Raw genomic sequence first — 226678 nt, forward strand, 5'->3', positions numbered from 1 at the left:
ATCGAGGAATTCAACAGCCGCATCTTCCATGTCGCGGCGATCCAGAAGCGCGTTCAGTCGCTGCATCGCATCGCCGCGCGCGACTACCTGACCGACATCTACAATCGCCGCTATTTCTTCGAGGCGGGTCCGCGCCTCGTCGAGCAGGCACTGCGGCGTGGTGAGCTGATGTCGATCGCCATTCTCGACATCGACCATTTCAAGCGCTTGAACGATACCTATGGCCATGAGGTCGGCGACGTCGTGCTGAAGGCCATCGCGCGGCGTCTGAAACATCGCGTGAGCGACCGGCATCTTCTGGCCCGCCTCGGCGGGGAGGAATTCGGCCTCATCTTCAATGGCCTTGGCCTCGATGAGGCACTGGACTATTGCGAAAGGCTGCGCCAGGAAATCGCAGCCCAGCCGATCGATGCCGATGGCGAGCCGTTGACGATCACCGTCTCTGTCGGCCTTGCGGTCATTTCCGACCGTGAAGCCTTCGACAACTATCTGAATGCTGCCGACCAGTTTCTCTACATGGCCAAGCATGCCGGCCGTAACCGGGTGTTCTCCGAACTGTCCCTGATGAAGGCGCTGGCAAGCTGATCCCCCCACAGGGGCGGGGACCTCATGTATTCCAAGAATACTGGATCAGCGTGCGATGGCCGACAGCGTCAACTTGCGTTCGGCGCGCTCCTGCTGGGGCGAGCGGTTGTAAAGTTCGCGGTAGCACTTGGAAAAGTGCGAGGCCGAAACGAAGCCGCAGGCGACTGCAACTTCCACGACCGGCATGGAAGACTGCACCAGCAAGTGGCGGGCACGGTCAAGCCGGATTTCCAGATAGTACCGGGCGGGCGAGCGGCCCATTTCCTGGCGGAAAAGACGCTCGATCTGGCGGCGCGACAGGTCCGCACCATCGGCGATCTCCAGCAGTGAAAGCGGCTCGGAGAGGTTCTTTTCCATCAGTTCGATGATCGACAGCACCTTGGCGTTCTGCACGCCGAGGCGGGCGCGCAACGGGAGGCGCTGACGGTCGTGTGGGCCGCGCACGCGGTCGGTGAGGGCCTGTTCGCAGACGCGGTTGACGAGGTTTTCGCCAAAATCCTGATCGATCAGGTTGAGCATCATGTCGAGCGAAGCCGTGCCGCCGGCGCAGGTATAGATGTTGCCGTCGATTTCATAGAGATCGGCATAGACGTCGGCCTGCGGAAATGCTTCGGCGAAGCCCGGCAGGTTTTCCCAATGAATAGCGCAACGCTTGCCGGAGAGCAGACCGGCCTGCGCCAGCACATGGGCGCCGGTACAGAGCGAGCCCACGGCGATGCCGCGGTTGTAGACTTCGCGCAGCCAGGCATTGACCGATTTGTTGGAGAAGTCCTCCACATAGATGCCCGAACAGACCAGCACCATGGAGGGGCGGTTCTCGCCACCGAGATGCTTGCGCTCGTCGGCGAGGGAAGAATTCACCTCGATGCCGATGCCGCTGGAGGACAGCACCTGCTGGCCATCCGTGGAGGCGAGGCGCCAGGTGTAGGCCTCGTATCCGAGCATGCGGTTGGCGATGCGCAACGTCTCGATTGCCGCCGAGAAAGGCAGCATGGAAAAGTTGGGCACGAGAAAGAAAACGAGAGAGCGCTTCTTGACGTCTTGCTTGTTCATCGGCGTGTCCATGCTGGTGAGGCGGAATGTCGCAATCGTCGCAGGCAAGCCGGCCGTCGCGCTAGTATTTTTGCGACAGGAATAGGGATGGTTGCGACCGGGATGTATGCCGTATCGCTGAGATGTCAGCGCCTTCCGGCGAAATTATGACGAAAGTCCATCGGTTGCGTATTTGCGACGCCGTTTGCGCCATGGCCGGATTGCGACGGTGGTATTTCGGCAAAACCCGCTGTTTGACAACACCGTCCGACATGGCGAGAAAAGCAGCCATCGAAAGAGAGGCGACAGATGCTGCCAGATGGATATTCGGATGTGCCCGCGGGAAAGCTCGCGACGGTGGTGACGCACCTTGAAATGCGAACGCCGCCGCAACGTGGCCATGACCCTGAACAGCCCGGCGTGACGCTTGCGCGTTTCGAAAGGCCTGATACCGCATGGTATCGCGATCTATACGCCCGTGTCGGCACCGATTGGCTTTGGGATTCGCGGCTGAGAATGGCGGAAGCGGATCTCACCGCCATCCTCACCCATCCCGACGTCGAAATCTACGCGGTGATGAAGGACGGGCGCGCCGAAGGCTTGCTGGAGCTGGATTTCCGCGAAGAGGGGGCCTGCGAACTTGCGTTTTTCGGCCTTACCCCCGCCATGGTCGGGAACGGCACGGGGCGCTGGTTGATGAACCGGGCGATCGCGCGCGCCTGGTCGCAGGAGGGACATGCGCCGATCGGGCGCTTCTGGGTCCACACCTGCACGCTCGATTCGCCACAGGCGCTGAATTTCTACATTCGCTCGGGTTTTGTGCCGGTGAAGCGGCAGGTCGAGGTCTTCGACGATCCGCGACTGACCGGCGTTTTGCCGGACACCGCGGCGCCCCAGGTGCCGATCCTGCGGGCCTGATGCAAAACCGCCGGCTTGACGTTCAAAGTCAGAGCCGGCGGCTTAGGCTTGGTCGATATGCGGCATGGCGCCGTTACAGTCTGCCCTCATCGTGTCGACTGTGCCGCTGTCTTGGGCGCTGAGCGGAAGCCGATATCCTTGCGCAGGTCATAGGGCATGCTTTCCAGTTCACGCTCCAGCCGGCTGCGTTCCCATGCGGAGACGATCCGCCCGGGGAGGTCGCGGACGAGATGAGCGAAGGTGTGACCGAGCCGGGCGCCAGTCGCGCGCCGTGCCTGCCGATGTTCCAGTATGAGTGTCATGTTAGGTTCCTTTCGTGCTTGGGAGTTCCGAAAGGTCGCGACCATATTGAGACTGTGCCGCAACCTGATGCATCAATCAAACGAATATATTTGATCTGATTGATCAGCGTTCTTCATGGTCTGCGGTGGGTGGCCATTGGATATCCTGCTTGAGATAGTCGGGCAGCTGCGCCATTTCCCAAGCCGTATGATGCGCGGAGATGCGTTGGCGACGGGCCTGGATCCTCTCATTCACAAAACGCTGGATGGCGTAATAAAATCCAATTCCGCGGATGTGAACGGCGATCTCACCGCCGAATGCATGGCGTTTTTCGCTTTTCATGGCGTTTTTTCCTCATGTTCGTTTGTTTACCCGTTGACTATCCGCCTCGCTGGGTCTTCAATCAAACGAAATGAAATGAGCTTTCACTTCATTTTTTCTGATCCATGGAGATTGGCCATGAACCTGTTGATGCGTCAGACGCTACCGCTGCTCGAACTGGATATCCTGCGAACGTTCGTGGCGATCGCCGAGACCGGGAACTTCACGACCGCCGCCGAGACCGTGCATCGCACGCCGTCTGCCGTCTCCATGCAGATCAAGAAGCTGGAGGAGATGCTGGGCTGCTCGCTGTTTCGCCGCGATGCCCGTTCGGTCGTGCTCACCCACCAGGGCGAGGTGCTTCTGTCCTACGCGCGCCGGCTGATCGCGCTTAGCAATGAAGCGGTCTCACGTTTCATGATGCCCGAAATGAACGGTGTCGTTCGTCTCGGCGCGCCTGATGATGTCGGTGAACTGATCCTGCCGGAAGTGCTGCGGCGCTTTGCCGAGACCTATCCGTCCATCGCCGTCAACGTGTCGATCGAGACCAGCAGCAACCTGCGCCGCGCGGTCGCCGAGCGGCGTCTGGATCTGGCCATCTTCAATGCGACCGACGGCACGCTTCCGGTTCCCGGCGAGATCCTTTTGAAGGAGCAACTGGTCTGGGCGGGCAAGAATTGCGGCAATGCGCATCTGAAGAATCCCCTCCCGGTGTCCGTGTGGGAGGAGGGCTGCATCTGGCGCGCACGCGCGCTGGAAGAGTTGAGCCGGTCGGGGCGTGATTTCCGCGTCGCCTATTTCTGCGCGCACCATATGGGCCAGCGCGCAGCCATTCGCGCCGACCTCGCCGTTGCGCCCCTCGCACGCTTTCTGGTTGGTGATGACATGGTGGCGCTCGGAGAGAAGGATGGCCTGCCGGACCTCGGCCACTATCTCATCGGCCTCGTTGTCAACGAAAACTTGGACGCGCCCGCGCAAGCAGTCGCAGACTACATCCGCGCTGCCTTCGCCCGTATCGAGCGGCGGCCCATGGAGATGCTCCAGGTCGCCTGCTGATCTCGGGTCGGACGGTCGGGGCTCGTGCCCCGGCCTCGTTTTACTCGTAGGTGTAGGACGCGCACATATCCGCGTCGCTCGACGGGACGTCCTGTGTCGAGAAGACCGCGACCGTTGTCGTGCTTGCGTCTCCCCAGGAGGCGACATAGGTCACGGGCTCGCCGCACAACCGGTTGCCGTTGAGCAGAACCGGGTCCTCCGGATCGGCGACGCTATAGACAGAGGCATTTACCGTTTCCCCGCCGACAACGAACGTATCGCCGACAAGCTGGTCGAAGGTGATCTTCTTGCCGTTTTCGAAGGTGATGCCGAAATCGTCGAACTCGATGTCGCCCGTAATCGACATCGCGGTGTTGCTGATGGCCGAATAGCTGTCCGCAAGGGCCGGTGAGGCGAGCACAAGGGAAAGGGTCAGGATGAGAAGCTGTCTGCTGGTCATGGACTATCTTTCGGGAATGGCTGCGCGTCAGTATCGGCGGCAGCTCATGGTACGGTTGCTTTCGGACGAGGAGAAGGACAACGTGTCGTCTGTGATCTCCGAGAGCGTGATGTAGACCTCGTCCGTAAGGAACAGCGTGTAGGAGCCGTCGGAGCCCTCCTGAACCTCCTGGATGGTAAAGTCATCGTCGCCGGTGCTGTACACCGTGGAGGTGAAGACGAAGGGGGCTCCGTCGCAGTTCCATTCCCCGGTAAACGGATAGTCCTCCTGGGCGCTCGCGGAAAGGCTGCTTACGGAAAGCAGGACGAGGCAAAGCGCGGCAAGGCGGGCGAGCGACATGAAGATGCTTTCGTGAATGGCAGCGCAGCCGGGATGACCGCACGATAGATGCCCGACCGACGCATGACGGCCTCCATCCATTCGCCCACCATGCCGATAAACCGCCGAAAACAAAACAGAATTCTTAGGCACGGTTCAAGGGCGCGGTAACCGCAGGCGTCTGCGGCCCGGCCTATTCGCGGCTGCGACGCCGGCGGCGTCCGCCACCTTCGCCGCCGCCGTCGTCGGACAGCACCTTGCGTTCGGGCAGCGTTACGACCTTGGCCAGTTCGGGGAAGGGGTCCACCTTGTTCGGCATCGCCATGGCATTCACGAAGAGCTGCTGGAAATGCGGCTCAAGCGCCGTCTCGATCTTCTCGATACGGCTGACCTCGCGCTCGATCTCGCGGCGGTGGTCGCGGTTGAGCAGCGCCATCAGCGCGCCCGTGCCCGCGGCATTGCCCACGGCCTTCACCTCGTTGAGGTCGCAATCGGGGATGAGGCCCAGCACCATCGCGTATTTCGGATCGATGAAGGAGCCGAACGCGCCGGCGAAGCGGATCGTATCGACATGGTCCACACCCTGCTTTTCCATCAGCAGCTTGATACCGGCATAGAGCGCCGACTTGGCAAGCTGGATGGCGCGGATGTCGTTCTGCGTCACTGTGATGCGCTGCTCGCCGTCATGCAGCAGGTAGGAGAAGGTGCGGCCGTTCTGCAGGACGCGCGGGCTTCTCTCCGCCATCGTGCCGTCGACGACGCCATCCTCGGAAATGAGGCCGGTGAGATACATTTCCGCGACGACTTCGATGATCGCCGAACCGCAGATGCCGGTGATGCCGACCTTCTCGGCATCCTGAGCGAACCCTTCCTCATCGGACCACTTGTCCACGCCGATCACGCGGAATTTCGGCTCCAGCGTCGAGGGATCGATGCGCACGCGCTCGATTGCGCCGGGTGCGGCACGCTGGCCGGAGGAAATTTCCGCGCCTTCGAAGGCAGGCCCCGTCGGCGAGGAGGCGGCTACGACACGGTGCTTGTTGCCGAGCACGATTTCCGCATTGGTGCCGACATCGACCAGCAGCATCATGCGATCCTGCCGGTAGGGGCCTTCCGCGAGCGTCGCGCCCGCTGCATCCGCGCCAACATGGCCGGCGATGCAGGGCAGCGTGTAGAGCCGCGCGCCGCGGTTCACGTCGATATCGAGCTCATGCGCCCAGTATTGCAGCGCGCCGGAAACCGCGAGCGCGAACGGCGCCTGGCCGAGTTCGGTCGGGTCGATGCCGAGAAACAGGTGGTGCATGATGGGGTTGGCGACGAAGACCATGTCGAGAATGTCGTGCCGGTCGACCTCGCCTTCGGTGCAGACCTTGCCGATCAGGCTGTTGACGGCTTCGCGCACGGCCTTGGTCATGGCCTCGCGGCCATCCGGGTTCATCATGACATAGGAGACGCGGCTCATCAGGTCTTCGCCGAAGCGGATCTGTGGGTTCGACGTGCCCGAGGAGGCAACGATGCGGCCGGACAGCAGCGAGACGAGATGCATCGCGATCGTCGTGGAGCCGATGTCGCAGGCCACGCCGTAGGCTTCGTTCTTGAGGCCCGGCCAGAGGCCGACGATGAAGGGGCGCGAACTATCCATGTCGCGATGGATGGCGGCGGTGACGCCCCAGTTTCCCTTGCGCAGGATCGACTGTACCTCCGGGATAAGGTGCGGCGCAATCAGCAGGTCCTTCCAGCCCCAGTCCTTTTCCAGCATCACCTTGAGGCGGTCGAGATCGCCGAGCGGCTTGTGCATGTCGGGCTCGTCCACCTCGACATAGCAGAGCTGGACGGCTGCGTTGCGCTCGATCACCCGGTCGGTCGCGGCCTTGCGCACGACCTGCGCATTGATGACGGTATCCTGCGGAACGTCCACGACGAGGTCGCCGAGAATGAGGGCGGAGCAGGAGAGGCGGCGTCCCTCGGGAAGGCCGCGGACCTTTTCGTAGCGCTCTTCCTTCGGGCCCTTTTCCGAGATGTGGTCGAGCGAGGAAACGATCTTGTGCTTGGCGAAATTGCCTTCCTGCACCTCGATCTGACAGCGCCCGCAGGTCGCGCGCCCGCCGCACACGCTCTCGACATAGACACCGAGTTTCCGGGCGGCCTCGAGAACCGGAGTGCCGACCGGGAAGCGGCCGCGCTTGCCCGAGGGCATGAAGAGGACCAGCGGTTCTTTTGCCGAGGCTTCGGTCATGTTGATCTCGCTCTCACCTTCAATGCGCATCGGATCGGTCTTTCTACGGCCGGACGGGCCGCCTCATGTCTTCTTGCGGGAAAGGCGGCGCATATTGCTGCGCACGCGCTTGCCATAGGGTTTCAGCGCGGCCTCCGAAACGGCGCGGGCCGTGCTTTCCGGCGAGGCCGCCGTCATGACCGCCTTTGCCAAAGCAAAATTGGCCGCCACGGCGCTTTCCGCCGCGGCAGCCATCTTTTCCGTGACCATCCGGGTCATCTCGGCGGTGTTCTGCGACGAGCCGGTCAGTGCCGCCATGCCCATCTGCTGGCAGCGCATGGCGATCACCAGAGGTGCCTCCAGCCAAAGGCTGAAGGCATCGTGGCGGAACTGACGCCCGCCGGCCATTATTCGCGCACCGCGCCGGCACCGGCGCGGGCTGCACGGCCACCACGGCGGCCGCCGGCGGGAGCAGGTGCTGCGGCGCTGGCCGCTGCACCGCCTTCGGCGGGCTTGTGGTCGCGATAGGTCATGATCCAGTTGGTGCAGTTCGGATCGGTCCCGTTCAGCACGTTGGCGGCGCGCACGGCCTCCATTTCCTGGGGGCGGCAAGGGTTCATGATGGCTGAGGTCATGCCGGCACCGATGACCATCGGGATGAAACCGGCGTTGATGCCGTGGCGGTGCGGCAGGCCGAAGGAGATGTTCGACAGGCCGCAGGTCGTGTTGACCTTCAGCTCGTTGCGCAGGCGATAGAGCAGCTGAAAGACCTGGCGGCCGGCATCGCCCAGCGCACCGATCGGCATGACGAGCGGATCGACGACGATATCATGCGGCTTGATGCCGTGATCCATGGCGCGCTCGACGATCTTCTTGGCGACGGCGAAGCGCACGTCCGGGTCCATGGAAATGCCGCTCTCGTCGTTGGAGATGGCGACTACCGGGACGTCGTATTTCTTGACGAGCGGCAGGATGGCCTCGAGCTTTTCTTCCTCGCCGGTGACCGAGTTCACCAGCGGGCGGCCCTTGGCGACCCGGAGGCCTGCCTCGATTGCCGCGGTGACGGAGCTGTCGATGGCAAGCGGGATATCGACGAGGCCCTGGACGATTTCCAGCGTCTGGACGAGAAGGCCCGGCTCGGTCTCGTTCGGGTTGACGGAGGTCACGCCGGCATTGATGTCGAGCATCGTGGCGCCGGCGGCGACCTGTTCCAGCGCGTCCTTGATGACGGTCTCGAAGTTGCCGGCCTGCATTTCCGCCGCCAGCTTCTTGCGGCCTGTCGGGTTGATGCGTTCGCCGATGACGCAGAAGGGCTGGTCGAAACCGATGACGATTTCGCGGGTGGCCGAGGCGACGATGGTGCGTGTCATGTAAGGTCCTCTGAGGCGGGGCGCCGACTGTGATCTAGCGCGCGATATCGGGTGTTACAATGCTGGTCGGCGACGCGCCGGCAGGCATCAATGCGGATGCTGGGCGGCCTGCCCGGCAAGTTTCTGCTGGTCCTGCTCGTGGCCGTCGCGCGCCATCTCGATGCGTTCGGCAACGAGCTGGTCGACAGGGTTCGGCTCGCGCTTCCAGGGCTGGCGCCCCTTCAGTACACCGGAATCATGCACCATTTCCGCGACATATTCTTCCTGGCGGTAAGCCATGACGTGAACGCCGGAAACGCCCTCGATCTCCTTCACCTCGTTGATGATGTCGATGCAGAGCTGCTTGCCTTCCTTCTTCTGGTCCTGCGCGCCTTCGAGGCGGGCAATGATGGAGTCGGGAATGTGGATGCCCGGCACGTTCGAGCGGATCCACTTGGCGGTCTTGGCCGACGCCATGGGGCCGACGCCGACGAGGATGTAGCACTTCTCGTGCAGGCCGAGGTCACGCACCTTCTTCATGTATTCGCGAAACATGGGAACGTCGAAGCAGTACTGGCTCTGCACGAATTGCGCGCCGGCCTCGATCTTCTTGGCGAGGCGGTAGGGGCGGAAGTCGTAGGGCGGCGCAAAGGGGTTGATCGCGGCGCCCAGGAAAACCTTTGGCGGCGTCGTCAGCTTGCGGCCGGACAGGAACTTCGAATTGTCGCGCATGACGCGCACCGTTTCGAGCAGCGACATGCAGTCGAGGTCGAACACCGGCTTTGCGCCCGGCTGGTCGCCGGCCTGCACGCCGTCGCCGGTCAGGCACATGATGTTGCACACACCCATGGCTGCGGCACCCAGAACGTCGCCCTGGATGGCGATGCGGTTCTTGTCGCGGCAGGCGATCTGCATGATCGGCGCATAGCCCATGCGGGTGAGCAGTGCGCAGATGCCGACGGATGACATGTGGCAGTTGGCGCCCGACGCATCGACCGCATTGATGCCGTCCACCCAGCCGTCGAAGATCGCGGCGCGTTCGTAGACATCTTCCGGATTGGCGCTGTCGGGCGGGTTCAGTTCCGTCGTCACCGCGAACTCGCCGCGCCGCAGCACCCGTTCCAGTCGGCCCAGCGAGGAGTGGCCGGGCAGGGGATCGAGCGGCAGGTGGGGGCCGAGCGGATTTTCGTCGATATGCGCCATGCTCAGGCGTCCTTTCCGGCGGCGGCTGCCGCTTCACGGGCAGCGGCGGCTTCCGCAGTCACGCGCAGCCAGGAAGAGGTCTCGCGCAGCGACTGGTTCACCGGCTTCTGCACGTTCATGATGGCGTCTCCCTTCACCATGTTCTGCGAGCCCTTCCAGGCCTGTACCCAAACGCAGGGCATATCCGGTTCCACTTCGCAATTGCCGTTGGCGCGAACGCCGCCGCAGGGGCCGTTGCGCAGTTGCTTGGGACAGTTCATCGGGCAGGACATGCCCGTGGACGACAGCGCGCACTGGCCGCACATGCGACAGTCGAAGAGAAAGCCCTTCACATGCTTTTCGACGAAGGTGATGGGACGCTCGACACGCTGGTAGCCGAAGAGCTTCCAGACGGGGTGGAGGAGCAGGAAGGCTTCGGCGAAGCGGTGGTAGAACCACTCGAAGAAGCGGGAATTGCGCACAGCCCACAGGCGGATCGTGTATTTGCGGCGCGACCGGCGGTTCGGCGAGACGCCGGCCGGCGTGAAGGCGCCCGTGGCGGCCTTCTTGGCGGGCGCGGCGTTGCCGGGCTTCTGCACGCCTTCGAGTTTCGGCTCTCCGAGTTTCGGATCAGCCATTGTCGCGCCCTCCGGCCTTGACGAGGGCGACCAGGCGCTCGCGGTCATAGCCGGCCTCGATCTCGGCGACGGCACGGTCCGCTTCCGCTTCCAGGTCGTCGGAAACGGGCTCCGGGTCGGCCTTGCGCCATTCGGCAAGATAGTCGTCGGTTTCCGCCGCGCCGGTGCGCATGGCGCACATGTCGATGGCCTCGGTAAAGCGCAGCGAGAGTTCCCGCTTGGCGCTGGCGCGGCCCTTCTTGATGATGACCTGGGCGGGGATATCGCGCCAGTAGACGATGATGCGGTCTGCCATGTCGAAACTTCTCCCGGAGCATGGCCGCGCTTTTCAAGCCGGAAATGCTCTACCCCCTCTGCCGCAATTGCGGGCGGAAAACCGCTCAGCGTCTTCCCTCCCGTTGCTGACGCTGACAATGCGTTCTGGCGCCGTCGCGGGCTCTACTCGCCACGACTGCCTCATGCTCAAAAACGACGTCGGATTCGACCTTGCCGGGAGGATTTACCAGATGCCGCGGGTCACGCCGTTCCAGAGCCATGTCCAGATCGGCGGATGATACCATTGCCGCGACGGTTCCGCTATTTTCAAGGGCTTGAGGTTGCCGGTGACGGCCTCGTCGAGCGCCTGCACGACAAGGCCCGTGGCCGCCGCCGTCTGGAGCAGCGGATAGGTGTGCATCGTGTCGCGTTTGGAAGGTTTGATGCGCAGCTGATGGAGCACGCCGCCGGTATCGACGCCGGCATCGACGAGGTGGATCGTCGTGCCGAAATTCGCCTCGTCGGAGCGGACGCGCGACCAGTATCCACCTTGCAGGCCGCGATATTGCGGGTTGATGCCTGCATGAAGGTTCAGCACGGGGCAGGGGATGGCAGCGAGCGTATCGGCCTTCAGCATGCGCGTGCTGACCAGCAGCAACGCGGCGGGCCGGATCTCGGCGATGGCAGCCAGGAACGCCGGACTGTTGGCCGAGGGAACGGCCACGCGGCGGACTGCAGGATCTGGAGAGGGATCGGCGCCGAAGGTATCGATGATTTCAGCGGCACGTTTCGTGGTGAAGCGCTTGCCGTATTTGGAGATGACCATGGTCGCAAGCTGACCGAGTGCCTGTATCCAGCCGAGCTTTTTCGCGCGGCGGCGGATGAACAGCGCCTTCGATTCCGGCTCCTCCTCGATCACGACCAGGTTCGGGAACGCAGCTTTCACGGCATTGATCACGATTTCCGGGTTGGGGCCGGGCTGAACCAGTATCGCCACCGTTTGCGTCCGTACTGCCTGCTGCGTCATGTCGATGCCTCGCCGATTTTGACGGGCATGATCGGGTGTCGCTCTTAGAAAGGCGTAACCGGCACTCTTGGATTTGCGGGCAAGGCTAAGAATTGGTTAGCGCGCGCCGAGCACTGCTCCCGTCAGGTCGCCATAGCCGGTGAAGCGATACTCGTAGGCGAGCCCGAGATAATCGGCCGCCTCCTTCGCCTTCTGCTGAAGGGCCTCTTCCTCGACCTGCGAGAGATAGACGAGTTTCGTGTAATTGCCGAAGTACATGTCCTTCAGCTGTGGGTGCCGGTCGAGGCCGAGCGGCTCGATGACGAAGGCGCGGAACTGGCGGGCGAGGAAATCGGTCAGGAAGAACGACGTGACGTCATCGTCCTTCGCCGCGAAGGCGTCGTTGCCGGCAAAGAAGGAATAACAGTGCGGTCCGGCGATCCGCTCGACGCCGAGCCGTTCGCAGACGCGGTCGAGCAACCCGCCGGTGCCGCAATCCGCATAACCGACGAAAACGCGGGAAAAGCCTTCGGCGCGGGCCTCTTCTACGGCCTTTTCGACGCCGGGAGCGATCTTTTCGGGGTGGGCGTGCCAAATGGCGGGCAGGCAGACGAGGTCGATGTGATCGAGGCCATTTGCATCGCGGATCGCGATGATCTCCCGGGCGATCGCGCCGCACGCAATCACTCGAACTTTTTCGCGCCTCGTGCGTTTAGACGCCGGACTTCCAAGCTGAAGTTCTGCGTCAACCACATCCATTTAGAGGGACTCCCACCATGACTGCGACAAATCTGAGCAAGATCAGCATCGTTCTCGCCGCGCTTCTGGCGCTCAGCGCTTGCGGCAACACCATCCGCGGCGTGGGCAGGGATACGGCCAACGCAGTAGATGCGACGCAGGATGCCGGCCGCAGTGTCGAGCGTGCCGCCCGATAATTTCGGTATCAGGCGGCGCGCTTTCAAGGCGCCGCCTGATATAGCCTGTCAGCCGGCAAGCATGTTGTGCTTGCGCTTCATGAATTCCTTGGCGGTTTCCACTGCGACGGCCGCATCGCGGCAGTAGGCGTCTGCACCGACAGCCTTGCCGAATTCCTCGTTGAGCGGCGCGCCGCCGACCAGCACGACATAGTCGTCGCGCAGACCCTTTTCCTTCATCGTATCGATAACGACCTTCATATAGGGCATCGTCGTCGTCAGAAGTGCAGACATGCCGAGAATGTCGGGCTGTTCGCGCTCGATGGCTTCAAGATAGTTTTCGACCGGGTTGTTGATGCCGAGGTCGATCACGTCGAAGCCGGCGCCTTCCATCATCATGCCGACGAGGTTCTTGCCGATGTCGTGGATGTCGCCCTTGACGGTGCCGATGACCATCTTGCCCTGCTTCGGCGCGCCGGTGGCGGCAAGCAGCGGACGAAGGATCGACATGCCGGCCTTCATGGCGTTTGCCGACAGGAGAACTTCCGGGACGAAGAGAATGCCGTCGCGGAAATCGACGCCGACGATGCGCATGCCTTCGACAAGGGCCTGCGTGAGCACGTCGTAGGGTGCCCAGCCGCGCTCCAGCAGGATATTGGTGCCCTCTTCGATTTCCTCCTTCAGGCCGTCGTAGAGGTCGTCGTGCATCTGCTGCACAAGCTCTTCGTCGGAGAGATCGGCGAGAATGATTTCGTCGTCAGACATTGCGTTTCCTCGTCTCCATTGGCGCTGCGGTCGGCAGGCTCCTCACCCTAGAAATATCCGTCCTCGTGTCGCAATCCGATTTCGAAAACGACGTCGCATACAGTGAAAAGCGACCCGGCGAAAACATGCTGCGATCTTACGCTGCAAAACGGTGAATTGACAGTCCAAACAAGAGAATGCCGCTACGATCGCGGCGGGGTTCACATTATGATCGCCGCAAAGCCGGTATCCAGCGTGCGCCATTGCTTGGCGCTTTGAGACCCGCCCCGATCCGGCGGCTTGCTAGCATAGTAAAAGAGGCGCTTTCGGGCGCGGGAAGAAAGGGAAGACGGATCATGAGCGAGGGCATTGAGCAGGTTGCAGGCGAGGGCACCCCGGAAGGTGGCGGGCGTCGCTCGCGGGAGGGGCGCGGCGCGGCCGCACGGCGCGCATCGCGCACCGGTGGCGGCCCGGGTCCGTCGCTGCCCTACATCACGCGCAAGATCAGGGAATACGAGGTTCTCGACGAGGAAGGCCTGCAGCTCATCGAAGCTAATGCCGACCTCATCCTGGAAGAGATTGGTATCGAGTTTCGCGAGGACCCGGAAGCGCTCCAGCTGTGGCGGGACGCCGGCGCGGACGTGCGCGGCGAGCGCGTGCATTTCCCCAAGGGGCTGTGCCGCGAGCTCTTGAAGACCGCGCCCTCTCAGTTCACCTGGCATGCCCGCAACCCTGAGCGCAGCGTTCAGATCGGCGGCAAGGCCACCGTCTTCGTGCCGGTCTACGGCCCGCCCTTCGTGCGCGACCTGGAAGGCAACCGCCGCTATGCGACCATCGAGGACTTCCGCAATTTCGTGAAGCTCGCCTATATGGCACCGTCGATGCATTCGTCGGGCGGCACGGTCTGCGAGCCGGTTGACGTCCCTGTGAACAAGCGTCACCTGGACATGGTCTACAGCCACCTGAAGTATTCCGACAAGCCGTTCATGGGCTCGGTCACCGCGCCGGAACGTGCGGAAGATTCGATCGCCATGGCGAAGATCGTGTTCGGCGACGAATTCGTCGAGAACAACACGGTCATGATGAACCTCATCAACGCCAATTCGCCTATGGTCTTCGACGAGACCATGGTGGGCGCGTTGAAGGTCTATGCCCGCCATAACCAGGCCTGCGTCGTCTCGCCGTTCATCCTGTCGGGCGCCATGAGCCCGGTGACCGTTGCCGGCACGCTGACGCAGATCCTCGCCGAGGTTCTTGCCGGTGCTTCCTTCACCCAGCTCATTCGCAAGGGCGCGCCGGTGCTGTTCGGCACCTTCGCAGCGTCGATCTCCATGCAGTCGGGCGCGCCGACCTTTGGTTCACCGGAGCCGTCGCTGGTTTCTTATGGTGCGGCACAGCTTGCCCGCCGCCTCGGCCTGCCGTTCCGTACGGGCGGCTCGCTCTGCGGTTCCAAGGTTCCGGATGCGCAGGCGGCGCACGAATCCGCCAACACGCTCAACATGACGCTGCTGGCCGGCACGAATTTCGTGTTGCACGCCGCCGGCTGGCTCGAAGGCGGCCTCGTTTCGTCATACGAGAAGTTCATGATCGACCAGGACCAGCTTGGCATGATGCAGAAATTCGCCGAGGGCATCGACCTGTCGGAGAATGCGCAGGCGCTCGACGCCATCCGCGAAGTCGGTCCAGGCAGCCATTATCTCGGCTGCGCGCATACCCAGGCCAACTTCCAGACCGCCTTCTATCGCTCGCCGCTCGCCGACAACAACTCGTTCGAGCAGTGGGAGATCGAAGGACAGAAGCGCATCGAAGAACGCGCCAATGCGCTCTGCCGCAGCTGGCTCGAAAGCTACGAGGCGCCCCATCTCGACCCCGCCATCGACGATGCGCTGCTCGCCTTCATCAAGGAGCGCAAGGACTCGATGCCGGACGCGTTCACCTGAAAGGGTCCCGACCGCGCCAGGGAGCAAGGCGGAGCGACGCGGGTGGCGGACATGATCCAGAAGGAGGTCTGGCGCCCGCATTATGAGCTCAAGGGAGACGTGACCCGGTGAGTACGTCCGGCCACGACCTCGAAACGATCCGTGCGGCTCTTCAGCCGCACGGTCTTTTTTTGCGCGGTGTCGTGAATTTTGCGGCGGGGGAAGCCGCTCCAACGCTGAGCGATGGCCGCACCGCAGCCAGTGTCGTGCTGATCGGCAACATCGGCAGCTCCCTGTGGCCGGCTTTTTCCCGCTGGCGGAACAACCAGCCGGATGGCGGCGGGTCGGATCCGCTCGATACGTGGTCGAAAGAAGTCATCGGTCCCATTGCCGTTATAGCCAAAGCGGCGGCGTGGTTTCCATCCGATCCGCCATGGCAGCCGTTCCAGCAATGGGCGATGCGCGCAGAAGGCCTGAAAGCTTCGCCGCTTGGCATTCTCATCCACCCCGCCTACGGCCTCTGGCACGGTTATCGCGGCGCGCTCGGCTTTGCCGTCCCGGTCGAGGACGAGCCGGCACCGCATGGTGCGCATCCCTGCGAGGCCTGTCCTGACCAGCCCTGTCTCACCACCTGTCCCGTTGCAGCCGTGCACGAACATGCCTTCGATGTGCCGGCCTGTCGAAGCCATCTGCGCACGCCGCAAGGGCAGGGCGGCTGTATGGCCAGGGGGTGCCTTGCCCGCGCCGCCTGTCCTATCGGGGCGGAATATCGTTACGAGGACGCCCAGTTGCGTTTCCATATGGCGGCGCTCTCGCTTTGACCATTTCGGCGAGGCGCTGCTAAATTCGCCGCATTGCCAGCCGAGCCATTGTTTATGCGCGTTCTTTTCATCCTTTCGCTTATTCTTGCCACCCTAGCCCTGCGGAGCGTCGCCATGGCCGAAGCGCCGAAATGCGCGGAGATCGAACATCTCGGCGGGCGCTACACCGTCTGCACCTTCGATCCCGCAAAGGATACGATAAGGCTCTACGGTGCCCGGACGCTGGGCAGCTACGGCGCGAGTTATGACCAGCTGAACACCCACCTCCTGCGCAATGGCGAGCATATGAGCTTTGCCATGAACGGCGGAATGTACCATCCCGATTACGGCCCGGTCGGGCTTCTCGTGGAGAATGGGCGGGAGACCGGCGCCCTCAACCGTGACGATGCGTTCGGCAACTTCGTCATGAAGCCGAATGGCGTGTTCTGGCTGGCAGACGGCAAGGCCGGCGTCATGGAGACGGAGGCCTTTGCCAGGGCGGGGCTTTCACCGCGCGAGGCCACGCAGTCGGGTCCGATGCTGGTGGTCGACGGCAGGATCCATCCACGCTTCCTGCCGGATGCGACGAGCCTGCAGATCCGCAACGGCGTCGGCATCCTGCCGGACGGGCGCGTGGGCTTTGCCATTTCCCGGGATCATGTCCGCTTTCACGATTTTGCGACGCTGTTCCGCGACCGGCTGCACTGCCGCAACGCGCTTTTTCTCGACGGCAGTATTTCCAGCCTCTATGCGCCGGAAATCCGCCGACACGACCGTCGGGCCGTGATGGGAACGATCATCGCGGTCGTGAAAAAGTTGCCCTGGTAATATTTTTTCGAATTCGATCCAAAGGATTGCCCATACAAGCACGTCTGAAAGGTCAGTGCACGCAATCGGGATGGGCCCGTGGAAACAGAACTCGTCGAAAAGGCGGCTCAGGGGGACCGGCAGGCATTCGCCGCGCTGGTCGAGAGCCGTTATGATTTCATCCATGCCGTCGCTTGGCGATGGTGCGGCGACCGGCAGGATGCCGAGGATGTGGCGCAGGAGGTGTGCATACGCCTCGCCAGCGCGATCAGGGGGTTCAAGGGCGCCAGCCGCTTCAGCACCTGGCTCTATTCGGTCACGCTCAATGCCGCCCGTGACCAGATGCGAAAGCGGCGCCGTACCGAATGGCGCGACGCGGCCTACATGCGTGAAAAGGCGGTGCTGGAAACCGGGCGCGCCGAGGATGACGGCGAGGAGCTGTGGCAGGCCGTTCGCCAGTTGCCCGACAGGCAGCGCGATGCAGTCCTGCTCATCTACGGCGAGGGGCTTAGCCATGCGGCGGCAGCCGATGTGCTCGGCTGCGCCGAAACGACCATTTCCTGGCATGTGCACGAGGCCCGCAAGCGCCTGAAGGTGCTTTTGCGCGATGCCGCTGCGTGACGGAAGGATAGACCGATGACCGATCTCGATCTCGAAAAGCTCGCCCGCCGCCAGCCGCCGGCCGCCGGAGCCTCTTCGCGTGCCGCAGCCCTTGCCGCCGCCATGCAGGCTTTCGACGAAGCGGAGAAAAATGCGACCGCCGCCCAAGGTTCCGCCGCGGGCGGGCGTCGAAGCTCCATCTTCAACCGGATATGGAGCCCTATCATGAACCGCAGACTTCTGGCCGGATCGGCCCTTGCCACGCTTCTCGTCGTCCCGGTTGCCGGCCTTGTGACCTATGAACTGGTGCGCAACGGTACGGTGGCCTTGCAGACCGGGCAGTCTGACGATGCGAAAATTGGGACAGACGCACAGAAACCGGGCGGTGAGGCCGCAGAACGACAGACCGAAAACAAGAAGCAGGAGGCGCTGACCGTCGAACAGGCGGACGACGCTGCCGCCTTGCTGAACAGGGAGCCGGTCGCACAGCCGACGATGGCCTGGGAAACCAGCCAGTCCATGGCCGACAACCGCGCCGCAGAGCCTGCGCCGCTTGCCGAAAGCCTGGATAGCGAGATGGCGGCAGTGCCGCAATCGCTTGCAGTCGGCGGCGCAGCCAACCCGACGCTGACGCGCCGGATGGCACAGCCCGCGGCGACGGCGGATTCCGTCATCATGCCGATGCCGCAGGAGAACCGCGAACGCTTCGCCTCCGCCGATCCAAACCCGGTGAAGAGCGTCGCCACCGACCCGGTCTCGACATTCTCGGCCGATGTTGACACGGCGTCCTACTCCTATATGCGCAGCGCGCTTCTCGGCGGCAGCCTGCCGGACCCCGAATCGGTGCGCGTGGAGGAACTGGTCAACTATTTCCCCTATGACTGGAAGGGCCCGGAAACGGCGGAAAAGCCGTTCAACGCCGCCGTCACCGTCATGCCGACGCCCTGGAACAAGGGAACCGAACTACTGCATATCGGCATCAAGGGCTTCGAGACCGTGGCGAACGAGCAGCCTTCGGCCAATCTCGTCTTCCTCATCGATGTCTCGGGGTCGATGGACGAGGCCGACAAGCTGCCATTGCTCAAGAGCGCCTTCCGCCTGCTTGTCGGCAAGCTGAAGGATACCGATACCGTTTCCATCGTCACCTATGCAGGTAATGCCGGCGTGGTGCTGGAGCCGACGGCGGCGAAGGAGCGACAGAAGATCCTCGACGCGATCGATACGCTCCAGCCCGGCGGATCGACGGCCGGCGCCGAGGGCATCGAGATGGCGTACAAGCTGGCGCAGAAGGGTTTCAAGAAGGACGGCGTCAACCGCGTCATGCTGGCGACGGACGGCGATTTTAACGTCGGCCCGGCAAGCGACGAGGATCTGAAGCGTATCATCGAGGATCGTCGCAAGAGCGGCATCTTCCTCTCCGTGCTGGGCTTCGGCCGCGGCAACTACAATGACGGCATGATGCAGGCGCTGGCGCAGAACGGCAACGGCACGGCCGCCTATATCGATACGCTCGCCGAGGCACAGAAGACGCTGGTGGAGGAGGCGGGCTCCTCGCTCTTTCCCATCGCCAAGGATGTGAAGTTCCAGATCGAGTTCAACCCGGATCGCATCGCCGAATACCGGCTGATCGGCTACGAAACCCGTATCCTCAACCGCGAGGATTTCAACAATGACAAGGTGGATGCCGGAGATATCGGTTCCGGCCATCGCGTGACCGCGATCTACGAAGTGACGCCGAAGGGCAGCCCCGCCGTGTTGAACGATCCCCTTCGCTACGGCAAGGGCGAGGCGGCGGACACGTCCGCGTCCGGCGATGGCGAGATCGCGTTCCTGAAGATGCGTTGGAAGAAGCCCGATAGCAACACGAGCGAGCTTGTGACGATGCCGGTCACGGACAGCAACATGGTCCCTGATCTCGATGCGGCTTCAACCGATGTCCGCTTCTCGGTTGCCGTTGCGGCCTTCGGCCAGAAGTTGAAGGATGTGCCGGCGCTGCAGGACTATGCCTATGGCTCGATCCTGGGCCTTGCCGAAGCGGCCAAGGGCAAGGACCCCTTCGGCTATCGCGCCGAGTTCGTGAAGCTCGTCCGGCTTGCCGAGGGTTTGTCCGGCGACAAGTGACAGCCGCTGCCCTGGCTTTCGTCTTTTCGAAAGCCGGGGCAGGAAGCCTCAGGCGGCGGACTACGCCTTTCCACTGCACGGTTCATGAGCAGTTACGGGCCGCAGGTTCGTTTCCCTTGATGTGCCCGGCGAGAACGGCGAAAGCCGTATGAGGGGCGCTCGCCAGCGCCTTTCCTTTTCGTTTGGCAGAGGCGTACAGGTCGGCGGCGTGCCGTCCACAAGGTCAAGACCGGCATCCCGCAGCAGGCGCCGGTCCGCGCGCCTGACAAGGTGCTGCAACGCCTCTTTTTCGGCTTGTCTCAGCCGGAGGTTTTTCAAAAAATTCCGCAATGTCGCCAGGATGTCCATGCCGTGCGCCTTTCGTTCCGCATCGCAGCCAAGCAAAGCCATAGACATTTGACAAACGAATAGCGATGATGGCAGGCATTAGAAAAGGCGATGTCTCATGTACCCACCTCTTGAAAGCGATCTGCTCCGGATTTTCGTCACCGTCGCGCAGGCGGGCAATGTCACCCATGCCGGAGAGCGGCTCGGGCGAACGCAGTCGGCGGTGAGCATGCAGGTGCGAAAGCTGGAGGAGTCCGTCGGGGCGAAGCTCTTCGCCCGCGGCCCGCGCGGCGTCGGGCTGACGATTGAGGGGCAGAGATTGCTTCCCTATGCCAAGCGCATCGTCGGCCTTGTCGATGAGACGACTGCGGCGATGCGCACGCTTCCGCTCGACGGTCCGGTGCGGGTCGGCATTCCCGAGGAGTACAACCAGACCATCCTGCCCAACGCGCTCGCAGCTTTCGCCCAGGTGCATCCCGGTGCCGAAGTGACGGTGTTCTGCGGCTACACCGCGCAGCAGATGGAGGCTTTGGCGGCCGACGACCTCGATCTTGCCGTCATCTTCGAATGGGACGGCGGCATTTCCGGCGAGCTATTGGCAATCGATCCGACGGTCTGGGCGGTCTCGGTCGGGCATGACCTGCATCTGGAGCGCCCTGTGCCGGTGGCCTTGTACCGGCGTTCGGTCTGGTGCCGGGAGTTTGCGGAGCGCTCGCTGGAACGCTACGCGATCCCCTATCGGGTCGCCTATACCAGCGATACGAGCAGCGGCCTGCGTTCGGCGGTGTCGAGCGGTCTTGCCATTGCACCGCTTGCCCGCAGCAACATTCCCGCCGGCGCGCGCGAATTGACGCAGGCCGAGGGCTTTCCGCAGGTCGATTCCTCGCGCGTCGTGCTCAAGCGCAATCCACGGCGTGGCGGGCCGACCATCGACGGCATGGCGGATCTTGTTCGAAAGTCCTTCGCGCCGCTGGCCGCGGCGACCGATCAGGCTTTCGGATAGGCTCTCTCCAGCCCGCCGGACCGGGTCAGGCCGGCCCGAAAGGCGGCATGGGCGGCGTGTTGGCTGGAGCGCGCGCATTCCATGAGGCGGATTTGCAGGCGCGCGGGCGCCGTTTCACCCAGCCATTCGCCAAGTTTTTCCAGCTTGAGGGAATTCAGGAAACGCGCGGTGGACGCCCGGTCGAGAGAGAGGGTCAGGCCTTCGAGCAGGTTCTCATCCTGCTGCGCGTTTTCCATCAGCAGGCGCAGATAGGCCTTATCGCCATCGCCGAGCGCCGAAAGCTTTTCGGCAACGGTGTCCCTGTCCGGAAATGCGGCCAGATCTGCACTCATGTCGTCCCCCATAGAATCATTTCCACCTTGGATAGGATGTGCAATGGCCTGCCGCAAGCCGTGCGGTGTATCTGGACGGAAATCGACGGCCGCAGCCATCTCCACTCTCTTCTATCCCCATGCCGAGGTCGTGCTGCACGATCTCGAAACGGGCTTGATTGCCGGCATCTGGAATGCGTTTTCCGGTCGCAAGCCCGGCATGGAATCCTTCGTCGGCGGCGAACTGGAGGAGGCCGGCGAAGCGGGCGTCTATAGCCCCTATGAAAAGACCGGTGAGGACGGACGACGCCTGAAATCGGTGACGGCCGTTCTGAAGGATGAGTTCGACCAGGCCCTCGGCCTGCTTTGCATCAATATGGATGTCTCGCATTTCGATGCGGCGGCAAAGCTGCTTTCAGCCTTTACCGGAACGGTGGCGCCGCGTCCACCGTCGCTGTTTTCCGGCGACTGGCGAGAGGAGATCAACACCGCGCTGCACGACTGGCTGCGCACCCACGGCCTTGCGCTGACGGCCCTGAAGAAGGCCGAGCGCGTGGCGCTGGTCGCGGCGCTTGATGAGCGCGGGCTGTTCCAGACGCGAAACGCGGTCGATCATCTCGCCAGCCTCATCGGCGCCTCGCGCGCCTCGATCTATAACTATCTCGCCGATGCCCGGCGCCAGAATTCCAAGGACATGACCTCGTGACCACGTTGCCGGATTTCCGCCTTGAAACCCATTTTTCTCGCTGGGAATTCAAGGCGCGCCACCACATGACGGCAAGCGATGCCGAGACCATGACCATGTCCGAACTGTTGGCGCTTGCCGGGCCTGAAGATCTGGAGGCATGGGAGCGCGTCTCGCTCTGCTATACGCAGACCTGGGGTGCGCCCGAACTGCGAGACACCATCGCCTCGACCTACGAAACGCTTGAGGGCGCTGACATTCTGACCTTTGCAGGCGCGGAGGAGGGGCTTTACTGCGCCATGCTTGCGCTGCTCGGGCCTGATGATCACGCCATCGTCACCGTGCCGAACTACCAGTCCATGGAGACCCTCCCGGTCACCATCGCCGGCAGCGTGACGGGTGTGGCGCTGCGATCGGAGAACCGCTGGCAGCTCGACCTCGACGATGTGCGGGCCGCGCTTCGCCCGGAAACCAGGCTCATTGCCGTCAATTTCCCCAACAACCCCACCGGTGCCATTGCCGATCAGGCGATCTACCGCGAGCTGGTGGCGCTGTGCGCTGAGCGCGGTATCCATCTCTTCTCTGACGAGGTCTATCGCGGGCTGGAGGTCGATGACGCCAAGCGCCTGCCGCAGGCCGCCGACCTATTCGACAAGGGCATATCCCTCAATGTCATGTCCAAGGCCTACGGCCTGCCGGGCCTACGCATCGGCTGGATCGCCTGCCGCGACCACGCGCTGCTCGAACGCATGGAGAAGATGAAGCACTACCTCTCCATCTGTAACGCGCGCCCATCTGAGGTGCTGGCCGGCATCGCGCTCAAGGCGCGCGAGACGATCCTGGCCCGAAATCGTGCCCTGTGCGCCGAGAACACCGAAAAACTCGGCCGATTCTTCGCGGATTTTCCGCATCTCTACCAATTCACTCCGCCCGATGGCGGCTGCGTCGCCTTCGCACGCTATGTCGGCACCGATGGCGTGGAGGAGCATTGCCGCCGGCTGGTGGAGGAGAAGGGCGTGCTTTTCCTGCCGTCCAGCCTCTATGTCTCCGATCTGCTGCCGGTGCCGGCGGATCGTTTCCGCGTCGGCATCGGCCGCAGGAACATCGACGTGGGTCTTGCGGCGTGGCGGGAATTCCTGGCCGACGCCTGATCGTCAGGTGTTTTCGCGCGCCATCCGTGCCTCAAGGTCTCCGATGGTCGCAAGAAACCAGATGGAGCGGCCCTTGTTCGTCTCGCGCACGAAATCGCGAAGCGCCTTGCTGCCTTCCAGCAGCGCCGTGACATCGCCGATGATGGCGCAGCGCAGATGGTAGTTGACGAATTTCTGGAAGACCGTTCCGGCAAGACGCGTTTCCAGCCGGAGGAAATCCGGGCCGAGCCGTTCGACCGGAATGGCGACAAGCGTGGCACCGGCCGAAAAGGCCTCGCTAATGACGTCATTGCCGTCCGCTTCCGTTGCGACCGGCACGCCCTGCGCGGAAAGAACGAGCACTTTCGTGCCCGACATCTCGATCGTCTGCATGGTGCGTGCTCCTTGAACTTTCGCTTCCCCTAAGCCGTGACAAAAAAGCCGCCCGCGGTGCTGACCGGGGCGGCTTGCAATTGTCGATCGGACAATCGGTCAACCGCGCCGGCGGCCGCCACGTTCGCGCGCGGGCGCCGCGGCGGTTTCATTGGCGGTCTTGTTGCGCAGCGGGCCGATCTTTTCGACGATCGCCTCAAGTGTCGGGCGTTCGCGCGGCTCATGCGCGTCGAGAGCAACGCGCATGGCGGCAAGGTGTTCGCAGGACGTGCCGCAGCAGCCGCCGATGATGCGTGCGCCGGCATCACGGGCCAGGCGCGCATATTCCGCCATCAGCGGCGGCGTGCCGGAATAGTAGATTTCCGAGCCGCGGAATTCCGGGATGCCGCAGTTGCCCTTCACGACGACCGTGGCCGAGGGGTCGGCGCCGGTCATGTCGAGCAGCGAGGACAGGATGTCCGACGCGCCGACACCGCAATTGGCGCCCACTGCCAGCGGGCCCACGCCGATGTCGCCGGCCACGCCATGGATATCCTTGGGATGCAGACCCATCATCGTCTTGCCGGCGGTGTCGAAGGAGCCGGTATAGACGAAGGGCATGCCGACCTTGGTGGCGGCTTCCGCGGCCGCGCGGATTTCATCCGCTGATGACATCGTCTCGATCCAGGCGACATCCGCGCCGCCGGCCTTCAGGCCCTCGATCTGCTCGACGAAGGCTGCGACCGCGTCGTCATAGGTCATGGCGCCGAGCGGCACGAGAAGTTCGCCGGTCGGCCCGACCGAACCGGCGACGATGACGGTGCGCGAAGCCTTGTCGGCGACCGCGCGCGCGATTTCCGCGGCCTTCCTGTTGAGCTCATGCACACGATCCTGCGCATGGTGCAGTTTCAGGCGATGCCGCGTGCCGCCGAAGGTGTTGGTGAGGATGATGTCGGCGCCCGCATCGACGAAGTCCTGGTGCAGCTTCGTGATATTTTCGGGCTTCGCCTCGTTCCACAGTTCCGGCGCTTCGCCGGCTTCCAGACCCATGGCGAACAGCGACGTGCCGGTTGCGCCATCGGCAAGCAGGAAGGGTTTTTCGGCAAGGAGGCTGGCGAGCGGATTCGTGGCGGTCATGGCATGTCCTCTGTTTGCACCATCATATAAAGATTTCTTTATGTGCTTGCAATGGTGCAATGGCAGCGCCTTCCATGGCCGCAGTGCACGTCTGCCTGGTCATGGTGATTTGGCGCCATGAGATACGACTGAAAGAAAAAGGCACCGCATCAAACGGGAAGAGGGCGCCTAGGGCGCCCTCTTGAAATGTTTGCAGTTCAGGCTCAGGCCGCCTTCGCCTCATGGCTCGTCGGCGTCACCATCGAAGAGATGATCGCGCCGAGGTTGATCGCGCCGATCGGCTGGCCTGCCTCGTCCACAACATGCGCCTGTGTCTGGTTGGCGCCCGTCATGGCGCGGGCGGCGGTTTCCAGCACGGTGCCTTTGACGATAGGCATGCCCTCGGGATTGCCAGCGAGCGGCGCCATGATCGTCTCGACATTGACGACGCGGCCGCGGTTCACTTCCTTCACGAAGGCGGTGATGTATTCGTCCGCCGGGTTGAGCACGATTTCCTGACCGGTGCCCTGCTGCACGACCATACCGTCACGCAGAATGGCGATCTTGTCGCCGAGGCGCAGCGCCTCGTCGAGGTCGTGGGTGATGAAGACGACGGTCTTCTTCAGTTCCTTCTGCAAGTCGAGAAGCACGGTCTGCATGTCGACACGGATCAGCGGATCGAGGGCGGAATAGGCTTCGTCCATCAGCAGGATGTCGGCATCGTTGGTCAGGGCGCGTGCGAGGCCCACGCGCTGCTGCATGCCGCCCGAAAGCTGGTTCGGATAGTGGTTCTCGAAGCCCGCGAGACCGACGCGCTCGATCCACTGCTTGGCGCGCTTTTCGCGTTCGGCCTGGCCGATACCCTGGATCTCAAGGCCGTAGACCGTGTTATCCAGCACCGTGCGGTGCGGCAGCAGTGCGAATTTTTGAAACACCATCGCCGTCTTGTGGCGGCGGAATTCGCGCAGATCGTTTTCGCTCATCCGACAGACGTCGACACCGTCATAGAGCACTTCGCCGGCAGTCGGATCGATCAGGCGGTTGATGTGGCGGATCAGCGTCGACTTGCCCGAGCCGGAGAGGCCCATCACGACCATGATGCCGCCGGCGGGCATGGAGATGTTGATGTCGCGAAGACCGAGCACATGGCCGTACTGCTGGTTCAGTTCGGCCTTGCCGAGCCCATTCTTCACCGCATCGACGTAGTCGCCGCCGCGGGGTCCGAAAATCTTGTAGAGGTTGCGGACCTCGATTGCATGACTAACCATGAATTACCTCCGAATGCTTCTGTAGTCGCCTGCCGTAGGCCTGGCTTGTACGGTCGAAAATGATGGCGATGGCCACGAGCGCGAACCCGTTGAGGAATCCCACCGTGAAAAACTGATTGTTGATGGCCTGAAGGACGTTCTTGCCGAGACCGCCCACGCCGACCATGGACGCGACGACGACCATGGCGAGCGACATCATGATGGTCTGGTTGATGCCGGCCATGATGGTCGGCAGGGCAAGCGGCATCTGCACGTTCTTCAGCTTCTGCCAGGCGGATGAGCCGAAAGCGTCGGCCGCTTCCAGCACTTCCTTGTCGACAAGGCGGATGCCGAGATTGGTCAGGCGGATCATCGGCGGCACGGCATAGATGACGACCGCGATCAGGCCCGGTACCTTGCCGATGCCGAAGATCATGACGACGGGGATCAGATAGACGAAGCTCGGCATCGTCTGCATCACGTCGAGGACCGGGTTGATGAAACCCTGCACCCGGTCGGAGCGCGCCATGGCAATGCCGATGGGGATGCCGATCACGATGGCGATCAGCGTACAGACCGTGACCATGGCGAGCGTCACCATCGTATCGTTCCACAGACCCAGCATGCCGATGACAAGCATCGATGCGGCCGTTCCTATGACGATCTTGGTGTTGCGGCTGGCGAAGTACACGATGGCCAGCAGGATCAGCAGTATGACCGGCCACGGCGACGTGACGAACAGGCGCTCGAGATAGTTCAAAAACCACTGCAACGGCTGGACCATTGCATCGATTGCATTGACGTAACTTCTGACGAGCCCCTTGAACCCGTCATCGACTGTCTTTCGCACCGCGCGAATGCTCGCGTCGCTGAATGCCGGAAACTTGCAAAGAAAGACCGGCAACGAGTCGCATAGTCCTGCCATCCTTTTCCCCTCTTCCTACCGGTCGATGGCGCCCCGCAATACGACGGATGTTTCCGGCATCGCGAATGGGGCGGCTTGTACAGCGATATTCTTCTTATTGTTCCGGTTTGTCCGTATTGGCACGGGCGGCGGCCCGATATTGTACTGTTTGCGACTTTCTGGGTGAAGATCAGTCAAATGCCTGACCGCACCAAAGGCAATTGGCACCGGCAGCCGCAGGGCCGCCGGTGCCTGATGTCAGAGAGCGGCCTTGACCTTCTCGGCGATCTCGGGGCTCACCCACTTGGTCCACATATCAGGATAGGTTTCGAGGAAGTACTTTGCCGCGTCCTCGTTCGTGCCCTGGTTTTCCGTCATCCAGGCGAGAACCTTGCCGACCGTGCCGTTATCCCACTGGCGCGTCTTCATGTAGTCCATGGCAACGCCGGCCTTCTCGGAGAAGGCTTTCGTCACGACGGTAAAGACGTCTGAGGTCGGGTAGGAGTTGACCTTGGGATCGGGGCAGTCTGGAACGGCCGTGCACGCATCCCAGTCAGCCTTGTTGTGCTCGACCCCGAAGGACAGGCGCGTCATCTCGTACTGGCCGAGAATGGCCGTCGGTGCCCAGTAATAGCCCAGCCAGCCGGTCTTCTTCTCGAAGGCGTTGGCGATCGAGCCGTCGAGGCCGGCCGCCGAGCCGGTGTCGACCAGCTCGAAGCCGTCGGCATCCGCGTTCAGCGCCCGGTAAAGGTTGGACGTCGATACCTGGCAGTTCCAGCCGGACGGGCAATTGTGCACCGCGCCCTTCGACGGATCCTCCGGCGCGGGGAACATGTCCGGATGCTTGAGCGCATCCTGCACGGTCTTGATATCCGGATGGGCGTCGGCGAGGAATTTCGGTATCCACCAGCCTTCCACGCCGCCTTCCGACAGCAGCGGCGCGAGCTGGATCAGGCGTCCCTCGGCGATGGCCTCGTCGAGTGGCGTGCGCACGGCGTTGACCCACAATTCCGGCGCGACATCAGGTTCACCCTTCTCGTTCATGGACGTGAAGGTCGGCATGGTATCGCCCGTCACAAGAGTGACGTTACAGCCATAGCCGTTTTCGAGAATGATCTTGTCGACCTGCGCGGCGACGCCGGCCGATGCCCAGTTCATTTCGGCGATCGAAACATCGCCGCATTCCGCTGCCTGTGCGGACCCGGTAAAGCCGTAGAGGCCGGCAGCAAGGATAGTGGAGGCAAAAAGCTTCTTCATAGGATTAAGACCTCCCAGTCTTGAGATGCAGCGTTCATCCCGTAAGGCAGAGCAGGTTACTGCGTTGTCCCGACTGCCCGGTCTCATCGTTAAGCAGACAAGGGAATGCGATGCCAGGTGAGGCGAGCCGATCCCCCTGCTGCAAGGACGCCGAGCTTTTTTCTCTTCCCCGGCGTAACCCTGTCACCGGTGATCTGTCTGCGTACGTCACGAGGCAAGCCTAAGGGATCTCATTGAGAAATCAACCGCCTGCGGGGTGGTCGGGCGGCCCAGCGGGGGGCAGGCGGGACGCGAATGCTGAAAAACAGGTGTTCCGGGCGTCAAAAAAATGAGCGTTTGCCCTTGTGTGGGCAAATACCCGGAGGCCATCCGGCCCATTGATGCCCGTTCCTGTCGAGAAGCAGACAGATCGTGTCCGGATTGCGCCGTTTTTTCGCACGGGGTCACTTTTTTCGGGTTTTTATAAAAAAAACGCGATTCACCTTTGCTTAAGCTCTCGATAACCGTCCGGTAACGATGTGCAGCTATTGATCTTCTCACGGCGGGGGACACTGCCGAACGCTCCGGAAAAGGTATTGCGTACCGGAGTGACTGGGCTCCGATGCGTTTTTGTCGGAAGCCGCCATGCGTATTTTGGCAAGCCGTGCACCACCGTTAAGGGGTGCGCGGCTTTTGCCGTTTTGGGGATGCCAGTGGGCAGCGCGGCCGACGGGAAGAAGGCAATAAAAAACGTCGCCTCCCGGAGAGAGGCGACGCTGGATGGGAGCGGGACCTGACGTCGCGCTCGAAGGATCAGCCGATGTTGCGCGTGCGGATCACGCCGAGCGGACCGAGCGGCGCGTCCATGACCTCGTTGCGCACGCGCGACTGGTTCTGGGGAGCGACGCCGTTCCAGGCGATCTGTACGAAGTTCGGCTTGCTGAAGATGAACAGCATGGTCTTTTTCCTAAAAATCCGAAGCCACGCGCCTCGGCTGTCTGATGTCCCTGATATAGGTCTGCCGCGCATAAAAATCAGCGTCGTTCACGGCGCAAAATGTCGCAAAACGGATAGCATCCCAGCCATGCTCATCTTGCATGGCATGATGTTGCGGAAATACATCGTAACGCCGCCTCCAATTGCGGCTAAATTGCGGTAAATCAGGGCTTTCCGGTGGCGAAGCACGGTGATAGGAAAATTGCCATGACAAGAACGATCATGCTCCAGGGCACCGGCTCGGATGTCGGAAAAACGGTATTGGTGGCCGGGCTCTGCCGGATGGCCGCCAATCGCGGCCTGACGGTGCGTCCCTTCAAGCCGCAGAACATGTCGAACAACGCCGCCGTTTCGGCCGATGGCGGCGAGATCGGCCGGGCGCAATGGCTCCAGTCGCTGGCGGCCCGTGTCCCATCAAGCGTGCATATGAACCCGGTTCTGCTCAAGCCGCAGTCGGATGTCGGCAGCCAGATCGTCGTTCAGGGCAAGGTCTTCGGGCAGGCGAAGGGACGCGACTATCAGGCACTGAAGCCGAAGCTCATGGGCGCGGTGATGGAAAGCTTCGAGACGGTATCGGCCGGTGCCGACCTGGTGGTCGTCGAGGGCGCGGGATCGCCGGCGGAAATCAACCTGCGCGCCGGGGACATCGCCAATATGGGGTTTGCGACCCGGGCCGGCGTTCCCGTCGTGCTGGTGGGCGATATCGATCGTGGCGGCGTTATTGCCTCGCTTGTCGGCACTCACGCCATTCTGCCGGACGAAGACCGGCGCATGGTCACGGGCTATCTGATCAACAAGTTTCGGGGCGATGTCACGCTGTTCGACAGCGGCATCGCCGAGATTGGCCGCTTCACCGGCTGGCCCTGTTTCGGCGTTGTGCCGTGGTTGAAAGACGCCGCGCGGCTGCCGGCAGAGGATTCCGTCGTGCTGGAGCGGCTGATGAAGGGAGGCGGCGGGGCGTTGAAGGTAGCCGTGCCGGTGCTGCCGCGCATCGCCAATTTCGACGATCTCGATCCGCTGAGGGCTGAGCCGCAGGTCGATCTTGTCTTCGTGCGCCCGGGGGAGGCGCTGCCGGCCGATGCTGGACTTGTCATTCTCCCTGGCTCGAAATCGACCATTTCGGACTTGCGCGATTTCCGCGCCGCAGGCTGGGACCGGGATCTCGCGCTTCATATGCGCCGCGGCGGCCGCGTCATCGGTATTTGCGGCGGGTATCAGATGCTTGGCCGCCGCGTTACCGATCCGCTTGGCATCGAGGGCGGCGAGCGTGAGGTCGAAGGTCTCGGCCTGCTGGCCGTCGAAACGGAAATGGCTCCGGAAAAGATGGTGCGCAACAGCGACGCCCGTTCCCTGCAATACGATGTGCCGCTCGAGGGCTACGAGATCCATCTCGGCCGAACGACGGGGCCGGACGCCCTTCGTCCCCCCGTCAGCATAGACGGCCGGCCGGACGGCGCCGTCTCGCCGGACGGCCGCGTGATGGGGACCTACCTGCACGGCCTTCTCTCCAGCGATGCCTACCGCGCGCGGCTGCTTGCCGATTTCGGCATCGAGGGCGGCGGCTTCGATTACCGGGCGGGCGTCGATGCAGCACTCGACGGCGTGGCGGCCGAGCTTGCGGCCGTGCTAGACCCGCGCTGGCTCGACAGCATTCTGGGGATCCGCTGATTAAACCGCCCGCCTGAAACGTTCTGCCATCGGGTTTCTCCACCACCGGTTACCGCAGCACCAAAGTTGCGCCTGATTTCGGTGCAAGGAGGAACGTGATCATGCCCGCCTTGCGGGTGCCGATGCCGTAGTGCGATCCGAAAGGGTGATTTTGATGGGTTCTGGACCTCTTGCTCGATCTGTTCTGGTGGGCCTCGTCGGGCTGTCGCTCGCCGGCTTTCCGGTGGCCGCCTTCGCCCAGACGGCAAAGGAAACCACCAATGCCGGCAAGCGCTGGGAGGAGGAGTTCGGCTTCTGGCAGAAAGCATCTTCCGGCAGCGATATAACGCAGTTCGAAAACTACCTGAAACAGTATCCCAACGGCACGTTCGCCTCGATGGCGCGGCTGCGCATCGCAGAATTGAAGGCTGCCGGCAACGCGAATCCGGCTGCAACCGCCTCCGACGATGCCGCCGTAAAGGCCAAGGCCGATGAGGCGAAGGCCGCAGAAGAGTCGAAGCGTGACGCCGACGCCGAGAAGGCCAAGGCGGACGACGCACGCAAGGCTGCTGATGCCGAGAAGGCGAAGGCCGAGGCGAAGAAGGCCGAGGAAGCCGCCGCCGCGGCTCGCAAGCTTGCTTCCGAAAAGGCAGCCGCCGAGGAAAAGGCGAAGACCGAAGCCGCAGCCGCTGAAAAGGCGCGGGCAGACGAATCCGCCCGCCTCAAGGCGGAGGCAGACAGGAAGGCGGCTGATGAACGCAAGCTGGCAGCGGAAAAGGCTGCCGAAGCCGAGCGCGTGAAGAAGGAAGCCGCCGCTGCCGAAAAGGCGAAGGCGGACGAGGCAGCGCGTGTGCAGGCCGAGGCAGAGCGCCGCAAGGCCGACGAGGCCGCCGCCGCACAGAAGGCGCGCGCCGAGGCCGAGGCAAACGCCCGCGCGGCCGAAGCGGCGGCCGCGCGTGCCGAAGACGCCAAGCGGCTGGAAGCGGAAAAAGCTGCGGCTGCCGAAAAGGCCCGGCTGGAGCAGGAGGCTGCGGCCGCCCGCAAGCTGGCCGATGAAAAGACCCGGGAGCTTGAGCGCCTGAAGGCCGAGGCCGCCAAGGCTGCGGCGGAAGCCGAGGCGAAGGCCGCCGAAGCCGCCCGCCTTGCCGCCGAGGCAAAGAAGCGGGCCGCGGAGGCCGAGGCCGCCCAGAAGCGCGCGACCACCAGCGGCCCGGCGACGGCAACGCGCGACAGCGCGGAGGCCGAGAGGCTTGCTGCGGCAAAGCGCGAGGAAGACACGTTCCAGAAGGCGGTGGTCGCGGGGTCGCGGCAGGCTTTCCAGGCCTATCTCGATGTCTATCCGCGCGGCCGTTATGCATCCGATGCGCGCGAGCGTATGGCCGCGATTGCGACCAAACCGGTGCCGAAGGCCGAAGCCGAGCGCATGGTGGAGGAACGCCCCGTCGTCGATCCACGCGAAGCCTATATGGAACGCTCGACGCGGGTGCAGGCGCAGCGCTGGCTGAGCGCGCTCGGCTACAGCACCTACGGCGCCGACGGCGTTTTCGGTCCGCGCACCCGCGCGGCGATCGCCGCATGGCAGGGCGCGTCGGGCTACCGCGCCGACGGCTATCTTTCGCGCCGGCAGTTCGCCGCGCTTCGGCAGGCCGCGCAGTTCGCCCAGGCACGCCAGACCAGCCGCGAGCGCCGCTACCAGCGGGACTACGACGTGCTCGAGGGTCCGGTCGACGGCTATTATGACGGTCCCTACTACAGCGATGACGGCTACTACCGCCGGCGCGGCGGCGTGGTGATCATCCCCGGCTATTGAGTTTGGGACGGCCGGCCGGCGTTTTCGGCACAGGCCATGCCGCTGGCTGTCGATTGACTTGTCGGGGCCGGCGGCATAATCATCCGACTATTGGATGGTTCTCTGGTCCGGAAACGGACCGGGGAGTAAATGGGAATGTGATACGGTGGACCCATTCAGGGCGCTGCAATCACGGCCGACCCCGCGACTGTAGAGTGGCGAGGAACGCCCATCCGGCCGATGTTCGGCGTGCTTGGACGAGGCAATGGTGCCTTGTTCGGCAGACCGGACACAGGACGGAAAAGCCACTGGGTGGCATCGCGATCAACCGGGCCCGGACGCCTCTTTTTCTACGAATCGTCCACCTTTCGCGATGCACTGCCCGGGAAGGCGAGGGCATTCCGTGGGCGTAAAAACGCCCGACGCCGCGAGCCAGGAAACCTGCCAGCCAATGAGGGCATATTGCCCGACCTGGGGAGGGGCTTCCCCGATGCCTGCACGGAGGTTGTCATGGCTGTTTCCAATACGTCTTCTATCACTCTTTCGGCGAGCGATCGCCTCATCGCGGGCGTTCTCGCGCTGCTCTTGGGCGGGTTCCTCGTCTTCGGCGCCGGCCTTGCGAATTCGGCCGTGCTGCACGATACCGCGCACGATACGCGTCACTCCTACGGCTTTCCTTGCCACTAAGGAGTTTCCGACATGATCGTTCGTTATCTCCTGGCCGCCCTGGTGGCCGGGCTCTTCTCTGGCGTCCTGATGACAGCCGCCCAGGAAGCCCGCGTCGTGCCGCTCATCCTGCACGCCGAAGAATTCGAAGGCGGCGATGAGGCCGCGCCTGCAGCCGAAGGCACCACGCCGACCACCGAAGGCGCTGCTGCGACACATGAGCATTCGTCTCTGGGGGCCGTCCTCCTGGACATGGCGTCGTCGCTTTCGCCTGTCTCGGTCGCTTATGCGCATGACGGCGAGGACCACGAAGAGGGTGGCATCATGTTCGGCATGAGCCGGTTCTCCGGCACGCTGCTCGCCAATCTCGTTACCGGCGCCGGCTTTGCCTTGCTCCTTGCCGGTTTCAGCCTCGTGTCCGGCCATCCCATCACGGTCGCCAATGGCGCGCTGTGGGGGGCGGCCGGCTGGCTTGCCGTGCATATGCTCCCGGCCATCGGCCTGCCGCCGGAACTGCCGGGCTTCCCGGCTGCGGACCTGACCCAGCGTCAGATCTGGTGGATTGCGGCGGTTGTGCTGTCGGCAGCGGGTCTCTACCTGCTGTTTCTCAAGCCGGGCATCGTCGCCAAGATTGCCGGTCTCGTTCTGATTGCCGCGCCGCAGGTCTATGGTGCGCCGCAGCCGTCGGATATTTCGAGCGCCGTTCCGGCCGTTCTCGGTGCGGAGTTCGCCGTCGCGGCCCTTGCCACGACGCTGTTCTTCTGGATCGTGCTCGGCCTTTCCCTCGGCTTTGCCAACGAAAAGATCGCAAAGGCTGCCTGATATGACGCTGAAATCGCCCGGAGCCGTCCTGGTTCTGGGCGGTGCGCGTTCCGGAAAATCCGCTTTTGCCGAAAGGCTGGTCGTCGAGACCGGCCTTTCGCGTCATTATATTGCCACCGGCCGCGCCTGGGATGACGAGATGCGCGAGCGCATCGCCAGACACCGGGAAGACCGTGGAGACGGCTGGGAAACGCATGAGGAACCGCTTGCGCTCGCGGCCCGGATCGCCGATGTGGCGCGTGCGGATCGTGCGGTCCTCGTGGATTGTCTGACCCTCTGGCTCACCAATCTGATGCTGGAGGAGCGGGACATCGCGGAAGAATTTGCCGTCCTTTTATCGGCCATCAAGGGCGCGCCGGGCCGCCTGATCTTCGTCTCGAACGAGGTCGGCCTGGGCATCGTGCCTGAAAACCGCATGGCGCGCGACTTTCGCGACCATGCCGGGCGGCTCCACCAGCAGGTGGCGGCGCTTGTACCGGAAGTGTATTTCGTTGCGGCCGGACTGCCGCTGAAAATGAAGGGTTGAGCCATGCTGCAACAGAAGATCCCCGCCACCGTCATCACCGGCTTTCTCGGGGCCGGCAAGACGACGATGATCCGCAACCTCCTGCAGAATGCCGGCGGCAAGCGTATTGCGCTCATCATCAACGAATTCGGCGATCTCGGCGTCGATGGCGACGTGCTGAAGGGCTGCGGCGCGGAAGCCTGCACCGAGGACGACATCATCGAGCTCACCAACGGCTGCATCTGCTGCACCGTCGCCGATGACTTCATCCCCACCATGTCGAAGCTGCTGGAGCGTGAAAACCGCCCCGACCATATCGTCATCGAGACCTCGGGTCTCGCGCTGCCGCAGCCGCTTGTCGCCGCCTTCAACTGGCCGGAAATCAAGACGCAGGTCACGGTCGACGGCGTCATCACCGTGGTCGACAGTGCCGCCGTCGCGGCCGGCCGTTTTGCCGACGATCACGACAGGGTCGACGCGCTGCGCGTCGAAGACGACAACCTCGACCACGAAAGCCCGCTGGAAGAGCTCTTCGAGGACCAGCTGACCGCCGCCGACCTTATCGTGCTCAACAAGACCGACCTGCTCGATGCCGCCGGCATCCAGACCGTGCGCGACGAAGTGGCATCGCGCACCGCCCGCAAGCCCTCGATGATCGAGGCGAAGAACGGCGAAGTGGCCGCCGCCGTATTGCTCGGCCTCGGCGTCGGTACGGAAGACGATATCGCCAACCGCAAGTCACACCACGAGCTGGAACATGAGAACGGCGAGGAGCACGACCACGACGAATTCGACAGCTTCGTTGTCGAACTGCCGGCGCTTTCCGATCCGTCCGCCTTCATCGAGCGCCTCAAGGGCGTAATCGCTGAGCACGACGTGCTTCGCATCAAGGGATTTGCCGATGTGCCCGGCAAGCCGCTGCGCCTGCTTATCCAGGCCGTCGGCAGCCGTATCGACAATTACTTCGAACGCGCCTGGGCGCCGGGCGAAGTCCGCGGCACCCGCCTCGTCGTCATCGGCCTGCACGACATGGACGAGCAGGCCGTGCGCGCCGCCATCGCCGCGGCGGTTTGATAGTGGAATGAGTGTGCGGTGGCACCCCCCTCTGGCCTGCCGGCCATCTCCCCCACAAGGGGGGAGATCGGGTGAGGCGACGACTTGCGCCACTGTCTTGCGTGCACGCTGCCGCTCAATCTCCCCCGTTGTGGGGGAGATGTCACGACGTGACAGAGGGGGGTATGCCCCGCTAGTGGTCCTCTCGCAGCACGGAGGCGCCGCATGCATCTTCTGCTAGCCCAGAAGGGCACCATCGCCGACGGCAAGGAGGCGATCGACCTTGGCCAGACGCCGGGCGATATCCTTTTCCTGTCCGCTGCCGATACCGAGCTTGCCTCCATCGCCGCCGCCCATCGCGCCCGCAAGACCGAAACGCGCCTGCGTCTCGCCAGTCTGGCGACGCTGTCCCATCCGATGTCGGTCGATACCTATATCGAGCGCACGGCGCGGCACGCAAAACTCATCGTCATCCGCGCCCTCGGCGGCGTCAGCTATTTCCGCTACGTGCTGGAAGCCCTGCTGGCGACATCCTTCGCCAACGATATCAAGCTCGTGGCGCTGCCGGGCGACGACCGTCCCGATGAGGGGCTGATTGCTTTCAACCGCATCGACACCGCCGACCGCGAGCGCCTCTGGGCCTATCTCAACGAGGGCGGCGCGGAGAATGCCGACCGTTTTCTGGGCTATGCCGATGCCGTAGCTCTGGGCGGCGAAAAACCTGAACCGGCAGTGCCACTCGAAAAGGCCGGCATCTGGTGGCCGGGTCGGGGTGTGGTGGATGTCGGGGGATGGCGTGAACTTGCGGGTGAGGACGCCCCCACCGCCGCCATCTGCTTTTACCGCGCCTATGTTCAGAGCGGCGAGACGCGTCCTGTCGAAATGTTGATCGAGGCGCTGGCGGCCGAAGGCGTGCGCGCCCTGCCGCTCTTCGTTTCCAGCCTCAAGGAACCCGTTTCAATCGAAACGGTCCGCGCCGCCTTTGCGGAGATACGGCCGGAGGTCGTGCTGAATACGACGAGCTTTGCCGTCTCCGCTCCCGGCGCCGGTCGCAAGCCGACCGTGCTGGACGAAACCGGCGCGCCGGTGCTGCAGGCGATCTTTTCCGGCTCCTCTCGGGAAGCCTGGGAGGCCTCGGGACAGGGGCTGACGGCGCGTGATCTCGGCATGAACGTCTCGCTGCCCGAAGTGGACGGCCGCGTTCTGTCGCGCGCCGTTTCCTTCAAGGCAGCTGCGCGCTACGACGAGCGCGTCGAGACCAACATCGTCAGCCTCGATCCGGTCGAGGACCGTATTCGTTTCGTCGCGAAGCTCGCCGCAGGGTGGGCGCGGCTTCGGCGCGCCAAGCCGGCCGAACGGCGCATCGCGCTCATAATGGCAAACTACCCGAACCGCGATGGCCGCCTCGGCAATGGCGTGGGCCTCGATACGCCCGCCGGCACGATGGTAGTGCTGCGCGCCATGGCGGCGGAAGGCTATGCGGTTGCGGACCTGCCCGAGGACGGCGATGCGCTGATCGCCCATCTCATGGCGGGCCCCACCAATGCGGCGAACGACGGCCGCGAAATCCGCGAAACGCTTTCGCTGAATCATTACAAGGCGTTCTTCGCATCGCTTCCGACATCGATTCAGGACGAGATAACGGCCCGCTGGGGCATGCCGGAAGACGATCCCTTCGTGACCGGCGAAGTCTTTGCCCTGCCGCTCGCCCGTTTCGGCGAGACGCTCGTCGGTATCCAGCCGGCGCGCGGCTACAATATCGATCCGAAGGACAGCTACCATTCGCCGGATCTCGTGCCGCCGCACGGTTATCTCGCCTTCTACGCCTTCCTGCGCCTGCATTACGGCGCACATGCCATCGTGCACATGGGCAAGCACGGCAATCTCGAATGGCTCCCGGGCAAGGCGCTCGCGCTGTCGGAAGCCTGTTATCCCGAGGCCGTGCTCGGCCCGGTGCCACATCTCTATCCCTTCATCGTCAACGATCCGGGCGAAGGCACGCAGGCCAAGCGCCGTTCCGCCGCCGTCATCATCGACCACCTGACGCCGCCTTTGACCCGCGCCGAAACCTACGGCCCGCTGAAGGACCTCGAAGCCCTCGTGGATGAATATTACGAGGCTTCCGGTGGCGATCCGCGGCGCATCAGGCTGTTGACGAAGCAGATCCTCGATCTGGTGCGCGACATCGGCCTCGACAGCGACGCCGGCATCGCCAAGTCGGACGGCGAGGAGGCTGCGCTGCAAAAGCTCGACGCCTATCTCTGCGACCTCAAGGAAATGCAGATCCGCGACGGCCTGCACGTCTTCGGCGTCTCGCCTGAGGGGCGCCTGCTCACCGATCTGACCGTTGCATTGGCCCGGGTGCCGCGCGGTCTGGGCGAGGGCGGCGAGGCGAGCCTGCAGCGCGCCATCGCAGCCGATACCCTTGGCGAAACCGATTTCGACCCGCTCGATTGCATTGCATCCGATCCATGGACCGGCCCGCGGCCGCAAATCCTTGCCGGACAGTCCGAAGCGCCTTGGCGCAGCAGGGGCGATACGGTGGAGCGTATCGAGCTTCTCGCGGCAAAGCTGGTGGATGGAACATTGGATTGCCCGGGCGACTGGCCTGCCACCCGCGCCGTTCTCGCGGTGATCGAGACGAGCATCCGTCCTGCTGTCGCTGCCTGCGGGCCGGCTGAGATCAAGGCCCTGATGCGCGGCCTCGACGGGCGCTTCATCGAGCCCGGCCCCTCAGGCGCGCCGACGCGCGGACGGCCGGATGTGCTGCCGACCGGGCGCAACTTCTATTCCGTCGACAGCCGTGCGGTACCGACGCCCGCGGCTTGGGAACTTGGGCGCAAATCCGCCGAGCTGCTCGTCACCCGTTATGCGCAGGATCACGGCGAATGGCCGACGTCCTTCGGCATAACCGCCTGGGGCACCTCCAACATGCGCACGGGCGGCGATGATATCGCGCAGGCCATGGCGCTGATCGGCGTGAAGCCGACCTGGGACATGGCCTCGCGCCGCGTCACGGGCTTCGAGATCATTCCGCCCGCGGCGCTGCGCCATCCGCGCGTTGATGTTACCTTGCGCATTTCCGGTTTCTTCCGGGATGCCTTCCCCGAACAGATCGCGCTGTTCGACCGTGCCGTGCGCGCCGTCGGCGCGCTCGAGGAAGACGATGCGGACAACCCGATTGCTGCGCGCATGCATGTGGAGGCCGCAGCGCTTGCGGCCAAGGGCGCCTCCGAAGAGGATGCCGCCAGACAGGCGGGCTTCCGCATCTTTGGCGCGAAATCCGGCGGTTATGGCGCAGGCTTGCAGACCATGATGGACGAGAGCCTATGGGCGAACCGCGGCGACCTCGCCGACGCTTGGCTCGACTGGGGCGCACACGCCTATGACGGTGAGAGCGACGGCCTGCCGATGCGCGAACGGCTGGAAGCACGCATGAAGAGCCTTGAGGCCGTGATCCAGAACCAGGACAGCCGCGAGCACGACCTTCTCGACAGCGATGAATACTATCAGTTCGAGGGCGGCATGGCGGCAGCGGCCGAGCATCTCTCCGGCCGGCAGCCGGTCGTCTACCACAACGATCTGTCGCGGCCGGAAAAGCCGGTCGTGCGCACGCTGGAAGACGAGATCGGCCGCGTCGTGCGCGCCCGCGTGGTCAACCCGAAATGGATCGACGGTGTCATGCGCCATGGTTACAAGGGCGCGTTCGAGATCGCCGCGACGGTCGATTTCATGTTTGCCTTTGCCGCCACGACAGGTGCCGTGAAGGACCATCACTTCGAAGCCGCCTATCAGGCCTACCTACTGGATGAGCGCGTGCGCGATTTCCTGATGGAGAAGAACCCGGCCGCCCTCGCCGAAATGGCAGCGCGCTTTGCCGAGGCCATCGATCGGCAGCTGTGGACACCGCGCTCGAATTCCGCGCGTTTCGAACTGGATATGTTGGGCGCCCGCAAGGCGTCCTGAGAGGGAAGAAAACGATGACTGAGAACCACGACGATACCGCCGGCATGACCGAGGCCGAACTCGCCCGCCATTCGGAGAAAATGGCCAAGAAGAAGCAGGCGCGCGAGAAGATCATGGCGACGAAGACCGATGAAAAGGGTCTCGTCATCGTCCATACCGGCAAGGGCAAGGGCAAGTCGACCGCCGGCTTCGGCATGATCTTCCGTCACATCGCGCACAAGAAGCCGTGCGCCGTCGTGCAGTTCATCAAGGGCGCCTGGCAGACCGGCGAGCGCGACCTGATCGAGGAACATTTCTCCGATCTCTGCCAGTTCTATACGCTCGGCGAGGGCTTTACCTGGGAAACGCAGGACCGTGCGCGCGATGTCGCCGTGGCGCAGACGGCGTGGGAGAAGGCCAAGGAACTGATCCGCGACGAGCGCAACTCCATGGTGCTGCTCGACGAGATCAACATCGCCCTGCGCTACGACTATATCGACGTCAACGAAGTCATCGACTTCCTGAAAACGGAAAAGCCCTACATGACGCATGTCGTGCTGACCGGCCGCAATGCGAAGGAAGAGCTGATCGAGATCGCCGATCTCGCCACCGAAATGGAACTGCTCAAACACCCGTTCCGCTCCGGCATCAAGGCGCAGCAGGGCGTGGAGTACTAAGGACGATTGTTCGCAATACCTGCCGGAACCGGCTTTCGGCCGGCAGGTAAGGCGAAAGGTTACCAGCCCAGCCAGATGCGGATCGGATGCGCCGGGTCGGCCATCAGGCGGATGGCGAGCGCAATCGACGTGATAACGAGGAGCGGCTTGATGATCTTGGCGCCGTTTCGCATCGCAACGCGCGAGCCCGCCTGTGCACCGAGAAACTGGCCGGCGCCCATGGTCAGTCCCACCTTCCACAGCACCACGCCGTAGAGGATGAACACAAAGAAGGCGCCGACATTGGAGCCGAAGTTCAAGAGCTTGGTGTGTGCCGTCGCCTTCAGCACGCCGAAACCGGCCAGTGTGACGAAGGCCAGCATGAAGAACGATCCGGTTCCGGGGCCGAACACGCCGTCATAGAAGCCGACCAGCGGCACGATTGTGGCGGTGAACAGGAAGACGCTCATGCGGCGATGCTTGTCGACATCGCCGATATTCGGCTTGAGACCGAAATAGATCGCGATGGCCACGAGCAGGAATGGCATGAAGATTTTCAGGACATCGCCGGGCACGACCGTCGCCAGCAGCGCGCCGAACACAGAGCCGATGGCCGCTGACGCCGCCATCGGCAGTTGTTCGCTGAGCCGCACATGGCCGGCGCGCGCATAGGCCAGCGTCGCCGATCCCGAACCGAACAGCGATTGCAGCTTGTTGGTGCCCAGCGTTTCCAGAGGGGGAATGCCCGCCAGCAGCATGGCCGGGATGGTGATCATCCCGCCGCCACCGGCGATGGAATCGATGAAGCCGGCAAGGAAAGCGGCGAGGAACAGCAAAAGCAGGATGTGAAGGGCGATATCGGCCAAAGCGGGACTCGGGCAAAGGGTGATTTTGTCTGATCTTCTGTCAGACTGCGGGCCGAAAAGCAAAAGTGCGCGCAGCGATGGCGCCTTTGCAACCAACCTTTGCCGCAACCCGCGCGTTGCATGCCGCAATCCGGTTTGACCGGCCTTGCCCCCTCCGGTACTAAGGAAACTGCGACGGTGCCCGCTAGGCGGGCCGAGCGGTGTCCGGTGCGGCCGACCCAAAAGGGGCCATAGCCGGAACTGTCGGAAGACGGCGAAGCCGGGCCCTTTCGCGCAGAATTTTGCGAGAGACAGCCATGCGCCCTGCGGCCCAATCCCCAGACATCGGACGACGTAGGCTTGTCCTCGGCCTCGGCTGCGAACGTGGCACGCCGCCGGAAGAACTTGTCGCGCTTGCCATGTCCGTTGTTGCTGACCCCGGCGATATCGCCTTCGTGGCCACGCTGGATGTGCGGGCCGAGGAGCCGGCCATGCAGGCCGTCGCCCGCCATTACGGCGTCCCGCTCGTGACGTTCACCGCCGCGCGCCTCGAAGCCGAGACGCCGCGCCTCGCCAATCCGTCCGATATCGTTTTTGCCCATACCGGCTGCCATGGCGTGGCGGAGGCGGCTGCCCTCGCGCAGGCCGGCGACACCGCGCGGCTCGTGCTCGGCAAGACGAAATCCGACCGCGCCACTGTGGCAATCGCCGAGTCATCTCAATCGTTTGCGGCTGGTTGCTCGCAAACCGATTCGGCCACCTCACAGATCGATTCAAAGGAGCGCGTGTGATGAACGCCCTGTTCTCCGCTCTCCCGGCAATCGAAAAAGGAAGTGTCTGGCTGGTAGGCGCGGGGCCGGGCGATCCCGGGCTTCTCACACTGCATGCCGCCAATGCGCTCCGGCAGGCCGATGTGATCGTGCATGACGCACTCGTCAATGCCGAATGCCTGTCGCTTGCCCGGCCGGGCGCGATGCTGGAATTCGCGGGCAAGCGCGGCGGCAAACCCTCGCATAAGCAGCGCGATATCTCGCTCAGGCTGGTCGAACTGGCGCGGGCTGGCAACCGCGTGTTGCGGCTGAAGGGGGGCGATCCCTTTGTCTTCGGCCGTGGCGGCGAGGAAGCGCTCACGCTCATCGAGCACGGCATTCCCTTCCGCATCGTGCCGGGTATCACTGCCGGTATCGGCGGGCTTGCCTATGCCGGCATTCCGGTCACGCATCGCGAGGTCAACCACGCCGTCACCTTCCTGACCGGGCACGATTCCTCCGGCCTCGTTCCCGATCGCATCAACTGGGAAGGTATCGCCAAGGGCTCGCCGGTTATCGTCATGTATATGGCCATGAAGCATATCGGCCAGATCACCGCCAATCTCATGGCCGCCGGCCGCGTGCCGGACGAGCCTGTCGCCTTCGTCTGCAATGCCGCGACCCCCGAACAGACCGTGCTGGAAACCACGCTTGCCCGCGCCGAAGCGGATATGGCGGCCGCCGGCATCGAGCCGCCCGCCATCGTCGTCGTCGGCGAGGTCGTGCGCCTGCGCGCTTCGCTCGACTGGCTCGGCGCCTTGACGACGGGCCGCCGGCTCGCACCCGACCCGTTCAGTCCCAGCGCGCTCAAGGACCCCGCATGAGCGGGTTGCTCATTGCAGCGCCTGCCTCCGGCTCCGGCAAGACGACGGTGACGCTGGGGCTGGCGCGAGCCTTCGCCGATGCCGGCCTCGAACTGGTCTCGGGCAAGGCTGGACCGGATTATATCGATCCGGCCTTTCATGCTTCCGCCAGCGGGAAACCCTGCTTCAACTATGATCCCTGGGCGATGCGACCGGATCTCATCCGCGCCAATGCCGCGCTCCAGGCCGGCGAGGGCGGCTTCCTGCTCGTCGAGGCGATGATGGGCCTGTTCGATGGCGCCATGGATGGCACCGGCACGCCGGCCGATCTGGCCGCCATGCTGGATCTGCCCGTGGTGCTTGTTGTCGATTGCAGCCGCATGTCGCAATCCGTGGCTGCCTTGGTGCAGGGCTACCGATGCTACCGCAATGATATCCGTGTCGCAGGTGTCATCCTCAACAAGGTGGGCAGCCCCAAGCACGAGGCGATGCTGCGCGGCGCGCTGGAGGCGGGCGGGGTCGAAATCTTCGGCGTTCTCGGCCGTGATCCCGCACTTGCCCTGCCGGAACGCCATCTCGGCCTCGTGCAGGCCGGTGAGCATGCGGCACTGGAGGACTTCATCGCCCATGCGGCGGCGGTCGTTCGTCGCAGCTGCGATCTCCAGCGTCTTGCCGCCGTGGCGGAGACACGAAGCGCGCCGTCAGCCGCTCCCGCTGTCTCACGGCTGCCACCTCTCGGCGCGTATATCGCCGTGGCACGCGACCGGGCCTTTGCCTTTTCCTACGAGCATCTGCTGGCGGGATGGCGCGCAGCGGGCGCGACATTGTCCTTCTTTTCTCCGCTTGCCGATGAAGCTCCCGCGGCAGACGCCGACGCCGTATATCTTCCCGGCGGCTATCCTGAACTCCACGCCGATGCCCTTGCCAATGCCGCCCAATTCCGCCTAGGCATGCAGGCGGCAGCGCGCCGTGGAGCGCGTATCTATGGCGAATGCGGAGGCTATATGGTTCTGGGAGAGGGGATCGTCGCTGCGGATGGCATCAGGCACGCCATGCTCGGGCTTCTGCCGCTCGTCACCAGCTTTGCCGAACGTCGCCGCCATCTCGGCTATCGCCGTGTCACGCCGCTGACAGGTTCCGGTTTTCCCGGCCCCATGACGGCGCATGAGTTCCATTATTCGACCGTGCTGTACGAGGGCGATGCGGATCGGCTCTTTGCCGTCACCGATGCCGTCGGCGAGGATCTCGGCCAGGCCGGTCTTCGTCGCGACACGATCAGCGGCTCCTACATGCATCTCATCGACGTCGCGCCGGTGGCGCCATGACCGCGCCGCCTATTGTCCATGGCGGTGGTATTGCCGCGGCGGCCGCGCGCTTCGGCGGCAAGCCGGAGGACTGGCTCGATCTTTCCACCGGCATCAACCCCAATCCCGTCGCCGTTCCCGAGATCGACGCCGCCGCCTGGCATCGCCTGCCGGATCGGCATCGGCAGGACGCCGCCCGTGCCGCCGCCGCCCGCTATTATGGCACGCCGCACGTCCTGCCGCTGCCCGTGCCCGGCACGCAATCCGTCATCCAGCTTCTGCCGCGTCTCGTGCCGGCGGGCCGGCGAGCCGCCGTCCTGTCGCCGACCTATGGCGAATATGCCCGCGTGCTGGGCAATGCCGGCATTGCTGTCGACCGGGTGGACGGCCTTGATACAGTGACGGAAGCACACGGCCTCGTGGTCGTCGTCAACCCGAACAACCCGGATGGCCGCTCCTTCCAGCGTGAAATCCTTCTGGACCTGCATCGCCGGGTTGAGGTGTCGGGCGGCCTTCTGCTCGTCGACGAGGCTTTCGGCGATATGCGTCCTGACGACTGCATCGCGCCGCTTGCCGGCGATGACAGGCCCGGTCTTCTCGTCTTCCGCTCCTTCGGAAAATTCTTCGGGCTTGCCGGCCTTCGGCTGGGCTTCGTCGCCGGCCCGTCCGCCGTTCTGGAAGCGTTGGCTGATGGGCTCGGACCCTGGGCCGTGTCAGGCCCGGCGCTGAGCATTGCGACAACGCTGATGGCGTCCGATACGACGCCCATCCGGCATGCCATCCAGCAGCGCAAGGCGGCGCTCGATCGGGTCCTTGCCGGAGCCGGGTTGGTGTGGGCCGGCGGCACCGACCTGTTTTCGCTGGTCGAACACGCGTCGGCCAAGGACCTGCACCTGCATCTCTGCTGCCACCATATTCTCGTGCGTCCTTTCGACTATCATCCGCGCTGGCTGCGCATCGGTCTCACGCCGGATGGGACGTCCGACACCCGTCTGGCGGCGGCCCTTCGTGATTTTGCGGGCTGACCGATGACGCAGACGCTCTTCATCCTCTTTTTCGCGCTCGTGCTGGATCGGCTGATCGGCGATCCCGATGCGGTCTGGCGGCGCGTGCCGCATCCGGTCGTGCTGTTCGGCCAGGCGATCGGCCTGATGGACCGGCTGTTCAACGGCAAGCGTCTTTCCGCCGAAACGCGGCGCTTCAACGGTGCGGCCTGCATCGCCGTCCTGCTGGCCGCGAGCGTGCTGCTCGGCTTCGTCATGCACCGTCTTCTTGCCGCGATCGGGCCGCTCGGTTTGCTCGCGGAGGTCGTCGTGGTCGCGATCTTCCTTGCCCAGAAAAGCCTGCTGGATCACGTCCGCGCCGTGTCAGAGGGCTTGAAACAGGGCGGGCTCGAAGGCGGGCGGCGCGCGGTGTCGATGATCGTCGGTCGCGATCCGGCAACGCTCGACGAGCCTGCCGTCTGCCGCGCCAGCATCGAAAGCCTTGCGGAGAACTTCTCCGATGGCGTCGTCGCGCCGGCATTCTGGTATGTGCTGTTCGGCCTGCCGGGACTGTTTGCCTACAAGATGCTGAACACGGCCGATTCCATGATCGGCCACAAGAACGCGAAATATCTCGAATTCGGTTGGGCCGCCGCCCGGCTGGACGATCTCGCCAACTGGCCAGCGGCGCGGCTTTCGGCCTTCTTCATCGCTGCCGGAGCCTGGCTGGCGAAGGGCAGGGCCTCTGCGCGCCTTGCCGTCGGAACGGCCCTGCGGGATGCAGGCCTGCATCGTTCGCCCAATTCCGGCTGGCCGGAAGCGGCCATGGCCGGTGCGCTCGGCATCGGCCTTGCCGGCCCCCGCATCTATGGCGGCCAGCGTGTCGACGAACCCATGATGAACGCCAGCGGCCGCACCACCGCCACCCCCGCCGACATGGATCTGGCCCTACACATCTTCTCGGCGGCCTGCGCTGTGCTGTCTGTAACGGCACTTGTTCTGGCGCTCTGCTCGACTGTGTTCTGAGCACCAGGAACGTAACGCACGAAGTCTGTAGCTCACTGGTGCTCTGCTCGTTCCTTCGCCTGGTCGCTGGTATTCGTTAAAATTTTACACCTTAACTTCGTTTTATTTTCGCTGTCCCCATCAATATTGCGGAAGGACAAAACGTCTATATTCTGTGCCATCGAGGGACATGGCGTTCAGCATTTCGAAAAATTGATAGAGAGGGAAATCATGCGTAGTGTGCTTGCGACTGCCGTCGCATTTCTTCTTGTGCTTTTCCAGACCGAGACGGTGCTTGCTGCCAATCTGGTGGCGCAGGTCAATCTTTCTTCGCAGACCATGACCGTTACTCAGAACGGTGTCGTGAAGCATCGCTGGCGTGTTTCGACGGGGCGCAAGGGCTATACGACACCGACGGGCAGCTGGTCGGCCAAATGGGCGTCACGCAACCACCGTTCGCGCAAATATAACAACGCGCCGATGCCCTATGCGATCTTCTTCAAGGGCGGCTATGCCGTGCATGCGACCTATGAGACGCGGCGGCTCGGCCGTCCGGCATCACATGGCTGCGTGCGGCTTTCCCCGAACGATGCAGCGACGTTTTACCAGCTGGCAAACCGCCACGGATTGCCGAACACCCGAATCGTCATCACGCGTTAGGCCCCGTCAGTCATTGCCGGCATAGCGCATGAGTCGCTCCATGTCGGGCACGCTGACATGGCGGTTGTTCTCGATGCGGATGACGTTTTCCTTGCGCAGCTTGGTGAACTGGCGGCTGACGGTCTCGATGGTCAGGCCGAGGAAATCGGCGATGTCGGCGCGCGAGAGCGGCAGGTCGAACACGGTGATCTCGATGTTCTCCGGATCGACATGGGTGGCGATAAGATAGAGGAAGCTTGCGACCTTTTCCTGCGCCGTCTTGCGGCCGAGCGTCAGCATCCAGTCGCGGGCCTCGTCCAGCTCCTTGAGCGCCTGGCGGTGCAGCTTGTGCTCCAGCTCCGGCGTTCTCTTGACGAGGCGGTCGAGTACCTTGCGCGGGAAATTGCAGACCTCGCTTTCGGTCGCGGCCTCGGCGGTGATGGCGCTTTCTTCGATAAAGGGGCGGCCCAGGAAATCCGGCGCGAATTGCAGGCCGACGATCTGCTGGCGGCCATCCGCCATCACCTTGGTCAGCTTCACCACACCCCGGATGATGTTGGAATAGTTCACCACCGTCTCACCCTGGCCGATCACTTCGGCGCCGCTGTCGAGGCGGTGGCGGGAGGAGTGCTTGTTGAGTTCGCAGAGTTGCTCCGGCGTCAGCACGCCGCAAACGCCGCCATGGCGTGCCTCGCAGGCGCGGCAGACGACGGGGATATCGGAATTGTGGATATCTTGGCGACGAACTTCCATGTCAATTTCCTTTGGCCCGATGCCCGGCGGCACAACGCTGCCGTGCTATCGCAAGGTGCCGCCAACATAAAGAGTGTCGCGCAGCGGCAAAATAGCGCTTTCTGACTATTGTCAAATCCTAGATCATCCAATCCGCTTTTCACTTGATCAAAATCAAATGGCGGGGGCCGTTTCGGGTTTATTTGCGTGATCATCAAGGAGATGATCATGCAGGATGCACTCGTAGAACGCCTTTCCGCGCCGGTTCCCCGCTACACGAGCTATCCGACGGCACCGCATTTCGATGAAAGCGTTGGGCCGGATACCTATGCAGAATGGCTCGCTGCGCTGGGGCCGACCAATCGGCTGTCGCTCTATGCCCACATCCCCTATTGCGACCGGCTCTGCTGGTTCTGCGCCTGCCACACCAAGCATACCCTGCGCTACGAGCCGGTGGAGGCTTATCTGAAAGGGCTGCATGCCGAGATCGCGACCGTCGGCGCGCGGGTTTCGCGCGCGGTGCCCGTGACGGCGCTGCATTTTGGTGGCGGTTCGCCCACCATGCTGCGGCCTGATGACCTTATGGCGCTGAAAGACTGCCTCACACGCCATTTCGCCTTCTCGCCGGAAGCCGAGATATCGGTGGAGATGGACCCGAACGATCTCGACGATGCGAGGCACGACGCGCTCGCCGCCATCGGCATGACGCGCGCAAGCCTCGGCATCCAGGATTTCGACCCCAAGGTTCAGAAGGCGATCAACCGCATCCAGACTTTCGAGCAGACGCGCGGCGTCGTGGAGGCTGCGCGGGCTCGCGGCGTGCGCTCCGTCAACTGCGACGTCCTGTACGGCCTGCCTTACCAGACGCTGGAGACCATGGCCGAGACGGTGCGGGCCGTGATTTCGCTTGCGCCCGATCGCATCGCGCTGTTCGGCTATGCGCATGTGCCCTGGATGAAGAAGCACCAGACGATGATCGACGAGGCCGCACTGCCCGGAATCGTTGCCCGCTTCGACCAGATGTCGATGGCGGCGCAGATGCTGGTTTCCGCCGGATACGAGGCGATCGGTATTGACCATTTCGCGCTTCCAGCCGAGCGGCTCGCGGTGTCCGCGCGGGAGGGCACGCTGCGTCGCAATTTCCAGGGTTATACGGACGACCGGGCGGATGCACTGATCGGGCTCGGTGCGTCGTCCATCGGCCAGCTGCCGCAGGGGTATATCCAGAACATGCCGGCGACGGGCGAATATCTGCGTCGCGTGGAGGAGGGCGGGCTTGCCGTGGTACGCGGCTATGTACTGACCGCGGAGGACCGCGCGCGCGCCTGGGTCATCGAGCGCGTCATGTGCGATTTCGGTTTCTCGCTGGCTGATCTTGCGGAGCGCTACCCGGCATTTGCCGCTGTCATTCGCGGGGAGGCAGGTCGTTTCGTCGCGACGGATCGCGACGGGCTGGCGGCGCTTGAAGGCGAGCGCTTCGTGCTGACGCCGTCCGGTCGGCCCTTTGCCCGCACGGTCGCAGCTGTTTTCGATGCGCATCTTGCAAGTGGCCGGGGACGGCACTCCATTGCCGTGTGAGGGGCTGTTGCCGCCGCAACACAGCCTTGCGGGGAATGCAGGTCCCTCATCAACCCCATTGGCAATCGCGTCGGTTTTCCATATAGGATCGCGCGACTATAGATTCATGAGGTATGGGCGTGACTGCTACATTCGACAAGGTTGCCGACATCATTGCTGAAACCAGCGAGATCGATCGCGAGACGATCACGCCGGAAAGCCACACGATCGACGATCTCGGCATCGACAGCCTCGATTTCCTCGACATCGTCTTTGCGATCGACAAGGAATTCGGCATCAAGATCCCGCTGGAACAGTGGACGCAGGAAGTCAATGAAGGCAAGGTTGCGACGGAAGAGTACTTCGTCCTGAAGAACCTTTGCGCGAAGATCGACGAACTGCGGGCCGCCAAGGCCTGATATGCGCCGCCCGGCCGCCTTTGCGGCGGTGATGTTCCGGACGAACCCGGCGCAGAGGGCTATCGGCCTGCCGTCTTCGGCAGGCCTTTCGATTTTCGGCAAAGGCTAATCCGATGCTGCTAGAATATTTCCAGATGATCGACCGGGTGGAAGCCGTCGATGCCGAGCGCCGTACCCTGAAGGCGCGCTCCGTCGTTCCATCCAATAGCCCGGTTTTTGAAGGCCACTTCCCCGGCATGCCGCTTGTTCCCGGCGTGCTCCTCATCGAGACCATGGCGCAGGCATCCGGCTTTCTTGTGCTGGGCGCATCCAACTTTGCTGCCATGCCCTTCCTAATGAGCGTGGACGGCGCGAAGATGCGAACCTTCGTCGAACCCGATGCGGTGCTCGACATCGAGGTCGTGCTGGAGCATGAGGGATCCGGTTACGCCGTGACGAAGGCGAAGATTTCGTCGGCAGGCAAGAAGGTGTGCGACACGCAGCTGAAGCTGCGCACCATGCCGTTTGCCGAGGTGCCGCTTGCCGATATCGTGCGCAGGCGCGCCGAAGAGGTGGGTTTGTTGGAGGCGCTCGCAGCGTCTGCTGAAGGGAAGTGAGTATGGCCAAGGCGAACAACGATGTTGTCATCACCGGCGTGGGTATCGTCACCTGTCACGGTGTCGGTGCCGAGGCGCATGTGCAGATCCTCGGCGCGGCCGCGGCGCCCGGGCTGAAGATCGAGACGGAGCGTTTTTCGCCCTATCCCGTCCATCCCATGCCGGAGATCGACTGGAACCAGCAGATCCCCAAGCGCGGCGATCAGCGCCAGATGGAAAACTGGCAGCGCCTCGGTGTCTTTGCCGCTGGCCTTGCGCTTGACGATGCCGGCTTCAAGGATGATGCGGACGCCTGCGGCACGATGGACATGATCGTGGCGGCCGGCGGTGGCGAACGCGACATCACGGTCGATTCGCTCATCGTCGACGAAGGCCTGAAACGCAACGACCGCGAACACCTGCTCAACGAGAAGCTGACGACCGAGCTGCGGCCGACGCTTTTCCTCGCGCAGCTTTCCAACCTGCTCGCGGGCAACATCTCCATCGTGCACAAGGTCACGGGCTCCTCGCGCACCTTCATGGGTGAGGAGGCGGCCGGCATCAGCGCCGTCGAGACGGCCTTCCACCGTATCCGCTCGGGCCAATCCACGCATACCCTGGTCGGCAGTGCGCTCGTGGCCGAGCGGCAGGATGTCATCCTGCTTTACGAAGCCATCGGCGCGCATGCGACGGGCGGCTGGACGCCACTGTGGTCGCGCGACGAGAAGGCCGGTGGCGGTATCATCACCGGTTCGGCGGCAGCCTTCCTCATTCTGGAATCGCGCGCCCATGCGCAAGCGCGTGGCGCGCGCATCTATGCGACGATCGACGCGATCGGCGGCGACCGCGGTTCGCGCGACGCGGGCCGCCTGGAAGCACGCCTTGAGCAACTGGCCGACGGCGCGAAGGCCGGGAGCGAGACCGTAGTCTTCTCCGGCGCTTCAGGTGCCCATGACGTTACGGCCCGCGAAAAGGCCTGGCTCGGCGCCCGCTTCGAAGGCAGTGCCGTGCGCGGTTACAGCGGCGTTATCGGGCAATCGCTCGAGGCGCAGTTCCCCCTGGGGCTGGCGCTCGCCGCTCTGACCCTCGGGGCCGGCATCACGGTCGCGCCCTTCGACACGACCGCCGAGACCGCCATGAGCGCACCCGCCGCAACTGCCGTCGTCACGACGGTCGGGCATTCGCGCGGCGAGGGCGTCGCAATCCTTTCCGCAGAGAAGTGAGGGTAGGGCCATGACGAAAGCCGCTTACAGGGATCATCTCGGTCGCCCCATTGTCGCCGTTACAGGCATGGGTGTCGTCACCTCGCTGGGGCAGGGCCTCACGGATAACTGGGCTGCGCTGACCGGCGGCGTTTCCGGTATCCACGCCATCACCCGCTTCCCGGTTGATGGGCTCAATACCCGCATTTCCGGCACGGTCGACTTCATCGACGTGCCTGTCGAAAACCCGGTCGAGCGCTCCTATGCCTATGCTCGCGAAACGACGGACGAGGCGCTGGCGCAAGCTGGCCTTTCCGGCGATTTCGGAGGCCCGCTCTTTCTGGCCGCCCCACCCATCGAGCCCGACTGGCGCGACCGCTTTGCGCTCGCCGACCGTGCGCCGGCCTCGCAGCGCCCGGGCGACGCCTATGACCGCTTCCTGTCCGTCTTGCGTGACAATCCCAGCCCCGCGCTGCACGAGGCGTGGGCCTTCGGCTCGATCTCAGAGCGCCTTTCCGACCGGTACGGCACGCGCGGGCTGCCGGTAACGCTTTCGACCGCCTGCGCTTCCGGCGCGACCGCGATTCAGCTCGGCGTCGAGGCGATCCGTCAGGGCCGCACGGAGCGCGCGCTGACCGTCGGCACCGATGGCTCGGTAACCGCCGAGGCGCTCATCCGCTTTGCGCTTCTGTCCGCGCTGTCGACGCAGAATGACCCGCCGACCAAGGCTTCCAAGCCGTTCAGCAAGGACCGCGACGGTTTCGTCATCGCAGAAGGGGCCGCAACGCTCGTGCTGGAATCGCTGGAATCAGCCATTGCCCGCGGCGCCAAGGTGCTCGGCATCCTCAAGGGCTGCGGCGAGAAGGCCGATCACTTCCACCGCACGCGCTCATCGCCGGACGGTGGTCCCGCCATCGCGACGATCCGTGCGGCGCTGGAAGATGCAGGCATCGACGAGAGCGGTATCGGCTATATCAATGCCCATGGCACCTCGACGCCGGAAAACGACAAGATGGAGTATCTCTCCATGTCGACAGTCTTCGGCGAGCGGCTGGCGGGCATTGCGGTGTCGTCAAACAAGTCGATGATCGGCCACACGCTGACGGCGGCCGGCGCGGTCGAGGCGGTGTTCTCGATCCAGACCATGCTGACCGGCACGCTGCCACCCACCATCAACTACACGAACCCCGATCCGACGATCCTTCTGGATGTCGTGCCGAACGTGAAGCGCGATGCGCAAGTTACGGCGGTTCTCTCCAACTCCTTCGGCTTCGGCGGCCAGAACGCCAGCCTCGTGATGACGGCCGAACCGGCCTGACAGGAAAATTGACCATGCGTGCCCTGCAGCTTCTCGACGACCGCAAGCTCGAAATCACCGACATCCCGGAACCGGATGCGCCCGGCCCGGGCGAGGTGACGTTGCGCGTCAAGGCCGTCGCCCTCAACCATATCGATGTCTGGGGCTGGCGCGGCATGGCGTTTGCCAAGCGCAAGATGCCGCTGGTCATCGGCGCGGAAGCCGCCGGTGTCGTCGAAACGCTCGGTCCGGGTGTTTCGAACGTGCTGCCTGGCCAGCTTGTCTCCATTTACGGCGCGCGCACCTGCGGCCTCTGCAAACCCTGCCGCGAGAAGCGTGACAATCTCTGCGAACATGTCGGCGGCGTGCATGGCTTCCATCTCGACGGCTTCGCGCAGGAAAAGGTGAACCTTCCCGCTCGCCTGCTCGTGCCGGCACCGCCCGGTATCGATGCGGTCGCGGCCGCACTTGCGCCCGTCACCTTCGGTACGGTCGAACACATGCTGTTCGACAATGCCAAGCTCCAGCCCGGTGAGACGATCCTCGTGCATGCCGGCGGCTCGGGCATCGGTACGGCGGCGATCCAGCTTGCCAAGAAGACCGGCTGCACCGTCATCACCACGGTCGGCTCGAACGACAAGATCGAGAAGGCGAAGGCACTGGGTGCCGATCACGTCATCAATTACCGCGAAGACCGCTTCGAGGGTGTCGTGCGCAAGCTGACGAAGAAGAAGGGTGTCGACGTCGTCTTCGAACATGTCGGCAAGGACACCTGGGCGGGCTCCATGCTCTGCATGAAGCGCGGCGGCCGCCTCGTCACCTGCGGCTCCACCTCGGGCGTTTCCACCGACATGAACCTGATGATGCTCTTCCAGCAGCAACTGAAGCTGCTCGGCTCCTTCGGCTGCCGAATGGAGAACATGGCGGATGCCATGCAGAAGATGGCCCGCGGCATCGTGCATCCGGTCATCGACACGGAAGTCACCTTCGACGGCATCGCAACGGCGCTGGAGCGCATGGAATCGCGCCAGATCTTCGGCAAGATCGTCCTCAAGCTGGACTGATTGCCGTGAAGATGATCATCACCCGCCTTGTTCTGGCGCTCAGGAACACGAAGCAATGGCTGGAGGCGCAGTTCGCCTTCGGCCTGCTCAACCTCCTGAAGCTGCTGCCGGCGGATGGTGCGATCAACTTCGCCGACCGGGTCGCGCGCTGGATTGGTCCCAAGACGAAGCGCCACAGGCTGACGCTGACCAATCTGCGCAACGCCTTTCCGGAAAAGACGGATGAGGACATCCAGGCGATCGCGCTCGACGCCTGGGGCAATATGGGCCGTCTTGCAGCGGAATATGTCTTCCTCGACAAGCTGTTCGATTTCGATCCGGCACGCAGCACGCCCGGACGTGTCGAGGTATCCGGCATCCCGATCTTTCTTGATCTGCGCGACAATCCGCGCCCCTTCATCGTCTTTACCGCTCATACCGGCAATTTTGAGCTGCTGCCGGTCGCCGGTGCTGCCTTCGGGCTTGACGTTACGGTGCTGTTCCGTCCGCCGAACAACCCGTACATCGCCGACAAGGTTTTCGAATTCCGCCGTGCCCGCATGGGCGGTCTGGTGCCGTCCCATGCGGGTTCTTCCTTCACGCTGGCGCGCAAGCTGGAAGCCGGCCAGCCGGTGGGCGTGCTCGTCGACCAGAAATTCACACGGGGCCTGCCGACGCAATTCTTCGGTCGCCCGGTGCAGACCAACCCGTTGCTCGCCAAGCTCGTCCGCCAGTTCAATTGCGAGGTTTACCCGGCGCGCTCCATCCGGCTTCCCGGCAATCGCTACCGTCTGGAGATCGAGCCGGCGATGAGCATTCCGCGCAAGCCGAACGGTGCGGTCGATGTCGATGCGACGGCGCAGATGTTGAACGACAAGGTGGAGCAGTGGGTGCGCGAGTATCCGGGCCAATGGCTCTGGTATCATGACCGCTGGAATATCAAGCACAGTCTTATTACTTGAAGGCTTATTATCTTTTATTGGCGCTCTGCTTTTACGTACGTACTTCATCCCGTTTTATCCGACGTTCGTCAAATTTGGGGTTTGACATCTTTCCCGACGCTGTTACCATTTTGCTAATGTAAGCGCTTTGAACAGCGATTTCAGGGAGGTGTCAGGCAAAAGAGGGATCCTGTTCTCAATAGTATGAATAATGTGGATGGGTAATTGCTGTAGTTCTCAGCAATTTTGGGGAGCATGCATTGAAAGCTCTTGTAGAGTTGTTTTGGTTTAAGTATTCGCAACTACAGTATGCTGTAAGGACCGGAGACGAGAAGCTCGTTTCCATGCTGGACAGGGAAATAGAGCCGGCGCTTGCTGCCGTGCTTCAGAAGGACGCGCAGAATGTCGGCGACCTTCGCTGCCAGTTCCAGTTCGTGCTGGATCTCCTGCGCGAGGATGCAGACGACAGGGCCTGCGTGCTCCGGCAGGCACAAACTCTCAAGATTTTGCTCGACAGGTATTTCGGTGCGCAAGAGGCGGAAGGTCCGCTTTCCATTCCGGCGATAGACGTCGTGCGCCCGAGCGCGGTGTCGCGCGTCACGGAAGACGGCCTGCTGAACGAGGCGATTCTCGACAGCTTGCCGGACCGCGTCGCCGTCATCACCACAGATTACCGCTACATCTATTCCAACTCGCTCAATGCCAGCCGCTTCAGCGAGAAGCCGATCGATCTCGTGGGGCGTCACATCGTGGAATTCATCGGCCTTCAGCGTTTCGAATCGCGTGTGAAGCGGCATCTCGACCGCTGTTTTGGCGGTGAATTGGTGGAATATGACTATATCTCCAGCGGGCGTGGCAGCGCCGTCACCCGTTGCCGCATGACGCCGTGCCTATCGGCGGCGGGCGATGTGATCGGCGCCATCCTCGTTCTGCAGGACTTCCAGGAATCCTCCCGCGACCCGATGGCGGCTTGATCCCTATGAAGCGAGCGGCCCGCGCAGCATGAACTGCTGCTCGAAGGCGATATGGCGCCGGATCGATTCGAAGAAGCCGCGCAGCATATAGCCTGCCGCTTCCGCGTTGACCCCGGCGTCACCGCTGCCGAGCCGCGTCAGCGTGTCGGTCAGTTCCTCGGCAAAACACTCGTCTTCGACATGCTCGAATTTCAGCCTGGCGATGGCTTCGGTCAGTTCGCCGTCGTGCGCGCGCAGTTTCTCCAGCAGGGGAAACAGCGTCTCCTCCTCATAGCGATGCACGCCATTGACCAGCGGAATCAATGATTTGGCGGCGTACATGCATTTCTGCCGGTTGATGTTGGCCGGCAGGCTGTCGGCAATGTCTTCCAGCGCTTCGCAAAGCGCGAGCTGCGCGTCGTGGGCTTTTTTCAACCAGTCGAGCGAAACGGCTTCCATCGGGCGGTCCGAAAGCAGCCGGGCAATACCAGTGTAGTCCGTCATCTCATGCGTCCTCGTTGGGGGGATGCCACGCGTCGCAGGGCGGGGCTGCGTCAACCTGTCCTTTGATGACCCCGGCTTCCGTTCTGCGCCTTGATCCATGTCAAGGATGCTGGCGTGCGCATCTGCAAAGGCTCATCCGAGCGCAAAGGCCGATTCCGCGTGGGAACGGCTCATGCGGGACATTCGAGAGTTGGGGGATGCCAACGATGAAATACACAACGGAAACAATCGTCCTTGCCGTGGGCGCGTTCCTCGCGCTGCTTGGCGCGGCGTTTGCCCAGGACAAGCTCTTCGGGGCCCATATGTGGGTCCTCTTCTTCGTGCTCCTGGCGGGCACGGTTTTCATGATCCGGCGCATTTCCTTCGCGCCGGCCAAGGTCGCAGCGTCGTCCGACGACGGCGGTTATTTCGATGAGGTCGTGAAATACGGCGTCATCGCCACCGTGTTCTGGGGCGTCGTCGGCTTCCTGGTCGGCGTCGTGGTGGCGCTGCAGCTGGCCTTTCCCGATCTCAACATCGAGCCGTGGCTGAACTTCGGCCGCACGCGGCCGCTGCATACCTCGGCGGTGATCTTCGCCTTCGGCGGCAACGCGCTGATCGCGACGTCGTTCTATGTGGTTCAGCGCACCTCGCGCGCGCGCCTCTTCGGCGGCAATCTCGGCTGGTTCGTGTTCTGGGGCTATCAGCTCTTCATCATCATGGCGGCCACCGGCTATCTGCTCGGCATCACGCAGGGCAGGGAATATGCCGAGCCGGAATGGTATGTCGATCTGTGGCTTACCGTGGTCTGGGTGGCCTACCTCGTCGCCTTCCTCGGCACGATCATGACCCGCAAGGAACCCCACATCTACGTGGCCAACTGGTTCTTCCTGTCGTTCATCGTGACGGTGGCCATGCTGCATATCGTCAACAACCTGGCGATCCCGGTCTCGTTCCTGGGCGTGAAGAGCTACTCGGCCTTCTCGGGCGTGCAGGATGCGCTGACGCAGTGGTGGTACGGCCATAACGCGGTGGGCTTCTTCCTGACGGCCGGCTTCCTGGGCATGATGTACTACTTCATCCCGAAGCAGGTGAACCGTCCGGTCTATTCCTACCGTCTGTCGATCATTCACTTCTGGGCCCTGATCTTCATGTACATCTGGGCCGGCCCGCACCACCTGCACTATACGGCTCTGCCGGACTGGGCGCAGACGCTGGGCATGGTCTTCTCAATCATGCTGTGGATGCCCTCGTGGGGTGGCATGATCAACGGCCTGATGACGCTCTCGGGCGCCTGGGACAAGATCCGAACCGACCCGATCGTGCGCATGATGGTCATGGCCGTCGCCTTCTACGGCATGGCGACCTTCGAAGGCCCGATGATGTCGATCAAGTCGGTCAACTCGCTCAGCCACTATACGGACTGGACCATTGGTCACGTGCATTCGGGCGCGCTCGGCTGGAATGGCCTCATCACCTTCGGCGCGGTCTACTTCCTCGTTCCGAAGCTGTGGAAGCGCGAACGGCTGTACTCGATCCGCATGGTCAACTGGCACTTCTGGCTCGCCACCCTCGGCATCGTCGTCTACGCGGCGGTCATGTGGGTCGCCGGCATCCAGCAGGGCCTGATGTGGCGCGAATACGATGAGCAGGGCTTCCTGGTCTACTCGTTCGCCGAAACCGTAGCCGCGATGTTCCCCTATTACGTACTGCGCGCCGTCGGCGGCGGGCTGTTCCTCTTAGGCGCGCTCATCATGGCCTACAACGTGACCATGACAATCCTCGGCTACCAGCGTGACGAAGCCCCGATTCCGGGTGCTGCACCCGCGCTCCAGCCGGCCGAATAGGAGGGGACACCATGTCCATTCTTGACAAACACGCGATCCTCGAACGCAACGCGACCCTTCTTCTCGTCGGCTCGTTTCTGGTCGTCACCATCGGCGGCATCGTCGAGATCGCCCCGCTGTTCTACCTCGAGAATACCATCGAGAAAGTAGAAGGCATGCGGCCTTATTCGCCGCTCGAACTGGCGGGCCGTGACATCTATGTCCGCGAAGGCTGCTACGTCTGTCACAGCCAGATGATCCGCCCGTTCCGTGACGAGGTGGAGCGCTACGGGCACTATTCGCTGGCGGCGGAGTCGATGTACGACCACCCGTTCCAGTGGGGCTCGAAGCGCACGGGGCCGGACCTTGCCCGCGTCGGCGATCGCTATTCGAACGAGTGGCACGTCCAGCATCTGATCGAGCCGCGCTCCGTCGTGCCGGAATCGGTGATGCCGAGCTACGCCTTCCTGAAGGAGACTCCTCTGGAGGTGAAGAACATCACCCTGCATCTGGAGGCCAACCGAAAGGTAGGCGTGCCCTATACGGACGAGATGATCGCCAACGCAGCGGCCGATATCAAGGCACAGGCGGACCCGAATGCGGATACGTCGGGCCTCGAGGCGCGCTATCCGAAGGCAAAGATCGGCGACTTCGACGGCGATCCCGCCAAGCTCACCGAAATGGATGCGCTCGTCGCCTATCTGCAAATGCTCGGCACGCTGGTGGACTTCTCCACCTATGACGATGCCAGCGGTTACCGCTGAGGAGGCCGACCATGGAAACCTATACCGCCATGCGCCACTTCGCCGACAGCTGGGGCCTTCTGGCCATGACGCTGTTCTTTCTGGCCGTCGTCGCCTTCACATTCCGCCCCGGCGCCCGCAAAGCCGCCGAACGGGCCGCTGAAATCCCTCTCAAGGAGGACTGATCATGGCCGAGAAACATATTGACGAAATCTCGGGCGTCGAAACCACCGGCCACGAATGGGACGGTATCCGTGAACTGAACAATCCGATGCCGCGCTGGTGGGTCTGGACGTTCTACATCACGATCGTCTGGGCGATCGGTTACACGATCGCCTTTCCGGCATGGCCGCTGGTCAGCGACGCGACCAAGGGCGTTCTCGGCTGGTCGAGCCGCGCCAACATCGCGACCGACCTCGCTGAGGCCAAGCAGGCTCAGTCCGCCTTCGTCGACCGCATCGCCAGCTCGTCGCTGCAAGAGATCATGGCCGACCCGCAGCTGTCGCAGTTCGCTATCGCGGGCGGTGCGTCTGCCTTCAAGGTCAACTGTGCGCAATGCCATGGCTCCGGCGCTGCCGGCGCTGCCGGCTTCCCTAACCTCAACGACGACGACTGGATCTGGGGTGGTTCGGTGGACGACATCTACCAGACCATCGCCCATGGTATCCGTAACCCCGGCGACGACGACACGCGCACGTCGGAAATGCCGGCCTATGGAGAAATCCTTGAACCTGTGCAGATCAAGCAGGTCGCGGCCTATGTCGTCAGCCTGACGGGCACGCCGTCGGATGCAAGCCTCGTCGAGCCGGGCAAGCAGATCTTCGCGGATAACTGCGCAGCCTGCCACGGCGATGACGCCAAGGGAAACCGGGAGTTCGGTGCGCCAAACCTCGCGGATGCCATCTGGCTGAAGGGTGAGGGCGAGGCTGCCATCGCCGCACAGGTCCGCTCGCCCAAGCATGGCGTGATGCCGAGCTGGCTGCCGCGCCTTGGCGATGCCTCGGTCAAGCAGCTTGCCATCTTCGTCCACTCGCTGGGTGGCGGCGAGTAAGCCGAGACCAACGACAAACGAGAGAAGCAAAAGGCCGCGTCGAACGCGGCCTTTTTCATGCGACGATAGTGTTCCGCCCCGCCGATTTCGCCCGGTAGAGATTGCGATCGGCGGCGGCGAGCGCCTCGACCGGGTCGAACCGGGGCGCGCAATGGAAGGCGCCGATGCTCACGCCGAGGGGTATGCGGATGCTGGACGGCGAGCGAAAATCGATCGCGGCGACGGCTTCGCGCACAGCCTGCGCGTGATCAAGCATGCGTTCGGCTGATGCGCCGTGCAGGAAGATCGCGAATTCCTCGCCACCAAGGCGACCGACAATATCGTCCTCCCGCGCCAGGCCATGGAGCGCGGCACCGATGAGATGCAGGGCCTCATCGCCTGCGGCATGACCGAAGCGGTCGTTGACCGACTTGAAATAATCGACATCGAGGAAGAGAAGGCCGCCATGCATGCCCTCGTTGCTGCATGCGGCAATCTCGTCCATGAAGGCTGCCCGGTTGAGCAGGCCGGTCAGGGAGTCGCGCCGGGCCTGATATTGCAGGCGGGCATAGGCTTTTTCCAGCGCATCGCGCGCCTCGGCCAGCGCCGCGTTGGCGCGGCGCAGACGGTCGGCCTGGTAGAAATGGACGAGTGAGGCGGGAATGGAGATGGCGATGGGGCAGACGATGGTCATGACGAGCCCGGCGCCGGCCACCTGGCCGCCCATCATCGGTACGAAGGCAAAACTGATCACAAGCGATGCTATCGTCGACAGCACTGCGACCAGCAAGGTCCTGCCTAGAATTCTGTACATCGACGAGCCCACGCTGATTTACCGCTGGGCTCGTCACTAGGAGGCGATTGTTGAAAATCCCTGAATTCTAACGGTAAAAATGCGTCATGCCGCTAGATTGACGTTAGGTGATGCGGTCAGCGGTCGGACCAGACCGCCAGCTCGTATCCGTCGGGATCGGCGAAGTGGAAGCGCCGTCCACCCGGAAAGTCGAAGATCGGATGTACCACCGTGCCGCCTGCCGCCTCGACACCGGCCAACGTCTCTTCCAAAGCGTCGGCGAAGAGAATGATGAGCGGGCCGCCCTGCGCGCGCACGGGCGCCGTTGTGGTGAAGCCTCCGGTCAGGCGGCCGTCCTGGAATTCGCAATATTGCGGCCCGTAGTCCGTGAAGGTCCAGCCGAAGGCGCTGCCATAGAAGGCCTTGCTGCGGGCAATATCCGCGACGTTGAACTCGATATAGTCGATCTTGCGATCTGCGCCTCTGCTGCTCATCGCGGCAACTCCATGTCTTCGATCAGTTTCGCCAACGTATCCAGATCGAGGGCCACATGCGCCGCGTCCGATTCGAAGGCCGCGTCATCCATATCCGGTTGCCGGAAAAGCGTGAACATCACCTCCGCGCCATCGCCGTTCGGCACCACGCGCAAGGCGTTTTCGACGATCCGGCCATCCGGCAGCGTGACCGTATGATCGATGACGCCGAAATCGTTGGCCGGCGCGAACCGGACACGCACGTTGCCGATAGGTCCGCCATCGGCGATCCAGTCTTCGCCGTCGCGCGTCAGCCCCAACGCCAGTCCCGACGCCCAGAGCGGCATGTTGTCCGGCTTTGCAGCAAAGGCATAAACAGTGCGCCAGTCGCGCTTGATACTTCTGTGAACGATCCGGGCGGGCAGGGTGGTCATGGTGCTCTCCGTGTCGGCGCAGGATAGAGCGAAAGATGGCGAGAAGTCGAACGAAAAGTGAACGTTGTTGTCTTTCAGGCAGCGTTCGATCACGCGCACCGTGCATTCGTGCGGCAACGCGCCACGCCCACAGCCGGCGCAACGGCCACCAAACTTGACGTAGATCAACGATGTGGCGCTCCGTTGGCGTCATGGTCTCCGGCATACGCAGAAGATTCCGGGACATCGGTACATTATGACGACCGTCTACTCCGCAGACACGACCATCGAGCGCCACGACGCCGAGCCTGTCAACTCGGCCAAGGTTCGCAAGCCCCTCTACGAGAAGCGCAAGAAGATCTTTCCCAAGCGCGCCGAGGGACGGTTTCGCCAGTTCAAGTGGCTGATCATGCTCGTGACGCTCGGCATCTACTATCTGACGCCGTGGATTCGCTGGGATCGCGGTCCCTACGCGCCCGACCAGGCCGTGCTGATCGATCTCGCCGGCCGGCGCTTCTACTTCTTCTTCATCGAGATCTGGCCGCAGGAATTCTTCTTCGTGGCCGGTCTGCTCGTCATGGCGGGCTTCGGCCTGTTTCTCGTCACTTCCGCGGTCGGGCGGGCGTGGTGCGGCTATGCCTGTCCGCAGACGGTCTGGGTCGACCTGTTCCTCGTCGTCGAGCGCGCCATCGAAGGCGACCGCAATGCGCGCATGAAGCTGGATGCCGGGCCGTGGACGCTCGCCAAGGTCTGGAAGCGCGTCAGCAAGCATGCCATCTGGCTTTTCATTGCCGTCGCCACGGGCGGCGCCTGGATTTTCTACTTCGCCGACGCACCTACGCTGCTTGTCAACTTCGTCACGCTGCAGGCGCCGCCGGTCGCCTATATCACCGTGGCGGTCCTGACGGCGACGACATACGTTCTGGGCGGGCTGATGCGCGAACAGGTCTGCACCTATATGTGCCCGTGGCCGCGCATCCAGGCAGCGATGCTCGATGAAAGCTCGCTGGTTGTGACCTATAACGACTGGCGCGGCGAGCCGCGCACCCGCCACGCCAAGAAGGCCATCGCAGCGGGGGAGAGTGTTGGCGATTGTGTGGATTGCAACGCCTGTGTCGTGGTCTGTCCCATGGGCATCGATATCCGCGACGGCCAGCAGCTCGAATGCATCACCTGCGCGCTGTGCATCGATGCCTGCGACAATGTCATGGACAAGCTCGGCAAGGAGCGCGGCCTGATCGCCTATGCAACCCTGTCGGACTACGCGGCCAACATGGCGCTCGCCACCGCCGGCGGCACACAGCCGATCGCGCCGGCGCGCATCCGCAATGCCGACGGCGCGTTCAGTGATCGCATCAGGCATTTCAACTGGCGGGTCATCTTCCGTCCGCGCACGCTGTTCTATTTCGGCGTTTGGTCGCTGGCGGGCCTGGCACTGGTTTACGCACTGCTGTCGCGCGAGCGGCTGGACCTCAACGTCATCCATGACCGCAATCCGCAATTCGTCGTGGAATCGGACGGCTCGATTCGCAACGGCTACGCCGTGAAGGTGCTCAACATGATCCCGGAGCCGCGCGTCATCACCGTATCGATCGAGGGTATGCCGGGTGCCGTCATGAAGATAGCAGGCTACGACACCACGGATGGCCGCAGCGTTGACATACCGGCTGACCCGGACAAGGTGACGGCGCTTCGAGTCTTCGTTACTCTGCCCAAGGACAAGCTTTCGGAAGCGGCCGAGGGGTTCAAGATCGTGGCGGAAGATCGCCAGGGTCATGAAAGCAGGGCTTATTCCGCCAAATTCAACATGCCGGGAGCACGATAATGGTCGCCGAAAGCAAGCAACGCGGTTTCGTTTTCACCGGCTGGCACATGCTCCTCGTCATGGTGCTGTTCTTCGGCACGATCATCTCGGTCAACGTCTTCATGGCGTGGAACGCGGTGCGGACCTGGAGCGGCCTGGTGGTTCCGAACACCTATGTCGCCAGCCAGCAGTTCAACGGCAAGGTGGAAGAGGCCAAGCGGCTGGCTGCGAGCGGCATCGAGGGTGACATCGTCATCAAGGACGGACGTATCGTCTACCATGTCGTCGATGCCGGCGGTCAGCCGGTTGTCGCTGACGAAGTCTCGGCCACCTTCAAGCGTCCTGTGGACGAGCGCGAGGATTTCACGCTCTCCCTGGTATCTTCAGGCGCGGGGCAGTTCGTTGTCGAGCACGACGTGCCCACCGGCCAGTGGGTGATCGATATTGTCACGCGTCATGAGGGTGCGAAGGTGTTCCACCAGACGCTGCGGACGATCGTCGCAGGAGACGCGAAATGAGCTGCTGCGCGCCGGGAACGGAGGGGGCTCTCGATGCGGCGCGCGCACGCAGTGCGCTGCCATCCTCGGAAGAGTTGCTGTTGGCCAGCCGTCCGGTCGGGGAGGGATTGCGCCAGAGCGACCTCAGTGTTCCCGGCGTCCATTGCGGCGCGTGCATCACCACCATCGAGACCGCCCTTCAGGCGCTTCCGGCGGTGGAGCGGGCGCGCGTCAACCTGTCCACCCGCCGCGTGTCGGTGGTGTGGAAGGAGCAGGTCGGTGGCGCGCCGACCGATCCGCAGACCATTGCGGCGGCGATCGCCGCCACCGGCTACGACACGCATCTCTTCTCGCTTGCCGGCGATGGAGAAGACGCCCTGCGCAACCAGCTGATCCGCGCCGTCGCCGTTTCCGGCTTTGCGGCCACCAATATCATGCTGCTCTCGGTTTCCGTCTGGTCGGGGGCAGAGGCCGCGACGCGCGACCTGTTCCACTGGATTTCCGCTTTCATCGCAGGCCCGACGCTGATCTATGCCGGCCGGTTCTTCTACCGCTCGGCCTGGAACGCGCTTCGCCACGGCCGCACCAACATGGACGTGCCGATCGCCATCGCGATCACGCTCTCCTATGTCTTCTCGCTGTGGGAGACGCTGCACAGCGCCCAGCATGCCTGGTTCGACGCGACCGTCAGCCTGCTGTTCTTCCTGCTCATCGGTCGCACGCTCGACCATGTGATGCGCGACCGTGCCCGCTCGGCGATCACGGGCCTCGCGCGCATTTCGCCGCGCGGCGCCATGGTAATGCTGGCCGACGGCACGCGCGACTATCGCCCGGTCGAGGAAATCGCGGTCGGCGATCATCTCGCCATCGCGGCCGGCGAGCGCATTCCCGTCGATTGCCGTGTGTTGACAGGCGCGAGCGATGTTGACCGTTCCATCGTCAATGGCGAGAGCGATCCGCTTGCCGCCGGGCCAGGCACCCGCCTTGAGGCCGGCGCGATGAACCTCACCGGTTCGCTTCTGGTCGAAGCCGTTTCGACCGCGCGCGATTCCTTCCTGTCGGAAGTCATCGGTCTGATGGAAGCCGCTGAAGGCGGGAGGGCACGGTATCGCCGCATCGCTGACCGCGCATCGCAAGTCTATGCGCCCGTCGTGCATGTCATGGCACTGGGCTCGTTCCTCGGCTGGGGACTTTATGACGGCGACTGGAAACATGCCCTCATGGTCTCTATAGCGGTGCTGATCATCACATGCCCCTGTGCGCTTGCGCTTGCTGTGCCGGTCGTCCAGGTGGTTGCGGCCGGCCGCCTGTTTGCCGGCGGCGTCATGGTGAAGGACGGCTCGGCCATGGAGCGCCTGGCTGAGATCGACACCGCCGTCTTCGACAAGACCGGCACGCTGACGCTGGGCAAGCCGCGCCTTGTCGATCGCGATGGCGTCAATCGCGCCCATCTTGCGCTTGCAGCGGCACTGGCCGCCCATTCGCGTCATCCGCTTTCCATAGCGCTTGCCGGCGCGGTGCCCGGTCCCACGCCCGTCTTTGGCGAGGTTCGTGAAATCGCGGGCGGCGGACTTGAGGCGGAAACGCCGCAGGGCCTGCTTCGTCTCGGCAGCCGCGCCTTTGCCTCCGGCAACGGGGCTGATGGCGGGGAAGCGCACGGGCTCTCCGAGGTCGTGCTGTCGCGGGACGGCGCCGTGCTGGAAAGCTTCCGCTTCGAGGATGCCTTGCGCGCGGGTGCCGGCGAGGCCATCGGTATGCTGCGCGAGAACGGCATCGACATGACGATCCTGTCGGGCGACCGGCCTCCGGCGGTCTCGCGCGTCGCCGGGCTGCTCGGCATCGAGCGCTGGCAGGCCGGTCTTTCGCCGCGTGAGAAGACCGAAACCGTCGCCGAACGGGCCGCATGCGGTCGCCGCGTCCTCATGGTGGGCGATGGAATCAATGACGCGCCGGCACTGGCTGCTGCACACGTTTCCATGGCGCCTGCGACCGCAGCCGATGTCGGCCGTCAGGCGGCGGATCTGGTTTTCCTGCATGAAAGTCTGGAGGCCGTGCCTTTCGCACTCGAAACCGCACGAAAAGCCGGGCGCCTGATCCGTCAGAACTTCGCACTCGCCATCGGTTACAATGTCGTTGCCATACCTATCGCCATCCTTGGTCATGCGACGCCGTTGATCGCCGCCATAGCAATGTCTGCTTCGTCGATTACCGTCGTGCTCAATTCGTTGCGCCTGCGCGAACGCCTGCCGGCCTTTGCGACACGCGCGGCGGATGCGGCACGTCCGGTCAACCCCATGGTGAAGGCGGCATGAACACGCTCATCTTTCTCATACCCATCGCGCTCTTCCTGGGCGCGCTCGGGCTTGCGGCCTTTCTCTGGTCACTCAAGAGCGGGCAGTATGATGATGTCGAAGGCGCGGCATGGCGTGTCCTCGACGATGGCGACGACCGTCCGGGCAATTAGTTTCGAGGGGTTCTAAAATGGCTCGGAACTCAAACAAACCCTTGTCGTAAATCGATTTGAATGCCAAAACACGCGCGCTGGAGCGATGCTCCACTCTCTCTTTTCGCGCGGCGTTTTCGGCACTGTTCCGAAATTCATCCCCGCCGCGCCATACCTACGGAGGTACTATCGTGGCACAGGCGGAAATCGGTCTTATCGGTCTCGGCGTGATGGGTTCCAACCTTGCGCTCAACATCGCCGAGAAGGGCAACAAGATCGCGGTGTTCAACCGCACCGTTGCGCGCACGAAGGAGTTTTACGAGGAGGCCGGCGACCTCAAGGGCCAGATCGTGCCTTGCGAGACCATCGAGGAATTCGTCGCCGCCATCCGCCCGCCGCGGCCGATCATCATCATGATCCAGGCCGGTGCGGCGGTCGACCAGCAGATGGATCTGCTGCGTCCCTACCTCGAAAAGAACGACATCATGATCGATGCCGGCAACGCGAATTTCCGCGACACGATGCGCCGCTTCGATGCACTCAAGGATTCCGGCCTGACCTTCATCGGCATGGGCGTGTCCGGTGGTGAGGAAGGCGCGCGCCACGGCCCGTCCATCATGGTCGGCGGCACGGAAGATTCGTGGAAGCGCGTCGAGAAGGTGCTGACCTCGATTGCCGCCAAATACAATGACGATCCGTGCGTTGCCTGGCTCGGCGAGAACGGTGCCGGCCATTTCGTCAAGACCATCCACAACGGCATCGAATATGCCGACATGCAGATGATCGCCGAAATCTACGGCATCCTGCGCGACGGCCTGAAGATGAGCGCCGCCGAGATCGGCGAGGTCTTCGGCCAGTGGAACAAGGGTCGTCTGGAATCCTACCTTATCGAGATCACCGAGAAGGTTCTGGCCGCCAAGGACCCGATTGCCGGTGGTCCGATGGTCGACATGATCCTCGACAAGGCCGGCCAGAAGGGCACGGGCAAGTGGTCTGCCATCGAAGCCCAGAACATGGGCGTGCCGGCGACCGGCATCGAAGCCGCCGTTGCCGCACGCTCCATCTCGTCGTTCAAGGCCGAGCGGGAAGCCGCTGAAAAGATTCTTGGCCTGCCGGATGTGCCCGCACTTTCGGTCGCTGACAAGGCCGCCTTCATCAAGGATCTCGAAAGCGCGCTGCTGGCGGGCAAGATCGGCGCCTATGCGCAGGGCTTCGCCGTCATGGCCGCCGCTTCCAAGGAATACAATTGGAACCTGCCGATGCCGACGATTGCCAAAATCTGGCGCGCCGGCTGCATCATCCGTTCGCAGTTCCTCGATGAGATCACCAGCGCCTTCACCAAGGCACCGGATGCAGCAAACCTCATTGTCACCCCGGCCTTCGCCACCATGGTGAAGGACACCGACGCAGCGCTGCGCCGTGTCGTGTCGGCGGCTGCGCTGCATGGCCTGCCGGTCCCCGCACTCGCTTCCGCACTAGGCTATTTCGACAGCTACCGCCGCGGCCGTGGTACCGCCAATGTCATCCAGGCCCAGCGCGACTTCTTCGGCGCCCACGGCTTCGACCGCCTCGACGGCGCCGACAGCCACCACGGCCCGTGGGGCTCCGGCCTGAACGGCTGACGTCTTTCGCGGCATTATACGAGACGGCCCGGCTGCAAAACCGGGCCGTTTTCGTTTTGGCGGTGTCAGCCCTGATCCGTCGGGATGGGGTAGCTCAGCGTCTGCAGTTCTTCCGGCGGACGGCCTTCGATGCGGGCGATTACGGCCTTGGCGAGTTCGTGGCCGGCGAGGCGGATGTCCTCGCGCATGGTCATGACCTCGGGGCGAAGCCATTGCAGCAGCATGTGCGATTCCTTGGACACGAGGTCGATATGCGTGCCGAGCTTCAGTCCTTCCGCCTCCAGCGCCGCGACGAGCGCCACCGCGCCTGATCCGCTGCCCGAGACGATACCGTCAGGCGCGTTCGGCGCGCGCATGAGGTTTTCGGCCGCCTTTCGTATATCGACGAGGCTGCTGTCGAGGTTCACCTCGTTGAAGGGTACGGCTGTCGCGCCGAAGTCGCGGATGCCGCGCTCGAAGCCCGCGCGCATGTGCAGATAGAACGTCAGGTAGGGCGGCGGCTGGAGCAACACGAGGCGCTTGCGGCCCTTTTCGACGAGCTTGCGCACGGCCTCGTAGGCGAAGCGCTCGTTGTCGAAGTCGTGATAGGGATGGGCAAGACCCATCTCCGTGCGGCCATGGGTGGCGAAGGGGAAATTGCGCTCCATCATCAGCGCCACCCGGGGGTCCTTCGGTTCAGTGCGCGAGATGATCACGCCATCGGCCGCGCCAGTTTCAAGGACGTATCGCACCGGATCGAGCGCATTGCCCTGGGCGCGGTAGGGGGTGACGACGAGATGGTACTGGGTCGCGGCAAGCACCTCCGAGATGCCGATCACCATGGGGCTCGTCAGACCCATGATCTCTTCCTCGAGACTGAGAATGAGGCTGATGACGTTGGTCTTGCCGGTGCGCAGGCGAACGCCCGCCCGGTTGGGCTGGTAGCCGATCTGGGCGGCGACGAGGCGCACGCGCTCCTTCGTCTCCGTGCCGATATCGGGCGCGTCCTTGAGTGCCCGCGAAACCGTCGTGATGCCGAGGCCCGTCATGAAGGCGATCGTCTTCAGTGTCGGCCGCTCATTCGTGCCCGCGGACGCGGCGCGTGCTCCCTCGCTCAGCCTGTTCTTCATTCCAGCCCCAACCTCTCCGCATTAGCGAGCGGTTATACATATTATGCCCGACACTGCCACATGGGCTCGAGGAATGCCTCTGAAACTGTAACGATATAGTTTGTTTGTCGAGCTTAAATTTCCATAGACGGTTTTTCTCGATGCTTCCGTGGCTGTCTCCGGGGTGCGAGGTCGCAGGACACCGGGACGCGAGAGAGGGAAACTGCTTCCATCCGAAGTCTCTATAATATCGTTTAAAATTAATACTTTAATATCCGGATGATACTGATTTTCGTCGAATCTCGGCGCTCTCTTCATGTCTCCCGAAGTCTGTCTCTTGAGGAAAACACGCATTTGCTGCGCTTGCTGGTTGCGTATTCCAATCTGTTCGTCTACTTTTTTACTGCAACGTTTCAGTGAGGGAGGAAACTCATGAAAATTCGTTCGATGGCCGCTGCATTGGCGGTGACCGTGGTCCTGCCGTTCGCCGCAGCCAATGCGACCGATCTGGAAGTGACCCATTGGTGGACGTCCGGCGGGGAGGCCGCGGCGGTCGCCGAATTTGCAAAGGCATTCGATGCGACGGGCAACAAGTGGGTGGACGGCGCAATTGCCGGCGCCGGCGGAACGGCGCGACCGATCATGATCAGCCGCATCACCGGCGGCGACCCCATGGGTGCCACGCAGTTCAACCACGGCCGCCAGGCCGAGGAACTGGTCGAGGCCGGCCTGATGCGCGACCTCACCGATGTCGCGACCAGGGAAAACTGGAAGGAGATCATCAAGCCCGCAAGCCTGCTCGACAGCTGCACGTTCGACGGCAAGATCTATTGCGCGCCTGTCAACATCCATTCCTGGCAGTGGCTGTGGTTGTCCAACGCGGCCTTCGAAAAGGCGGGTGTGGCGGTTCCCAAGAACTGGGACGAGTTTGTCGCGGCCGCTCCGGCGCTCGAAAAGGCCGGTATCGTGCCGCTCGCCGTTGGCGGTCAGCCCTGGCAGGCCGCTGGCGCTTTCGATGTGCTGATGGTCGCCATTGCCGGCAAGGACACGTTCTACAAGGTCTTCAAGGACCGCGATGCCGAAGTCGCCGGCGGTCCTGACATTGCCAGGGTCTTCAAGGCCGCGGACGATGCTCGCCGCATGTCCAAGGGCACGAATGTACAGGACTGGAACCAGGCCACGAACATGGTCATCACCGGCAAGGCCGGCGGCCAGATCATGGGCGACTGGGCGCAGGGCGAGTTCGCGCTTGCGGGACAGGTGGCCGGCAAGGACTATACCTGCCTTCCGGGCCTCGGCGTGAACGATATCATCTCGACCAGCGGTGACGCCTTCTATTTCCCGCTGCTGAAGGATGAGGAAAAGTCGAAGGCGCAGGAAGTGCTGGCATCGACGTTGCTGGCGCCCGCGACGCAGGTCGCCTTCAACCTGAAGAAAGGCTCGCTGCCGGTGCGAGGCGATGTCGATCTCGCCGCCGCCAACGACTGCATGAAGAAGGGTCTCGACATCCTCGCCAAGGGCAACGTGATCGAGGCGCCGGACCAGATGCTCTCGGCCGACAGCCAGAAGCAGAAGGAAGACCTCTTCTCCGAATTCTTCGCCAACCCCTCGATGACACCGGAAGACGCCCAGAAACGTTTTGCCGACATCATCGCCTCGGCGGAATGATCAGCGGACGGCCGGTGCTTGTCGCCGGCCGTCAGCAAAGCCCGCAACCTCTTTGCCGCCATGCTCGGGGCTGTCCTGAGGATAACGAAAGAGTGGGTGACGGGGCTTTGCGGTGCGCAAAGGCGGGCGCTTGCGCCCGCCCGTATGATCGAGACCAAGGAGGAGTGACCCATGACGGGCCAGGCACACACCGGTCGCCCCAGTAAACTGCTGCGCAATCTCAGTTCGAAGATTGCATCCATTCCCATGATGCTGACCGCCGTCGTCATTTTTCTCGGCGGCACGATCTGGACGGTCGTCTATTCGTTCACCAATTCCAAGCTCCTGCCACGCGCCAAATTCGTCGGGCTGGACCAGTACGAGCGCCTGTGGGATGCGCCGCGCTGGATCGTCTCGATCCAGAACCTGGCGATCTACGGCTTTTTCACGCTGGTCTTCAGCTTGGTGATGGGCTTCCTTCTGGCGGCGCTGATGGACCAGAAGATCCGCTTCGAAAACACCTTTCGTACGATCTTTCTCTACCCTTTCGCGCTGTCCTTCATCGTGACGGGCCTCGTCTGGCAGTGGATCCTGAACCCGGAATTCGGCGTGCAGTCGGTAGTGCGTTCGCTTGGCTGGACAAGCTTCACGTTCGATCCGCTCTACAATGCCGATATCGTCATCTACGGCGTGCTGATTGCCGGGCTGTGGCAGGGCACGGGGCTCGTCATGTGCCTGCTGCTGGCCGGCCTGCGCGGCATCGACGAGGATATCTGGAAGGCCGCGCGCGTCGACGGCATCCCCATGTGGAAGACCTATCTATTCATCGTCATTCCCATGATGCGCCCGGTCTTCATCACGACGCTGGTCATCATCGCGAGCGGCATCGTCAAGGTCTATGACCTCGTTGTCGCGCAGACGAGCGGCGGCCCGGGCATCGCCTCGGAAGTGCCGGCGAAATACGTTTACGACTACATGTTCCAGGCCCAGAATCTTGGCCAGGGCTTCGCCGCCTCCACCATGATGCTCATCACGGTCGCGATCATCATCATCCCGTGGGCCTATCTCGAATTCGGAGGACGCAAGCGTGGCTGAGACCGTCTCCCTCAAGCCCGGCGCGGCGCGCATCGCCACCGCCGGAACGCCGGGCGAGCCGTGGGGCAGGAAGCCCCGCCGCACGCTTTCCGGTCGCAACATCATGCTCTACGGCACGCTTCTCGTGGCGGCGCTCTACTACCTGCTGCCGCTCTATGTGATGGTCGTGACTTCCATGAAGGGCATGCCGGAAATCCGCCTCGGCAACATCTTCTCGCCGCCGGTGGAAGTGACCTTCGAGCCTTGGGCCAAGGCTTGGGCCACCGCCTGCACAGGTCTCAACTGCGATGGCCTGTCGCGCGGCTTCTGGAATTCGGTGCGCATCACCGTGCCCTCGACGCTGATCTCGATCCTCGTCGCCTCGGTCAACGGCTATGCGCTGGCCAACTGGAAGTTCAAGGGTGCGGACCTGTTCTTCACCATCCTCATCATCGGCGCCTTCATTCCCTATCAGGTGATGATCTATCCGATCGTCATCGTGCTCCGGGAAATGGGCATCTACGGGACGCTGACCGGCCTCATCATCGTGCACACGATCTTCGGCATGCCGATCCTCACGCTGCTCTTCCGCAACTATTTCTCGTCCCTGCCGGAGGAGCTGTTCAAGGCGGCGCGCATCGACGGAGCGGGGTTCTGGCAGATCTATTTCCGCATCATGCTGCCGATGTCGCTGCCAATCTTCGTCGTGGCGATGATCCTGCAGATCACCGGCATCTGGAACGACTTCCTGTTTGGCGTCGTGTTCACGCGGCCGGAATATTACCCGATGACCGTGCAGCTCAACAACATCGTCAACTCCGTCCAGGGGGTGAAGGAATACAACGTCAACATGGCGGCGACACTGCTCACCGGCGCGGTTCCGCTCATCGTCTACTTCGTGTCGGGACGGCTCTTCGTCCGCGGCATCGCCGCCGGCGCAGTCAAGGGTTAAGCCATGCAGAAATCCGTCTCCATCAAGGACCTTTCTTTGAGCTTCGGCGCGGTCAACGTGCTGGAAAACCTCAATCTGGATATCGGGGAGGGCGAGTTTCTCGTGCTGCTCGGTTCGTCGGGTTGCGGCAAGTCGACCCTGCTCAACTGCATCGCCGGCCTGCTCGAGCCCACTGGCGGGCAGATCTTCATCAAGGACAAGAACGTCACCTGGGAGGAGCCGAAGGACCGCGGCATCGGCATGGTCTTCCAGTCCTATGCGCTCTATCCGCAGATGACGGTGGAGAAGAACCTTTCCTTCGGCCTGCAGGTCGCCCGGATGTCGAGGGCCGAGATCGACAAGCGCGTCGCCCGCGCTTCCGAAATCCTGCAGATCGGGCCGCTGCTCAAGCGCAAGCCCTCGGAACTGTCCGGCGGCCAGCGGCAGCGCGTCGCCATCGGCCGGGCTTTGGTGCGCGATGTCGATGTCTTCCTGTTCGACGAGCCGCTCTCCAACCTCGATGCCAAGCTCCGGTCCGAACTGCGTGTGGAAATCAAGCGGCTGCACCAGTCGCTGAAGAACACGATGATCTACGTCACCCACGACCAGATCGAAGCGCTGACGCTCGCCGACCGGATTGCCATCATGAAGAGCGGCGTCATCCAGCAGCTTGCCGATCCCAACACGATCTACAATGCGCCGCGCAACATGTTCGTCGCCGGCTTCATCGGCTCGCCCTCGATGAACTTTCTGCGCGGCGAGATCGTGGTGAAGGGCGGCAAGCCTGTCTTCATCGCGAACGGCGTCGAGTTCTCGCTTGACGGCTATGCCGCCGGCGAACCGCTTGAGGCCGGGCGCAAGGTCGTTCTGGGCGTGCGACCGGAACATGTGAAGGTCGACGAGGATGCCACCGGCGCGGAGGTGCATCAGGCGAGCGTCGATATCGAGGAGCCGATGGGCGCCGACAACCTGCTGTGGCTCAAACATGCCGGCCACACACTCGCCGTCCGCGTCGCCGGGAACAGGCGCTTCCGGCCCGGTACGGCCGTGTCGCTCTCGTTCGACATGGGGCTGGCCTCGCTGTTCGATGCGGCGACGGAGGAGCGGATTTAACATGCCCAAGAGTGCGGCTAACCCCCTCTGCTCTGCCGGGCATCTCCCCCTAGGGGAGAGATCGGCAGGAAGCGAAAACCTTGCTCCAGCGTTGGCGTTGGAGATGAGCGAAACCGCGCCGCGTCCAATCTCCCTCCGTGTTGGGGAGATGCCCGGCAGGGCAGAGGGGGGTAGCTCCCGTACGAGTTCAGAGACGCACCAATGACCCAAGCACCCGACATCATGTCCATCGACCTTTCCGGCACCTGGACCGCCACCAGCACCGACGCCGTGCACACCGCACCCATGCGCGTGCCGGGCGACGTGCACAGCGCGCTCATCGCCGCCGGCCTCATTCCCGATCCCTATGCCGGCCGCAACGAGCGTGACGTTCGATGGGTGGCCGAGAAGGACTGGGCGATCGAGCGGACGTTCGATCTTTCGCCGGAAATGCTGGAGGGCGACTGGTATCTCGACATCGGCAGCATCGACACGGTGGCGTCGGTCTATCTCAACGGCGTTCTGGTGCTCGATACCGACAATTGCTTCCGTCGATATCGGCCGGTCGTGACTGAGGCGCTGAAGGCAGGTGAAAACACGCTGAAGGTGCTGATCCATTCCAGCATCGCGGCCGGCGCGCGGCGGCAGGCGGAACAGCCGTTCTTCATCCCGTGGTCGACCGACAATTCGCCCATTGCGAACGGCAACATGCTGCGCAAGCCGCAGTGCCATTTCGGCTGGGACTGGAACATCGCCATTGACCCGCTCGGCATCTATGGCGACTTCGTGCTGCGCCGGCTTGAGGTGGCGCGCATAGAGCATGTCACGACGCGCCAGTTCCATCATGCCGATGGTGCTGTCGATCTCTATGTCACCGCAACCTTCCACGCTGAAGAGCCGGGCATCCTGCCGGTGCATTTCGCGCTCGGCGAGGAGCGCGTTCGGCTCGATATCGGCATCGTCGCCGGCGAAACCCAGCTCACCCACATGTTCAGCATCGACAAGCCAGCGCTCTGGTGGCCGGCCGGTCATGGCGAGCAGGCGATCTATGCGGTGCGCGTGGAGACGCCCACCGAGACGGTCGTGCGCCGCATCGGCCTGCGGCGGGTGGAGCTGATCACGGACAAGGACGAGGCGGGCAGCCGTTTTGCACTGAAGGTCAATGGCCGCGAAATCTTCTGCCGCGGGGCGAACTGGATCCCTGCCGACGCGCTGCCGTCGCGCATCAACCCGGTCGCCGTGCGCGACCTTCTGCAATCGGCGGTCGATGCCAATATGAACATGCTGCGCGTCTGGGGCGGCGGCTTCTACGAGCCGGACTGGTTCTACGATCTCTGCGACGAGCTTGGCCTGATGGTCTGGCAGGACTTCATGTTCGCTTGCAACCTCTATCCCTCGACCGTCGATTTCCTCGACAATGTCACGGCGGAGGTGGACTACCAGGTCAAGAGGCTCGCCTCGCATCCGTCCATCGTGCTGTGGTGTGGCGACAACGAACTGGTGGGCGCGCTCACCTGGTTCGAGGAAAGCCGTCGGGATCGCGACCGTTATCTGGTCTCCTACGATCGCCTGAACCGCACCATCGAGGTGGCGATGAAGAGGGCGGCACCCGGCGCGATCTGGTGGCCGTCGAGCCCGACGTCGGGCTATCTCGATTTCGCCGACGCCTGGCATGCCGATGGCGCCGGCGACATGCACTACTGGTCCGTCTGGCACGAGAACAAGTCCTTCGACAATTACCGCACCGTGCATCCGCGCTTCTGCTCGGAATTCGGTTTCCAGTCCTACACCTCCATGCCGGTCATGCGGACCTTCGCGGACCCCAAGGACATGAACATCGCGTCGCCCGTGATGGAGAGCCACCAGAAGAACGCCGGCGGCAACGAGCGCATCGCGGGCACGATGTTCCGCTACTTCCGCTTCCCGAAGGATTTCGCGAGCTTCGTCTATCTCAGTCAGATCCAGCAGGGCCTCGCCATCCGCACCGCCGTTGAATATTGGCGTTCGCTGAAACCCCATTGCATGGGCACGCTCTACTGGCAGCTCAATGATACCTGGCCGGTCGCCTCCTGGTCGAGCCTTGACTACGGCGGGAGCTGGAAGGCCATGCACTACATGGTGCGCCGCTTCTTTCAGCCCGTGGCCATTGCCGCCATTCCGTCGAAGGATGGCCAGACGATCGGTTTCTCGGTGGTCAACGATACGGCCGAACCCGTTACCGTGACGCTCGACACCTGGCTTGTCTCGCTGTCCGGCGAGCGCAGACCTTATCGCAGCATCGAGGGCGCCTGCGGGCCGGACAGGGCGGAAATGCTGTTTTCCGTCTTTTCCGCCGATCTCCCCGAGGACGCGCTGCTTTTCTGGTCCTTCAAGGCCTCGAACGGCATGGCAGGCGAAGGGCACCATGTCTCCGGCACTTACAAGGCGCTCGACCTCCAGGCCTCCGGCCTGACTCTCGACGTCACGCCGCGCGACGACGGCCGTTTCGCCGTGACCGCTACGGCGCGCGGCCTTGCCCTGCACGTCATGCTCGATGCCGACGTTCCCGGTCGCTGGTCGGACAATGCGTTCGACCTCACCGCAGGCGCCTCAAAGACACTCATCTTCACGCCGTCCGAGCGCGGCGTTGATCCGACATTCCACTGGCTCGACCTTCACTCGTGCCAGACCCATCAAGACTGAACCAAGGAAACCGTCATGCAGACCGTCAGCTTCCAGCTATACAGCGCCCGCAACTTCCAACCCTTCGCCGAAGTGTTCCGCATCCTGGCCGATGCCGGGTATCGCGAAGTCGAAGGCTACAGCGCCCTTTATGAGACGCTCGACGACGCCGCGATCCAGCAGCTGAAGGCCGATCTCGACAGAAATGGCCTCACCATGCCGACTGCCCATTTCAGCCTCGACATGCTGGAGGCAGATCCGGATCGCGTGCTCGATATCTGCCGTACGCTCGGCATTACGGCGGTCTACTGCCCCTATCTTCTGCCGGAGCATCGTCCGTCCGACGCTGCGGGCTGGCATGCGCTCGGCGAGCGGCTGCAGAAGGCCGGAGCACCGATCCGCGAGGTGGGCCTCGTGTTCGGCTGGCATAATCACGACTTCGAGTTCTTCACTCTGCCAGACGGGACCGTGCCGCTGGACCATCTCTTCACGGGCGGCCCTGACCTGACCTGGGAGGCGGATATCGCCTGGATCATTCGGGGCGGGGCCGACCCTTTCGCCTGGATCCAGAAATACGGCAGCCGCATCACCACCGTCCATGTCAAGGACATCGCGCCTAAGGGCGAGAACGCCGACGAGGACGGCTGGGCGGATGTCGGGCATGGCACGGTGCCGTGGGCCGATCTCGCCAAGGCGCTCGCCGGCACGCCGGCCAAACATTTCATCATCGAGCATGACAATCCGAGCGATATCACCCGGCTTGCCACCCGCTCGATTGCGACCGTCAAGACATTCTGAGGACTGATATCATGAGCAAGGAATACGGAGTCGGCATCATCGGCTGCGGCAATATCTCGGGCGCCTATTTCAAGCTGATCCCGACCTTCAGGAACCTGAAGCTCGTCGCCTGCGCCGATATCAATCCCTTGGCCTCGAAAGCACGGTCGGAGGAATTCGGTGTGCCGGCGCAGGAGATCGCCGCACTGCTGGCAAACCCTGACGTCGATGTGGTCGTGAACCTTACCATCCCCGAGGCGCATTACCCGGTGTCGAAACAGGCGCTTGAGGCGGGCAAGCATGTCTATTCGGAAAAGCCCTTCGTGCTGTCGCTCGAACAGGGCGAGGACCTGCGCCGCATCGCCGATGCCAGGGGCCTCAAGGTCGGCTCGGCGCCGGATACCTATCTCGGCGGATCGCACCAGTTCGTGCGCCACCTCATCGACAGCGGCAGGGTGGGCAAGATCATGTCCGGCACGGCGCATGTGCTGGGGCCGGGCATGGAGAGCTGGCATCCGAACCCTGATTTCTTCTTCGCGCCGGGCGGTGGACCGATCCTCGACATGGGTCCGTATTACGTCAACAACCTCGTCAACCTGGTCGGGCCCGTGAAGCGCGTCGTAGCCCTCGGCAACCGGGCGCGCGAGGAACGCATCATCGCCAATGGCCCGCGGCTCGGCGAAGCTTTGCCGGTCGCGGTGCTGACGAACATCCATGCTATCTTGGAATTCGTCAGCGGCGCGCAGGTCGCGCTGATGGCGAGCTGGGACGTGTGGGCGCATCGCCACCAAAACATGGAGCTCTACGGCACGGACGGCGCGGTCTTCGTGCCGGACCCGAATTTCTTCGGCGGCACCGTCGAAGTCGCCGGCAACGACAAGGAGCCGAAGGTGGTCGACGTCTGGGATCATCCCCTGACGGCCGAAAACTATCAGTTCGAGTGGGGCCGGCAGGCCAATTACCGCGGCATCGGCCTTGCCGACATGATGGACGCCGTGACGACGGGCCGCGACTATCGCTGCTCGCTCGACCGCTCGCTGCACACGATCGACGTGCTGACGGCGATCCTGCGCTCTGCGGAGGAGGGCCGGGCGGTCGATATCGTCACGACCTGCACCCAACCGCAAGCCTTCGGCATCGAGGAGGCGCGCGCGCTGCTTCGCTAGCACCGCGCGACCTCATTCGCTCACCCCGCCTGGCGCATCCAGAGCGGGAAGGGGTCGGGCAGGTTTGCCCAGCGCGCCGGTTCGAACGTCTCTTCGGCGACGAGGCAGGCGTCGAGCCGGCGGCGGATGTCATGCTCGTCCATCGGGTCCGCACCGATGAAGACGAGCTCCTGCCGCCGGTCGCCCCAGACGGGATCCGAATAGCGGGCGATGGCCTCGCGCGCCGCTTCGTCCTGCGGCCAGTGCTGCGGGGGAACCGAGGCCCACCACAGGCCAAGCCGGCCGCTCCGCACCAGAGCGCCCGCCTGGCTCATCTCGCCGACATGATGCGGCCGCGTGGCGAGCCAGAAGAAGCCCTTGGCGCGGATGACGCCCGGCCAGCTCTCGTCGAGGAAAGCCTTGAAGCGGGCGGGATGAAAAGGCCTCTTTGCCCGATAGACGAAGGAGCGGATGCCGTATTCCTCCGTTTCGGGAACGTGGTCCTTGAAGCCGTGCAGTTCCTTGAACCACAGCGGATGCTCGCTGGCCTTCTGGAAGTCGAACAGCTCGGTGCCGAGGATGTCTCCCAGCTCGACCCTGCCGAAATCGGTCTCGATCACGCGGGCCGCGCTGTTCAGGCCGCCGATAATCTGGCGGGCGGCGAGCAGGTCGCCGGGGCTCGCCGCACCCGTCTTGTTGAGCACGACCACGTCGGCGAATTCGATCTGCTCGACCAGCAGTTCCACCAGCGTCCGGTTGTCCTCTTCGCCAGCCGTTTCGCCGCGTTCGGCCAGGAAATCCTGCGAGCCGTAATCCTTGAGGAGGTTTGCCGCATCGACCACCGTGACCATCGTGTCGAGGCGGGCGACATCCGACAGGCTCCAGCCGTCCTCGTCGCGAAAGTCGAAGGTGGTGGCGACCGGGAGCGGTTCGGAAATGCCGCTTGATTCGATCAGCAGATAGTCGAAGCGCCTCATGTCGGCGAGACGGCGCACTTCCTTGAGGAGGTCGTCGCGCAGCGTGCAACAGATGCAGCCGTTCGTCATTTCCACGAGTTGCTCGCCGGTGCGTGACAGGTCCGCCCCGCCATCGCGGATGAGTACAGCGTCGATGTTCACCTCGCTCATGTCGTTGACGATGACGGCGACGCGCAGGCCGCTGCGGTTGTTGAGCACGTGGTTCATAAGCGTCGTCTTGCCGGCGCCGAGGAAACCGGAGAGGACGGTAACGGGGAGGCGGTTGTCCATGCGATTTGCCTTTATGTTATAGTATTACATTCGCAGTGCTAAAAAATGGCGGGATGATCCCGCCACGGCGTTGTCGACGAAGGAGACTGCCGGACCCGATAGGCCCCACCTTAGTCTCCACGCCATGCTCTTGATGACGTGGAGGATGAAGCGAGCGTTGCGCTCGCGCCGGAGCCGGAGACCTATCCTTTTACGGGCGGCAAGCGCGCCTCAGCTGGCCTGTCCGAGGCAATCGCGCAGCGACGTGGCGATGCTCTTCATCAGGGTGAAATAGAGGTCCGGACCGGGCTCCAGCGTGGCGGCCTCCGGGTCGAGAACCCCGGATTTCGCAGGCGTGCCCTCGATCACCACATTGACCAGCTTCGGCTCGAACTGCGGCTCGGCGAAGACGCAGGTCGCGCCCAGCGTCTTCACCTTGTCGCGGATCTGCGTCAGGCGTTCCGCACCGGGCAGGGTTTCCGGGCTGACGGTGATGGAGCCGGCGGCGTGCATGCCGTAGTGATGTTCGAAATACTGGTAGGCGTCGTGGAAAACGATGAAGGGCTTATCCTTTACGGGCGCCACGGTCTCGGCGACCTCCTTGTCGAGCGCATCGAGCTTTGCTTCCAGGCCGGCGAGGTTCTTCTTGTAGGTCTCGGCATTGGCCGGGTCCTTCTCGGCGAGAACCTTGGCGGCCTCGGCCGCGATGGCGCGGGCGTTCTGCGGGCTCAGCCACAGATGCATGTCGAATTCGCCGTGTTCATGGCCCTCATGCGCAGCTTCCTCGCCATGGGCATGATCGTGGCCTTCGGGCTCCTTGCCATGGTCGTGGTTGTGCGCCTCTTCGCCATGGGCATGCGCTTCCTTGCCGTGATCGTGGCCTTCCTTTTCATGGTCATGGGCGTGACCTTCCTCGCCCTCATGCGCGTGGCCCTCATGCGCATGGTCATGGCCTTCGCCTTCATGTGTATGCGCCTCGAAAGGGCCGCCTTCGCGGAAAGGCAGTTTTTCAAGGCCGGGCGCGTCGTCCAGTTCCACCACGGTGGCCTTGCCGCCCAGTGATTTCAGCGGCTTTTCGAGGAAGGCTTCCAGGCCGTGGCCGACCCAGAAGACCACATCGGCGTTCTGGAGGGCGGCCGCATTGGACGGCTTCAGGGAATAGGTGTGCGGCGAGGCAGCGCCCTCCACGATAAGGCCCGGTTCGCCAACACCCTGCATGATGGCGGCGACCAGCGAATGGATCGGCTTGATCGACACGACGACATCGGGTGTCTCGGCCCGCGCGGCACCGGCGCCGGCAACGAGAAGAGCGGTGGAGAGGAGGAGGGCGCGAACGGCCTTTTGCATGGGATACTCCGCTTGAATGTGAATGTAATGTTATTACATCAATTGCGTTATGCTATAACGTGTGCCATATGCTGACGCAACAGGCTTTTGGAAAAAATGATGCTGCAGACCCCAACCAGGAACGCTTCGCCGCTCGTGTCGCTTGCCGGCGTCGGCGTGCGCCGTCAGGGCCGCTGGCTCGTGCGTGGCGTGGAATTCTCGATTGCGCCTGGCGAGATCGTCACGCTGATCGGCCCGAACGGCTCGGGCAAGTCCACCACCGCCAAGGCAGCCATCGGCGTTCTGAAGGCCGACGAGGGCAGGGTGGAGCGCAAGGCTGGCCTCAAGGTCGGCTATGTGCCGCAGAAGCTTTCCATCGACTGGACCATGCCGCTGACGGTGGAACGGCTGATGACGCTGACCTCGACGTTGAAGGGCGCGGAGATCGAGGCGGCGCTTGAGGCGACCGGCATCCGTCATCTCGCCCGCGCGGAGGTGCAGCATCTCTCCGGTGGGGAGTTCCAGCGCGCGTTGCTGGCCCGCGCCATTGCCCGCAAGCCCGATCTTCTTGTGCTCGACGAGCCGGTTCAGGGGGTGGATTTTTCCGGCGAGATCGCGCTTTACGATCTCATCAAGACGATCCGCAACACCACCGGCTGCGGGATCCTGCTCATCTCCCACGACCTGCATGTGGTGATGGCCGAGACCGACACCGTCATCTGCCTCAACGGCCATGTCTGTTGTCGCGGTACGCCGGAAGTGGTGAGCCAGAGCGCGGAATACCAGCGCCTTTTTGGCGCGCGCGCCGGGCAGACGCTGGCCTTCTACAATCACGATCACGACCACACGCACCTGCCCGATGGCCGCGTGCTGCACGCCGACGGCTCGATTACCGACGATTGCCGCCCGAATGACGGCCATCATACGCCGGTCGTGCCCACCGGCCGCGCCGGGCCGATGCGCATCGTGCATACGCACGGGCCCGATTGCGGCTGCGGCCATGATCACGGCGCGGCGCCTGACAGTAACGGACAGCAGGAGAAGCGCGATGCTTGACGATTTCTTCATGCGCGCGCTCGTCGCCGGCGTCGGCCTTGCGCTCACCGCCGGGTCGCTCGGCTGTTTCGTGGTCTGGCGGCGCATGGCGTATTTCGGCGACACGATGGCCCATTCGGCATTGCTCGGCGTCGCCCTGTCGCTGCTGATGAACTTCAACCTACTCATCAGCGTCTTCATCGTCGCGGCGACCGTCTCGCTCCTCCTTCTGCTGCTCCAGAAGCGCGGCACGCTCTCGACGGATGCGCTGCTCGGCATCCTCTCCCACGCGACGCTGGCCATCGGCCTGGTCATGGTGTCCTTCATGACCTGGGTGCGCATCGATCTCGTCGGCTTCCTGTTCGGCGACATCCTTGCCGTATCGCGCGCCGATGTGGACCTCGTGTGGGGTGGCGGCATTCTCGTCGTTTTCGCCATCGTTTGGATGTGGCGGCCGCTGATCGCATCGACGGTCAACCCTGAACTGGCCGAGGCCGAAGGCATGCAGCCGGAGAAGACGCGCCTTGCCTTTATGCTACTGATGGCGCTCGTCATCGCCATCGCCATGAAGATCGTCGGCATCCTGCTGATCACCTCGCTTCTCATCATCCCCGCGGCAACGGCGCGGCGCTTTTCCACCAGCCCGGAGATCATGGCGGTGCTCGCCTCGCTGATCGGGGCGTTGGCCGTTGTCGGCGGATTGTTCGGATCGCTGAAGTTCGACACGCCCTCCGGCCCCTCCATCGTGGTTGCAGCGCTTGGCCTGTTCATTCTAAGCCTCATCACGAAACCGAGGACGAGCGTCGTGGAACATTCGGCGGCAAACCAGGGAGGTCAGGCATGACCACGCAGCAATTGACGAAGAACCAGGGCCTCGTCTTCGACGTGCTGTCGCATTCCGACAGCCCGCTCAGCGCCTACACGATCCTCGACAAGCTGCGCGACAACGGGTTTCGCGCGCCGCTTCAGGTCTATCGCGCGCTGGACAAGCTTCTGGAGTTCGGCCTCGTGCACCGGCTGGAGAGCATCAACGCCTTCGTGGCCTGCGCCCATCCGAACGAGGGCTGTCACAACCACGGCATCACCGCCTTCACCATCTGCGAGACTTGCGGCAAGGTGACGGAGTTCCACGACCATGTGATCGAGGACCGGCTGAAAGCCTTTGCCAAGGACCGCAACTTCAAGACCGGCAAGACGACCATCGAAATTCGCGGCACCTGTGCGGGGTGTGCTTAGGGTTAGGAGGTGGATCTGTGCAGGCCGGGAGGGATCAGTCGATCCGCTTTAGCCCCTTCTTGAAGCGCTTCCAGTTCTGGACATAGCTTTCCGCTGAAAGCTTGAGGCCGGCAACGGCAGCGTCGTCCAGCGTGCGCACGGCCTTGGCGGGCGCGCCGACGATGAGGGAATTGTCCGGAAAGACCTTGCCTTCCGTCACCAGTGCATTCGCGCCGATGAGGCAATTGTTGCCGATGACGGCGCCGTTCAGCACCGTGGCGCCCATGCCGACCAGCGAATTGTTCCCGATAGTGCAGCCGTGGATGATGGCGCCGTGGCCGATGGTGCAGCCCTCGCCGATGATGACGGGCTTGCCCGGATCGGTATGCACCACCACACCTTCCTGAATGTTCGAGCGGGCGCCGACGATGATCGGCTCGTTATCGCCGCGCAACGTGGCTCCGAACCAGATGCCGACATCCTCGCCAAGGATGACCTTGCCGATGACATTGGCATCCGGTGCCACCCAGTAGCGGTCGTCGGCGGGGAGTGTGGGCGCGCGGTCGTCGAGGGCGTAAAGCGGCATGGTTTCCTCCGGCGGTCTGATTCCTGATGCAGTCTAGCACCGGCCCGGCGGTTGGGCGAAAGGGCGAGGGTGGTTTTTGCTGATCATATGGAGTATGAGCCCGGCCATGACGAACAGAGCGACATTCTACAGCCGGGCCGTGGAGACGGGGACGAAGATTTTCGCCACCGCGCCGATGATCGACTGGAGTGACCGGCATTTTCGCGTGTTCGCGCGCCAGCTCACCCGCAACGCGTTGCTGTTCACGGAAATGATCGTTGCTGACGCCATCCTGCGCGGCAATCGCGAGCGGCTGCTCGGCTTCGACGCGATCGAACATCCTGTGGCATTGCAGCTCGGCGGCAACAGCCCGGACAAGCTTGCGGAGGCTGCACGGATCGGTGAGGGCTTCGGCTATGCCGAGATCAACCTCAATGTCGGCTGTCCCTCGGATCGGGTGCAATCCGGCACCTTCGGCGCCTGCCTGATGCGCGAGCCGGATCTGGTGGCCGATTGCGTGGCGGCAATGCGGGCGGCGGTGTCGATCCCGGTCACGGTGAAGTGCCGCATCGGCGTCGACGACCAGGACCCCGAGGTGGCGCTGCGCGACCTCGTGTCACGCGTGAAGGCCGCCGGCACGGACGCCGTCTGGGTCCATGCGCGCAAGGCCTGGTTGCAGGGCCTGTCGCCGAAGGAGAACCGCGACATTCCGCCGCTCGACTACGGCCTCGTGCATCGGCTGAAAGCCGAAAACCCGAACCTTTTCATCGGTCTCAACGGTGGGCTTCAGACTTTGAGTCAGGCCGTGGGCGAGATGGATGGGCTGGATGGTGTCATGCTCGGGAGGGCTGCATACCAGGATAGCGGCGTTCTGACGGGCGTGGACAAATTCTTCCCGCATCCCCTGTCCGAAGCCCTGCCATCCGGTGCGTTCTCCGGTCCGCAGGACCTGTCCGGCGACGACTGGGAGGCGGTGCGCGATGCGATGGTGGCCTATGCCGGCGACGTGATCGCGCGCGGCGGGCGGGTGGCGCATGTCACGCGGCATATGGTCGGCCTGTTCCAGGGCTTTCCGGGTGTGCGCCGCTACCGGCAGATCCTGTCCACGGACGCCACGAAGCCGGGGGCGGGGCCGCAGGTGATCGCCGATGCCTTCGCGGCGGTGCTGTCGGCACGCGGCGCCGCGCAGGATGCGGCGGAGTAGCGCTTTCTGTGCATCGGCCCAGGCATGACCACAATTTCGTCCCCTCGGGGTCGGAAAACGGCGTAAAAGAACCGACGACGCAATGAGAGACGAACAGGTGCCCGCGTGATCGATCCCTACGCCATGCTCGGACTGGAGCGCGATGCAGACGACAACGCGGTCAAGGCCGCCTACCGCAAGGCCGCCAAGGGCATGCATCCCGATTCGGGCGGCGATGCCGACCAGTTCGCCCGCCTGCAGGCCTGCTACGACCTGCTGCGCGACCCGGTGCGCCGCAAGGTCTTCGACGACACCGGCTTCGACCCGCAGCTCGCCGACCCGCGCGACCTCAAGGGCCTGATGCTGCTGGAACCGTTGGTCAACGACGTCATCCTCGACGAGCGCGAGCCGGGCAGCTTCGATCCACTGGCGGCGATGCGCCGAAAACTCTCCGACGACATCGTCAAGAGCCGCTTCCACATCCTGGAGCTCGAACGCCACCGCAACCGGGTGCGCCAGCATATCGACCGCCTCGGTCGCAAGGGCGGCACGGATTTCCTCGGCTCCATGCTGCGCGCCCGCTCGCAGTCGATCACCGAGGCCATCCGCAATGCCGAGGGGCAGATCCAGGCGATCGAGCAGGCCTATACGATGCTGGAAGGCTATTCCTACGAACTGGCCGCCGCCCTCGACACCGCCGCGCTCGACGTGAAGGGCGAGGCGGCCGAATAGGCCACGCCGCCGCCTTCATCCGCAACCCCTACCAGCCCTCCGGCAGCGGCGGTTCCTCGCCGTCATATTCGGCCGGCGGCCGCGCCGCGCGCATGGCTTCAAAGGCCCGGAACTCCCGCAGCGCCGCGCCGGATTTCACCGTGCGCGCCACCGCCATGCCGGCATCCTGAAGCGCGCGCGTGTCGCGATAGGACGAGGCGAAGGTGAGCCGGCTGAAAAACCAGCTGTAATCGACGATGTCGCGCACCTCCTCCGCCACAGCGTCGAACTGCGCGCGCTGTCCGGCATCGAGGTTGCGCAGACAAAAGGGCTGCTTCGTGTCGCGCGCGACCCAGCAGCACCGCCCGCGGCGACGGCAGTTGCGCTGGCGGCAGGCGCGCCAGGGCAGCGCCAGCATTTCGGCAATGCGGGCGAGCAGGAAGGGCGATAGCGGGGGAAGGTTGCTGCGGTCGGACATGGAGGCTCCTGTCGATAGTGGGAGGGCGCGGGCTGCGCGGCGTCGGGCCGCGACCGGCCGGGCGGAACAGGGCCGCAACCGGCGGGCGAGACGGCCGGCGGTGCATCCCGAAGGGCAGGCAGCCGCCCGCATCGCCGCGCGTGAGATCACGCCGGGTTGTGGGGCATCGGTATCGGACGGGGCGCTGAAAGCTGCCGCATCAGATAGTAAAAATGGCACCTTTCAGCGCCCCGTTCGGCGGTTTTTGCCCGCGACTCCGGTCTCTCTGCAAGGAACGGGTCCGGCGGCGCTTGCCGTCGGTTTCCGGGGCGGGCCCCACCGGGGTTTTTCGCGCCTGACAGGGCTCACCTTCGAGCACCGTCCGGGCGGAAAGGCGTTACCGCCTTTCCCGGCAAGACATCACTCCGGCGGACGATGCCGACGCACCCTCCGGCCCCGCTCCCCTTGTGTGCCGCACAGGCACGCCCGACGCGCCGTCCGGGGCTGAAACGGGGGAGCCGGTCCGACGCTCCGCCGCTTCCCCCGTGTCGCCGGAGGGAGACCATTTTCCGCGGACCCTCAAGATGCAGGCTTACGTCCGTCCCACACCCCAAGCGCCGACCCCGCCTCGCCGCAACGCCTTGCGGTGTATCCGCGGCGGGATGATGGGATTGTCGCATGGGTGGAGAGGGTGGGGAAAAATATGTGTGTTAACCCTCTGCTTAGGGCATTCTTTGAAGAACGCTATCTATAATTTTTGCAATTGTCGCGAATATTGCCGGTAGGCTTGTCATTGCGTATCCGCACAGAACTCCGACTATTGTTGAAGTTATAACTGCCCTATTGGTGGACGTTAAATTATGTCTATCTTTTATCGTCGATAGGATATTCTTAAAAGATATCAATGGTGTTTTTGTTATCTTGTCTACTTCTTGATTTATTTTGTGCAGTAGATGCGATTTTCCCGTCCTTAATTCTATTATTTCTATATCTTCTGAGAAGTTCATCCTAAATTCATCGATGCTTAACTGATTTTTCTCAAGCTCTATAAGGCAATCGTATGTATTTAATCTTTCAAATTTAATGAAATTCTTTATTTTGCTGATAGCTCCTTCGTTTTCTTTTGAAAGTTTTTCAATTTTTGAGTACAGTTCAGTCGTTTTTTGGTTTGTTTCGTTTCTTTTCTTCACTACTTCATAGAATAGACCAGCCTCTTCACGGAGGGTGTACTCAATAAAATCTCTCGACCTTTCAATCTCTTTTTTCTCGTCAACAAGAATATTTACTCTATCGTAGCCGCTCTCTTTTTTATATTCCAGATGAAATTCCGCATCGGGAGCTGAGTTGACGTAGAATTCAGCATGGAATGGCGAGGGGCCAAGCATGGTAAACTTAATGTCATTACTTTTTTTGAGGACGTTTTTAAAGTGTTTCCAAACAATCATAACAGCGGTAGAAGGCCTATCTTCCAGGTCTTCAGTGTATACAAAAGTGCACGGCAAATGATTATTGTAATTTATTACTAATGTAACGTTCTCTGACTTCAGTTTCTCTCGGAACATTCCACAATATTTATCTTGAAGCCTGAATGGTATTGATAGTTCGATCCTTATTTTTCCTTGCGAAAAATAAGGAAACACAGTCATCATAGATGTTTCTTCGATTTTTTCCGCGGGCTTAGTTCCTGGGAACAGATTAATGAATCTATTGTAATCAAATCCACTAAATGAAACATTCTTCACAGAGCTGTCTTGAGTCAGAAAACTCCTTAGATTTGCGAAATACTCAGAGTTTGGTCCGTCGTGTTTAACATCTTTTGTGCTTTGGAAGTGAAAGCAGCCAATGCCAAATGTGTATATTTTTTTGACCACGAGCGAACCTATTTCTGTCATATACAATTATAATGATAAAGCGGTCTAATTTTTGCAATATATTTTATCATCGCCCAGGCCGCCCCGTTTTCCCCTTCGTCCGCCCCTTACGCTTCGCCTCCGCCGGATCCTCATAGCTTCCGACGCCGATCTTCCCTCGTCGCACCGGCTTCGCGTCGTCGGCGCCGGTGGCGCGTTCGGGTTGGCCTTCCAGCAGGGGGGAGTGGCGTTTCTTGGTGGAGAGCGTTTCCGGCGGGCGTTGGGGCAGGTCGCCGGTGACGGGTTTTTCGGTGCGGCCGACGGTCATTTCGTCGAGGCTGTTCTTGCGGAACAGGGATTTGCCTGATGGCGTGGCGACGTCGCGGCCCATCTCTTCCAGGTTCGGCTTGCGGAAGAGGGGGCGTTCGATGTCGGTGCCCGGGCCCATGTCGTCGAGCGAGGGTTTCTGGAAGAGGGATTGCGAGGTGTCTGCGTCCGCCGCTGTGGATCCTCGGGTCGAGCCCGGGGATGACGGAGGAGAGGTGGTGCCGGAGGTCCCCCCCTCTGTCCTGCCGGCGTTCGTCGCTGCAATCGATTCACTGGATCGATTGCTCCGCTGCGCGGACCGCTCCTCACCCCCCACAAGGGGGGAGATCGACCCACGGCCGGCGCCGGTTTTCTTCCCGTCGCCGCCTTGTGTCTTTGCCGGGCCCTTTGGCTTACCGCTGCTACCTTCCTGACTTTTTGCTTCTTCGCGCGCCATCGGGTCGTCCATGACGGCGAGTTCGGCGGCCTTGAGGCGCTTGATCTCGTCGCGCAGGCGGGCGGCCTTTTCGAAGTCGAGATCGGCGGCGGCGTCGCGCATGGCTTTTTCCAGCGCGTTGAGGTGGGCCTGGAGGTTGTTGCCGACGAGGTTGCCGCCGTCCGCGAAGCCCTTGCCGGCCACGCCGGAGATATCGGCGCGGACGTGATCGCGCTCGTAGACCGAGTCGAGGATGTCGGAAATCCTGGCCTTCACGGATTCCGGGGTGATGCCGTGCGCCTCGTTATAGGCGACCTGCTTTTCGCGGCGGCGGGTCGTCTCGTCCATGGCGCGCTGCATGGAGCCGGTGATCTGGTCGGCATAGAGGATGACCTTGCCGTCGACGTTTCGCGCGGCACGCCCGATGGTCTGCACCAGGGACGTTTCCGAGCGCAAAAAGCCTTCCTTGTCGGCATCGAGGATGGCGACGAAGCCGCATTCGGGAATGTCCAGGCCCTCGCGCAGCAGGTTGATGCCGACGAGCACGTCGAAGGCGCCAAGCCGCAGGTCGCGGATGATCTCGATGCGCTCCAGCGTGTCGATGTCCGAGTGCATGTAGCGCACGCGAACACCCTGTTCGTGCAGGTATTCGGTGAGGTCTTCGGCCATGCGCTTGGTGAGCACGGTGACGAGCGTGCGGTAGCCGGCCTGGCTGGTCTCGCGGATTTCGCCCAGCACGTCGTCCACCTGGCTTTTGGCCGGGCGCACCTCGACGGGCGGGTCGATCAGGCCGGTCGGGCGGATGACCTGCTCGGCGAAGACACCGCCGGACTGCTCCATCTCCCAGTTGCCGGGCGTGGCCGACACGGCGATCGTGTCGGGGCGCATGGCGTCCCACTCCTCGAAGCGCAGCGGGCGGTTGTCCATGCAGGAGGGCAGGCGGAAGCCGTATTCGGCCAGCGTCGCCTTGCGTCGGAAGTCGCCGCGATACATGCCGCCGATCTGCGGAATGGTGACATGGCTTTCGTCGATGAAGATCAGCGCGTTGTCGGGGATGTATTCGAAGAGTGTCGGCGGCGGTTCGCCGGGCCGGCGGCCGGTGAGATAGCGCGAATAGTTCTCGATGCCGGCGCAGGAGCCGGTGGCCTCCAGCATCTCGATATCGTAGCGCGTGCGCTGCTCCAGGCGCTGCGCCTCCAGGAGGCGGCCGGCCTTTTCCAGCTCGGCGAGGCGCAGCTTCAACTCCTCGCGGATCGCCTTGATGGCGCCGTTCAGCGTGGGGCGCGGCGTGACATAGTGGCTGTTGGCGTAGATCTTGACCGATTTCAGGTCGCCGGTCTTCTGGCCGGTCAGCGGGTCGAATTCGGTGATGGCGTCGATCTCGTCGCCGAACATCGAGATGCGCCAGGCGGCATCCTCAAGGTGGGCGGGGAAGATTTCGATCGTGTCGCCGCGCACGCGGAAGGAGCCGCGCTGAAAGTCCATCTCGCGGCGCTTGTATTGCTGGGCGACGAGGTCGGCGAGCAGCTGGCGCTGGTCGAGCCGTTCGCCGACCTCCATCTGGAAGGTCATGGCGGTGTAGGTCTCGACCGAGCCGATACCGTAGATGCAGGAGACCGAGGCGACGATGATGCAATCGTCGCGCTCCAGCAGCGAGCGGGTGGCGGAGTGGCGCATGCGGTCGATCTGCTCGTTGATCGACGATTCCTTCTCGATGAAGGTATCGGAGCGCGGCACATAGGCTTCCGGCTGGTAGTAGTCGTAGTAGGAGACGAAGTACTCGACCGCGTTTTCCGGGAAGAAGTTCTTGAACTCGCTGTAGAGCTGGGCGGCCAGCGTCTTGTTCGGCGCGAGGATGACGGCGGGGCGCTGCGTTTCCTCGATGACCTTGGCCATGGTGAAGGTCTTGCCCGAGCCGGTAACGCCGAGCAGCACCTGGCTGCGCTCGCCCGAGGACAGGCCCTCCACGAGATCGCGGATCGCCGTCGGCTGGTCGCCGGCCGGCTGGTATTCGCTGATCATGCGGATCGGGATGCCGCCTTCGGACTTCGCCGGCCGGGCCGGGCGGTGCGGCGTCCACAGCTTGCCGTCCTTGAACAGCGGGTTGCCGCTCTCGATGAGTGCGGACAGTGCCTCCACCGTCGCGGTGACCGCCGTGCCGGCATTGAGCGACGCGGCGTCCTCCAGCGAGACATCCATGCCGGACACCGGGTTGAGGCCGGCGGCGGCGCGGGTCTTCGGATCGGACGAGCCGCCGATGGAAACGCCGCGGGAGGTTTTGCTGGCGGTGACGTTTTCCGTGTGGCGGCGTGCGGCGTTCTCCACGGTCTTGCGGTGTTTTCCGGCCTTCGAGGCGACCTCGCGGCGGCTCTCGACGCCCGACGCCTCAGCTTCCGCCTCGAGCTGCTTCACCCAGTCGGAGACGCTGCCGGACAAGGGTTCGCCCTCGAAAGGCGACTGCGGGGCTTCCTCGAAACCGGGGTTCGAGGGCGGGGATTTTTTCGGGGTTCTGGCCATGCGGGGAATATGGAGAGAGTCACCACGAAAAGAAAGGGGCGGCGAGTACAAAAGGGAAACGAATTTGCGCCGTTTTCCGTGTCGGCGGGTCAGCGCAGGTGGCTGGCGAAGATGTCGCGCACGATATCCGCGACGTGCCGCACGGCGCGGTCCTTGTCGCGGCGGCGGTGCCAGGCGAGGTGGAGCGGAAAGCCCTCCACCGGCAGCGGCGGCGCGACGATATGCAGGCGGCCGGCGGCGCCGGCGGGCACCGTATGGGCCGGCATCATCGCCAGGAGGTCGCTGTCCTCCAGCAACGGCGGAACCATCAGGAAGCTCGGCACGACGATGCCGATGCGGCGCGACCGGCCCAGCGCGGCGAGCTGGTCGTCGAGGCCGCTGCGCGTGTCGCCGCGCCCGGAAACCAGGACATGCGGGTAAGCGAGCCAGCGCTCCAGCGTGAAGTCGGTGGCGGCCGGATGGTCGCGCCGCATGGCCACGACATAGTGCTCGTGCAGCAGCGTCTCGCAGTGGAAGGCGGTTTCGTCTATGGCGGGGAAGACCGAGATCGCGATGTCACCGGCGCCCCGGGCGAGGGATTCGAGCGCCGCCGGCGCGCTCTGCCACGGCTGGATGACGAGGTCGATGCCGGGCGCGGAGCGGGCGAGCGCGCGGTGCAGCGGGCTGGCAATGAGGATGCCGGGATGATCGGCGGTGATGATACGCACGGTCTGGCGGATCTCGGCCAACGGTTCCTCCGGCGCATCGACCACGGCGGCAATGCCGATGAGCAGGCTTTTCAGGGGATCGCGCAGCGCCTCGGCGCGCGCCGTCAGTCGCATACCGCCTTTGCCGCGTTCCAGCAGGGGGTCGCCGAAGAGGTGGCGGCAGCGGTCGAGCGCGCTTGATGTGGCCGACTGCGAGAGGTTCAGCCTGGCCGCCGCGCGCGACACATGGGCCTCGTCCAGCAGGGCGTCGAGGATGACGAGGAGGTTGAGGTCTACGGATCTTAAATTCATCAGATCAATAATAGCATATATAAATCATCCATTGGAATGATTTACGGCCTTGCCGCATGGTCTGCCTGTCAACACAGGAGACGACGCCATGAGCAAGACCTTGATCCTCCTCTTCCACCCCGATCTCAACCGGTCGCGTGCCAATGCGGCCCTTTCGACCGCGGCGGCGCGTTTGCCGCATGTCGAGGTGGTCGATATGCAGGCGGTCTGCAAGGACGGCGGGATCGACGCCGATCGGGAGGTTGCCCGGCTGCTTGCCGCCGACCGGATCGTGCTGCAATTCCCAATCCAGTGGTATTCCACGCCGCCGTTGCTCAAGGCGTGGCAGGACGCGGTGCTGACGCGGATGTTCTACATGGCGTATGAGAGCGAGGGCCGCCTGCTGGAGGGCAAGCCGCTGCTGGTCGCGGCGACGGCCGGGAACGTGCCGGAAGCCTATGCGCCTGCTGGCGCCAACCGGTTCACCATGGATGAATTGCTGCGTCCGCTCGAGGCGACTGCCCATCGCTGCGGCCTGCATTGGCAGCCACCGTTCCTGCTGTTCCGGGCAGACAAGCTCGACGATCTGGCGCTGCACGGTGCAGCCAGCGATTATGCAGCGTTGCTCGAAACATGGCGCAGGGACGACGAGCGCCGCTATCTCGCGGAAGCCTGGGGCTGAGCCATGGCGTAAGGGTCTGGCACGGCCGTCCGTCCGGCATCGAGGCGGGTGGCAATGGCTGTCAGGTTGCGTCCGTCCTCGGCTGGTGGGCGAACCGTTCGGCGTGCTCTGCGAGCCAGCCGGGAATGTCAGCCGCATCCATCGGCCGGGCATAGTGATAGCCCTGGGCCTGGCGGCAGCCGAGGGTTTGCAGCATGCGCGCCTCTGCGGCGTTTTCCACGCCCTCCACGACGATGTCGATGGAGAGCGCCTTGCCGATGCCGATGAGGGCGGAGATGAGGGTCTGGTTCTGCCGGCTCGTTTCGATGCCGCGCACGAAGCTGCGGTCGATCTTCAGCCGGTCGATGTGCAGGCTGACGATGTAGGCGAGGGAGGAATGGCCCATGCCGAAATCATCGACGGCGAGGCGAAAACCGGCGGCTTCCAGCCGGGCAAGCTCAGCGCCGGCGGCCTGCGTGTCGAGCGTCGCTTCCTCGGTAATCTCGATCTCCATGCGCGACGGCGGCACGTCGTGCTGCTGCGCAATGTCGATGAGGAGACGCGAAAGCGTGTCGCCGGAAAATTCGCGGGGCGAAACGTTGATCGCCACGGCGGCGTCCGGCAGGCCATAACCGGGCAGGGCCTGGAGCAGGCGGGCGGCACGTGTCGCGACATAGGCGGTGAGAGCGGTCGACATGTGTAGGGCCTGCGCGGCACGCACGATATCCGGCGGACTGACCGCGCCGAGTTCGGCATGGGTCCAGCGCAACAGGGCCTCGAAGCCCGTCACACGGCCGCCGTCCAGTTCCACCTGCGGCTGGAAGAACACCTTCAGCATCTGTTTTTCGAGGGCTTCGGCCAGCGTCGCCTCGATGAGACGCTGGCGTTCGATACGGGCTTTCAGCAGCGGGTTGAAAAGGCTGAGCTTGCGGCGACCGCCGGCCTTGGCGGCGTAAAGCGCGATGTCGGCGCTGGCAAAGAGCGCCTCGGCGGTCTCGCCGTGTGTCGGATAGAGTGCCAGGCCGGCGCTGGCGCCGACGGTGACTGAACGCTCCCCGATGACGATGGGCTCACCGGCAAGCCGGATGATCTCCTTGCCGATCAAGCGTGCGCGCGCTTCGGCACCCGGACCTTCGATGATGACGGTGAACTCGTCACCGCCCAGACGTGCCACCATGTCTTGCGCGCCGGTCAGGCCGGTCAGACGACTGGCGATTTCGGTCAGGACTGCATCGCCCACGCCATGGCCCATCGTATCGTTGATCGCCTTGAAGCGGTCGAGGTCGATGGTCAGCAGGGCGAGCGTATCGGTTGGACGGAGATCGGTGAATGCCTTGCGCAGCCGGTTGTTGAAGAGTGTGCGGTTGGCGAGGCCCGTCAGCGGGTCCATGTTCACAAGAGAGGAAAGCTGCTGATTGGACTGCTTGATTTCAGCATTGGCATCCGACAGCGATGCGGCGAGCGCAATGGCATTCAGGCGGTCCATCTGGCTGCGGATGAACACCCGTTCGCTGACCTGGCTTGTGCGGAACATCACCAGGCCGAACAAAGCCGTGTCGGCGGCGATGACCAGCGACGAGGGCGTGCCGATCGCAAGAAGTGTGGCAAAGGTCGCAAGGACAGGCGGAACGGCGAACACCATTGTGGTTCGGCTATAGGCCGCGCTCTGCATCATGGCACCGGCGCAGATGCCGCAGATGATGAAGACCACATAGGGATTGAGCCCGCCTTTACCGATCACCGTTCCCAGGAAAGGCGTCAGGGCCCATGTCAGCCCGCCTGCGAGCGCTCCGAGCGACAGGATGTCGAGCGCCCGCTTCGGCCTTTCGATCGCGATGTTGTTGCGCCGGATGATCCGCACCGCGATATAGCGGGCGAGGTTTACGGCGAAGATCGCGGCAAGCCAGTAGAGGACGCTGGTGTTCGGCGCATCGAGCCACAGGACGGCAACGATCGTGACGGCGATGAAGCAACTGGCCGGCAGAGTCACGACGATGCCGTCCAGCACGGACATAGCCTGTGCGGACAGAATCTGGTGTTTTGTGGCTTCGTCGATCGGCGTCGGCCGGCTCGCATGCGTCATTCTCGGTCCCGGCCCACAGGCACTTCGTCGCGCCGCGATGGTGCGGCTGGCCACATAAGATTGTCTTAACGCCAGACGGTCAGAATCAGCGAGGATAGCTTAGGCTTTTCACTCGATGAGGTCGAAGGCGCGGAAGATCCAGCTCAGCTGGTAGGCGATGGCGGCGATGACGAAGGTGGCATGGAAGCGGCGGCTTGCCGTCCATGCCGCGATCAGGCAGAGCACGATAAAGGTAACGTTGCGAATGGGATATTCGTAGCCGAAGGACTCGAAGTAATCGATCCCCTTCAGCGCCGTGTCGAGCAGATCGACCGCGAAGACCATCGTGAACACGCCGAAGAACCATTTGCGCCGCGAGAAGAAATAGTCCTCGTAGTCCTTGTAGTCGTCGAGCGTCGTCGGAAACAGCAGCACCGCCAGCATGAAGAACAGGCAGCAATAGCTAACGACGAAAAGGTAGACGCCGAAATCGATGGGCGTCAGCACCTGAAGGCGGAACTCCCACCACCAGAAATGCAGGAGGTAGAGGATCAGGAAACCCGCCCAGGCGAGATGGACGGGATAGGCCTTGGTCTTGCCGGGATGCTGGATGAAGAGGGCGATGCCGCTCAGGACACGCGCGAGGCTGAGACTGACGACCATGCCGATGACCACGCGGATATGCGTGAACACGGCGGGGTCCGGTGGCATGTTATGGTCCATGCTGCCCCTCCCGAGGCTGTCTAGTCGCCCGGCACCGGCGTCGGCTGGCCCTGGCTGTCGAGCGCGACCATGACGAAGGTCGCGGCTGTCACCTTCTCCAGTCGCGTGGTGAGATAGCGCTGTGCCCATGCTTCGACCGACAGCGTGATGGAGGTGCGTCCGACGCGGGCGATATCCGTGTAGATGCTGAGCGTATCGCCGATCTTGACCGGCAGTTCGAAGGCCATTTCCCTGACCGCTGCGGTAACGACGCGGCCGCGGGCGCGCTCGGCGGCGCGGATGCCGCAGGCAAGGTCCATCTGCGCCATGACCCAGCCGCCGAAAATATCGCCGGCTGCATTGGCGTCGCCGGGCATGGCGAGCGTGCGAAGGGTGAGCTGGCCGTTCGGGGTCTGCGTGTCGGTCATGCGGGCTCCTCTGCGTCTGACTTCCGGTCTAACCCATTGCGTGTGCGTACGAAAGAGGGGCCGCGGGTCCGCCGGACATCGCAAGCGGCACGGCTTTGCGTTGCAAACCTTTCCTTTACCATGTTCGGCGAAAATCCCCTGGAAATGCAGGCGTGTCGGCCTGCGAGCCGGTTTTGCGGGAACGGGGTCCGAATCTGGACAAACGCCACCTGCACCATGACCGGACAAGAATGTGCGTAACCGGGACCGCATCGTGCGACGACGGACGCCGGGCGGAAGTGACAATGGGTATTGCGTTTGTATCACGTCTGCGCAGGCCGGTGGGGCTGCTTCTGATCCCGGCGATTCTCGCCGCCTGTTCGGGTGGCCTGACGCCGCCCGACGATGTCGACAGCGTGGGTGTGAGCGCTATCACGCCGGCGGCCGAGATCGGCGACACCGGTGGTGGTTCATCTTCCTACGGCATGGAAACGCCTGACACGGCCATGGCCGCGCCCGCGCGCCAGACGCGGCATCTGCCAAAGATCGACAGCGACGAGGCGATGGGCATCGGCGAGCCGGTGCAGGCGTCTTCCGGCATGCTGGCCGTTCCCGAGGGCGGGGTGAGCATGGACGAGGGGCTGGGTGTCGGCCGCGTCGAGGGGCTTGCAGAGGCACAGGCCAACGAGATCGCTGAGGGCAATGCGAGCCAGGTCGTCGTCGGCGGCATCGGCACGGACATGCCGCAGCAGGTGGGCGAGCCCGAGGCGATCCCGATGTCGGAGGCGGGCATGGAGGCCGAGGGCGACGGCTATCTGCGCGTGCCCGACAAGGCGACGACGCGAAAGCGCCAGTCCCAACAGCAGTCCATGCAGGGCGAACAGGTCGCCTTCATGCCACGGCTCAACAATCCCATGCAGGTTCCCGAGACGATGGGCGGCATGCCGGCTTCCGAAAGGGCATGCCGGCAGCGGCTCCAGAAGCTCGGCGTGAAATTCCGCGACGTGCCACGCATCTCACGCGGACGCTCCTGTGGCATCGACTGGCCGGTCGAGCTTTCAGGGCTTTCCGGTGGAATCCAGATCAAGCCGGCGGCGCAGGTCAACTGCCAGATCACCGAAGCCTTCGCGCGCTGGGTGAAGGCGGAGCTCGTGCCGTCGGCGCGCATGCGCTATCTCTCGGGCGTCTCGGCCATCCACCAGATGTCGTCCTATTCCTGCCGAACGATGAATTCGCGCCGCGGCGCCGCCATGTCCGAACATGCCCGGGGCAATGCCATCGATGTCGGCAGGATCGTGCTGAAGAGCGGCAAGTCGATCGCCATCGAACCGAAGGGCTTCTTCGCCTTCCGTGAGAAGGGGCTGCTCAAATCGGTGCGCGGCGACAGCTGCAAGTATTTCTCCACCGTGCTCGGCCCCGGCAGCGACCGTTACCACAAGGACCATTTCCATTTCGATCTGAGGGTGCGCAAATCGGGCTACCGGCATTGCAGCCTGTAGGATAGCCGGACAAAAAAAGACCGGCGGGGCGCCGGTCTGGAAGGAATGTCACATTTCAATCGCCAGCGCCGGGGACCGGCGAGGGCGCATGCGGGCTTCCGCGGGGAAGCGGGCGGATGGACCGCCGAAAAGCTCCCTCAGGGTCGGGAGCGAGGCCTCTGTCTGACAGCGGGAACGATGGGGTTGCGGGGTGCTGACCGTTCCTGTCGGCCTCGTGCAGACCATGGTTGAAATCGGTCACGGTTTGATGACAGTTGGCGCATCTCGGCCGCGATTGTTTCGCGAGTCGCCCCTTTTCATTCCCGCCGGGAGAATTGCATGCCCCCCATCGCCGATCTCGTCCTGTTCGCGCTGGCGCTTGCCGCGGCGGGCGTCGTCTCCGGTCTTCTCGCCGGCATTTTCGGCGTCGGCGGTGGGGCGATCCTTGTGCCGGTCTTCTACCAGGTGTTCGGCTATCTTGATGTGCCGGAGGCGGTGCGCATGCACCTGTCCGTCGGCACCTCCATTGCCATCATCGTGCCGACCTCGATCCGGTCTTTCACGGCGCACCGCAAGCGCAGCGCCGTAGATATGGATCTCCTGAAGAGCTGGATCGTTGCGCTGCCGCTCGGGGCGATCCTTGCCTCCATCATCGCTGCCTTCATCTCCAGCGTCGGGCTGCGCTTCGTCTTCGTCGGCATCTCGCTGCTCGTTGCGCTGCGCATGCTGTTCAATCGCGAGACCTGGCGGATCGGCGATACGCTGCCCGGCGGCATCGCCCGGCAGATCGCCGGGGTCGTCATCGGCACGCTTTCTGGCCTGATGGGCATCGGCGGCGGCGTGCTCAACAACACCTACATGACATCGTTCGGCCGGCCGATCCATCAGGCGGTCGCGACCTCGTCTGGCGTCGGCGTGCTGATCTCCATCCCCGGCATCTTCGGCTATATCTGGGCCGGCTGGGGCGTGCCCGGCCTGCCGCCCGGATCGACTGGCTTCATCAACTGGATCGCTGTCGCGCTGATCGTGCCGATCGCGCTCGTCGTTACGCCGTGGGGCGTGCGGCTGGCGCATGCCATGAGCAAGCGGCAGCTGGAGACGGGCTTCGGCATTTTCCTCATCCTCGTTGCGCTTCGCTTCCTCTACAGCATCTACGGCTGAGATATTTTTTCGCTAGGCCGGGTGAAAACCGGCTAAGGACGCGCCATATAGGGTGTCCTTCCGCATGAATTTTCCCTTGTCCGGACCATCCCATGGCGCCCATCGTTTCCATTCGCAATCTCACCAAGAGCTATGCCTCAGGGTTCCAGGCGCTGAAAGGCGTCGATCTCGATATCGAGGAGGGCGAGATTCTCGCGCTGCTCGGGCCCAACGGTGCGGGCAAGACGACGATGATCTCGATCATCTGCGGCATCGTTACGCCGAGCGGCGGCACGGTCACTGTCGGGGGACACGACATCCTGCGCGATTTCCGCCAGACACGCTCCGTCATCGGCCTCGTGCCGCAGGAACTGACGCTCGATTCCTTCGAGACGGTCTGGAACACGGTGGCCTTCTCGCGCGGCCTGCACGGCTGCAAGCCCGACCCGGCGTTGATCGAGCGGATCCTGAAAGACCTCTCGCTCTACGACAAGAAGGACACGATGCTGCGCCACCTTTCGGGCGGCATGCGCAGGCGCGTCCTAATCGCCAAGGCGCTGTCCTACGAGCCGAAGGTACTGTTCCTCGACGAGCCGACCGCGGGCGTCGACGTGTCGCTGCGCAAGGACATGTGGCACCTCGTCGAACGGCTGCGCGCCTCCGGCGTCACCATCATCCTGACCACGCACTATATCGAGGAGGCCGAGGAGATCGCCGACCGGATCGGCGTGATCAACCACGGCCAGATCCTGCTCGTGGAGGAGAAGAAGGCGCTGATGGCAAAGCTCGGTCGCAAGCAGCTGACCGTGGAGCTTGCCGAGCCGGTGACCGCCATTCCCGACGCGCTGTCGCCTTTCGGGCTGGCGCTGTCGGGTGAGGGCACGCGACTCGTCTATGAATTCGATTCCGCCGGCGAGCGGACCGGCATTTCCTCGCTGCTGTCGGCCCTGTCGCATTGCGGGCTGAGGGTCAAGGATATCTCCACCGAGCAGAGTTCGCTGGAAGACATCTTCGTGGAGCTGGTGGGAGAGGGCAAATGAACTTCGAGGCGATCAAATCCATCTATGCGTTCGAAATGGCGCGCACCCGCCGCACGCTGCTCCAGAGCATCGTCTCGCCCGTCATCACCACATCGCTCTATTTCATCGTGTTCGGCGCGGCGATCGGATCGCGCATGCAGGAAGTGCAGGGCGTGTCCTACGGCGCCTTCATCGCGCCCGGCCTCATCATGCTGACGCTGCTGAACCAGTGCATCGGCAACGGCTCCTTCGGCATCTATTTCCCGAAGTTCACCGGCACGATCTACGAGATCCTCTCCTCGCCGATTTCGATGATCGAGATCGTCATAGGCTATGTCGGTGCCGCGGCGACGAAGGGGCTCATCGTCGGGACGATCATTCTCGTCACCGCCTCGTTCTTCGTCGACATCTCCATACAACATCCCTTCATGATGGTGCTGTTCTTCGTGCTGACGGCAGTCACGTTCAGCCTGTTTGGCTTCATGATCGGCATCTGGGCGAAGGACTTCGAGCAGCTGAACCTTTTCCCCATGCTGATCGTGCCGCCGCTCGTCTTCCTCGGCGGCAGCTTCTATTCGATCGACATGCTGCCGCCCTTCTGGCAGACGGTCAGCCATTTCAATCCGGTGCTCTACCTCGTGTCCGGCTTCCGCTGGAGCTTCTACGAGATCGCCGATGTCAGTCCGCTCGTCAGCCTCGTGACGGTGCTGGGCTTCCTGATCGTTTGCCTATCGATCACGGCCTGGATCTTCAAGACCGGATACAAGCTGAAGAATTGAGTTTACGGCCCGGCGTAAGCCGGGCTAGAGTTTGTCCGTAGGCACCGTCCTGCTTCACCAAAAACAACAATGACACGCGGCCGGCACCGCCCGGCGCAGTGGTCTGATGTTGCAAGCGGAGGTTCTGCGATGAATGACATCGCCGATCACGGTGTCCGGTTCGGACGAATAGCGGCCATGCTGCCGGTCAAGAACATGCCCGAGGCAGAGGCGTTCTACACAAATGTCCTCGGTTTCAGGAAAGTTTTCGAGAACGGAGATCCCGTCGGCTTCATGATCATGAAGCGGGATGCGGGCGAGGTGCATCTCACGTTGCAGCCTACATACAAGGCACCTGCCTTCAACGTGGCGCATCTTATTGTGGACGATGTGGACGCGTTGCATACGCTTTGCCAGACCCATGGCCTGCGCATCATCAAGAGCCTTCAGGACAAGGACTACGGGCTGCGCGCCTTTGTTTTCGAGGATCCGGACGGCAACCGCATCGATGTCGGGCAGCCGATCTGAAGCAGTGGGCACGGGGCGGTCTTGGCCGCTCCGTCCTGCCCGGCGGCAATCAGTCCTTCAGCCGCAGTTCGTCGCGGGTGATCTCGATGGATCCCAGTGTTTCGAGGAAGCTCATGCCGAGCAGGCTCTGCTCCAGGCGACCCTCCTCCGCGACCATGCCGCGTATCGTCCCGCGCTGGATGGGCCCGATGGCGACCTGGCGCAGCGTGACGGGGGCGGCGAGCGCGCGGCCGTTGGCGGTCGAGACGTCGATGGAGAAGACGAGGTTGTCCGGGTTGATGCCGAGGCGCATGGCATCCGCATAGGACAGCACGACCGAGCTTGCGCCGGTATCGACCATCATGCGCAGCGGCGTGCCGTCGATGGTGACATCCGTTTCGAAATGGCCCGACAGGCCCTTCTGGATGACGAGGATCTGTTCGCCGCTGGCATTGGTCGTGACGACGGCGCGGCCGGGAATGAGGCCTGCCGTCAGCCGGTTGCCGACGTCCTGCAGGTCGAAGCGGTAGAGATAGGCGGTGGCAAGCGCCAGAATGAGCACGAGCCAGATGGCGGCCTGGCGCAGGCTTTCGCCCCATTGGCGTCGCCCGGCTAGAATGCCGGTCGCCATCATCGTGCCGATGGCCGAGAGAGTCACGAGGCGGCCGAAATCGTCATTGGCGATGCCGAGCGTGCGGCCGCTGTCATGGTTGAGGATCAGAAGGGCGAGGCCGCCGCCGAGAATGGCCAGAAGAACATAAAATCTCATGCGTCGCCACGCTCCCTTGCCATGCGGGCGCGGCGGGTCTCGCGCCGCGGCTTGCGCTCGACGGTCTCAAGCCGCGCCGGAAGGGCGGCCATGATCGCGCGGCGCTCGTCGGATGTGTAGAGCGTCCAAGCGCCGATTTCCTCGCGCGTGCGACCGCAACCGAAGCAGTAGCCGGTCACCATGTCGATCGAACAGACGAGTATGCAGGGCGATTCCATCGAAACTCCAGATATGTCCGCTCCTATATCGGCAGCTCAAAGCGCCAAGGCAAGGGCGAAAAGCACTGACATTTCCGCGAGCTGTTGGGTCGCGCCGATCGTATCGCCGGTATGGCCGCCGATCTTGCGCAGGGCGATGCGATTGAAGACGAGGACGGAAAGCGCTGCGGCGGCTAGCGCCAGGAGCCAGGACAACACGGTGCCGTGTGGAAGGAGGAGCAGGGCTGCAAGCAGGATGCCGGAGGCGAGCGCGACCGTCGTGGCGGCCTGATCCGGCTCGCCGACCGAGGCGGCAACGCCATCGCGACGGGCAGGCGGCAGGAGCGACCAGTGCCAGACCATGGCGGTGCGGCTTGCGGCCGCGACGGCGAGCAGCGCCATGCCGAGGCCGGAGGGCGTGAGTGCGGCGGCAAGCGCGGCAATGGCGGCCGCGCGCAGACCGAAGGAGAGAACGAGGGCGACGACGCCGTAGGAGCCGACGCGGCTGTCCTTCATGATCGCAAGCGCGCTGTCGCGATCACGCCCGCCGCCGATGCCGTCGGCGCTGTCGGACAGGCCGTCCTCATGCAGCGCGCCCGTCACCAGCACCTGAAGGCCGAGCGTGGCGAAGGCGAGCAGGAGCGGCGGGGCGTGCAGGGCCGAAAGCACGGCAGCGAGTGCGGCGGCCGGCAGCACGATCAGCACGCCGGCCAGCGGGAAGGTCCTGACGGCGCGCGACAACCGTCCGTCATGGTCCGTAAAATGGCGCTGCGGCACCGGCACGCGCGACAGGAAGGCTATGGAGCGCGCGGTATCGTCGATGAAGTCGCGGATGTTCATGTGGAAAAGCCCCTCCCGGCGAAACGACGATGGGAACAGCCGCAAATGCGGTTGTCGGATTCGCGCCCTGCCTCTATTAGGAGACACCAAAACCCCGCCTTTGAAAGCCCAAAGCAAGGAATTCCCAAGATGAGTGCCAGCGGCCTGCCGTTCGATGATTTTCGTGAATTGCTGCGCAATCTGCCCGGTCCCGATTCGGCCGCGCTGGTGGCCGCGCGCACGCGGGATTCGCAGCTGACGAAGCCGCCGGGCGCGCTGGGCCGGCTCGAGGAAATCGCCTTCTGGCTCGCCGCCTGGACGGGACGTCCGCCCGCCGTCACCCGCCCGCTCGTCGCCATCTTCGCCGGCAACCACGGTGTGACGAAGCAGGGCATCACGCCCTATCCGTCTTCGGTCACGGCGCAGATGGTGGAGAATTTCGCCGCCGGCGGTGCGGCGATCAACCAGATCTGCGTGACGCACGACCTCGGCCTCAAGGTGTTCGATCTGGCGCTCGACTATCCGACCGCCGACATCACCGAGGAAGCTGCCCTTTCCGAGCGCGACTGTGCCGCGACCATGGCCTTCGGCATGGAAGCCGTCGCCGGCGGCACCGACCTGCTGTGCATCGGCGAGATGGGCATCGGCAACACGACGATTGCCGCGGCGATCAACATGGCGCTCTATGGCGGCACTGCCGAGGAGTGGGTAGGCCCGGGCACCGGATCCGAGGGCGAGGTGCTGCAGCGCAAGGTCGCGGCCGTCAAGAAGGCGGTGGACCTGCACCGTGCACATCTCAACGATCCGCTGGAGGTGCTGCGGCGCTTGGGCGGTCGCGAGATCGCGGCGATGGCCGGCGCAATCCTTGCCGCACGCATGCAGAAGATCCCGGTCATCCTCGACGGCTATGTCGCGACCGCGGCCGGCGCCATCCTGCGCGCCGCCAATCCCGCCGCGCTCGACCATTGCCTGATCGGCCATGTCTCGGCCGAGCCGGGGCACATGAAGTCGATCGAGAAGCTCGGCAAGACGCCGCTTCTGGCGCTCGGCATGCGGCTTGGCGAAGGCACCGGAGCGGCGCTTGCGGCCGGCATCGTCAAGGCGGCGGCGGCCTGCCATTCCGGCATGGCGACCTTCGTTCAGGCGGGTGTCAGCAACCGTTCGTAGCGGCACGGTCGGCAAAAAGCCAAAATGACGTGGATTGGACCCGTGGGGCTTCGCTTACGGGTCCGGCGGCAAGGGGATGACGGAATGGGTCAGGGACCAATCACGAAAAAGACGGGCTTCAGCCACCTCCTGGCGGCCGCGACCTATTCGGCGGACGGCGCGCGTCGTCTGCTCGGCGAATCCGCCTTCCGCCATGAGCTGATCGCTTTCGTCGTCGCCATGGTGCTGTTTATCGTCGTCGGCGCCACGCTGTTCGAATTCGTGGCGATGACCATCCTCTTCCTCCTGATGATCGCCTTCGAGGCGCTGAATACGGCAATCGAGGAAATCGTCGATCGCGTCTCGCCGGAAATCTCCGAAATGGGCAAGCACTCGAAGGACCTCGGTTCCTTCGCGGTGTTCTGCCTCATCATCGCCAATGCCGCCTGCGCGGGCTATGTGGTGATTTCGAAGTTCATCTGAGGATCAGGCGAAGCTCTTGCGGCGCGGAGCGACCGCGTGGGTCTCGCTGACGGCCGGCAGGCTTTCCAACACGCGCTTTGCCGGCAGGATCGCGATGGCCTCGGTGCCTTCGCGCAGCTTCGATTTCAGAATGAATTCGCCGTTGTGCTTGGCGAGAATGGCCTGAACGATGGGCAGGCCGAGCCCGGTGCCCTGTTCGGCGCTCTTGATGGCAATCGAGCCCTGGCCGAAGGCTGAGAGTACGACGGGGATTTCCTCTTCGGGAATACCGGGGCCGTTGTCCTTGATGGAGACATACTGGCCGCCACCCGCCGTCCAGCCGGCCTTGACGACGACTTCGCCGCCCTGGGGCGTGAATTTCACGGCATTGGAGAGCAGGTTCAGGATGACCTGACGCAGCGCCTTCTCGTCGGCCCAGACCGCCGGCATGCCGCTCTCCACCTGCTCGGAAATAGTGATGTTCTTGGCTCGGGCGCGCAGCTGCACCATGCCGATGCAATCCTCCGCGATATCGACCAGATGCACGGAATCTTCTGCCAGATCGTACTTTCCGGCCTCGATGCGCGAGAGGTCGAGGATCTCGTTGATGAGATTGAGGAGATGCTGGCCGGAGCGGTGGATATCCGACGTGTATTCCTTGTAGATCGGGTTGTTCAAGGGGCCGAGCACTTCTGTCGACATGACCTCGGAGAAACCGAGGATGGCGTTGAGCGGCGTGCGCAGTTCATGCGACATGGAGGCGAGGAAGCGTGATTTGGCAAGATTGGCCTCTTCCGCGCGGCGGCGGGCTTCGTCCGACATCGATTTCGCGACTTCGAGCTCCGCGATCAGGTCGTCCTTCTCCGATTGCGAGGAGAGGAGTTGGGCGCTCGTGTAGCGCAGGCGGTGCGTCATGAAGACGAGGAAGAGCATAGCCGCCGCAATGATCGCCGCCATGCCGACGGTGCCCGGCGCCGGCGCAAGTCCGGCCAGAACGATGAGCACGGCGACGGTGGGCAGGAAGGCGCCGAGAATGGCGTGCCGCAGCATCAGCGTGCTCATCGCCGTCACGGCGAGCGCGACGAGCAGCGCAGAGCCCTTGTAGAAATCGAAGGTCACGCCGGTGCAGGTGCCGCAGGTCTGGAGCGAAAAGGCGACCCAGGCGAGCCCCATGAAGACCTGTGCAACGAGGAAGCCGCGCTGCCAGCGCCGCACGTTTTCGGCGGTGATCTCGCGCCCGCGTGCGCGGTGCGCGACGATCATGCCGATGGCATGCATGGTGAGCGCCAGAATCGCCCAGGCGACGAGGCCGATTTCCTGCGTGAGATAGACGCCGCCGGCGGCGATGAGCATGACGACGACGGGAATGGCGAGCGCGCTCTGCGCCACCGAGGCGACATGCAGCTGCATCATCTCGCGTTCGAAGCCCGGCGACACGCCCGTGGCGATCTGCAAGCGATCACGGGTCGCGCGAACAGCCCGCGAAACAGCCTTGTTTCGATGGCTGCGCGACTTGTCGACAATGATCTTGTCGGTCGAGGTGCTGACGCCGGTACTCATCATGATTGCAACTGTTGCGGACAGCGTTGCAGTCTAGGTGGCAATCCTTAAGAAGATGCTGCCGCGCATAAACCATTTGCGAACCATTCCGGCATTTTACATGACGTGAAATGCGGTGCCATTCGTCCTATGACGCTTGGTCAGATTCGAAACCGGGAAATGAGTTCCATGAGTTTTTCCAGGCGCATGCGCGATGTGGGCGTGGCGGTCGCCATGATGGTGCTGATCGTGCTGATCATCGTGCGGCTCGGCGACGGCAGCGCCGAGACGATCAGCGGCGCGGCGCGGGCCAAGGACGGCGATTCGATTACGCTGGATGGACGCCGCATCCGGCTCATCGGAATGGATGCGCCGGAAATGTCGCAGCTCTGCAAGAGGGATGACGGCGAATGGCGCTGCGGCGTGGCGGCGCGCTCGCGGCTGGCCGAGTTGATGCGGGCGGGGCCGGTGACATGCCGCGTGCAGGGCAAGGACAAGTACGACCGGCTGCTGTCGCGCTGCGAGGCGAACGGCGTCGACCTCGGCGAGCGCATGGTGCGCGAGGGACTTGCCGTCGCCTATGGCGACTACGAACATGAAGAGCAGTTGGCTAAAGCCGAGCGGAAGGGCCTATGGGGCACTACCTTCGATGTTCCGCAAGACTGGCGGCGGATGAACGGCCGGCAACCGGAGGGCATTCACACGGCGGAACCCGGCTTTGTGGGGCGCATTCTGGGGCTGCTGGGGCTGGATTGACGGAACGGGCGATGGACAGGACCGCACATCCCGAAGACATGGCTGCCCTGCGCGCGGCTATTGCCGCCTGCCGGGTCTGTCGGGACGCGCCGGCCAAGGCTGATGATGTGCTGCCGCACGAACCGCGGCCGGTCGTCGTCATTTCCCCGACGGCGCGTATCCTGATCGCCGGACAGGCACCAGGCCTGCGGGTGCACGAAAGCGGACTGCCGTTCAACGATGCGTCAGGCGACAGGCTGCGCACATGGCTCGGCGTCGATCGTGCGGTGTTCTACGATCCCGGCCGTTTCGCCATCGTTCCCATGGGGCTCTGTTTTCCCGGCTACGACGCCCATGGCAGCGACCTGCCGCCGCGCCGGGAATGTGCCCCGCTCTGGCGTGCGCGCATCATGGCGACGATGCCGCAGGTCGAACTGGTGCTGGCGATCGGGCAGTATGCGCAGGCCTGGCATCTGGGCGCCGCCAGGGCAGCGAGCATGACAGAAACGGTGCGCGAGTGGCGCCGCCATCTCGGCCGCAATGTGGGCCCTGCCGTGCTGCCGCTGCCGCATCCCTCCTGGCGCAATACCGGCTGGCTGAAACGCAATCCGTGGTTCGAGGAAGAAATTCTGCCGGAACTGCAAGGCTGGGTGAAACGGCTAACTGCTGAAATATAATTCTTCCTATTCATTGTAAAATCGGTATATAGGGGAATTAATTTTCGTAGGGGAAACCAATGGACCGTCTGGACCGCAAAATCCTTCGCCTCTTGCAGGAGGATTCCACGCTTGCAGTTGCCGATCTCGCAAAGAAGGTGGGCCTCTCGACTACACCCTGCTGGCGCCGCATCCAGAAGATGGAAGAAGACGGTGTGATCCGCAAGCGCGTCGCGCTGCTCGATCCGGTCAAGATCAACACCAAGGTCACGGTCTTCGTCTCGATCCGCACGAACTCGCATTCGACCGAATGGCTGAAACGCTTCTCCGAAGTGATCGTCGAATTCCCTGAGGTCGTCGAATTCTACCGCATGAGCGGCGAGGTGGATTATCTGCTGCGCGTCGTCGTGCCCGATATCGCCGCTTATGACGCCTTCTATAAGCGCATGATCGCCCGGATCGAAATCCGCGACGTGTCGTCGGCCTTCGCGATGGAGCAGATCAAGTACACGACCGAGCTTCCGCTCGACTATATGGTCGTGGACAACCAGAAGAGCGGTGAGGACTGAGCCGTCTCAGAAGTCCGGTCGCCGGAAGGTGACGACCACGGTCTTCCAGGTATCGTAGGAAGCGAGCTGCGCCAGGCCTGAAAAGGGGGCGCAGCGAACGACCGCGCGCACGGCGCTGGCGGCGAAGGCCTTCGTCGCCGGATCGCCGGCGACGGCCCCTTCCACCGACGGCGAGCCATCGAGCGCGCCGGTGTCGGTGAGCGAGAATTTCACGCGCACGGACTGGACATGATCCGGCAGATCCGCCGGCACCATCCAGCATTGCGCGATCTTCATGTGCAGCGCTGTCGCCAGCGCCTGCTGGGATGCCGCGTCGTCCGCAGCCGCCGGAACGGCGGATGCGGCGAGCAGGGCAGCGAGGGCGAACGCGCGTGCGCGCATCTTACTTGCGCTCCAGCCGGGCGAGCAGCGAGGACGTGTCCCAGCGGTTGCCGCCCATCTCCTGCACGTCGCCGTAGAACTGATCGACCAGCGCGGTAACGGGTAGTTTGGCGCCGTTGCGGCGGGCTTCCGACAGCACGATATCGAGGTCCTTGCGCATCCAGTCGATGGCGAAGCCGAAATCGTACTTGCCGGTGATCATCGTCTTGTGGCGGTTTTCCATCTGCCAGGAGCCGGCGGCGCCCTTGGAGATGACGTCGATCACCGCTTCCATGTCGAGCCCCGCTTTCTTGCCGAAATGCACACCCTCGGCGAGGCCCTGAACTAGACCGGCAATGCAGATCTGGTTGACCATCTTGGTCAACTGTCCGGCACCCGCCGGGCCCATCAGGCCGATCATGCGGGAATAGGCATCGATGATAGGCTTTGCCGTCGCGAAGGTCGCCTCGTCGCCACCGCACATGACGGTGAGCACGCCGTTCTCGGCACCGGCCTGTCCGCCGGACACCGGCGCGTCGATGAAGGCGAAGCCGCGCTCTCTGGCGGCCGCGTCGAGTTCGCGGGCGACTTCGGCGGAGGCGGTGGTGTTGTCGATGAGGATGGCGCCGGGCTTCATGCCGTCGAACACGCCGTCCTTGCCCGTTGTGACGGCGCGCAGGTCGTCGTCATTGCCGACGCAGGTGAAGACAAAATCGGCATCCTTGGTGGCCTCGGCCGGGGTGCGGAAGGCCGCGCCGCCGAATTCGGCGGCCCACTTTTCCGCCTTGGCGAAGGTGCGGTTATAGACCGCGACCTCATGGCCGCCCTTGACCTTGAGATGGCCCGCCATGGGATAGCCCATGACGCCGAGACCGATGAATGCAACCTTTGCCATGCCGTCTTCTCCTGCAATTGCTGGCAGGACGTTTAACGGATCAGCGGGCAGGGTGAAAGTGTTTCCCGTCAGCCGCGGTACTTGGCGATGACCAGATGGCCGGCGATCGGCTCGCCTTCCTCCATGCGCACGGTGATGTCGGACATCTCGACAACGTCGAAGCCGGTTTCATCGAGGCGCTGGCGTACATAGGATGCGGCATGGGCGAAACGCTGGTGCGGGCCGACCATGAAGGGGCGGCCGGCGAAGGTGTCGTCCGGCAGCGTTTCCGACGAGAAGGCAAAGAGGCCACCGGCCACGAGATTTTCGGCCGCGCCGAAGAACAGTGCCTCCAACGCTCCAAGATACGGCAGCACGTCGGTGGCGGCGATGAGGTCGAAGGGCTCGTCCTCGTTGTCGTCGAGGAAATCCACGGCCTCGGCGACATAGAGGGTTTCGTAGAGATCCTTCTCGTGCGCGATTTCGACCATGTTTTCCGAGAGGTCGACGCCGGTGATGTCTTCAGCCATGTCGCGCAGCGCGCCGCCGGTCAGGCCCGTACCGCAGCCGAGATCGAGCACGCGGTTGAACGGACCGAGTTCCAGTGCCTGGAAGCGCTGGCGCAGGAGAAGCGGCACGCAATAGCCGAGCTGGTCGACGAGCACGTTGTCGAAGACTTCGGCATGCTGGTCGAACAGCGTGGTCACATAGGCGTCGGGCGCCTTCTCCGGGGTCTCGCCGCGGCCCATGGAGGCAAGGCGCACGGCCGCGCCGCCATGGTCCTCCGGATCGAGTGCCAGCACCTCGGCATAGGCCTTTGCGGCGGCATCGAAATCGCCGGACTTTTCCAGCGAGAGGGCGCGGTTATAGGCTTCCGCGAGCGGGTCTTCGTCGATCTTCTTCATGCTGCGTCTCTTAGGGCCGCCCGCCGGGCTTGGCAAGAAGGCCGCAGGACGTCAGTTGATGATGAATTCACCTTTCAGCGCGCGCCACTCGCTGGCCGAAATCAGGCGGCGGTGCACGTAGCGGATCGAGTGCAGCGGGCCGTCGAGTTTCTCCTGCCAGAACCTGAGAAAACTCTTCATTTCCGGGAAGTCCGGCGCGAGATCGTAATGCTGCCAGATGTAGGTCTGCAGGAATGTCGGGTGATCGGGCATGCGATAGAGAATCTGGGCCATCGTCATGCCGTAGCCCTTGAGCTGCATTGCCATGTCGTTCGTCATCGGGACCTCTCATTTCACACGAATGATGGTCCTTATGATTGAAGCGTCGCCATGGTTAAGCAAGTGTATATTTTTGCCCGTGAAAACAAATAATCCTTTGAATTCAATTTGTTGGCAGCATCGGTGAGCGAGTGCTGCCAACGTTGTCACCGTTTCAGGTGGCGAGTGAGGCGCGCTTCCAGCCACGCCCAGACATTACGCAGCAGTTCCACGATGAGCAGGTAAAGCAGTGCCGCCCACAAATAGGCCTGATAGTCGAATGTGCGCGAGAAGGCACGGCGGGTCTCACCCATCAGGTCGAACACCGTGATGATGGCGACGATGGCCGAGCCCTTGATCATCAGGATGATTTCGTTGCCGTAGGGGCGAAGCGCCACGATCAGAGCCTGCGGCAGGATGACCTTGAAGAAGGCGATCTTCTTCGGCAGGCCGAGGGCTGCAGCCCCCTCATGCTGGCCACGCGGCACGCTTTCGATGGCGCCGCGCAGGATTTCGGCCTGGTAGGCGGCGGTGTTGAGCGTGAAGGTCAAGAGCGCGCAGTTCCACGCATCACGGAAGAACCACCACAGTCCCCAGGCCTTCAGCTCGGCCGAGAAGCTGCCGAGGCCGTAATAGATGAGGAAGAGCTGGGTAAGGAGCGGCGTGCCGCGGAAGAAATAAACGTAGCCGTAGGAGAACCACGAGAACACCGGGTTCTTCGACATGCGCGCAAAGGCGAGCGGCAGCGACAGGACGGCACCCAGCACGATGGAGAGGCCGACGAGCGTGAGGGTTACGCCGAGGCCGGAAAGGTAGTTCGGCCCGTAGCGGGTGAATTTCTCCGGATCCCATCCCTCGACCATCATCAGGAAGATGCCGATGGTCAGCGCGAGCCATACCCCCATGAAGACGTTTCCGAAGAAACGGCCGGCTGTAAAGGGGCGCGGCGGGGCGGGCGGCGGTGCCTGCGGCGGAATGAGGCTGGTGGAAACGCGGCTCATCGCGCAGCCTCCGAGCGCTTTGCCCAGGTCTCGATGCTGGAGAAGATCAGCGAGGAGAGGAACGCGAGGATGAGGAACAGCAGGCAGGCGATGGCGTAGAATTCGAACGCCTGCTTGGTGACGCGGGCGGCGACGCCCGTCTGGCGCAGGATGTCCGGCAGGCCGATGACCGAGACCAGCGCAGTGTCCTTCAGCAGCGCCATCCAGAGGTTGCCCAGGCCGGGCAGCGCGATGCGGATGAGCTGCGGCAGGATGATGCGCTGCATCGTGCGGCCGCGGTGCAGGCCGAGTGCATCACCGGCCTCGTACTGGCCGCGGGGAATGGCCTTGAAGGCCGACAGCAGCACTTCCGAACAATAGGCCGAGAAGACGACGCCAAGCGCAATCATGCCGGCGAAGAAGGCGTTGATCTCTACGCTGCCCTGGTAGCCGATCGCTGTCGCGGCATTCTGCACGAGGATCTGCAGGCCGTAATAGACGATGAAGAGTGTGAGCAGTTCGGGCAGGCCCCGGAAGAGCGTGGTGTAGATATTGGCCGACAGGCGCAGCGAGCGTTCCTCGGACTGCTTGGCCAGCGCGATGAAGAAGCCGAACAGCAGGCCGATGGGCAGCGTGGCCAGCGCCAGGCTGCCGGTGACCAGAAAGCCGAGCGCGATCTCGTCGCCCCAGCCAGTGTCTCCACAGGCCAGAAGCGTGTCGCCTGCAAACAGCGTGAAGATGCCGACCGGTCCGCACAGAGGATCCACGATCCCTAATGCTGCGGTTACCGCCTCGACGATGGCGGTAAAGAACCCGCTCATGCCAAACCCCCGATGCGCGTTTCGCGCTTGTTGTCAGACGCTGTGCGCGCCTTTCATTTTGTCGTCAAGTTCTCAAGCAAAAGAAGCGGGAGGGCAAGCCCTCCCGCTTCTGCAATCCGGTGATGGGGTCAGAAAAAACCGGCATCAACCCAATGTGCCCGCGTCTCAGTCGCCGTAGACATCGAACGGGAAGTACTTGGCGTTGATCTCCTGATACTTGCCGCTCTTGCGGATGGCCGCGATCGCCGCGGTGAACTTGTCGGCAAGCGGATCGCCCTTGCGAACGGCAATGCCGGCGCCTTCGCCGTTGATGACCGGATCGAGCGGCAGCGTGCCGAGTAGCTTGCAGCAGGCGCCGTCAGCCGTCTTCAGCCATTCCGACAGCACCACCACGTCGTCGATGACGGCGTCGATGCGGCCGTTGGCGATATCGAGTTTGTACTCGTCGGCCGTCGGGTAGAGCTTGACTTCGCTGTCCTTCATATGCGCTTCGGCATAGTTGGAATGGGTTGTGGAACCCTGTGCGCCGAGCGTCTTGCCAGCGAGCGCTTCGGCGGTTGCTTCCTTGATGTCGGAATCCTTCGGCACGACGATGGCCGGCGGCGTGTTGTAGTACTTCTTGGAGAAGTCCACCTGCTGCTTGCGCTCGGCAGTGATCGACATGGAAGCGATGATGGCGTCGAACTTCTTGGCGATCAGGGCGGGAATGATGCCGTCCCAGTCCTGCGTAACGAAGGTGCACTCGGCCTTCATTTCCTCGCAGAGCGCCTTGGCGATGTCGATGTCGAAGCCGGTCAGCGTACCGTCCGACTCGAGGTTGTTGAAGGGCGGGTAGGCGCCTTCCGTGCCGATCACGATCTTCTCGCCTTCAGCCATCGCGGAGGACGCGAAGAGGGCGATGACCGCAGCCGAGGCTGCGAGCGTGAAACGTTTGGAAATACGCATGTTGATCCTCTCTGTTGAAGGCTCTCGGGTTTTTCTTGTTGTCCGGGCCTTGATGTACAGCAGGCGGGGTGCCCGCTTGGTTGTGATAATCGGACTGTTTGCGCGTAAAAATCAACTCCTTTTCCGCCGTCATTCCGCCCCGTTTCCCCGACAATTTCCGCGCACCTCTGGTCTTGGCGGTCGCGCGACCTATCTCGTCGCTCACCGCTGGTCGTTCAGCCGCGGTTCAGGCAGGCATGACTAGGCCTTACAAGGAAGACGGGCGACTCGCCGACCAGCAGCAAAATGCCGGGGGCAAGCTCTCGAAGCTAACAAGACGGGACACCGTGAGGACAAAACGATGACTTTCCGCTCAAAACTTTTCGCAACCGTGGCGTTTCCGGTGCTTTCCGCTTCGCTGATCGCGACGCCGGCGCTTGCCGATGCCCTCATGAAACCGTTCGAAGTCGCTCAGGACAGCGGCGAGCAGGCCCAGCCGTCTGAAGAGGAGCTGCTGCTGCAGCGCCAGCAGGAAGAGCAACGCGCCGCCGAAGAAGCGGCGCAGCGTCAGGCCGAAGAGCAGCAGCGTGCCGCTGAGGAAGAAGCCCAGCGCGCGGCTGAAGAGCAGCAGCGTGCGGCCGAGCAGGAGGCCCAGCGTCAGGCTGAAGAGCAGCAGCGCGCTGCCGAAGAAGAGGCGCAGCGCCAGGCCGCTGAACAGCGGCGTGCCGCTGATGAAGAAGCCCAGCGCGCTGCCGAAGAGCAGCAGAAGGCTGCCGATGAGGAAGCCCAACGCGCGGCTGCGGAGCAGCAGAAGGCTGCCGAGGAAGAGGCCCAGCGCGCTGCCGCGGAACAGCAGAAGGCTGCCGACGAGGAAGCCCAGCGTGCGGCCGCCGAACAGCAGAAGGCTGCCGACGAGGAAGCGCAGCGTGCGGCCCAAGAGCAGCAGAACGCCGCAGACGAGGAGGCCCAGCGTGCGGCCGAGGAACAGCAGAAGGCTGCCGATGCAGAAGCGCAACGCCAGGCCGACGAGCAGAAGGCCGCCGAGGAACAGCAGCAGCAGACCGAGCAGCAGCAGCCGGCGGAAGAACAGCCCGTCGAGCAGCAGCCGGCTATCGTGACCGACGAGCAGCAGCAGCCTGCCGAAGGCGGCGCCGAGCAGCCGGCAACGGCTGAAACCGGCGAGACGCCCGCCGCAGAGCCCGTTCCGGAAGTCGTCGACACGCTTTCCACGGAAGAGAAGCAGGCCATCGCCGAAGATCCGGGCAAGACGGATGAAACGGTCGTGCTGCCGGTCGAAAACGGTGCCGCCGTGCTCGACAGCGACAAGGATGCCGACAATTCCGGCGGCCGCATGAGCCGCGAGGAGCGTCGCAAGCAGCGCGAGGAGCTGCGGGCCCAGGAAGAGGTGCCGCTGCCGGCTTCGGACGATTCGGCGCAGGCCGAAATCCCGCAGGAGGTTCGCGAGGCCGTACCGCAGAAGATCGAGGCCGCTATCAAGGAAGAGGGCCAGCGCGTCGATGCCGCTCCCGTGTTCGCCGTGCCGGAGACGACCAACATCGTCAACAATACCGTGATCAACAACACGGTCATCAACAACAACACCGTCAATAACACCGTGAACAACAATACGGTGGAAAACAACGTGACGCAGGTGAACGTGGTCGAAACGATCGACAACCGCACCGTTCTGTCGGTCGGCAACCAGTTGTTCGTACGCGGTGACGACCGTCCCCGCCTTCGCCGCGACTCCGAGGAGGTTTATTACGACCAGCTCGCACGTGGCCGCACGCGTGAGACGATCGTTCGTCCCGGCGGGGTCCAGATCATAACGATCTACAACCGCTACGGTGACGTCATCCAGCGCTCCCGCGTCGGCCGCGACGGCCGCGAATACATCCTGGTCTACGCGCCGGAACTGGAAGACGATGCGCCGCGTCCGGACTTCTTCGATGTCGGCTACGACCTGCCGCCGATGCGCCTGAGAATTCCGCTGCGCGACTATATCGTCGATACGTCGAGCGATCCCGACCGCGATTACTACGAGTTCCTTTCCGAGCCGCCCGTCGAGCGCGTGGAGCGTGTCTACACGATCAACGAGGTGAAGCAGTCTGCCCGCCTGCGTGACAAGGTGCGCCGCATCGACCTCGATACCGTCACCTTTGCGACGGGTAGCGCGGAGATCCCGATGTCGCAGGCCCGCACGCTGCGCAAGGTCGCCGACGCCATGCAGAAGGTCCTCGACAAGGATCCGGGCGAGACCTTCCTGATCGAAGGCCATACGGACGCTGTCGGTTCGGACAAGTCGAACCTCGTCCTGTCCGACCGCCGGGCCGACTCCGTCGCGAGCCTGCTGACCGAGGTCTATGGCATTCCGCCGGAAAATCTCCAGACGCAGGGTTATGGCGAGCGCTTCCTCAAGGTGCGCACGCAGGCTGCCGAACAGCAGAACCGCCGCGTGACCATCCGCCGCGTGACGACGCTGGTTCGCCCCGTCGCCAGCGCGAACTGATCGGGCTTCGCGCCGCTTCGACAAACAAGAAACCCGCCGGTGGAAGCCGGCGGGTTTTTCTTTGGCCTGTAAGAAACTGCTTCCTTTCAGGCGGCGTGGTGGCGGCTAAAGCCGTCGTTGCGTGTCAGATCGAGATCGCGCGTCTTGAAGTGATCGATCTTCTCGTTGAGGTTCTGCACGCGGCGGCGCAGGCCGTGGATTTCGGCGGTGTTTTCCTCGACCATGGTGGCGTTCTGCTGCGTGATCAGCTCCACCTGATGAACGGCCTGGTTCACCTCGTTGATACCCTCGTACTGGGCGGCGGCGGCATGCTCGATCTTGCTGACCAGCGAGTGGATGGACGAGATGTGCTCGTTGATGACGGTGAGGGCCTCACCGGTTTCGGTGACGAGGGACACGCCGTTGCGCACCTGGGCGGAGCTGTCGGAGATGAGGCCCTTGATTTCGCGGGCGGCACCCGCGCACCGCTGGGCGAGTTCACGCACTTCCTGCGCCACGACCGCAAAGCCGCGGCCGGCCTCGCCGGCGCGGGCCGCCTCGACACCGGCATTGAGCGCCAGAAGGTTCGTCTGGAAGGCGATCTCGTCGATGACGCTGATGATGGTGCTGATCTTTTCCGAGGATTTGTTGATCTGGTCCATGGCGTCGACGGCCTTGGCCACCACATCGCCGGAGCGGCGGGCATAGTTCTGGGTCTCATCGACGGAGACGGCGGTCTGCTGTGCGCTTTCGGCCGTCGAGCGGACGATATCGGTGAGCTGGCGAAGCGCCCGCGAGCTTTCCTCGAGGGCTGCGGCCTGCTGCTCGGTGCGGCGGGCGAGGTCGTCTGCGGAGGTGGCGAGATTGCCAGTGCCGCTGTTGATCTCGACGGTCGTGGCGCGAACGTCGGACAGCGTGACGCGCAGCGCCTCCACGGCATTGTTATAGGTGCGCGCCATCGCGACATATTCGGCGGCGAGCGCCTCCGTCATGCTTTCCTCGAGATTGCCGGCGGCAAGCTGGCCGAGAACGTTCGAAAGCGCCGTCAGCGCCTCGGTCTGTTCGGCCTCGATGCGGGCGCGCTCGCTGGCGCGGCGCGCCTGTTCCTCGGCCGTCAGCTGGCGCTGGGCTTCGGCTTCCTGCTCCAGGCGGATATTTTCGCGTGCCGCGTCGCGGAAGACGGCGACCGAGCGCACCATGTCGCCAATCTCGTCGCCGCGGTTGCGGCCGTCGATGGAGATGTCGAGATCGCCCGAGGCGAGGCGCGACATGGCTTCCGTAACGCGCTTGAGCGGGCCACGCAGCGTTTCAACCAGCATCAGGCCGCCGATGATGGCCATCAGCGTGCCGGCGACCATTGCGATGATGGAGACATTGGCTGAGCGCTGGCTGTCCTTCTTGCCGGCTTCCTGCGCGCTGGACACGAACTGCTCGAGCGTCTGGCTGGCATCGGCGACGGACACATAGGCGCTGGCGCGGGCGGCCTGCCAGGTCTCGCCGACGGAGATGAGGTTCTGTGTGCCGTTCTCGACGCGCTCCAGCGAGGGCGCGAGCTTCTGGGCAAGATCGCGCAGGGCTGCGTTCTTGGCGCCAAGCTTGGCGAGTTCGGCAGCGCTCGCCGAAACGTTCTTCACGTCGGCCAGCACCGCGTCGCGGCTTGACTGATCGAGCTTGCGGTGGAGTTCGCTGATATGCAGGCGTGTCTCGCCGATCGCCTTGAACGTATCGCTCATCAGGGAGATCAGCGTCTTCAGCGTCGCGATTTCGGCGTCCATGCCGACGAAGCGCTTGGCGGCGGTATCGGAATTGGCGCCGGCGGCCTTGGTGAAGTCGGCCTCGTATTTGGCGAGTTTGCCGAGCACTGGCACGAATTTCAGTTTCTTGGCTTCGGCATCGTCGCTGCCGGCGAGAATGGCCTTCACGGCCTCGATTTCAGTCTCGAACGGTACAATCTGGCCAAGCGCCTTTTCCGAGGCGATCGCTTTGGATTCGCCCAGCTGCTTGACGAGCTGCGGCAGGTAGGTCCCGGCGGCCTTCACCTTGTCCTCTGCCTTCATTGCCAGCGCGACGGGCTTGCGGAACTTGCCGATGCGTTCTGCAAGGCCCTGATAGGCTGCGGCATCGAACAGCAGGGCCTTGGCGAAGGCTTCTTTTTCGCCCGATTCGCCGCGGATGACGTCGATCTGCTTTTCGGCGAACTCGCCGTCCTTGGTCATCGCCGCAAGCGCGCCCTCGAGGTCGGCCGTCACGGCGTTGCGTTCCTGGTCGATGGCCCAGAGGTTTTCCGTCTGGCTGCGCATGGTGGTGGCGAGCGCGACGACCGAGGCGATCTTGGCCTTTTCCGCTTCGTCGGGAAGGAGGGCCTCCAGATCGTGGATGCCGGCATCCTGCTCGTCGATGCGCGCAGCGAGCGTGTCGCGCGTCACCTGGCTCGGCCTGTCGGAAAAGTCCTGCAAGGCGGTGCGCAGGTTTTGGAAGTGCGACAGGCTGTTGATCGTCTCGCGCGTGACCGTCATGTGGCCGTTCAGCGTGCTCGCAGTGAAATATCCCACGAGGCCGATACCCGCGATCAGCGCGATGAGAGGGATAACGAACAGCAGCACCTTGGTGACGATGCGGCGCTGTTGCAGCAGGCGATCGATGAAGGACATGGCTTCCCCGGCATGTTTATGACGATCAACATTCCCGAGGGTGATCGCAAAAAAACGGAAAGGGCCACTCATGCCCTTTTGCGGGCGCGGCCTGCCATCCGTCGTTCAGGGCATTACCGATCGTCCATCCGCCGGCATGCCTTCACCCGTCGCATCATGCGATCGTTCATTGGGGTGCGGTAACGATAGGCGCGGAAGTTTAATGAAATACTTCCCACAAGCGGCTGAAACTCATGCTGTTCCAGAGAATTACGCTGCTTTCGTGCCCAAGGCTGCAGCAAAAGCCTGTTCTTTGGTCACGGCAATGCTTCATCCGGCAGAATCGGGATGCAACCGACAGGTATCCGGCTTATGACTGAGCGGATATGCATGGAATCATTCTTCATGAGCCTTACCGCAAATACCAGGGGGGCGCTCTTCATGGTCGTCGCCATGGCCGGCTTCACCTGTAACGACGCGCTCGTCAAATCCGTCACCCACAGCATGAATGCTGGGCAGATCCTGTTCATACGCGGGATGATGACCAGCGTGCTGGTTCTAGGCATTGCGGCCTGGATGGGGGCTATCTGTTCCTGGCGCGTGCTCGTCCAGCCGGCAGTTCTTCTGCGGCTGGTGGCGGAGATCATCGCTTCGCTCGCCTACGTTTCGGCGCTTGGAGCCATGCCGTTGGCCAACACCTCGGCCATCCTCCAGTCGCTTCCGCTTGCGGTGACACTCGGAGCAGCGCTTTTCCTCGGCGAAACCGTGGGATGGCGGCGCTGGGCGGCGATCCTTGCCGGCTTCGTCGGCGTGCTGATCGTCATCCGGCCCGGACCGGAGGGGTTCTCGCTTGCCGCGATCTATGTCATCGCGTCTGTTGTCGGGGCTGCGACACGCGATCTTTCCACCCGACGGATAAGCCGCGATGTGCCGTCGATCTTCATCAGCGCCGCGACCGCCATTGCCATCACCATGGTCGGTGGCGCGCTGGTGGTGCCGCTCGGCGGCTGGCAGCCGATGACGCTGGAGACGCTCGCACGCCTGGCGGGCGCGAGCGTACTGCTGCTCGTCGGCTACCAGACCATCGTCAATGCGATGCGCGTCGGGGAAATATCGTTCATCGCGCCGTTCCGCTACACATCGCTCATCTGGGCCATGACGATCGGCTTCCTGGCCTTTGGCGAAATACCGGATTTCTGGATGGCGGTGGGCGTGGCGATCATCGTGGCGTCGGGCCTCTATGCCTTCTCGCGCGAGAATATCCGAAAACAGCCGCCGGTCGCACAGGAATCGAAGCCGGAATCGCCTTGACGGCACAATGGTTTGCGGCCGAATAGGGCAGGGAGCGGAGGAGGAACGGGCGATATGGCGGACAAGGTGCCGATACCGGGCGTCGTGCTTGCGGGCGGGCTGTCGTCGCGCATGGGGCAAGACAAGGCTCGCATCCGTCTCGGCGGTGTTTCGCTGCTCGATCACGCGATCAGGCATCTACGGCCGCAGGTTTCCACCATCGCCATCAACACGAACGGGCCGGTCTTGAGTAAGGAGGGCGAGGGGCTGGCGATCTTTCCCGATCTCGAGGCATCGCGCTCCGGCCCACTCAGCGGTGTTGCAGCGGCGCTGGATTACACGCGACGTCATCATCCCGCCGCGCGCCATGTCGCGACGGTGCCGACCGACAGTCCGTTCTTTCCCGGCGATCTCGTTTCCCGCCTGCATGATGCTGTCGATACGCCGGACCGTATCGTCGTGGCGCGGTCGGCGGATGGCGTGCATCCGGTCTTCGCGCTCTGGCCCGTTGCTCTTGCCGACGACCTTACCGCATGGCTTGCGAGTAGTGCCGTCCTGCGGGTGCGCAGCTTCCTCGATCGCCACAACGCGCGGGAAGTGACCTTCCAACCGGTCGAGACTCCCACCGGGCTGCTCGATCCCTTCTTCAACATCAATACGCCTGCTGATCTGGAGGCGGCGGAACGCTGGCTTGAGGTGCTGCAACGATGACACGACCGAAGATCTTCGGCATTGCCGGCTGGAAGAATTCCGGCAAGACGGGCCTTGCCGTACGCCTTGTCACGGAACTCGTCGGGCGCGGCTACCGTGTCTCCACGGTCAAGCACGCCCATCATGACTTCGATATCGACAAGGTGGGGGCGGACAGCTACCGGCACCGGCAGGCCGGCGCGCATGAAGTGACGATCGTCTCGGGCACGCGCTACGCCATCATGCACGAGCTGCGCGGCGCGCCCGAGCCTTCATTCGAGGAAATCCTCGGCCGGCTGGCGCCGTGCGATCTCGTGCTCATCGAAGGTTACAAGCGCGAGCCGATACCCAAGATCGAGGCGCGGCGGCTGGAATCGGCCAACCGCGAACCGCTTGCGCCCACCGATCCGCATATCGTGGCTATCGCGGCCGACCATGCCGTCGCGGATACAGCGCTCCCGGTCTTCGACCTCGACGACACGAAGACGATCGCGGATTTCGTGGTGGCGGTGACGGGTCTCGACGGCTGAAGGATCAGCCGCCGGTTACGCTCATGTGGCGCGCGACGGCCGGGCGGTTGCGACGGTCGATGATGAAATCGTGGCCCTTCGGCTTGCGGCCGATGGCCTCGTCGATGGCCTGCGAGAGCAGGGCGTCGTCATCGGAAGCACGCAGCGGCAGGCGCAGGTCGGCGGCGTCGTTCTGGCCGAGGCACATATAGAGCGTGCCGGTGCAGGTGAGACGCACGCGGTTGCAGCTTTCGCAGAAATTGTGCGTCATCGGCGTGATGAAGCCGAGGCGTCCGCCGGTCTCCTCGACTGTCACGTAGCGTGCCGGGCCGCCGGTGCGGTAAGCATTCTCCGTGAGGGTGAACTGTTCGGCGAGGCGGGCGCGCATTTCCGACAGCGGCAGATAGCGGTCGGTGCGATCTTCCTCGATTTCGCCCATCGGCATGGTCTCGATGAGGGTCAAGTCCATGCCGCGACCGTGGGCCCAGCGCATCAGCTCGGGGATTTCGCGGTCATTGAAGTCGTTGAGGGCGACCGAGTTGATCTTGATCTTGAGGCCCGCGGCCTGCGCGGCGTCGATGCCCTCCATGACCTTTGAGAGATCGCCCCAGCGGGTAATGGTCTTGAATTTCTCCGCATCGAGCGTGTCGAGCGAGACGTTTATGCGGCGCACGCCGCAATCGGCGAGCTCCGCCGCATGTTTGGCGAGCTGCGAGCCGTTCGTGGTGAGCGTAAGTTCGTCGAGCGTGCCGGCATGCACGTGACGGCCGAGTTCGCGCACCAGATGCATGATGTTCTTGCGCACCAAGGGCTCGCCGCCGGTCAATCTCAGCTTGCGAACGCCCTTGGAGATGAAGGCGCAACAGAGCCGGTTCAGCTCTTCCAGCGTGAGAAGGTCCTTCTTGGGTAGGAAGGTCATGTTCTCCGCCATGCAATAGGTGCAGCGGAAATCACAGCGGTCGGTCACCGAAACGCGCAGATAGGTGACGGCCCGTCCGAAGGGGTCGATCATCGGGGCGGCGGATTGCGCGACGGGGTCCGCGCCGGTCCAGGGGCCAATATGCGAGTTCAAAACACGTCCTCCATAACCGTCATGTCGTGCGCCAAAGCCGCATCGTCAAGCCGGTGCGGCGATTATGGCAGTAATTTGCGCCTTGCGCATCCCCGGCTTGCGGCATAGTCCTTCGCGAAATCGTGAAGAAAGGAATGGACATGAGCGATGTCTGGCCGACCGAACTGCGTGTCTCCAAGGACCGCCAGCGCCTTGTCGTCACCTTCAACGACGGCGCAAGCTTCGACCTTTCCGCCGAGTTGCTGCGCGTGCTTTCCCCCTCGGCGGAAGTGCAGGGCCATGGACCGGGCCAGAAAGTGACGGTTCCGGGCAAGCGCAATGTCGCCATCCTGTCCATGACACCCACAGGCAATTATGCTGTGCGCATCGGCTTCGACGACCGTCACGATACCGGCATCTATACGTGGTCCTATCTGCGGGAACTCGGGGAAAAGGGGGCCGATCTCTTCGCCGACTACGAGCGCGAGCTTGCGGAGAAGGGCATGAGCCGCGATATATCGGAAAAGCCGCGATAACCGGACAGTCCGCCGGGCGGTGTCCAACCAGCCCGGACGGGAGACGCCTTTGGCCGCAGACGCGAATGCAAACGATCTGGCGCAGGTCGTCGTCCTCCTCGCGGCGGGCGTCGCGGCGGTTCCCATTTTCAAGAAGATCGGGCTCGGATCGGTGCTCGGCTATCTCGCCGCGGGCCTTGTGGTCGGTCCTTTCTGCTTCGGCTTCTTTGCCGATCCGCAGGCGATCATCCATGTCGCCGAACTCGGCGTGGTGATGTTTCTCTTCATCATCGGCCTGGAAATGCAGCCGTCGCGATTGTGGGGCATGCGCAAGGACATTTTCGGGCTGGGCGCGGTTCAGGTGATCGGCGCGATCGCCGCGCTGACCTCTATAGGCCTTTCCTTCGGCTTTCCGCTCATTCCCTCCTTCGTCGCCGGCACCGGCTTCGTGATGACCTCGACTGCCATCGTCATGCAGATGCTGCAGGAACGGGGAACGATGTCCACGCTCAAGGGACAGCGCATCATCGCCATCCTGCTCTTCGAGGATCTGGCCATCGTGCCGCTGCTTGCCATCGTCGCCCTGCTGGGCACGGGCGCTGCCGCGGCCGATGCGTCCGACCGCTGGCTTTCTGTCGGCATCGCCATCGGCGCCGTCGCCGCGCTGGTTCTGGCCGGGCGTTACCTTCTCAATCCGCTGTTTCGGGTGCTGGCGTCATCCGGCGCGCGTGAGGTGATGACCGCGGCGGCGCTGCTCGTCGTGCTCGGGTCGGCGCTCGCCATGCAGGTATCGGGCCTCTCCATGGCCATGGGCGCGTTCCTGGCCGGCGTGCTGCTCTCCGAATCCGCGTTCCGCCACCAGCTGGAGGCCGATATCGAGCCGTTCCGCGGCATCCTGCTCGGCCTGTTCTTCCTGGGCGTGGGCATGGCGATCGATCTATCGGTCATCGCGGCCAACTGGCAGCTCGTGGCAGCAAGCGTGGCGGGCTACATGGTAGCCAAGATGCTGCTGATTTATGTCGTGGCGCGCGTGCTCGGCACCTGCCACGCCGAGAGCCTCGAGCGCGCGGTGCTGATGGCGCAGGGCGGCGAGTTCGCCTTCGTGCTCTATGCAGCCGCGGTGTCCGCCGGCATCTTCGATGCACAGTCGAATGCCATCCTGACGGCGACGATCATCATCTCGATGATCCTGACGCCCTTGATGGTGATCGCCCACGACCGGCTGGTGCCGAAGAAGCCGCCGTCGACGGAAGGGCTGACGCTGCCGGAGAATGTCGAGGGCACCGTCCTCATCATCGGCTTCGGCCGGTTCGGCCAGATCGTGAGCCAGCCGCTGCTGGCGCGCGGTTACACGCTGTCGCTGATCGACCGGGATGCCGAATTCGTGCGCGATGCGTCCGAGTTCGGTTTCAAGGTCTATTACGGCGACGGCGCGCGCATCGATATCCTGCACGCCGCCGGTGCCGGCACGGCCAAGGCGATCCTGATCTGCGTCGACGACAAGGAGGCTGCGGTCAAGATCGCCGAGGTGGTGAAGGAGGAATTCCCGCTCGTGCCGCTCTTGGCCCGCGCTTTCGACCGCGGCCATGCGCTGGACCTCGTACATGCCGGCGTCGACTTCCAGATCCGGGAGACCTTCGAATCGGCCGTGGCCTTCAGCCGCGAGACGCTGAAGGCGCTCGGTGAAGACGAAGACGTCGCTGATGACGTGGTGGAGGACTTCCGCGACGTGGATCGTGAGCGCTTTGCGCTCGAAACGGTCGGCGGCGTCTATGCCGGCCGTCAGCTCGTTCGCGGCAATGCGCAGCCCGCCGACATCATCGCGGCGCGCACCGGCCGCGCGCGCGCCGCCGCGGAAGAGGAGCGCCACCGCCGCGAGGAAGAACAGGCGAACTGATTTGAGCGCCTGGGAGCGCGGCTGGCAGCGACCGCTGATCCATGCTCACGCCTCTTCGGCAGGCTCCATTGTCTGGAGGATATGGATGATGTCCTCCATGGCTTCGGCGACCTGAAGGCAGCGGTCCTCCGGCGTCTGGGACAGGGTGCGCTCGATGAGACCGGTCTGAATGGCCATGGCCTGCATGGTCAGGTCCCGGCCGCTCTTTGTCAGCGAAAGACGCAGGATCCGCTTGTCCTTCGCATCGGGCCGGCGCTCGATGAGGCCGCGCTTTTCGAGCTGCGGCAGAAGCATGCTCATGTTCGAACGGCCGACCAAGAGCTTGCGGGCAAGCTCTTGCTGCGAAATGCCGTCGAAGCGATAGAGGTTGATCAGGATGTCGAGATGCGGCGTCTTGATATCGAGGTCCGCGATCGCACGCGTCATCGCCTGCTGCATGAGCTGGCAGGCCCGCGCCACGCCGATCCAGCTGCGAAAGCGCGGATGATCCCAGGGGAAGGCTTGATTTTCGTTCATCGTTGTACTTTATTGTTCAGCATTGAACATTTTTATGGTTTCCCACTATGGCATCCTTTGGCTTGAAGGTCATCCGGCTCGCGCTTTCGGGCATGGCCGCCGTTTCTCCCGATGCGGCGGGTCGAGCCGCTTTCCGGATCTTTGCCACGACACCGGCGCGCCGGCCGCGCACGGTCAAGGAGAAGGCGCTTTTCGCGCGCTCGGAGGGCTGGATGCGGCAGGCGCAGCGCGTGACGCTCGAATTCGGCGGACGCACCGCGGTCGCCCACCGTTTTGCCACCCGCCCTTGCGAGGCCTTCGCCGGCCGGGTGCTGGTCGTGCATGGATGGGGCTCGCGCGCGGCCTATCTTTCGGTGCTGACGGAGGAACTCGTCGCTGCCGGCCATGAGGTCGTGGCACTCGACCTGCCGGGGCACGGCGCAGCGCGCGGGCGCACGCTCACCCTGCCGATGGCGGTGCGCGCAATCGATGCGGCCTGGCAGCGCTTCGGCGGCTTCGATTATTTCTGCGGCCATTCCTTCGGCGGTGCTGCCCTTGCCTGTGCGGCGAGCGGCCTCGTGCCCTCTGTGCCCGCGCATCGGCCCCGCCGGCTCGTGACCATCGGCTCGCCGAGCGAGATGACGTGGCTTTTCAAGGATCTCGGGCGCTACCTCAAACTCGGGCCGCAGGCGCAGGCGGCGCTGGAAGGCCATGTCGAGCGCATCGCCGGCGCGCCGCTGTCCGCCTTCGATGCAGCAAGCGGGGCGGGCCGGCTCGATACGCCGATGCTTGTACTGCATGCGGAGGACGACAAGGAGGTTCCCGCGCACCATGCGCGCCGCTACGCGGCGGCTGGCCCGAACGTCACGCTCGAATGGGCAAACGGCTTCGGCCACCGACGCATCGTTTCGGCCGCACCCGTGATCGACCGGATCGTCGGCTTCTTTGCTGAAGATCGGCAACGGATCGCCGCCTGAGGGGCTTTTCGTCACGCGACTGTCATGGAAAGGTGCGATCCGCCCGGCTTGGGCAAAGCATGGAGAGGCACATGACCGTCGTGACATCAGTTGAACAGTTGAGCGCGCTTTATGGCGCGCCGGGCGAGGCTTCGCTCGTCAAGGTGACGGATCATCTCCTGCCGGAATATCGCGCGATGATCGAGGCATCGCCGTTCATGGCGCTGGCGACCGTGGGGCCGGAGGGGCTCGATTGCTCGCCGCGCGGAGATGCGGATGCCGTCATCCATATCGAGGACGAGCGCACGCTGATGCTGCCGGACTGGCGCGGCAACAACCGGATCGATTCGCTTTCAAACATCGTGCGTGATCCGCGCGTCGCGCTCATGTTCCTCATTCCCGGCTCCAACACCACGATGCGCCTCAACGGTCGTGCCGTGGTGCGCATCGACGAGGCGATCACCCAGCGTTTTGTGATGGATGGACGCCATCCGCGTTCGGTTGTGGTGATCACGGTGGAGGAGGTCTATTCGCAGTGCGCTCGTGCGGTTTTGCGCGCCGACCTCTGGAACCCCGAAAAATTCCGTGACACATCCCAGCTGCCGACCGTCGGGCAGATGCTCGCTTCGGCCAAGCAGGGCTTTGATGGCGCCGCCTATGACCGCGAATGGCCGGGCAGGGCCGCGAAAACAATGTGGTAGGAGCAGGCGAATATCGCGTCATGCAGAACCGTCCTATCCCTGATCGTGAATGGCTTTTGCCGAAATCTGGAGTTGGAAATGCGGACAGGACTTTTTGCGGCGGCGCTCGCCGGTATGCTTACGGCCTCGATTGGGGTTGCCAGGGCGGATGAACTGATCGAGAGCTACAACGCCTATATCGGCCAGGACGATCTTTACAATTCCAGCAATGAGCGCCTGACGCAGCCCTGGCAGGTGATCCGCCAAGATCGCGCGAATGTCCATCGCTTCGGCATCCGCCAGCCGGGCGACGAGACCGACGGCTTCTTCGCCTCGGCACGGAACCGGGAACTGGCCGAGCGCATGATCAGCCACGGCCGTATCGACAGCAGCGCGGCGCGCCTGCTGCTGCAAGGCGATGTGCGCATAAACGTCCAGATATGGCGCGGCGCCCGGGGCGACTACGTCAACATCAATGTCGATTAATCGCCTTCTTGCGGGTGCGGCCGCGATTTTCCTCGCTGCCTGCCCAGTGGCGGGGGCGGCAGAGCCGGATCTTGCGGCCCGCCTCGAGCTGCTGGTGGAGGCCTACCCGGATAGCCTTTCCGGCGTGGAGGGCAACACGCTGCTCTTCAAGGATGGCGGCGCGCCACTCGAAATAGATGATGGCAAGGCCAAGGATCATGCGGCGGCGCTATCCTCCGGCGATGTCGAGGACAGCCTGCGGCAAATCTATCCGCTCGGGCCCTGCGAGCGTAAACCGGAGGTGGACTTCGACCCGGGCCGTATCCGCAGCGATGCGTTGATGATGCGGCTCTATGGCGCGTCGGCCAAGGCGGTCGGGGCTGACCTCGTGCCGGTCGATTGGTTCGGGGAAACTTTGCGCGTGACGAAGCGGCAGGGCGCGGCAGCGGCGCTGGAAAAGGTGCGTGATGCGCTTGCGGCAAAGCCCGAACTGAAGCGTTATCTGTCGCCCTCGGCGGGCGTGTTCAACTGGCGCAAGGTCTCCGGCGCAAAGAACATGTCGGTGCACAGTTTCGGCGCCGCAATCGATCTCAACACGAAGTTTGCGGATTACTGGATCTGGTCCGGCGGAAAGCCGGGCAGGGTGAAAACATTTGCCAACAAGTATCCGCTGGAAATCGTCGAGATTTTCGAACAGCACGGCTTCGTCTGGGGCGGGCGCTGGTATCACTACGACACCATGCATTTTGAGTACCGGCCGGAACTCATCGCCATCGCGAAAGCGGCAGGCGCTTCCGCCTGCCGCTGATTTCGCTCAATCGCGCACGATGACCGTGGCACCGGCAGCGACCTGCGTATAGAGGTGCTCGACATCCTCGTTCGCCATGCGGATGCAGCCGGAGGATTGCGCCTTGCCGAGCGATGACGGCTGGTTGGTGCCGTGGATGCGGTAGATGGTCGAGCCGAGATAGATGGCGCGCGAGCCGAGCGGATTGTCGAGGCCGCCCTTCATCGAGACGGGCAGGACCTTGCCCTTCCTGGCTTCACGGTCGCGCATCTCTTGCGGCGGTGTCCAGGTCGGCCATTCGGCCTTGCGCGTCACCTTTTCCGTACCGGTCCAGATGAAACCCGCACGACCGACGCTGACGGCATATTTCATCGCAAGGCCGGAGCCGAGGACGTGATAGAGGCGGCGCTCCGAGTTGACGACGATGATGGTGCCGGGCGCGACCTTTTCGTCGAAGGCGACGAGTTCGCGGGCGATGGGCGCGCGGGATACTGCGGCGATCTTCTTTTCCGAGGCGATCGGCTTGCCGCTCGACAGCACCTGAAGCCAGCCGGCCTTGTGTGTTGCTGATGAGAGCGCCGACACCTCGATCGGATCCACGGACGGGCCGGCGGCGAAGGCGCTGGATGTGGAGACAAGCCCTGCGATGAGGGCGATGGCGAGCGTTTTCATGGTCCTGTCCCTTCCCTGTCGGAGCATCCGGCGTGGCCGGCTTTTCGATGGGACTTTTCTAGGGCAGGCGCGACGCCCGTGCTGTTCCTCGCGGAACAAAGCCGCATGAGCGACTGATCAGAATGGCTGTATCCAGACCAGACTGCTCAGCATCAGGGCGGCGATCATCGTCATTTCGAAAAATCCGGTTTGCATGGCGCTATCCTCCTTGCCTGCCACACAAACGCACGATTTCCGTCGCGGTTCCGCCGGATGTGCGGCGCGCCGAAATTTCCTTGCCGAAGTGCAAAAACGGCGCCGCGAGGGCGCCGTTTCGAAACAGGGGGCTGGCGCTATCGCCGATAGATCAGCCAGTTCTTGGCGAAGTCCTTTTTCATGCCATCCTCGAAGGGCATCGTGCGGTTGCGGCCGCCGTTCTTGGCGCAATACAGCGCGATGTCCGCCTTCGAGTAGAGTTCGCCGGGGCCTTCCGCCGAAGAGGCCATGCACAGGCCGAGCGATATGGTGATCGGGCCGTAATTGACGCCGGTTTTGGAGTTCTTGAAGGGCGTGTGCTCCAGCGCGGTGCGGACGCGCTCGGCGATGGCGATCACCTCTTCCTCGTTGTTGCCCTCGATGATCATGGCGAATTCCTCGCCGCCGGTGCGGGCAACCAGGATGTCCTTGCGCACATTCGCGCGGATCACGCTGCCGACGGACGCGAGGATCTTGTCGCCGACGGGATGGCCGTAGGTGTCGTTGATCTTCTTGAAATGATCGATATCGGCGAGGATGAGACCGGTGACATTGTGCGCCATCGTGGAATTGTAGATGGACGACAGCTTGTCGTCGAAGGCGCGGCGGTTGGCGAGCTGGGTCAGCGAATCGGTCGAGGCAATGCGCTTGTATTCGTCCAGTTCCTTGCGCACGCTTTCCATTTCGAGTGACTTCTGCGCGACATTCTCCACCATCACCTTGCCCTGGCTGATGGTGTCGCCTGTGGCCTCCGTGAGCACGCCGATGACGCTTCTGATCAGGTCCATGCTGGTGGCGTTCTTGCCGGTGATGCGAACGACGGTCTCGTCAAGAAGCCGGTTGTAACTTTCCAGCGACGTCTGCTCCTGCCTGAGAAGGCGAAGCAGACCTTCCAGTTCACCGACGATACGCGAATGCACGCCGTCCATGGCAGTGACGCCATGGTGATGGCCGAAATACTGCGCGCCGATTTCGTCCAGCTCTTCCTGGTTGGCCTTGCTGCCAAGCGCCGCCAGTTCGCGGGTCAGCTTCGGGTTCGAGCCGATATAGGCTTCGTAGAACAGCTCGTAGTTCCGCGGAATGGGTGAGATGCCCATAATGCGCATGGCGTAGGTGACCTGCGCCGCGATGTCCGGGACCTGGACCTTCTGCGCGACTGCCGTGTTCATTGCGGCTGCTCCCGACCGATTTCGAATGTAGGCCCGTAAAATAAAGTGAAAATGCTTTGGGAATGATTAACGTTTCTCGTCTCGGTTGCGTGCGGTACACAAAAAAAGGCCGCAGATCGTTGAATCTGCGGCCTTTTAGCTGAGCGTGACGTACCGTTGGCCTCAGCCAGGCATGATCATCTTTTCCGGGCGAACGACCGCGTCGAATTCCTCATTGGTGACGTAACCGCCACCAACGGCTTCCTCACGCAGCGTCGTGCCGTTCTTGTGGGCCGTCTTGGCGATCTTGGCGGCGTTGTCGTAGCCGATCTTCGGGGCGAGCGCGGTGACGAGCATCAGCGAGCGGTCGAGCGCTGCCTTGATGTTGTCTTCACGCGCCTCGATGCCGACGACGCAATTGTCGGTGAAGGAGATCGCGGCATCCGAGAGAAGCTGGACGGACTGCAGGAAGTTGTAGGCCATCAGCGGGTTGAAGACGTTCAGCTCAAAATGGCCCTGGCTGCCGGCGAAGGTCAGCGACGCATGGTTGCCGAAGACCTGGGCGCAGACCTGGGTGAGGGCTTCGCACTGGGTGGGATTGACCTTGCCCGGCATGATCGACGAGCCGGGCTCGTTTTCCGGCAGCGACAGTTCGCCGAGACCGGAGCGCGGGCCGGAGCCGAGGAAGCGGATGTCGTTGGCGATCTTGAAGAGAGCCGCGGCAGCGGAGTTGATGGCGCCGTGCGAGAAGACCATGGAATCGTGGGCGGCCAGCGCCTCGAACTTGTTCGGCGCCGTCTTGAAAGCGATGCCCGTGATCTCGGCGATGTGATCGGCGACCTTTTCGGCAAAGCCGACCGGCGCGTTGAGGCCGGTGCCGACGGCCGTGCCGCCCTGGGCGAGTTCGCAAAGCCCCGGCAGGGTCATCTCGATGCGCTTGATCGACGAGGCGACCTGCGCGGCATAGCCGGAGAATTCCTGACCGAGCGTCAGCGGCGTGGCGTCCTGGGTATGCGTACGGCCGATCTTGATGATGTGATCGAAGGCCTTGACCTTGGCTTCCAGCGCTGCATGCAGATGCTTGAGCGCCGGCAGCAGGTCATGAACGATGCGCTCGGCGCAGGCGATGTGCATGGCCGTCGGATAGGTGTCGTTGGACGACTGGCTCATGTTGACGTGGTCGTTGGGGTGCACCGGCTTCTTGGAGCCCATGACGCCGCCGAGCATTTCGATGGCCCGGTTGGAGATGACCTCGTTGGCGTTCATGTTGGACTGCGTGCCCGAGCCGGTCTGCCAGACGACGAGCGGGAAGTGATCGTTGAGCTTCCCGTCGATGACTTCCTGCGCGGCTTCGATGATTGCCTTGCCGATGGCGGGATCGAGACGGCCCAGCTCCATGTTGGCGCGGGCGGCGGCCTGCTTGACGATTCCGAGCGCACGAACGACGGAAAGCGGCTGCTTTTCCCAGCCGATCTTGAAATTGCCGAGCGAGCGCTGGGCCTGCGCGCCCCAATAGCGGCTGTTGTCCACTTCGATGGGGCCGAATGTATCCGTTTCCGTGCGCGTCGATGTCATAGTGCTTCCCGCTTCTCCGAGCCCATGCGATGAGGTCTGCCGCCGGCGTTGCCGCCGCATGGGACGCGGCAGGCCGGGCGAGCGCGGGCCGGAAACGGCATGCGCGCTGGCGCGAAAAAATCGCGCAAATCTCTGGCCCATCTGCGACCCACTTGCAAGGGGCGGCCGGTTCTCGCGGAGCGAGACTTTCGGTTAAAATCGATTAGGCCGCGCCGCAGGGCTTGACCATCGGTCCAGGCGCGTTCGGGCTGTGCCTTTTGCATCACAACCCGCTATCGATTTTTTTTGACCATGGTGTTGATTGGTGTCCGGCGCGGCGCTGCAAAGGCAAAAATGCGTGCGGGTTCAAATTTTTATGCCGGCCCAGCCGTTCCCTCGGTGAAGGTTCGCCATAACGGTTTTGTGAGGGCCAGGAAGGCATGTGGGGGGAGGGCGTTTCCTTTTCATTCACCATCCTTTCCTATAACTTACCGGCCTGCTGGTTCGGGCGCCACCAGAGACCGCGAAGCGCGGTTTAAGACGGGGAATGGAAAACACATGAAGCTTACGAAAACCGCCGTGCTGGCAGCCGCGCTGGCTCTTTCCTGTGCCACCGTCACGCTCCACGCAGCGCCCGCCAACGCAATGACATTCATGGAGTGGCTGCAGAAGCGCAAGGAAAAGAAGCAGGCAGAGGCAGCCGGCCTGCCCGGGGTCACAACGACCTCTGCGCTGCCTGGTGCCGCCGCCCAGGTGAAGCAGGAAGCCAAGCCGCTGCCGCGCGTCACCGGCCCGCGTTATTATACTTACAAGGCCGACGCCCTGAAGCGTGTCGGCGTCGACAAACTGGCCGATCCGGTTGTCACAAGCTCGATTTCCGCAGATGTTGCGCCTGCCGGCGATGCAGGAATCCGCGCGGCCTTCACGAATGTCGACGTGCGCACCAATCCGGATGCCGCCAAGGCCGTCGAGACCTTCTATAGCGACAACCGCAAATTCGTCTGGATCGACGGCACCGGCATCAACGACAAGGCGAAGGCCGCCATTGCAGTGCTGGCGGATGCCGCATCCGTCGGACTCGATCCGTGGGACTATGCCGTGAAGATTCCGGCCAACGATTTCGACAGCGCCGACATGACCGCGCGCTATGCCGAACTCGCCACCTTCGAGATCGCGCTATCCTCGGCCGTCGCCAGCTATGTGCAGGACGCGGTGCGCGGCCGCATCGATCCGAACCGCATTTCCGGCTACCACGACTTCAAGCGCAAGGACGTCAATCTCGTCGCCGCGCTGAAGAACGTTTCGATGAGCAGCAACGTCAAGGCCTATCTGGAAAGCCGCTCGCCGCAGAGCGCGGACTTCCAGGCGCTGAAGGATGAACTTGCCCGCCTCAAGGCCGAGACGAGCAGCGAAGACCGTGTCGTGATCGCTGACGGTACGCTGCTGAAACCCGGCCAGAGCAATCCGGAGCTTGCCAATGTCGTGAAGGGCATCGTCAAGCACGGGTCAGACGCGCTGAAGACCGACCATTCCGTGACGATCGCCACCTATGCTGGCACGCCCGAATACACGCCGGAACTGGTGTCGCTCGTCGAGGCCTTCCAGAAGGAGCATGGCCTGAAGCCCGACGGCATCGTCGGCAAGGCCTCCATCCGTCTGCTGACGGGGGGTGATTCGGTTGCCGACAAGATCGCGAAGGTCGAGGTGGCGCTCGAGCAGGCGCGCTGGCTGCCCGTCGATCTGGGCGCGCGGCATGTTTTCATCAACCAGCCGGCTTTCCAGGTCTATTACTACGAAGGCGGTTCGGAAAAGTTCTCGATGCGCACGGTCGTCGGCTCCAAGTCGAACCAGACCTATTTCTTCGAGGACAAGGTGCAGACCGTCGAGGTCAATCCCTATTGGGGCGTGCCGCAGTCGATCATCATCAACGAGATGCTGCCGAAGCTACGCAACGATCCGAACTATCTCGACCGCATGGGCTATGAAGTGGCCGTCGGCGGGCGCGCGGTTCCTTCGTCCTCGGTCAACTGGTACGGCTCGACGTCGGGCATTTCCGTTCGCCAGCCTCCGAGCGGTGACAATGCGCTCGGCGAACTGAAAATCCTCTTCCCGAACAGCCACGCCATCTACATGCACGACACACCGTCGAAGAGCTTCTTCAAGAAGGACATGCGTGCGCTGAGCCATGGCTGCGTGCGCCTCGCCGAGCCCCGCAAGATGGCGGCCGCCGTGCTGGGCGTGAGCGAGGAAGAGGTCGGTAAGGAGATCGCCGCCGGCCGCAACAAGGCGCTCAGCGTCAAGGCGGATATTCCGATCTACATCGCCTACTTCACCGCATGGCCGAACAAGGATGGCGTGGTCGAGTATTTCGATGACGTCTACGGGCGCGACGACTACATGCGCAAGGCCTTCGCGGCGACGCAGAAGGCGCGTCAGGCCGGTGCCTGAGCGGCTCCATCGCTCCGAAAAAGAAAGGCGCCTGCAAGGGCGCCTTTTTTCGTTGAACCGTATGGCTTTCCGCCGGTTCAGCGCGCCAGCAGCCGCTCCACCAGTGCGGGCGTCAGCTCGTCGAAATGGGCGATGACATGGGTCGGCTCCAGCGTGTCCACCGGCACGTCCGAATAGCCGAAGGGTACGCCGATCGACGGCACGCCTGCATTGCGGGCGACGAGGATATCGTTGAGGCTGTCGCCGATCATGACGGTGCGCGCCGGGTCGCCGCCGGCCTGGTGCACGGTGCCCAGCAGATGCTCGGCGTCAGGCTTGCGCGTGGCGAAAGTGTCGCCACCTGTGATGGCGGCGAAGCGATCGGTCAGATCGAGGCCTTCGAGGAGGCGGCGGGCGAGCCCTTCCATCTTGTTCGTGCAGACCGCGAGCCGGTAGCCCGCATCCGTCAGGCGATCCATCGCCTCGATCAGGCCGGGATAGGGCGCGGAAACACCCGGCATGGCATTGCCGTAATGATCGACAAAGACGCCGAGCATTTCCTGCAATTCGTCGTCGGTAACGGCGCGGCCGCGAAGCGCGAAGGCACGCTTGATCATCACCACGCCGCCATGGCCGACCAGATGGGTCAGGTCGTCATAGGTGACGGGATCGAGCCCTCTCAGGCCGATCGTGTGGTTGAGACTGGCCACGAGGTCGTGCGCGGTGTGGATGAGCGTACCGTCGAGATCGAAGACAACGAGAGAAGAGGTCATGGCAGGCCTTGCGGGACAGAGCGGAGGAGGTCTTTCCGGTAAGCGAGGGCCGACGCTTTTGCAATCGCCTTTTCGGTCCGGGACTTGCGGCGTTTTTGACTTTCGTTTGCGGGGCGGGGCGTGTAAGTGTCTCACCGGAATTCCGGTGCTTCGCGCGTGCCGGCTTGCAACCGTTCAGGGAGTTGGGGGGCATGGACGCCCGTGAAATGAAGATCAAGGCGGCGGAAGCCGCACTGGCGCATGTGGAAGATGGCATGCGCCTGGGCATCGGCACGGGGTCGACCGCCGAGGAGTTTGTGCGGCTGCTGGCCGAAAAGGTCGCCGGCGGCCTGCGCGTCGAGGGCGTTCCCACGTCCGAGCGCACGGCGCGGCTCTGCCTGGAACTCGGCGTTCCCTTGAAATCGCTCGATGAACTGCCGGAACTGGATCTGACCATCGACGGCGCCGACGAAGTCGACAGCCGGCTGCGTCTGATCAAGGGCGGCGGCGGCGCGCTGCTGCGTGAGAAGATCGTTGCCTGCGCCTCCAAGCGCATGATCGTCATCGCCGACGAAACCAAGGTTGTCGAGACGCTCGGCGCCTTCAAGCTGCCGATCGAAGTCAATCCGTTCGGCCTCGTTGCCACACGCATCGCCATCGAGAAGCTTGCAACCCGCCTTGGCCTTTCCGGCGCGATCGACCTGCGCGCGTCCGGCGACGGAACGTTCACGACAGACGGCGGTCACTATATTCTCGACGCATCTTTTGGCCGCATTCCTGATGCAGATGCGCTCGCAAGAAACCTCAATGACATACCCGGAGTCGTCGAACACGGCCTCTTCATCAATATAGCGTCGCTGGCCGTCATCGCGGGACCCGCGGGAGCACGTACGCTGACGGCGAAAGAATAGACAGGAGCAAAGACCACATGTCCAAATTTGCTGGTTTCGGCCGCACACTCGCAGTGACCCTCATCGTTTCGGCCGGCCTTGCCGGCGCCGCCAAGGCGCAGGATGTCACGGACGACCAGATCAAGGCTGCTCGTGCTGCCATCGACGCCATCGGTGCGACGAGCCGTTTCGACAACATCCTGCCGGGCCTCGCCGCCCGCGTGAAGGCAACCTTCGTGCAGGCGTCGCCCAACTACGAGGCCGAGATCAACGCTGTTGTCGACGAGCAGGCGATTGCCCTTGCTCCCCGCCGCGCCGATCTCGAAAAAGAAGCGGCCACGATTTATGCAAAGACCTTTACGCAGGATGAGCTGAAGGCCATCGCGGACTTCTATGCCTCGCCTGTCGGCAAGAAGCTCCTGACGGACGGCCCGATCGCGACGCGCGAAGTCATGAAGGCCGCGGAAATCTGGGCCGCCGGCGTCAGCCGCGACCTGCAGACGGAAAGCGGCAAGAAGCTGGACTCCACGATCGGTGCTGCCCCCGCCGAGGGCGGCGCGCAACAGCCGCAGCAGTAAGACAAAAAAGGCGGCCACGGGCCGCCTTTTTCATTTCATTCCATCTGCGGGCATAACGGCCCGGATCGACCTATTCGTGGATTGTGTAGTCGCCGAGTTCGCAAAGGTTCTGCGTATCGGTGGTCGTGTCGAGATCGGAATCATCGGAGAATTCGAAGCGCATGTCATATTCGCAGACTTCGCGGCCGTCTGCGATCGTGATCTCGATCGTTTCGCCGGGGTTGAGCACGTCCTGCCCGAACACATCCTCTTCCCATTTATCGACGCCGACGGGTGACGTGTAGAAGCGGGTGAGCACGGAGTTCGTGCCATTCTTCAGGTTGAAAACGAGATCTTCGGCAGAGGCCGCGCCGGCAACCAGCAACAATGCGGCGGTAGAGATTGCGATCAATTTCGATTTTGACATTTTTTGTCATCCGTTCAGCCCACAATTGAGCGGGATTTCTTTTAAGCGGTGTCTCACATTCGGTAAATGGAAATAGCGGCGGACAGCCAGCCGTTCAGTGAGAAATGCGCCGCGACGGGCGATATATCGGGCGGTGAAGGCCGGGCTTTCACTTTTGCTTCTGCTGCACCTATATGGGAGGCATGCGCGGCCGCGGATTCGACGGCCCGTTCCAACGCCATCGTCAGGCCACGCCCGCAGGAGATCCCCATGACGGCTTTCGATTACGACCTCTTTGTCATCGGCGGCGGCTCCGGCGGCGTGCGCAGCGCGCGTCTGGCCGCAAGCATGGGCAAGAAGGTGGCGATCGCCGAAGAATTCCGCTTCGGCGGCACCTGCGTGATTCGCGGCTGCGTGCCGAAGAAACTCTATGTCTATGCCTCGCAGTTTCCCGAGCATTTCGAGGATGCCGCCGGTTTCGGCTGGACGGTCGGCGAGAGCAGCTTCGACTGGAAGGCGCTGGTGGCGGCCAAAGAGAAGGAAATCACCCGCCTCGAGGGCCTCTACCGCAAGGGGTTGGACAATGCGGCCGCAACGATCCTTGCCACACGCGCCGTTCTGGTCGGGCCGAACACCGTTCGCCTGACGGCCACCGGCGAAGAGGTCACGGCCGAGCGCATCCTGATTGCCGTCGGCGGACATCCGACGCCGCATCCCGACCTGCCGGGACATGAATTGTGCATTACCTCGAACGAGGCTTTCGATTTGCCGGAGATGCCGAAATCCATCGTCATTTCCGGCGGTGGCTATATCGCGGTCGAATTCGCCAACATCTTCCACGGGCTCGGCGTCGAGACGACGCTCATCTATCGCGGCAAGCAGATCCTCTCACGCTTCGATCAGGACATGCGCCACGGCGTGCAGTCGGCGATGATCGCCAAGGGCATCCGCATCCTCTGCGAGGACATCATCACCAACGTCGCCGAGGCGGCGGACGGATGCCGCACGGTCACGACGAAAGCCGGCGAGACATTGCATGTCGACCAGGTGATGCTGGCGCTGGGCCGTGCGCCCAACACGGGCAGCCTGGGATTGGAAACGGTGGGCGTGCAGACGAACGAGCGCGGCGCCATCATCGTCGACGAGTATTCGCGCACCAATGTTTCCGGCATCTTCGCGCTGGGCGACGTGACCGACCGCGTGCAGCTCACCCCCGTCGCCATCCATGAGGCCATGTGCTTCATCGAGACGGAGTTTCGCGGCAATCCGGTCTCGCCGGACCACGACCTCATCGCCACGGCCGTTTTCTCGCAGCCGGAGATCGGGACGGTGGGGCTGAGCGAAGAGGAGGCCGCGAAGAAATTCGACGATCTCGAAATCTATCGCGCCGAGTTCCGCCCGATGAAAGCGACGCTGTCGGGCCGGCAGGAAAAGATCATCATGAAGCTTGTCGTCAATGCCGCGGACCGCAAGGTGGTCGGCGCTCATATCCTCGGCCATGAGGCGGGCGAGATGGCGCAGCTGCTCGGCATTTCGCTGAAGGCCGGCGTGACCAAGGACGATTTCGACCGCACGATGGCGGTTCACCCGACGGCATCGGAAGAGCTGGTGACGATGTACCAGCCGAGCTACCGCGTCAGGAACGGCCAGCGGATCTGAGAACCGCCGGTGTCTCCGAAGGCAGGCGGCCTGCGAAGCGATCCTCGTGGCGTTTGAAGAGGGCCACGAGCCTGTCGAGCGCCAGGCGCATTTCCGGGCGATGGCGGTCGTCGTCGTTGACAACCAGCCAAAGCGGATGGGTGAGCGCCTCGATCGGATCACCGTCGCGTACGAGTGCCGGTAAGGCATCTCCCACAAAGGTCGGCAAAACGCCGCGCCCGGCGCCGCTGGCAATCAGCCGGTGGAGAATGTCGGGAGCATTCGTCCAGGTGTGGATCTGGTTCTCGTGGTGGCGGAATACCCATTTCTCGGGCTCCGCCGTGGCAACCTCCGTGCCGATGGACACCCAAGGCTGCTCCGCTCCGCCATTGCTGTCTGCCGCGCGATAGACCGCGTAGGTGACGTCGACGGATTTGCGCACGGCGACATTGCCGCTCTTGGGCGCGTCGTGGAGAAGCGCGATCATGCTGTGGCGATGGGTAAGGTCGCCGATGGCCGAAAGCAGCTTGCAGCAGAGCCGGAAGTCGTCATCCTTGGTTCTGAGCTCGGCGAGATTGTCGGCAATGAAGCCGGACAGCCAGATGTTGCCAGCGACCGATACGATGGGCAGCGTGAAGGCATCGCCGTGCCAGCGGGTAATATCGGCCGTCGTGCGGCGGATGGTCTGCACATGTTCGAACAGCACCGTACCGTCGGGCGCCAGCCGGTAGCCCTGCTGGCTGCGGATGAACAGCGTACGGCCCATGGAGCGCTCCAGCGCCAGCATGCGGCGCCCGATCGTCGGTGCGCTGATGCCGGTTATCGATGCGGCGCCCGCAAGTCCGCCTTCCGCCGCGACATGAAAGAAAAGCTGCAGATCGCTCCAGTCGACTTCCGACATTTCCCGTCCCTCGTTCACACCATCCTTCTTAGCGCAAAATGAGCTGAGCGGCATCTGTCGCCGGTGAAACGGGCGTTTCATTCGCGCATCTACGAAGTTTCGACGCCAGTCGCTAGCTCATGACGGGACACGACGAGAGGAGTTTGTCATGAGCCCGGAATGGATGATGGCCTTCGACAGACAGGAGGCCAAGTTGCATGGAACGAAACGCACGTCTTTGGCCGATCCGCTTGAGAGGACGGATTGGCAGGGCTTCCAGTGGGTGAATGCTCTGTTGAGCCGCATGGTCGCTGTCGGCGGGCAGCGGCCGGCGAAATCAAGACAAAGTACTGTTTCCAGATGGATATTCGCTTCCGAAGTGTCTCGGCGTCGCTGACAGGCAACGGCGCTGCGTTATCCTGTGCTTTACCGCCTGTTACCGGGATGGCGCAGCCGTCGCAATTGCGTTACAGGCGCTGGAACTGCGGCTATGCAAGAACCATCTAACGGTTTATAAGCCCGCATCTTCAAACGGAGAGGCGCCCCCCGGTTTTCGGGCGTTTCAGGACAGGTGAGTATCATGGCACAGAATTGGACCCCGACCAGCTGGCGGCAAAAGCCCATCCAGCAGGTTCCGGAATATCCCGATCTCGCCGCATTGGCGGCGACCGAAGAGCGCCTCGCGAAGTTTCCGCCGCTCGTCTTCGCCGGTGAGGCACGTCGCCTCAAGGCATCGCTCGCCAATGTCGCAGAAGGCAAGGGCTTCCTGCTGCAGGGCGGCGATTGCGCCGAGAGCTTCGCCGAACACGGTGCCGATACGATCCGCGACTTCTTCCGCGCCTTCCTCCAGATGGCCGTGGTCCTGACCTTCGGCGCCCAGCAGCCGGTGGTGAAGGTCGGCCGTATTGCCGGCCAGTTCGCCAAGCCGCGCTCCTCGGGCATCGAGAAGCAGGGTGATGTGTCGCTGCCGTCCTACCGTGGCGATATCATCAACGGCATCGAGTTCACCGAGGAAGCCCGCATTCCGAACCCGGAACGCCAGATCATGGCCTACCGTCAGTCGGCTGCGACGCTGAACCTGCTGCGCGCCTTCGCGATGGGCGGCTACGCCAATCTCGACAACGTGCACCAGTGGATGCTCGGCTTCGTCAAGGACAGCCCGCAGGCCGAGCGCTACCGCAAGCTCGCCGACCGGATTTCCGAGACCATGGACTTCATGAAGGCCATCGGCATCACTTCGGAGAACCATCCGAACCTGCGCGAGACGGATTTCTTCACCAGCCACGAGGCTCTGCTGCTCGGCTACGAGCAGGCGCTGACCCGTGTCGATTCCACGTCGGGCGACTGGTATGCGACCTCCGGTCACATGATCTGGATCGGCGACCGCACGCGCCAGGCCGATCACGCGCATATCGAATATTGCCGCGGCATCAAAAACCCGCTCGGCCTCAAATGCGGCCCGTCGCTGACCGGCGATGGCCTGCTGGAGCTGATCGACCTGCTCAATCCGGGCAACGAGGCCGGCCGTCTGACGCTGATCTGCCGCTTCGGCCACGACAAGGTCGCCGACAACCTGCCGAAGCTCATCCGCGCCGTCGAGCGTGAGGGCAAGAAGGTCGTCTGGTCCTGCGATCCGATGCACGGCAACACGATCACGCTCAACAACTACAAGACGCGTCCGTTCGAGCGCATCCTGTCGGAAGTCGAAAGCTTCTTCCAGATCCATCGTTCGGAAGGCACGCATCCGGGCGGCATCCATATCGAGATGACCGGTAATGACGTGACGGAATGCACCGGGGGCGCGCGTGCGCTCTCGGGTGACGATCTCGCCGATCGCTACCACACGCATTGCGATCCGCGTCTCAATGCCGATCAGGCGCTCGAACTCGCCTTCCTTCTCGCCGAGCGCATGAAGGGCGGTCGCGATGAAAAGCGCATGGTCGTGAACGGCTGATCGCCTTTCGTTCACGCTTCGGTTCCCTCGATGAGCGGGGCTGATGCAAGCATTCAGGAATGTGAATTTGACAGGACCGGGCCGGCTGGACAAGCTGGCCCGGTTTTCGTTTGTGCGCTTGCGCATGCCAGGGAAAGAGGGATCATGAGCGAAATTCATTCGGGGCATTGTCTTTGCGGCGCGGTGCGGTTTCGTACCTCCGGTCCGCTGCGCGCGGTGACGGCGTGCCATTGCAGCCAGTGCCGCCGCCAGACCGGGCATTTCTACGCGGCAACCAATGTCACCGATCACCGGCTTGAGGTCGAGGGCGCAGAGAGCGTCGCCTGGTATAGGGCGAGCGAGGCGGCAAGCCGCGGTTTCTGCCGCACCTGCGGCTCCGCGCTGTTCTGGAAGGCCGACGGATCGAACAACACCTCCATCATGGTGGGCGCCTTCGACCTGCCGACGGGATTGGCCATTGGCAAGCATATCTTCTGCGCCGACAAGGGCGATTATTACGAGATCGAGGGCGACGCGCCGCGTTTTGCCGCTGCTCGGTAAGTTCTGTCGCCGTTCTACTGCACCAAAGCGGGCCGCTGACAGCGAACGCCCGTCACGCGGATATCGGCCTCGCCGACGCGAACGCCGACGACCAGCAAAAGATTGTAGATCAGCTCGTCGATGGCCGGCGTTACCGCGCCGAGCGTCGAGGCCAGTGCGGCAGTGATCACCTTCGGCGTGCCGAGCGTGAGGAAAAGGACCTGGATGTCGAGGTCGAGATTTTCGAGCAAGGACTTCGTGATCGAGGTGAGGGCGTCGCGCGTTGAGGCGGTTTTCGTGGTGCGCGCCGCGATCTCCGTCGGCGAGAAGGTGAGCTTGCTCCTGGTCAGGTTCTTCGCTTCGACATGGGCGATGGCATCGATGTTGAGCAGACCGGAATCGACGATGCGGGCCTTCTTGACGCGCGGTTCGGTCGAGAAGTTGGAGAGCACGGACGGATCGACGGCGCCGATGGCGATTTCGGCGAGGCCCGGCACGGCGTCGATGGTGACGTTTGCATTGGCCGTGGTGCCGCCAAGGCAGCGGATATCGGCAAGCTTTGCCTCGGAGGCCGCAACCTCTACGTAGAGCGGCAGCTTGATGCGGATGCCGGCAAGAGCCGAAAGCCCATCGACGCTAATCTCGATGGCAAGGCGCGTCTGGGCGCTGCGTACCGCGCTGCCGGGCGCGCCGAGACGATGGGCCGGCGTTTCCACCGGCGGCTCACCGACGGCCAGAGCCACCTTGACGCCGGCAAGGCCCGGCACGCCCGCGCCGAGATCGAGCGCTACCTGGTTCGTGCCGTTGGCGAGAGCCGCACCGGCGGATACGATCTGCATGGCGTTGATCGACATATCCCAGTCGCCGCCCGTTGCGACTGCGATGCCCTTCTTCGGGTCGAGGTTGAGAATGCGGGCAAGAGGCAGCTTGACCTTGCTCTTGCTCGTTGCCTGCTCGAGGGCACGCAGCGCCGAATTGACGGTGCTCGACAGACCTTGCACGGCGCGCATGGAGGCCAGCAGGTCCGGCATGGTGATGCCAGCGTTCAGCACGTCCTCATAGGTCCCGGCCGTCAGGTTGAGCTTTGTCGCTACGGCCTTGAGAAACGGCTGAATGGCGATGTCGGTATCGACGAGCGCCCGGTAATCCATGACCTTCAGCGATATGTTGGTGCCGAGAAGCTTGCCGAGCAGCGCGTTCAGGATGCCGTCGTTCAGGCTTGCGAGCCGCGTTCCGACCGAAAAGGCCGCCGTCTTGGTGCGCGAGGCCGCACCTGTGGCCGAAAGCACCGGCGAGCGCGGTATGAACATCGAGGCGACGAAGAGGTCTGCCGGGCGTGTCAGCCGCACACGCGCGGCATCTGCGTCTGTCGTTGCGGGTTTGAACCGGTCCTGCGGCAGCAGGTCGGGATCGGCGACGTAGCGGCCGCGCTCGACCGTGGCCTCGACGACGGTTGCCTTGCCGAGGTCAAGCGACCGGTCCGCGGGGAGGGACAGGCCGTTCCTTCCCGTGACATTGGCCGGCACGCGATTGAGCGAGAAGAAGGCGGCCGCGGCCTTCTCGGCTTCCACGACGTTCGAGGCGGCTGCGATGGCGGCCAGATCTGCATCGGCCTGAAGCGCACGCTGCTGCACCGTGAGGTAACCGAAGTCCACGCCGAGCGCGAGCGAGAACACCATCAGCGGCAGGCTGAGAGCGGCGAGCGTGCCGATATTGCCGGCGCGGTCCTTGATGAAGGGAAAGCGTTCCATCTCACATGCCTCCCACGCGCACCGTCGCATAGCGGCGGATCTCTTCCTGCGGCAGGGCGAAGGTGAAGAGCTTCCAGATCGGCAGGTCGCTTGAATCGTAGGCGATGGTCACGGTGAACTGGTCGGGATTGCCCGGATCGTCCGCGACCACGACCTGCATCTTCGCGCGGTTGATGAAGGAGTAGTCGAAGCGCGAGGCGTCGAGATAGCGGTTTACCAGCGTGACGCGCTCCGCCGGATTGAGGCCAGCCACCGCAGTGCGCGCCGCATCGGCCGCGATCTGCTGTACCGAGTGTGTCACGCTTAGATAGATGCCGTAGGCGATCATCGTAAACAGCGCCAGGAAGAACAGCGGCGCGATGATCGCGAATTCCAGCGCCGAGGTGCCGGCGCGGTCTTTCGACAGACGGGCGAGGGCGTGCATGACATCTCCTCCATTGGATGGTCGCGGTCAGGCATTTCCGCATCCGGGAGGGATGCACGTTTATCGTGCATCGAAAGTCTTAATTTCCTCTATAGATTGATTTTTGCGATTATTGCATGCCTTAGGTTGCGTCCGGTAGTCATTCCTTTTGCCGCAAGACGTCATGCAGGCGCAGCACTTCCATCTTCAGCGCGGCGATCTCGTTGAGGAAGTGCGTGTCGATCTTGTGATGAAGCGCCATCAGTTCGATCTCCGCTTTCAGGTTCACCTCGTAGTCCTTCGAGGCCTCGAAGCGGTCGCGCATGGCCTGGCGGTTCTGCGACATCATGATGATCGGCGCCTGTAACGCTGCGACCATGGAGAGAACGAGATTGAGGAAGATGAAGGGGTAGGGGTCGAATGCCTCGCGGGTGAGGATGATGGTATTCAGGACCGTCCAGACAAGCAGGAAGATGATGAAGGCAATAATGAAGGTCCAGGAACCGCCAACGCGGGCGATGGTATCGGCCACGCGCTCGCCGACCGATTGCTTGGACTCGTACGCCGCGTTGGTATCCTCGGCGAGAATGCGCCCGGCACGTGAGTTGAGAAGAACCTGGCGTTCGGTCTCATCCAGATGTTCGGCGGGTTTGCCGAAAAGGACCTGCGCGGCGTCGTCGAGAGATTTCATGGTTGGGCTCCGAAAAAGCGAATCGGAGCCTAACCTAGCGCTTTTCCGGCGAAAATCAGTAGCCCGCGCTCATCAGTTCCGCATGGGAATCGAAGAACCGTTCCAGGCCGTATTGTTTGCCGAACATGATGTCGTGCTGCAGGAAGCGGAAATCGCGCACCAGCGGGTCGATCGTCTTCTTGCGCGACCAGTCGGTCGTTGCCTTGCCCTTGGCGTCGATCAGCATGTAGCGGTCTATGACGCGCAGCTTGTCGTGCACAGCGCCGAGGAACCCGGTGTAGTAGGGGTGTTCGAAGCCGGCTTCTTTGAGGACGTAGTAGGAAAGGAACGCCGGGCTGATCGTGCCGATATCCTTCTGGGCGCCGGTCTTGTTGGACCAGACGACGAGCGGGGTCTCGTGTTCCTTCTTCATCTGCTCGGGCGTACCCTTGCGCGAGGCTGTGACGCCCTTCATGTAGCCGGAATTCTGATAGACCGTGTTGAGCGGCGGCAGATGATCGCCGAAGACGACGATGATCGTCTCGCGGTCGCGCTGCTTCGCCCAGTCCATCAGCATCTTGAGGCTGTCGTCGGCTTCCTTCACGCCCTGGGCATAACTTGCCAGCATGCGCTCGCTGCGCGGATCGAGCTTGCCCTCGACACCGATATCGGTCTTGGCGTAACGGCCATCGTCATAGGGGCCGTGGCCCTGGAGCGTGACGGTGAAGAAGAAGAACGGATCTTCCTGCATATCGGCCTGGCGGATGATTTCCTTTGTCAGCGCCTCGTCAGACGTGAAGTTGCCACGCTTTGCCAGCGGCGGCATCTTGTCGACATCCTTGAAGGTCTCAAAACCAAACGCCTTGTAGACGCTGGAGCGATTCCAGAACCAGCCCGAGAACGGGTGGATGGCGCGTGCCGTATACCCCTCCGCGCGGAAGAAGGTGGCGAGCGACGGGATGGGCTTACGCACATACTGCTGGTAGGGAATGCTGCCCGTCGGCAGGAAGGCATTGGAGAAGCCCGTCAGCGCCTCGAATTCGACATTGGCGGTGAGGCCGCCGAATTCCGGCGAGAAGACGTTGCCGCCCTCGTTTTCGCGGATGACCGGCATCGGGTCGGGCGAAAGCTTCACGCTCTCCAGCCGCGTCGGATCCCAGAGCGACTCGCTCATGACGACAATGACATCGGGCTTCGTGCGATGGGAGGTGCCGGCAGGCAGAGGCTTGGACGGAATCTTGTCGATGGCATCAACCATGTAGCCCGAGGGGGCCTGCACATTGGCCATGGGCAGGTTGATGGCGAAGGCCATCATGAAGCCGTTGTGACGGTAGTTCTCGGCCTGATCCCACATGATCGGGAAAATCTTCAGGCGGTCGCGCATCCAGGAGAACTCATTGTAGTCCATGATGGAGGCGAAGCCGGCAAGCAGCGGCACCGCAAGCGCAAGGCGCGCCAGACGTTCCTTGCGGGTCAGCGGACGGAACCGGCGCCAGGCAAAGATCCACAGGCCGATAAGGCCTGCGACGCCCATGGCGACGGCAAGCGCGAGCGCGGCCGCGGTCCATGGACGGTCCTGCACCAGCACGGGCATCAGTTCCAGGATCTGGCGGCCGAAAAGCAGGTCGGTCGGGTAGAGCGGATCGGTGAGAAAGACCTGCTTCTGCTGCGAAATCACGCCCATCAGGATAACGAGGGGCGAGACCAGCAGCACGGCCTTGTGCTGCCGCCCGATCAGCGCATCCAGTGCGAGATAGAGTAGAAAGAACACGCCCGTCGTCGTCCAGCCGGGCTGCTGGAGATTAGTGAGATAGACGTAGGTCTGCTGGATGGAGCCGCGCGTGATAAGCTCGATTGTGACCACCGTGGCGAGCGCCAGGATGCCGGAGACGATCAGGGATCGCAAAACCGCCAGCGTCTTGGCGTGGCGCGCGAGAAAACCCACCCTGTCAGGATGTTTCCCCGTGGCTTCGATTGCCACCGCTGCGGTCGTGAACAGGGCCAAGGCCTTCTCCGATTTCACAAAACTTTCGTCTCTCTGTCATATGGATGTCATCTTGAACAGGAGATGAACGCTTCCCTTAACGTTGCCCACACGCTTTGGTTCAGTCTGTTGCCGCGCAGCAATGGTTGTCGGCTGCATGCTGGCTTACGGGCTTTCACAACAGGGGTTTCCAATCGGTGCGGCTGTTCATTCCCAAAGCTTGCAGGATGCTCTAAAGAGCTTGCGACGGTTCGAGCGTGTGGCCTGCACGACCGGACACAAGAGGAGACGGGTCCGCAGAGATGACTTCCGAGACTGAAAAGACGACGCTGCGCATTGCTGTCGCGCAGTTGAACCCGACGGTTGGCGACGTGGCCGGCAATCTGGCCAAGGCGCGCGCCGCTCGCGCGGATGCCGCAACGCAGGGCGCCGACCTGCTTCTGCTGACGGAACTTTTCATCTCCGGCTATCCGCCGGAGGATCTCGTGCTGAAGCCGGCCTTCCTGAAGGCCTGCCGTCGCGCTATCGATGATCTTGCCACAGACACTGCGGATGGCGGCCCGGGCGTCATTATCGGCTTTCCGCGGCAGGACGAGACCGGCCGCTACAATGCCGTCGCCGTTCTCGATGCCGGCAAGGTCATCGCGGTCCGCGACAAGGTGGACCTGCCGAACTACGGCGAATTCGATGAGAAGCGCGTCTTTGATCAGGGCGCGATGCCGGGTCCGGTGAATTTCCGTGGCGTGCGCCTTGGCATCCCGATCTGCGAGGACATCTGGGGCGAACTCGGCGTCTGCGAGACGCTGGCGGAAAGCGGCGCGGAAATCCTGCTGTCGCCGAACGGCTCGCCCTATTATCGCGGCAAGGTCGATATCCGCCACCAGGTCGTGCTGAAGCAGGTCATCGAGACCGGCCTTCCGCTGCTCTATGCCAACCAGCTCGGCGGGCAGGACGAGCTTGTTTTCGACGGCGCAAGCTTCGCCTTCAACGCCGACAAGACGCTGGCCTTCCAGATGAGCCAGTTCGAGGAAACCATCGCGCTCACGACCTGGAAGCGGCAGGGCGGCGGATGGGTCTGCGACAGCGGCCCGATGTCGCGCATTCCCGAGCGCGAGGAGGCGGATTACCGCGCCTGCCTTCTCGGCTTCCGCGACTACGTCAACAAGAACGGCTTCAAGAACGTCGTGCTCGGCCTGTCCGGCGGCATCGATTCGGCGATCTGCGCGGCCATCGCCGTCGATGCGCTGGGCGAGGAGCGCGTGCGCTGTGTGATGCTGCCCTACCGTTACACTTCGGAGGATTCTCTGAAGGATGCTGCCGATTGCGCCAAGGCGCTGGGTTGCCGTTACGACATCGTGCCGATCGAGGCACCCGTGACCGGCTTCCTTTCCGCGCTGTCAGAGACCTTCGAGGGCACCGAGGAAGGCATCACCGAGGAAAACCTCCAGAGCCGCACGCGCGGCACGATCCTGATGGCGATTTCCAACAAGTTCGGCTCGATGGTGGTCACGACGGGCAACAAGTCGGAAATGTCGGTCGGCTATGCCACGCTCTACGGCGACATGAACGGCGGTTTCAACCCCATCAAGGACCTCTACAAAATGCAGGTCTATGCGCTGTCGCGCTGGCGCAACCAGTATGTGCCGCCCGGCGCGCTGGGGCCGACGGGTGAGGTAATCCCGCACAATATCATCGACAAGGCGCCGTCGGCCGAGCTGCGGCCCAATCAGACCGACCAGGATTCCCTGCCGCCCTATCCTGTTCTTGACGACATTCTCGAATGCCTCGTCGAGTTGGAGATGGGCACGGAGGAGATTGTGGCGCGCGGCCACGACGCGGCAACCGTCCACCGGATCGAGCACCTGCTCTACATCGCTGAATACAAGCGCCGCCAGTCCGCGCCCGGCGTCAAGATCACCCGCAAGAATTTCGGCCGCGACCGCCGCTACCCCATCACCAACCGCTTCCGCGACCGGGGATGAGGGGCGCGGTACTGGCGGTCTTTCTGCGTCTGGTAGTTGTGCGTTAACCTGTGCGATCGAAATGTAACCTCTCTGATTGCAGACAGAGAGGTCAGTGCTAATATGCATTCCTTCTCGGGGAGTGGGTATGGCGCAACGCAGGGCTGTCCTTTTTATCGATGCAGAGAACGTGCCTTCGCGCGCCGCCGCCACGCTTATCGAAGAAGCGACGAAGCACGGCCTGCTGCTTGATCGCCGTATCTATGGAGACTTCTCGAATTCATCCCTCAAGCCGTGGCTGGATGCCGCCGCACTTCACGCCCTCACGTCCCGGCAGACCGTGGCCGGGGCGAATGGCAAGAACGGCGCTGATATCGCCATGGTGATCGATGCCATGGACGAACTTCATTCGGGGCAAGTGGATGTGTTCTGCCTCGCCACCGCCGATAGCGACTTCACCCAGTTGGCAATGCGAATTCGGCGCGCTGGCAAGATCGCCGTTGGAATGGCGTGCTCAAAGGCCTCGAGCCGGTTTCAGACGGCTTTTGACGTCTTCAGGACCATCGGCGCTGTAAAGCCCGACCCAAGTCCAGCGCCGGTGAAAATCACCGAAAAGACTGTTGCAATACAGGCGCCAGATGTTCGCCGCGCGTTAAAGAGTGAACTCCTGCAACGCATTTTCGTCGAGGCGCCGCCGCTGGATGGTCCATGGGTTGCGCTGCCGGACCTCATGAAGACCTTGAACGCGTGTCAACCGAACTTCGATCTGAAGTCGTATGGTCACAACCAGCTCTGCAAGCTTCTGGCCTTTTCCGGCGCCGAACTCGCCGACAAGAACCGCAAGGCCCGTCTGAAGGCACAGCCCCTCAAGAAAGTGGTCGATAACGGCTGAGGCGACAACAGCGTTTTGAACACGCGGACTTGATCACGCAGTCGTGTCGTGCACAATCCGGACGTCAGGTGCCCGCTTGCGGGAGAATCGGGAAACCGGTGCGGGGAGACCCAGATCCGGTACGTGCCCAACGCTGTGACGGGGATGGCTTCACTCTAAAACCTTGAATCGATTCAGGGTTTTGCCACTGGTTGTTCAACCGGGAAGGCAGTTCGAAGTCGTGTGAACCGAAGTCAGAAGACCGGCCTGGCAAGATAGACCGAACCGCGCGGACGGCGGCAGGTTTTGCGCATTGTTGGGGAGATGACGATGCGAACCGAACCGTTGGACCTTCTGGTCCGGGCGGGCGCTTTTCCGCATGAGGAAAAGCAGGCCGTCTACCGCGCCATCGAAACGCGCCGCGACGTGCGCGACCAGTTCCTGCCTGATCCCTTACCGGACGATCTGGTTCGGCGGCTGCTGCAGGCGGCACACAACGCACCGTCGGTCGGTTTCATGCAGCCATGGAACTTCCTTCTCGTGCGCAATCTGCTGACCCGTCAGGCGGTGCATGCGGCTTTTCTCAAGGCCAATGCGGAGGCGGAGGCGATGTTTTCGGGCGAGCAGCAAGAACGCTATCGTGCGCTGAAGCTCGAGGGCATTCTGAAGGCGCCGCTTTCCATCTGCGTGACCTGCGATCCGACGCGGGCAGGGTCCGTCGTGCTGGGGCGAACGCACAATCCGCGCATGGACGTCTATTCCACCGTTTGCGCCGTACAGAACCTCTGGCTTGCGGCGCGCGCGGAAGGGGTGGGCGTCGGCTGGGTCAGCATCTTCCACGACAGCGATATCCGCACGATCCTTGGCATCCCCAATCATATCGAGATCGTCGCCTGGCTATGCGTTGGTTTCGTCGAGCAGCTCTATGGCGAACCGGAGCTGGCCGTGAAGGGCTGGCGGCAGCGTCTGCCACTGGAGGACCTGGTCTTCGAAGAGCGCTGGCCGGACATCAGTTGACGTCGGCGCCTGCGGGACGGCCGAGGTCGATTGCGGATTCATTTTCCGGCAGGAAGGCCGGGCCGACCGTGCGCACCTTGTGCTTGGACGGGTCGTAATCACGCTCCTCCGCCTTGGCCGAAACCTTTGCCTCGTCCTTGCGTGGCTGCGTCTGGATGGTGGTTACGGAGCCGGAGCCGCCATCCGGTGCGGTTTCCGTCGTCATCTCGCCGCGTGCCGCCTTTTCGCGCTTGATCATCTCCTGATAGTAAGCCGAGAGGTTGCAGCCGCAGGCGCCGGGCTTGGAAAGGTCGCGCGTGCGGTAGGCAAAGGCGTTCTGCAATTCAACATAGGTGCGGCCGCTGACCGTGGAGGTCATCTGCTCGGTTTCCTGTCCGCGCCCCATCGCGTGGTAATAGAGTTCCGTCTCGGTCTGTGGGCACATCATCGCGCAGACCTGCTGGTCGCGGCGGAAGTCCATCGGCGAGGCGTTGGAGGAAATCGGGAAGAAACCGCCGTCGCAGGTGCGCACGCATACGGTGCGCAGGTTGCCATGGCCGGCATTCCCGCCCAGCGAGCGCAACTGCAGCCGGTCGCTGCCTTCGGGCGCGGTTCCCAGCGGCAGGGTGCGCGTTTCGTCGAGCGTGCGCAGACGCTCGGTTGCGGCAACAGGCGTCACCTTCGCATCGTTGCAGCCCTCGGTCTCCAGCGAGGAGATCAGCCGGTTGCGTCTGGCCTTCGACGCGCCGCCGCCCGACAGCTCACGCCGCTTGCTGTCGAGGATCTGGAGGTTCTGCTCCATCTTGCCGATGACGGTGGCGAGCGTGGCGCAGGCATCGGCATTGGCGCCGCCGATCACGATGATGCTGCCGCTGGAGCAGCGCAGGCGGCGCTGATCGCTTTTCGCTTGCCTCAGCTGGATGTTCTGGCGTGCGATGGCGGACGCATATTTGCGGGCGTTCGAGGTATCGACCACGACCTTGGGCAGGCTCGCCAGTTCCGCCTTGAGGCGCTGGCACACGTCCGCCGCCGCCGTGCCGCCGGAAGAAAGAAGCGACAGGCCGGTTGCGACGGCAAACAGGAAGCGGCTGCGTCGCTTCACGGTAACGATCCCTATCGATCTTAGAGCATGTCGAAACGGCCGGCGAAAACCGGCATTTCCTATCTTATCATAGGGCGTGCCGGAGCGAGTGCAACGCCGACCGGCATTCGTGCTTAACGGCCACACTGGGCGCCTGCCTTGCAACGGCCCAAGTCACACCCTAAATTGCGGCATCTTCAATACCGACCGGATGGTGCTTCATGGATTTCAACCCGACCGCAAACCGACTTCGTTTTGTCATCGGGGATATCCACATCCATGCCGCACTCCATAACGCTTTCCAAAATCTTGTGGTCCGCGCCTGACGGGAACACGCTTCTTACCAATCTCGACCTGACCTTCGGTGCCGAGCGCACCGGCCTTGTCGGACGCAACGGCGTCGGCAAGACAACGTTGCTCAGGCTCGTCACGGGCGAGCTCGCACCGCAATCCGGGACCGTGACTGTTGACGGGGCGATCGGTCTGCTGCGCCAGACCGTGCAGGTTGCAGCGGGGGAAGCCGTCGCCGATCTTTTCGGCATCGCTGACATGCTCGATCTTCTCGCCCGCGCCGAACGCGGCGTGGCCGAAGCCGACGAGCTTGCCGATGCCGACTGGACCGTGGAGGCGCGGTTCTCCGCCGCTCTCGCGCGCGTTGGGCTCCAAGTGGAGCCTAAAACCCCACTTTCGGCCCTGTCCGGCGGGCAGCGCACGCGAGCGGCCCTCGCGGCGCTGGTGTTCCGTGAGCCGGATTTCCTGCTGCTCGATGAACCGACCAACAATCTCGATCGCGAAGGCCGGCAGGCGGTGATTGACCTGCTTGCCGGCTGGCGGGCCGGCGCGGTGATCGTCAGCCATGACCGCGAATTGCTGGAGACGATGGACGTCATCGTGGAGCTGACATCACTCGGCGCCAACAGCTACGGCGGAAACTGGAGCGCCTACCGGCGGCGCAAGGCGCTCGAACTGGCCGCGGCGCACCGCGATCTCGCCGATGCGGAAAAGCACGCCGACGAGGTGGCGCGCACCATGCAGGCGACCGCCGAGCGCCAGGCTCGCAGGGACAGTGCCGGCCGCCGCAAGCGGGCGCGGGGCGGTACTCCGCGCATCGTTCTGGGCGCCATGAAGGAGCGCAGCGAGCTGACGGGCGGTGCGAATGCGCGACTTGCCGAGGGCCGGCAGGCGGAGGCGGCCGAGGCGATTGCCAAGGCGCGCGAACGTATGGAAGTGCTCCAGCCTCTGACGATGACCGTGCCGCCGACACATCTGCCGACAAGCCGCGTGGTCCTGCGGATGGAGGATGTCACCGCCGGTTACAACCCGGAACAGCCGGTCGTTCGTGATTTCTCCCTTGTCGTTACAGGGCCGGAGCGCATCGCCATCACCGGCCCGAACGGTTCGGGAAAGACCACGCTCTTGTCGTTGCTGACAAAAGACCTGCAACCGGCGAAGGGCAGCGTGCGCCTCTTCACTGATCTCGCCATGCTCGATCAGCGGGTGAGCCTGCTCGATCCGGCCTTGTCGATCCGCGACAATTTCCGGCGGATCAATACCGTAGCGGACGAGAATGCGTGCCGGGCGGCGTTGGCGCGCTTCATGTTTCGGGCCGATGCGGCTCTACAGATGGCGGGCAACCTCAGCGGCGGACAGTTGCTGCGGGCCGGGCTGGCCTGCGTACTCGGCGCCGGCCAGCCGCCGGCCCTGCTGGTTCTGGACGAGCCGACGAACCATCTCGATGTCGATTCCATCGAGGCGGTGGAGGCCGGCCTGCGGGCCTATGACGGTGCGCTTGTCGTCGTCAGCCACGACGAAGCGTTTCTGGAGGCGATCGGCATTACGCGCAGGATTACCCTCTCGGGGCAGCCCTAACGCAAACGACCGCCGGGTTTGCCGGCGGCCGTTTTTATCTCGGGATGCCGCTGACGGCGTCAATCCGGATAGGAGGCTTCCACGACGGCAAGCGCTGCCATGTTGACGACGCCGCGCGAGGTGGCCGACGGCGACAGGATATGGGCGGGCATAGCGGCACCGAGCAGGATCGGGCCGACATGCAGGCTGTCCGTCATCGTCTTGACGACGCCCATCGTGATGTTGGCGGCGTCGAGGTTCGGGAAGACCAGCAGGTTGGCTTCGCCCGACAGCGTCGAGTTCGGCATGACGCGCTGGCGCAGCGTTTCGGAAATGGCGGCATCGCCGTGCATTTCGCCATCTGCTTCCAGCGTCGGGTCGAGCTCGCGCACGATATCCATCGCGCGGCGCATCTTGTAGGCGCTGTCGGAATCGCGCGAACCGAAGTTCGAATGCGAAACGAGGGCGGCGCGCGGCGTGATGCCGAACCGGCGGATTTCCTTTGCCGCCATCACCGTCATCTCCGCGACTTCCTCGGGCGTCGGATCGAAGGTGACATAGGTATCGGTAAAGAAGGTCGCGCCGCGCTGCGAGATCAGCAGACTCAGACCGGAGAAGTCTAGAACGCCCGGCTTCTTGCCAATGATCTGGCTGACGTCGCGCAGGTGCTTGGCATAGCGCCCTTCCACGCCGCAGATCAGCGCATCGGCCTCGCCGCGCTTGACGGCCAGCGCACCGATCACGGTCTGGTTGGTGCGCACGATGGTGCGCGCGGCTTCCGGGATCACGCCCTTGCGGCCGACGATGCGGAAGTAGTCGTCCACATAGTCTCGATAGCGCGGATCGTCTTCCGGGTTGATCACTTCGAAATCGGTATTGGGACGGATGCGCAGGCCGTAGCGCTTCAGGCGCGTCTCGATGATCTGCGGGCGGCCGATGAGGATGGGCTTGGCGATTTCCTCTTCCAGCAGCACCTGAGCGGCGCGTAGTACGCGCTCGTCTTCGCCTTCGGCGAAGATCACGCGCTTCTTCTCGGCGTTCTTCGCTGCCGCGAAGATCGGCTTCATGATGAAGCCCGAACGCCAGACGAAGCGGTTCAGCTGGTCGAGATAGGCGTCGAAATCGGCAATCGGGCGCGTGGCCACGCCGGTTTCGGCAGCCGCACGCGCAACGGCCGGCGCGATGCGCAGGATGAGGCGCTGATCGAACGGTGAGGGGATCAGGTAGTTGGGACCGAAGACCGGCGTTTCACCCGAATAGGCGCGGGCGGCGACGTCGGATACTTCCTCGCGGGCGAGCGATGCGATGGCGCGCACGGCGGCCATCTTCATTTCCTCGTTGATCGTGCGGGCGCCGCAATCAAGCGCGCCGCGGAAGATGTAGGGGAAGCAGATGACGTTGTTGACCTGGTTCGGGAAATCCGAACGGCCGGTGCAGATCATTGCGTCCGGGCGGGCAGCGCGCGCCTCCTCGGGCATGATTTCCGGCTTCGGATTGGCCAACGCCATGATCAGCGGCTTTTCTGCCATGCGCACGAGCAATTCGGGCTTCAGCACGCCGGCGGCGGAAAGGCCGAGGAAGACATCGGCACCGTCGATGGTTTCGGCGAGCACCCGCTTGTCGGTTTCCTGGGCGTAAACGGCCTTCCACTGGTCCATCAGCTCTTCGCGGCCCTTGTAAACGAGGCCTTCGATGTCGTGGACCCAGATGTTTTCGACCTTGGCGCCGAGCACAACCAGCTGGTTGAGGCAGGCGAGCGCAGCCGCACCGGCCCCGGAGGCGACGATCTTGGCGTCGGCGAGGGATTTTCCGGCAAGCTCAAGGCCGTTCAGGACGGCGGCCGCAACGATGATGGCCGTACCGTGCTGATCGTCGTGGAAGACGGGGATATCCATCTTCTCGCGCAACTGGCGCTCGACCTCGAAGCATTCGGGCGCCTTGATGTCCTCAAGGTTGATGCCGCCGAAGGTCGGCTCGAGAGCGGAGATGACATCGACCATCTGCTCGACGGTCGGGGCGTCGATCTCGATGTCGAAGACGTCCACGCCGGCGAATTTCTTGAAGAGGACGGCCTTGCCTTCCATGACGGGCTTAGAGGCGAGCGGCCCGATATTGCCGAGGCCGAGCACGGCCGTGCCGTTGGAAACCACGGCCACGAGATTGGAGCGCGCCGTGTAGTCGGCCGCCGTGCTCGGATCGTCGCGGATGGCAAGACAGGGGGCGGCGACGCCCGGCGAATAGGCGAGCGCGAGGTCGCGCTGGTTGCCGAGCGGCTTGGTGGCGGTGATCTCGAGCTTTCCGGGGCGGGGATAACGGTGGAAGAAAAGCGCCTGCTGGTCGATGTCTCCACTTGCGGGGCCGTTCTGCGTCCGCGGTTTGTCACCGGTGCTCATGATACTCCTGCCATATTCTGTTTTCGTTGCGGGCTTCGTGGCACAAAACCGCCGCGACGTGAAGTTTAACGGGTGTACCATAAAGCCGCATTCAACGGCGGGTGCAATGCCTATTTGCCTGCCGAAAATGCATAGGTGTGTCATCAATCTGAAATAGGAGTCTGGTTTTCAGGAGACCGAGAGCTGCCCGTCATGACGATGACCGTGGTGGCCGGCCACCGGAGACGAACGCATGACCGTGACCCCTGCCGACCCTGATGTCCGCCACTTCCGCACGCTCTTCATCTCGGATGTGCATCTGGGATCGAAGGCCGCCAAGGCCGATTTCCTGCTCGACTTCCTGCGGCATCACGAGGCCGAGACCATCGTGCTCGTCGGCGATATCGTCGACGGCTGGCGGCTCAAGCGAAACTGGTACTGGCCGCAGGCCTTCAACGATGTCACGCAGAAGATCCTGCGCAAGGCGCGCAAAGGCACACGCATCGTCTATATCCCCGGCAATCACGACGAGTTCCTGCGCGATTTCCCTGGCACGCATTTCGGCGGTGTCGAGGTGGCCGAGCGCATGATCCACGAAGGCGCTGACGGCAGGCGCTATCTCGTGCTGCACGGAGACGAGTTCGACGTGGTCGTGCGTCATGCGCGTGTCGTCGCCTATCTCGGCGACTGGGCCTATGACGCGGCGATCGCGATCAACGTGGTCTTCGCCGCCATCCGCCGCCGGCTCGGCCTGCCGTACTGGTCGTTCTCTTCATGGGCGAAGCAACAGGTGAAGTCGGCCGTCAATTTCATCGGCGAGTTCCAGAAGGTCGTCGTCGAGGAGGCACGCCGCAACAACGCCGATGGCGTCATCTGCGGCCATATCCACCACGCCGTCATCACCGAAATCGACGGCATCCGCTACATCAACAGCGGCGACTGGGTGGAAAGCTGCACGGCGATTGCAGAGCATCACGACGGCGAGATGGAGTTGATCACCTGGCAGACGATGGCCTCCAGGCCCGCAGCTATCCTTGCCGTGTCCCACCAGATGCCTGCTATCGAGACGCGCGAACGGGTCGGCGCAGAGGCCGCCTGACGCGTTCTCGCGCGCGGCCGGGATAAGGCTGGTATGGCCGGGCGGCCCCCGGACAGAGTGCCACCGCCTGAAAAATCGTGGATTGGCCTGTGCCCTCCAGCATGATAGAGCGGCAAGCGTTTCAATGCAGGTTTCCCGCCAATGACGCCCCCTTCCGGGTTCAGAGTTACCGCCGGCGCGCCGCCGTTCTTCGCCGTACGGATCGCGCTTGTTTTCTGCGCGCCCATGATGGTCAACGGCATTGCGCTGCCGTTTTTCCCGGTCTGGCTGGAAACGCTTTCGCTTACCGATTTCCAGATCGGCATCGTGCTTGCGGTGCCGCTGTTCGTGCGGGTCTTCACCGCGCCGGTCGCGGGCGTCATCGCCGACCGGATCGGCGAGCGCTCGGTCGTGCTTCTGTGGTCGGCACTGCTCTCGCTTTTGACGGCCGTGGCACTGTTTGCGACCGGCTCGTTCTGGCCGATCCTGTTGCTCTATACGCTGCAGGGCGCGGTCTATTCGCCCTATGTGCCGATCACCGAGGCAATCATGCTGTCAGGCGTGCGGCGCTGGAATTTCGACTATGGCCGCATGCGCCTGTGGGGATCGCTCGCCTTCATCGTGGCGACGATGGCGGGCGGCTGGCTCGCCGGGCTCTATGGTGGCGCCATGGTGCTGCCGGCGATGGCGGCGGCTTTCGTCCTGACCGTCGTGGGCGCCCTGATCGCGCCGAAGATCGGCAAACCGCGCCGGCCGTCGCCGATTGCCGCCATCGCGACCATGCCGACCAAAAGCACGCTTCGACAAAGCGATGTGCAGCTCATGTTGATCGGCGTTTCGCTCGTCAATGCCAGCCATGCCATGCTGTTCGCCTTCTCGGCGATCTACTGGCAGAAGATGGGTTTCAGCGGCGTGGATGTCGGGATCCTCTGGAGTGCGGGCGTTCTGGCGGAGGTGGTGTTCTTCCTGTTCGCCGTCCAGCTCAGGCGGCGGTTCAATCTCTGGTCCATGATGATCGTCGGTGCGTCGGTCGCCGTCGTGCGCTGGATCGTCTTTCCGATGGAGATGTCGTTCGCCGGCTACTTCGCGCTGCAGTGCCTGCATGCCTTTACCTATGCGCTCATCCATATGAGCGCGCAGAGCCGCCTCGTGCAGCGCGTTTCGGAAGAGCAGGAGGCGGCGGCGCAGGGGCTCTATTTCTTCTACACCGGCATCTTTACGGCTCTGGCGACCTTCGTATCGGGCTATGCCTTCAGCTGGTACGGTGTTCAGGGCTTCTATCTGATGTCGCTCGTCGCTGCGGCCGGTCTCATATCCATCGTCGCGGGTCGATTGCTTGCGCCGTCCGCTCAGCCCCAGAGCGCCGGCTCCGGCGGATAAACGTCGGAGCCATCGTAGCGCAGGGCTGGCTCCCGGTCGCGGGCCAGCAGCAGCGGCCCGTCGAGATCGACGAAGTCGGCGCCCTGCGCCAGAAGCACGGCCGGCGCCATGCCGAGTGACGTGCCGACCATGCAGCCCACCATGATTTTCAGCCCCTCGGCTCGCGCCGCCTGCCGAAGCGCCAGCGCTTCCGTCAGGCCGCCGGCCTTGTCGAGCTTGATGTTGATGGCGTCGTAGCGGTCGGCGAGGCCGGCGACATCGCTCGTGCGGTGCACGCTTTCGTCGGCGCAGACGAGCACGGGACGCGCCATGCCGCGCAGCGCCGAATCGTTGTCCGCCGGGAGCGGCTGCTCGACGAGGGCGATGCGCGCCTCGGCGCAGAGGGCGAAGTGATGGGCGAGGTTGTCCGGCGTCCAGCCCTCGTTGGCGTCGAGGATGATGGCGCTGTCGGGTGCCCCCGCGCGCACGGCGCGAATACGGGCCTCGTCGTCGGCCGTACCGACCTTGACCTTGAGCAAGGGACGCCAGGCATGCTCGGCCGCCTGCCGCTGCATGGCCTCCGGCTCGCCAAGGGAGAGCGTGTAGGCCGTCACCAGCTTTTGCGGCGCCGTTGTGTCCAGCACCTGCCATGTCGGGACGCCGGACAGCTTCGCCTCAAGGTCCCAGAGGGCGCAGTCCAGCGCATTGCGTGCGGCCCCCGCCGGGATAAGGCGTGCAAGCTCCTCGCGGCCGATGCCGCCCTCGATGGCGCCGCGCATATCCTCGATGGCGGCAAGCACGCCCGGCACCGATTCGCCGTAGCGGGCATAGGGTACGCATTCGCCGCGTCCCACGGCGCCCGAGGCGCCAATCGTGCAGGTCACGACCTCGGCGGTGGTCTTTGCGCCGCGCGAAATGGTGAAGGCGCCGGCAATCGGAAAGCTCTCGGCGGCGGCGAGGAGTGTTCTGCGCATCGGATCGGCTCTCCCGGTATTGAAAAAAGCACAAGTGGGCAGGCTTTTGCGCCTTCGTTCGGTGACAGACGAGGCGCGAGTCGATAAGACAGGGCATGTTGTCCCACGCACGGGAAGATGCAAGCGACTTGGCCACGAACACCAATACCCCCGCCGAGATAAAGACCGAGAGCCTGACGGGTGGAGCCGGCGAGATCTGGCGTCTGTCCGGCCGCTGGATCAACACGACGGCTGTCGCCGCCTCCAGGCAGCTCGACGGCATGAAGGGCGATACGGCGGGGCCGCTGGAGATCGACCTCGGCGGCGTCGAGGAAATGGATACCGCCGGCGCATGGCTATTGCGCCGCGCCATCACCGAACGTCAGTCGGGCGGCGGTGAGGTCAACATCACCGACCGGCAGGGCGCACGTTATGCGGACCTGATTGCGGCACTGCCCGAAAAACTGGCCGAGCCCGGAGACGCGCGCGGCGCGGCCGGCTCCCGCTTCGAGCGTATCTTCGCGCCCATCGGTCGCGTCGTGATCGACGTCTGGAACGACACGGTCGCCGCCATGTTCATTCTGGGATCGGCGGTGCGCGGTGCGCAGCTCAAGCTGGGCCGCAAGAGCGGTGTTTCGCCCGCCGCGATCGTGCACCAGATCGACCATATGGGCGTGCGCGCCGTTCCGATCATTCTCCTGATGTCGTTCCTCATCGGCGCAATCATCGCGCAGCAGGGCGCTTTCCAGCTGCGCTATTTCGGTGCGGAAGTCTTCGTCGTCGACCTCGTCGGTATTCTGCAGTTGCGTGAAATCGGCGTTCTGCTCACGGCCATCATGATCGCCGGCCGCTCTGGCAGTGCCATCACCGCCGAGATCGGCTCTATGAAGATGCGCGAGGAGATCGACGCGCTGAAGGTGATGGGGCTGAGCCCCATCGGTGTCCTCGTCTTTCCGCGGCTCGTTGCGCTGACAGTCGCGCTGCCGCTTCTGACGATCATCGCCAACTTCGCCGCACTTGCGGGTGCTGCTTTCGTGGCCTGGGCCTATTCCGGCATTACCTTCGATACCTTCCTGTCGCGCCTGCGCGAAGCCATTGACCTGTCGACCATCGTCTCCGGCATGATCAAGGCGCCCTTCATGGCGCTCATCATCGGCATCGTCGCGTCGGTGGAGGGGCTCAAGGTCGGCGGCAGCGCCGAATCGCTCGGCCGCCACGTGACGGCCTCGGTGGTGAAGTCGATCTTTGTCGTCATCCTCGTGGACGGGCTCTTCGCCATGTTCTACGCCGCAATCGACTTCTAGGAATGCAGATGGACCCGGTTTCGGCAGATCAGAAGGACGTCGTGCTCTCGGTCAAGGATCTGACCGTTGGTTTCGGCACGAAGGTCGTTCTCGACAAGCTCAATCTCGATATCTACCGCGGCGAAATCCTCGGATTCGTCGGCGCATCCGGTACCGGCAAGTCCGTTCTGATGCGCACCGTGCTGCGGCTTCTGCCGCGCCGCGGCGGCAACATTCAGATCTTCGGCACGGATTTCGACAAGGCGACGGATTCCGAGCGGATGGCGCTGGATATGAAGCTCGGTGTCCTCTTCCAGCAGGGTGCGCTGTTCTCGTCGCTTACGGTGCGGGAAAATATTCAGGTGCCGATGCGCGAATATCTCGACCTTCCGCAGGCGATGATGGACGAGCTGGCACGGCTGAAGATCGAGCTTGTCGGCCTGGCACCTGACGCCGCGGAGAAATTCCCCTCCGAGCTTTCCGGCGGCATGATCAAGCGCGCCGCACTGGCCCGTGCGCTTGCGCTCGATCCGGCGCTGGTCTTCCTCGACGAGCCGACTTCGGGTCTCGATCCCATCGGTGCGGCCGAATTCGACGCGCTGATCGCCAAACTGCGCGACACTCTGGGCCTCACCGTGTATATGGTGACTCACGACCTCGACAGCCTGTTTTCGGTATGCGACCGCATCGCCGTGCTCGGGCAGAAGAAGGTTCTCGTCGAAGGCACCATCGAGGACATGCTGGCCTTTGACGATCCTTGGGTGCAGTCCTATTTCCAGGGCAAGCGTGCACGCTCGATCGTGCGATAGACATGAAGGACATCCGGGAGCATCCCGTCCCGGCGGATGGAACTGCGAGCAGGACTGAAGAATGGAAACGAAAGCCAATTACGCCCTCGTCGGTTTCTTCACCGTGCTGGTCATGGCGGCCGCCTTCGTGTTCGTCTACTGGATGTCGCAATACGGTCGTGGTGGCGAGATGGCGCAGCTGGCGATCCGCATTCCGGGTTCGGCCAACGGCCTGTCCATCGGCTCGCCCGTGCGCTTCAACGGCATACCCGTCGGCTCTGTACGAAGCCTTGCCATCGACAAGGACGATCCGCGCTTCTCCGTCGCCATGACGGAGGTCGCGACCAGCGCGCCTGTGAAAAAATCCACCTCCGCCGTGCTTGAGGTCCAGGGTCTCACGGGCGCTGCCTATATCGAGCTTTCCGGTGGTTCGGCTGGCGATCCGAACATCCTGCGGGACGCCTTCGACAACGAGACGGCCGCCGTTCTCGAGGCGGAGCAGTCGAGCGTGACCAACATCCTGTCGACGGCCGACAAGATCCTCAAGCGCGCCGATGCAGCCATTACCGACGTTCAGGGCTTTGTTGCCGATGCGCGCGGCCCGCTCACCAAGACCATCCAGAACGCCGAGCGCTTCTCCGATTCGCTTGCCGCCAATGGCGAGAATATCGACGAGTTCCTGAAGAGCGTCGGCGGCCTTTCCGATACGTTCCAGAACCTGTCCGGCCGGCTGGATTCCACGCTTGCCTCGGTCGATTCGCTGATCAAGGCAGTCGATCCGAAGAAGGTCGAGGATTTCGTCGGAAATGTTGACAAGGTGAGCAGGGACATCGCGGATGCATCCAGCAACGTGAAGGCAACCGTCGAGGGCTTCCGCAAGACTGCCGAGACCTTCGATACCTTCGGCAGGAATGCGACGGCCACGCTGGACAAGGTGGACAGCCTGATTGCGTCCGTCGATACGCAGAAGGTCAGTGGTGCCATCGACAACATCTCGGTCGCGACCCAGGATGCGCGCAAGGCGATCTCGTCCGTAACAGGGGTCGCCGACAAGATCGGCGCCCGTCAGGAAGACATCGACCAGATCATCACCGACGTGCAGCAGATGAGCAGCAAGCTCAACGCGGCGTCCACGCGCGTGGATGGCGTTCTTGCCAAGCTCGACGGCTTCTTGGGCGAGGGCGATTCCGAATCGCTGTTTGCCGAGGCCAAGGCGACATTGCAGTCGATCAAGCAGGCGGCGGATACGCTCAACGGCCGGATCGGTCCCATTGCCGACGGGCTTCAGCGCTTCTCCGGCTCCGGTCTTCGCGATGTCGAGGCGCTGGTGCTCGACACGCGCCGCACCATCCAGAACCTCGACAGCGCGATCTCCGGTTTCGAGCGGAATCCGCAGCGTCTGCTGTTCGGCGGAGACACCGTCAAACAGTATGACGGCCGCACACGCCGTTGATATCCCATGAAGTGTGGCCGTATCTCCACAACGGCCGCTCAGCTCTCGTTTGCGTGCAAGGACTTGGCCCGCACCACCGTGACAGCCTGCAAGGCCGCTGCTACATATCGATATCAAGGGTTTCGAGGATAATATGACGGTATCGGGTATCGAGATGTGGCGGAGAGGGCCTGCGGCGCGGATCGCACTCTCGGCTGTTCTGGCTGCATCCTTGGCCGCCTGCGGCGGTGGAGCGGCCAAGAACGATACGTTCAGCCTCACATCGGCGGCGCCGGTCGAGGGACCGTCCGCGAAGAACCGGCAGATTCTCGTGCCGCAGCCGACCGCTCTGAAGGCGATCGACAGCGAGCAGATCGTCATCCGTCCGTCGCCGTCGGAGATCCAATATCTCTCGCAATCGCAGTGGAGCGATAGCCTCACCAAGATGGTGCAGGCCAAGCTCGTACAGGCGTTCGAGAACACCGGCCGTTTCGGCGGTGTCGGTACGCCCGGCCAGGGGCTGGCCATCGACTATCAGATCGTGACCGAGATTCGCGCCTTCGAGGTTCAGACCTCCGGCGCCGGCACCGCGATCGTCGAGATTTCCGCCAAGCTGCTCAATGATCGCAACGGTTCCGTGCGGGCGCAGAAGGTGTTCCGGGCTACGGCGCCGGTTCGCGGAGCGGGCAACACCGCCTTCGTGAAGGCGCTCGATGCGGCCTTCGCCACGGTCACTGCCGATATTATCGGCTGGACGCTGAAAACGATCTGATCGATCTTTCCGCTGGTTTCGGCCGCGCGCTGCCCTTGGGGTCGCGCGCGGCCTTTTCACATCAGGCCGCTTCGACGCCCTGGATGGCAGAGACCTTCCAGTCGCCGCCGTTCCTGCGCAGGAACGTCCATATCTCGACGGTTTCCGTGAGATTGTCCGGATCGCCGGATACCAGCTTGCCTGAAGTGCGGTCGCGCATCACGTCGATGCTCTCATAGCGCATGGCGACCGTGGCATAGTCGTCGGTGCCTTCGCGCCAAGCCTCTGCTACATCGCCCTGCACGAGGTGGATGTCACGCACCTCGTTGCGCAGGCCCTGCGTGGCGTTGTCGCCAATCTCCTCGGCGAGGTAGGACATCGCCTCTGGCGTCGTGATCTGGCGCAACGTGCGGAAATCTTCCGCCGCATAGGCGGCCTGCAATTCCTTCAGCATGCTTTCGAACTGTTCGAGGTCTTCCTGCCGGACGCCGATCTCGTCGCCGGACTTCGGCTGCACCGCCTCCTGGCGCTGGCCGCCGCCGATGCGCGGGATCTCGAAATCCGAGCCGTTGCTGCCCTGATACGCGCTGCGCGACGAACCAGCACCCGCATAGGCAGGCGCGTTCTTCTGCGCGAACATACGGCGGATGAACAGGAAAGCGCCGGCGATCAGCAGCACCTGGAGGAGCAGGCCGAGGAAGCCGATGCCGCCGCCGAGCCCGTGACCGAGCAGCATGCCGACGAGGCCGCCGAGCATCAGGCCGCCGAGCATGGAGCCCGCGAAGCCACCGAACAGGCCCGGACGCGGGTTCGTTGCCGTGCTGTTGCGACCTGCGGCCTGCTGGGTGGACGGCTGGCGCGTCATCGTGCGGTCGATCGGCTGGGCTTCGTTCGGCGCGGTCCGTGTCGTGGAGGGCGTGGAGAAGGTGCGGGTGCCACGGCTGCCAAAACCACCGCCGGCGCGACGCGCTTCGGCGACGTCCACAACCGTCATCATCACGACGAGCGCCACTGCCAGCGTCGCGAGAAGGCGTCCAAACCCCTGTATTGCAATCATATTCGTCTCTCTCCCTTACGGCATAAGGCCCATGGCTGGGGATATAGAGGCTGGCGGCTGCGAATATAAGAGAAAGGCGCGTGGAAACGACACGGGCGGCTCACAAATGCGTTATCGCCATCAACGCAAAACGGCCGCCCCGAAGGACGGCCGTCAAATCTCATACGATCCGCTTTGCTCAGCTGAAGCGGCCTGCGGCATGGGCCAGCATGGTGTAGACCTTGCCGGTGTCCGAGGTGAGGTAGGTCTGCGTCATCGTCTTGTCGCGGTCGTTGCGGGCCACGTCGGCGAGCAGCTTCTCGAAATCGGAGATGTAGCGGTCGACGGCGGTGCGGAACTCCGGCTCGCGCTCGTATTTGCGCTTGATCTCGTCGAAGGTCTGCTGGCCCTTCAACGTGTAGAGGCGACGGGTGAAGACGTCGCGCTCGCCGCGCTGGTAGCGGCGCCACAGGTCGACCGAGGCGTCGTGATCGATCGCGCGGGCAATGTCGACCGACAGCGAGTTCAGCGATTCGACGACATGGCGCGGGTTGCGGCTGTCGGCGGGACGGGCCGTCTGGCCTTCGCTGCGGGGCTGGGTGAACTGGCTTTCCTCACGCGAGACGGCACCGCGCAAAAGATCGCGCATCCAGCCGCCTTCGCCGCCTGCCTTTCTGGCATCGGTTTCGGCGGGCAGGGGCTGCGCGCGCTGCGGAACGGTGGCTGCTGCTGCGCGCTCCAGCCCGAGGCTGCCGCGAAGCTGCGGCTGTTCCTCGCGGCGTGGCTCGACGCGGGCTTGCTGCTGAACGGGCTGCTGGGCAGGCGTTGCCTGAACGGCGGGGCGCGAGACTTCCAGCGCGGCCGAGGACTTTCCGATAATGTCGGACAGGTCCTGCAGCGCCTTGATCTGCTCACTGACGGCGCGCCGCATCTGGGCGGCGTTTTCCTTCGCTTCTTCCGGCAGGTCGAACGCGCCGCGCTTGAGTTCGCCACGGGTCTGGTCGAGTTCGCGCCGGATTTCGCCGGCGGCGCGGCGGATTTCCTCGGTGGCGCCGGAGAACTTGCCGATGGCTTCCTCGACCGCCTCGCGCATTGCATCGCGCATGACGGCCGTCGCGGCCTCGGACTTCTTGCCGGATTCGTTCAGCAGGCGATCGACATCCGAAAGCGAGGCGCTGACGCTGCCGCGCAGGCGGTTTGCGACTTCCTTGGTGCGCTCCTCGGCGCGTACGAAGGCGCCCTCGACGGACTGGCCCGCTTCCTCGCCGGCCTTGACGAGCGAGTCGCGCAGCGTGGTGGCCGCAGTCTCGGCGCGTTTTTCGGTCTCGCTCAGGATGCGGCCGACTTCGGCGAATGAGCCCTGGATGCCGCCGCGCAGGTTGCCGGCGATCTGGCTGGAGCGTTCCTCGGCGCGGCTGAAGGCGCCTTCCACCATGCCCTCGAGCGAGCGCATGGTACCCTCGATTTCCTCGGACCGCTGCACGAGGCCGACGGAGAGCGCACGCAGCGCATCCTGACGTTCCTCGAGCGTCGAGACGAGGTTGGACTGGGCGGCGGCCAGGAGATCGGATGCCTGCGACAGGATCTTCGAGTGGTCCTCGAAACGACCGACGATGCCGCCGATCTGGGAGAGGGTGCCGGCCGCGATGTCCGACAGGCGGTCGACCTTGCCTTCCAGCAGGCGCGACGTGGTGGCGACCATTTCGGAGGCGCGCTCGGCCGACGAGCTGAAATGCTCCGCCGTGCTGCTGAGACGACCGTCGATGGCACCCAGCGTCTGGCTGGCGGCGTCGACCATGCCGGCGATGGCGCCGTTGCTTTCCGAAAGGCGGGCGATCAGGCCGTCGACATTGGCCTGGAGGCCATCTTCGATCGCGCGCATCGCGCCGGCCGCTTCGTCGGTGCGGGTCGTGATGGCGGCCAGCGTGTCGGCGGTGCGGGCCGAAATCGCGTTGATGAGCGCGGCGTTCTCGTTGCGCAGGCGGTCGGCACTTTCGCGGGCGACGCCGGTGATGCGTTCGGCAGCCTCGCGGCCGACGGCGGCATAATCGTCGATGACCGGGCGGGCTTCCTCGTTGATGAGACGCGACAGCTCTTCCGTGCGGCTCGCCAGCATGGAGTTGAGCTCGCGGGTGCGCTCATCAAGCGTGGAGCGAATGGAGGCGCCGCGCGTATCCAGCGCCTTCTGGACATCGCCGAGGCCCTGCTGCAGGGCCTGCGCCTGACCGGCCAGTCGGCTTTCCGTCTCCTCGATTGTGCGAGCGAAAGCCTCGTTGCGGCTGGTAAGGTTTTCGGCAAATTCAGCGCCGGTGCGCGCGATGTTTTCGGCAACACGCTGGGCTTCAGTGCCCATATCCGTGGCCGCACGGGATACTGCGCCGCGCAGCGAACTGCTGATGTTGACGAATTCCTCGCCGGTCTTTGCCAGCGACTGGGCCGAGCGCACGGCTTCGGCATCCATGTCCTGCGCAGCCTGCGAGACGGCTTCGCGCAGCGTCTGGGCAAGACCGGCGGCCTTGCCGTCGATGGTGCGGTTTACATTGTCCAGACCGATGGTGAGAGCGCGGTCCATGGTGCCGAGGCGTTCCTCGATCCGGCCGGTCTTGTCCTCGATGGTGGTGGCGATGCGTTCGGAGGCCTCACCGGCGATCTGGGCGATCTGGTTGGCGCGCTCGGTCAGCGTGCCATCGATACGGCCGGTGGCTTCGTCCACCACCTGTGCAATCTGGTTGGCGCGCTGGGTAAGCGTGCTGTCGATGCGTCCGGTGGCTTCGTCTGCGACCTGTGCAATCTGGTTGGCGCGCTGGGTGAGGGTGCTGTCGATGCGCCCGGTGGCTTCGTCTGTGACCTGCGCGATCTGGCTGGCGCGCTCCGACAGCGTGCTGTCGATGCGCTGGGCAGCGTCGCCGGCAACGCGCTCGATATCGCCGACATGGCCCGCGAGGGTCGCGGCGATGCGCGCCGTGGTCTCGTCGCCAATGCGGTCGACTTCGGCGATGGGGCGGGAGAGGGCGTCGGAAACGCGCAGCGACACATCGCTGCCCACGCGCTCCAAGTCGGCAAGGCGCTCGCCGAGCGTGTCGGAGATGCGCGATGCTGCCGTATCGACGATGCCGGAGACGTTGTCGACGCTGTGCTCTATGCGGGCTTCCAGCTTGCCGAGGTTTTCTTCAAGGCGGCTGCCGGTGGTGTCGAAGCGGTTGGCGACGCTGTCGACGGTCTGCTCCATACGGGCACCGAAGGCATCCGCGGCCTGCGCGATCTTGGACGTCGTCTCGCCGAGGCGTTCTGCAACCGCGTCGGTGCTCTCGCGAACGCGGTCGTTCAGGAGATCGGCGCTGGTGTCGATGGTGCGGCGGAGCGATTCCTGCTGCTGCTCCAGCGAGATTTCCAGCATGCCGGCACTGGTCGCGATGGCCGTGCCGATGGCGGTGGTCTGATCGTTCAACGTCTCCGTGAGCTGATCGCGGCCTTCGGTGATGGCAACATTGATCGCATGAATGCGGTCGTCGAGTGTCGCGCGGATCTGTTCATGCGTTGAGACGAGCGAACCGGCAAGCTCCGAGGCGCGGCCCGAGAGGGCTTCGGCGATTTCCGCGGCACGGCCCGAGAAGGCGTCTGCGAACTCGGTGGCCTGGCCGTGGAGCACGCCGCCAAGCTGCTGGCTGCCTTCCGACAGTACGTACTCGACGCGGTCGGCCGCGTTGTCGATGGCCGTCTGCATGGAGCCGGCGCTGTTGGAGAGTACGGAGGCGAGGTTGGCGGTGCGGCCGGTAATGACCTCGTCGATCTGGCGGGCAGCGCCTGTGAGCGCGGTTTCGACGCGGTTGGCTGCCGAACCCACGGAATTCTCAAGCTGGCTGCCGGTCTCGTGCAGCATGGCAGAAAGGGCGGCCGTGCGCTCCGTGAGCGCGCTGTCGAGGCGGTTGTGGCTCGCCGCGATCGTGGAGGTGATCTCGTCGGCGCGGGCACCGAGCGCTTCTTCCATGCGGGCCTGTGCGGCCTGGATATCGGTCGCAATGGCCGTGCCGCGGTTGTCGAGTGCTTCCGTCAGACGGCGTTCGCTGCCCGAGATGCTTTCGGCCAGCGCGTCGGCGCGCGCGCCGAAGCCGCTTTCGATGCGGTTCTGCACATCGGCCAGGCCACCGAGCAGGGCGGACGACTTTTCCGACAGGACAGCACCCATGCGCTCATGCGCGCCGCCGACGGCATTGCTGATGGCATCGGCATGGCCGGAAACGGCGCTTTCGAAGACTTCCTGGCTGGTGGCGATGGTGGTCGCCAGCGCAAAGGACTGGTCCGTCAGCGTGTTGCCCAGGCGGTCGATGCTGGAGGTGAGAATGCCGTCGATCGCCTCGCGGCCGCTTGCGACGGTCTCGTTGATGCGGGCAAGGCTCTCCATCAGCTTGGAATCGAGCGAGCCGGCACGCTGGTCGAAGGCCTGGGCGAATTCCTCCACGCGCTGGTCGAAGGCACCGGCGATCTGGCCGACGGTTGCCTGCATGCGCTCGTCGAAGAAGCCCGAACGCAGGTCGAGGTCCATGACCGTATCGTCTGCGGCGTTCTTGAGGCTCTGGCGGAACTGCGCGCCCTTTTCGTCCAGAGCCGCATTCATCGACTGGAGAACGTGATCAAGGCCGCTCGTCACGGCATGCTGGCCAATGGAAAGGCTCTCGCTGATCTCGCGGGTACGGGCGATCAGCGTTTCATTGAGCTGCTTGGCGCGCTCGTTGAGTGCGGCATTGAGCTTTTCGGTATTCGCATCGAGCGAGGTCGCGCGCGTTTCGAACTGCTGGAGAAGATCGCGGCCGCGGCTGTCGAGGCTCTGCGTCAGCTGATCGAGGCGCGTATCGAATTCGTTGGCGAGAGCAACGCCGGAGGAGCTTAGCGTGGACAGGAGGTTGTCGGTGCGGGCGGCAAGCATGGCGCCGATGGTTTGCGTCGCACTGTCGGACTTTTCCATCAGCATGGCGGCGCGCGTGTCGAGCATGGAGGCGAAGGCTTCGCCCGAGGTGGCAAGCCGCGCGGTGATGCTCTCGCCGGCGCTGGCGAGTTCGTCCTTCAGCTGGTCGTGCGCGCCCGAAATCGACGAGCGGATGCGTTCGGCATGGCTGACGATCGCCTCGCGTTCGGTGCCGAGTTCCTGCACGAGCGTGCGCACGCGCATTTCATTGTCGGAATAGCTGCGCTCGAGCGCGTTGACCTCGGAATGCACCAGCGTTTCGAGTTCCGTGGCGCGCGCGATGGTGCGCTCGATGCCTTCGTTCATCGCCGATACTTCACGACGCACGGCCTGGCCGACGGACATGATGCGGTCGGCGGCGACGGTTTCCGGCTCGGAGAGGCGCAGGGCGACTTCCGCCATGGAGCGTGCCGCGCTGCGCAGTTCGTGAGCGCGCGCGATCATGATGGCGAAGGCGAAGAACAGCATGATCGGCATGATGATCGCGACCAGCATGCCGATGGCGCCGGGCAGGGCGACCAGATCGGCGATGGAGCGGATCTGCCAGATCTGCGGTGCATAAAGAAGATTGGCAACGCCGACGCCGCCGATGATCCAAAGCGCGGAGGCAAGCGCAGCCATGCGGATCGGGCCGCGCGACGAGCGCATGTCGAGCGACTTCAGAATAGCAGCAGGTGTCTTGCGCGAACCGTCATTGGCGGGCGCAAAGACCGGGGTCTTCGGGCCGGGCTCGGGGTTCAGGTTGCGCGGAGCCTCGGCGGACGCCTGCTGGGCCTGCGTCTTTCCCTGAATTCGGCTTGCTGGTTCAGACACACGGGCCTCCGACGAATCCGTCTTCGAAGGCGTCTCCGCAGTCAGATCGTCGAAATCGATTTTTAAGGCCTCTTCAAGAGCCTGAAATGCCTTGTCGTCGATCGACTCAATGGTCTTGTTCGTCGCCATGCGGGTACGCCTCGTTACCATGTCCGGGGCGACCCCTATACGCGCCGCCGCTGCTCGGGCGTATTCGAAGTCGTCCGGTTGGCGGTCGGTCTTGCCGCGAACCCTCATGGTTGCGCAGCGTCCGGGCCGCCGTTCATTCCCAATTCGTTCGATAGACCGAAATGACGGAAGCTTGTATATCCGCCAACGGCTTATCCACCGGGACTATCCGGCCGTATCGTAGTGACACATTAGCCTGTATCACACAATTGATTGCCATCTCCCTTAGGCTGAAACTTAACAGGAAGTTAATTTCAGCCGATTCTGTATCGCAATGGAAAGCTTGAGAAAAAAGCCTTTTTTCAGGCATTAACCATAGTTTGCGATTCATGCCCATTTTGCGCCGTCTTTTAATCCGATAGGGGCGTCCGCCACGCACAATGGCATCCGTTTTCCGCGCGTTAGGCGGAGCGAACGGACGGGCAGGCCCGTGAACGTGGCATGCTCCATAACGAAACAAGCGCGCGCGGCGCGAACAAGGATATTGGCAAATGGCAGCGCTCAACATCGCCTTCGATACTCCCGACAATGCCAGCGGCATCTGTGCCTCGAATGGACGGCCGATCGATTTGGTACACCTTGGCCGCCAGACCATGGGCGACAAGGCGCTGGAGCTGGAAGTGCTGCAGATGTTCGCGCGGCATGCCCGCCAGAGCATGCAGGAACTCGCCAAATTCGAAGGTGAGGCGCGCGCGGCCATCGCACATCGCCTCAAGGGCTCGGCGCAGTCGGCCGGCGCGACGGCCGTCGCGCGTGCGGCCGCGGCGCTGGAAGAAAACCCGTCCGATGCGGTGGCACTTGCCGCCATCACCGCCGCCGTCGTCGAGGCCGAAAACTTCATCCTGAAGCTCTGCCGCTGAGCGGCACTGTGGCATAACGGCAGCCCGATGCGCCCGGATGGTCGTGCGGCGGGGCCTGATGTTGACTGTGGAGGGGTTTTGTTGGAAACCTCGGCCGCAACGCCGGCAGGCGGGCGGCTGCCCGCTGCGCCGGACAGAGGCCCCTCGGGCCGCTCACAGAATTCGGAAGCCATCATGAGCAAACTTACCATCGTCGCCTTCGACGGCACCCGTCACGAACTGGATGTCGCCAACGGCTCCACGGTCATGGAAAATGCCGTTCGCAACTCCGTGCCCGGCATCGAGGCCGAATGCGGCGGCGCCTGCGCCTGCGCAACCTGTCATGTCTATGTCGACGAGACCTGGACGGCACTTGTCGGCCCGCCGGAAGCGATGGAAGAGGACATGCTCGACTTCGCCTATGACGTTCGGCCGACCTCGCGGCTTTCCTGTCAGATCAAGATGTCGGATGCTCTTGATGGTCTCGTGGTGCACGTCCCCGAGCGCCAGGCCTGACATCACCTTCCTGAAAACGGATTTCGACTAGCCGGCGCGCTGAGGCGCGGCCGGACCCATAGTCATGGGCGCAGAAAGCGCTGGCTTGGCCCTGCAGTTATCAGGTCGGTGGATAAGGCAAAAAAAGCCTCGCCGGTCTATGGGACAAGCGAGGCGAGGAGGGCGCACCGCAGCCAGGAAAGGGAGGAAACAACCTGCTGCTATGATGTGGATGCGCCAGGAGAACCTGTTACAAACTGCTTCATGCTGCACAGGGAGAAACATATCCTCCCGGTCACTGTTGAAATGAACATAAGGTGATTTGCGCATTTGCGCTATCGCAAGAATTCACCAGTCATTTTACGCATAAAACGACAAAGCTTGCATCGTATCGCGGGTTTTGACCGCGACTGTGCTGGCAATACTGAGCGGCCAGGCCGACTGTACTCACTTCCCGTTGTTCAGGCGGTGCGTCAGCAGGCGCATCATGCGGTCGTTGAAGTTCTTCGATTCGATGCGGTCGAAACGGGCCTGGTCGGCATCGTGGCGTGCCACGGCATCGGCGGTGACGCGGTCCACCCGTGCCTGCATGCGCTCGCAGTCGCGCTCTGACGGCAGGCGCCGAAGCGTGCGCTCCAGTTCGCGGGCATGGGTGCGGGCGATCTCCGCATGCCGCTCCTCGTGGCGCTTGATGTCGCTCGACAGCGTATCCCAGATCAGGGCGAGCGACGGGGTCGCGCGATTGCGGTTCTTCCAGCGCGGCAGGATGATCTGCGTGGAGAGCACGACCTTGGCCTCGCCGACCGCGCAGCGGTCGTTGCGGCGGACATAAGTCACGGAGCCGCCCCACTTGATCTTCGTTGCGCCCGGATGCCGCGAGCCGCTACGCTTCATCATCGGTCCGCGTTTCGACAGTTCCGCGTCGAGTTCGGCGGCCGTGCGCCCGCCGACGGGAAAGTAGGAGAAGGTCTTGGTGGTGATCGTCTGTGCACCGGCTGGCTGGAAAGGGAGCGAGGCGAGGGCGGCAAGGGCCATCAGGCGGGCGATGGTCTTCATTCGAATCCGTATTCCTTTCGCGCCGGCGGGATGGGCCCGACGGTGTGCCGGCAATGCGCCGGTTGAACTTCGTCTAAGCTTGGGGCATAGGCTCGGCAAGCGCAACACCCATTCGGGATCGCTGGTTAACCGCCGAAGGAAACCGCCATGTTCTCGCCGTTCGATCCCTTCCGCTGGGCGCTCGCCCATGGCCGGCATCTGGACCTCGGCCCGCGCGGGATTCTCATGGCGATCGTCAATGTGACGCCGGACTCCTTTTCCGACGGTGGGCGCTTCGACAGCGCGGACGCGGCCGTCGCGCGCGCGATCCTGTGTCTGGAAGAGGGCGCCGAGATCATCGATATCGGTGGCGAATCAACCCGGCCGGGCGCTGCATCTGTTTCTGCGGCCGAGGAGCAGGACCGGATCCTGCCGGTCATCGAGGCACTTGCCGGCACCACGGATGCCATCATCTCAGTGGACACCTATCGCGCGCAGACGGCGCGGCTTGCGGTCGCCGCAGGCGCCCATATCGTCAACGATGTGCATGGGCTGCAGCGCGAACCTGACATCGCCGAGGTCGCGGCGCAAAGCGGGGCAGGGCTCTGCATCATGCACACTGGGCGCGGCCGTGGGAAGCGGCCCGACGTGGTGGAAGACCAGTATCTCTTTCTTGGGCGTTCACTGAAGATCGCCCGTGCGGCCGGGGTGCCGCGCGAGGCCATGGTGCTCGATCCCGGCTTCGGCTTTGCCAAGGACACGGACGAGAACCTGGAGCTGATGGCGCGTTTCGGCGAGCTCTATGGTTTCGAGCTGCCCATCCTGGCCGGCACGTCGCGCAAGCGTTTCCTCGGCGCGCTAACGGGGCGCGAGGCAGCAGAAGACCGCGATGTGGGCACGGCTGCCACGACTGCGTTGCTGCGCATGGCCGGCGCGGCGGTCTTCAGGGTACACGATGTCGCAATCAACAGGGACGCGCTGGCCGTTGCCGATGCTATGCTCTCGGCGCGGCGCACGGTCGCTGCGCGTGAGGCGCACGGCGAAACGCCGGCGAGACAGGATACACCATGACCACCAGCTACACGATCACGCTCAAGAACTGCGCCTTCTTCGCCCGTCACGGCCTGCATGATGCGGAAGAGTTTCTCGGGCAGCGCTTTTTCGTCGATGCGGAACTCGACGTCCTGCCGCTTCGCCCGCTATCGGACGACGCCATCGATTCGACGGTCGATTACGGCGTGGCCTTTCAGGAAATCGAAAAGATCGTGACCGGCCAGCGCCGCTATCTGATCGAGGCGCTGGCGCAGGAGATCGCGACGGTTCTCTGTGCGCGTTTCCCGCAGATTTCGCGCGCCCGCATCACCGTGCGCAAGCCGAATGCCCCCGTGCCGGGCGTGCTGGACTATGTTCAGGTCACGGTCGATCATGTCGTCTGAGGCGTTCCGCCGGGCCACGCTCGGCCTCGGCGGCAATATCGGCGATCCTGCCCGTGCGATGACCGAGGCGCTGCGCGCGCTCGATGCGCGTGCGGATTGTCGTGTGGTTGCGGTGTCGCGGCTTTATCGCACGCCACCCTGGGGCAAGACGGACCAGGACTGGTTCTTCAACGCCTGCGCGCTGATCGAAACGACGCTCGCGCCCGAGCCTCTTCTCGATATCTGCCTTGGGATTGAGCGCGACATGAAGCGCGAACGCATCGAGCGCTGGGGACCGCGCACCATCGATATCGATGTTCTGACCTATGAGGGTGTTGAACAGGTCGGCGGGCGGTTGGAGTTGCCGCATCCGCGCATGACGGAACGCGGCTTCGTGCTCATGCCGCTTGCCGATGTCGCGCCGTCGCTGGACGTCGCGGGGCGTCCGGTCGCGGCATGGCTGGAAGCGGCGGATGTCACGGGCATAGAGCCGGCAAGCGCCGACCCGGACTGGTGGCGGACTACTTGATCGAGCCGACGGCGATGTCGTCGAGATTGCGGTCGAGCGACAGGCCGATGACCGGGATCATCTTGTCTTCGACCTTCACCGAAATGGTGATGTTCATCTTCTTGTCGCCATCGAGGCGCGCGATCATGGCGCCGTTCAGCTTCTGGCGGTTGATGCCGACTACGACCTTGTTGCCGTTGACCTGACCGGAAACGATGTCCATGCCCTTGCCGGCGGCTCCGTCAAGGAACTTGCCCTTGTAGGTGCTTCCCGCCTTGCTGATCAGCGCGGACATGGGCTGCTTGAAGACGCCGACGCGGCAGAAGCCGTCGAGCTGGATGCCTGCTCCCTTGGCGGCGACGGGGCTGCCCATCAGGTCGCAGTTGAACTTGGTGCCCTTGTATTTTCCGGCAACGATTTCACCCGCGCCCTGCCAGTTGCCGGCGACCTGTTCGAAAAAGGCCCTGTCGCGCTGCGAGGCTGATGCGGGAAGCGCAATGGCGCTGGCTGCGAGAATGGCCGCTGCGGAGGCGCGGGCGATCAAAGAGGTGCGCGAGTACATGAACGATCCTTGATGGGCGATGGCCATTGGCCTGCTTTGAGCTTTCAGGTTTGCGCGAAAATGGTTAACGGACGGTTTCCGGCGGGCTTGCTCGCGTCTTTTGATGGTGCATGACGGCCCGGAAAACCGGGGTGTTGCAGCAAGGTCACGCCTCGTCGCGGCGGTTGCCTGCGGTGCCGGGCGTCAGGTCGCCAATGAAATCGCCGATGCCGGGACGCTTCAGTGCGCGGAAGGGCATGGGGCGGCAAAGGTCCATGGCCGCGATGCCGATACGGGCGGTCATCAGGCCGTTGATGACGCCTTCGCCGAGCCTCGCGGAGAGTTTGGAGGCGAGCCCGTGGCCCAGAACCTGCTGCACCAGGCTGTCGCCCATGGCAATGGATCCGGTCACGGCGAGATGAGCGATCACGTCACGCATCAGCCGCAACATGCCGATCTTGCCCGGGCGCCCGCCGTAGAGTTCGGCCATGCTGCGCACCAGCCGGCTGCTCTCGTAGACGACATAGCCGAGGTCGACCAGCGCGCGCGGGCTGACGGCGGTTACGATGGAGACGCGCTTGGCAGCGCCGAGGATCAGGGCGCGGGCCTCGCGATCGAGCGGGCTCATCAGTTCACGCTCGGCAAGTTCGATCAGGTGCGCGGCATCGATGATCTCGCCATCGGTTTCGGCGAGCCGTGCACGGCCGCGCGCCGTCTGCGGGCGTGCGGCGAGGAGCTGGACGAGGCGCGCAACCATGGCGCGGCCGCCGGCCGGCGTGGGCGACGCGGCCGCCTCTTCGATATCGTGCTTGAGATCCTGCACGGCGGCGAGGCGTCTAAGGCCGATCAGCTCGCGCAGCACGACACCGAGAAGGGCGAGGACCGCCACGATGGCGGCCGTGAGGGCAAGATAGCCCAGCCAGTCGTTGCGGCTGAACAGATCGCGGATCAGCGCATCGACCCACAGGCCCACGGCGAGCGATATCAGCACGCCGAGCGCGCCGAATACGATGCGGCCGAGCGTGATGCGGCGCGGACGCGGTGCGGCGACGGGCGGTGTAAGGTCGGGCAGGTCCGCGGTCGTTGCGATGAAAGGGTCTTCCGCATCCGGCGTCAGCCTGACGGGCGCATCGAAGGCGGCGGGCGGACGGGTGCGTTCGCTCTCCGGCCGGGTGGCGGCGGCATCGGCCGGCAGGGAGAAGGCGGCGGGCTTGCGTGGTCGGTCGTTCATGCGAGCCTGTCTCCGATCAGATATTGCAGCGCGCGGTCGAGCCGTATGTGCGGCACAGACAGTTTCAGCCCGCCGCCGGTTTCCTCGATATGGGGCGGGCGAAAGCGCACGAAATTGAGGAGATGTTCGCCTTCAGGAGCCGATTCAAGTGCTTCGAAAAGTGAATCCGGATTCTTTGGCAAGTCCCCGGGAAATATCGCGGTTTTGCGTTCGCCGTCGAAGGTTTCGCCGTTGATCGTTTCGCCTGCCATCGGTACGCCGACGATGACAGGCAGGTCCTCGCCGCCATGCTTGACGGTGGCCTCGCGCGTAGCGCGCACGGAAGCGAGCGCCATCACCTCGATGCCCGCGCCACTCATGCCGATGCGCTCGATGGCGCGCTCGACGAGACGGCGGGTGACGGCCTCCAGCCGGGGATGGCTTTCATGGTGCAGGTGATCGGCCTTGGTGGCAGCGATCACGATGCGGTCGATGCGCCGCGTGACGAAGGAGGACAGGAAGCTGTTGGACCCGGCGCGGAAGCACTCCAGCACGTCGCCCAGCGCGCGTTCGAGGTCGTGCACGGCCTCCGCGCCGCGATTGATCGCCTGGAGCGCATCGATAAGCACGATCTGCCGGTCGAGGCGGGCGAAGTGCTCGCGAAAGAACGGGCGCACCACATGCGCCTTGTAGGCTTCGTAGCGCCGCTCCATCATGGCTTGCAGCGAACCGCGTGCCGGGCTGCCCTTGGCGAGATTGGGCAGCGGCGCGAAGGTAAGCGCAGGCGAGCCTTCCAGATCGCCCGGCATCAGGAAGCGGCCGGGCGGCAGGGTGGAGAGCGAGCGCTCGTCGGATTTGCAGGCGCGCAGATAGGCGGTGAAAGCTTCCGAAAGCGCCCGCGCCGTCGCCTCCGATGCGGTCGCGGCCGGATCGACCGTTGCGGATAAAGCCAGCCAGTCGCGGGCAAGTTCGGCGCGGATGCCCGAGCCTGCCAGTGTGACGGTCTTTTCGCTGAAGGTCCGGTAGTCCTGCGCCAGCAGCGGAAGATCGAGCAGCCATTCGCCGGGATAATCGACGATGTCGATGGACAGTTTGCCGGGCGAGAAGAGGCGGCCCCAGCCCGAAGCGCTCTCATATTCAAGCGTGAGGCGTAGCTGCGAGATGGCGCGCGTGGAATCCGGCCAGATTCGGTCGGCGACCAACGCTCGAATGTGGTCCTCATACTGGAAGCGGGGCACGGCATCATCCGGCTGCGGCTCCAGGCGGATTTTCGACACCCGGCCCGAGCGCCCCGCCTCGAACAGTGGCAGGCGCCCGCCGTTCAGCAGATTGTGCACGAGCGATGAGATGAAGACCGTCTTTCCAGCGCGCGAGAGGCCCGTCACACCGAGCCGGATCGACGGGTTGACGAGATTGGTGGCGCGGCCTGTCAACGCATCGAGCGCGAGCATGGCTTCATCGGTCAGGGTCGTCAGGCTGGGGGGCACGGTTTTCCTTCCATCATCGAAGGCGATATAGGAAACCCGACGACGCTGAAAAAGAGGCGCCGGGATGCCGTGCTTCTATCAGCGCACGGGGCGCGGCGCCATGAAGCCGGCGAGGCAGGCGCTGCCAGGGTCCTTGTGCGTCGGACGGCTGTCGAAATCCAGGATGGCGAGGCCTGCGGTCGGATAGCCCAAGGGCGCCGCCGCTTCGGCGATCTCGCTGCCGACGAGACTGTGGAAGAACTCCTCGACCATCGGATTATGACCCACGATCATCACCGATGTTTCTGCACGCGCTGCGAAGGCAAGCTCCGCATAGGTCTCGACGCCGCTCGAATAGAGCGAATCGACATACTCGATCGGCAGGTCCTCGCTGATCGTCCGGCGGAACGGCGCTGCCGTCTGGCGGCAGCGCAGGGCCGTGGACGAGATGATGAGGGATGGCCCGTATCCCTGATCGACCGCCTCTTCAGCGATGATTTCCGCTTCGGCAAAGCCTTCGTCATCAAGTGCGCGCTCGAAATCGGACTGGCCCGGCTGGGCCCAGGCGGCGCGGGCATGGCGGAGGATGTAGAGCCGGAATGCCGGCGTGCCAAGAGATGTCAAATCGATGCTCCATCCGCCCGCGGCCGACCATCAGGACCGCTTTTCGACTTCATGTCTTTCCGCGCGGGAAAGATCAACCGCTTTTGCAGGCGTGCGCGTTCACGTTTGCGGGCAACGGCGGCACGACCCGCCGAATAAAAATCGTCGTGACAAACCCTTGGGGGACGGAAAGTCGTGCCTATATTCTCGGCACGCGCCCAAGACGGGGTTGCGGGTCTTCCTTCCTTTGACCTTGTGAATGCCGTCTTGAGCGCAGGCAACGAACGACTGTTTTGCCATCCTGTTGTAATTTTGATGAAATATTACTCTGGCAGGGTCCAAAACATAGGCACGCTTGAAAACCGTGGGTAAGTCTCAGAAGGCTTGAAACGGCGTAATTGTGGGGATATACAGCGCGCCTTGAGATGTTCTTCAGGAGAATCGCGTTGAGTGAGAAGATCGATCTTAGCAATTTCGTCCTCAGCGAGGACGATGAATTCATGAGTGCCAACCAGCGGGCTTACTTTCGAGCGAAGCTTAACGCCTGGAAAAACGACATTCTGCGCGAAGCGCGCGAAACTCTCGAACATCTGGCAGAAGAAAGCGCCAACCACCCGGATCTTGCAGACCGGGCATCCTCGGAAACCGACCGCGCCATCGAGCTTCGGGCTCGTGACCGCCAGCGCAAGCTGATCTCCAAGATCGATGCGGCGCTGCAACGTCTCGACGAGGGTACCTACGGTTACTGCGAAGAAACGGGCGAGCCGATCGGCCTCAAGCGTCTCGACGCCCGTCCGATCGCAACGCTTTCGATTGAGGCGCAAGAGCGTCACGAGCGCCGGGAAAAAGTGTATCGCGACGAATAAGCGTCTGCCTGATGGGTGGGAACAGGCGCCGGAAATCCGGCCATGATCGCGCTCGGGCATCATAATCGTTCTTTCCGACAGGTCGAAGAGAGCGAAAAACTTCAAACCCCTGGAGCTTCTGCTTCCAGGGGTTTTTTCATGGCTGGGTCAGCCTCAGCCTTTGCGATTGGCGGCGATCTCGCCGAGCAGGCGGGCCATCTCGGCTTCGGTCTCCTCGCGGCTCTTGCCGGCAGGCTGCGCCTGGCCCGCCATCGCGGCGGTCTGCGTCGGGTTCAGCGTCGGCTGGGCTGCGGTTCGGGCCTGTCCGGCAGTGGCGGCCGTCGCGGGATTGTTTGCCATCTCCGCTTCAAGCAGCTTTTCGAATTCGCTGACAAGAGCCGGATTGTCTGCAGCACTCCCTTCCGGCCTTACGGGCGTTGCCGTCGCGGCCGTCGCCGGGCGCTGCTGGGTTACCTGATTGCTTTGGGCTGGAACATTGACAGGGCCAACGGTACCGGTTGACGAGGCGGTTGCGGTCGATGCGGGCTGCGGTGTCAGTACGCGCTGGCGGTTCTGCTCCAGCAGATCCTCGACGCGCCGCTCCGGTGTGCGTTGCTGCTGGCTCGGCTGCGTCTGCTGTACGGCGGCAATGGGCTGCGGGACCGCACGTGCGGGAATGGACCGGGTGTCCTCGTCACCGGCATAGAGCACCTTTCCCATGGCCGAGACGCCGTCCTGCGCTGCGGTCGGACGCCGTTCGGTTACGGTTGCGGCCGTGACGTTTGCCACCGGCCGGGTAACGACGGGTGTCTCCACGGCGGCGACGGCGGGTTCGCGCCGCGTAGGCTCGGCCCGCTCAGTCGTCTCGGCGGGTTTCTCCGCCGGCTGCGCGCTTTCGGCCACAGTCGTTGCGATCCGCGATTCGATGACGATGTCCGTCGGGCCGCCGATCATGACGAGGTGTTCCACGTCGTCGCGCCGCACCAGCACGAGGCGGCGGCGCGTATCGATCGCGGCGGCATCCAGCACGGCAAGGCGGGGTGTGCGGTTGCGGCCGCCGCGGATGAAGGGGGAGGAGGGCCGGCCCCGGATGATCCACAGAACCAGCGCGAGGCAGAGAAGGCCAAGCAGCACGACGACGACGGCGATGACGAACTTCTGACCGTTGTCTGCTAGGATCTCAGGCAACATGGCGCGTTCACTCCTTCTGTCCGATCGGCCCCTGCCGCATATCGCGGCATCTGACGGCCTTTTGCGAGGTCCTACAAGCGCTTGGCGACGGTTGTCCAGCATCCATTGCCGTCGCGCTTGCGTCGTAACTATGGCAGTGCCTGGAAAATACGAGGGTTTTACCGGGAATATTCCCTGTGAATTCGCGGCCTTGCTTCCCCTCGGCGGCTTTTTGCGCTTCCCTCGGGCAGCTAAACATGATTCTCGCATCGTTGCCGTGCCACGTGAATGGCCGGCGCGTTGCCTATGAGGGATTGATGACGACGATGAAACGGCCGGGCGACGACAATCTGCCGATCGTGGACCGCGGCTTGCGGCCGGCGATGGCGCTTCGCGTCGTGCTGCTGGCCGTCGTGCTGGCGGCCTCTGCGGGTGCCTTCATCGTCTTCAAGAACCAGTTGGACAATGAGTTGGTGCTCGGCGTGCTTGGCGTGCTCGCCATGGCGGGCATCTTCTTCGTCGTGTCGGCGCTGATCGGTTTCATCGAGGTCATGCCGCAGGCGGCCGGGGCCGACGATCTGGCACATGCCTTTCTCGACAGCCATCCTGACGGCACCGTCATTACGGATCGCAAGGGGCGCATCGTCTATGCCAATGCCGCCTATGGTGCGCTGACCGGTGCGCGGGGCGATGCGGAAGTGCAGTCGCTCGAGACGTTGCTGTCGCGCAACCGCGACGCCACCGAAGCCGTCTACCGCCTTACCAACGGCCTGCACGAGGGCAAGGAGGGGGCTGAGGAATTCCGTGTTCAGAAATCTCTCGACGCTTCCGCCTCCGGCGGTTCCGGCGCGCACTGGTACAGGCTCAAGGCGCGGGTGCTGCCCAACGGCAAGAAAGCCGGTCGTTCGCTTTATATCTGGCAGATTTCGGACATCACCTCGGAGCGCGACGACCAGGAGCGATTCTTCAAGGAGTTGCAGAACGCCATCGACTATCTCGACCATGCGCCAGCCGGTTTCTTTTCCGCCGGCCGCAAGGGGGAGATCGTCTATCTCAATGCGACGCTTGCGGAATGGCTGGGTATAGACCTGACGAAGTTCCACCCGGGTTCGCTGTCGATTGCCGATGTGGTGGCAGGCGAGGGGCTGGCGCTTATCCAGTCCGTGCAGGCCGAACCCGGCCTGAAGCGCACCGAGACGCTCGACCTCGACCTGCGCAAGACGAACGGCCAGAGCCTGCCGGTGCGCATCGTGCACCGCGTGTCCTCCATGCGCGATGGCGCGCCCGGCGACAGCCGCACCATCGTGCTGGCGCGCGAGGAGGGCGGTGAGGCCGACCAGTCCGCATCGATTGCCTCCATGCGCTTCACGCGCTTCTTCAACAACACGCCCATGGCGATTGCATCTGTCGACGGGAACGGCCGTATCCTGCGCACCAATGCGCCGTTCCTGAAGCTGTTTTCCGGCGTCGTCTCGCGCGATGATATCGACCGCGGCGCCAAGCTCGAGACAATCGTGCACGAAACGGACCGGCTGCGCCTGCAGTCGGCATTCGACGCGGCCAAGGACCGGCAGGGCGATATTCCGCCGATCGATTCGCTCCATCCCGCCGACGACGGGCGGCACTTCCGTTTCTATGTGAACGCCGTCATCGATCAGAGCGACGAGGCGCCGGAAGAGGCCGCCATCGTCTATGCCGTGGAGATCACCGAGCAGAAAGCGCTCGAGACACAGATGGCGCAGACCCAGAAGATGAATGCCGTGGGAACGCTGGCCGGCGGCATAGCGCACGACTTCAACAACGTGCTGACGGCCATCCTGCTCTCGTCCGACCATCTTCTGCTGTCCGCGCGCCCCTCCGATGCCAGCTTTGCCGATCTCATGGAGATCAAGCGCAATGCCAACCGCGCCGCGGTGCTGGTGCGGCAACTGCTCGCCTTCTCGCGCAAACAGACCATGCGCCCGACCGTGCTCAACATGACCGATGTGATCGGCGACCTGCGTATGCTGGTCGACCGGATGACAGGCACCAATGTGAAGATCAATGTCGAATACGGCCGTGACCTTTGGACGGTGAAGACGGATCTCGGCCAGTTCGAGCAGGTGCTGATCAACCTCGCCGTCAACGCGCGCGATGCCATGCCGGATGGCGGCACTATCACATTCCGCACGCGCAACGTGGAAGCCGAAGAGGCCGCCGCCCGCAACCTGCGTGACTTGCCGCCGGGCGACTACGTCGAAGTCGAGGTCTCGGACCAGGGCACCGGCATACCGCCCGAGATCATCGACAAGATCTTTGAGCCCTTCTTCACGACCAAGGATGTCGGCAAGGGCACGGGTCTCGGCCTCTCGATGGTCTACGGCATCGTCAAGCAGACAGGCGGCTACATCTATCTGGATTCGGAAGTCGGCAAGGGCACGACCTTCCGCATCCTGCTGCCGCGCCATGTGGAAGAGGCCGTTCCCGTCGACATCGCGACGGCTGCGGCACAGGTCGGTTCACAGCCGGTCGCCACCGTAGCGCAGATTGCAGAAAAGGAACCGCGCGACCTGACCGGCGGTTCGGCCGTCGTGCTTCTCGTCGAGGATGAGGAAGCGGTCCGCCGCGGTGGAAAGCGCATGCTGGAAACCCGCGGCTATACGGTGCACGAGGCCGGATCGGGCGTCGAGGCGCTCGATATCATGGAAGAGCTGAACGGTGCCGTCGATATCGTCGTGTCCGACGTCGTGATGCCCGAAATGGACGGTCCGTCGCTGCTGCGCGAACTGCGCAAGTCCTATCCGGATCTCAAGTTCATCTTCGTCTCGGGTTACGCCGAGGACGCCTTCGCCCGCAACCTTCCCGCCGATGCCAAGTTCGGCTTCCTGCCGAAGCCGTTCTCGCTGAAGCAGCTTGCTGAAGCCGTGCGGGAAATGCTGGACGAAGGGTAAGTCAAACGGGCTTCAATGCCGGATTGCGCCACATCCGCTTTGCCTCTTCGTCGGCTTTTGTAAGCTTTAACGAAGGACGACCAAGCATACCGTTGCGCTTGGCATTCACGACGCAGCTGTATCGATTAGCATAGGCGCGTGAGGACCGGTCAACTTCATATCCATTGAACGCGCGTCGGCTCCAAAGCCATCCCTCATCGTCACGCCAGAACACCCATCTGTCACCATTCGGATCGATACAGCTTAAGAGCATGATCTCCACTCCTCTTGATAACTCAAGGTTGCATTGATTCGTGCAATTGTCTACCAACCTGATGCAATCTTGGGGTGTTCTTCCGCGGTATTGATATCGTTAGGGGTTGTGTCGGTGGCGCTTTAATTCTCTATAAAACAATAGCTTATTTATTAAATTTTTCTTATATTACTTTGTGATTTACTCGCCCCGGTTTGTAGAAAGTTCGTGATTTTTTCAAAAAATGAGCGGCCGGATCAAACCGGCCGCTACGTCATTATCAATCCACCATTGCAACGGCGATTTCGGCCGCAAGACGGGCGTTGTTCTCGACGAGCGCGATGTTCGTTTTGAGGCTGCGGCCGTCCGTCAGGTGGAACAGGCTGTCGAGCAGGTAGGGGGTAACAGCCTTGCCGGCGATCTCGTCACGCTCCGCATTGTCGAGCGCGCGGGTGATGTAGATTTCCATCTCTTCGCGCGGGATCTCGTCAGCCTGCGGCACCGGGTTGGCAATCAGCATGCCGCCATCGACGCCGAGCTGGTCGCGCACCGTCTGGAAGTTGGCGATCGCCGCCGGGCTGTTGAGCGTCAGCGGGCTCTTGAGGCCCGAATCGCGCGACCAGAAGGCCGGGAAGGTGGCGCTGTCATAGGTGACGACGGGCACGCCGCGGGTTTCCAGCACTTCCAGCGTTTTGGGGATGTCGAGGATTGCCTTGGGGCCGGCGCAGACGACGATGACGCCGGTGCGTGCGAGCTCCTCAAGGTCGGCGGAGATGTCGAAGGTCTCTTCCGCACCGCGATGCACGCCGCCAATGCCACCGGTGGCGAAGACCCTGATGCCGGCCCGTGCGGCGCCGATCATGGTGGCCGCGACCGTCGTGGCACCCGTGCGACGTTCCGCGATGGCAAACGCCATGTCGGCGCGCGACACCTTCATCGCGCCCTTGGTCTGCGCCAAGGCCTCGAGCTGGGCGGCTTCAAGGCCGATATGCAGCACGCCCTCGATGACGGCGATGGTCGCCGGCACGGCGCCGTTGTCGCGGATGATGGTCTCCACGCTGCGCGCCATCTCGAGATTGCCCGGATAGGGCATGCCGTGCGTGATGATCGTCGATTCGAGGGCCACGATCGGCGCGCCGCGTGCCTTGGCGGCGGCGACTTCGTCCGAATACTGCATCGGCAGGAGGGAGGAGACGGGTCTGGTCATGCGATGTCCTTGAAGGATTTTGGGCAAAAAAGTCTCATGACAGGATTTCGGCAGGCGGCACAAGAGAAAGTGCATCGGCAAGCGCCGGCTGCGACATTTCTTCCGCGACGGCAAGCGGCGAGCGCACCGTGATGACGGCGGCAGCAACGCCCTGGCGCAATGCTTCATTTATCCGCGCGCCGCGAAGCCGGGCGTGGAGAAAGCCGGAGGCGAGCGAATCGCCCGCGCCGGTGACATCGCCAAGCGCCGGTATGGCCGGCGGCACCACGATGGCGGCGCTGTTCTCGTCAAAGGAGATGACGCCCCTGCCGCCGCGCGTAACCACGCCGGCGCGAAGGCCGATGGCACGCAGTGCATCGGGCCAGTCGGCGGGGTTTTCCGGGTTGGCGCCGGTCAGCGTGCGGGCTTCCGCCTCGTTCATGAAGAGAAAGGCAAGGGCAGGCAGGCTCTTTTCAAGGCGCACGACCTTTGCCGGGGAAATGGCGATGGCGGCGAGGGGAATGCTGGCCTCCCGCGCCATCGCTGCCATCGCGTCGAGCGTTTCCGCCGGCAGGTTGGCGTCGGTCAGCAGCGCGCCGGCACCGGCGATTGCTTCGCGCATGGCGCGCTGTTGCAGCCGCCGCGGCGAAAACAGCCGATAGAGTTCCATGTCGGCCAGGGCGATGACAAGGTTGCCGTCGCGCTCGATGATCGCCGTGTAGCTTGGCGTTGCGCGGTCGAGGAAGGTAAATGGCGTATCCTCGACGCCCGCTGCCTGCGCCGCGGCCGCGACGATTTCGCCGTCCTTGTCGCCGCCGCGCGGCGAGACCAGCCGCACGCGGTGGCCGAGACGGGCGAGATTGCGCGCCGCATTGAAGGCGCCACCACCCGCTTCCACGAACCAACCGCCCGGATTGCTGGCGCCAGGCACCGTCTCGCCGGCAATGCGCCCGCGCCTGTCCACATGAGCGCCGCCCATCACCAGTATCGTTCTGTCCGTCATCGTCTTCCTTCGCATCCGCATGCCGATTCGTCCGCCCGAGGCAGGTTGCAGGGCGGTCAAACCGTTGTTTTCAATCCACGATCATCCACTTGAAACGAAAGTAGAACACGCCCTCGATTTCTTAATTTGTTCAAATGGATGAACAAGCCTTGCAAAATGAGAACAAAATGTGTACATAGCTTTCGTCGGCGGGTTCGTTGCCTGTCTTGCTTCAATAACCTAAAGGTGGACAAAATGGCACAGAACAGTTTGCGGCTCGTAGAGGATAAAACAGTGGATAAAAGCAAGGCACTCGAAGCGGCTCTCTCCCAGATCGAGCGCTCCTTCGGCAAGGGCTCCATCATGAAGCTCGGCGGCAAGGACAGCGTCGTGGAGATCGAGACGGTTTCGACGGGCTCTCTCAGCCTCGACGTCGCGCTCGGCATCGGCGGCCTGCCCAAGGGGCGCATCATCGAGATCTACGGGCCGGAAAGCTCGGGCAAGACGACGCTGGCGCTGCAGACCATTGCCGAGGCACAGAAGAAGGGCGGAATCTGCGCCTTCGTGGACGCCGAGCACGCACTCGACCCTATCTATGCCCGCAAACTCGGCGTGGATCTTGAAAATCTTCTCATTTCGCAGCCCGATACCGGTGAGCAGGCGCTGGAGATCACCGATACGCTGGTCCGTTCCGGCGCAATCGACGTGCTGGTCGTCGACTCGGTCGCCGCACTCACGCCGCGCGCCGAAATCGAAGGCGAGATGGGCGAAAGCCTGCCGGGCCTCCAGGCCCGCCTGATGAGCCAGGCGCTGCGCAAGCTGACGGCCTCCATCTCCAAGTCCAACACGATGGTCATCTTCATCAACCAGATCCGCATGAAGATCGGCGTCGTCTATGGTTCGCCGGAAGTGACGACGGGCGGCAACGCCTTGAAGTTCTATGCCTCCGTTCGCCTCGACATCCGCCGTATTGGCGCCGTCAAGGAGCGCGACGAGGTGATCGGCAACCAGACGCGCGTCAAGGTCGTCAAGAACAAGATGGCGCCGCCCTTCAAGCAGGTCGAATTCGACATCATGTATGGCGAGGGCGTTTCCAAGACGGGTGAACTGATCGATCTCGGCGTCAAGGCCGGCATCGTCGAGAAGTCGGGCGCGTGGTTCTCCTACAACAGCCAGCGTCTCGGTCAGGGCCGCGAGAATGCTAAGACGTTCCTGCGCGAGAACCCGGACCTTGCTCGCGAGATCGAGACGTCGCTGCGGCAGAATGCCGGCCTCATCGCCGACCGCTTCCTGGAAAACGGCGGTCCCGATGCGAACGACGCCGACGACGCGGCGAACATGTAGTCTTCCCGCAACGCTTTCTTAAAACGACGGAAAACCGGCCTTTCTTCGCGAAGGGCCGGTTTCTTCGTGTCTGGACAGGTGCCGGGCCGGACGATAAAAGCCTTCAGTTCTCGCGCATGCCCGCGGTTTCAGGCCTCCTCAGGGAAGGCGTCGGGCCAGGCGCGGTTTCGACGGAATTCGCGGATGGACGGTCCACAAGGCCTTCCGGGCGGGCACTCCGGCCGGCGATGCGGTGTCGCGTCGCTGTGGGGCAATTGGGTGGATGACGCGCCGGTTCCGGTGCAGACAGTGCTAAGATGAAGGACGCGATATGAGCGGCGTGAATGACATCCGGTCGACTTTCCTCGACTATTTCCGCAAGAACGGGCACGAGGTCGTTGCCTCCAGCCCCCTTGTGCCGCGAAACGACCCGACGCTCATGTTCACCAATGCCGGCATGGTGCAGTTCAAGAACGTCTTCACCGGGTTGGAGACGCGCCCCTACACCACCGCGACGACGGCCCAGAAGGTCGTGCGCGCCGGCGGCAAGCACAACGATCTCGACAATGTCGGCTATACCGCACGCCATCTGACCTTCTTCGAGATGCTCGGCAACTTCTCCTTCGGCGATTACTTCAAGGAACAGGCGATCGAGCATGCCTGGACGCTTGTCACCAAGGGTTTCGATCTGCCGAAGGACCGGCTTCTGGTCACCGTCTATGCCGATGACGACGAAGCAGCGCTTCTGTGGAAGAAGATCGCCGGCTTTTCCGACGATCGTATTATCCGCATCCCGACCTCCGACAATTTCTGGCAGATGGGCGATACCGGCCCCTGCGGTCCCTGTTCTGAAATCTTCATCGACCAGGGCGAACATGTCTGGGGCGGCCCTCCGGGCTCGCCGGAAGAGGATGGCGACCGGTTCCTGGAATTCTGGAACCTCGTCTTCATGCAGTTCGACCAGACCGCACCCGGCGAGCGCAGCCCGCTGCCGCGTCCGTCCATCGATACCGGCATGGGCCTGGAACGCATGGCCTGCATCCTGCAGGGTGTTCAGAGCGTTTTCGAGACTGACCTGTTCCGTACGCTGATCGCCGCCGTCGAGGAGACGGTCGGCATCAGGGCACAGGGCGAGGCGGCCGCAAGCTGCCGCGTGATCGCCGATCACCTGCGCTCGTCCGCCTTCCTCATCGCCGATGGCGTGCTGCCGTCGAACGAGGGCCGTGGCTATGTTCTGCGCCGCATCATGCGCCGCGCCATGCGCCACATGCAGCTTCTCGGCGCCAAGGAACCGCTGATGTGGTCGCTGCTGCCGGCGCTTGTCGGCGAAATGGGCCGTGCCTATCCCGAACTCGTGCGCGCCGAAGCGCTGATTTCCGAGACGCTCAAGCTTGAGGAAACCCGTTTCCGCAAGACGTTGGAGCGTGGCCTCTCGCTGCTGTCGGACGCCACCGTCACGCTCGAGAAGGGCGACATGCTGGACGGCGAAACTGCCTTCAAGCTTTATGACACCTACGGCTTCCCGCTCGACCTGACGCAGGACGCGCTGCGAGCCCGCGAGATCAATGTCGATCTGTCCGGTTTCAACGACGCGATGCAGCGCCAGAAGGCCGAGGCTCGCGCCAACTGGTCGGGCTCTGGCGATAAGGCGACAGAGGCCGTGTGGTTCGAACTGAAGGAAAAGCACGGCGCGACCGAATTCCTCGGCTATGATACCGAAACAGCCGAAGGCGTGGTTCAGGCCATCGTGATCGACGGCAAGGCCGTTGGTAGCGCCAATTCCGGCGACAGCGTGCAGATCGTCGTCAATCAGACCCCTTTCTATGGCGAATCGGGCGGACAGATGGGCGATACCGGCGTCATTACGTCGGACAATGCCCGCCTTACGGTCACCGATACGCAGAAGAAGGGTGAGGGGCTGTTCGTGCACAGCGCGGTCGTCGAGAGCGGCACGTTGAAGCTCGACGACGCGGTCGTGCTGACGGTCGACCACGCGCGCCGTTCGCGCCTGCGCGCCAACCATTCCGCCACGCATCTGCTGCACGAGGCGCTGCGCGAGGTGCTGGGCACCCATGTCGCCCAGAAGGGCTCGCTCGTGGCGCCAGAGCGCCTGCGCTTCGACGTTTCGCATCCCAAGCCGATGACGGCCGAGGAACTGCGGGTCATCGAGGACATGGCCAACGAGATCATCGTGCAAAACGCACCCGTGACCACACGTCTGATGACGGTGGATGACGCCATTGCGGAAGGCGCCATGGCGCTGTTCGGCGAAAAATACGGGGATGAGGTCCGCGTTGTCTCCATGGGCACGGGCCTGCATGGCGCGAAGGCAAACCGGCCCTATTCGGTCGAGCTTTGCGGCGGCACGCACGTTGCCGCCACCGGTGAGATCGGTCTCGTGCGCATCCTGTCGGAAAGCGCGGTTGGCTCGGGCGTGCGCCGCCTGGAAGCGCTGACAGGCGAATCGGCCCGCGCCTACCTCGCCGAGCAGGACGAGCGCGTGAAGTCGCTTGCCACCGCGCTGAAGGTGCAGCCGGGCGAGGTTCTGGCCCGCGTCGAGGCGCTGGCCGACGAACGCCGCAAGCTCGAACGCGAACTGACCGAGGCCAAGAAGAAGCTGGCCCTGTCCGGCGGCTCTGCCGGTGGTGACGATGGCGTGCGCGATGTCGCCGGCATCAAGTATCTCGGCAAGGTCGTGACCGGCGTCGAGCCGAAGGACCTGAAGAGCCTGGCCGACGAGGGCAAGAAGAGCCTCGGCTCCGGTGTCGTCGCCTTCATCGGTGTGTCGCCGGATGGCAAGGCCAGCGCGGTCGTGGCCGTTACCGAGGATCTGACGGACCGCGTCAGCGCGGTCGATCTCGTGCGCGTCGCCTCCGAGGCGCTCGGCGGCAAGGGCGGTGGCGGGCGTCCCGACATGGCGCAGGCCGGCGGACCTGACGGCGGCAAGGCGGCCGAGGCGATCGACGCCGTGGCCGCTGCCATCGGCGGCTGACGGTACTGTTGCCGATAGAAATCGACCCGATCTGAGACGACACGGCGGGCCCTGGCCCGCCGTTCGTTTGCGAAGTCTTCAACGTTTCCGCGTAGCGTGATGCCGCACGGAGTTTCTGTTTTGATCGAAGATCTCGTCAGTATTTCGACCCTGATGATGTGTACGTTCCTGTCGACCATCGTCGTCGGGATATTTCTGCTTCAGGTCTGGCTGACCGATCGACGCCATGCGGCTGCCCGTTACTGGTGCCTGTCCATGTGGGTGGGCTCGCTCTGCACGTTGCTCTTCGCCTTCCGTGCGTACGGTTACCCGCTCGTGACCATCGGGCTCGCCAATATGCTTGCCGTCTTCGGCTACGCAATGATGTGGGCCGGTTTCCGGGTTTTCGACGAGCGCAAGGTCCATGGCGTGGTCGTGCTGTCGGGACCGGTTTTATGGCTTGTCGCCTATCTGGGCGTGGATGCGGTGACGCAGGACGTGAACAACCGCGTCATCATCATCTCCTTGCTGATCACAGCCTATTCGGTGGCGACCGGCGTGGATATCTGGCGCGGCCGCCGCAGGGACCCTCTGCCGACGCGGTTTCTCGCCGCACTCTTCTTCGTGTCGCATGGTGTGATCTATTTCCTGCGGGTGCCCATGACGTTGCTGGCGCCGTCTGCCTTCGGCCATGGCACGGCCTATTCGGCGTGGTTCGCAATTTTTTCGCTGGAACTGTTCGCCCATACGATCCTGGCGGCCGTCGCCATGCTCGTGCTGATCAAGGAGCGGGGCGAGGCGCTGTATCGGCAGGCGTCGCGCACCGATGCGCTGACCGGCATCGCCAATCGCGGTTCCTTCCTCGATGATGTGCAGGCGCGGCTTGCCGGGCGACCCGGCGGCAGCCTGCTCGTTTTCGATCTCGACCGTTTCAAGAGCATCAACGACACCTACGGCCATGCCGCCGGCGATGTCGTGCTCAGGCGTTTCGTGGAGGCGGTCTCCGGGCGGCTTGAGCCGGGCATGCTGTTCTGCCGCTTCGGTGGGGAGGAATTCGCGTTGTTTGCCCCACATCACGGCATCGATCGGGCGGAAGCTTTCGCCCAGTCCCTGCGACGCGAGATCAACGGGCTGGCGCTGCATGATGCGGAGGGCCGCGAGATCGGCCTTTCGGTGAGCATCGGGCTTGCGGATGTCGAGACGTTCGGCATGGATTTCGATCGCCTGTATTCCGCGGCCGACCGTGCGCTCTACGCCGCGAAGGACGAGGGCCGCGACCGTGTGAAGCGGGCCCTTCCATCAGTCGGCTTATCGGGTTTCGCGAGCCGCATGCGAGCCTCTGTCGCGCCCGATACGGGTGCGGCCGCAGCCGGCTAGCGTCCCGGCTTTTCCAAAACCTCTCCGATATAGTCTCCCCCCCCCCCCCGGGCGCGAATGACACGCGGCGCTGCAGATAAGCAAGATTTGCGAAGTCGGACCGTGCCATGGTTCGAGGCATGCGAACGGGAGGTGAGGCATGAACAGCAGTGAAATATGGGCGACATATGAAAAGCGCCTCACGCGCGTCTCCGCCTATATCCATGATCATCTGGACGAAGAGCTAGATCTCAATCGCCTGGCCGAAATCGCGTGCCTGTCCGCGCATCACTGGCATCGTGTCTATCGCGCGGTTCACAAGGAGACGCTGGCCACGACCGTCCGACGGCTGCGCCTGCACCGGGCGGCGGGTGAGCTGGTGCGCAGCGATCGTCCCGTTCGCGATATCGCCGTGCGATGGGGTTATCCCAACCTTCAATCCTTCACGCGGGCCTTTTCGGCTGCCTATGGCATGCCGCCGGCCCGCTACAGGCGGAAGGGCCCCCATCGCGCTTACGCAATCGAAAACCAAGAGGAAACGACCGGCATGTTCGACGTCACAATCCGCTCAATCCCGCCACAAAACCTGCTGTGCATTCCGCATACCGGCTCCTATATGGGCATCGGCAAGGCCTTCGAGGCACTGTATGGCACGCTCTATTCGCGCGGCCTCTTTCAGCCTGACATGCGTATGATCGGCCTTTATCTCGACGATCCCGATCTTGTCGCCGAGGACAAGCTGCGCTCCTTTGCCTGTGTGATGGTCGACGCCGCTCCTGCGGTCGAGCCGCCGCTGGAGCAGCGGACGCTGTCCGGCGGGGACTATGCCGTGCTGCGCCATCAGGGACCATATGCGAATATGGGCGCTGCCTATCGCTGGCTCTTCGAGACGTGGCTGCCGGCATCGGGCCGGTCGATCCGCGACGAGGTGATGTTCGAGCATTATCTCAACAGCCCGCGCGACGTGGCGCCCGAGGCGCTGCTGACGGAGATCGGCCTGCCGCTTCGGCCGGAAGGCGACACGGCGTCCTGAGATCGGCGGGGACAAGCTCGCCCGCCAACAAAAAAGCCCGGCGCGATGGCCGGGCTTTTTCATGCATGTAAAATCCGATCAGGCAGCCATGGCCTTGCGGAGATTCTCGTCGATCTTGTCGAGGAAGCCGGTGGTGGAGAGCCACGGCTGGTCGGGACCGATGAGCAGCGCCAGGTCCTTCGTCATGAAACCGGCTTCAACGGTTTCGACGCAGACCTTTTCCAGCGTTTCGGAGAACTTTGCCAGGTCCGCATTGCCGTCCAGCTTGGCGCGGTGGGCAAGGCCACGCGTCCAGGCGAAGATCGAGGCGATCGAGTTGGTCGAGGTTTCCTCGCCCTTCTGGTGCTGGCGGTAGTGACGGGTCACCGTGCCGTGGGCGGCTTCGGCTTCGACCGTCTTGCCATCGGGCGTCATCAGGACCGAGGTCATCAGGCCGAGCGAGCCGAAGCCCTGGGCCACGATGTCGGACTGCACGTCGCCGTCGTAGTTCTTGCACGCCCAGACGTAGCCGCCGGACCACTTGAGCGCCGAAGCAACCATGTCGTCGATCAGGCGATGCTCGTACCAGAGCTTGGCTTCCTTGAACTTCTCGGCGAATTCGGCGTCGAAGACCTGCTGGAAGATATCCTTGAAGCGGCCGTCATAGACCTTGAGGATGGTGTTCTTGGTCGAAAGATAGACCGGCACCTTGCGCTGCAGGCCATAGTTGAAAGACGCGCGGGCGAATTCGGTGATCGAATCGTCGAGGTTGTACATGCCCATGGCGACACCGGCCGAGGGGGCGTCGAACACGTCGTATTCGATTTCCTTGCCGTCCTCGCCGACGAACTTCATCGTCAGCTTGCCCTTGCCCGGAAACTTGAAATCGGTGGCGCGGTACTGGTCGCCGAACGCATGGCGGCCGACGATGATCGGCTTGGTCCAGCCGGGAACCAGACGCGGGACGTTCTTGGCGATGATCGGCTCGCGGAAGATGACGCCGCCAAGGATGTTGCGGATCGTGCCGTTCGGCGACTTCCACATCTTCTTCAGCTTGAATTCCTCGACACGGGCCTCGTCCGGCGTGATGGTGGCGCACTTGACGCCGACGCCGTGCTTCTTGATGGCGTTTGCGGCATCGATCGTCACCTGGTCGTCGGTGGCGTCGCGGTTTTCCATGCCGAGATCGTAGTATTCAAGGTCGATGTCCAGGTAGGGATGGATCAGCTTGTCCTTGATGAACTGCCAGATGATGCGCGTCATCTCGTCGCCATCGAGTTCGACGACGGGATTGGCGACCTTGATCTTTGCCATGGGGAGCCTCGTGCTTGTAGGGGCAGAACGCCCCGGATCGTGGACTTTAAAGAACCGAGTGGCCCTATAGCACTCACGGCCGGGAAGGCAAAGGCGGCACGGGCCGAGGCGGTTTATTTTCCTTGCGGGGAGGAATAAGTTTCGCCCGAATTCCGTTTCAGAAGAGTCGCGGGCATGCGTCCTTGCCGTGCCGCCACCCAATGGAGAATGTGATGTCGCGCCTCGGTCTCATCGCCCTTGCCGTCCTGATCCCGATTTCCGCCCATGCCGCCGGCTTCAAGGCGCCCGTCGAGGAGCTCATGGCGGCCACTGCCAGCAACTGGAAAGAGATGAAGGAGGACACCGAGACCGCGCCCGACTACATCGACTATTTCAACGAGGATTTCCTGAAGCGCCTCTATAGCAAGGATCTCGTTGCCAAATACCGGGAAGCGGCAAAGTATCCGGCCTATGACGACGGCGGTTCGCCCTTCGGCTACGATCCCATCGTCAGCGGCCAGGACGGCTGTTCGCTGAAGGACCTGACGATCACCGAGGGTACGCCGAAAGACGGCACGGACGACGTCACCGTGACCTTCGACAACACCCATTGTTTCCCCGAGCGCGATCCCTCGCAGGCCAAGACGACGCTGGTTTTCAAGGTGATCGAGGAGGACGGGCGGCCGGTCATCGACGAGATGGTGCGCGAAGGCGAGGACGAATCGACCCTCAAGGAAGAGCTGGGCGAACTGGCACGCTATGGTGCGGAAGCGGCCGCCGGCGGCCAGTAACGCTTTTCATTTCCGGTCAATTGTGCGACTGAGGCCCGGTTTTTCTAGGGATATAGGGCATGGCAGGCACGAACAGCGAACGCACGCTGATCGCCGAAGGACCGGCGATCATTCTCGTTCATCCGCAACTGGGCGAGAATATCGGCATGGTGGCGCGCGCCATGGCGAATTTCGGGCTTGCCGAACTGCGCCTGGTCAATCCGCGCGACGGCTGGCCGAGCGAGAAGGCGATTTCCGCCGCCAGCAAGGCCGATCACGTCATCGCGGCCGCCACCGTCTTCCCGTCGCTGGAGGCGGCAATTGCCGACCTTGAATTCGTCTATGCGACGACGGCGCGCGACCGCTACGGCTACAAGGAAGTGCGCTCGCCCGTCGTGGCGTCCGATGATCTGCGCACGCGCTTCAGGGCAGGGCAGAAGACCGGCATCCTCTTTGGACGCGAGCGTACGGGCCTCACGAACGAGGAGATCGCGCTCGCCGACGAACTCGTGACCTTCCCGGTCAATCCGGCCTTCGCATCGCTCAATCTCGCCCAGGCCGTGCTTCTGATGAGCTATGAGTGGATGAAGAGCGGCCTTTCCTCCGTCGAGGTGACGCCGTTCAGCGCGCTGCCGCAGCGTCCGGCGCAAAAGGAGGAACTCCAGGGCCTCTTCGATCACGTCGAGGAAACGCTCGATGCGCGCGGTTATTTCCGGCCTGCCGAAAAAAAGCCCAAACTGGTGGAGAACCTGCGCGCCATCCTGACCCGCCCGTCCTTCACCGGTACGGAGATCCAGGTGCTGCGCGGCGTGATTTCCTGCCTCGACCGCTTCACCCGCGAATCACCGCGGGGCGCGGCCAATCCGAACCGAACCCGCAACCGCCGGCCCAAGGTGCCTCGTGACAGCGACTAGCCCGAAACCGATCCTGATGTTCGACAGCGGCATTGGCGGCCTGACGGTGCTGCGCGAGGCGCGCGTGCTGATGCCGGAGCGGCATTTCACCTATGTGGCTGACGATGCGGGCTTTCCCTATGGCGGCTGGGAAGAGCCGGCGCTCAAGGCGCATATCGTAGACCTCTTCGGAAAGCTACTGCACGAGCACGATCCGGAAATCTGCGTTATCGCCTGCAACACAGCCTTCACGCTGGTCGGCGCGGATTTGCGTGCCTCTTTCCCGCATATGCAGTTCGTCGGCACCGTGCCGGCCATCAAGCCGGCGGCCGAGCGCACGCGCTCGGGCCATGTTTCGGTGCTCGCCACGCCTGGCACGGTCAAGCGCGCCTATACGCGCGATCTGATCCAGTCCTTCGCCACGCAATGCGATGTGCGCCTTGTCGGCTCGGAAAACCTTGCCCGTATGGCCGAGGCCTATATCCGGGGCGAGACCTTGTCTGACGAGGCGGTGCGCGCGGAAATCATTCCGTGCTTCGTGGACGAGATGGGCCGCAAGACGGATATCGTCGTGCTGGCCTGCACACACTATCCCTTCATGGCAAACCTTTTCCGCAAGCTGGCGCCGTGGCCGGTCGATTGGCTGGACCCGGCCGAAGCCATCGCCAGGCAGGCCCGCCGCCTCGTGCCGCCGCTCGAAACGCTGGCGCCGGGCGAGGACATCGCCATCTTCACTTCCGGCAATCCCGATTTTTCCACCCGCCGCCTGATGCAGGGTTTCGGCCTGCGCGTGGTGTGACGCGGCTTTCCCTGTGGGTTTTTTAAAACCCTGCGGTGACGGGTGGGCATTTCGTGTTAGGGCTTGCCGGTTGCCCGGTGGCGGCCGGGCGAATCGCAGATTTCAGAAACGAGGAACGGGATGAAGGTCGGCATCGACATGGGAACGGTGCAGGGCGGCGCACCGGCCAAGCTCGATATCGAGGAACTCTTGGCGACGCGCCTGCTGGTGCAGGGCAATTCGGGATCGGGCAAGTCGCATCTTCTGCGCCGCCTGCTCGAACAATCCGCGCAGTGGGTGCAGCAGGTCATCATCGACCCCGAGGGGGATTTCGTCACGCTGTCCGACCGCTTCGGCCATGTGGTCGTAGACGGGCAGCGCACCGAGGCCGAGCTTGTCGGCATCGCCACCCGTATCCGCCAGCACCGCGTGTCCTGCGTGCTCTCTCTCGAAGGCCTGGAGGCCGACGAGCAGATGCGTGCCGCCGGCATCTTCCTGAATGCGATGTTCGATGCTGACCGGGACTACTGGTATCCGGTGCTCGTGGTGGTCGACGAGGCACAGCTCTTTGCGCCCGCGGTCAGCGGGGAAGTCTCCGAAGAAGCCCGGAAACTCTCGCTCGGCGCGATGACGAACCTGATGTGCCGCGGTCGTAAGCGCGGTCTTGCCGGCGTTATCGCCACGCAGCGTCTCGCGAAGCTTGCCAAGAATGTCGCGGCGGAGGCCTCCAACTTCCTGATGGGCCGTACCTTCCTCGATATCGACATGGCGCGCGCCGCCGATCTGCTCGGCCTCGATCGAAGGCAGGCGGAAATGTTCCGCGACCTGCCGCGCGGTGCTTTCGTGGCGCTGGGGCCGGCGCTGTCGCGCCGCCCGCTGCCAGTGACCATCGGCGCCGTGGAGACGTCCGCACGCTCGACCAGCCCCAAGCTGATGCCGCTGCCGGATGCGCCGCAGGATGTGGAAGACCTGATCTTCACGCCCGACCCCGACGAGTTTTCCCGCCCGCTGGTGCGCCGCGCACCGCCCGCGCCGCGTCCGACCACCGATATCCTGGCCGAACTCTCCCGCGCACGCCCAGAGCCGGGCCAGACGGAAACCAAGGCACCGGCACCGGAAATCTCTCCTGAGGAGCGCGAAAGCCTGCTCGATCAGGCGCTTGCCGAAATCCTCGGCAATCCGGAAGCGGCGTTCCGCGCCGATGCCGAGCTGTTCCAGGACTTTCTCGTGCGCTGCCGCATCCGTCGCGTGCCCGGCGCGCCGCTGTCGCTGCCGGCCTTCCGCCGCAAGATGGCGGTCGCGCGCTCCGGCGTCGATGCCGAAACGGCCGCAACAGAGGTATGGGGCAGGGCGCTCGACCTGTCGCGCAACGTCACGGAAGACCTTCAGGGTGTGTTCCTGCTCATCGCGCAGGCCGCCGTGCGCGGCCTTGCCTGCCCCTCGGATGCGCGCATTGCACGCGCCTATGGCACGCATTCGGCACGCCGGGCGCGCCGCCTCCTCGGTTACTTCGAGGAGCAGGGGCTGGTCGTGGTGCACAGCGATCTCGCCGGCCACCGCATCGTCGCTTTCCCGGATATCGGCTGCGAGACACTGCCGGGCGATGCCAACGGGCCGGACCTTGCCGATTCCCACCGCGATGCGGCGGAATAGGCCGATTTTCCGGAAACGGTGCGTTGACAAAATTGTAAAAATGTAGGACTACCCCGCCAGCGCCGGGCAGAAATGTCCGGTGTTTCATTTGACATGTCCCGTGGATTCTCCGGTCGCGATCGTGAGAAGCCTGTCGGAACCCAAAAGGTTCAGAGGAGGGCGTGTTTCCTTCAGCCGGTCCGGCAACGGGCAGGCAGTAACAAGACCAGAGGAAATGCGATGAGCAAGCGCGCTGCATCCAAGTACAAAATCGACCGCCGCATGGGCGAAAACATCTGGGGCCGTCCGAAGTCCCCGGTCAACCGCCGCGAATACGGCCCGGGCCAGCACGGCCAGCGCCGCAAGTCCAAGCTTTCGGACTTCGGTGTTCAGCTCCGCGCCAAGCAGAAGCTGAAGGGCTACTATGGCGATATCCGCGAGAAGCAGTTCCGCGCGATCTTCGCTGAAGCCGAACGCCGCAAGGGCGACACCCCGGAAAACCTGATCGGCCTGCTCGAATCGCGCCTCGACGCGATCGTCTACCGCGCCAAGTTCGTTCCGACGGTCTTTGCTGCCCGTCAGTTCGTGAACCACGGCCACGTCAAGGTCAACGGCGTCCGCGTCAACATCGGTTCCTACCGTTGCAAGCCGGGCGACGTCATCGAAGTCAAGGAAAAGTCCAAGCAGCTCGTCACGGTTCTCGAATCCGTTTCGCTGGCTGAACGCGACGTTCCTGATTACATCGAAGTCGATCACAACAAGATGGTCGCGACCTTCGTTCGCGTTCCGGTTCTCTCCGACGTGCCCTACGCCGTCGTCATGGAACCCCACCTGGTTGTCGAATTCTACTCGCGTTAATCGCGAACGACACCTTGCCAAATTCGGAAAAGCCGCCAAGAGATTGGCGGCTTTTTCTTTGGGGGACAGTGCACGATGGATCTGCAAGCCATCCTCGACGATATCCACGATAGCCTGTCGCCACGGCGCGGCGAGGGCAGGGTCGCCGATTACATTCCACAGCTTGCCCATGTCGACCCGAAGAAGTTCGGCATTGCGGTCGTCACGGTCGACGGGGCCGTGCATCTTGCCGGCGATGCGCAGGAGCCGTTTTCCATCCAGAGCATCTCCAAGGTCTTCACGCTGACGCTGGCGCTCGGTAAGCATGGCGAGGCGATCTGGAAGCGCGTCGGCCGGGAACCTTCGGGATCCGCGTTCAACTCCATTGTGCAGCTGGAATATGAAGGCGGCATTCCGCGCAATCCCTTCATCAATGCCGGCGCCATCGCCATCACCGATCTCGTGCTGGCCGGCCATACGCCAAAGGAGGCGATCGGTGAGGTCGTGCGCTTCATGCGCTACCTCGCCGACGAGGACGATATCATCGTCGATCAGGATGTGGCGCGCTCCGAGCAGGCGACGGGGTTTCGCAATTTCGCGCTCGCCAATTTCCTGCGCTCCTTCGGCAAGCTCGATCATGCCGCCGAACTGGTGCTCGGTGTCTACTTCCACCAGTGCGCTCTGGCCATGAGCTGCCGCCAGCTGGCGCGGGCGGGGCTGTTCCTCGCCAATAGCGGCGTCAATCCGCTGACCGGCCACCGCGTGGTATCTCACCTCCGGGCGCGGCGCATCAATGCGATGATGCTGACCTGTGGTCACTATGACGGCTCCGGCGACTTTGCCTACCGCGTCGGCCTGCCGGGCAAGAGCGGTGTGGGCGGCGGCATCCTGGCCGTTGCGCCGGGAAAGGCGTCGGTCGCCGTCTGGTCTCCCGGTCTCAACGACAACGGCAATTCGCTTCTCGGGTCGCTGGCACTCGAAATGCTGGCGGCGCGAACCGGGTGGTCCATCTTCGGGGCTTGATTGTGCGGGCGGTTCGGGGCATTGCAGGCGCATGACCCTCGCACTCGCCGAAACCGAAGACGACGCCCCGGACGAAGGCCGCCATCCGCTCTTTTCGAATGCGCCGTCCAGCGTGTCCTTCAACAAGCTGCGCAAGCGCCTGCTGCGTCAGGTGCGGCAGGCGATGGACGATTTTGCCATGCTGCAAGGCCAGAAACGCTGGCTGGTCGGCCTTTCCGGCGGCAAGGACAGCTATGGCCTGCTGGCGCTCCTGATGGATCTGCAATGGCGCGGCCTGCTGCCGGTCGAGCTGATCGCCTGCAATCTCGATCAGGGCCAGCCGAATTTTCCCAAACAAATCCTGCCGGAATACCTGAAGTCCATCGGCGTTGCGCATCGCATCGAATATCGTGACACCTATTCGATCGTGAAGGAAAAGGTGCCGTCCGGGGCGACCTATTGCTCGCTCTGCTCGCGACTGCGCCGCGGCAACCTTTATCGCATCGCCCGCGAGGAGGGCTGCGACGCGCTGGTGCTCGGCCATCATCGCGAGGACATTCTCGAGACCTTCTTCATGAACTTCTTCCATGGCGGCCGGTTGGCGACCATGCCGCCGAAGCTCCTCAATGATGAGGGCGACCTCATGGTGCTGCGTCCGCTCGCCTATGCAGCGGAGGACGACCTGGCGAAGTTTGCCGCTGCCATGCAGTTTCCGATCATTCCCTGCGACCTCTGCGGGTCGCAGGACGGCCTCCAGCGCAATGCGATGAAAGCGATGCTGGCTGATATCGAAACGCGTATGCCGGGCCGCAAGGAAGCGATGCTGCGTGCGCTCGGCCATACCAATCCCTCCCATCTGCTCGATCCTAAGCTCTTCGATTTCTCCTCCCTCGAAACGGTAAGACAAGAATGACGACCATTGATATCAATGCCCTCGCGCTCGTGCTTGCACAGGCGGCCGAAGCCGAAATCCGTCCGCGTTTTCGCGCACTCGCGAAAGGCGACGTCCACACCAAGGCGGATGCGAACGACCTCGTGACCATTGCCGACGAGGCGGCAGAGCGCTTTATCAAGCGCGAGGTCGAGGCGCAGTTTCCGGGTGCGCTGTTCGTCGGCGAGGAATCGGTTGCGGCCGATCCGGCGCTGCTGCCGAAGCTTGCCGAGGCCGATCTCGCCATCGTGGTCGATCCGATCGACGGCACGTTCAACTTCGCGGCCGGCGTTCCGATGTTTGGCGTGATGGCGGCGATTGTGTCCGGTGGCCAGACCGTCGGCGGCATCATCTACGACCCGATGGGCGACGATTTCGTCATGGCGGAGAAGGGTGGCGGCGCCTGGCAGACCGGCGGCCACCGGCCGGCCGTCAAGCTCAAGGCCCGCGGCGCAGCGCCGCTGGAAGAGATGACGGGCATGGCTTCGACGAGTTTCTTCGATCGCGAGCGGCGCGCCCGCGTGCTGTCCAATCTTGCCAAGGTCGCTTTCGTTTCGAACTATCGCTGCGCGGCGCACGAATATCGCACCTTCGCCGGCGGGCACCTGCATTACCTGATGTACAACAAGCTGATGCCCTGGGATCACCTGGCCGGCACGCTGATCGCGCAGGAATCCGGCGCTTATGCCGCGCGCTTCGACGGCAAGCCCTATGAGCCGCACCATGTCGGTGGTGGCCTGCTGGTCGCGCCGGACAGGGACAGCTGGGAACTGCTGCGTCGCGAAGTCTTCGTCGACTGAGTTATTTTCAGGTGGAATGAGAAAAGGCCCGGTGGCTTTCGCGACCGGGCCTTTCCTGTTCGTGAACTTTTCGCTTGTCGTCAGGTTGCCGGATTGTGCGGCTGGAAGAGCTTGCCTCGTTCCGCGATCAGCACGAAGACCAAGCCGATTACGGAAAGCGAGAAGAAGCCCAGCACGAGCGGCAGGGCGGTTCCGTTGAACGACTGGCCGATGACGGCGCCCACCACCGTGCCGCCGGCCGTGCCCATGAAACCGAGCACGGAGGAGGCGGTGCCGGCGACATGGCCGAGCGGTTCCATCGCCAGCGAGTTGAAGTTCGAGCCGATCCAGCCGAACTGGAACATCGAGATCGCAAACAGCGTGATGAACAGCGCGAAGGGCAAGTGCGTCGGCCATAGCAGCGTCAGCACCAGCCACAGCGCATTTACACCGAGGAAGCCGAGGAGCGCGCCGTGTGACAGGCGACGCATGCCGAAGCGACCGACGAGGCGGGCATTGACGAAGGACGAGAGCGCCATGAAGGCCGCGACCGCCGCAAAGGCCACCGGGAACCAGACGCCGAGTTCGTAGATGCCGACATAGATCTGCTGCGCGGAGTTGATGAAGCCGAAGAGCGCCCCGAAGATGAAGGTGCTCGCCAGGGTGTAACAGAGCGCTACGCGATCGGTCAGCACGATGCGGAAACCTTGAAGCACCGAGCGCACCGTGAAGGGGCGCACATCGTTTTCATGCAGCGTTTCCGGCAGGCGGAAATACATCCACGCCCAGACGGCCGCTGCCATCACGGCCATGAAGACGAAGATCAGGTGCCAGTCACCGAGGATCATCACCACTTGGCCGATGCCGGGCGCCATGACGGGTACGACCATGAACACCATCATGATCAGCGACATGACCTCGGCCATCGCGCGGCCGCCGAAGATGTCGCGCACGATGGACACGGTGATGACGCGCATGGCCGCCGAGCCGATGCCCTGAACGAAGCGGAGCACGAGAAGGGCGGTGAAGCTCGGAACGAGGATCGCGGCAAGTGACGACACGACATAGATCGCAAGGCCCACGAACATGGGAATGCGCCGGCCGAAACGGTCGGAGACCGGACCGTACAGCAGCTGCGCGAAGGCAAAGCCGATCAGATAGGCCGAGATGACATATTGCCGGTGGTTTTCGCTCTCGACACCGAGGCTCGCACCGATCTCCTGCAGACCCGGCAGCATGATGTCGATGGCAAGCGCGTTCAGCGCCATCAGCAGCGCCATGAGCGCAATGAATTCTATCTTGCCCATGCCTTTCAGGCGCTGGGCGGCGTCGGGGGATAGTCCAGACATATCAATTCATTCCAAAAATGAGAGAAGGCGCCGCTGGGATGCGGCGCCTTTGCAATATCGGCAGTCTGAAGACCGCATACCGTCAGGCAGCACCCTTGATCGCAACACCCTGTTCCTGAAGGTGGGACTGCAATTCGCCCGCCTGGAACATCTCGCGCACGATGTCGCAACCGCCGAGGAACTCACCCTTCACATAGAGCTGGGGAATGGTCGGCCAGTTGGAATAGTCCTTGATGCCCTGGCGGATATCGGCGTCGGCAAGCACGTTGATGGCCTTGTAGTCAACACCGACATAATCGAGGACCTGCACGACCTGGCCGGAGAACCCACACTGCGGGAATTCCGGGGTGCCCTTCATGAAGAGCACGACGTCGTTGGTCTTGACTTCGTTGTCGATGAAATCGTGAATGCCACTCATTTCCGTATTCCCTAGCAGATCGGCTTCAAGGGCCGATGGGATGAACCATGGGCCCTAGATAACAACCTCGTGTGACAATTGCCAGAAGTCGCATGCAAAAAATGCTTGCTGTGCTTTTCAGGCGGACGCACCGGTGCGGCGATAGGCGATCAGCCAGTATGCGAGGCCACCGGCCAGACCGCCTGCAAGAATCATGAAAACAAAGGTGTCGTACAGCAGCGAACGATCGAAGAAGACAAGCGACAGCGGACCGTCGATGCCGCCGGCAATCACGAAGAACAGCCATGCTCTCATCTGGAGAACACGCGCAAGGACGACCGTGACGATGAAGCCCGGAAGGGCGCAGCCGAGCGTGTAGGCAAGACCGACGAGGAAAATCTGAAACAGGCCGTCGCTCGCGCCCGCCCAGAAGTAAAGCAGAAAAATCACCACGGTTGTCGCGGTCAGAACGGCGGCGATATAACCGAGGGCAACAAGAAGAAAGCTGGGTTGCCCGCTTGCGGCCAACCTGTTGTCTGCGGTCACGTACTGACGTCCTTCTTTGCAGAGCGGCGCAAGCCGCGTCTAGCTGCTGCGCTGGCTGCTGCGGCTTGCGGCCGTGCGACGACGGCTCACCTGCTTGCGCGGTCGCTTGGCCGGCTTCTTTGCCGGTTTCAGGGCGGCTTCGATGATGTCGCCGAGCAGCCCGCCGGACGCCTTCTTGCGCGTCGTCGTCTTGCGGCGCGTGCGCTTGGTCGTCGTGGCCTTGCGCACGCCAGTCTTCTTCAGCACCTCCTTGAGGGCTGCATCGATAACGCCGCTGACGAGTTCGTTGAGAAGGCCGGCCATCGGTGTCAGTCCGGAATGGAGGTCTGGAGGGCAAGGGCGTGCAGAACGCCGCCCATATTGCCCTTCAGCGCGTCATAGACCATCTGGTGCTGCTGCACGCGGGTCTTGCCGCGGAAGGCTTCCGCGACGACCTCGGCAGCATAATGGTCGCCGTCGCCGGCAAGATCGCGGATGACCACCTTCGCTCCCGGAATGCCGGATTTGATGAGGTCTTCGATATCGCCCGGTGACATGGCCATGAAAATGCTCCCTTATTTATTCCGCGGCGGCAGCGGCGGTGCCGTTGCCATCCATGAAGTCAGGGAACCACGATTCATGGGTGTTGCGCAATTGCTCAATCGACAGCGACAGCAGACCATCCACGGCAAGCGCATCGCCACCCACGGTGCCGAGGCGGCGGAACGGGATGCCTGCGCCTTCCGCGCTGGCGCAGATGAAGTTTGCGAGGTCGGCAGGAACCGCGATCACGTATCGGGCCTGGTCTTCGCCGAACAGAACGGCGTGTGCGGGGGCATTGGCACCCGAAATTTCCACCTTGGCGCCCTTGCCGGAGGCCATGACCATTTCGGCAAGCGCGATGACGAGGCCGCCGGAGGAAATGTCGTGGCAGGCGGTGACCTGGCCGTTGCGGATGGCCGAGCGCACGAAATCGCCGTTGCGGCGTTCGGCGTGCAGGTCCACTTCCGGGGCCGGGCCGTCGATCCGGCCGACGACATCGCGCAGATAGACGGACTGGCCGAGATGGCTGCCGTCCGTGCCGATGAGAATCAGCTGGTCGCCGTCCTTAGCGCCGCCGATCTTGGCCATGACCGACCAGTCGGGCAGCAGGCCGACGCCGGCAATGGTGGGGGTCGGCAGGATCGCGATGCCGTTCGTCTCGTTGTAAAGCGAGACGTTGCCGGAAACGATCGGGAAGTCGAGCGCGCGGCAGGCCTCGCCGATGCCTTCGATGGCCTTGACGAACTGGCCCATGATCTCCGGCTTTTCCGGGTTGCCGAAATTCAGGTTGTCGGTGGAGGCGAGCGGCTCGGCGCCGGTCGCCGTGATATTGCGCCAGCATTCGGCGACGGCCTGCTTGCCGCCTTCGAACGGATCGGCCTCGACGTAGCGCGGGGTGACGTCGGAGGAGAAGGCAAGCGCCTTGCTGGCATGGCCTTCGACGCGCACGACGCCGGCGTCGCCGCCGGGGATCTGCAGCGAATTGCCCTGGATGAGCGTGTCGTACTGCTCATAGACCCAGCGGCGGCTCGACTGGTTGGGCGAGCCGACCAGCCTGAGCACGGCTTCGCCGTAGTTTTCCGGTTCAGCGACGAGGTTTGCCGGCAGCGGTGCGGGCTTGCCCGGCTCGCGCCACGGGCGGTCGTATTCCGGGGCCTGGTCGCCGAGGTCCTTGATCGGCAGGTTTGCGACTTCCTCGCCCTGGTGCAGGATGCGGAAGCGCAGGTCGTCGGTCGTGTGGCCGACGATGGCGAAGGCCAGACCCCACTTGACGAAGATCGCCTTGGCGACCTCTTCCTTTGCGGGCTCCAGGACCATGAGCATGCGCTCCTGGCTTTCCGAGAGCATCATCTCGTAGGCGGTCATCTGCTCTTCGCGGACCGGAACCAGATCGAGGTTCAGCTCGATACCGAGGTCGCCCTTGGCGCCCATTTCCACGGCCGAGCAGGTAAGGCCGGCCGCACCCATGTCCTGAATGGCGATGACGGCGCCGGTCTGCATCAGTTCGAGGCAGGCTTCAAGCAGGCACTTTTCGGTGAAGGGGTCGCCGACCTGCACGGTCGGGCGCTTCTCTTCGATCGTTTCGTCGAATTCGGCCGATGCCATGGTCGCGCCGCCCACGCCGTCACGGCCCGTCTTGGCACCGAGATAGACGACCGGCAGGCCGACGCCCTTGGCTTCCGACAGGAAGATGGCGTTGGACTTGGCAAGGCCGGCGGCAAAGGCGTTGACGAGGATGTTGCCGTTATAGCGCGGGTCGAATTCGACCTCGCCGCCGACGGTCGGCACGCCGAAGGAATTGCCGTAGCCGCCCACACCGGCGACGACGCCGGAAACCAGGTGGCGGGTCTTCGGGTGATCCGGCTCGCCGAAACGCAGCGCGTTCATGGCGGCGATCGGTCGCGCACCCATGGTGAAGACGTCGCGCAGGATGCCGCCGACGCCGGTCGCCGCACCCTGATAGGGCTCGATATAGGACGGGTGGTTGTGGCTCTCCATCTTGAAGACGACGCAGTCGCCGTCATCGATGTCGACCACGCCGGCATTCTCGCCGGGGCCCTGGAGGACGCGCGGACCCTTGGTCGGCAGCGTGCGCAGCCAGCGCTTGGAGGATTTGTACGAGCAGTGCTCGTTCCACATGGCGGAGAAGATGCCGAGCTCGGTGAAGGTGGGTTCGCGGCCGATCAGCGAAAGGATGCGGTCGTATTCGTCCGGCTTCAGCCCGTGGGCGGCAATCAGCTCCGGAGTGATCGGGCGGGTGTTCGAAATGGTCATCGTCGCTCGTCTTGTCGTGGAGGGCAGGATTGCGGTCTCTTTACCGCATGCCGCCGTGCAGCGCGACAGGAAAATGACCGGGAATCACAGGCGGGCGCGGCTTTCAGGCCGGGCTGTCATAGCCGCTTGGTCCCGAAGTGATGAGTCTGCGCAGCCTTGTGAGGCCGGCAACCACATCCTGCCGGTTTTCCGGCGAGGAAATGCCGATCCGCACACGGTGGAAGGTCTTTTCGGAGCGACCCGCCTTGAACTCGTCCTCGTCGTCGATGAGCACGTCCTCGGCGAAGGCAGCCTGCCGGAAGGTGCCTGAAAGCCAGGGATCGGGCAGCTTGAGCCAGACAAAAGGCACGCGCGGATGCGAGTTGAATTCGAGGCCGGCGAAAATCTCGCGGACCAGTGCCTCGCGCGCCATCACCTCGTCGGAAACCTGCGTGCGGATGGCTTCCGCGGTGCCGGACAGGACCAGCCGTGCGGCAAGTTCGGCGAGCAGGAACGGCAAGCCGCCGCTCACCATCTTGTGGGCGATGCGCACGCGCTGTGCGAGATGCGGCGGGCAGGCAATCCAACCGCCGCGCACACCTGCGGCAACGCTCTTTGAAAGCCCGCCAACGAGGAACGTGCGATCCGGCGCGAGTTCGGCGATGAGGGGCAGGCCGTTTTCGGTCGACCCGCCATAGAGATTGTCCTCCACGAGAAAGACATTGTGCCGCTTGGCAATGGCGGCAATCGCGCGCCTCCGGTCTTCCGGCATGGTGGCGAGCGTCGGATTCTGCGCCGACGACATGAGAAAGGCGAGCTTGGGATGCTGCTGGACGCAGACCCGTTCGAAGTCATCGGGAAGTACGCCGTCGGCATCGGAATCCACCAGCACGCTCTGACGGCCGATCAGCGCCGTGCCGCGGCTCACCTGCGAATAGGTGACGTGTTCGAAGACGATGCGGTCGCCCGGTGCGGTGATGACCGAAACGGCAGCGATGACGGCGGCATGGGCGCCAAGTGTGGGAACGATGCTGTCATGGCCCGGTTGCCAGTCGCCGCGCTGCAACCAGCGCCGCCCGGCCTCCAGCCAGTCCGCCGGGAAATTGCGCGTATAGCTCGCGATCTCGCTCGGCTGATCCCGGCAGATCGCTGCAACGATATCCGTGATCGCCAGGGACTGACCGACATTGGTCGCCGCCGTCGTGTCGAAGCGCAGCTTGCCAGGTGGTGCGCTGGACGCGCGAGTGCCGTTGAGGCGCGCGCTGACCGTATCGACCGCGGCCGGGCTGTCGTTGTCGCCCGACCCTAGCACATAGGTTCCGCGTCCAACCTCGCCGCTGACGAGACCGCGTTCGCGCACCATCGCATAGGCGCGGCTGACGGTGCCGATGGTGACGCCGATGTCATAGGCGAGATTGCGCTGCGGCGGCAGCTTGCTGCCGGCGGGAAGGGCACCGATGCCGATCGCCTGTTCGATCTGGTCGGCAATGCGGACATAGAGCGGGCCATCGGTGGCCTGGAGATTGGGCAGCCAATTTGTCATGGTGCCAATTCATATGTTGCACCGCTGATGGAGTCAATTATTTCCTGAATGCGCCAATTGTCACATTCCTTGTGAGAATTTCAGGAGGTTAGACGATGACAATCGATGCAATTCAATCGGAAGCCGCCACGGTGCCTGAGTTCCCGGTGCGCTCGTTATTGGTGCGGATATCGCTTGCCTTGCGGAACTGGGCCATGAAGCGCCGCACGCGCTATGCGCTCCTCGAACTCACGGATACACAGCTCGAGGATATCGGCATCTCGCGCAGCGAGGCGCGGCGGGAAGTCGCAAAATCGTTCTACTGGAACTGAGGGGCTCAGCAGCCCTTGCCGCCGGCCGCCCAACGCCTGACGTCGGTTGCAATGCGGGCACCGACCGGCTCGCTCATCAGCGGACCGAATGCGTCGAGCTTCGCGGGATTGCCTTCAGCCTGCACGACGAGCAGTGGACGCGATTCCGGCGAATTGCGGTGGACGACGAGAATGCGCGGCCGGCCAGAGAAGGAATTCAGTTCGGGCGCAAGGCGATAGGCCTTGAAGGCCGGATCACCCGATTTGAACCAGCAGGCATTGGCGCCGAGCGCGACGCGCTCCATCGTCGGCAGGGCCGCGCCGTTCGGCTTCGGCGCCGGCGTCTTCGTCTGGCATCCGGCCAGAGCCGCAGCGAGGGCGAGCGGCAGGATGAGCTTTGCGGACGGAACAGGGCGCATGGGATGCCTTTCGGAAGCGAACATGCGCCTTTGATAGCAAGGACCGGTTAAGCAGCGATTACGTCGAGGACCGATGCGAAGAGTGCGCGACCATCCGAGCCGCCATGGGCGGCCTCGATGAGGTTCTCCGGATGCGGCATCAAACCGAGCACGTTGCCCTTGGCATTCATCACGCCGGCAATGTCGTTGATGGAACCGTTCGGATTGGTACCGTCTGCATAGCGGAAGACGACCTGGCCGTTGCCTTCGATGGTCGAGAGCGTCTCGGCATCGGCGAAATAGTTGCCGTCATGGTGAGCGACCGGGCAGCGTATGATCTGGCCCTTGTCATAGGCGCGGGTGAAATCCGTTTCGGCATTCACCACTTCCAGCTTCACCTCGCGGCAGACGAATTTCAGCGAGGCATTGCGCATCAGCGCGCCCGGCAGGAGGCCCGCCTCAAGCAGGATCTGGAAGCCGTTGCAGACGCCGAGGACCTTCACGCCGGCCTCGGCCTTCGCCTTGATCGCCTGCATGACGGGCATGCGCGCGGCAATGGCACCGCAGCGCAGGTAATCACCATAGGAGAAGCCGCCGGGGATGACGATCAGGTCGACATCCGGCAGGTCCGTTTCGGTCTGCCAGACGGTGACGGGCGCGACGCCCGAAATCTTGGTCAGCGCCGCGATCATGTCGCGGTCACGGTTAAGGCCGGGGAGCTGGACGACGGCGGACTTCATGGGTGTGGTTCAAACCTTGCCTGGGCCTCGGCGAGTTCACGCAATTCGAGGCGGTTTTCGATACGGTCGAGACGTGTCAACACCTGAGCCATGCTGCTGTGTAGGTTGTTGACGTCCCCTTGCATGACATGCATGTGATTTCGCAGGCTCACGATATCCTGCCGCATATCCCGCTGTCCGTCCTTAAGCGTGGTAAGGTCAGACTGGATACGCTTCATGAGCTCGAACATTAACTCCTGCGAAATATCCGTCATTGCTTCGTCCCTTCAACCGTCAGGCGAGGGCGATAGTATAGTTCTCGATTACCGTGTTGGCCAGCAGCTTCTCGCACATGGCCTTGAGATCGGCCTCAGCCTTCGCGCGGTCGGCGGTCTCAAGCTCGAGGTCGAAGACCTTGCCCTGGCGGACCTGGCCGACGCCGTCGAAACCGAGGCTGCCGAGGGCGCCTTCGATCGCCTTGCCCTGCGGGTCGAGAACACCGTTCTTCAGCGTAACCGTTACGCGTGCCTTGATCATGTCTATCGTTCCATCCTTGGGAGCGTGTTATTTCACCAGAACGGGGCCGGTGCCGCGCACAGGCTCGTTCTCATTGATGACGCCGAGGCGACGGGCAACTTCCTGGTAAGCTTCCAGAAGTCCGCCCATGTCGCGGCGAAAACGGTCCTTGTCCATCTTTTCCTGGGTCGCGATGTCCCAGAGACGGCAGCTGTCGGGCGAAATCTCGTCGGCGATGATGATGCGCATCATGTCGCCTTCGTAGAGACGGCCGCATTCGATCTTGAAATCGACGAGCTGGATGCCGACGCCGAGGAAGAGACCGGACAGGAAGTCGTTGACGCGGATGGCGAGCGCCATGATGTCGTCGAGTTCCTGCGGGCTCGCCCAGCCGAAGGCCGTGATGTGTTCCTCGGAGACCATCGGGTCTTCGAGCGCATCGGCCTTGAAATAGAATTCGATGATCGAGCGCGGCAGCACGGTGCCTTCCTCGATGCCGAGGCGCTTGGACAGCGATCCGGCGGCAACGTTGCGCACGACGACCTCGAGTGGGATGATCTCGACTTCCTTGATCAGCTGCTCGCGCATGTTGAGACGACGGATGAAATGGGTCGGAATGCCCATCTTGTTCAGCTGCGTGAAGAGATATTCGCAGATCCGGTTGTTCAGTACGCCCTTGCCGTCGATGACGTCATGCTTCTTCTTGTTGAAGGCGGTGGCGTCGTCCTTGAAAAACTGGATCAGTGTGCCCGGCTCGGGACCCTCATAAAGAATCTTGCCCTTGCCCTCGTAGATACGGCGGCGACGGTTCATGGTTTTTATCTCGGTTGTTGGCGCTCTTGGGCTGCGCGGGTGTCGTTCGTTTGCGCTCCCATAAACGAAATGCCGCAGTTTAACAATCGGCGTTCCGCCCGATCCCCCGATTTCCGGCGTTTCGGTGAAGTTACGGCGGGACAAAAGTTCGCATTGCACTTTTCCCGGCGTTTTGATTTATGGGCTTGGAAGCCCAAACGGGGCAAAAGAATCGACGGGAGTAATCTATGGCCAGCATCAACGATCGGGAAAAGGCCTTCGAAGCCAAGTTTGCGCTGGATGAGGAGCTTCGCTTCAAGGCGGAAGCGCGCCGCAACAAGCTGCTCGGCCTCTGGGCTGCCGGCCTGCTGGGCAAGAGCGGCGAGGCGGCTGACGCCTATGCCAAGGAAGTCGTTGCTGCAGACTTCGAAGAAGCCGGCCACGAGGATGTCGTTCGCAAGGTGAAGGCAGATTTCGACGCCGCGGGCGTTGCTCGCACCGAAGACGACATTCGCCTTCAGATGGTCGAGCTTCTCGCCGTCGCCGTGTCTCAGATCGAAGCCGGCTGAGCGACACACACTGCAAAGAGTATTCGAAAGCCGTCGTGCCTTTCGCCCGGCGGCTTTTTTGTGGCCTAGCTGATGGTCGCGCGACGGTTGCTGTCCTGAGGGTCGCGGATGCCGCCCGGCACCTTGCGCCATTCCTGCTGCTGGACGAAGTCTGGGATCGCTTCAGCCGGCATGGGGCGCGCCAGCGCATAACCTTGCAGACTGTCGCAGCCGAGATCGCGCATGATGGCGACATGGGCAGGGGTTTCGACACCCTCCGCGATCACCTCGATATCCAGCGAGCGGCCGATCTCGATGATCGTGCCAACAAGCTTGCGCTGCGCGGGCGAGCGGCTGACGGGCTTGACGAGCTGCCGGTCGATCTTGAGACGGCGCGGCCTCAGCTTCATCAGGCTGACGATGGAGGCATGGCCCGTGCCGAAATCGTCGATTTCGATCTCGATGCCGAGATTGCGGATTTCCGCCAAGTTTTCTAGAACGACATGGTCGCAATCATCCAGGAAGATCGATTCCAACAGTTCGAAGGATAGTGATTTCGGCGCTATATCCAGCGTACGAAGCGACCTTCCGAGCTCGGGATCGTGCAGGCGCTTGGAGGAGACATTGACCGAGATCTGGTCGATACCGACGCCGAGCCGCCGCCATTCCGCGAAGTCGGCAAGGGACTTTTCCAGTACGATACGGTCGATCGTCGCCACGCAGTCCAGATCTTCTGCGATCTTCAGGAAGGTGTCCGGGGCCAGGATCCCACGCGTCGGGTGGTTCCAGCGCGCCAGCGTTTCCACGCCGACAATGTCGAGCGTGCGCGCGCAGAATTTCGGCTGGTAATAGGGCAGGAAGCGGCCCTGCTCGACACTCGAGAGAATGTCGTCGGCCGTCTGCTTGTTGGTGATGATCTGCGCCTGAAAATCGCTGGTGAAGAATTCGTGCCGGCTTCTGCCGCGGTTCTTCGCCCGGTAGAGTGCGAGGTCGGCATTGATGAGCAATTGTCGCGCATCGATCGCCGTGCCCGATTGGCTGGCAATGCCCACACTGGCGCCGAACCGGCAGATATGCCCGTTGAAGGTAACGGGCTTGCGCATGGCCGTGACGATCGCCTCGGCGAGTGACGCGAGGTTGCGTCCGGCCGGCCCCGCCGAAAGGAAGACGAATTCGTCCCCGCCGATGCGGGCGACGAAGTCGGTGGCGGATTTGAGTTCGGACAGTACGCTGGCGGCGTGGACCAGCATCCTATCGCCGGCGTCGTGGCCGAGCGTGTCGTTGATCTCCTTGAAGCGGTCCAGATCGATGTGAAGCACAGCCAGACGACTGCCGTTCTGTTCCGCGCGACGGGCCGCCTCCTCAATCTCCCTATCGAGATACCGCCGGTTCGGCAGTCCCGTCAGGTGGTCATGCAGGGACGTGTATTCTATACGTGCGCGTGCGACCTCCAGCGCCTCGTTGCGCGCCTCCGCAAGGTCTTTCGCGTGTTTCAGTTCCTCCTGAAGCTGGACATCCTCGGTCACATCCCAGTTCGCGCCGATGAGCCGCGGCACGCCGGTCATGTCCGTGTAAGGGGCGGCGCGGCCGCGCAGATGCCGGATCTCCCCGTCGCCCCTGATGATGCGGAATGCATTGGCGAAATCCGCATTGTTCGCGAGCCCGTCAGCGACCTTCTTTTCCGCCAGATGCCTGTCGTCTGGATGCAGTGATCGCTCCCAGCTGCCGATATCCGGTTTCTCCCGCAGATCGTACATCTCGATCATGCGGTCGTCCCAGTTCACCTCATTGCTCCTGAGATTGACCTCGAACACGCCGACGCGCGAGACGTCGAGTGCCAGTTCCAGGCGGCGCGACATTTGCGACAGCCGCTCTTCTGCTTCCTTGCGATCGGTGATGTCGGTGTCGGTGCCGGCGATGCGGCTCGGCTTGCCGTCCGGTCCATATTCCACCACGGCGCCGCGGCTCTCTATCCAGACCCAGTGACCATGTTTGTGTCGTTCGCGGTAGCAGAAGACGCTGAATGACGTCTCGCCGCTTTCCTGTCGGGCGATGGCCGCAAGCACATGCTCACGATCGTCGGGATGCACGTTGCCGATCCATTCGTCGAGCGCGGAATCGTAGGTCTCGTGCGGCTGCCGGCCGCGTATCGTGCACCATTGTCGGGAGTAGAAGCGCTGGTCGCGCGCAAAATCGTGATCCCAAACGCCCTGGCCGGCGGATTCGAGCGCGTGGTTCCAGCGGCTCTCGCGCTCGGCGAGCTCCAGCGCATTGCGCTTGCGCTCATCCACATCGAGGAACTGCACGATCATGTCAGGCGCAAGATCGTCTTCGGGAAGGGCGGGCGGCTCGATGAAGGAGGCAAGTACCCAGAACTCATCGCCGCCAGGGCGTTGCAGGCGGATTTCCCACGGTGCCTGCTCGGTCAGTTCCTGGCGTGTGGCGAAGGGCAGGATGGCGCGGTGGGCTGGGGAGATACAGGCATCGAAAGCCGGCAGTTCTTCAATGGACGATATACCGAAGGCACGCAGCAGTGCGTCGTTGGCGTCGATGATGCGCCGCTCTGTGTCGAGCGCGGCAAATGCGAAACTGGAACGCGCGAAAAGCCGGCGATAAAACGGAACGTGATCCGTTTTTCGCACGGCCTCGTGGGGCGAACCGGATGGTTTGGCCATAAAATGCGCCTGTTTTCAACTCAAGGGCGCAAGCTTGGCGGATTTCTATGAATTTCCTCTTAATGAGGGCTTGCTAAGCTTTCAGCTTGCTCAGGAACTGCGCGAAGACCATCGTTCCCTCCGGCCAGGGACCGTGGCCGGACTGTGCGTTGATGTGTCCCGCTTCGCCGGCATCGAGGACTAGGGATCCCCAGGCGGCGGCGATGTCGTCGGCGTGTTCATAGGTGCCGAAGGGATCGTTGCGGCTTGCCACGACGATGGAGGGAAACGGCAGCGGATCGCGCGGGTAGGGCCCGAACGTCATGAAGTGCCTGGGGCGGATATCGGGATTGGCGACATCCGGCGGTGCGACAAAGAACGCGCCAGCGACCTTGTTCTTGAAATGCGGCGCGGCATGGACGGCTGCCGTCACGCCGAGCGAGTGACCGACGAGAACGACGGGTTTTGTTGCCACGGCAACTTCTTCGACCACACGCTGAACCCAGTCCTCGCGCACCGGCTTTGCCCACTCCGCCTGTTCGACACGGCGCGCCGTCGAGAGCTTGTTCTCCCAGCGGCTCTGCCAGTGGTCGGGGCCCGAATTGGTATAGCCGGGGACGATGAGTATTTCTGCTTCCGAAACTTTCATGGGCGCGGATGTGCTGTCGGTGCGTGCGAAATTCAAGGGGGCGGCGATGGCATGTGCGGCGCCATCGCCTTTTCATGTCTGTCGGGATCGATCAGACCGCGCCGAAAACGCGACGGAAGATCGTATCGACGTGCTTGGTGTGATAGCCGAGGTCGAACTTCTCGCGGATGTCCTCCTCGGAAAGTGCTGCGCGCACTTCCGCGTCGGCCAGAAGCTCTTCGAGAAAGTCCTTGCCCTGTTCCCAGACCTTCATGGCGTTGCGCTGCACGAGGCGATAGGCATCCTCGCGCGAGGTTCCCGCTTGCGTAAGGGCAAGCAGGACGCGCTGCGAATGAACAAGGCCGCGGAACTTATTGAGATTCTTGAGCATGTTGTCCGGATAGATCACCAGCTTCTCAATGACGCCCGCCAGACGGTTCAGGGCGAAGTCGAGCGTGATGGTCGTATCCGGGCCGATGCCGCGTTCGACGCTGGAATGCGAGATGTCGCGCTCGTGCCACAGCGCCACGTTCTCCATAGCGGGGGTTACGGCCATGCGCACGAGGCGGGCGAGACCCGTCAGGTTTTCCGTCAGGACCGGGTTGCGCTTGTGCGGCATGGCGGAGGAACCCTTCTGGCCGGGCGAGAAGAACTCCTCGGCTTCCAGAACTTCCGTGCGTTGCATGTGGCGGATTTCGATGGCGACGTTCTCGATGGAGGAGGCGATGACGCCCAGCGTCGCGAAGAACATGGCATGGCGATCGCGTGGGATGACCTGCGTGGAGACCGGCTCTGGCACCAGACCGAGCTTGGCGCAGACATGTTCCTCGACGCGCGGGTCGATATTGGCGAAGGTGCCGACGGCGCCGGAGATCGCGCCGGTCGCGATTTCCGCGCGGGCCGCCACGAGACGGGCGCGGTTGCGGTCCATTTCAGCATAGAAGCGGGCGAGCGTCAGGCCCATCGTGGTCGGCTCGGCGTGGATGCCGTGGCTGCGGCCGATGCGGATCGTGTCCTTGTGCTCGAAGGCGCGGGCCTTCAGCGCCGCGAGAACGCGGTCCATGCCGGCCAGAAGGATATCGGCAGCGCGCACGAGCTGGATGTTGAAGGTGGTGTCCAGCACGTCCGAGGACGTCATGCCTTGATGCACGAAGCGGCTGTCGGGACCGACGAATTCGGCAAGGTGCGTGAGGAAGGCGATGACGTCATGCTTGGTCACGGCCTCGATCTCGTCGATGCGGGCGACGTCGAATTCGGCCTTGCCACCCTTCTCCCAGATCGTTTCGGCAGCCGATCTCGGGATGACGCCAAGTTCCGCCAGCGCATCGCAGGCATGGGCTTCGATCTCGAACCAGATGCGGAACTTCGTTTCGGGCGACCAGATGGCGACCATGTCCGGTCGGGAATAGCGAGGGATCATCGGCTCTAGACTTTCCTTGGGAAGGTGGGAATTGCCGCCGCTTTAGCAAAGATGGGCGGCAAGCTCAACGCATGGAGGGCGACATGGACCGGGCAAGCCACAGGCTGGCACCGGCAAGAACCGGCAGGCCGACCGGAAGATAGAGCCCGAGACCGATGACGAGGAACTGGTAGACCGCGCCCGCCGTGGTGAAAGCGAACTGGAAAGCCCAGACGACAGTGCCGAAGGGTTCGTGCCACTGGGCATAGAACAGGCGGTAATCCAGAGCGAAGGCGAGCGCCGTGATTGCGACGGTTCCCACGCTCAGCAGCGCGAAATGGGCTGCGAAGCGGGCCTCGATCCCGCGCCGGCGCGACAGGAAGCGTGCCATCGGAAGCAGGATCGGCCAGGCGACGGTGCCACCGGCGAAATAGATCACGAGAAGCTGCCGAAGGTGAAAGGACGGCAGCCGGTCATGCGTGAGCAGCGAGATGTAAGCGCACATCGCCATCGCGACGCCCCAGCAGAGCGCGCCGCCAAGACAGAGTGCCAGCGATGGAAAAACTGGCGGCAATGGATGATCGGGCCCTGTATCGTTCCAACCCGTCACGGATGCCGCCTGCTTCATGTCAGGGCCGGAAGGGCACGGCGATCCACCGGCCATTGTCGCCCTCGAAACCGACGCTGCGGACCAGCACAAGCGCCACATGAACCCGCGCACCATTCTGCACGGGGAAAGTGAGCGCCCCGGAGAGCTGATAGGTGAGCGGGCAGTTGCGGCTGTCGGGAACCTGTTCGTCCTCATAGACCATGCGGTCCGCCGGCTTTCCATCATCCTGCACGAGGCGCAGGCGGAAGCCCTTGCCGCCATAGGGTGTGATGGCCCGGCATTTTTCCGGCAGCGGCAGCGCGATCTCGTCGAGCGCCAGCGCATAGCTTCCGCCCGGCATGGGCTCGATGGCGAAGGGGTAATAATCGATGCGGCTGCGGTCCACGCCGAGCTGGCCCATCGGATTGAACGCGGCGAGGATGCCCGGATTGTCGAGAAGCCTGTTCTTTTCGATCATCGGCGCGGCCTTGGCCATCGCATCCGCTCGCGCCTTGGAAAGTCCTGCCTGTTCGTCATCGATGCGCACGCGCACCGGCGTGCCGGGCAGATAGGCGTCCTTTTCCGTGTCGATGAAATAGATGGTGGAATAGGGAAAGCCGGAGCCGTCCTGAACGCCGAACTCCTCGAAGGCATAAACCTTGCCGTCGGGCGAGAAGCCGATGGACTGGAAGGTAGAGAAATCCCCGGCCGTGGCGCCTGTCGCCGTCATAAGACAGGCGGCAAGCGCCGTCACCGCGTTCCGCAATATCCTCAAGCGCGGGCTCCCTCCGCATTGGCGCGCAAAGTGTCGATGGTTTTGCGATAGGCGTCAATGCTGCCGCCGCCGAAGATGGCCGAGCCCGCGACGAAGACGTTGGCGCCGGCCGCGGCGGGCATGGCGATGGTGTCGACGGCGATGCCGCCATCCACCTGGATGTCGATCGGCCGCTCGCCAACCATTTTGCGCACGCGGCGCAGCTTTTCCTGCATCGCAGGAATGAACTTCTGGCCGCCGAAGCCGGGATTGACCGTCATGACGAGGATGAGGTCGATCTTGTCCAGGAGGTAATCGAGCACGCTTTCGGAGGTGGCCGGGTTGATCGATACGCCGGCGCGCTTGCCAAGCGCGCGGATCGCCTGCAGCGAGCGGTCGAGATGCGGGCCGGCCTCGGCATGCACGGTGATGCTGTCGCAGCCTGCCTTGGCGAAGGCCTCCAGATACGGGTCAGCCGGTGAAATCATCAGGTGGCAGTCGAAGAATGCGTCGGTGTGCGGACGCAGCGCCTTGATGACATCAGGGCCAAAAGAGATGTTTGGTACGAAATGACCATCCATGATGTCGAGATGGACCCAGTCGGCGCCGGCGGCGACGACGTCGCGCACTTCCTGGCCGAGCTTGGCGTAGTCGGCGGCGAGAATGGAGGGCGCGATCCGGATGGGAAGGGTCATGTCAGGCTCCTCGGAACAGGATTGGGGCAGGATATCGGCGTGGCCATATCACTCCCGGCAGGGGGGAACAACGGGCGAATTAGCCCGTCGCCCAGCTCGGCATGATGTCGCCCGCCATTGGCGTGGCGTCATGCACGCCGCGCGCGATGGCGCGTGCCATGGTGGACGCGGCGGCCGCGCCCAGTTCGATGAAATCCTCCGGTGCCGGCGTGCGCTCGCTGCGGCCGGTGGCGAGCGCGAAGACGAGGTCGCCGTCGTAAGGCGTATGCGCCGGCCACAGCGCACGGGCAAAGCCGTCATGGGCGGCAATCGCAAGGCGCTTTGCCTCTGCCTTGGTCAGGACAGCGTCGGTGGCGATGACGGCGATGGTCGTGTTTTCCGTGCCGGTCGGGCGGCGCGACATTTTCGTGCGCGGCAGCCGTGCTTGCGGGGGCAAGGGAGCGGGCAGGCCGAGCCCGCCGAATTCGCCGTCCTCCTCGAACGGGGCCGCCCAGAAATGCCTGCTACCGCCGACCGTCGCCGAACCGAGCGCATTCACCGCGACGAGCGCCCCGATCGTGAACCCCGAATCGAGTACACTGGATGCGGAGCCTAGCCCGCCCTTGACGGTCGCGGTGAGCGCTCCCGTTCCCGCTCCGACGCTGCCCGTCTCGAAATCTTCTGCCGCAGCCGCAAGCGCTGCATAACCCAGCTCGCGATAGGGCGGGTAGCGGCCCCAGTCCTTGTTGCCGCCGTTCATGAGATCGAACAATATGGCGGCCGGCACGATGGGAATGCGGTGCGGCCCGACGGCAAAGCCGCGTCCGGCCTCGCGCAGTCCGGCCTGTACCCCGGACGCGGCATCGAGTCCGAAGGCCGAGCCGCCCGAAAGCACTACCGCATCGACGGTTTGTACCGTGTTGTGCGGCTCAAGCAGGTCCGTTTCGCGCGTGCCCGGCGCGCCGCCCAGCACCTGGACGGCAGCGATTGTCGGTTCCTCGCACAGCACGACCGTCACGCCCGAGCGCAGGACATGGTCCGTCGCATGTCCAACCGTGAGGCCCGCGACGTCCGTCATGCGGTTCTTCGGGCCGGGGCGCATCTATTCGCCTTCCTGTGCGGTGTCGGCCGGCATGAAGGTGCCGTCGCGCCACATCAGCAGTCGATAGGGATTGTCCTGCAATTCATGGTCGCTGCCAAAGGCGACAGGGCCGACCGCTGTCGCGAAAGTGCCGGTGGAGAGTTTTTCGATAAGGTCGCCGCCTGCGGCCGCGGCAGCGGCTACAGCGGTCACGGCGGCATGGGCTGGCAGCACATAGCCTTCCGCCACGATGCCCTTGGCCTGCATGGCTGCAGCCACGGCGCTACCATCCGGCAAAGCCTGGTAATCGGGCAGGGCGATCGCCTGCACACCGTCCGTCATCGGTACGGTCGGGTCGGCGCCCAGGAGCGCTTCGCCGCCCAGCAGGGCGAGCGAGACCTTCTCCGCCTTCGCGTCGCGTGCGATCACGGCGACATCGGTGCGGTCGCCGCCGACGAAGACACGGGTGACACCGGTCTTGGCAAGGCGGCGCACCAGCGTCAGCTGCTGTTCCTGGGCGGGGCGGAACGTGTCGACGAAGGCGGCCTTCATGCCGACTTCCTCCAGTTGGAGACGCACGGCCTCCACCAGTTCGCGCGCATGGATCGTCCCGTCGTCGATGAGCGCGAAGGGTTCCGATTTCCAGTCGCGCGTGATGACCTCGACCGCTTTGTCCGCTTCCGCCTTCGGGCCGGGTGCCAGCCGGAACAGCGGCCATTCCTTCTTCAGCGCGTCTTCCATCAGAATCCCGGAGCGCACGGAGAGCGTCACGGCCGGGATCTTCGCTTCGGCAAGGGCCGGCAGGGCGGCGGCCAGTCCCTCGGTGCACAGGAAGCCGATGGCGGCGCGCGCATCCGCGGCTATGATCTGTCCGGCGATGCCTTCGCCATCGGTCTCGTCGCAGGCCTCTGCAATCTCGACCACCGTGTCGCCATTGGCTGCGGCGGCAAAGCGCGCGCCATCGCGCACCTGCTGGCCGAGAATGGCGAGCGGTCCTTCCGTCGGGGCCACGACGGCGAAAGTCAGGCCGGCCGCAAGGGCAGGCGAGGGGACGGCCCCGATGGCGGCAAACAGGCTGGCAAGGACGGCGCTCTTCATATTCAACCCATGGATCGCGATCGCTTCCTTTGTAAGGATCGGGCTTCGGGCGTCAAAGGGAAAAGTCCCGAGCCTGGCCTTTGTCCTGAAAGAGACAGGAAAATTCGGCATTTGGGGGTTACATTTGCGTTCATTTTCGCCATGTATCTCCAGTGTCATAGGAGAATGCCGTGTTGGACAGATCGATGCTGGATCCGTCGCTTTATCGCGATGCCATGAGCCGTTATGCCGGCCATGTTCAGATCGTCACGACGGCGCATGACGGTGAGAAACGCGGTGTTACGATCACCGCTGCCTGCTCGGTTTCCGATAGCCCGGCCATGGTGCTTGCCTGCGTCAATGCTGCCAACCCCAAGAACGCGATCTTCGAAAAGAGCGGCCATTTTGCACTGAATGCGCTTTCGGCGGACCAGATCGATCTCGCCAACGCATTTTCGGGCCGCGACCCCTTGATGACATCGGAGCAGCGTTTTGCGCTCGGCGACTGGCAGGAGCTCGCAACAGGCGCTCCGGTGCTAAAGAATGCGCTGGCCGCCTTCGATTGCCGGCTTATCGAACTCCAGGTGATGGCCACCCATATGGTGCTGATCGGCGAGGTGATGGGCGTCTCCTTCGGCGAGCACCGCCCGGCGCTCATCTACAAGGATCGGGGCTATCACACGCTGTAGGGCGTGGTGGAAGGGAAAAAAGGAGCGGAGCTTGGATCGCGACGGGATTGAAGAAATGTTCCAGGCGCTCGGGCCGGTGACGATCCGGCGCATGTTCGGCGGCAAGGGAATCTACCATCAAGGCCGCATCCTGGCGCTCGATTTCCGCGACGAGATCCTGCTCAAGGCCGATTCGGTGAGCGCGCCCGATTTCGAGGCGGCCGGGTGCCGGCAATGGACGTATGAAGGAAAGAAGGGCACGCCGGTGAAGATGCCTTACTGGTCGGTGCCGGAGGCGGCCTTCGACGACCCCGACGAGATGGCGATATGGGTGCGGCGAGCCTATGAGGCTGCGTTGCGCGCCGCCTGACGGCGGATGAGCGCTTCAACCGCATCCGCGGCAAAGCGCGAGAGCGGGCTCGGAAGCGCATCGAGCGCGAACCAGCCGAATTCCGGCAGCTTTTCCGGCTCCATGACGCGCGGCTCACCGGAAAAATCATCGGTCACATAGATGAGCGACAGCCAGTGCTGGCGCTCTTGCGCGATGATCTGCTCGGAAATGCAGAGAAAGTCGATGGTGTCCGTGGTGATGCCGGACTCTTCCTCCGCCTCGCGGCGGGCGGCGTCGATGGCGTGCTCCATGTGGTCGACCTTGCCGCCCACGATGCTCCAGCAGCCTGCTTCCGGCGCTTTGGCGCGGCGATAGAGCAGCAGCTTTCCATCACGCAAAACAGCCAGGCCGCAACCGAGGCCCGGCACGTCTATTCCAGGAATTGGCATTCAGGAATCCCAGCAAGTATGGTTTGGCGCGGGTCTGCGCAAAACCAGCTCGATCAGGCTTTGCCGGCAATCAGCATGAACGCCGGCACCTCGTCGCCGAAGCCGAGCGGCGTCGGGCCGTCATCGTCGTCGCGGCGGTACCGGTTGCGGCGGTCACGGCTGTCATCGTTGGCCGGGCGGGGCGCGGCATGGTTTGCGGCGCGGGGATTGCGTGCGGGATTCTGCGGCCGTACGTCCGCCTTGCGTTCAGCTTTCACGACGTCCACCTTTTCTTCGGTCTCGACTGCCTCGACCCGGGGCTCCGGGGCACGGGCTTCACTCTTGCCACGGCCACGCGAGCGGTCACGTCCGCCGCGATCGCGGCCGTTGCGGGGGCGTTCGCGCTCTTCGCTTTCGGCCTGCTGCGGCAGGTCGTCGAGCGAGCCGTTCAGCCATTCGATCTTCTGATCGATCAGCTTTTCGATAGCGTCGACGAACTTGCCGTCGCGCTTGGAGACGAGGGTGAAGGCGGCGCCCGAGCGACCGGCACGGCCGGTGCGGCCGATGCGGTGGACATAGTCCTCGGCATGGATCGGGACGTCGAAGTTGAAGACGTGGCTCACATCGGGAATGTCGAGGCCGCGGGCAGCGACATCGGAGGCCACGAGCAGCGTGAGCTTGTTTTCCTTGAAATTCGCCAGCATCGTCGTGCGGGACCGCTGGTCCATGTCGCCATGCAGCGCGCCGACGGAGAAGCCGTGGCGGTCGAGCGAGCGGAAGAGATCGGCGACGTCAACCTTGCGGTTGCAGAAGATGATCGCGTTCTTGAGATCGTCCTGGGCGCGGATGAGGTCGCGCAGCACGGCGCGCTTCTCGTAATCCTTGCTGTGGGTGGCGACGAAGCGCTGCGTCACCGTCTTGGCGGTGGAGGAAGGCGGAGCCACCTCGATGCGCTCGGGATTCTGCAGGAAGCGGTCGGCCAGCTTCTGGATTTCCGGCGGCATGGTGGCCGAGAAGAACAGCGTCTGGCGCGTGAAGGGAATGAGCTTGGCGATGCGCTCGATATCGGGGATGAAACCCATGTCGAGCATGCGGTCGGCCTCGTCGATGACGAGGATTTCGACGCCGGTCATCAGCAGCTTGCCGCGTTCGCAATGGTCGAGAAGACGGCCGGGTGTGCAGATCAGCACGTCGGCGCCACGCTCCAGCTTGCGGTCCTGCTCATCGAAGGAGACGCCGCCGATAAGGAGAGCCACGTTCAGCTTGTGGTTCTTGCCGTACTTTTCGAAGTTCTCGGCAACCTGTGCCGCCAGTTCGCGTGTCGGCTCGAGGATCAGCGTGCGCGGCATGCGGGCGCGGGCACGGCCCTTTTCGAGGAGGGTCAGCATCGGCAGCACGAAGGAGGCCGTCTTGCCGGTGCCTGTCTGGGCAATGCCGAGAATGTCGCGCCGCGCAAGCGCCGGCGGGATGGCGCCGGCCTGGATCGGGGTCGGGATCGTGTAGCCCGAATCGGTGACGGCGGACAGGACTTTCTGGCTCAGGCCAAGATCAGCAAAAGTGGTCAAAGGAAAAACAGTTTCCGTTCCGGTTCTTGCGAACGCAATGAGTTGCAGCGGTCGATGTGCCGCTAGGATGCAGCGCACTTATGCCGAAAGTGCCGGAAAGTCAAGGAAATCAGCTTTTCTACAAAACCTGCGGGCTATTTGGTGCTGCCGGACGACAAATTTGTCATACGAACGGGACCGGATTTGGCGTTCGTCAATCCATATAGGTCGTCAGCTTCATGCCCGCGGTGAGGAAGCGCATCGGGTCGATGGCCTTGCCGTTGCGGCGCACTTCATAGTGCAGGTGCGGGCCGGTGGAGCGTCCGGTCGTGCCGGAGAGACCGACCGGGTCGGATGCCTCAACATGATCGCCGACCTTGACCAGAACGCGGGAAAGATGGGCGTATCGTGTGCTCAAGCCGTCCCCATGGTCGATTTCCACCATGTTGCCGTAGCCGCCGTTGCGGCCGGCAACGGTCACGGTGCCGGCGCCGCTGGAGCGGATCTGCGTGCCGGTGCTCGCGCGGAAATCGATGCCTGCGTGCAGCGCCAACCTGCCGAGAAACGGATCGGTTCGGTTGCCGAAGCGGCTGGTGATGTTGCTGCCCGGCGAGGGGTTGCCGAAGGGCAGCTTTCGCGCCGTGCGGCGGGCTGCATCGAGACGATCGAGCGCGTCGTCGAGGTCGTTGATGGATTCCTCGAAGGGATTGGAAAAGGTCTCGGGCTCAACGAAGGGACCGCCGATGGCCGTCTGCGCGCCCTCTTGGGCAGCCTGATCGTCGGCGGCGGCCGTCTCGGTGACATCGAAGCCGGTGCGGCGCAGGATGGTCTGGATGGCGTCGGCGGTTTCCGATGCGCCGGCCGTCAGAGACTGGATCCGGTTCAGCTGGTCGTGTTCGAGGTCCTTCAGCGACAGCGTGACGCGCGAAAAGAGGCGGTCGGCCCGATCGGCGACCGATTCGCCGGTCGAGGCATAGGCGAGCTGCGTTGTCTTCTGTGGGGCCACGTTGCCCATGATGGCGTTGATCGCGCCGACCGCATCGGCGCGGCGGCCGTCCGTCACCGGCTTCTCTTCGGGCAGGGGCACGGTTTCGGCGCGGTTGAGCAGGGCGTCGAGCTTGCCGTGGCGCGCGGAAAGCGCCAGCTGCTGCTGCATCAGCTTCTCGACCTTCTCCTCCACGACCTGCTGATCGAGAAGCTGGCGGCTGGTGACGCGATCGACCTGGGCGCGCAGCGCGGAGATGCGGTCTTCGTAATCGTGCTGCATGCGCGCCTGCCGCGCCATCGTGGCGCCGATCAGGTCATCGCGCAGGACAAGGTAGGAAGTGGCGGCGAGATAGCCAACGGTGAACATGCCGGCAAAGCAGAAGGTGACGGCGGCCATCCAGGGGCGGATGGTCATGTGGCGGATCTTGTCGCCGCTCGCCAGGATAACGACATGCTGCTGCGCGCGTTTTCCGAAGACGCGGTTTTCAGGACGCTCCGCCACAGATGACCCCCAGACGTTTCAGCCATGCCACCATCGCGCCAACCCGTGACTCGCGGTGCTGTACTCTTGGCGGGGATTACACTCTGTTAGGGTTAATAAAGCCTTTCGTGATGGCCGATTCGACCTGAAATATCAGCTCTGACTCACGGAAACGAGGGCGCGGTAGAAGGACGGCGTCAGACCTGCTTCGGCGCGTGCGACATCGTTGAACGGCGCCTTGAGCGGACTGCGGAAATTGGTGCGCACCAGCTCCTGGAAGGTGGCCGACGGGTCCTTCTTTTCCCGCGCGCAGAGGAAGCGGAACCACTTCGCGCCGACGGCGACATGGCCTTTCTCATCGTTGTAGATGATGTCGAGAATGTCGGCGCTGGCGTGGTCGCCGGTCTCGCGCATCTTCATCTGCAAGGTGGGCGTCACGTCGAGGCCGCGCGCCTCCAGAATGAGCGGCACGACGGCGAGGCGCGCGGTCAGGTCGTTGCGCGTATCGTGCGCGGCCTGCCACAGGCCGTCATGGGCGGGCAGGTCGCCGTAGTCGGCGCCGAGTTCGCGCAGCCGGTCGCGGATCAGCCGGAAATGCTTGGCCTCCTCGAAGGCCACCTGCATCCAGCCGTCGAAGAAAGAATGCGGTATCCGCTCGGTCGTGAAGCGCGCCACGATGTCGAGGGCGAGATCGATAGCGTTGAGTTCGATATGAGCGAGCGCATGCAGGAGCGCGATGCGTCCCTTCTCGGTATGCAGCGAGCGCTTCTCCATGTTTCTTGGCGGCACGAGTTCCGGCTTGTCCGGCCGGCCCGGCCGCGCGGGCAGGGCCGGATCGCGCGGCGAGCGTATCGAGAGCGTGCGGGCGAACCATCGGCGCGCGGTTTCCTGCGCGAGATCCGCCTTCATGTCGAGGTCGGCGGAGGCGATGGCGGCGGTGGCGCCGCCGCGCAGACTTTCGATGTGGGGTATATGAGTCATTCCAGGGCCTTGATCGGGTCGCTTAAAGCTTCTTGGCAGCGTCCAGAACGGCGGCGACATGGCCCGGGACCTTCACCTTGTTCCAGATCTCGGCGATCTTGCCTTCGGCATCGATGAGCACAGTGGTGCGCTCCACACCCATATAGGCGCGGCCGTACATGCTCTTTTCCTTCCATACGCCATAGGCCTGCAAGGTCTCCAGCCCTTCGTCGGAGGCGAGCGGCACGTCGAGCCCGTGCTTCTTGACGAACGAATCATGCTTCTTGACCGGGTCGGGCGACATGCCGATCAGCGCGACGCCGGCGGCTTCGAAATCGGGCCGGGCTGCGGTGAAGTCCTTTGCCTCCGTCGTGCAACCGCTCGTGTCGTCCTTCGGATAGAAGAACAGGACGACGGGCTTGCCGCGAAAATCCTGCAGGGAAACGGTGCCGCCGCCATCGCGCGGCAGCGTGAAATCGGGTGCTTTCATGCCTGGGGCCAGTTCTGCCATGGGATTTCCTTTCTTTGGCCGGCTTTTTGAGTCAGGGACCGGGCTTTCCGCATATATAGTGACGGGCAGAATCGTCCAGCGCAGAGCGGACGGCACGCTACCTTTCCACGGGATAGCACGGCGGACCAGGGCAGGAGAAAGCAAACGCTTCATGGGAGAAATCCGCGGCGAGAAAGTTGTGTTCCGCAAGCAGGATATCGTTCCGCTGCACGAACTGCCGTCTGCGCGGGCGCATGAGCCGATCGTCCTGCATGCCGTGGAAACCAGCCGAACCGGCTTTCTGTGCCGCATTCTTGCGGTCGTCGTTGCCATCGTCCTGTTCATCGGCGCGGGCATTATCGCGCTTGTGGAAGCGGGCGTCTTCGACAGCACCCTGAACGCGCGCGCCGTCGTCGCCCTCAACGATGCCCTGGGACCGCGATACCGCGCCTCGGTGGATCATACGGTGCTGCGTGTCGCCGGCCTGCGCGGCTTTGTCCTGAAGGCAGAGAATGTGCGCATCGTCGATGTGCACTCGCAGAAGGAAATGGCGACGACCGAGGCTGTCGGCCTGGTGCTCGATCCCACAGCCCTTGTCGTCGGACGCGTCGCCATTTCGCGGCTCGATGTGGATGGCGTCATGATCAATGCGGCGCTGCTGCCTGAAAGCAAGCCGCTCGATCTCGACGATCTGCGCATTTCCGATGTGCCCGATTATCTCGAAACGGCGTTTGAGCGGCTCGACGGCATGGACCGCCTGCTCGATTCGAGCGGCATGCAGGCCGTCAATCTGTCGGATTTCGGCGCGACGTTCCAGGGGCCGGGCGGACGCCCCGTCGTGCTGTCCATTGCCGACCTCCAGTTCTCGCGCGATGCCGGCGGCACCATGTCCATCGACGGCCGGTTCCTGCTGAACGGGAAAGATGGCGAGATCGACCTGACCGCGGCGACGGAAGGCGGATCGGTACGAACGATTGACGGCGTCATCCGCAACGTCGCCTTCGGCAATCTCCTGCTGACACACACACCGGACGGCGACGTTCATGCGGGTGTGGCCACCACCATGGATGTGACCGTCAGCGCCGGACGCGAGGGCGAAACCGCAAAGCCCAGGCTGACGGTGGATATCGGCCTCGCCGCCGGTACTGTCTATGGTGACGGCGTGCCGGCCGAGCTGCGCCCGTCGACGATCAAGGCAAGCTACAACTTCGACAAGGGCTCCATCGAACTCATCTCCAGGGATGCGAGCGTCGGCCAGTCGCACTTCCCCTTTACGGGAGGCCTCATCGACCTCGACCGCGTGTCCGACAAGCCCGACAAGGGCTTTGCCATTGATCTCGTTTTCAGCAATGCGATCAGCCGTCCGGTCGATTCCACCGAGGCGCCGATCCGTTTCGATGCGAAGGCGAGCGGCTACTTCCTGACGAAGGCGAAGAAGCTGCAATTCGACGAGATGGCCGTGTCGAGCGACAAGGGCAACGTGGCGGGTTCGCTTGCCATGCGCTTCGGCGACCGGGAGCCGGAAGTCAGCTTCGTGATGATCGCCAGCGAACTGGAATCGGCTGCGGTCAAGCAGTTCTGGCCGTTCTGGATGGCCAAGACCGCGCGAAGCTGGGTTATCAAGAACATTTTCGGCGGTACGGTCACGAACGGTCGCATTGAATTCTACCTGGCCGAAGGACGCGAACGCACGCCCGGCGTGCCGATGCGCCTCACCGAAGACGAATTGAAAATCGACTTCGATATCGAGGGCGCGCGCATGAACGTTGCAGGAGAAATCCCGCCGTTGCGCGATACATCCGGACAATTCCGGCTGCGCGGGCCGCGCACCGAGATTTCCATCAAGGGCGGCACGGCCTATTTCCCATCGGGCCGTTCCGTCGCCCTGAGCGGCGGTACCTTCATCCTGCCGGATAACTATACCAAGCCGCTGATGGCCGACATGGATATCAACGTTTCGGGCGACGCGGACGCCATTGCCGAACTCGTCACCTATCGCCCCATCCGCGCCTTACCTGCGACGGGCTTCGTGCCCGAGGATTTCTCCGGTCCGGTGAAGGCCAAGGTCAAGGCGCATTTCGGCGTCATTGGCGCACACAACCCGCCGCCGCCCGAATGGAACGCGGCGCTGACGCTCGAGGGCGTGGACGTGCGCAAGCCGGTCGCCGGTCGCAAGGTGACGGACTTGCGCGGCGTGCTTGCGATCGATCCGCGGCTGGCTGCGCTCGAT

At 63.3% G+C, this 226678-nt stretch carries 218 protein-coding genes and 2 riboswitches (2 of these 220 running past the window's edge); of the genes, 117 read left to right on the forward strand and 101 right to left on the reverse strand.

All coding sequences use genetic code 11. From position 1 onward, the window contains the following. Nucleotides 1–585 carry the final stretch of a GGDEF domain-containing response regulator gene (locus tag MKI86_RS06010; RefSeq protein ID WP_241598643.1) on the forward strand. 738 nt of this gene lie to the left of the window's left edge, so only the last 585 of its 1323 coding nucleotides appear in the window; its start codon lies beyond the left edge, outside the window; it ends in the stop codon at nt 583–585. Between the two features lie 45 nt (nt 586–630). On the opposite strand, the gene MKI86_RS06015 is transcribed toward MKI86_RS06010, so the two are convergent. Further along, a complete protein-coding gene (locus tag MKI86_RS06015; protein ID WP_134649479.1) occupies nt 631–1638 on the reverse strand; it encodes a GlxA family transcriptional regulator in 1008 nt (335 codons plus the stop codon). Between the two features lie 288 nt (nt 1639–1926). Between MKI86_RS06015 and MKI86_RS06020 the strand changes: the two genes are divergently transcribed. After that, the gene (locus tag MKI86_RS06020) at nt 1927–2535 is read left to right on the forward strand and encodes a GNAT family N-acetyltransferase (protein ID WP_241598645.1); all 609 of its coding nucleotides are present in this window, start codon (nt 1927–1929) and stop codon (nt 2533–2535) included. Nucleotides 2536–2621: 86 nt separating this feature from the next. On the opposite strand, the gene MKI86_RS06025 is transcribed toward MKI86_RS06020, so the two are convergent. Together MKI86_RS06025 and MKI86_RS06030 are read right to left on the reverse strand one after the other, a co-directional pair. Continuing rightward, complete coding sequence (locus tag MKI86_RS06025) at nt 2622–2837, reverse strand: hypothetical protein (protein ID WP_241598647.1); 216 nt, start codon at nt 2835–2837, stop codon at nt 2622–2624. A gap of 103 nt (nt 2838–2940) precedes the next feature. Next, the gene (locus tag MKI86_RS06030) at nt 2941–3159 is read right to left on the reverse strand and encodes a hypothetical protein (RefSeq protein ID WP_241598648.1); all 219 of its coding nucleotides are present in this window, start codon (nt 3157–3159) and stop codon (nt 2941–2943) included. A gap of 117 nt (nt 3160–3276) precedes the next feature. Here MKI86_RS06030 and MKI86_RS06035 point away from each other — a divergent pair, with 117 nt between their 5' ends. Then, nucleotides 3277–4194, forward strand: a complete 918-nt coding sequence (locus MKI86_RS06035; protein ID WP_241598650.1) for a LysR family transcriptional regulator — start codon at nt 3277–3279, stop codon at nt 4192–4194. Nucleotides 4195–4234: 40 nt separating this feature from the next. Here MKI86_RS06035 and MKI86_RS06040 read toward each other — a convergent pair whose 3' ends face one another. The 10 genes from MKI86_RS06040 to MKI86_RS06085 all read right to left on the reverse strand — a co-directional run bounded on the left by MKI86_RS06040 (nt 4235) and on the right by MKI86_RS06085 (nt 12355). Next, nucleotides 4235–4633 (reverse strand): hypothetical protein, encoded by a 399-nt coding sequence (locus tag MKI86_RS06040; protein ID WP_241598652.1) that lies wholly within the window; start codon nt 4631–4633, stop codon nt 4235–4237. Nucleotides 4634–4660: 27 nt separating this feature from the next. Continuing rightward, the gene (locus MKI86_RS06045) at nt 4661–4972 is read right to left on the reverse strand and encodes a hypothetical protein (protein WP_241598653.1); all 312 of its coding nucleotides are present in this window, start codon (nt 4970–4972) and stop codon (nt 4661–4663) included. Between the two features lie 172 nt (nt 4973–5144). Next, nucleotides 5145–7217, reverse strand: coding sequence for an ASKHA domain-containing protein (locus MKI86_RS06050; protein WP_241598654.1), 2073 nt, complete (start codon nt 7215–7217; stop codon nt 5145–5147). A 33-nt stretch (nt 7218–7250) separates the two neighbouring features. Continuing rightward, nucleotides 7251–7574: a hypothetical protein gene (locus MKI86_RS06055; RefSeq protein ID WP_241598656.1), complete on the reverse strand. Its 324-nt coding sequence runs from the start codon at nt 7572–7574 to the stop codon at nt 7251–7253. Next, a complete protein-coding gene (locus tag MKI86_RS06060; RefSeq protein ID WP_241598658.1) occupies nt 7574–8536 on the reverse strand; it encodes a methyltetrahydrofolate cobalamin methyltransferase in 963 nt (320 codons plus the stop codon). The genes MKI86_RS06055 and MKI86_RS06060 overlap by 1 nt, the downstream gene beginning before the upstream one ends. A gap of 87 nt (nt 8537–8623) precedes the next feature. Then, a complete protein-coding gene (locus tag MKI86_RS06065; protein ID WP_241598660.1) occupies nt 8624–9718 on the reverse strand; it encodes a methylenetetrahydrofolate reductase in 1095 nt (364 codons plus the stop codon). Between the two features lie 2 nt (nt 9719–9720). Continuing rightward, nucleotides 9721–10335: a methylenetetrahydrofolate reductase C-terminal domain-containing protein gene (locus tag MKI86_RS06070; protein ID WP_241598661.1), complete on the reverse strand. Its 615-nt coding sequence runs from the start codon at nt 10333–10335 to the stop codon at nt 9721–9723. Further along, entirely contained in the window at nt 10328–10630 is a 303-nt protein-coding gene (locus tag MKI86_RS06075; RefSeq protein ID WP_241598662.1) for a virulence factor, read from the reverse strand. The genes MKI86_RS06070 and MKI86_RS06075 overlap by 8 nt, the downstream gene beginning before the upstream one ends. A 204-nt stretch (nt 10631–10834) precedes the next feature. Then, complete coding sequence (locus tag MKI86_RS06080) at nt 10835–11587, reverse strand: formyl transferase (RefSeq protein ID WP_241598663.1); 753 nt, start codon at nt 11585–11587, stop codon at nt 10835–10837. Between the two features lie 126 nt (nt 11588–11713). Continuing rightward, entirely contained in the window at nt 11714–12355 is a 642-nt protein-coding gene (locus tag MKI86_RS06085) for a DUF1638 domain-containing protein (RefSeq protein WP_241598664.1), read from the reverse strand. A 17-nt stretch (nt 12356–12372) separates the two neighbouring features. Here MKI86_RS06085 and MKI86_RS06090 point away from each other — a divergent pair, with 17 nt between their 5' ends. Beyond that, nucleotides 12373–12531 (forward strand): entericidin domain-containing protein, encoded by a 159-nt coding sequence (locus MKI86_RS06090; RefSeq protein ID WP_134649465.1) that lies wholly within the window; start codon nt 12373–12375, stop codon nt 12529–12531. A gap of 48 nt (nt 12532–12579) precedes the next feature. Here the strand turns inward: MKI86_RS06090 and MKI86_RS06095 are convergent, their stop codons facing one another. After that, on the reverse strand, nt 12580–13275 hold the full coding sequence (locus MKI86_RS06095) for a cobalamin B12-binding domain-containing protein (RefSeq protein ID WP_023514481.1): 696 nt from the start codon (nt 13273–13275) through the stop codon (nt 12580–12582). A 335-nt stretch (nt 13276–13610) separates the two neighbouring features. Between MKI86_RS06095 and MKI86_RS06100 the strand changes: the two genes are divergently transcribed. The 6 genes from MKI86_RS06100 to MKI86_RS06125 all read left to right on the forward strand — a co-directional run bounded on the left by MKI86_RS06100 (nt 13611) and on the right by MKI86_RS06125 (nt 20831). Then, nucleotides 13611–15194 (forward strand): trimethylamine methyltransferase family protein, encoded by a 1584-nt coding sequence (locus tag MKI86_RS06100; protein ID WP_241598665.1) that lies wholly within the window; start codon nt 13611–13613, stop codon nt 15192–15194. Nucleotides 15195–15301: 107 nt separating this feature from the next. Continuing rightward, nucleotides 15302–15994 carry a ferredoxin gene (locus tag MKI86_RS06105; RefSeq protein WP_241598667.1) on the forward strand — a complete coding sequence of 231 codons (693 nt, stop codon included), beginning with the start codon at nt 15302–15304 and terminating at the stop codon, nt 15992–15994. Between the two features lie 54 nt (nt 15995–16048). Then, entirely contained in the window at nt 16049–16801 is a 753-nt protein-coding gene (locus MKI86_RS06110) for a phosphodiester glycosidase family protein (RefSeq protein WP_370879899.1), read from the forward strand. Between the two features lie 78 nt (nt 16802–16879). Next, nucleotides 16880–17401 carry an RNA polymerase sigma factor gene (locus tag MKI86_RS06115; protein ID WP_241598682.1) on the forward strand — a complete coding sequence of 174 codons (522 nt, stop codon included), beginning with the start codon at nt 16880–16882 and terminating at the stop codon, nt 17399–17401. Nucleotides 17402–17416: 15 nt separating this feature from the next. Next, entirely contained in the window at nt 17417–19501 is a 2085-nt protein-coding gene (locus MKI86_RS06120) for a vWA domain-containing protein (protein WP_241598684.1), read from the forward strand. A 445-nt stretch (nt 19502–19946) separates the two neighbouring features. Continuing rightward, nucleotides 19947–20831 (forward strand): LysR family transcriptional regulator, encoded by an 885-nt coding sequence (locus MKI86_RS06125; RefSeq protein WP_241598686.1) that lies wholly within the window; start codon nt 19947–19949, stop codon nt 20829–20831. Here MKI86_RS06125 and MKI86_RS06130 read toward each other — a convergent pair. Continuing rightward, entirely contained in the window at nt 20816–21163 is a 348-nt protein-coding gene (locus MKI86_RS06130; protein WP_241598687.1) for a hypothetical protein, read from the reverse strand. The genes MKI86_RS06125 and MKI86_RS06130 overlap by 16 nt on opposite strands. Nucleotides 21164–21206: 43 nt before the next feature. Between MKI86_RS06130 and MKI86_RS06135 the strand changes: the two genes are divergently transcribed. Together MKI86_RS06135 and MKI86_RS06140 are read left to right on the forward strand one after the other, a co-directional pair. Further along, entirely contained in the window at nt 21207–21848 is a 642-nt protein-coding gene (locus tag MKI86_RS06135) for a helix-turn-helix transcriptional regulator (protein WP_241598689.1), read from the forward strand. Then, nucleotides 21845–22978 carry an aminotransferase class I/II-fold pyridoxal phosphate-dependent enzyme gene (locus MKI86_RS06140; protein ID WP_241598692.1) on the forward strand — a complete coding sequence of 378 codons (1134 nt, stop codon included), beginning with the start codon at nt 21845–21847 and terminating at the stop codon, nt 22976–22978. The genes MKI86_RS06135 and MKI86_RS06140 overlap by 4 nt, the downstream gene beginning before the upstream one ends. Before the next feature lie 3 nt (nt 22979–22981). Here the strand turns inward: MKI86_RS06140 and MKI86_RS06145 are convergent, their stop codons facing one another. The 6 genes from MKI86_RS06145 to MKI86_RS06170 all read right to left on the reverse strand — a co-directional run bounded on the left by MKI86_RS06145 (nt 22982) and on the right by MKI86_RS06170 (nt 28789). After that, complete coding sequence (locus tag MKI86_RS06145) at nt 22982–23350, reverse strand: DUF4180 domain-containing protein (RefSeq protein WP_241598694.1); 369 nt, start codon at nt 23348–23350, stop codon at nt 22982–22984. Between the two features lie 99 nt (nt 23351–23449). After that, on the reverse strand, nt 23450–24466 hold the full coding sequence (gene bmt / locus MKI86_RS06150) for a betaine--homocysteine S-methyltransferase (protein WP_241598696.1): 1017 nt from the start codon (nt 24464–24466) through the stop codon (nt 23450–23452). Between the two features lie 203 nt (nt 24467–24669). Further along, entirely contained in the window at nt 24670–25713 is a 1044-nt protein-coding gene (locus MKI86_RS06155; RefSeq protein ID WP_241598697.1) for a quaternary amine ABC transporter ATP-binding protein, read from the reverse strand. Continuing rightward, a complete protein-coding gene (locus MKI86_RS06160) occupies nt 25706–26617 on the reverse strand; it encodes an ABC transporter permease (protein ID WP_241598698.1) in 912 nt (303 codons plus the stop codon). The genes MKI86_RS06155 and MKI86_RS06160 overlap by 8 nt, the downstream gene beginning before the upstream one ends. 237 nt (nt 26618–26854) lie before the next feature. After that, nucleotides 26855–27853, reverse strand: a complete 999-nt coding sequence (locus tag MKI86_RS06165; RefSeq protein ID WP_241598699.1) for an ABC transporter substrate-binding protein — start codon at nt 27851–27853, stop codon at nt 26855–26857. 792 nt (nt 27854–28645) lie between these two features. Then, on the reverse strand, nt 28646–28789 hold the full coding sequence (locus tag MKI86_RS06170) for a hypothetical protein (protein WP_134649449.1): 144 nt from the start codon (nt 28787–28789) through the stop codon (nt 28646–28648). Nucleotides 28790–29035: 246 nt separating this feature from the next. Here MKI86_RS06170 and MKI86_RS06175 point away from each other — a divergent pair, with 246 nt between their 5' ends. The 8 genes from MKI86_RS06175 (at nt 29036) to cobO (ending at nt 39932) form a co-directional block, all read left to right on the forward strand. Beyond that, nucleotides 29036–30496, forward strand: coding sequence for a cobyric acid synthase (locus tag MKI86_RS06175; protein ID WP_241598700.1), 1461 nt, complete (start codon nt 29036–29038; stop codon nt 30494–30496). 154 nt (nt 30497–30650) lie between these two features. Next, nucleotides 30651–32285 (forward strand): peptidoglycan-binding domain-containing protein, encoded by a 1635-nt coding sequence (locus MKI86_RS06180; RefSeq protein ID WP_241598701.1) that lies wholly within the window; start codon nt 30651–30653, stop codon nt 32283–32285. Nucleotides 32286–32363: 78 nt separating this feature from the next. Next, a riboswitch (cobalamin riboswitch) is annotated at nt 32364–32727 on the forward strand. A 47-nt stretch (nt 32728–32774) separates the two neighbouring features. Continuing rightward, nucleotides 32775–32951, forward strand: coding sequence for a CbtB domain-containing protein (locus MKI86_RS06185; protein WP_241598702.1), 177 nt, complete (start codon nt 32775–32777; stop codon nt 32949–32951). A 12-nt stretch (nt 32952–32963) separates the two neighbouring features. Then, the gene (locus tag MKI86_RS06190; protein WP_241598703.1) at nt 32964–33752 is read left to right on the forward strand and encodes a CbtA family protein; all 789 of its coding nucleotides are present in this window, start codon (nt 32964–32966) and stop codon (nt 33750–33752) included. 1 nt (nt 33753) lies between these two features. Then, a complete protein-coding gene (gene cobU / locus MKI86_RS06195) occupies nt 33754–34278 on the forward strand; it encodes a bifunctional adenosylcobinamide kinase/adenosylcobinamide-phosphate guanylyltransferase (protein WP_241598705.1) in 525 nt (174 codons plus the stop codon). Nucleotides 34279–34281: 3 nt separating this feature from the next. Next, nucleotides 34282–35331: a cobalamin biosynthesis protein CobW gene (gene cobW, locus MKI86_RS06200; RefSeq protein ID WP_241598706.1), complete on the forward strand. Its 1050-nt coding sequence runs from the start codon at nt 34282–34284 to the stop codon at nt 35329–35331. Nucleotides 35332–35535: 204 nt separating this feature from the next. Beyond that, nucleotides 35536–39276, forward strand: a complete 3741-nt coding sequence (gene cobN / locus MKI86_RS06205; protein ID WP_241598710.1) for a cobaltochelatase subunit CobN — start codon at nt 35536–35538, stop codon at nt 39274–39276. A 14-nt stretch (nt 39277–39290) separates the two neighbouring features. Next, nucleotides 39291–39932, forward strand: a complete 642-nt coding sequence (gene cobO, locus MKI86_RS06210; protein ID WP_241598712.1) for a cob(I)yrinic acid a,c-diamide adenosyltransferase — start codon at nt 39291–39293, stop codon at nt 39930–39932. A 59-nt stretch (nt 39933–39991) separates the two neighbouring features. Here cobO and MKI86_RS06215 read toward each other — a convergent pair whose 3' ends face one another. Further along, nucleotides 39992–40777, reverse strand: coding sequence for a TSUP family transporter (locus tag MKI86_RS06215; protein ID WP_241598714.1), 786 nt, complete (start codon nt 40775–40777; stop codon nt 39992–39994). Between the two features lie 296 nt (nt 40778–41073). Here MKI86_RS06215 and MKI86_RS06220 point away from each other — a divergent pair, with 296 nt between their 5' ends. The 6 genes from MKI86_RS06220 to MKI86_RS06245 all read left to right on the forward strand — a co-directional run bounded on the left by MKI86_RS06220 (nt 41074) and on the right by MKI86_RS06245 (nt 46320). Continuing rightward, a complete protein-coding gene (locus tag MKI86_RS06220) occupies nt 41074–41547 on the forward strand; it encodes a cobalamin biosynthesis protein (RefSeq protein WP_241598716.1) in 474 nt (157 codons plus the stop codon). Then, complete coding sequence (gene cobA / locus MKI86_RS06225; protein WP_241598718.1) at nt 41547–42389, forward strand: uroporphyrinogen-III C-methyltransferase; 843 nt, start codon at nt 41547–41549, stop codon at nt 42387–42389. Before MKI86_RS06220 ends, cobA begins: the two co-directional genes overlap by 1 nt. Continuing rightward, nucleotides 42386–43693 carry a cobyrinic acid a,c-diamide synthase CobB gene (locus tag MKI86_RS06230; RefSeq protein ID WP_241598721.1) on the forward strand — a complete coding sequence of 436 codons (1308 nt, stop codon included), beginning with the start codon at nt 42386–42388 and terminating at the stop codon, nt 43691–43693. The genes cobA and MKI86_RS06230 overlap by 4 nt, the downstream gene beginning before the upstream one ends. Then, nucleotides 43690–44697 carry a threonine-phosphate decarboxylase CobD gene (gene cobD, locus MKI86_RS06235; RefSeq protein WP_241598723.1) on the forward strand — a complete coding sequence of 336 codons (1008 nt, stop codon included), beginning with the start codon at nt 43690–43692 and terminating at the stop codon, nt 44695–44697. Before MKI86_RS06230 ends, cobD begins: the two co-directional genes overlap by 4 nt. Nucleotides 44698–44700: 3 nt before the next feature. Further along, nucleotides 44701–45681, forward strand: coding sequence for an adenosylcobinamide-phosphate synthase CbiB (cbiB, locus tag MKI86_RS06240; protein WP_241598726.1), 981 nt, complete (start codon nt 44701–44703; stop codon nt 45679–45681). A gap of 210 nt (nt 45682–45891) precedes the next feature. Next, the gene (locus MKI86_RS06245; protein ID WP_241598728.1) at nt 45892–46320 is read left to right on the forward strand and encodes a L,D-transpeptidase; all 429 of its coding nucleotides are present in this window, start codon (nt 45892–45894) and stop codon (nt 46318–46320) included. 6 nt (nt 46321–46326) lie between these two features. Here MKI86_RS06245 and MKI86_RS06250 read toward each other — a convergent pair whose 3' ends face one another. Continuing rightward, nucleotides 46327–47052: a Crp/Fnr family transcriptional regulator gene (locus MKI86_RS06250; RefSeq protein ID WP_241598730.1), complete on the reverse strand. Its 726-nt coding sequence runs from the start codon at nt 47050–47052 to the stop codon at nt 46327–46329. Nucleotides 47053–47259: 207 nt separating this feature from the next. On the opposite strand from MKI86_RS06250, the gene hemN reads away from it, so the two are divergent. The 8 genes from hemN to MKI86_RS06290 all read left to right on the forward strand — a co-directional run bounded on the left by hemN (nt 47260) and on the right by MKI86_RS06290 (nt 55039). Then, nucleotides 47260–48609 (forward strand): oxygen-independent coproporphyrinogen III oxidase, encoded by a 1350-nt coding sequence (gene hemN, locus MKI86_RS06255; RefSeq protein WP_241598739.1) that lies wholly within the window; start codon nt 47260–47262, stop codon nt 48607–48609. Between the two features lie 113 nt (nt 48610–48722). Further along, on the forward strand, nt 48723–49007 hold the full coding sequence (locus MKI86_RS06260) for an acyl carrier protein (RefSeq protein ID WP_134650064.1): 285 nt from the start codon (nt 48723–48725) through the stop codon (nt 49005–49007). 113 nt (nt 49008–49120) lie between these two features. Continuing rightward, nucleotides 49121–49603: a 3-hydroxyacyl-ACP dehydratase FabZ family protein gene (locus tag MKI86_RS06265; RefSeq protein ID WP_241598741.1), complete on the forward strand. Its 483-nt coding sequence runs from the start codon at nt 49121–49123 to the stop codon at nt 49601–49603. A gap of 2 nt (nt 49604–49605) precedes the next feature. After that, nucleotides 49606–50805, forward strand: a complete 1200-nt coding sequence (locus MKI86_RS06270) for a beta-ketoacyl-ACP synthase (protein ID WP_241598743.1) — start codon at nt 49606–49608, stop codon at nt 50803–50805. Nucleotides 50806–50815: 10 nt separating this feature from the next. Further along, nucleotides 50816–52102: a beta-ketoacyl-ACP synthase gene (locus MKI86_RS06275; RefSeq protein WP_241598745.1), complete on the forward strand. Its 1287-nt coding sequence runs from the start codon at nt 50816–50818 to the stop codon at nt 52100–52102. A gap of 14 nt (nt 52103–52116) precedes the next feature. Then, on the forward strand, nt 52117–53145 hold the full coding sequence (locus tag MKI86_RS06280; protein ID WP_241598746.1) for a zinc-binding dehydrogenase: 1029 nt from the start codon (nt 52117–52119) through the stop codon (nt 53143–53145). Between the two features lie 11 nt (nt 53146–53156). Continuing rightward, complete coding sequence (locus MKI86_RS06285; RefSeq protein WP_241599285.1) at nt 53157–54086, forward strand: lipid A biosynthesis lauroyl acyltransferase; 930 nt, start codon at nt 53157–53159, stop codon at nt 54084–54086. A gap of 323 nt (nt 54087–54409) precedes the next feature. Further along, nucleotides 54410–55039 (forward strand): PAS domain-containing protein, encoded by a 630-nt coding sequence (locus MKI86_RS06290; protein ID WP_241598747.1) that lies wholly within the window; start codon nt 54410–54412, stop codon nt 55037–55039. Between the two features lie 3 nt (nt 55040–55042). Here the strand turns inward: MKI86_RS06290 and MKI86_RS06295 are convergent, their stop codons facing one another. Next, nucleotides 55043–55522 carry a hemerythrin domain-containing protein gene (locus tag MKI86_RS06295; RefSeq protein WP_241598748.1) on the reverse strand — a complete coding sequence of 160 codons (480 nt, stop codon included), beginning with the start codon at nt 55520–55522 and terminating at the stop codon, nt 55043–55045. Between the two features lie 206 nt (nt 55523–55728). Here MKI86_RS06295 and ccoN point away from each other — a divergent pair, with 206 nt between their 5' ends. Genes ccoN through ccoP form a run of 4 tightly spaced genes read left to right on the forward strand, consistent with a single transcriptional unit; the run spans nt 55729 to nt 59121 of the window. Further along, entirely contained in the window at nt 55729–57348 is a 1620-nt protein-coding gene (ccoN, locus tag MKI86_RS06300; RefSeq protein ID WP_241598749.1) for a cytochrome-c oxidase, cbb3-type subunit I, read from the forward strand. An 11-nt stretch (nt 57349–57359) separates the two neighbouring features. Then, nucleotides 57360–58091, forward strand: a complete 732-nt coding sequence (gene ccoO, locus MKI86_RS06305; RefSeq protein WP_241598750.1) for a cytochrome-c oxidase, cbb3-type subunit II — start codon at nt 57360–57362, stop codon at nt 58089–58091. An 11-nt stretch (nt 58092–58102) separates the two neighbouring features. Next, a complete protein-coding gene (locus MKI86_RS06310) occupies nt 58103–58255 on the forward strand; it encodes a cbb3-type cytochrome c oxidase subunit 3 (RefSeq protein ID WP_241598751.1) in 153 nt (50 codons plus the stop codon). Nucleotides 58256–58257: 2 nt separating this feature from the next. Further along, nucleotides 58258–59121 carry a cytochrome-c oxidase, cbb3-type subunit III gene (gene ccoP, locus MKI86_RS06315; protein ID WP_241598753.1) on the forward strand — a complete coding sequence of 288 codons (864 nt, stop codon included), beginning with the start codon at nt 58258–58260 and terminating at the stop codon, nt 59119–59121. 55 nt (nt 59122–59176) lie between these two features. Here the strand turns inward: ccoP and MKI86_RS06320 are convergent, their stop codons facing one another. The 3 genes from MKI86_RS06320 to MKI86_RS06330 form a co-directional block, all read right to left on the reverse strand. Then, nucleotides 59177–59914, reverse strand: a complete 738-nt coding sequence (locus tag MKI86_RS06320) for a GGDEF domain-containing protein (RefSeq protein ID WP_241598755.1) — start codon at nt 59912–59914, stop codon at nt 59177–59179. A gap of 116 nt (nt 59915–60030) precedes the next feature. Next, on the reverse strand, nt 60031–60387 hold the full coding sequence (locus MKI86_RS06325; protein ID WP_241598757.1) for a VOC family protein: 357 nt from the start codon (nt 60385–60387) through the stop codon (nt 60031–60033). Beyond that, nucleotides 60384–60800, reverse strand: coding sequence for an SRPBCC family protein (locus MKI86_RS06330; protein WP_241599287.1), 417 nt, complete (start codon nt 60798–60800; stop codon nt 60384–60386). The genes MKI86_RS06325 and MKI86_RS06330 overlap by 4 nt, the downstream gene beginning before the upstream one ends. A gap of 235 nt (nt 60801–61035) precedes the next feature. Between MKI86_RS06330 and ccoG the strand changes: the two genes are divergently transcribed. The 5 genes from ccoG (at nt 61036) to gnd (ending at nt 67145) form a co-directional block, all read left to right on the forward strand. Then, nucleotides 61036–62604 (forward strand): cytochrome c oxidase accessory protein CcoG, encoded by a 1569-nt coding sequence (gene ccoG, locus MKI86_RS06335; protein ID WP_241598759.1) that lies wholly within the window; start codon nt 61036–61038, stop codon nt 62602–62604. After that, nucleotides 62604–63101 (forward strand): FixH family protein, encoded by a 498-nt coding sequence (locus tag MKI86_RS06340; RefSeq protein ID WP_241598761.1) that lies wholly within the window; start codon nt 62604–62606, stop codon nt 63099–63101. The genes ccoG and MKI86_RS06340 overlap by 1 nt, the downstream gene beginning before the upstream one ends. Then, nucleotides 63098–65392 carry a cation-translocating P-type ATPase gene (locus MKI86_RS06345; protein ID WP_241598763.1) on the forward strand — a complete coding sequence of 765 codons (2295 nt, stop codon included), beginning with the start codon at nt 63098–63100 and terminating at the stop codon, nt 65390–65392. The genes MKI86_RS06340 and MKI86_RS06345 overlap by 4 nt, the downstream gene beginning before the upstream one ends. Continuing rightward, a complete protein-coding gene (gene ccoS, locus MKI86_RS06350; RefSeq protein WP_241598765.1) occupies nt 65389–65544 on the forward strand; it encodes a cbb3-type cytochrome oxidase assembly protein CcoS in 156 nt (51 codons plus the stop codon). Before MKI86_RS06345 ends, ccoS begins: the two co-directional genes overlap by 4 nt. A gap of 170 nt (nt 65545–65714) precedes the next feature. Further along, nucleotides 65715–67145: an NADP-dependent phosphogluconate dehydrogenase gene (gene gnd / locus MKI86_RS06355; protein ID WP_241598767.1), complete on the forward strand. Its 1431-nt coding sequence runs from the start codon at nt 65715–65717 to the stop codon at nt 67143–67145. Nucleotides 67146–67210: 65 nt separating this feature from the next. On the opposite strand, the gene MKI86_RS06360 is transcribed toward gnd, so the two are convergent. Beyond that, nucleotides 67211–68254 carry a LacI family transcriptional regulator gene (locus MKI86_RS06360; protein WP_241598769.1) on the reverse strand — a complete coding sequence of 348 codons (1044 nt, stop codon included), beginning with the start codon at nt 68252–68254 and terminating at the stop codon, nt 67211–67213. 411 nt (nt 68255–68665) lie between these two features. Here MKI86_RS06360 and MKI86_RS06365 point away from each other — a divergent pair, with 411 nt between their 5' ends. The 7 genes from MKI86_RS06365 to MKI86_RS06395 all read left to right on the forward strand — a co-directional run bounded on the left by MKI86_RS06365 (nt 68666) and on the right by MKI86_RS06395 (nt 77581). Beyond that, nucleotides 68666–69901, forward strand: coding sequence for an ABC transporter substrate-binding protein (locus MKI86_RS06365; RefSeq protein ID WP_241598771.1), 1236 nt, complete (start codon nt 68666–68668; stop codon nt 69899–69901). Between the two features lie 171 nt (nt 69902–70072). Then, nucleotides 70073–70975 carry a carbohydrate ABC transporter permease gene (locus tag MKI86_RS06370; protein ID WP_241598773.1) on the forward strand — a complete coding sequence of 301 codons (903 nt, stop codon included), beginning with the start codon at nt 70073–70075 and terminating at the stop codon, nt 70973–70975. A 31-nt stretch (nt 70976–71006) separates the two neighbouring features. Beyond that, nucleotides 71007–71906 carry a carbohydrate ABC transporter permease gene (locus MKI86_RS06375; RefSeq protein WP_241599289.1) on the forward strand — a complete coding sequence of 300 codons (900 nt, stop codon included), beginning with the start codon at nt 71007–71009 and terminating at the stop codon, nt 71904–71906. A 3-nt stretch (nt 71907–71909) separates the two neighbouring features. After that, the gene (locus MKI86_RS06380) at nt 71910–72998 is read left to right on the forward strand and encodes an ABC transporter ATP-binding protein (RefSeq protein ID WP_241598776.1); all 1089 of its coding nucleotides are present in this window, start codon (nt 71910–71912) and stop codon (nt 72996–72998) included. A 201-nt stretch (nt 72999–73199) separates the two neighbouring features. Continuing rightward, nucleotides 73200–75659: a beta-mannosidase gene (locus MKI86_RS06385; protein ID WP_304950482.1), complete on the forward strand. Its 2460-nt coding sequence runs from the start codon at nt 73200–73202 to the stop codon at nt 75657–75659. 15 nt (nt 75660–75674) lie between these two features. Continuing rightward, nucleotides 75675–76436, forward strand: coding sequence for a sugar phosphate isomerase/epimerase family protein (locus tag MKI86_RS06390; protein WP_241598778.1), 762 nt, complete (start codon nt 75675–75677; stop codon nt 76434–76436). An 11-nt stretch (nt 76437–76447) separates the two neighbouring features. Then, entirely contained in the window at nt 76448–77581 is a 1134-nt protein-coding gene (locus MKI86_RS06395) for a Gfo/Idh/MocA family protein (RefSeq protein WP_241598780.1), read from the forward strand. A 20-nt stretch (nt 77582–77601) separates the two neighbouring features. Here the strand turns inward: MKI86_RS06395 and zigA are convergent, their stop codons facing one another. After that, nucleotides 77602–78807 carry a zinc metallochaperone GTPase ZigA gene (gene zigA, locus MKI86_RS06400; RefSeq protein WP_241598790.1) on the reverse strand — a complete coding sequence of 402 codons (1206 nt, stop codon included), beginning with the start codon at nt 78805–78807 and terminating at the stop codon, nt 77602–77604. Between the two features lie 210 nt (nt 78808–79017). Next, complete coding sequence (locus MKI86_RS06405) at nt 79018–80133, reverse strand: zinc ABC transporter substrate-binding protein (RefSeq protein ID WP_241598800.1); 1116 nt, start codon at nt 80131–80133, stop codon at nt 79018–79020. Between the two features lie 99 nt (nt 80134–80232). Between MKI86_RS06405 and MKI86_RS06410 the strand changes: the two genes are divergently transcribed. The 3 genes from MKI86_RS06410 to MKI86_RS06420 are packed head-to-tail and all read left to right on the forward strand — an operon-like array spanning nt 80233 to nt 82383. Next, nucleotides 80233–81168: an ATP-binding cassette domain-containing protein gene (locus tag MKI86_RS06410; RefSeq protein WP_241598803.1), complete on the forward strand. Its 936-nt coding sequence runs from the start codon at nt 80233–80235 to the stop codon at nt 81166–81168. Further along, a complete protein-coding gene (locus MKI86_RS06415) occupies nt 81161–81991 on the forward strand; it encodes a metal ABC transporter permease (RefSeq protein ID WP_241598805.1) in 831 nt (276 codons plus the stop codon). The genes MKI86_RS06410 and MKI86_RS06415 overlap by 8 nt, the downstream gene beginning before the upstream one ends. Next, nucleotides 81988–82383 (forward strand): Fur family transcriptional regulator, encoded by a 396-nt coding sequence (locus MKI86_RS06420; RefSeq protein ID WP_241598814.1) that lies wholly within the window; start codon nt 81988–81990, stop codon nt 82381–82383. Before MKI86_RS06415 ends, MKI86_RS06420 begins: the two co-directional genes overlap by 4 nt. Before the next feature lie 34 nt (nt 82384–82417). Here MKI86_RS06420 and MKI86_RS06425 read toward each other — a convergent pair whose 3' ends face one another. Continuing rightward, nucleotides 82418–82948 carry a gamma carbonic anhydrase family protein gene (locus tag MKI86_RS06425; RefSeq protein WP_241598816.1) on the reverse strand — a complete coding sequence of 177 codons (531 nt, stop codon included), beginning with the start codon at nt 82946–82948 and terminating at the stop codon, nt 82418–82420. Between the two features lie 106 nt (nt 82949–83054). On the opposite strand from MKI86_RS06425, the gene dusA reads away from it, so the two are divergent. Both dusA and MKI86_RS06435 read left to right on the forward strand, forming a co-directional pair. After that, on the forward strand, nt 83055–84131 hold the full coding sequence (gene dusA, locus MKI86_RS06430; RefSeq protein WP_241598826.1) for a tRNA dihydrouridine(20/20a) synthase DusA: 1077 nt from the start codon (nt 83055–83057) through the stop codon (nt 84129–84131). Between the two features lie 123 nt (nt 84132–84254). Continuing rightward, the gene (locus MKI86_RS06435) at nt 84255–84842 is read left to right on the forward strand and encodes a J domain-containing protein (protein WP_134650074.1); all 588 of its coding nucleotides are present in this window, start codon (nt 84255–84257) and stop codon (nt 84840–84842) included. Nucleotides 84843–84870: 28 nt separating this feature from the next. Here MKI86_RS06435 and MKI86_RS06440 read toward each other — a convergent pair whose 3' ends face one another. The 4 genes from MKI86_RS06440 to MKI86_RS06455 all read right to left on the reverse strand — a co-directional run bounded on the left by MKI86_RS06440 (nt 84871) and on the right by MKI86_RS06455 (nt 91385). Further along, entirely contained in the window at nt 84871–85299 is a 429-nt protein-coding gene (locus MKI86_RS06440) for a hypothetical protein (RefSeq protein ID WP_241598828.1), read from the reverse strand. 701 nt (nt 85300–86000) lie between these two features. Then, a complete protein-coding gene (locus tag MKI86_RS06445; RefSeq protein ID WP_241598830.1) occupies nt 86001–87020 on the reverse strand; it encodes a hypothetical protein in 1020 nt (339 codons plus the stop codon). 196 nt (nt 87021–87216) lie between these two features. Next, nucleotides 87217–90387 (reverse strand): excinuclease ABC subunit UvrB, encoded by a 3171-nt coding sequence (gene uvrB / locus MKI86_RS06450; RefSeq protein ID WP_241598832.1) that lies wholly within the window; start codon nt 90385–90387, stop codon nt 87217–87219. Between the two features lie 89 nt (nt 90388–90476). After that, the gene (locus MKI86_RS06455) at nt 90477–91385 is read right to left on the reverse strand and encodes a LysR family transcriptional regulator (RefSeq protein ID WP_241598834.1); all 909 of its coding nucleotides are present in this window, start codon (nt 91383–91385) and stop codon (nt 90477–90479) included. An 88-nt stretch (nt 91386–91473) separates the two neighbouring features. Between MKI86_RS06455 and MKI86_RS06460 the strand changes: the two genes are divergently transcribed. Continuing rightward, nucleotides 91474–92046 (forward strand): NAD(P)H-dependent oxidoreductase, encoded by a 573-nt coding sequence (locus tag MKI86_RS06460; RefSeq protein ID WP_241598836.1) that lies wholly within the window; start codon nt 91474–91476, stop codon nt 92044–92046. 61 nt (nt 92047–92107) lie between these two features. Here MKI86_RS06460 and MKI86_RS06465 read toward each other — a convergent pair whose 3' ends face one another. The 3 genes from MKI86_RS06465 to MKI86_RS06475 form a co-directional block, all read right to left on the reverse strand. Then, the gene (locus MKI86_RS06465; protein WP_241598838.1) at nt 92108–94108 is read right to left on the reverse strand and encodes a putative bifunctional diguanylate cyclase/phosphodiesterase; all 2001 of its coding nucleotides are present in this window, start codon (nt 94106–94108) and stop codon (nt 92108–92110) included. Between the two features lie 108 nt (nt 94109–94216). Beyond that, entirely contained in the window at nt 94217–94810 is a 594-nt protein-coding gene (locus tag MKI86_RS06470; RefSeq protein WP_241598840.1) for a hypothetical protein, read from the reverse strand. A 20-nt stretch (nt 94811–94830) separates the two neighbouring features. Continuing rightward, nucleotides 94831–95217, reverse strand: coding sequence for an acyl-CoA thioesterase (locus tag MKI86_RS06475; RefSeq protein WP_134650024.1), 387 nt, complete (start codon nt 95215–95217; stop codon nt 94831–94833). Nucleotides 95218–95507: 290 nt separating this feature from the next. Here MKI86_RS06475 and MKI86_RS06480 point away from each other — a divergent pair, with 290 nt between their 5' ends. The 5 genes from MKI86_RS06480 to MKI86_RS06500 all read left to right on the forward strand — a co-directional run bounded on the left by MKI86_RS06480 (nt 95508) and on the right by MKI86_RS06500 (nt 100119). Continuing rightward, nucleotides 95508–96695: an extensin-like domain-containing protein gene (locus MKI86_RS06480; protein WP_370879912.1), complete on the forward strand. Its 1188-nt coding sequence runs from the start codon at nt 95508–95510 to the stop codon at nt 96693–96695. A 318-nt stretch (nt 96696–97013) separates the two neighbouring features. Beyond that, the gene (locus MKI86_RS06485; RefSeq protein ID WP_241598844.1) at nt 97014–97835 is read left to right on the forward strand and encodes a sulfite exporter TauE/SafE family protein; all 822 of its coding nucleotides are present in this window, start codon (nt 97014–97016) and stop codon (nt 97833–97835) included. Nucleotides 97836–97927: 92 nt separating this feature from the next. Then, complete coding sequence (locus MKI86_RS06490; RefSeq protein ID WP_241598846.1) at nt 97928–98854, forward strand: ABC transporter ATP-binding protein; 927 nt, start codon at nt 97928–97930, stop codon at nt 98852–98854. Beyond that, the gene (locus MKI86_RS06495; RefSeq protein ID WP_241598848.1) at nt 98851–99612 is read left to right on the forward strand and encodes an ABC transporter permease; all 762 of its coding nucleotides are present in this window, start codon (nt 98851–98853) and stop codon (nt 99610–99612) included. The genes MKI86_RS06490 and MKI86_RS06495 overlap by 4 nt, the downstream gene beginning before the upstream one ends. Before the next feature lie 129 nt (nt 99613–99741). Further along, on the forward strand, nt 99742–100119 hold the full coding sequence (locus MKI86_RS06500; RefSeq protein WP_241598850.1) for a VOC family protein: 378 nt from the start codon (nt 99742–99744) through the stop codon (nt 100117–100119). A gap of 49 nt (nt 100120–100168) precedes the next feature. On the opposite strand, the gene MKI86_RS06505 is transcribed toward MKI86_RS06500, so the two are convergent. From MKI86_RS06505 to MKI86_RS06515, 3 genes are read right to left on the reverse strand one after another with little or no spacing between them, the layout of a single operon-like run. Then, on the reverse strand, nt 100169–100867 hold the full coding sequence (locus MKI86_RS06505) for a retropepsin-like aspartic protease family protein (protein WP_241598852.1): 699 nt from the start codon (nt 100865–100867) through the stop codon (nt 100169–100171). Then, the gene (locus tag MKI86_RS06510; RefSeq protein ID WP_134650017.1) at nt 100864–101085 is read right to left on the reverse strand and encodes a DUF1289 domain-containing protein; all 222 of its coding nucleotides are present in this window, start codon (nt 101083–101085) and stop codon (nt 100864–100866) included. The genes MKI86_RS06505 and MKI86_RS06510 overlap by 4 nt, the downstream gene beginning before the upstream one ends. A gap of 36 nt (nt 101086–101121) precedes the next feature. Further along, nucleotides 101122–101904: an adenosylcobinamide-GDP ribazoletransferase gene (locus tag MKI86_RS06515; RefSeq protein ID WP_241598854.1), complete on the reverse strand. Its 783-nt coding sequence runs from the start codon at nt 101902–101904 to the stop codon at nt 101122–101124. A gap of 129 nt (nt 101905–102033) precedes the next feature. Between MKI86_RS06515 and cobT the strand changes: the two genes are divergently transcribed. Together cobT and MKI86_RS06525 are read left to right on the forward strand one after the other, a co-directional pair. Further along, complete coding sequence (gene cobT / locus MKI86_RS06520) at nt 102034–103050, forward strand: nicotinate-nucleotide--dimethylbenzimidazole phosphoribosyltransferase (protein ID WP_134650015.1); 1017 nt, start codon at nt 102034–102036, stop codon at nt 103048–103050. Nucleotides 103051–103134: 84 nt separating this feature from the next. Beyond that, nucleotides 103135–103512 carry a diacylglycerol kinase gene (locus tag MKI86_RS06525; RefSeq protein WP_241598856.1) on the forward strand — a complete coding sequence of 126 codons (378 nt, stop codon included), beginning with the start codon at nt 103135–103137 and terminating at the stop codon, nt 103510–103512. A gap of 3 nt (nt 103513–103515) precedes the next feature. On the opposite strand, the gene MKI86_RS06530 is transcribed toward MKI86_RS06525, so the two are convergent. Continuing rightward, nucleotides 103516–105051: a sensor histidine kinase gene (locus MKI86_RS06530; protein ID WP_241599296.1), complete on the reverse strand. Its 1536-nt coding sequence runs from the start codon at nt 105049–105051 to the stop codon at nt 103516–103518. A gap of 168 nt (nt 105052–105219) precedes the next feature. Here MKI86_RS06530 and MKI86_RS06535 point away from each other — a divergent pair, with 168 nt between their 5' ends. Genes MKI86_RS06535 through MKI86_RS06545 form a run of 3 tightly spaced genes read left to right on the forward strand, consistent with a single transcriptional unit; the run spans nt 105220 to nt 106990 of the window. Next, nucleotides 105220–105786 carry a thermonuclease family protein gene (locus MKI86_RS06535; protein ID WP_241598858.1) on the forward strand — a complete coding sequence of 189 codons (567 nt, stop codon included), beginning with the start codon at nt 105220–105222 and terminating at the stop codon, nt 105784–105786. Nucleotides 105787–105797: 11 nt separating this feature from the next. Continuing rightward, a complete protein-coding gene (locus MKI86_RS06540; RefSeq protein ID WP_241598860.1) occupies nt 105798–106442 on the forward strand; it encodes a uracil-DNA glycosylase family protein in 645 nt (214 codons plus the stop codon). Nucleotides 106443–106501: 59 nt separating this feature from the next. Next, nucleotides 106502–106990, forward strand: a complete 489-nt coding sequence (locus MKI86_RS06545) for an Lrp/AsnC family transcriptional regulator (protein ID WP_134650010.1) — start codon at nt 106502–106504, stop codon at nt 106988–106990. Between the two features lie 6 nt (nt 106991–106996). On the opposite strand, the gene tolA is transcribed toward MKI86_RS06545, so the two are convergent. The 7 genes from tolA to MKI86_RS06580 form a co-directional block, all read right to left on the reverse strand. Continuing rightward, nucleotides 106997–107371: a cell envelope integrity protein TolA gene (tolA, locus tag MKI86_RS06550; RefSeq protein WP_241598862.1), complete on the reverse strand. Its 375-nt coding sequence runs from the start codon at nt 107369–107371 to the stop codon at nt 106997–106999. 1 nt (nt 107372) lies between these two features. Continuing rightward, on the reverse strand, nt 107373–108245 hold the full coding sequence (locus tag MKI86_RS06555; protein ID WP_241598864.1) for an NAD(P)-dependent oxidoreductase: 873 nt from the start codon (nt 108243–108245) through the stop codon (nt 107373–107375). Nucleotides 108246–108313: 68 nt separating this feature from the next. Next, nucleotides 108314–109129 carry a class I SAM-dependent methyltransferase gene (locus MKI86_RS06560; protein ID WP_241598865.1) on the reverse strand — a complete coding sequence of 272 codons (816 nt, stop codon included), beginning with the start codon at nt 109127–109129 and terminating at the stop codon, nt 108314–108316. Between the two features lie 51 nt (nt 109130–109180). Continuing rightward, nucleotides 109181–109447: an usg protein gene (locus MKI86_RS06565; protein ID WP_241598867.1), complete on the reverse strand. Its 267-nt coding sequence runs from the start codon at nt 109445–109447 to the stop codon at nt 109181–109183. 146 nt (nt 109448–109593) lie between these two features. Beyond that, on the reverse strand, nt 109594–110427 hold the full coding sequence (locus tag MKI86_RS06570; protein ID WP_241598869.1) for an ABC transporter permease: 834 nt from the start codon (nt 110425–110427) through the stop codon (nt 109594–109596). Continuing rightward, the gene (locus MKI86_RS06575; RefSeq protein ID WP_241598871.1) at nt 110424–111227 is read right to left on the reverse strand and encodes an ABC transporter permease; all 804 of its coding nucleotides are present in this window, start codon (nt 111225–111227) and stop codon (nt 110424–110426) included. Before MKI86_RS06575 ends, MKI86_RS06570 begins: the two co-directional genes overlap by 4 nt. 165 nt (nt 111228–111392) lie before the next feature. After that, the gene (locus MKI86_RS06580; protein WP_241598873.1) at nt 111393–112172 is read right to left on the reverse strand and encodes an ABC transporter substrate-binding protein; all 780 of its coding nucleotides are present in this window, start codon (nt 112170–112172) and stop codon (nt 111393–111395) included. A gap of 340 nt (nt 112173–112512) precedes the next feature. Here MKI86_RS06580 and MKI86_RS06585 point away from each other — a divergent pair, with 340 nt between their 5' ends. Next, nucleotides 112513–114660 (forward strand): OmpA family protein, encoded by a 2148-nt coding sequence (locus tag MKI86_RS06585; protein ID WP_241598875.1) that lies wholly within the window; start codon nt 112513–112515, stop codon nt 114658–114660. Nucleotides 114661–114746: 86 nt separating this feature from the next. Here MKI86_RS06585 and MKI86_RS06590 read toward each other — a convergent pair whose 3' ends face one another. Continuing rightward, the gene (locus MKI86_RS06590; RefSeq protein WP_241598877.1) at nt 114747–117290 is read right to left on the reverse strand and encodes a methyl-accepting chemotaxis protein; all 2544 of its coding nucleotides are present in this window, start codon (nt 117288–117290) and stop codon (nt 114747–114749) included. A gap of 384 nt (nt 117291–117674) precedes the next feature. Between MKI86_RS06590 and MKI86_RS06595 the strand changes: the two genes are divergently transcribed. From MKI86_RS06595 to mobB, 3 genes are read left to right on the forward strand one after another with little or no spacing between them, the layout of a single operon-like run. Then, the gene (locus tag MKI86_RS06595) at nt 117675–118580 is read left to right on the forward strand and encodes a DMT family transporter (protein ID WP_241598879.1); all 906 of its coding nucleotides are present in this window, start codon (nt 117675–117677) and stop codon (nt 118578–118580) included. A 54-nt stretch (nt 118581–118634) separates the two neighbouring features. After that, the gene (mobA, locus tag MKI86_RS06600) at nt 118635–119270 is read left to right on the forward strand and encodes a molybdenum cofactor guanylyltransferase MobA (RefSeq protein WP_241598881.1); all 636 of its coding nucleotides are present in this window, start codon (nt 118635–118637) and stop codon (nt 119268–119270) included. Further along, nucleotides 119267–119779 carry a molybdopterin-guanine dinucleotide biosynthesis protein B gene (gene mobB / locus MKI86_RS06605; RefSeq protein ID WP_241598883.1) on the forward strand — a complete coding sequence of 171 codons (513 nt, stop codon included), beginning with the start codon at nt 119267–119269 and terminating at the stop codon, nt 119777–119779. The genes mobA and mobB overlap by 4 nt, the downstream gene beginning before the upstream one ends. A 4-nt stretch (nt 119780–119783) precedes the next feature. Here the strand turns inward: mobB and moaA are convergent, their stop codons facing one another. Then, the gene (gene moaA, locus MKI86_RS06610; protein WP_241599299.1) at nt 119784–120770 is read right to left on the reverse strand and encodes a GTP 3',8-cyclase MoaA; all 987 of its coding nucleotides are present in this window, start codon (nt 120768–120770) and stop codon (nt 119784–119786) included. A 200-nt stretch (nt 120771–120970) separates the two neighbouring features. On the opposite strand from moaA, the gene MKI86_RS06615 reads away from it, so the two are divergent. Both MKI86_RS06615 and MKI86_RS06620 read left to right on the forward strand, forming a co-directional pair. Further along, complete coding sequence (locus MKI86_RS06615) at nt 120971–121345, forward strand: gamma-butyrobetaine hydroxylase family protein (RefSeq protein ID WP_241598885.1); 375 nt, start codon at nt 120971–120973, stop codon at nt 121343–121345. Between the two features lie 49 nt (nt 121346–121394). Beyond that, entirely contained in the window at nt 121395–123221 is a 1827-nt protein-coding gene (locus tag MKI86_RS06620; protein WP_241598887.1) for a monovalent cation:proton antiporter-2 (CPA2) family protein, read from the forward strand. Nucleotides 123222–123266: 45 nt separating this feature from the next. On the opposite strand, the gene MKI86_RS06625 is transcribed toward MKI86_RS06620, so the two are convergent. Further along, the gene (locus MKI86_RS06625; protein WP_241598889.1) at nt 123267–123737 is read right to left on the reverse strand and encodes a MarR family winged helix-turn-helix transcriptional regulator; all 471 of its coding nucleotides are present in this window, start codon (nt 123735–123737) and stop codon (nt 123267–123269) included. Between the two features lie 47 nt (nt 123738–123784). On the opposite strand from MKI86_RS06625, the gene MKI86_RS06630 reads away from it, so the two are divergent. The 4 genes from MKI86_RS06630 (at nt 123785) to MKI86_RS06645 (ending at nt 126625) form a co-directional block, all read left to right on the forward strand. After that, nucleotides 123785–124693 carry an alpha/beta hydrolase gene (locus tag MKI86_RS06630; protein WP_241598891.1) on the forward strand — a complete coding sequence of 303 codons (909 nt, stop codon included), beginning with the start codon at nt 123785–123787 and terminating at the stop codon, nt 124691–124693. A 71-nt stretch (nt 124694–124764) separates the two neighbouring features. Next, the gene (locus tag MKI86_RS06635; protein WP_241598893.1) at nt 124765–125373 is read left to right on the forward strand and encodes a pyridoxamine 5'-phosphate oxidase family protein; all 609 of its coding nucleotides are present in this window, start codon (nt 124765–124767) and stop codon (nt 125371–125373) included. A gap of 78 nt (nt 125374–125451) precedes the next feature. Next, nucleotides 125452–125838 (forward strand): hypothetical protein, encoded by a 387-nt coding sequence (locus tag MKI86_RS06640; protein ID WP_241598896.1) that lies wholly within the window; start codon nt 125452–125454, stop codon nt 125836–125838. After that, the gene (locus tag MKI86_RS06645) at nt 125828–126625 is read left to right on the forward strand and encodes a M15 family metallopeptidase (RefSeq protein ID WP_241598897.1); all 798 of its coding nucleotides are present in this window, start codon (nt 125828–125830) and stop codon (nt 126623–126625) included. The genes MKI86_RS06640 and MKI86_RS06645 overlap by 11 nt, the downstream gene beginning before the upstream one ends. Nucleotides 126626–126631: 6 nt before the next feature. On the opposite strand, the gene MKI86_RS06650 is transcribed toward MKI86_RS06645, so the two are convergent. From MKI86_RS06650 to fumC, 3 genes are all read right to left on the reverse strand, one after another. Then, nucleotides 126632–127276, reverse strand: a complete 645-nt coding sequence (locus MKI86_RS06650; RefSeq protein WP_241598898.1) for a L,D-transpeptidase — start codon at nt 127274–127276, stop codon at nt 126632–126634. 332 nt (nt 127277–127608) lie between these two features. Beyond that, nucleotides 127609–128679 (reverse strand): GGDEF domain-containing protein, encoded by a 1071-nt coding sequence (locus MKI86_RS06655; protein ID WP_241598899.1) that lies wholly within the window; start codon nt 128677–128679, stop codon nt 127609–127611. 162 nt (nt 128680–128841) lie between these two features. Beyond that, nucleotides 128842–130293 (reverse strand): class II fumarate hydratase, encoded by a 1452-nt coding sequence (gene fumC, locus MKI86_RS06660; RefSeq protein WP_306424444.1) that lies wholly within the window; start codon nt 130291–130293, stop codon nt 128842–128844. A gap of 477 nt (nt 130294–130770) precedes the next feature. Between fumC and MKI86_RS06665 the strand changes: the two genes are divergently transcribed. Continuing rightward, nucleotides 130771–132660, forward strand: a complete 1890-nt coding sequence (locus MKI86_RS06665) for a L,D-transpeptidase family protein (RefSeq protein ID WP_241598903.1) — start codon at nt 130771–130773, stop codon at nt 132658–132660. Between the two features lie 77 nt (nt 132661–132737). On the opposite strand, the gene MKI86_RS06670 is transcribed toward MKI86_RS06665, so the two are convergent. Beyond that, nucleotides 132738–133412 (reverse strand): HAD family hydrolase, encoded by a 675-nt coding sequence (locus MKI86_RS06670; protein WP_241598905.1) that lies wholly within the window; start codon nt 133410–133412, stop codon nt 132738–132740. A 191-nt stretch (nt 133413–133603) separates the two neighbouring features. Here MKI86_RS06670 and rpiA point away from each other — a divergent pair, with 191 nt between their 5' ends. Continuing rightward, nucleotides 133604–134302: a ribose-5-phosphate isomerase RpiA gene (rpiA, locus tag MKI86_RS06675; RefSeq protein WP_241598907.1), complete on the forward strand. Its 699-nt coding sequence runs from the start codon at nt 133604–133606 to the stop codon at nt 134300–134302. A gap of 17 nt (nt 134303–134319) precedes the next feature. Continuing rightward, nucleotides 134320–134859, forward strand: coding sequence for a DUF2059 domain-containing protein (locus MKI86_RS06680; protein WP_241598909.1), 540 nt, complete (start codon nt 134320–134322; stop codon nt 134857–134859). A gap of 70 nt (nt 134860–134929) precedes the next feature. On the opposite strand, the gene MKI86_RS06685 is transcribed toward MKI86_RS06680, so the two are convergent. Beyond that, on the reverse strand, nt 134930–135265 hold the full coding sequence (locus tag MKI86_RS06685; RefSeq protein WP_241598911.1) for a hypothetical protein: 336 nt from the start codon (nt 135263–135265) through the stop codon (nt 134930–134932). Nucleotides 135266–135514: 249 nt separating this feature from the next. On the opposite strand from MKI86_RS06685, the gene gor reads away from it, so the two are divergent. Further along, a complete protein-coding gene (gor, locus tag MKI86_RS06690) occupies nt 135515–136903 on the forward strand; it encodes a glutathione-disulfide reductase (RefSeq protein WP_241598914.1) in 1389 nt (462 codons plus the stop codon). On the opposite strand, the gene MKI86_RS06695 is transcribed toward gor, so the two are convergent. Further along, nucleotides 136881–137783, reverse strand: a complete 903-nt coding sequence (locus tag MKI86_RS06695; protein ID WP_241599301.1) for a LysR family transcriptional regulator — start codon at nt 137781–137783, stop codon at nt 136881–136883. The two genes, gor and MKI86_RS06695, sit on opposite strands and share 23 nt — an antisense overlap. 148 nt (nt 137784–137931) lie before the next feature. Between MKI86_RS06695 and MKI86_RS06700 the strand changes: the two genes are divergently transcribed. The 3 genes from MKI86_RS06700 to MKI86_RS06710 all read left to right on the forward strand — a co-directional run bounded on the left by MKI86_RS06700 (nt 137932) and on the right by MKI86_RS06710 (nt 140256). Then, on the forward strand, nt 137932–138159 hold the full coding sequence (locus tag MKI86_RS06700; RefSeq protein ID WP_241598916.1) for a hypothetical protein: 228 nt from the start codon (nt 137932–137934) through the stop codon (nt 138157–138159). A 183-nt stretch (nt 138160–138342) separates the two neighbouring features. Beyond that, nucleotides 138343–139716: a class II 3-deoxy-7-phosphoheptulonate synthase gene (locus tag MKI86_RS06705; protein WP_241598917.1), complete on the forward strand. Its 1374-nt coding sequence runs from the start codon at nt 138343–138345 to the stop codon at nt 139714–139716. Nucleotides 139717–139860: 144 nt separating this feature from the next. After that, nucleotides 139861–140256 carry a GFA family protein gene (locus MKI86_RS06710; RefSeq protein ID WP_241598919.1) on the forward strand — a complete coding sequence of 132 codons (396 nt, stop codon included), beginning with the start codon at nt 139861–139863 and terminating at the stop codon, nt 140254–140256. Between the two features lie 14 nt (nt 140257–140270). Here MKI86_RS06710 and MKI86_RS06715 read toward each other — a convergent pair whose 3' ends face one another. The 4 genes from MKI86_RS06715 to MKI86_RS06730 all read right to left on the reverse strand — a co-directional run bounded on the left by MKI86_RS06715 (nt 140271) and on the right by MKI86_RS06730 (nt 145040). Further along, entirely contained in the window at nt 140271–141986 is a 1716-nt protein-coding gene (locus MKI86_RS06715) for a pilus assembly protein TadG-related protein (RefSeq protein ID WP_241598920.1), read from the reverse strand. 1 nt (nt 141987) lies between these two features. Next, entirely contained in the window at nt 141988–142410 is a 423-nt protein-coding gene (locus tag MKI86_RS06720; RefSeq protein ID WP_241598922.1) for a TadE/TadG family type IV pilus assembly protein, read from the reverse strand. A 139-nt stretch (nt 142411–142549) separates the two neighbouring features. Continuing rightward, nucleotides 142550–143080 (reverse strand): DUF1003 domain-containing protein, encoded by a 531-nt coding sequence (locus MKI86_RS06725; RefSeq protein ID WP_241598924.1) that lies wholly within the window; start codon nt 143078–143080, stop codon nt 142550–142552. A gap of 55 nt (nt 143081–143135) precedes the next feature. Further along, nucleotides 143136–145040 (reverse strand): LTA synthase family protein, encoded by a 1905-nt coding sequence (locus tag MKI86_RS06730; protein WP_241599303.1) that lies wholly within the window; start codon nt 145038–145040, stop codon nt 143136–143138. Between the two features lie 305 nt (nt 145041–145345). Here MKI86_RS06730 and MKI86_RS06735 point away from each other — a divergent pair, with 305 nt between their 5' ends. The 3 genes from MKI86_RS06735 (at nt 145346) to bluB (ending at nt 148892) form a co-directional block, all read left to right on the forward strand. Then, a complete protein-coding gene (locus tag MKI86_RS06735) occupies nt 145346–147025 on the forward strand; it encodes an NAD+ synthase (protein ID WP_241598927.1) in 1680 nt (559 codons plus the stop codon). 127 nt (nt 147026–147152) lie between these two features. Next, entirely contained in the window at nt 147153–147896 is a 744-nt protein-coding gene (locus MKI86_RS06740; protein WP_241598929.1) for an NYN domain-containing protein, read from the forward strand. Between the two features lie 49 nt (nt 147897–147945). Then, nucleotides 147946–148160: riboswitch (cobalamin riboswitch) on the forward strand. Nucleotides 148161–148205: 45 nt separating this feature from the next. Next, nucleotides 148206–148892 (forward strand): 5,6-dimethylbenzimidazole synthase, encoded by a 687-nt coding sequence (bluB, locus tag MKI86_RS06745; protein ID WP_241598940.1) that lies wholly within the window; start codon nt 148206–148208, stop codon nt 148890–148892. Here the strand turns inward: bluB and MKI86_RS06750 are convergent. Continuing rightward, on the reverse strand, nt 148885–149973 hold the full coding sequence (locus tag MKI86_RS06750; protein ID WP_241598941.1) for a DUF2865 domain-containing protein: 1089 nt from the start codon (nt 149971–149973) through the stop codon (nt 148885–148887). The genes bluB and MKI86_RS06750 overlap by 8 nt on opposite strands. A 258-nt stretch (nt 149974–150231) precedes the next feature. On the opposite strand from MKI86_RS06750, the gene MKI86_RS06755 reads away from it, so the two are divergent. Next, a complete protein-coding gene (locus MKI86_RS06755; RefSeq protein WP_241598943.1) occupies nt 150232–151821 on the forward strand; it encodes an ABC-F family ATP-binding cassette domain-containing protein in 1590 nt (529 codons plus the stop codon). A gap of 59 nt (nt 151822–151880) precedes the next feature. On the opposite strand, the gene MKI86_RS06760 is transcribed toward MKI86_RS06755, so the two are convergent. Further along, nucleotides 151881–154193 carry an NADP-dependent malic enzyme gene (locus MKI86_RS06760; RefSeq protein WP_241598945.1) on the reverse strand — a complete coding sequence of 771 codons (2313 nt, stop codon included), beginning with the start codon at nt 154191–154193 and terminating at the stop codon, nt 151881–151883. Nucleotides 154194–154425: 232 nt separating this feature from the next. Here MKI86_RS06760 and MKI86_RS06765 point away from each other — a divergent pair, with 232 nt between their 5' ends. Together MKI86_RS06765 and MKI86_RS06770 are read left to right on the forward strand one after the other, a co-directional pair. Then, nucleotides 154426–155271, forward strand: a complete 846-nt coding sequence (locus tag MKI86_RS06765; RefSeq protein ID WP_241598947.1) for a UDP-2,3-diacylglucosamine diphosphatase — start codon at nt 154426–154428, stop codon at nt 155269–155271. A 141-nt stretch (nt 155272–155412) separates the two neighbouring features. Continuing rightward, nucleotides 155413–156630 carry an MFS transporter gene (locus tag MKI86_RS06770; protein ID WP_241598959.1) on the forward strand — a complete coding sequence of 406 codons (1218 nt, stop codon included), beginning with the start codon at nt 155413–155415 and terminating at the stop codon, nt 156628–156630. Here the strand turns inward: MKI86_RS06770 and dgcA are convergent. Next, a complete protein-coding gene (gene dgcA / locus MKI86_RS06775) occupies nt 156600–157583 on the reverse strand; it encodes an N-acetyl-D-Glu racemase DgcA (RefSeq protein ID WP_241598961.1) in 984 nt (327 codons plus the stop codon). The genes MKI86_RS06770 and dgcA overlap by 31 nt on opposite strands. A gap of 95 nt (nt 157584–157678) precedes the next feature. Between dgcA and MKI86_RS06780 the strand changes: the two genes are divergently transcribed. The 4 genes from MKI86_RS06780 (at nt 157679) to MKI86_RS06795 (ending at nt 161837) form a co-directional block, all read left to right on the forward strand. Continuing rightward, nucleotides 157679–158866, forward strand: a complete 1188-nt coding sequence (locus MKI86_RS06780; RefSeq protein ID WP_241598963.1) for an ABC transporter permease — start codon at nt 157679–157681, stop codon at nt 158864–158866. Between the two features lie 8 nt (nt 158867–158874). Further along, entirely contained in the window at nt 158875–159654 is a 780-nt protein-coding gene (locus MKI86_RS06785; protein WP_241598965.1) for an ABC transporter ATP-binding protein, read from the forward strand. Nucleotides 159655–159715: 61 nt separating this feature from the next. Then, nucleotides 159716–161086 (forward strand): MlaD family protein, encoded by a 1371-nt coding sequence (locus tag MKI86_RS06790; RefSeq protein WP_241598966.1) that lies wholly within the window; start codon nt 159716–159718, stop codon nt 161084–161086. A gap of 133 nt (nt 161087–161219) precedes the next feature. After that, nucleotides 161220–161837, forward strand: coding sequence for an ABC-type transport auxiliary lipoprotein family protein (locus MKI86_RS06795; RefSeq protein WP_241598969.1), 618 nt, complete (start codon nt 161220–161222; stop codon nt 161835–161837). Between the two features lie 61 nt (nt 161838–161898). Here MKI86_RS06795 and MKI86_RS06800 read toward each other — a convergent pair whose 3' ends face one another. Both MKI86_RS06800 and MKI86_RS06805 read right to left on the reverse strand, forming a co-directional pair. Then, the gene (locus MKI86_RS06800) at nt 161899–162873 is read right to left on the reverse strand and encodes a Tim44 domain-containing protein (protein WP_241598971.1); all 975 of its coding nucleotides are present in this window, start codon (nt 162871–162873) and stop codon (nt 161899–161901) included. A gap of 178 nt (nt 162874–163051) precedes the next feature. Then, nucleotides 163052–168757: an apolipoprotein A-IV repeat region-like domain-containing protein gene (locus MKI86_RS06805; RefSeq protein WP_241598973.1), complete on the reverse strand. Its 5706-nt coding sequence runs from the start codon at nt 168755–168757 to the stop codon at nt 163052–163054. Between the two features lie 530 nt (nt 168758–169287). Here MKI86_RS06805 and MKI86_RS06810 point away from each other — a divergent pair. Both MKI86_RS06810 and MKI86_RS06815 read left to right on the forward strand, forming a co-directional pair. Next, nucleotides 169288–169656: an Hpt domain-containing protein gene (locus tag MKI86_RS06810; protein WP_241598975.1), complete on the forward strand. Its 369-nt coding sequence runs from the start codon at nt 169288–169290 to the stop codon at nt 169654–169656. A 174-nt stretch (nt 169657–169830) separates the two neighbouring features. Continuing rightward, entirely contained in the window at nt 169831–170151 is a 321-nt protein-coding gene (locus MKI86_RS06815; protein WP_134649955.1) for a 2Fe-2S iron-sulfur cluster-binding protein, read from the forward strand. Nucleotides 170152–170577: 426 nt separating this feature from the next. On the opposite strand, the gene MKI86_RS06820 is transcribed toward MKI86_RS06815, so the two are convergent. Further along, nucleotides 170578–171186: a DUF922 domain-containing Zn-dependent protease gene (locus tag MKI86_RS06820; RefSeq protein WP_241598977.1), complete on the reverse strand. Its 609-nt coding sequence runs from the start codon at nt 171184–171186 to the stop codon at nt 170578–170580. 147 nt (nt 171187–171333) lie between these two features. Here MKI86_RS06820 and folP point away from each other — a divergent pair, with 147 nt between their 5' ends. Genes folP through folK form a run of 3 tightly spaced genes read left to right on the forward strand, consistent with a single transcriptional unit; the run spans nt 171334 to nt 173109 of the window. Continuing rightward, nucleotides 171334–172236, forward strand: coding sequence for a dihydropteroate synthase (gene folP, locus MKI86_RS06825; protein ID WP_241598979.1), 903 nt, complete (start codon nt 171334–171336; stop codon nt 172234–172236). After that, nucleotides 172233–172601: a dihydroneopterin aldolase gene (folB, locus tag MKI86_RS06830; protein ID WP_134649952.1), complete on the forward strand. Its 369-nt coding sequence runs from the start codon at nt 172233–172235 to the stop codon at nt 172599–172601. The genes folP and folB overlap by 4 nt, the downstream gene beginning before the upstream one ends. Beyond that, a complete protein-coding gene (folK, locus tag MKI86_RS06835) occupies nt 172591–173109 on the forward strand; it encodes a 2-amino-4-hydroxy-6-hydroxymethyldihydropteridine diphosphokinase (RefSeq protein WP_241598981.1) in 519 nt (172 codons plus the stop codon). Before folB ends, folK begins: the two co-directional genes overlap by 11 nt. Here folK and MKI86_RS06840 read toward each other — a convergent pair. The 4 genes from MKI86_RS06840 to MKI86_RS06855 form a co-directional block, all read right to left on the reverse strand. Further along, entirely contained in the window at nt 173102–173650 is a 549-nt protein-coding gene (locus tag MKI86_RS06840; RefSeq protein WP_241598983.1) for a hypothetical protein, read from the reverse strand. The two genes, folK and MKI86_RS06840, sit on opposite strands and share 8 nt — an antisense overlap. Before the next feature lie 145 nt (nt 173651–173795). Then, nucleotides 173796–174860, reverse strand: coding sequence for a YcjF family protein (locus MKI86_RS06845; protein ID WP_241598985.1), 1065 nt, complete (start codon nt 174858–174860; stop codon nt 173796–173798). Next, entirely contained in the window at nt 174857–176326 is a 1470-nt protein-coding gene (locus tag MKI86_RS06850) for a YcjX family GTP-binding protein (RefSeq protein WP_241598987.1), read from the reverse strand. The genes MKI86_RS06845 and MKI86_RS06850 overlap by 4 nt, the downstream gene beginning before the upstream one ends. Nucleotides 176327–176404: 78 nt before the next feature. Next, entirely contained in the window at nt 176405–176929 is a 525-nt protein-coding gene (locus tag MKI86_RS06855; RefSeq protein ID WP_241598989.1) for a SixA phosphatase family protein, read from the reverse strand. A 425-nt stretch (nt 176930–177354) separates the two neighbouring features. Here MKI86_RS06855 and dksA point away from each other — a divergent pair, with 425 nt between their 5' ends. Next, a complete protein-coding gene (gene dksA / locus MKI86_RS06860) occupies nt 177355–177774 on the forward strand; it encodes an RNA polymerase-binding protein DksA (RefSeq protein ID WP_241599000.1) in 420 nt (139 codons plus the stop codon). A gap of 153 nt (nt 177775–177927) precedes the next feature. On the opposite strand, the gene MKI86_RS06865 is transcribed toward dksA, so the two are convergent. Further along, the gene (locus MKI86_RS06865) at nt 177928–178944 is read right to left on the reverse strand and encodes a flagellar biosynthetic protein FliO (protein WP_241599002.1); all 1017 of its coding nucleotides are present in this window, start codon (nt 178942–178944) and stop codon (nt 177928–177930) included. A 296-nt stretch (nt 178945–179240) separates the two neighbouring features. Here MKI86_RS06865 and cckA point away from each other — a divergent pair, with 296 nt between their 5' ends. Beyond that, nucleotides 179241–181853 (forward strand): cell cycle histidine kinase CckA, encoded by a 2613-nt coding sequence (gene cckA, locus MKI86_RS06870; protein ID WP_241599004.1) that lies wholly within the window; start codon nt 179241–179243, stop codon nt 181851–181853. A gap of 512 nt (nt 181854–182365) precedes the next feature. Here the strand turns inward: cckA and MKI86_RS06875 are convergent. Both MKI86_RS06875 and MKI86_RS06880 read right to left on the reverse strand, forming a co-directional pair. Continuing rightward, the gene (locus MKI86_RS06875; RefSeq protein WP_241599006.1) at nt 182366–183292 is read right to left on the reverse strand and encodes a pseudouridine-5'-phosphate glycosidase; all 927 of its coding nucleotides are present in this window, start codon (nt 183290–183292) and stop codon (nt 182366–182368) included. 34 nt (nt 183293–183326) lie between these two features. Then, nucleotides 183327–184274, reverse strand: a complete 948-nt coding sequence (locus MKI86_RS06880) for a carbohydrate kinase family protein (RefSeq protein ID WP_241599008.1) — start codon at nt 184272–184274, stop codon at nt 183327–183329. Nucleotides 184275–184508: 234 nt separating this feature from the next. Between MKI86_RS06880 and recA the strand changes: the two genes are divergently transcribed. From recA to MKI86_RS06900, 4 genes are all read left to right on the forward strand, one after another. Continuing rightward, on the forward strand, nt 184509–185597 hold the full coding sequence (recA, locus tag MKI86_RS06885) for a recombinase RecA (RefSeq protein ID WP_241599010.1): 1089 nt from the start codon (nt 184509–184511) through the stop codon (nt 185595–185597). A 310-nt stretch (nt 185598–185907) separates the two neighbouring features. Further along, nucleotides 185908–188568 (forward strand): alanine--tRNA ligase, encoded by a 2661-nt coding sequence (gene alaS, locus MKI86_RS06890; protein WP_241599012.1) that lies wholly within the window; start codon nt 185908–185910, stop codon nt 188566–188568. Nucleotides 188569–188688: 120 nt separating this feature from the next. Continuing rightward, on the forward strand, nt 188689–189924 hold the full coding sequence (locus tag MKI86_RS06895) for a GGDEF domain-containing protein (RefSeq protein WP_241599014.1): 1236 nt from the start codon (nt 188689–188691) through the stop codon (nt 189922–189924). A 139-nt stretch (nt 189925–190063) separates the two neighbouring features. Beyond that, entirely contained in the window at nt 190064–190936 is an 873-nt protein-coding gene (locus tag MKI86_RS06900) for an AraC family transcriptional regulator (RefSeq protein ID WP_241599017.1), read from the forward strand. 78 nt (nt 190937–191014) lie between these two features. Here MKI86_RS06900 and MKI86_RS06905 read toward each other — a convergent pair whose 3' ends face one another. Continuing rightward, complete coding sequence (locus MKI86_RS06905; RefSeq protein WP_241599019.1) at nt 191015–192229, reverse strand: NADP-dependent isocitrate dehydrogenase; 1215 nt, start codon at nt 192227–192229, stop codon at nt 191015–191017. A 212-nt stretch (nt 192230–192441) separates the two neighbouring features. Here MKI86_RS06905 and MKI86_RS06910 point away from each other — a divergent pair, with 212 nt between their 5' ends. From MKI86_RS06910 to MKI86_RS06945, 8 genes are all read left to right on the forward strand, one after another. Continuing rightward, nucleotides 192442–192999, forward strand: a complete 558-nt coding sequence (locus MKI86_RS06910) for a hypothetical protein (RefSeq protein ID WP_241599021.1) — start codon at nt 192442–192444, stop codon at nt 192997–192999. A 59-nt stretch (nt 193000–193058) separates the two neighbouring features. After that, a complete protein-coding gene (locus tag MKI86_RS06915; RefSeq protein WP_241599023.1) occupies nt 193059–193892 on the forward strand; it encodes an RNA methyltransferase in 834 nt (277 codons plus the stop codon). Then, nucleotides 193879–194670, forward strand: coding sequence for a glutamate racemase (murI, locus tag MKI86_RS06920; protein ID WP_241599025.1), 792 nt, complete (start codon nt 193879–193881; stop codon nt 194668–194670). Before MKI86_RS06915 ends, murI begins: the two co-directional genes overlap by 14 nt. 120 nt (nt 194671–194790) lie before the next feature. Further along, entirely contained in the window at nt 194791–196302 is a 1512-nt protein-coding gene (locus MKI86_RS06925) for a helicase HerA domain-containing protein (protein WP_241599027.1), read from the forward strand. 219 nt (nt 196303–196521) lie between these two features. After that, nucleotides 196522–197139, forward strand: a complete 618-nt coding sequence (rpsD, locus tag MKI86_RS06930; RefSeq protein WP_241599036.1) for a 30S ribosomal protein S4 — start codon at nt 196522–196524, stop codon at nt 197137–197139. A 75-nt stretch (nt 197140–197214) separates the two neighbouring features. After that, on the forward strand, nt 197215–198141 hold the full coding sequence (locus tag MKI86_RS06935) for a glutaminase (protein WP_241599038.1): 927 nt from the start codon (nt 197215–197217) through the stop codon (nt 198139–198141). A gap of 31 nt (nt 198142–198172) precedes the next feature. Further along, nucleotides 198173–199033 carry a tRNA 2-thiocytidine(32) synthetase TtcA gene (gene ttcA, locus MKI86_RS06940; RefSeq protein ID WP_241599040.1) on the forward strand — a complete coding sequence of 287 codons (861 nt, stop codon included), beginning with the start codon at nt 198173–198175 and terminating at the stop codon, nt 199031–199033. Continuing rightward, nucleotides 199030–199851, forward strand: coding sequence for an inositol monophosphatase family protein (locus MKI86_RS06945; protein WP_241599042.1), 822 nt, complete (start codon nt 199030–199032; stop codon nt 199849–199851). Before ttcA ends, MKI86_RS06945 begins: the two co-directional genes overlap by 4 nt. 80 nt (nt 199852–199931) lie before the next feature. On the opposite strand, the gene MKI86_RS06950 is transcribed toward MKI86_RS06945, so the two are convergent. The 7 genes from MKI86_RS06950 to MKI86_RS06980 form a co-directional block, all read right to left on the reverse strand. Further along, nucleotides 199932–201137, reverse strand: coding sequence for a multidrug effflux MFS transporter (locus MKI86_RS06950; RefSeq protein WP_241599305.1), 1206 nt, complete (start codon nt 201135–201137; stop codon nt 199932–199934). A gap of 124 nt (nt 201138–201261) precedes the next feature. Continuing rightward, nucleotides 201262–201597 (reverse strand): Grx4 family monothiol glutaredoxin, encoded by a 336-nt coding sequence (gene grxD / locus MKI86_RS06955; RefSeq protein ID WP_241599052.1) that lies wholly within the window; start codon nt 201595–201597, stop codon nt 201262–201264. A 117-nt stretch (nt 201598–201714) separates the two neighbouring features. Further along, the gene (locus MKI86_RS06960) at nt 201715–202122 is read right to left on the reverse strand and encodes a hypothetical protein (protein ID WP_241599055.1); all 408 of its coding nucleotides are present in this window, start codon (nt 202120–202122) and stop codon (nt 201715–201717) included. A 39-nt stretch (nt 202123–202161) separates the two neighbouring features. Then, nucleotides 202162–202425, reverse strand: coding sequence for a hypothetical protein (locus tag MKI86_RS06965; RefSeq protein ID WP_241599057.1), 264 nt, complete (start codon nt 202423–202425; stop codon nt 202162–202164). 5 nt (nt 202426–202430) lie between these two features. After that, nucleotides 202431–202664, reverse strand: a complete 234-nt coding sequence (locus tag MKI86_RS06970; RefSeq protein ID WP_117366205.1) for a BolA/IbaG family iron-sulfur metabolism protein — start codon at nt 202662–202664, stop codon at nt 202431–202433. A gap of 16 nt (nt 202665–202680) precedes the next feature. Beyond that, a complete protein-coding gene (gene purL / locus MKI86_RS06975; protein WP_241599059.1) occupies nt 202681–204918 on the reverse strand; it encodes a phosphoribosylformylglycinamidine synthase subunit PurL in 2238 nt (745 codons plus the stop codon). Nucleotides 204919–205021: 103 nt separating this feature from the next. Then, the gene (locus MKI86_RS06980) at nt 205022–206440 is read right to left on the reverse strand and encodes an aminotransferase-like domain-containing protein (protein WP_241599061.1); all 1419 of its coding nucleotides are present in this window, start codon (nt 206438–206440) and stop codon (nt 205022–205024) included. A 95-nt stretch (nt 206441–206535) separates the two neighbouring features. On the opposite strand from MKI86_RS06980, the gene MKI86_RS06985 reads away from it, so the two are divergent. After that, nucleotides 206536–206751 carry a DUF1127 domain-containing protein gene (locus MKI86_RS06985; protein ID WP_241599063.1) on the forward strand — a complete coding sequence of 72 codons (216 nt, stop codon included), beginning with the start codon at nt 206536–206538 and terminating at the stop codon, nt 206749–206751. Between the two features lie 5 nt (nt 206752–206756). Here the strand turns inward: MKI86_RS06985 and MKI86_RS06990 are convergent, their stop codons facing one another. From MKI86_RS06990 to purC, 5 genes are read right to left on the reverse strand one after another with little or no spacing between them, the layout of a single operon-like run. Then, on the reverse strand, nt 206757–207149 hold the full coding sequence (locus MKI86_RS06990) for a hypothetical protein (protein WP_241599064.1): 393 nt from the start codon (nt 207147–207149) through the stop codon (nt 206757–206759). Nucleotides 207150–207196: 47 nt separating this feature from the next. Continuing rightward, nucleotides 207197–207868 (reverse strand): phosphoribosylformylglycinamidine synthase subunit PurQ, encoded by a 672-nt coding sequence (gene purQ, locus MKI86_RS06995; protein WP_241599067.1) that lies wholly within the window; start codon nt 207866–207868, stop codon nt 207197–207199. After that, nucleotides 207865–208122, reverse strand: coding sequence for a hypothetical protein (locus MKI86_RS07000; protein WP_241599069.1), 258 nt, complete (start codon nt 208120–208122; stop codon nt 207865–207867). Before MKI86_RS07000 ends, purQ begins: the two co-directional genes overlap by 4 nt. Before the next feature lie 19 nt (nt 208123–208141). Further along, a complete protein-coding gene (gene purS, locus MKI86_RS07005) occupies nt 208142–208384 on the reverse strand; it encodes a phosphoribosylformylglycinamidine synthase subunit PurS (RefSeq protein WP_160872458.1) in 243 nt (80 codons plus the stop codon). A 27-nt stretch (nt 208385–208411) separates the two neighbouring features. Beyond that, nucleotides 208412–209176, reverse strand: coding sequence for a phosphoribosylaminoimidazolesuccinocarboxamide synthase (gene purC / locus MKI86_RS07010; protein WP_134650796.1), 765 nt, complete (start codon nt 209174–209176; stop codon nt 208412–208414). Between the two features lie 227 nt (nt 209177–209403). Between purC and MKI86_RS07015 the strand changes: the two genes are divergently transcribed. Further along, nucleotides 209404–209724, forward strand: a complete 321-nt coding sequence (locus tag MKI86_RS07015; protein ID WP_241599071.1) for a DUF1476 domain-containing protein — start codon at nt 209404–209406, stop codon at nt 209722–209724. Nucleotides 209725–209789: 65 nt separating this feature from the next. On the opposite strand, the gene MKI86_RS07020 is transcribed toward MKI86_RS07015, so the two are convergent. From MKI86_RS07020 to MKI86_RS07055, 8 genes are all read right to left on the reverse strand, one after another. After that, nucleotides 209790–212378 (reverse strand): sensor domain-containing protein, encoded by a 2589-nt coding sequence (locus MKI86_RS07020; RefSeq protein WP_241599073.1) that lies wholly within the window; start codon nt 212376–212378, stop codon nt 209790–209792. A 73-nt stretch (nt 212379–212451) separates the two neighbouring features. Then, nucleotides 212452–213006 carry an RBBP9/YdeN family alpha/beta hydrolase gene (locus MKI86_RS07025; protein ID WP_241599075.1) on the reverse strand — a complete coding sequence of 185 codons (555 nt, stop codon included), beginning with the start codon at nt 213004–213006 and terminating at the stop codon, nt 212452–212454. Between the two features lie 91 nt (nt 213007–213097). Further along, nucleotides 213098–214405: an adenylosuccinate lyase gene (purB, locus tag MKI86_RS07030; RefSeq protein ID WP_241599077.1), complete on the reverse strand. Its 1308-nt coding sequence runs from the start codon at nt 214403–214405 to the stop codon at nt 213098–213100. A 64-nt stretch (nt 214406–214469) separates the two neighbouring features. After that, entirely contained in the window at nt 214470–214895 is a 426-nt protein-coding gene (locus tag MKI86_RS07035) for a hypothetical protein (RefSeq protein WP_370879913.1), read from the reverse strand. A 118-nt stretch (nt 214896–215013) separates the two neighbouring features. Then, complete coding sequence (locus tag MKI86_RS07040) at nt 215014–215748, reverse strand: DUF2259 domain-containing protein (RefSeq protein ID WP_241599081.1); 735 nt, start codon at nt 215746–215748, stop codon at nt 215014–215016. Next, on the reverse strand, nt 215745–216422 hold the full coding sequence (rpe, locus tag MKI86_RS07045) for a ribulose-phosphate 3-epimerase (protein WP_241599091.1): 678 nt from the start codon (nt 216420–216422) through the stop codon (nt 215745–215747). Before rpe ends, MKI86_RS07040 begins: the two co-directional genes overlap by 4 nt. Nucleotides 216423–216501: 79 nt before the next feature. After that, nucleotides 216502–217503: a P1 family peptidase gene (locus MKI86_RS07050; RefSeq protein WP_241599092.1), complete on the reverse strand. Its 1002-nt coding sequence runs from the start codon at nt 217501–217503 to the stop codon at nt 216502–216504. Beyond that, nucleotides 217504–218580: an ABC transporter substrate-binding protein gene (locus MKI86_RS07055; RefSeq protein ID WP_241599094.1), complete on the reverse strand. Its 1077-nt coding sequence runs from the start codon at nt 218578–218580 to the stop codon at nt 217504–217506. It abuts the gene before it with no gap. A 185-nt stretch (nt 218581–218765) separates the two neighbouring features. On the opposite strand from MKI86_RS07055, the gene MKI86_RS07060 reads away from it, so the two are divergent. Beyond that, entirely contained in the window at nt 218766–219248 is a 483-nt protein-coding gene (locus MKI86_RS07060) for a flavin reductase family protein (protein WP_241599307.1), read from the forward strand. Between the two features lie 31 nt (nt 219249–219279). Then, nucleotides 219280–219597: a TfoX/Sxy family protein gene (locus MKI86_RS07065; RefSeq protein WP_241599096.1), complete on the forward strand. Its 318-nt coding sequence runs from the start codon at nt 219280–219282 to the stop codon at nt 219595–219597. Here MKI86_RS07065 and MKI86_RS07070 read toward each other — a convergent pair. The 5 genes from MKI86_RS07070 to MKI86_RS07090 form a co-directional block, all read right to left on the reverse strand. Continuing rightward, nucleotides 219570–220007 carry an NUDIX domain-containing protein gene (locus MKI86_RS07070; protein WP_241599098.1) on the reverse strand — a complete coding sequence of 146 codons (438 nt, stop codon included), beginning with the start codon at nt 220005–220007 and terminating at the stop codon, nt 219570–219572. The genes MKI86_RS07065 and MKI86_RS07070 overlap by 28 nt on opposite strands. A gap of 53 nt (nt 220008–220060) precedes the next feature. Continuing rightward, nucleotides 220061–221551, reverse strand: a complete 1491-nt coding sequence (locus MKI86_RS07075; RefSeq protein ID WP_241599100.1) for a DEAD/DEAH box helicase — start codon at nt 221549–221551, stop codon at nt 220061–220063. A 193-nt stretch (nt 221552–221744) separates the two neighbouring features. After that, the gene (locus MKI86_RS07080) at nt 221745–223019 is read right to left on the reverse strand and encodes a M23 family metallopeptidase (RefSeq protein ID WP_241599102.1); all 1275 of its coding nucleotides are present in this window, start codon (nt 223017–223019) and stop codon (nt 221745–221747) included. Between the two features lie 132 nt (nt 223020–223151). After that, entirely contained in the window at nt 223152–223979 is an 828-nt protein-coding gene (locus tag MKI86_RS07085; RefSeq protein WP_241599104.1) for a ferritin-like domain-containing protein, read from the reverse strand. A gap of 22 nt (nt 223980–224001) precedes the next feature. Continuing rightward, complete coding sequence (locus MKI86_RS07090; RefSeq protein WP_241599114.1) at nt 224002–224469, reverse strand: peroxiredoxin; 468 nt, start codon at nt 224467–224469, stop codon at nt 224002–224004. Between the two features lie 151 nt (nt 224470–224620). Between MKI86_RS07090 and MKI86_RS07095 the strand changes: the two genes are divergently transcribed. Then, nucleotides 224621–226678: the 5' portion of a YhdP family protein gene (locus MKI86_RS07095; protein WP_241599122.1), read on the forward strand. Its footprint extends 1332 nt past the window's final position; 2058 of the gene's 3390 nt are visible here — the first part of the coding sequence; the start codon lies at nt 224621–224623; its stop codon lies beyond the right edge, outside the window.

The organism is Shinella sedimenti (assembly GCF_022601905.1).
GTDB classification, from domain to species: domain Bacteria; phylum Pseudomonadota; class Alphaproteobacteria; order Rhizobiales; family Rhizobiaceae; genus Shinella; species Shinella sedimenti.

Bases quoted from the DNA above. Each gene is read 5' to 3' on its own strand.
- rpiA (WP_241598907.1), top strand. From the start codon at position 133,604: ATGGACGCCCGTGAAATGAAGATCAAGGCGGCGGAAGCCGCACTGGCG.
- rpsD (WP_241599036.1), top strand. From the start codon at position 196,522: ATGAGCAAGCGCGCTGCATCCAAGTACAAAATCGACCGCCGCATGGGC.
- alaS (WP_241599012.1), top strand. From the start codon at position 185,908: ATGAGCGGCGTGAATGACATCCGGTCGACTTTCCTCGACTATTTCCGC.
- MKI86_RS06945 (WP_241599042.1), top strand. From the start codon at position 199,030: ATGACGACCATTGATATCAATGCCCTCGCGCTCGTGCTTGCACAGGCG.
- MKI86_RS06630 (WP_241598891.1), top strand. From the start codon at position 123,785: ATGGCATCCTTTGGCTTGAAGGTCATCCGGCTCGCGCTTTCGGGCATG.
- MKI86_RS06755 (WP_241598943.1), top strand. From the start codon at position 150,232: ATGCCGCACTCCATAACGCTTTCCAAAATCTTGTGGTCCGCGCCTGAC.
- MKI86_RS07000 (WP_241599069.1), bottom strand. From the start codon at position 208,122: ATGACGGATATTTCGCAGGAGTTAATGTTCGAGCTCATGAAGCGTATC.
- MKI86_RS07050 (WP_241599092.1), bottom strand. From the start codon at position 217,503: ATGCGCCCCGGCCCGAAGAACCGCATGACGGACGTCGCGGGCCTCACG.
- MKI86_RS06090 (WP_134649465.1), top strand. From the start codon at position 12,373: ATGACTGCGACAAATCTGAGCAAGATCAGCATCGTTCTCGCCGCGCTT.
- MKI86_RS06970 (WP_117366205.1), bottom strand. From the start codon at position 202,664: ATGGCCATGTCACCGGGCGATATCGAAGACCTCATCAAATCCGGCATT.
- ccoS (WP_241598765.1), top strand. From the start codon at position 65,389: ATGAACACGCTCATCTTTCTCATACCCATCGCGCTCTTCCTGGGCGCG.
- MKI86_RS06085 (WP_241598664.1), bottom strand. From the start codon at position 12,355: ATGGATGTGGTTGACGCAGAACTTCAGCTTGGAAGTCCGGCGTCTAAA.
- MKI86_RS06475 (WP_134650024.1), bottom strand. From the start codon at position 95,217: ATGACCGACACGCAGACCCCGAACGGCCAGCTCACCCTTCGCACGCTC.
- MKI86_RS07090 (WP_241599114.1), bottom strand. From the start codon at position 224,469: ATGGCAGAACTGGCCCCAGGCATGAAAGCACCCGATTTCACGCTGCCG.
- cbiB (WP_241598726.1), top strand. From the start codon at position 44,701: ATGACGCAGACGCTCTTCATCCTCTTTTTCGCGCTCGTGCTGGATCGG.
- MKI86_RS06655 (WP_241598899.1), bottom strand. From the start codon at position 128,679: ATGAACACGGCAGTCGCGCAGAAGGTCCAGGTCCCGGACATCGCGGCG.
- bmt (WP_241598696.1), bottom strand. From the start codon at position 24,466: ATGACCGCCACGAATCCGCTCGCCAGCCTCCTTGCCGAAAAACCCTTC.
- MKI86_RS06625 (WP_241598889.1), bottom strand. From the start codon at position 123,737: ATGAACGAAAATCAAGCCTTCCCCTGGGATCATCCGCGCTTTCGCAGC.
- MKI86_RS06510 (WP_134650017.1), bottom strand. From the start codon at position 101,085: ATGGAATCGCCCTGCATACTCGTCTGTTCGATCGACATGGTGACCGGC.
- MKI86_RS06760 (WP_241598945.1), bottom strand. From the start codon at position 154,193: ATGAGCACCGGTGACAAACCGCGGACGCAGAACGGCCCCGCAAGTGGA.
- MKI86_RS06790 (WP_241598966.1), top strand. From the start codon at position 159,716: ATGGAAACGAAAGCCAATTACGCCCTCGTCGGTTTCTTCACCGTGCTG.
- MKI86_RS06545 (WP_134650010.1), top strand. From the start codon at position 106,502: ATGGACCGTCTGGACCGCAAAATCCTTCGCCTCTTGCAGGAGGATTCC.
- MKI86_RS06405 (WP_241598800.1), bottom strand. From the start codon at position 80,133: ATGCAAAAGGCCGTTCGCGCCCTCCTCCTCTCCACCGCTCTTCTCGTT.
- MKI86_RS06095 (WP_023514481.1), bottom strand. From the start codon at position 13,275: ATGTCTGACGACGAAATCATTCTCGCCGATCTCTCCGACGAAGAGCTT.
- MKI86_RS06500 (WP_241598850.1), top strand. From the start codon at position 99,742: ATGAATGACATCGCCGATCACGGTGTCCGGTTCGGACGAATAGCGGCC.
- MKI86_RS06635 (WP_241598893.1), top strand. From the start codon at position 124,765: ATGACCGTCGTGACATCAGTTGAACAGTTGAGCGCGCTTTATGGCGCG.
- MKI86_RS06220 (WP_241598716.1), top strand. From the start codon at position 41,074: ATGCGCCCTGCGGCCCAATCCCCAGACATCGGACGACGTAGGCTTGTC.
- fumC (WP_306424444.1), bottom strand. From the start codon at position 130,293: ATGCGGCGGCAACGCCGGCGGCAGACCTCATCGCATGGGCTCGGAGAA.
- recA (WP_241599010.1), top strand. From the start codon at position 184,509: ATGGCACAGAACAGTTTGCGGCTCGTAGAGGATAAAACAGTGGATAAA.
- MKI86_RS06580 (WP_241598873.1), bottom strand. From the start codon at position 112,172: ATGCGTATTTCCAAACGTTTCACGCTCGCAGCCTCGGCTGCGGTCATC.
- MKI86_RS06280 (WP_241598746.1), top strand. From the start codon at position 52,117: ATGCGTGCCCTGCAGCTTCTCGACGACCGCAAGCTCGAAATCACCGAC.
- MKI86_RS06585 (WP_241598875.1), top strand. From the start codon at position 112,513: ATGACTTTCCGCTCAAAACTTTTCGCAACCGTGGCGTTTCCGGTGCTT.
- MKI86_RS06190 (WP_241598703.1), top strand. From the start codon at position 32,964: ATGATCGTTCGTTATCTCCTGGCCGCCCTGGTGGCCGGGCTCTTCTCT.
- hemN (WP_241598739.1), top strand. From the start codon at position 47,260: ATGCAGGATGCACTCGTAGAACGCCTTTCCGCGCCGGTTCCCCGCTAC.
- MKI86_RS06735 (WP_241598927.1), top strand. From the start codon at position 145,346: ATGACTTCCGAGACTGAAAAGACGACGCTGCGCATTGCTGTCGCGCAG.
- MKI86_RS06380 (WP_241598776.1), top strand. From the start codon at position 71,910: ATGCAGAAATCCGTCTCCATCAAGGACCTTTCTTTGAGCTTCGGCGCG.
- cobD (WP_241598723.1), top strand. From the start codon at position 43,690: ATGACCGCGCCGCCTATTGTCCATGGCGGTGGTATTGCCGCGGCGGCC.
- MKI86_RS06285 (WP_241599285.1), top strand. From the start codon at position 53,157: ATGATCATCACCCGCCTTGTTCTGGCGCTCAGGAACACGAAGCAATGG.
- MKI86_RS06845 (WP_241598985.1), bottom strand. From the start codon at position 174,860: ATGAACGACCGACCACGCAAGCCCGCCGCCTTCTCCCTGCCGGCCGAT.
- MKI86_RS06820 (WP_241598977.1), bottom strand. From the start codon at position 171,186: ATGAAGACCATCGCCCGCCTGATGGCCCTTGCCGCCCTCGCCTCGCTC.
- MKI86_RS06670 (WP_241598905.1), bottom strand. From the start codon at position 133,412: ATGACCTCTTCTCTCGTTGTCTTCGATCTCGACGGTACGCTCATCCAC.
- MKI86_RS06780 (WP_241598963.1), top strand. From the start codon at position 157,679: ATGTTGTCCCACGCACGGGAAGATGCAAGCGACTTGGCCACGAACACC.
- MKI86_RS06530 (WP_241599296.1), bottom strand. From the start codon at position 105,051: ATGAGTACCGGCGTCAGCACCTCGACCGACAAGATCATTGTCGACAAG.
- dgcA (WP_241598961.1), bottom strand. From the start codon at position 157,583: ATGCGCAGAACACTCCTCGCCGCCGCCGAGAGCTTTCCGATTGCCGGC.
- MKI86_RS06275 (WP_241598745.1), top strand. From the start codon at position 50,816: ATGACGAAAGCCGCTTACAGGGATCATCTCGGTCGCCCCATTGTCGCC.
- MKI86_RS06565 (WP_241598867.1), bottom strand. From the start codon at position 109,447: ATGACGAACGACATGGCAATGCAGCTCAAGGGCTACGGCATGACGATG.
- MKI86_RS06540 (WP_241598860.1), top strand. From the start codon at position 105,798: ATGGACAGGACCGCACATCCCGAAGACATGGCTGCCCTGCGCGCGGCT.
- cckA (WP_241599004.1), top strand. From the start codon at position 179,241: ATGACGACGATGAAACGGCCGGGCGACGACAATCTGCCGATCGTGGAC.
- MKI86_RS06910 (WP_241599021.1), top strand. From the start codon at position 192,442: ATGTCGCGCCTCGGTCTCATCGCCCTTGCCGTCCTGATCCCGATTTCC.
- MKI86_RS06865 (WP_241599002.1), bottom strand. From the start codon at position 178,944: ATGTTGCCTGAGATCCTAGCAGACAACGGTCAGAAGTTCGTCATCGCC.
- MKI86_RS06325 (WP_241598757.1), bottom strand. From the start codon at position 60,387: ATGAGCAGCAGAGGCGCAGATCGCAAGATCGACTATATCGAGTTCAAC.
- MKI86_RS06795 (WP_241598969.1), top strand. From the start codon at position 161,220: ATGACGGTATCGGGTATCGAGATGTGGCGGAGAGGGCCTGCGGCGCGG.
- MKI86_RS06570 (WP_241598869.1), bottom strand. From the start codon at position 110,427: ATGAGCCGCGTTTCCACCAGCCTCATTCCGCCGCAGGCACCGCCGCCC.
- rpe (WP_241599091.1), bottom strand. From the start codon at position 216,422: ATGACCCTTCCCATCCGGATCGCGCCCTCCATTCTCGCCGCCGACTAC.
- MKI86_RS06805 (WP_241598973.1), bottom strand. From the start codon at position 168,757: ATGGCGACGAACAAGACCATTGAGTCGATCGACGACAAGGCATTTCAG.
- MKI86_RS06035 (WP_241598650.1), top strand. From the start codon at position 3,277: ATGAACCTGTTGATGCGTCAGACGCTACCGCTGCTCGAACTGGATATC.
- MKI86_RS06880 (WP_241599008.1), bottom strand. From the start codon at position 184,274: ATGACGGACAGAACGATACTGGTGATGGGCGGCGCTCATGTGGACAGG.
- moaA (WP_241599299.1), bottom strand. From the start codon at position 120,770: ATGATCGACCCCTTCGGACGGGCCGTCACCTATCTGCGCGTTTCGGTG.
- MKI86_RS06170 (WP_134649449.1), bottom strand. From the start codon at position 28,789: ATGCTGTTCATCTTCAGCAAGCCGAACTTCGTACAGATCGCCTGGAAC.
- MKI86_RS06900 (WP_241599017.1), top strand. From the start codon at position 190,064: ATGAACAGCAGTGAAATATGGGCGACATATGAAAAGCGCCTCACGCGC.
- MKI86_RS07070 (WP_241599098.1), bottom strand. From the start codon at position 220,007: ATGCCAATTCCTGGAATAGACGTGCCGGGCCTCGGTTGCGGCCTGGCT.
- MKI86_RS06615 (WP_241598885.1), top strand. From the start codon at position 120,971: ATGAGCGATGTCTGGCCGACCGAACTGCGTGTCTCCAAGGACCGCCAG.
- MKI86_RS06340 (WP_241598761.1), top strand. From the start codon at position 62,604: ATGGTCGCCGAAAGCAAGCAACGCGGTTTCGTTTTCACCGGCTGGCAC.
- MKI86_RS06165 (WP_241598699.1), bottom strand. From the start codon at position 27,853: ATGAAGAAGCTTTTTGCCTCCACTATCCTTGCTGCCGGCCTCTACGGC.
- MKI86_RS06050 (WP_241598654.1), bottom strand. From the start codon at position 7,217: ATGCGCATTGAAGGTGAGAGCGAGATCAACATGACCGAAGCCTCGGCA.
- MKI86_RS06705 (WP_241598917.1), top strand. From the start codon at position 138,343: ATGGCACAGAATTGGACCCCGACCAGCTGGCGGCAAAAGCCCATCCAG.
- MKI86_RS06440 (WP_241598828.1), bottom strand. From the start codon at position 85,299: ATGTCCGACCGCAGCAACCTTCCCCCGCTATCGCCCTTCCTGCTCGCC.
- MKI86_RS06070 (WP_241598661.1), bottom strand. From the start codon at position 10,335: ATGGCTGATCCGAAACTCGGAGAGCCGAAACTCGAAGGCGTGCAGAAG.
- MKI86_RS06270 (WP_241598743.1), top strand. From the start codon at position 49,606: ATGGCCAAGGCGAACAACGATGTTGTCATCACCGGCGTGGGTATCGTC.
- MKI86_RS07060 (WP_241599307.1), top strand. From the start codon at position 218,766: ATGCTGGATCCGTCGCTTTATCGCGATGCCATGAGCCGTTATGCCGGC.
- MKI86_RS06470 (WP_241598840.1), bottom strand. From the start codon at position 94,810: ATGGACCATAACATGCCACCGGACCCCGCCGTGTTCACGCATATCCGC.
- MKI86_RS06725 (WP_241598924.1), bottom strand. From the start codon at position 143,080: ATGAAATCTCTCGACGACGCCGCGCAGGTCCTTTTCGGCAAACCCGCC.
- MKI86_RS06345 (WP_241598763.1), top strand. From the start codon at position 63,098: ATGAGCTGCTGCGCGCCGGGAACGGAGGGGGCTCTCGATGCGGCGCGC.
- tolA (WP_241598862.1), bottom strand. From the start codon at position 107,371: ATGCGCGCACGCGCGTTCGCCCTCGCTGCCCTGCTCGCCGCATCCGCC.
- MKI86_RS06100 (WP_241598665.1), top strand. From the start codon at position 13,611: ATGAGCGAGGGCATTGAGCAGGTTGCAGGCGAGGGCACCCCGGAAGGT.
- ttcA (WP_241599040.1), top strand. From the start codon at position 198,173: ATGACCCTCGCACTCGCCGAAACCGAAGACGACGCCCCGGACGAAGGC.
- MKI86_RS07085 (WP_241599104.1), bottom strand. From the start codon at position 223,979: ATGACTCATATACCCCACATCGAAAGTCTGCGCGGCGGCGCCACCGCC.
- mobA (WP_241598881.1), top strand. From the start codon at position 118,635: ATGGCGGACAAGGTGCCGATACCGGGCGTCGTGCTTGCGGGCGGGCTG.
- MKI86_RS06985 (WP_241599063.1), top strand. From the start codon at position 206,536: ATGACAATCGATGCAATTCAATCGGAAGCCGCCACGGTGCCTGAGTTC.
- dusA (WP_241598826.1), top strand. From the start codon at position 83,055: ATGACGAACAGAGCGACATTCTACAGCCGGGCCGTGGAGACGGGGACG.
- MKI86_RS06110 (WP_370879899.1), top strand. From the start codon at position 16,049: ATGCGCGTTCTTTTCATCCTTTCGCTTATTCTTGCCACCCTAGCCCTG.
- MKI86_RS06175 (WP_241598700.1), top strand. From the start codon at position 29,036: ATGACAAGAACGATCATGCTCCAGGGCACCGGCTCGGATGTCGGAAAA.
- purQ (WP_241599067.1), bottom strand. From the start codon at position 207,868: ATGAAGTCCGCCGTCGTCCAGCTCCCCGGCCTTAACCGTGACCGCGAC.
- MKI86_RS06785 (WP_241598965.1), top strand. From the start codon at position 158,875: ATGGACCCGGTTTCGGCAGATCAGAAGGACGTCGTGCTCTCGGTCAAG.
- uvrB (WP_241598832.1), bottom strand. From the start codon at position 90,387: ATGGCCAGAACCCCGAAAAAATCCCCGCCCTCGAACCCCGGTTTCGAG.
- MKI86_RS06025 (WP_241598647.1), bottom strand. From the start codon at position 2,837: ATGACACTCATACTGGAACATCGGCAGGCACGGCGCGCGACTGGCGCC.
- cobT (WP_134650015.1), top strand. From the start codon at position 102,034: ATGAGTGCCAGCGGCCTGCCGTTCGATGATTTTCGTGAATTGCTGCGC.
- MKI86_RS06465 (WP_241598838.1), bottom strand. From the start codon at position 94,108: ATGACGCATGCGAGCCGGCCGACGCCGATCGACGAAGCCACAAAACAC.
- MKI86_RS06075 (WP_241598662.1), bottom strand. From the start codon at position 10,630: ATGGCAGACCGCATCATCGTCTACTGGCGCGATATCCCCGCCCAGGTC.
- MKI86_RS06410 (WP_241598803.1), top strand. From the start codon at position 80,233: ATGCTGCAGACCCCAACCAGGAACGCTTCGCCGCTCGTGTCGCTTGCC.
- MKI86_RS06980 (WP_241599061.1), bottom strand. From the start codon at position 206,440: ATGACAAATTGGCTGCCCAATCTCCAGGCCACCGATGGCCCGCTCTAT.
- cobA (WP_241598718.1), top strand. From the start codon at position 41,547: ATGAACGCCCTGTTCTCCGCTCTCCCGGCAATCGAAAAAGGAAGTGTC.
- MKI86_RS06535 (WP_241598858.1), top strand. From the start codon at position 105,220: ATGAGTTTTTCCAGGCGCATGCGCGATGTGGGCGTGGCGGTCGCCATG.
- MKI86_RS06875 (WP_241599006.1), bottom strand. From the start codon at position 183,292: ATGACCAGACCCGTCTCCTCCCTCCTGCCGATGCAGTATTCGGACGAA.
- MKI86_RS06810 (WP_241598975.1), top strand. From the start codon at position 169,288: ATGGCAGCGCTCAACATCGCCTTCGATACTCCCGACAATGCCAGCGGC.
- MKI86_RS07025 (WP_241599075.1), bottom strand. From the start codon at position 213,006: ATGAAAGTTTCGGAAGCAGAAATACTCATCGTCCCCGGCTATACCAAT.
- purL (WP_241599059.1), bottom strand. From the start codon at position 204,918: ATGACCATTTCGAACACCCGCCCGATCACTCCGGAGCTGATTGCCGCC.
- MKI86_RS06030 (WP_241598648.1), bottom strand. From the start codon at position 3,159: ATGAAAAGCGAAAAACGCCATGCATTCGGCGGTGAGATCGCCGTTCAC.
- MKI86_RS06060 (WP_241598658.1), bottom strand. From the start codon at position 8,536: ATGACACGCACCATCGTCGCCTCGGCCACCCGCGAAATCGTCATCGGT.
- ccoO (WP_241598750.1), top strand. From the start codon at position 57,360: ATGTCCATTCTTGACAAACACGCGATCCTCGAACGCAACGCGACCCTT.
- MKI86_RS06385 (WP_304950482.1), top strand. From the start codon at position 73,200: ATGACCCAAGCACCCGACATCATGTCCATCGACCTTTCCGGCACCTGG.
- MKI86_RS06120 (WP_241598684.1), top strand. From the start codon at position 17,417: ATGACCGATCTCGATCTCGAAAAGCTCGCCCGCCGCCAGCCGCCGGCC.
- MKI86_RS06230 (WP_241598721.1), top strand. From the start codon at position 42,386: ATGAGCGGGTTGCTCATTGCAGCGCCTGCCTCCGGCTCCGGCAAGACG.
- MKI86_RS06495 (WP_241598848.1), top strand. From the start codon at position 98,851: ATGAACTTCGAGGCGATCAAATCCATCTATGCGTTCGAAATGGCGCGC.
- MKI86_RS06740 (WP_241598929.1), top strand. From the start codon at position 147,153: ATGGCGCAACGCAGGGCTGTCCTTTTTATCGATGCAGAGAACGTGCCT.
- zigA (WP_241598790.1), bottom strand. From the start codon at position 78,807: ATGGACAACCGCCTCCCCGTTACCGTCCTCTCCGGTTTCCTCGGCGCC.
- MKI86_RS06965 (WP_241599057.1), bottom strand. From the start codon at position 202,425: ATGGCCGGCCTTCTCAACGAACTCGTCAGCGGCGTTATCGATGCAGCC.
- gor (WP_241598914.1), top strand. From the start codon at position 135,515: ATGACGGCTTTCGATTACGACCTCTTTGTCATCGGCGGCGGCTCCGGC.
- MKI86_RS06040 (WP_241598652.1), bottom strand. From the start codon at position 4,633: ATGACCAGCAGACAGCTTCTCATCCTGACCCTTTCCCTTGTGCTCGCC.
- MKI86_RS06460 (WP_241598836.1), top strand. From the start codon at position 91,474: ATGAGCAAGACCTTGATCCTCCTCTTCCACCCCGATCTCAACCGGTCG.
- MKI86_RS06490 (WP_241598846.1), top strand. From the start codon at position 97,928: ATGGCGCCCATCGTTTCCATTCGCAATCTCACCAAGAGCTATGCCTCA.
- MKI86_RS06840 (WP_241598983.1), bottom strand. From the start codon at position 173,650: ATGTACTCGCGCACCTCTTTGATCGCCCGCGCCTCCGCAGCGGCCATT.
- MKI86_RS06320 (WP_241598755.1), bottom strand. From the start codon at position 59,914: ATGTACAGAATTCTAGGCAGGACCTTGCTGGTCGCAGTGCTGTCGACG.
- MKI86_RS06925 (WP_241599027.1), top strand. From the start codon at position 194,791: ATGAAGGTCGGCATCGACATGGGAACGGTGCAGGGCGGCGCACCGGCC.
- MKI86_RS06905 (WP_241599019.1), bottom strand. From the start codon at position 192,229: ATGGCAAAGATCAAGGTCGCCAATCCCGTCGTCGAACTCGATGGCGAC.
- folK (WP_241598981.1), top strand. From the start codon at position 172,591: ATGTCGTCTGAGGCGTTCCGCCGGGCCACGCTCGGCCTCGGCGGCAAT.
- MKI86_RS06260 (WP_134650064.1), top strand. From the start codon at position 48,723: ATGGGCGTGACTGCTACATTCGACAAGGTTGCCGACATCATTGCTGAA.
- MKI86_RS06020 (WP_241598645.1), top strand. From the start codon at position 1,927: ATGCTGCCAGATGGATATTCGGATGTGCCCGCGGGAAAGCTCGCGACG.
- MKI86_RS06360 (WP_241598769.1), bottom strand. From the start codon at position 68,254: ATGAAGAACAGGCTGAGCGAGGGAGCACGCGCCGCGTCCGCGGGCACG.
- MKI86_RS07035 (WP_370879913.1), bottom strand. From the start codon at position 214,895: ATGGCGATGTGCGCTTACATCTCGCTGCTCACGCATGACCGGCTGCCG.
- MKI86_RS06720 (WP_241598922.1), bottom strand. From the start codon at position 142,410: ATGCACGCCCTCGCCCGTCTGTCGAAAGACCGCGCCGGCACCTCGGCG.
- folB (WP_134649952.1), top strand. From the start codon at position 172,233: ATGACCACCAGCTACACGATCACGCTCAAGAACTGCGCCTTCTTCGCC.
- MKI86_RS06015 (WP_134649479.1), bottom strand. From the start codon at position 1,638: ATGAACAAGCAAGACGTCAAGAAGCGCTCTCTCGTTTTCTTTCTCGTG.
- MKI86_RS06395 (WP_241598780.1), top strand. From the start codon at position 76,448: ATGAGCAAGGAATACGGAGTCGGCATCATCGGCTGCGGCAATATCTCG.
- MKI86_RS06595 (WP_241598879.1), top strand. From the start codon at position 117,675: ATGAGCCTTACCGCAAATACCAGGGGGGCGCTCTTCATGGTCGTCGCC.
- MKI86_RS06505 (WP_241598852.1), bottom strand. From the start codon at position 100,867: ATGAGATTTTATGTTCTTCTGGCCATTCTCGGCGGCGGCCTCGCCCTT.
- MKI86_RS06310 (WP_241598751.1), top strand. From the start codon at position 58,103: ATGGAAACCTATACCGCCATGCGCCACTTCGCCGACAGCTGGGGCCTT.
- purC (WP_134650796.1), bottom strand. From the start codon at position 209,176: ATGAACCGTCGCCGCCGTATCTACGAGGGCAAGGGCAAGATTCTTTAT.
- MKI86_RS06065 (WP_241598660.1), bottom strand. From the start codon at position 9,718: ATGGCGCATATCGACGAAAATCCGCTCGGCCCCCACCTGCCGCTCGAT.
- MKI86_RS06515 (WP_241598854.1), bottom strand. From the start codon at position 101,904: ATGAACATCCGCGACTTCATCGACGATACCGCGCGCTCCATAGCCTTC.
- MKI86_RS06640 (WP_241598896.1), top strand. From the start codon at position 125,452: ATGCGGACAGGACTTTTTGCGGCGGCGCTCGCCGGTATGCTTACGGCC.
- mobB (WP_241598883.1), top strand. From the start codon at position 119,267: ATGACACGACCGAAGATCTTCGGCATTGCCGGCTGGAAGAATTCCGGC.
- MKI86_RS06685 (WP_241598911.1), bottom strand. From the start codon at position 135,265: ATGTCAAAATCGAAATTGATCGCAATCTCTACCGCCGCATTGTTGCTG.
- MKI86_RS06420 (WP_241598814.1), top strand. From the start codon at position 81,988: ATGACCACGCAGCAATTGACGAAGAACCAGGGCCTCGTCTTCGACGTG.
- MKI86_RS06330 (WP_241599287.1), bottom strand. From the start codon at position 60,800: ATGACCACCCTGCCCGCCCGGATCGTTCACAGAAGTATCAAGCGCGAC.
- MKI86_RS06370 (WP_241598773.1), top strand. From the start codon at position 70,073: ATGACGGGCCAGGCACACACCGGTCGCCCCAGTAAACTGCTGCGCAAT.
- MKI86_RS06290 (WP_241598747.1), top strand. From the start codon at position 54,410: ATGCTGGACAGGGAAATAGAGCCGGCGCTTGCTGCCGTGCTTCAGAAG.
- MKI86_RS06265 (WP_241598741.1), top strand. From the start codon at position 49,121: ATGCTGCTAGAATATTTCCAGATGATCGACCGGGTGGAAGCCGTCGAT.
- MKI86_RS06435 (WP_134650074.1), top strand. From the start codon at position 84,255: ATGCTCGGACTGGAGCGCGATGCAGACGACAACGCGGTCAAGGCCGCC.
- MKI86_RS06185 (WP_241598702.1), top strand. From the start codon at position 32,775: ATGGCTGTTTCCAATACGTCTTCTATCACTCTTTCGGCGAGCGATCGC.
- cobU (WP_241598705.1), top strand. From the start codon at position 33,754: ATGACGCTGAAATCGCCCGGAGCCGTCCTGGTTCTGGGCGGTGCGCGT.
- MKI86_RS06915 (WP_241599023.1), top strand. From the start codon at position 193,059: ATGGCAGGCACGAACAGCGAACGCACGCTGATCGCCGAAGGACCGGCG.
- MKI86_RS06135 (WP_241598689.1), top strand. From the start codon at position 21,207: ATGGCCTGCCGCAAGCCGTGCGGTGTATCTGGACGGAAATCGACGGCC.
- MKI86_RS06680 (WP_241598909.1), top strand. From the start codon at position 134,320: ATGTCCAAATTTGCTGGTTTCGGCCGCACACTCGCAGTGACCCTCATC.
- MKI86_RS06770 (WP_241598959.1), top strand. From the start codon at position 155,413: ATGACGCCCCCTTCCGGGTTCAGAGTTACCGCCGGCGCGCCGCCGTTC.
- grxD (WP_241599052.1), bottom strand. From the start codon at position 201,597: ATGAGTGGCATTCACGATTTCATCGACAACGAAGTCAAGACCAACGAC.
- MKI86_RS06710 (WP_241598919.1), top strand. From the start codon at position 139,861: ATGAGCGAAATTCATTCGGGGCATTGTCTTTGCGGCGCGGTGCGGTTT.
- ccoN (WP_241598749.1), top strand. From the start codon at position 55,729: ATGAAATACACAACGGAAACAATCGTCCTTGCCGTGGGCGCGTTCCTC.
- cobW (WP_241598706.1), top strand. From the start codon at position 34,282: ATGCTGCAACAGAAGATCCCCGCCACCGTCATCACCGGCTTTCTCGGG.
- MKI86_RS06555 (WP_241598864.1), bottom strand. From the start codon at position 108,245: ATGGCAAAGGTTGCATTCATCGGTCTCGGCGTCATGGGCTATCCCATG.
- ccoP (WP_241598753.1), top strand. From the start codon at position 58,258: ATGGCCGAGAAACATATTGACGAAATCTCGGGCGTCGAAACCACCGGC.
- MKI86_RS07055 (WP_241599094.1), bottom strand. From the start codon at position 218,580: ATGAAGAGCGCCGTCCTTGCCAGCCTGTTTGCCGCCATCGGGGCCGTC.
- MKI86_RS06700 (WP_241598916.1), top strand. From the start codon at position 137,932: ATGAGCCCGGAATGGATGATGGCCTTCGACAGACAGGAGGCCAAGTTG.
- MKI86_RS06800 (WP_241598971.1), bottom strand. From the start codon at position 162,873: ATGATTGCAATACAGGGGTTTGGACGCCTTCTCGCGACGCTGGCAGTG.
- MKI86_RS06390 (WP_241598778.1), top strand. From the start codon at position 75,675: ATGCAGACCGTCAGCTTCCAGCTATACAGCGCCCGCAACTTCCAACCC.
- MKI86_RS06525 (WP_241598856.1), top strand. From the start codon at position 103,135: ATGGGTCAGGGACCAATCACGAAAAAGACGGGCTTCAGCCACCTCCTG.
- MKI86_RS06455 (WP_241598834.1), bottom strand. From the start codon at position 91,385: ATGAATTTAAGATCCGTAGACCTCAACCTCCTCGTCATCCTCGACGCC.
- MKI86_RS06425 (WP_241598816.1), bottom strand. From the start codon at position 82,948: ATGCCGCTTTACGCCCTCGACGACCGCGCGCCCACACTCCCCGCCGAC.
- MKI86_RS06990 (WP_241599064.1), bottom strand. From the start codon at position 207,149: ATGCGCCCTGTTCCGTCCGCAAAGCTCATCCTGCCGCTCGCCCTCGCT.
- cobN (WP_241598710.1), top strand. From the start codon at position 35,536: ATGCATCTTCTGCTAGCCCAGAAGGGCACCATCGCCGACGGCAAGGAG.
- MKI86_RS06950 (WP_241599305.1), bottom strand. From the start codon at position 201,137: ATGGGCAAGATAGAATTCATTGCGCTCATGGCGCTGCTGATGGCGCTG.
- MKI86_RS06485 (WP_241598844.1), top strand. From the start codon at position 97,014: ATGCCCCCCATCGCCGATCTCGTCCTGTTCGCGCTGGCGCTTGCCGCG.
- MKI86_RS06045 (WP_241598653.1), bottom strand. From the start codon at position 4,972: ATGTCGCTCGCCCGCCTTGCCGCGCTTTGCCTCGTCCTGCTTTCCGTA.
- MKI86_RS06695 (WP_241599301.1), bottom strand. From the start codon at position 137,783: ATGTCGGAAGTCGACTGGAGCGATCTGCAGCTTTTCTTTCATGTCGCG.
- MKI86_RS06415 (WP_241598805.1), top strand. From the start codon at position 81,161: ATGCTTGACGATTTCTTCATGCGCGCGCTCGTCGCCGGCGTCGGCCTT.
- MKI86_RS06155 (WP_241598697.1), bottom strand. From the start codon at position 25,713: ATGGTTAGTCATGCAATCGAGGTCCGCAACCTCTACAAGATTTTCGGA.
- MKI86_RS07020 (WP_241599073.1), bottom strand. From the start codon at position 212,378: ATGGCCAAACCATCCGGTTCGCCCCACGAGGCCGTGCGAAAAACGGAT.
- MKI86_RS06815 (WP_134649955.1), top strand. From the start codon at position 169,831: ATGAGCAAACTTACCATCGTCGCCTTCGACGGCACCCGTCACGAACTG.
- MKI86_RS06055 (WP_241598656.1), bottom strand. From the start codon at position 7,574: ATGGCCGGCGGGCGTCAGTTCCGCCACGATGCCTTCAGCCTTTGGCTG.
- MKI86_RS06130 (WP_241598687.1), bottom strand. From the start codon at position 21,163: ATGAGTGCAGATCTGGCCGCATTTCCGGACAGGGACACCGTTGCCGAA.
- MKI86_RS06935 (WP_241599038.1), top strand. From the start codon at position 197,215: ATGGATCTGCAAGCCATCCTCGACGATATCCACGATAGCCTGTCGCCA.
- MKI86_RS06145 (WP_241598694.1), bottom strand. From the start codon at position 23,350: ATGCAGACGATCGAGATGTCGGGCACGAAAGTGCTCGTTCTTTCCGCG.
- MKI86_RS06715 (WP_241598920.1), bottom strand. From the start codon at position 141,986: ATGGAACGCTTTCCCTTCATCAAGGACCGCGCCGGCAATATCGGCACG.
- MKI86_RS06650 (WP_241598898.1), bottom strand. From the start codon at position 127,276: ATGAAAACGCTCGCCATCGCCCTCATCGCAGGGCTTGTCTCCACATCC.
- MKI86_RS06295 (WP_241598748.1), bottom strand. From the start codon at position 55,522: ATGACGGACTACACTGGTATTGCCCGGCTGCTTTCGGACCGCCCGATG.
- MKI86_RS06180 (WP_241598701.1), top strand. From the start codon at position 30,651: ATGGGTTCTGGACCTCTTGCTCGATCTGTTCTGGTGGGCCTCGTCGGG.
- purB (WP_241599077.1), bottom strand. From the start codon at position 214,405: ATGATCCCTCGCTATTCCCGACCGGACATGGTCGCCATCTGGTCGCCC.
- MKI86_RS06125 (WP_241598686.1), top strand. From the start codon at position 19,947: ATGTACCCACCTCTTGAAAGCGATCTGCTCCGGATTTTCGTCACCGTC.
- MKI86_RS06575 (WP_241598871.1), bottom strand. From the start codon at position 111,227: ATGAGCGGGTTCTTTACCGCCATCGTCGAGGCGGTAACCGCAGCATTA.
- MKI86_RS06645 (WP_241598897.1), top strand. From the start codon at position 125,828: ATGTCGATTAATCGCCTTCTTGCGGGTGCGGCCGCGATTTTCCTCGCT.
- MKI86_RS06245 (WP_241598728.1), top strand. From the start codon at position 45,892: ATGCGTAGTGTGCTTGCGACTGCCGTCGCATTTCTTCTTGTGCTTTTC.
- MKI86_RS06365 (WP_241598771.1), top strand. From the start codon at position 68,666: ATGAAAATTCGTTCGATGGCCGCTGCATTGGCGGTGACCGTGGTCCTG.
- bluB (WP_241598940.1), top strand. From the start codon at position 148,206: ATGCGAACCGAACCGTTGGACCTTCTGGTCCGGGCGGGCGCTTTTCCG.
- MKI86_RS06765 (WP_241598947.1), top strand. From the start codon at position 154,426: ATGACCGTGACCCCTGCCGACCCTGATGTCCGCCACTTCCGCACGCTC.
- MKI86_RS06560 (WP_241598865.1), bottom strand. From the start codon at position 109,129: ATGAAGAAGATCGACGAAGACCCGCTCGCGGAAGCCTATAACCGCGCC.
- folP (WP_241598979.1), top strand. From the start codon at position 171,334: ATGTTCTCGCCGTTCGATCCCTTCCGCTGGGCGCTCGCCCATGGCCGG.
- MKI86_RS06250 (WP_241598730.1), bottom strand. From the start codon at position 47,052: ATGGAAGTTCGTCGCCAAGATATCCACAATTCCGATATCCCCGTCGTC.
- cobO (WP_241598712.1), top strand. From the start codon at position 39,291: ATGACTGAGAACCACGACGATACCGCCGGCATGACCGAGGCCGAACTC.
- purS (WP_160872458.1), bottom strand. From the start codon at position 208,384: ATGATCAAGGCACGCGTAACGGTTACGCTGAAGAACGGTGTTCTCGAC.
- MKI86_RS06160 (WP_241598698.1), bottom strand. From the start codon at position 26,617: ATGGCAGGACTATGCGACTCGTTGCCGGTCTTTCTTTGCAAGTTTCCG.
- ccoG (WP_241598759.1), top strand. From the start codon at position 61,036: ATGACGACCGTCTACTCCGCAGACACGACCATCGAGCGCCACGACGCC.
- MKI86_RS07015 (WP_241599071.1), top strand. From the start codon at position 209,404: ATGGCCAGCATCAACGATCGGGAAAAGGCCTTCGAAGCCAAGTTTGCG.
- MKI86_RS06590 (WP_241598877.1), bottom strand. From the start codon at position 117,290: ATGTCCTTCATCGATCGCCTGCTGCAACAGCGCCGCATCGTCACCAAG.
- MKI86_RS06665 (WP_241598903.1), top strand. From the start codon at position 130,771: ATGAAGCTTACGAAAACCGCCGTGCTGGCAGCCGCGCTGGCTCTTTCC.